Annotated in this window: 193 protein-coding genes, 1 tRNA gene, 3 rRNA genes and 1 pseudogene (1 of these 198 running past the window's edge); 147 read left to right on the top strand and 51 right to left on the bottom strand. The window is 67.1% G+C overall.

Features of this window, described 5'->3' with window-relative positions; all coding sequences use genetic code 11:
* Positions 1-5: 5 nt before the first annotated feature.
* From ACZ6IE_RS09305 to ACZ6IE_RS09295, 3 genes are all read left to right on the top strand, one after another.
* On the top strand, positions 6-1,496 hold the full coding sequence (locus ACZ6IE_RS09305) for an NCS2 family permease (RefSeq protein ID WP_083709331.1): 1,491 nt from the start codon (positions 6-8) through the stop codon (positions 1,494-1,496).
* A 74-nt stretch (positions 1,497-1,570) separates the two neighbouring features.
* Positions 1,571-2,467 carry a phosphodiesterase gene (locus tag ACZ6IE_RS09300; protein ID WP_464607708.1) on the top strand — a complete coding sequence of 299 codons (897 nt, stop codon included), beginning with the start codon at positions 1,571-1,573 and terminating at the stop codon, positions 2,465-2,467.
* A gap of 245 nt (positions 2,468-2,712) precedes the next feature.
* Positions 2,713-4,248, top strand: coding sequence for an aspartate ammonia-lyase (locus ACZ6IE_RS09295; RefSeq protein ID WP_464608620.1), 1,536 nt, complete (start codon positions 2,713-2,715; stop codon positions 4,246-4,248).
* On the opposite strand, the gene ACZ6IE_RS09290 is transcribed toward ACZ6IE_RS09295, so the two are convergent.
* Positions 4,186-5,064, bottom strand: a complete 879-nt coding sequence (locus ACZ6IE_RS09290) for a fumarylacetoacetate hydrolase family protein (RefSeq protein ID WP_464607707.1) — start codon at positions 5,062-5,064, stop codon at positions 4,186-4,188. The two genes, ACZ6IE_RS09295 and ACZ6IE_RS09290, sit on opposite strands and share 63 nt — an antisense overlap.
* Positions 5,065-5,147: 83 nt before the next feature.
* Here ACZ6IE_RS09290 and ACZ6IE_RS09285 point away from each other — a divergent pair, with 83 nt between their 5' ends.
* From ACZ6IE_RS09285 to ACZ6IE_RS09275, 3 genes are all read left to right on the top strand, one after another.
* On the top strand, positions 5,148-6,650 hold the full coding sequence (locus ACZ6IE_RS09285) for a PrsW family glutamic-type intramembrane protease (RefSeq protein WP_464607706.1): 1,503 nt from the start codon (positions 5,148-5,150) through the stop codon (positions 6,648-6,650).
* Between the two features lie 234 nt (positions 6,651-6,884).
* The gene (locus ACZ6IE_RS09280; RefSeq protein WP_464607705.1) at positions 6,885-7,259 is read left to right on the top strand and encodes an FKBP-type peptidyl-prolyl cis-trans isomerase; all 375 of its coding nucleotides are present in this window, start codon (positions 6,885-6,887) and stop codon (positions 7,257-7,259) included.
* Positions 7,260-7,277: 18 nt separating this feature from the next.
* Entirely contained in the window at positions 7,278-7,784 is a 507-nt protein-coding gene (locus ACZ6IE_RS09275) for an adenine phosphoribosyltransferase (RefSeq protein ID WP_079728407.1), read from the top strand.
* Positions 7,785-7,890: 106 nt separating this feature from the next.
* On the opposite strand, the gene ACZ6IE_RS09270 is transcribed toward ACZ6IE_RS09275, so the two are convergent.
* Positions 7,891-8,298 carry a DUF1304 domain-containing protein gene (locus ACZ6IE_RS09270; protein ID WP_464607704.1) on the bottom strand — a complete coding sequence of 136 codons (408 nt, stop codon included), beginning with the start codon at positions 8,296-8,298 and terminating at the stop codon, positions 7,891-7,893.
* Between the two features lie 114 nt (positions 8,299-8,412).
* On the opposite strand from ACZ6IE_RS09270, the gene ACZ6IE_RS09265 reads away from it, so the two are divergent.
* A complete protein-coding gene (locus ACZ6IE_RS09265) occupies positions 8,413-9,462 on the top strand; it encodes an LLM class flavin-dependent oxidoreductase (protein ID WP_464607703.1) in 1,050 nt (349 codons plus the stop codon).
* Positions 9,463-9,565: 103 nt separating this feature from the next.
* Here ACZ6IE_RS09265 and ACZ6IE_RS09260 read toward each other — a convergent pair whose 3' ends face one another.
* A complete protein-coding gene (locus ACZ6IE_RS09260) occupies positions 9,566-10,342 on the bottom strand; it encodes a hypothetical protein (RefSeq protein WP_464607702.1) in 777 nt (258 codons plus the stop codon).
* A 207-nt stretch (positions 10,343-10,549) separates the two neighbouring features.
* Here ACZ6IE_RS09260 and rpsO point away from each other — a divergent pair, with 207 nt between their 5' ends.
* Positions 10,550-10,819, top strand: a complete 270-nt coding sequence (gene rpsO / locus ACZ6IE_RS09255; RefSeq protein ID WP_079728410.1) for a 30S ribosomal protein S15 — start codon at positions 10,550-10,552, stop codon at positions 10,817-10,819.
* 181 nt (positions 10,820-11,000) lie between these two features.
* Here rpsO and ACZ6IE_RS09250 read toward each other — a convergent pair whose 3' ends face one another.
* Positions 11,001-12,137, bottom strand: a complete 1,137-nt coding sequence (locus tag ACZ6IE_RS09250) for an acyltransferase family protein (protein WP_464607701.1) — start codon at positions 12,135-12,137, stop codon at positions 11,001-11,003.
* A gap of 442 nt (positions 12,138-12,579) precedes the next feature.
* On the opposite strand from ACZ6IE_RS09250, the gene ACZ6IE_RS09245 reads away from it, so the two are divergent.
* The 5 genes from ACZ6IE_RS09245 (at position 12,580) to ACZ6IE_RS09225 (ending at position 18,590) form a co-directional block, all read left to right on the top strand.
* Positions 12,580-14,871, top strand: a complete 2,292-nt coding sequence (locus ACZ6IE_RS09245) for a polyribonucleotide nucleotidyltransferase (RefSeq protein ID WP_464607700.1) — start codon at positions 12,580-12,582, stop codon at positions 14,869-14,871.
* 258 nt (positions 14,872-15,129) lie between these two features.
* Positions 15,130-16,497 carry an aldo/keto reductase gene (locus ACZ6IE_RS09240; protein ID WP_464607699.1) on the top strand — a complete coding sequence of 456 codons (1,368 nt, stop codon included), beginning with the start codon at positions 15,130-15,132 and terminating at the stop codon, positions 16,495-16,497.
* A gap of 155 nt (positions 16,498-16,652) precedes the next feature.
* Positions 16,653-17,255, top strand: coding sequence for a histidine phosphatase family protein (locus tag ACZ6IE_RS09235; protein ID WP_464607698.1), 603 nt, complete (start codon positions 16,653-16,655; stop codon positions 17,253-17,255).
* Positions 17,256-17,319: 64 nt separating this feature from the next.
* Positions 17,320-18,150, top strand: a complete 831-nt coding sequence (gene dapB / locus ACZ6IE_RS09230; RefSeq protein ID WP_464607697.1) for a 4-hydroxy-tetrahydrodipicolinate reductase — start codon at positions 17,320-17,322, stop codon at positions 18,148-18,150.
* Positions 18,147-18,590, top strand: a complete 444-nt coding sequence (locus ACZ6IE_RS09225; protein WP_464607696.1) for a hypothetical protein — start codon at positions 18,147-18,149, stop codon at positions 18,588-18,590. Before dapB ends, ACZ6IE_RS09225 begins: the two co-directional genes overlap by 4 nt.
* A gap of 16 nt (positions 18,591-18,606) precedes the next feature.
* Here ACZ6IE_RS09225 and ACZ6IE_RS09220 read toward each other — a convergent pair whose 3' ends face one another.
* Both ACZ6IE_RS09220 and ACZ6IE_RS09215 read right to left on the bottom strand, forming a co-directional pair.
* Complete coding sequence (locus tag ACZ6IE_RS09220; RefSeq protein ID WP_464607695.1) at positions 18,607-19,497, bottom strand: TIGR01777 family oxidoreductase; 891 nt, start codon at positions 19,495-19,497, stop codon at positions 18,607-18,609.
* A 2-nt stretch (positions 19,498-19,499) separates the two neighbouring features.
* Positions 19,500-19,925 (bottom strand): OsmC family peroxiredoxin, encoded by a 426-nt coding sequence (locus tag ACZ6IE_RS09215; RefSeq protein ID WP_464607694.1) that lies wholly within the window; start codon positions 19,923-19,925, stop codon positions 19,500-19,502.
* 85 nt (positions 19,926-20,010) lie between these two features.
* Between ACZ6IE_RS09215 and thyX the strand changes: the two genes are divergently transcribed.
* The 13 genes from thyX (at position 20,011) to dapF (ending at position 34,735) form a co-directional block, all read left to right on the top strand.
* On the top strand, positions 20,011-20,736 hold the full coding sequence (gene thyX / locus ACZ6IE_RS09210; protein WP_464607693.1) for an FAD-dependent thymidylate synthase: 726 nt from the start codon (positions 20,011-20,013) through the stop codon (positions 20,734-20,736).
* A gap of 83 nt (positions 20,737-20,819) precedes the next feature.
* Complete coding sequence (gene dapA, locus ACZ6IE_RS09205) at positions 20,820-21,794, top strand: 4-hydroxy-tetrahydrodipicolinate synthase (RefSeq protein ID WP_464607692.1); 975 nt, start codon at positions 20,820-20,822, stop codon at positions 21,792-21,794.
* Between the two features lie 25 nt (positions 21,795-21,819).
* Positions 21,820-23,496: a ribonuclease J gene (locus tag ACZ6IE_RS09200; protein WP_464607691.1), complete on the top strand. Its 1,677-nt coding sequence runs from the start codon at positions 21,820-21,822 to the stop codon at positions 23,494-23,496.
* Positions 23,497-23,657: 161 nt separating this feature from the next.
* A complete protein-coding gene (locus ACZ6IE_RS09195; protein WP_464607690.1) occupies positions 23,658-26,657 on the top strand; it encodes an FtsK/SpoIIIE family DNA translocase in 3,000 nt (999 codons plus the stop codon).
* 3 nt (positions 26,658-26,660) lie between these two features.
* On the top strand, positions 26,661-27,284 hold the full coding sequence (gene pgsA, locus ACZ6IE_RS09190; RefSeq protein WP_464607689.1) for a CDP-diacylglycerol--glycerol-3-phosphate 3-phosphatidyltransferase: 624 nt from the start codon (positions 26,661-26,663) through the stop codon (positions 27,282-27,284).
* A 10-nt stretch (positions 27,285-27,294) separates the two neighbouring features.
* Complete coding sequence (locus ACZ6IE_RS09185) at positions 27,295-27,789, top strand: CinA family protein (RefSeq protein ID WP_464607688.1); 495 nt, start codon at positions 27,295-27,297, stop codon at positions 27,787-27,789.
* 282 nt (positions 27,790-28,071) lie between these two features.
* Positions 28,072-28,380: a helix-turn-helix domain-containing protein gene (locus ACZ6IE_RS09180; protein ID WP_077052838.1), complete on the top strand. Its 309-nt coding sequence runs from the start codon at positions 28,072-28,074 to the stop codon at positions 28,378-28,380.
* 171 nt (positions 28,381-28,551) lie between these two features.
* Positions 28,552-28,776: a DUF3046 domain-containing protein gene (locus ACZ6IE_RS09175; RefSeq protein ID WP_464607687.1), complete on the top strand. Its 225-nt coding sequence runs from the start codon at positions 28,552-28,554 to the stop codon at positions 28,774-28,776.
* Positions 28,777-29,119: 343 nt separating this feature from the next.
* Positions 29,120-30,175 carry a recombinase RecA gene (gene recA / locus ACZ6IE_RS09170; RefSeq protein ID WP_077052840.1) on the top strand — a complete coding sequence of 352 codons (1,056 nt, stop codon included), beginning with the start codon at positions 29,120-29,122 and terminating at the stop codon, positions 30,173-30,175.
* A gap of 55 nt (positions 30,176-30,230) precedes the next feature.
* Positions 30,231-31,211: a regulatory protein RecX gene (locus tag ACZ6IE_RS09165; protein ID WP_464607686.1), complete on the top strand. Its 981-nt coding sequence runs from the start codon at positions 30,231-30,233 to the stop codon at positions 31,209-31,211.
* A 19-nt stretch (positions 31,212-31,230) separates the two neighbouring features.
* Entirely contained in the window at positions 31,231-32,862 is a 1,632-nt protein-coding gene (gene miaB, locus ACZ6IE_RS09160; protein ID WP_464607685.1) for a tRNA (N6-isopentenyl adenosine(37)-C2)-methylthiotransferase MiaB, read from the top strand.
* On the top strand, positions 32,859-33,812 hold the full coding sequence (miaA, locus tag ACZ6IE_RS09155) for a tRNA (adenosine(37)-N6)-dimethylallyltransferase MiaA (protein WP_464607684.1): 954 nt from the start codon (positions 32,859-32,861) through the stop codon (positions 33,810-33,812). Before miaB ends, miaA begins: the two co-directional genes overlap by 4 nt.
* 44 nt (positions 33,813-33,856) lie before the next feature.
* Positions 33,857-34,735 (top strand): diaminopimelate epimerase, encoded by an 879-nt coding sequence (gene dapF / locus ACZ6IE_RS09150; RefSeq protein WP_464607683.1) that lies wholly within the window; start codon positions 33,857-33,859, stop codon positions 34,733-34,735.
* Here dapF and ACZ6IE_RS09145 read toward each other — a convergent pair.
* Entirely contained in the window at positions 34,708-35,346 is a 639-nt protein-coding gene (locus ACZ6IE_RS09145; RefSeq protein ID WP_464607682.1) for a class I SAM-dependent methyltransferase, read from the bottom strand. The genes dapF and ACZ6IE_RS09145 overlap by 28 nt on opposite strands.
* A gap of 41 nt (positions 35,347-35,387) precedes the next feature.
* Between ACZ6IE_RS09145 and hflX the strand changes: the two genes are divergently transcribed.
* A complete protein-coding gene (gene hflX, locus ACZ6IE_RS09140) occupies positions 35,388-36,953 on the top strand; it encodes a GTPase HflX (RefSeq protein ID WP_464607681.1) in 1,566 nt (521 codons plus the stop codon).
* A 75-nt stretch (positions 36,954-37,028) separates the two neighbouring features.
* On the opposite strand, the gene lexA is transcribed toward hflX, so the two are convergent.
* Complete coding sequence (gene lexA / locus ACZ6IE_RS09135; RefSeq protein ID WP_077052847.1) at positions 37,029-37,721, bottom strand: transcriptional repressor LexA; 693 nt, start codon at positions 37,719-37,721, stop codon at positions 37,029-37,031.
* Between the two features lie 257 nt (positions 37,722-37,978).
* On the opposite strand from lexA, the gene ACZ6IE_RS09130 reads away from it, so the two are divergent.
* The 6 genes from ACZ6IE_RS09130 to ACZ6IE_RS09105 all read left to right on the top strand — a co-directional run bounded on the left by ACZ6IE_RS09130 (position 37,979) and on the right by ACZ6IE_RS09105 (position 42,395).
* The gene (locus ACZ6IE_RS09130) at positions 37,979-38,371 is read left to right on the top strand and encodes a LysM peptidoglycan-binding domain-containing protein (RefSeq protein ID WP_464607680.1); all 393 of its coding nucleotides are present in this window, start codon (positions 37,979-37,981) and stop codon (positions 38,369-38,371) included.
* Positions 38,372-38,439: 68 nt separating this feature from the next.
* The gene (locus tag ACZ6IE_RS09125; protein WP_464607679.1) at positions 38,440-39,522 is read left to right on the top strand and encodes a histidinol-phosphate transaminase; all 1,083 of its coding nucleotides are present in this window, start codon (positions 38,440-38,442) and stop codon (positions 39,520-39,522) included.
* Positions 39,519-40,127 carry an imidazoleglycerol-phosphate dehydratase HisB gene (gene hisB, locus ACZ6IE_RS09120; RefSeq protein ID WP_464607678.1) on the top strand — a complete coding sequence of 203 codons (609 nt, stop codon included), beginning with the start codon at positions 39,519-39,521 and terminating at the stop codon, positions 40,125-40,127. Before ACZ6IE_RS09125 ends, hisB begins: the two co-directional genes overlap by 4 nt.
* Complete coding sequence (gene hisH, locus ACZ6IE_RS09115) at positions 40,124-40,771, top strand: imidazole glycerol phosphate synthase subunit HisH (protein ID WP_464607677.1); 648 nt, start codon at positions 40,124-40,126, stop codon at positions 40,769-40,771. The genes hisB and hisH overlap by 4 nt, the downstream gene beginning before the upstream one ends.
* A 54-nt stretch (positions 40,772-40,825) precedes the next feature.
* The gene (gene priA, locus ACZ6IE_RS09110; RefSeq protein WP_464607676.1) at positions 40,826-41,572 is read left to right on the top strand and encodes a bifunctional 1-(5-phosphoribosyl)-5-((5-phosphoribosylamino)methylideneamino)imidazole-4-carboxamide isomerase/phosphoribosylanthranilate isomerase PriA; all 747 of its coding nucleotides are present in this window, start codon (positions 40,826-40,828) and stop codon (positions 41,570-41,572) included.
* A complete protein-coding gene (locus ACZ6IE_RS09105; protein WP_464607675.1) occupies positions 41,556-42,395 on the top strand; it encodes an SseB family protein in 840 nt (279 codons plus the stop codon). The genes priA and ACZ6IE_RS09105 overlap by 17 nt, the downstream gene beginning before the upstream one ends.
* A 157-nt stretch (positions 42,396-42,552) precedes the next feature.
* Here ACZ6IE_RS09105 and ACZ6IE_RS09100 read toward each other — a convergent pair whose 3' ends face one another.
* Positions 42,553-42,966 (bottom strand): DUF1844 domain-containing protein, encoded by a 414-nt coding sequence (locus ACZ6IE_RS09100; RefSeq protein WP_464607674.1) that lies wholly within the window; start codon positions 42,964-42,966, stop codon positions 42,553-42,555.
* Positions 42,967-43,232: 266 nt separating this feature from the next.
* On the opposite strand from ACZ6IE_RS09100, the gene infC reads away from it, so the two are divergent.
* The 17 genes and pseudogenes from infC to argH all read left to right on the top strand — a co-directional run bounded on the left by infC (position 43,233) and on the right by argH (position 61,328).
* Positions 43,233-43,862 (top strand): translation initiation factor IF-3, encoded by a 630-nt coding sequence (gene infC, locus ACZ6IE_RS09095; protein ID WP_464607673.1) that lies wholly within the window; start codon positions 43,233-43,235, stop codon positions 43,860-43,862.
* Positions 43,855-44,049 carry a 50S ribosomal protein L35 gene (rpmI, locus tag ACZ6IE_RS09090; protein WP_077052855.1) on the top strand — a complete coding sequence of 65 codons (195 nt, stop codon included), beginning with the start codon at positions 43,855-43,857 and terminating at the stop codon, positions 44,047-44,049. Before infC ends, rpmI begins: the two co-directional genes overlap by 8 nt.
* 45 nt (positions 44,050-44,094) lie before the next feature.
* Positions 44,095-44,481 carry a 50S ribosomal protein L20 gene (gene rplT / locus ACZ6IE_RS09085; RefSeq protein ID WP_077052856.1) on the top strand — a complete coding sequence of 129 codons (387 nt, stop codon included), beginning with the start codon at positions 44,095-44,097 and terminating at the stop codon, positions 44,479-44,481.
* Between the two features lie 201 nt (positions 44,482-44,682).
* Positions 44,683-45,483, top strand: a complete 801-nt coding sequence (locus ACZ6IE_RS09080; RefSeq protein WP_464607672.1) for a TrmH family RNA methyltransferase — start codon at positions 44,683-44,685, stop codon at positions 45,481-45,483.
* 232 nt (positions 45,484-45,715) lie between these two features.
* Positions 45,716-46,549 carry an amino acid ABC transporter ATP-binding protein gene (locus ACZ6IE_RS09075; RefSeq protein WP_079728439.1) on the top strand — a complete coding sequence of 278 codons (834 nt, stop codon included), beginning with the start codon at positions 45,716-45,718 and terminating at the stop codon, positions 46,547-46,549.
* A 59-nt stretch (positions 46,550-46,608) separates the two neighbouring features.
* Positions 46,609-47,514, top strand: a complete 906-nt coding sequence (locus ACZ6IE_RS09070) for a glutamate ABC transporter substrate-binding protein (protein WP_464607671.1) — start codon at positions 46,609-46,611, stop codon at positions 47,512-47,514.
* A 113-nt stretch (positions 47,515-47,627) separates the two neighbouring features.
* On the top strand, positions 47,628-48,275 hold the full coding sequence (locus tag ACZ6IE_RS09065) for an amino acid ABC transporter permease (RefSeq protein WP_464607670.1): 648 nt from the start codon (positions 47,628-47,630) through the stop codon (positions 48,273-48,275).
* A complete protein-coding gene (locus ACZ6IE_RS09060; protein ID WP_464607669.1) occupies positions 48,272-49,126 on the top strand; it encodes an amino acid ABC transporter permease in 855 nt (284 codons plus the stop codon). The genes ACZ6IE_RS09065 and ACZ6IE_RS09060 overlap by 4 nt, the downstream gene beginning before the upstream one ends.
* Before the next feature lie 11 nt (positions 49,127-49,137).
* Positions 49,138-50,178, top strand: a complete 1,041-nt coding sequence (gene pheS, locus ACZ6IE_RS09055; protein WP_464607668.1) for a phenylalanine--tRNA ligase subunit alpha — start codon at positions 49,138-49,140, stop codon at positions 50,176-50,178.
* Between the two features lie 4 nt (positions 50,179-50,182).
* The gene (pheT, locus tag ACZ6IE_RS09050; RefSeq protein WP_464607667.1) at positions 50,183-52,708 is read left to right on the top strand and encodes a phenylalanine--tRNA ligase subunit beta; all 2,526 of its coding nucleotides are present in this window, start codon (positions 50,183-50,185) and stop codon (positions 52,706-52,708) included.
* 412 nt (positions 52,709-53,120) lie between these two features.
* Positions 53,121-54,164, top strand: coding sequence for an N-acetyl-gamma-glutamyl-phosphate reductase (argC, locus tag ACZ6IE_RS09045; protein WP_464607666.1), 1,044 nt, complete (start codon positions 53,121-53,123; stop codon positions 54,162-54,164).
* Complete coding sequence (gene argJ / locus ACZ6IE_RS09040; RefSeq protein WP_464607665.1) at positions 54,161-55,339, top strand: bifunctional glutamate N-acetyltransferase/amino-acid acetyltransferase ArgJ; 1,179 nt, start codon at positions 54,161-54,163, stop codon at positions 55,337-55,339. The genes argC and argJ overlap by 4 nt, the downstream gene beginning before the upstream one ends.
* 5 nt (positions 55,340-55,344) lie before the next feature.
* Positions 55,345-56,268, top strand: a complete 924-nt coding sequence (argB, locus tag ACZ6IE_RS09035; RefSeq protein WP_464607664.1) for an acetylglutamate kinase — start codon at positions 55,345-55,347, stop codon at positions 56,266-56,268.
* Positions 56,265-57,449, top strand: a pseudogene (locus ACZ6IE_RS09030) (acetylornithine transaminase); the annotation flags it as partial. The gene argB and the pseudogene ACZ6IE_RS09030, both read left to right, overlap by 4 nt.
* 270 nt (positions 57,450-57,719) lie before the next feature.
* The gene (argF, locus tag ACZ6IE_RS09025; protein WP_464607663.1) at positions 57,720-58,646 is read left to right on the top strand and encodes an ornithine carbamoyltransferase; all 927 of its coding nucleotides are present in this window, start codon (positions 57,720-57,722) and stop codon (positions 58,644-58,646) included.
* A 47-nt stretch (positions 58,647-58,693) separates the two neighbouring features.
* Complete coding sequence (locus tag ACZ6IE_RS09020; protein WP_464607662.1) at positions 58,694-59,890, top strand: argininosuccinate synthase; 1,197 nt, start codon at positions 58,694-58,696, stop codon at positions 59,888-59,890.
* 1 nt (position 59,891) lies between these two features.
* On the top strand, positions 59,892-61,328 hold the full coding sequence (argH, locus tag ACZ6IE_RS09015) for an argininosuccinate lyase (RefSeq protein ID WP_464607661.1): 1,437 nt from the start codon (positions 59,892-59,894) through the stop codon (positions 61,326-61,328).
* 82 nt (positions 61,329-61,410) lie between these two features.
* Here argH and ACZ6IE_RS09010 read toward each other — a convergent pair whose 3' ends face one another.
* Both ACZ6IE_RS09010 and ACZ6IE_RS09005 read right to left on the bottom strand, forming a co-directional pair.
* A complete protein-coding gene (locus ACZ6IE_RS09010; protein ID WP_464607660.1) occupies positions 61,411-62,223 on the bottom strand; it encodes a hypothetical protein in 813 nt (270 codons plus the stop codon).
* 4 nt (positions 62,224-62,227) lie between these two features.
* The gene (locus ACZ6IE_RS09005) at positions 62,228-62,881 is read right to left on the bottom strand and encodes a DNA-binding protein (protein WP_464607659.1); all 654 of its coding nucleotides are present in this window, start codon (positions 62,879-62,881) and stop codon (positions 62,228-62,230) included.
* A 235-nt stretch (positions 62,882-63,116) separates the two neighbouring features.
* On the opposite strand from ACZ6IE_RS09005, the gene tyrS reads away from it, so the two are divergent.
* The 23 genes from tyrS to ACZ6IE_RS08890 all read left to right on the top strand — a co-directional run bounded on the left by tyrS (position 63,117) and on the right by ACZ6IE_RS08890 (position 90,557).
* Positions 63,117-64,412, top strand: coding sequence for a tyrosine--tRNA ligase (gene tyrS, locus ACZ6IE_RS09000; protein ID WP_464607658.1), 1,296 nt, complete (start codon positions 63,117-63,119; stop codon positions 64,410-64,412).
* A 596-nt stretch (positions 64,413-65,008) separates the two neighbouring features.
* Positions 65,009-66,530: ribosomal RNA gene (locus ACZ6IE_RS08995) — 16S ribosomal RNA — on the top strand.
* A gap of 462 nt (positions 66,531-66,992) precedes the next feature.
* A 23S ribosomal RNA gene (locus tag ACZ6IE_RS08990) occupies positions 66,993-70,114 on the top strand.
* Between the two features lie 210 nt (positions 70,115-70,324).
* A 5S ribosomal RNA gene (rrf, locus tag ACZ6IE_RS08985) occupies positions 70,325-70,441 on the top strand.
* The 16S, 23S and 5S rRNA genes sit together here, the layout of an rRNA operon.
* Positions 70,442-70,824: 383 nt before the next feature.
* Complete coding sequence (locus ACZ6IE_RS08980; RefSeq protein WP_464607657.1) at positions 70,825-71,616, top strand: hypothetical protein; 792 nt, start codon at positions 70,825-70,827, stop codon at positions 71,614-71,616.
* Between the two features lie 14 nt (positions 71,617-71,630).
* Positions 71,631-72,728 carry a hypothetical protein gene (locus ACZ6IE_RS08975; RefSeq protein WP_464607656.1) on the top strand — a complete coding sequence of 366 codons (1,098 nt, stop codon included), beginning with the start codon at positions 71,631-71,633 and terminating at the stop codon, positions 72,726-72,728.
* Positions 72,700-73,722 (top strand): HAD-IIA family hydrolase, encoded by a 1,023-nt coding sequence (locus ACZ6IE_RS08970; RefSeq protein ID WP_464607655.1) that lies wholly within the window; start codon positions 72,700-72,702, stop codon positions 73,720-73,722. The genes ACZ6IE_RS08975 and ACZ6IE_RS08970 overlap by 29 nt, the downstream gene beginning before the upstream one ends.
* Before the next feature lie 217 nt (positions 73,723-73,939).
* Positions 73,940-74,107: a hypothetical protein gene (locus ACZ6IE_RS08965; protein WP_464607654.1), complete on the top strand. Its 168-nt coding sequence runs from the start codon at positions 73,940-73,942 to the stop codon at positions 74,105-74,107.
* Entirely contained in the window at positions 74,104-74,925 is an 822-nt protein-coding gene (locus tag ACZ6IE_RS08960; RefSeq protein WP_464607653.1) for a TlyA family RNA methyltransferase, read from the top strand. The genes ACZ6IE_RS08965 and ACZ6IE_RS08960 overlap by 4 nt, the downstream gene beginning before the upstream one ends.
* Positions 74,926-74,929: 4 nt before the next feature.
* Positions 74,930-75,841: an NAD kinase gene (locus tag ACZ6IE_RS08955; protein ID WP_464607652.1), complete on the top strand. Its 912-nt coding sequence runs from the start codon at positions 74,930-74,932 to the stop codon at positions 75,839-75,841.
* Position 75,842: 1 nt separating this feature from the next.
* A complete protein-coding gene (gene recN / locus ACZ6IE_RS08950) occupies positions 75,843-77,552 on the top strand; it encodes a DNA repair protein RecN (RefSeq protein ID WP_464607651.1) in 1,710 nt (569 codons plus the stop codon).
* A 157-nt stretch (positions 77,553-77,709) separates the two neighbouring features.
* Positions 77,710-79,431 (top strand): CTP synthase, encoded by a 1,722-nt coding sequence (locus tag ACZ6IE_RS08945; RefSeq protein ID WP_464608619.1) that lies wholly within the window; start codon positions 77,710-77,712, stop codon positions 79,429-79,431.
* 100 nt (positions 79,432-79,531) lie between these two features.
* Positions 79,532-80,218 (top strand): NUDIX domain-containing protein, encoded by a 687-nt coding sequence (locus ACZ6IE_RS08940; RefSeq protein WP_464607650.1) that lies wholly within the window; start codon positions 79,532-79,534, stop codon positions 80,216-80,218.
* 1 nt (position 80,219) lies between these two features.
* A complete protein-coding gene (gene xerD, locus ACZ6IE_RS08935; RefSeq protein WP_464608618.1) occupies positions 80,220-81,125 on the top strand; it encodes a site-specific tyrosine recombinase XerD in 906 nt (301 codons plus the stop codon).
* A 144-nt stretch (positions 81,126-81,269) separates the two neighbouring features.
* Positions 81,270-82,133 (top strand): ParA family protein, encoded by an 864-nt coding sequence (locus tag ACZ6IE_RS08930; RefSeq protein WP_077053870.1) that lies wholly within the window; start codon positions 81,270-81,272, stop codon positions 82,131-82,133.
* Positions 82,117-82,929, top strand: coding sequence for a segregation and condensation protein A (locus tag ACZ6IE_RS08925; RefSeq protein ID WP_464607649.1), 813 nt, complete (start codon positions 82,117-82,119; stop codon positions 82,927-82,929). Before ACZ6IE_RS08930 ends, ACZ6IE_RS08925 begins: the two co-directional genes overlap by 17 nt.
* On the top strand, positions 82,919-83,617 hold the full coding sequence (scpB, locus tag ACZ6IE_RS08920) for an SMC-Scp complex subunit ScpB (protein WP_464607648.1): 699 nt from the start codon (positions 82,919-82,921) through the stop codon (positions 83,615-83,617). Before ACZ6IE_RS08925 ends, scpB begins: the two co-directional genes overlap by 11 nt.
* Before the next feature lie 247 nt (positions 83,618-83,864).
* Positions 83,865-84,680, top strand: coding sequence for a pseudouridine synthase (locus tag ACZ6IE_RS08915; protein ID WP_268794192.1), 816 nt, complete (start codon positions 83,865-83,867; stop codon positions 84,678-84,680).
* A gap of 27 nt (positions 84,681-84,707) precedes the next feature.
* Entirely contained in the window at positions 84,708-85,952 is a 1,245-nt protein-coding gene (locus ACZ6IE_RS08910) for a prephenate dehydrogenase (RefSeq protein WP_464607647.1), read from the top strand.
* A 3-nt stretch (positions 85,953-85,955) separates the two neighbouring features.
* Positions 85,956-86,645, top strand: coding sequence for a (d)CMP kinase (gene cmk, locus ACZ6IE_RS08905; RefSeq protein ID WP_464607646.1), 690 nt, complete (start codon positions 85,956-85,958; stop codon positions 86,643-86,645).
* The gene (gene der, locus ACZ6IE_RS08900) at positions 86,638-88,146 is read left to right on the top strand and encodes a ribosome biogenesis GTPase Der (RefSeq protein WP_464607645.1); all 1,509 of its coding nucleotides are present in this window, start codon (positions 86,638-86,640) and stop codon (positions 88,144-88,146) included. Before cmk ends, der begins: the two co-directional genes overlap by 8 nt.
* Before the next feature lie 3 nt (positions 88,147-88,149).
* On the top strand, positions 88,150-89,055 hold the full coding sequence (locus ACZ6IE_RS08895; RefSeq protein ID WP_464607644.1) for an NUDIX hydrolase: 906 nt from the start codon (positions 88,150-88,152) through the stop codon (positions 89,053-89,055).
* Positions 89,056-89,258: 203 nt separating this feature from the next.
* A complete protein-coding gene (locus tag ACZ6IE_RS08890; protein ID WP_464607643.1) occupies positions 89,259-90,557 on the top strand; it encodes a mechanosensitive ion channel family protein in 1,299 nt (432 codons plus the stop codon).
* Between the two features lie 99 nt (positions 90,558-90,656).
* On the opposite strand, the gene ACZ6IE_RS08885 is transcribed toward ACZ6IE_RS08890, so the two are convergent.
* The 3 genes from ACZ6IE_RS08885 to ACZ6IE_RS08875 all read right to left on the bottom strand — a co-directional run bounded on the left by ACZ6IE_RS08885 (position 90,657) and on the right by ACZ6IE_RS08875 (position 93,122).
* Complete coding sequence (locus ACZ6IE_RS08885; protein ID WP_464607642.1) at positions 90,657-91,292, bottom strand: TetR-like C-terminal domain-containing protein; 636 nt, start codon at positions 91,290-91,292, stop codon at positions 90,657-90,659.
* A gap of 60 nt (positions 91,293-91,352) precedes the next feature.
* Entirely contained in the window at positions 91,353-91,844 is a 492-nt protein-coding gene (locus ACZ6IE_RS08880; protein ID WP_464607641.1) for an SRPBCC domain-containing protein, read from the bottom strand.
* A gap of 99 nt (positions 91,845-91,943) precedes the next feature.
* Positions 91,944-93,122, bottom strand: coding sequence for an NAD-dependent epimerase/dehydratase family protein (locus ACZ6IE_RS08875; protein WP_464607640.1), 1,179 nt, complete (start codon positions 93,120-93,122; stop codon positions 91,944-91,946).
* A 93-nt stretch (positions 93,123-93,215) separates the two neighbouring features.
* Here ACZ6IE_RS08875 and ACZ6IE_RS08870 point away from each other — a divergent pair, with 93 nt between their 5' ends.
* Complete coding sequence (locus ACZ6IE_RS08870; RefSeq protein ID WP_464607639.1) at positions 93,216-93,794, top strand: DinB family protein; 579 nt, start codon at positions 93,216-93,218, stop codon at positions 93,792-93,794.
* Between the two features lie 150 nt (positions 93,795-93,944).
* The gene (locus tag ACZ6IE_RS08865) at positions 93,945-95,243 is read left to right on the top strand and encodes a TolB family protein (RefSeq protein WP_464607638.1); all 1,299 of its coding nucleotides are present in this window, start codon (positions 93,945-93,947) and stop codon (positions 95,241-95,243) included.
* A 109-nt stretch (positions 95,244-95,352) separates the two neighbouring features.
* Here the strand turns inward: ACZ6IE_RS08865 and ACZ6IE_RS08860 are convergent, their stop codons facing one another.
* Positions 95,353-96,288 carry a DMT family transporter gene (locus ACZ6IE_RS08860; protein WP_464607637.1) on the bottom strand — a complete coding sequence of 312 codons (936 nt, stop codon included), beginning with the start codon at positions 96,286-96,288 and terminating at the stop codon, positions 95,353-95,355.
* 39 nt (positions 96,289-96,327) lie between these two features.
* On the opposite strand from ACZ6IE_RS08860, the gene ACZ6IE_RS08855 reads away from it, so the two are divergent.
* The 9 genes from ACZ6IE_RS08855 to ACZ6IE_RS08815 all read left to right on the top strand — a co-directional run bounded on the left by ACZ6IE_RS08855 (position 96,328) and on the right by ACZ6IE_RS08815 (position 102,238).
* Positions 96,328-96,885 (top strand): MarR family winged helix-turn-helix transcriptional regulator, encoded by a 558-nt coding sequence (locus tag ACZ6IE_RS08855; RefSeq protein ID WP_464607636.1) that lies wholly within the window; start codon positions 96,328-96,330, stop codon positions 96,883-96,885.
* Positions 96,886-96,978: 93 nt separating this feature from the next.
* Positions 96,979-97,641, top strand: coding sequence for a hypothetical protein (locus ACZ6IE_RS08850; RefSeq protein ID WP_464607635.1), 663 nt, complete (start codon positions 96,979-96,981; stop codon positions 97,639-97,641).
* Positions 97,634-98,881 (top strand): hypothetical protein, encoded by a 1,248-nt coding sequence (locus ACZ6IE_RS08845; protein ID WP_464607634.1) that lies wholly within the window; start codon positions 97,634-97,636, stop codon positions 98,879-98,881. Before ACZ6IE_RS08850 ends, ACZ6IE_RS08845 begins: the two co-directional genes overlap by 8 nt.
* Before the next feature lie 92 nt (positions 98,882-98,973).
* The gene (locus ACZ6IE_RS08840; protein WP_464607633.1) at positions 98,974-99,351 is read left to right on the top strand and encodes a hypothetical protein; all 378 of its coding nucleotides are present in this window, start codon (positions 98,974-98,976) and stop codon (positions 99,349-99,351) included.
* Complete coding sequence (locus ACZ6IE_RS08835; protein ID WP_464607632.1) at positions 99,348-99,935, top strand: hypothetical protein; 588 nt, start codon at positions 99,348-99,350, stop codon at positions 99,933-99,935. The genes ACZ6IE_RS08840 and ACZ6IE_RS08835 overlap by 4 nt, the downstream gene beginning before the upstream one ends.
* Before the next feature lie 3 nt (positions 99,936-99,938).
* Positions 99,939-100,646: a hypothetical protein gene (locus tag ACZ6IE_RS08830; RefSeq protein ID WP_464607631.1), complete on the top strand. Its 708-nt coding sequence runs from the start codon at positions 99,939-99,941 to the stop codon at positions 100,644-100,646.
* On the top strand, positions 100,639-101,319 hold the full coding sequence (locus tag ACZ6IE_RS08825; protein WP_464607630.1) for a hypothetical protein: 681 nt from the start codon (positions 100,639-100,641) through the stop codon (positions 101,317-101,319). The genes ACZ6IE_RS08830 and ACZ6IE_RS08825 overlap by 8 nt, the downstream gene beginning before the upstream one ends.
* 136 nt (positions 101,320-101,455) lie before the next feature.
* Positions 101,456-102,088, top strand: a complete 633-nt coding sequence (locus ACZ6IE_RS08820) for a hypothetical protein (RefSeq protein WP_464607629.1) — start codon at positions 101,456-101,458, stop codon at positions 102,086-102,088.
* A gap of 76 nt (positions 102,089-102,164) precedes the next feature.
* A tRNA-Pro gene (locus ACZ6IE_RS08815) sits at positions 102,165-102,238 on the top strand.
* Positions 102,239-102,815: 577 nt separating this feature from the next.
* Here the strand turns inward: ACZ6IE_RS08815 and ACZ6IE_RS08810 are convergent.
* Genes ACZ6IE_RS08810 through ACZ6IE_RS08795 form a run of 4 tightly spaced genes read right to left on the bottom strand, consistent with a single transcriptional unit; the run spans position 102,816 to position 111,073 of the window.
* Entirely contained in the window at positions 102,816-105,803 is a 2,988-nt protein-coding gene (locus ACZ6IE_RS08810; protein WP_464607628.1) for a DEAD/DEAH box helicase, read from the bottom strand.
* Positions 105,733-107,088, bottom strand: coding sequence for an ATP-binding protein (locus tag ACZ6IE_RS08805; protein WP_464607627.1), 1,356 nt, complete (start codon positions 107,086-107,088; stop codon positions 105,733-105,735). The genes ACZ6IE_RS08810 and ACZ6IE_RS08805 overlap by 71 nt, the downstream gene beginning before the upstream one ends.
* A complete protein-coding gene (locus ACZ6IE_RS08800) occupies positions 107,085-108,419 on the bottom strand; it encodes a tellurite resistance TerB family protein (protein ID WP_464607626.1) in 1,335 nt (444 codons plus the stop codon). The genes ACZ6IE_RS08805 and ACZ6IE_RS08800 overlap by 4 nt, the downstream gene beginning before the upstream one ends.
* Complete coding sequence (locus ACZ6IE_RS08795) at positions 108,416-111,073, bottom strand: TerB N-terminal domain-containing protein (RefSeq protein ID WP_464608617.1); 2,658 nt, start codon at positions 111,071-111,073, stop codon at positions 108,416-108,418. Before ACZ6IE_RS08795 ends, ACZ6IE_RS08800 begins: the two co-directional genes overlap by 4 nt.
* Positions 111,074-111,317: 244 nt before the next feature.
* Between ACZ6IE_RS08795 and ACZ6IE_RS08790 the strand changes: the two genes are divergently transcribed.
* The 3 genes from ACZ6IE_RS08790 (at position 111,318) to ACZ6IE_RS08780 (ending at position 114,108) form a co-directional block, all read left to right on the top strand.
* Entirely contained in the window at positions 111,318-111,665 is a 348-nt protein-coding gene (locus ACZ6IE_RS08790; RefSeq protein ID WP_464607625.1) for a VOC family protein, read from the top strand.
* A 104-nt stretch (positions 111,666-111,769) separates the two neighbouring features.
* Complete coding sequence (locus ACZ6IE_RS08785) at positions 111,770-112,318, top strand: PadR family transcriptional regulator (RefSeq protein ID WP_077053006.1); 549 nt, start codon at positions 111,770-111,772, stop codon at positions 112,316-112,318.
* A 5-nt stretch (positions 112,319-112,323) separates the two neighbouring features.
* Entirely contained in the window at positions 112,324-114,108 is a 1,785-nt protein-coding gene (locus tag ACZ6IE_RS08780) for an ABC1 kinase family protein (RefSeq protein WP_464607624.1), read from the top strand.
* 40 nt (positions 114,109-114,148) lie between these two features.
* Here the strand turns inward: ACZ6IE_RS08780 and ACZ6IE_RS08775 are convergent, their stop codons facing one another.
* The 3 genes from ACZ6IE_RS08775 to ACZ6IE_RS08765 are packed head-to-tail and all read right to left on the bottom strand — an operon-like array spanning position 114,149 to position 117,211.
* Complete coding sequence (locus tag ACZ6IE_RS08775) at positions 114,149-115,117, bottom strand: RNA-binding protein (protein WP_464607623.1); 969 nt, start codon at positions 115,115-115,117, stop codon at positions 114,149-114,151.
* A 59-nt stretch (positions 115,118-115,176) separates the two neighbouring features.
* Positions 115,177-116,904 carry a DNA/RNA helicase domain-containing protein gene (locus tag ACZ6IE_RS08770; RefSeq protein WP_464607622.1) on the bottom strand — a complete coding sequence of 576 codons (1,728 nt, stop codon included), beginning with the start codon at positions 116,902-116,904 and terminating at the stop codon, positions 115,177-115,179.
* A complete protein-coding gene (locus ACZ6IE_RS08765; protein ID WP_079727812.1) occupies positions 116,891-117,211 on the bottom strand; it encodes a nucleotide pyrophosphohydrolase in 321 nt (106 codons plus the stop codon). The genes ACZ6IE_RS08770 and ACZ6IE_RS08765 overlap by 14 nt, the downstream gene beginning before the upstream one ends.
* A 173-nt stretch (positions 117,212-117,384) precedes the next feature.
* Between ACZ6IE_RS08765 and ACZ6IE_RS08760 the strand changes: the two genes are divergently transcribed.
* From ACZ6IE_RS08760 to ACZ6IE_RS08750, 3 genes are all read left to right on the top strand, one after another.
* The gene (locus ACZ6IE_RS08760) at positions 117,385-118,947 is read left to right on the top strand and encodes an ABC-F family ATP-binding cassette domain-containing protein (protein ID WP_464607621.1); all 1,563 of its coding nucleotides are present in this window, start codon (positions 117,385-117,387) and stop codon (positions 118,945-118,947) included.
* 90 nt (positions 118,948-119,037) lie between these two features.
* Entirely contained in the window at positions 119,038-119,982 is a 945-nt protein-coding gene (locus tag ACZ6IE_RS08755; RefSeq protein WP_464607620.1) for an FRG domain-containing protein, read from the top strand.
* A gap of 10 nt (positions 119,983-119,992) precedes the next feature.
* A complete protein-coding gene (locus ACZ6IE_RS08750) occupies positions 119,993-120,469 on the top strand; it encodes a hypothetical protein (protein WP_464607619.1) in 477 nt (158 codons plus the stop codon).
* Between the two features lie 38 nt (positions 120,470-120,507).
* Here the strand turns inward: ACZ6IE_RS08750 and ACZ6IE_RS08745 are convergent, their stop codons facing one another.
* Positions 120,508-121,449: an alpha/beta fold hydrolase gene (locus ACZ6IE_RS08745; RefSeq protein ID WP_464607618.1), complete on the bottom strand. Its 942-nt coding sequence runs from the start codon at positions 121,447-121,449 to the stop codon at positions 120,508-120,510.
* 103 nt (positions 121,450-121,552) lie between these two features.
* Here ACZ6IE_RS08745 and ACZ6IE_RS08740 point away from each other — a divergent pair, with 103 nt between their 5' ends.
* A complete protein-coding gene (locus ACZ6IE_RS08740; protein WP_464607617.1) occupies positions 121,553-122,845 on the top strand; it encodes a GNAT family N-acetyltransferase in 1,293 nt (430 codons plus the stop codon).
* Positions 122,846-122,973: 128 nt separating this feature from the next.
* Here ACZ6IE_RS08740 and ACZ6IE_RS08735 read toward each other — a convergent pair whose 3' ends face one another.
* The 3 genes from ACZ6IE_RS08735 to ACZ6IE_RS08725 form a co-directional block, all read right to left on the bottom strand.
* A complete protein-coding gene (locus tag ACZ6IE_RS08735; protein ID WP_464607616.1) occupies positions 122,974-125,655 on the bottom strand; it encodes a CocE/NonD family hydrolase in 2,682 nt (893 codons plus the stop codon).
* 231 nt (positions 125,656-125,886) lie between these two features.
* On the bottom strand, positions 125,887-127,758 hold the full coding sequence (locus ACZ6IE_RS08730) for a DEAD/DEAH box helicase (RefSeq protein WP_464607615.1): 1,872 nt from the start codon (positions 127,756-127,758) through the stop codon (positions 125,887-125,889).
* Positions 127,759-127,784: 26 nt separating this feature from the next.
* Positions 127,785-129,194, bottom strand: coding sequence for an MFS transporter (locus ACZ6IE_RS08725; protein WP_464607614.1), 1,410 nt, complete (start codon positions 129,192-129,194; stop codon positions 127,785-127,787).
* 164 nt (positions 129,195-129,358) lie between these two features.
* On the opposite strand from ACZ6IE_RS08725, the gene ACZ6IE_RS08720 reads away from it, so the two are divergent.
* The 4 genes from ACZ6IE_RS08720 to ACZ6IE_RS08705 all read left to right on the top strand — a co-directional run bounded on the left by ACZ6IE_RS08720 (position 129,359) and on the right by ACZ6IE_RS08705 (position 134,437).
* Positions 129,359-130,216 (top strand): LysR substrate-binding domain-containing protein, encoded by an 858-nt coding sequence (locus ACZ6IE_RS08720; protein ID WP_464607613.1) that lies wholly within the window; start codon positions 129,359-129,361, stop codon positions 130,214-130,216.
* Between the two features lie 46 nt (positions 130,217-130,262).
* Positions 130,263-131,621 (top strand): MFS transporter, encoded by a 1,359-nt coding sequence (locus ACZ6IE_RS08715; protein WP_464607612.1) that lies wholly within the window; start codon positions 130,263-130,265, stop codon positions 131,619-131,621.
* A 114-nt stretch (positions 131,622-131,735) separates the two neighbouring features.
* Positions 131,736-133,121, top strand: a complete 1,386-nt coding sequence (locus tag ACZ6IE_RS08710; protein WP_464607611.1) for an O-acetylhomoserine aminocarboxypropyltransferase/cysteine synthase family protein — start codon at positions 131,736-131,738, stop codon at positions 133,119-133,121.
* Positions 133,118-134,437 carry an LLM class flavin-dependent oxidoreductase gene (locus ACZ6IE_RS08705; RefSeq protein WP_464607610.1) on the top strand — a complete coding sequence of 440 codons (1,320 nt, stop codon included), beginning with the start codon at positions 133,118-133,120 and terminating at the stop codon, positions 134,435-134,437. Before ACZ6IE_RS08710 ends, ACZ6IE_RS08705 begins: the two co-directional genes overlap by 4 nt.
* Here the strand turns inward: ACZ6IE_RS08705 and ACZ6IE_RS08700 are convergent.
* Positions 134,434-134,874, bottom strand: a complete 441-nt coding sequence (locus ACZ6IE_RS08700) for a (deoxy)nucleoside triphosphate pyrophosphohydrolase (protein WP_464607609.1) — start codon at positions 134,872-134,874, stop codon at positions 134,434-134,436. The genes ACZ6IE_RS08705 and ACZ6IE_RS08700 overlap by 4 nt on opposite strands.
* Positions 134,875-135,057: 183 nt before the next feature.
* On the opposite strand from ACZ6IE_RS08700, the gene ACZ6IE_RS08695 reads away from it, so the two are divergent.
* The 4 genes from ACZ6IE_RS08695 (at position 135,058) to ACZ6IE_RS08680 (ending at position 138,970) form a co-directional block, all read left to right on the top strand.
* The gene (locus tag ACZ6IE_RS08695; protein ID WP_464607608.1) at positions 135,058-135,456 is read left to right on the top strand and encodes a ChaB family protein; all 399 of its coding nucleotides are present in this window, start codon (positions 135,058-135,060) and stop codon (positions 135,454-135,456) included.
* A complete protein-coding gene (locus tag ACZ6IE_RS08690; protein ID WP_464607607.1) occupies positions 135,453-135,965 on the top strand; it encodes a mycothiol transferase in 513 nt (170 codons plus the stop codon). The genes ACZ6IE_RS08695 and ACZ6IE_RS08690 overlap by 4 nt, the downstream gene beginning before the upstream one ends.
* A 136-nt stretch (positions 135,966-136,101) precedes the next feature.
* Entirely contained in the window at positions 136,102-137,604 is a 1,503-nt protein-coding gene (locus ACZ6IE_RS08685; RefSeq protein ID WP_464607606.1) for a glucose-6-phosphate dehydrogenase, read from the top strand.
* 94 nt (positions 137,605-137,698) lie between these two features.
* Positions 137,699-138,970, top strand: a complete 1,272-nt coding sequence (locus tag ACZ6IE_RS08680) for an APC family permease (RefSeq protein ID WP_464607605.1) — start codon at positions 137,699-137,701, stop codon at positions 138,968-138,970.
* Here the strand turns inward: ACZ6IE_RS08680 and ACZ6IE_RS08675 are convergent.
* The 3 genes from ACZ6IE_RS08675 to ACZ6IE_RS08665 all read right to left on the bottom strand — a co-directional run bounded on the left by ACZ6IE_RS08675 (position 138,967) and on the right by ACZ6IE_RS08665 (position 141,013).
* On the bottom strand, positions 138,967-139,539 hold the full coding sequence (locus ACZ6IE_RS08675; RefSeq protein WP_464607604.1) for a molybdenum cofactor biosysynthesis protein: 573 nt from the start codon (positions 139,537-139,539) through the stop codon (positions 138,967-138,969). The two genes, ACZ6IE_RS08680 and ACZ6IE_RS08675, sit on opposite strands and share 4 nt — an antisense overlap.
* A gap of 69 nt (positions 139,540-139,608) precedes the next feature.
* Positions 139,609-139,971 carry a protealysin inhibitor emfourin gene (locus ACZ6IE_RS08670; protein WP_464607603.1) on the bottom strand — a complete coding sequence of 121 codons (363 nt, stop codon included), beginning with the start codon at positions 139,969-139,971 and terminating at the stop codon, positions 139,609-139,611.
* Positions 139,964-141,013, bottom strand: coding sequence for a M4 family metallopeptidase (locus tag ACZ6IE_RS08665; protein WP_464607602.1), 1,050 nt, complete (start codon positions 141,011-141,013; stop codon positions 139,964-139,966). Before ACZ6IE_RS08665 ends, ACZ6IE_RS08670 begins: the two co-directional genes overlap by 8 nt.
* 121 nt (positions 141,014-141,134) lie before the next feature.
* On the opposite strand from ACZ6IE_RS08665, the gene ACZ6IE_RS08660 reads away from it, so the two are divergent.
* The 4 genes from ACZ6IE_RS08660 (at position 141,135) to ACZ6IE_RS08645 (ending at position 145,676) form a co-directional block, all read left to right on the top strand.
* Complete coding sequence (locus ACZ6IE_RS08660) at positions 141,135-141,665, top strand: hypothetical protein (protein WP_464607601.1); 531 nt, start codon at positions 141,135-141,137, stop codon at positions 141,663-141,665.
* 32 nt (positions 141,666-141,697) lie between these two features.
* Entirely contained in the window at positions 141,698-142,102 is a 405-nt protein-coding gene (locus ACZ6IE_RS08655) for a MarR family winged helix-turn-helix transcriptional regulator (RefSeq protein WP_464607600.1), read from the top strand.
* Positions 142,103-142,189: 87 nt separating this feature from the next.
* Positions 142,190-143,881: an AMP-binding protein gene (locus tag ACZ6IE_RS08650; RefSeq protein WP_464607599.1), complete on the top strand. Its 1,692-nt coding sequence runs from the start codon at positions 142,190-142,192 to the stop codon at positions 143,879-143,881.
* A gap of 103 nt (positions 143,882-143,984) precedes the next feature.
* Positions 143,985-145,676: a DUF6923 family protein gene (locus tag ACZ6IE_RS08645; RefSeq protein ID WP_464607598.1), complete on the top strand. Its 1,692-nt coding sequence runs from the start codon at positions 143,985-143,987 to the stop codon at positions 145,674-145,676.
* A gap of 4 nt (positions 145,677-145,680) precedes the next feature.
* On the opposite strand, the gene ACZ6IE_RS08640 is transcribed toward ACZ6IE_RS08645, so the two are convergent.
* The gene (locus ACZ6IE_RS08640) at positions 145,681-146,649 is read right to left on the bottom strand and encodes an acetylxylan esterase (protein ID WP_464607597.1); all 969 of its coding nucleotides are present in this window, start codon (positions 146,647-146,649) and stop codon (positions 145,681-145,683) included.
* Positions 146,650-147,054: 405 nt separating this feature from the next.
* Here ACZ6IE_RS08640 and ACZ6IE_RS08635 point away from each other — a divergent pair, with 405 nt between their 5' ends.
* The 12 genes from ACZ6IE_RS08635 to ACZ6IE_RS08580 all read left to right on the top strand — a co-directional run bounded on the left by ACZ6IE_RS08635 (position 147,055) and on the right by ACZ6IE_RS08580 (position 163,366).
* Complete coding sequence (locus ACZ6IE_RS08635) at positions 147,055-148,110, top strand: LacI family DNA-binding transcriptional regulator (RefSeq protein WP_464607596.1); 1,056 nt, start codon at positions 147,055-147,057, stop codon at positions 148,108-148,110.
* Complete coding sequence (locus tag ACZ6IE_RS08630) at positions 148,107-149,060, top strand: carbohydrate ABC transporter permease (RefSeq protein WP_464607595.1); 954 nt, start codon at positions 148,107-148,109, stop codon at positions 149,058-149,060. Before ACZ6IE_RS08635 ends, ACZ6IE_RS08630 begins: the two co-directional genes overlap by 4 nt.
* A complete protein-coding gene (locus ACZ6IE_RS08625; RefSeq protein WP_464607594.1) occupies positions 149,057-149,992 on the top strand; it encodes a carbohydrate ABC transporter permease in 936 nt (311 codons plus the stop codon). Before ACZ6IE_RS08630 ends, ACZ6IE_RS08625 begins: the two co-directional genes overlap by 4 nt.
* 81 nt (positions 149,993-150,073) lie before the next feature.
* Positions 150,074-151,369 carry an ABC transporter substrate-binding protein gene (locus ACZ6IE_RS08620; protein WP_464607593.1) on the top strand — a complete coding sequence of 432 codons (1,296 nt, stop codon included), beginning with the start codon at positions 150,074-150,076 and terminating at the stop codon, positions 151,367-151,369.
* A 133-nt stretch (positions 151,370-151,502) separates the two neighbouring features.
* Positions 151,503-152,708, top strand: a complete 1,206-nt coding sequence (locus ACZ6IE_RS08615) for an ADP-ribosylglycohydrolase family protein (RefSeq protein WP_464607592.1) — start codon at positions 151,503-151,505, stop codon at positions 152,706-152,708.
* Positions 152,705-154,093, top strand: coding sequence for an ADP-ribosylglycohydrolase family protein (locus ACZ6IE_RS08610; protein ID WP_464607591.1), 1,389 nt, complete (start codon positions 152,705-152,707; stop codon positions 154,091-154,093). The genes ACZ6IE_RS08615 and ACZ6IE_RS08610 overlap by 4 nt, the downstream gene beginning before the upstream one ends.
* Before the next feature lie 3 nt (positions 154,094-154,096).
* Entirely contained in the window at positions 154,097-155,143 is a 1,047-nt protein-coding gene (locus ACZ6IE_RS08605; RefSeq protein ID WP_464607590.1) for a ribokinase, read from the top strand.
* Positions 155,133-157,448 (top strand): SUMF1/EgtB/PvdO family nonheme iron enzyme, encoded by a 2,316-nt coding sequence (locus tag ACZ6IE_RS08600; RefSeq protein ID WP_464607589.1) that lies wholly within the window; start codon positions 155,133-155,135, stop codon positions 157,446-157,448. The genes ACZ6IE_RS08605 and ACZ6IE_RS08600 overlap by 11 nt, the downstream gene beginning before the upstream one ends.
* Complete coding sequence (locus ACZ6IE_RS08595) at positions 157,445-158,719, top strand: CaiB/BaiF CoA transferase family protein (RefSeq protein WP_464607588.1); 1,275 nt, start codon at positions 157,445-157,447, stop codon at positions 158,717-158,719. The genes ACZ6IE_RS08600 and ACZ6IE_RS08595 overlap by 4 nt, the downstream gene beginning before the upstream one ends.
* A gap of 8 nt (positions 158,720-158,727) precedes the next feature.
* A complete protein-coding gene (locus ACZ6IE_RS08590) occupies positions 158,728-159,603 on the top strand; it encodes an HpcH/HpaI aldolase/citrate lyase family protein (RefSeq protein ID WP_464607587.1) in 876 nt (291 codons plus the stop codon).
* A 51-nt stretch (positions 159,604-159,654) separates the two neighbouring features.
* Entirely contained in the window at positions 159,655-162,135 is a 2,481-nt protein-coding gene (locus ACZ6IE_RS08585; RefSeq protein WP_464607586.1) for an alpha/beta hydrolase-fold protein, read from the top strand.
* A gap of 190 nt (positions 162,136-162,325) precedes the next feature.
* Positions 162,326-163,366, top strand: coding sequence for an NAD(P)-dependent alcohol dehydrogenase (locus tag ACZ6IE_RS08580; protein ID WP_464607585.1), 1,041 nt, complete (start codon positions 162,326-162,328; stop codon positions 163,364-163,366).
* Between the two features lie 108 nt (positions 163,367-163,474).
* Here the strand turns inward: ACZ6IE_RS08580 and ACZ6IE_RS08575 are convergent, their stop codons facing one another.
* The 6 genes from ACZ6IE_RS08575 to ACZ6IE_RS08550 all read right to left on the bottom strand — a co-directional run bounded on the left by ACZ6IE_RS08575 (position 163,475) and on the right by ACZ6IE_RS08550 (position 169,114).
* Positions 163,475-164,374, bottom strand: coding sequence for an oxygenase MpaB family protein (locus ACZ6IE_RS08575; protein ID WP_464607584.1), 900 nt, complete (start codon positions 164,372-164,374; stop codon positions 163,475-163,477).
* Between the two features lie 51 nt (positions 164,375-164,425).
* Entirely contained in the window at positions 164,426-164,839 is a 414-nt protein-coding gene (locus tag ACZ6IE_RS08570; protein ID WP_464607583.1) for an MmcQ/YjbR family DNA-binding protein, read from the bottom strand.
* 58 nt (positions 164,840-164,897) lie between these two features.
* Positions 164,898-165,911: an LLM class flavin-dependent oxidoreductase gene (locus tag ACZ6IE_RS08565; RefSeq protein WP_464607582.1), complete on the bottom strand. Its 1,014-nt coding sequence runs from the start codon at positions 165,909-165,911 to the stop codon at positions 164,898-164,900.
* A gap of 81 nt (positions 165,912-165,992) precedes the next feature.
* A complete protein-coding gene (locus ACZ6IE_RS08560) occupies positions 165,993-167,456 on the bottom strand; it encodes an SDR family NAD(P)-dependent oxidoreductase (RefSeq protein WP_464608616.1) in 1,464 nt (487 codons plus the stop codon).
* A 204-nt stretch (positions 167,457-167,660) separates the two neighbouring features.
* Complete coding sequence (locus tag ACZ6IE_RS08555; RefSeq protein ID WP_464607581.1) at positions 167,661-168,848, bottom strand: MarP family serine protease; 1,188 nt, start codon at positions 168,846-168,848, stop codon at positions 167,661-167,663.
* A complete protein-coding gene (locus ACZ6IE_RS08550) occupies positions 168,845-169,114 on the bottom strand; it encodes a putative acetyltransferase (protein ID WP_464607580.1) in 270 nt (89 codons plus the stop codon). Before ACZ6IE_RS08550 ends, ACZ6IE_RS08555 begins: the two co-directional genes overlap by 4 nt.
* A gap of 169 nt (positions 169,115-169,283) precedes the next feature.
* Between ACZ6IE_RS08550 and ACZ6IE_RS08545 the strand changes: the two genes are divergently transcribed.
* The 3 genes from ACZ6IE_RS08545 to ACZ6IE_RS08535 all read left to right on the top strand — a co-directional run bounded on the left by ACZ6IE_RS08545 (position 169,284) and on the right by ACZ6IE_RS08535 (position 173,197).
* Positions 169,284-171,836, top strand: coding sequence for a DEAD/DEAH box helicase (locus tag ACZ6IE_RS08545; protein WP_464608615.1), 2,553 nt, complete (start codon positions 169,284-169,286; stop codon positions 171,834-171,836).
* 66 nt (positions 171,837-171,902) lie between these two features.
* Positions 171,903-172,685 (top strand): SDR family oxidoreductase, encoded by a 783-nt coding sequence (locus ACZ6IE_RS08540; RefSeq protein WP_464607579.1) that lies wholly within the window; start codon positions 171,903-171,905, stop codon positions 172,683-172,685.
* A gap of 41 nt (positions 172,686-172,726) precedes the next feature.
* Positions 172,727-173,197, top strand: coding sequence for a VOC family protein (locus tag ACZ6IE_RS08535; RefSeq protein WP_464607578.1), 471 nt, complete (start codon positions 172,727-172,729; stop codon positions 173,195-173,197).
* Between the two features lie 7 nt (positions 173,198-173,204).
* Here ACZ6IE_RS08535 and ACZ6IE_RS08530 read toward each other — a convergent pair whose 3' ends face one another.
* Complete coding sequence (locus ACZ6IE_RS08530; RefSeq protein ID WP_464607577.1) at positions 173,205-173,660, bottom strand: DNA glycosylase family protein; 456 nt, start codon at positions 173,658-173,660, stop codon at positions 173,205-173,207.
* A gap of 34 nt (positions 173,661-173,694) precedes the next feature.
* On the bottom strand, positions 173,695-174,111 hold the full coding sequence (locus ACZ6IE_RS08525) for a hypothetical protein (protein ID WP_464607576.1): 417 nt from the start codon (positions 174,109-174,111) through the stop codon (positions 173,695-173,697).
* A gap of 174 nt (positions 174,112-174,285) precedes the next feature.
* Here ACZ6IE_RS08525 and ACZ6IE_RS08520 point away from each other — a divergent pair, with 174 nt between their 5' ends.
* Positions 174,286-175,437, top strand: coding sequence for an exonuclease SbcCD subunit D (locus tag ACZ6IE_RS08520; protein ID WP_464607575.1), 1,152 nt, complete (start codon positions 174,286-174,288; stop codon positions 175,435-175,437).
* Complete coding sequence (locus ACZ6IE_RS08515) at positions 175,434-178,613, top strand: AAA family ATPase (protein ID WP_464607574.1); 3,180 nt, start codon at positions 175,434-175,436, stop codon at positions 178,611-178,613. Before ACZ6IE_RS08520 ends, ACZ6IE_RS08515 begins: the two co-directional genes overlap by 4 nt.
* Before the next feature lie 242 nt (positions 178,614-178,855).
* Here ACZ6IE_RS08515 and ACZ6IE_RS08510 read toward each other — a convergent pair whose 3' ends face one another.
* The gene (locus tag ACZ6IE_RS08510; protein WP_464607573.1) at positions 178,856-180,301 is read right to left on the bottom strand and encodes an MDR family MFS transporter; all 1,446 of its coding nucleotides are present in this window, start codon (positions 180,299-180,301) and stop codon (positions 178,856-178,858) included.
* 306 nt (positions 180,302-180,607) lie between these two features.
* Between ACZ6IE_RS08510 and ACZ6IE_RS08505 the strand changes: the two genes are divergently transcribed.
* Positions 180,608-182,230 carry an MDR family MFS transporter gene (locus ACZ6IE_RS08505; RefSeq protein WP_464607572.1) on the top strand — a complete coding sequence of 541 codons (1,623 nt, stop codon included), beginning with the start codon at positions 180,608-180,610 and terminating at the stop codon, positions 182,228-182,230.
* Positions 182,231-182,411: 181 nt separating this feature from the next.
* Here ACZ6IE_RS08505 and ACZ6IE_RS08500 read toward each other — a convergent pair whose 3' ends face one another.
* The 8 genes from ACZ6IE_RS08500 to ACZ6IE_RS08465 all read right to left on the bottom strand — a co-directional run bounded on the left by ACZ6IE_RS08500 (position 182,412) and on the right by ACZ6IE_RS08465 (position 191,818).
* Entirely contained in the window at positions 182,412-183,107 is a 696-nt protein-coding gene (locus tag ACZ6IE_RS08500; protein WP_464607571.1) for a pyridoxine/pyridoxamine 5'-phosphate oxidase, read from the bottom strand.
* 114 nt (positions 183,108-183,221) lie between these two features.
* Positions 183,222-183,893, bottom strand: a complete 672-nt coding sequence (locus ACZ6IE_RS08495; protein ID WP_464607570.1) for a GAP family protein — start codon at positions 183,891-183,893, stop codon at positions 183,222-183,224.
* A 13-nt stretch (positions 183,894-183,906) separates the two neighbouring features.
* Positions 183,907-185,196, bottom strand: coding sequence for a DUF1254 domain-containing protein (locus ACZ6IE_RS08490; RefSeq protein ID WP_464607569.1), 1,290 nt, complete (start codon positions 185,194-185,196; stop codon positions 183,907-183,909).
* A gap of 149 nt (positions 185,197-185,345) precedes the next feature.
* Positions 185,346-187,016, bottom strand: coding sequence for a glycosyl hydrolase family 18 protein (locus ACZ6IE_RS08485; RefSeq protein ID WP_464607568.1), 1,671 nt, complete (start codon positions 187,014-187,016; stop codon positions 185,346-185,348).
* Positions 187,017-187,169: 153 nt separating this feature from the next.
* Entirely contained in the window at positions 187,170-189,125 is a 1,956-nt protein-coding gene (locus ACZ6IE_RS08480; RefSeq protein ID WP_464607567.1) for a helix-turn-helix transcriptional regulator, read from the bottom strand.
* Positions 189,126-189,288: 163 nt separating this feature from the next.
* Entirely contained in the window at positions 189,289-189,822 is a 534-nt protein-coding gene (locus ACZ6IE_RS08475; RefSeq protein ID WP_464607566.1) for a metallophosphoesterase family protein, read from the bottom strand.
* Positions 189,819-190,805 (bottom strand): carbohydrate ABC transporter permease, encoded by a 987-nt coding sequence (locus ACZ6IE_RS08470; protein ID WP_464608614.1) that lies wholly within the window; start codon positions 190,803-190,805, stop codon positions 189,819-189,821. The genes ACZ6IE_RS08475 and ACZ6IE_RS08470 overlap by 4 nt, the downstream gene beginning before the upstream one ends.
* Positions 190,802-191,818 carry a carbohydrate ABC transporter permease gene (locus tag ACZ6IE_RS08465; RefSeq protein ID WP_464607565.1) on the bottom strand — a complete coding sequence of 339 codons (1,017 nt, stop codon included), beginning with the start codon at positions 191,816-191,818 and terminating at the stop codon, positions 190,802-190,804. Before ACZ6IE_RS08465 ends, ACZ6IE_RS08470 begins: the two co-directional genes overlap by 4 nt.
* 310 nt (positions 191,819-192,128) lie before the next feature.
* On the opposite strand from ACZ6IE_RS08465, the gene ACZ6IE_RS08460 reads away from it, so the two are divergent.
* The 12 genes from ACZ6IE_RS08460 to ACZ6IE_RS08405 all read left to right on the top strand — a co-directional run bounded on the left by ACZ6IE_RS08460 (position 192,129) and on the right by ACZ6IE_RS08405 (position 208,811).
* A complete protein-coding gene (locus ACZ6IE_RS08460) occupies positions 192,129-192,683 on the top strand; it encodes a hypothetical protein (protein ID WP_464607564.1) in 555 nt (184 codons plus the stop codon).
* A gap of 2 nt (positions 192,684-192,685) precedes the next feature.
* On the top strand, positions 192,686-194,653 hold the full coding sequence (locus ACZ6IE_RS08455; RefSeq protein WP_464607563.1) for a serine/threonine protein kinase: 1,968 nt from the start codon (positions 192,686-192,688) through the stop codon (positions 194,651-194,653).
* A 142-nt stretch (positions 194,654-194,795) separates the two neighbouring features.
* Positions 194,796-195,920 carry a phosphate ABC transporter permease subunit PstC gene (pstC, locus tag ACZ6IE_RS08450; protein ID WP_464607562.1) on the top strand — a complete coding sequence of 375 codons (1,125 nt, stop codon included), beginning with the start codon at positions 194,796-194,798 and terminating at the stop codon, positions 195,918-195,920.
* Between the two features lie 2 nt (positions 195,921-195,922).
* The gene (gene pstA / locus ACZ6IE_RS08445; protein WP_464607561.1) at positions 195,923-197,422 is read left to right on the top strand and encodes a phosphate ABC transporter permease PstA; all 1,500 of its coding nucleotides are present in this window, start codon (positions 195,923-195,925) and stop codon (positions 197,420-197,422) included.
* Positions 197,419-199,071, top strand: coding sequence for a phosphate ABC transporter substrate-binding protein PstS (gene pstS, locus ACZ6IE_RS08440; RefSeq protein ID WP_464607560.1), 1,653 nt, complete (start codon positions 197,419-197,421; stop codon positions 199,069-199,071). Before pstA ends, pstS begins: the two co-directional genes overlap by 4 nt.
* 168 nt (positions 199,072-199,239) lie before the next feature.
* On the top strand, positions 199,240-201,867 hold the full coding sequence (locus ACZ6IE_RS08435) for a hypothetical protein (RefSeq protein WP_464607559.1): 2,628 nt from the start codon (positions 199,240-199,242) through the stop codon (positions 201,865-201,867).
* Between the two features lie 109 nt (positions 201,868-201,976).
* Positions 201,977-203,059, top strand: coding sequence for a hypothetical protein (locus ACZ6IE_RS08430; protein WP_464607558.1), 1,083 nt, complete (start codon positions 201,977-201,979; stop codon positions 203,057-203,059).
* Positions 203,060-203,089: 30 nt separating this feature from the next.
* On the top strand, positions 203,090-204,148 hold the full coding sequence (locus tag ACZ6IE_RS08425; RefSeq protein WP_464607557.1) for a hypothetical protein: 1,059 nt from the start codon (positions 203,090-203,092) through the stop codon (positions 204,146-204,148).
* Between the two features lie 180 nt (positions 204,149-204,328).
* Positions 204,329-205,531, top strand: coding sequence for a hypothetical protein (locus ACZ6IE_RS08420; protein WP_464607556.1), 1,203 nt, complete (start codon positions 204,329-204,331; stop codon positions 205,529-205,531).
* Position 205,532: 1 nt separating this feature from the next.
* Positions 205,533-206,516 (top strand): hypothetical protein, encoded by a 984-nt coding sequence (locus ACZ6IE_RS08415; RefSeq protein ID WP_464607555.1) that lies wholly within the window; start codon positions 205,533-205,535, stop codon positions 206,514-206,516.
* Positions 206,513-207,574 carry a sortase gene (locus ACZ6IE_RS08410; RefSeq protein WP_464607554.1) on the top strand — a complete coding sequence of 354 codons (1,062 nt, stop codon included), beginning with the start codon at positions 206,513-206,515 and terminating at the stop codon, positions 207,572-207,574. The genes ACZ6IE_RS08415 and ACZ6IE_RS08410 overlap by 4 nt, the downstream gene beginning before the upstream one ends.
* 424 nt (positions 207,575-207,998) lie before the next feature.
* Positions 207,999-208,811, top strand: coding sequence for a phosphate ABC transporter ATP-binding protein (locus ACZ6IE_RS08405; protein WP_077053894.1), 813 nt, complete (start codon positions 207,999-208,001; stop codon positions 208,809-208,811).
* A 109-nt stretch (positions 208,812-208,920) separates the two neighbouring features.
* On the opposite strand, the gene ACZ6IE_RS08400 is transcribed toward ACZ6IE_RS08405, so the two are convergent.
* The gene (locus ACZ6IE_RS08400; protein ID WP_464607553.1) at positions 208,921-210,141 is read right to left on the bottom strand and encodes a hypothetical protein; all 1,221 of its coding nucleotides are present in this window, start codon (positions 210,139-210,141) and stop codon (positions 208,921-208,923) included.
* A 197-nt stretch (positions 210,142-210,338) separates the two neighbouring features.
* Here ACZ6IE_RS08400 and ACZ6IE_RS08395 point away from each other — a divergent pair, with 197 nt between their 5' ends.
* Positions 210,339-210,761: a MerR family transcriptional regulator gene (locus ACZ6IE_RS08395; protein WP_464607552.1), complete on the top strand. Its 423-nt coding sequence runs from the start codon at positions 210,339-210,341 to the stop codon at positions 210,759-210,761.
* Positions 210,758-211,750, top strand: a complete 993-nt coding sequence (locus ACZ6IE_RS08390) for an aldo/keto reductase (RefSeq protein WP_464607551.1) — start codon at positions 210,758-210,760, stop codon at positions 211,748-211,750. Before ACZ6IE_RS08395 ends, ACZ6IE_RS08390 begins: the two co-directional genes overlap by 4 nt.
* A 137-nt stretch (positions 211,751-211,887) precedes the next feature.
* Here ACZ6IE_RS08390 and ACZ6IE_RS08385 read toward each other — a convergent pair whose 3' ends face one another.
* Together ACZ6IE_RS08385 and ACZ6IE_RS08380 are read right to left on the bottom strand one after the other, a co-directional pair.
* A complete protein-coding gene (locus ACZ6IE_RS08385) occupies positions 211,888-213,756 on the bottom strand; it encodes a DUF2207 family protein (protein ID WP_464607550.1) in 1,869 nt (622 codons plus the stop codon).
* 9 nt (positions 213,757-213,765) lie between these two features.
* A complete protein-coding gene (locus ACZ6IE_RS08380; RefSeq protein ID WP_464607549.1) occupies positions 213,766-214,488 on the bottom strand; it encodes a DNA-3-methyladenine glycosylase I in 723 nt (240 codons plus the stop codon).
* Positions 214,489-214,576: 88 nt separating this feature from the next.
* Here ACZ6IE_RS08380 and ACZ6IE_RS08375 point away from each other — a divergent pair, with 88 nt between their 5' ends.
* The 12 genes from ACZ6IE_RS08375 to ACZ6IE_RS08320 form a co-directional block, all read left to right on the top strand.
* The gene (locus tag ACZ6IE_RS08375; RefSeq protein WP_464607548.1) at positions 214,577-214,969 is read left to right on the top strand and encodes a VOC family protein; all 393 of its coding nucleotides are present in this window, start codon (positions 214,577-214,579) and stop codon (positions 214,967-214,969) included.
* A gap of 243 nt (positions 214,970-215,212) precedes the next feature.
* Positions 215,213-216,001 (top strand): DeoR/GlpR family DNA-binding transcription regulator, encoded by a 789-nt coding sequence (locus ACZ6IE_RS08370; protein ID WP_079727722.1) that lies wholly within the window; start codon positions 215,213-215,215, stop codon positions 215,999-216,001.
* Positions 215,998-217,050 (top strand): 1-phosphofructokinase family hexose kinase, encoded by a 1,053-nt coding sequence (locus ACZ6IE_RS08365; RefSeq protein WP_464607547.1) that lies wholly within the window; start codon positions 215,998-216,000, stop codon positions 217,048-217,050. Before ACZ6IE_RS08370 ends, ACZ6IE_RS08365 begins: the two co-directional genes overlap by 4 nt.
* A gap of 13 nt (positions 217,051-217,063) precedes the next feature.
* Complete coding sequence (locus ACZ6IE_RS08360) at positions 217,064-219,235, top strand: PTS fructose transporter subunit IIABC (protein ID WP_464607546.1); 2,172 nt, start codon at positions 217,064-217,066, stop codon at positions 219,233-219,235.
* Between the two features lie 63 nt (positions 219,236-219,298).
* Positions 219,299-221,152 carry a phosphoenolpyruvate--protein phosphotransferase gene (gene ptsP, locus ACZ6IE_RS08355; protein WP_464607545.1) on the top strand — a complete coding sequence of 618 codons (1,854 nt, stop codon included), beginning with the start codon at positions 219,299-219,301 and terminating at the stop codon, positions 221,150-221,152.
* Between the two features lie 61 nt (positions 221,153-221,213).
* Complete coding sequence (locus tag ACZ6IE_RS08350) at positions 221,214-221,483, top strand: HPr family phosphocarrier protein (RefSeq protein WP_464607544.1); 270 nt, start codon at positions 221,214-221,216, stop codon at positions 221,481-221,483.
* A gap of 86 nt (positions 221,484-221,569) precedes the next feature.
* A complete protein-coding gene (locus ACZ6IE_RS08345) occupies positions 221,570-223,420 on the top strand; it encodes a BCCT family transporter (RefSeq protein WP_464607543.1) in 1,851 nt (616 codons plus the stop codon).
* 215 nt (positions 223,421-223,635) lie between these two features.
* A complete protein-coding gene (locus tag ACZ6IE_RS08340; protein WP_464607542.1) occupies positions 223,636-224,583 on the top strand; it encodes a DnaJ domain-containing protein in 948 nt (315 codons plus the stop codon).
* A 180-nt stretch (positions 224,584-224,763) separates the two neighbouring features.
* On the top strand, positions 224,764-227,151 hold the full coding sequence (locus tag ACZ6IE_RS08335; protein ID WP_464607541.1) for a S8 family peptidase: 2,388 nt from the start codon (positions 224,764-224,766) through the stop codon (positions 227,149-227,151).
* Positions 227,152-227,377: 226 nt separating this feature from the next.
* Positions 227,378-229,102, top strand: coding sequence for a long-chain-fatty-acid--CoA ligase (locus ACZ6IE_RS08330; RefSeq protein WP_464607540.1), 1,725 nt, complete (start codon positions 227,378-227,380; stop codon positions 229,100-229,102).
* 96 nt (positions 229,103-229,198) lie between these two features.
* The gene (locus ACZ6IE_RS08325; protein WP_079727714.1) at positions 229,199-229,636 is read left to right on the top strand and encodes a Fur family transcriptional regulator; all 438 of its coding nucleotides are present in this window, start codon (positions 229,199-229,201) and stop codon (positions 229,634-229,636) included.
* 139 nt (positions 229,637-229,775) lie between these two features.
* Positions 229,776-230,686, top strand: partial view of a catalase gene (locus tag ACZ6IE_RS08320; protein ID WP_464607539.1) — the 5' portion only. Its footprint extends 586 nt past the window's final position; the window shows 911 of its 1,497 coding nt (coding positions 1-911); the start codon lies at positions 229,776-229,778; its stop codon lies off the right edge, out of view.

Below are 230,686 nucleotides of genomic sequence, written 5' to 3'. Positions count from 1 at the left end.
TTACGATGAAATCTTCCCGCACATTCTCCGAGAGGACGCCTTCGGTGGCATCGACTCCCACGCGTACGACCCCTACGCGCTCAGCCCCCAGCCGGATCGACACCTTCTTCGACATCACGAAACGTGGGTCGAACATCGCCACCGAGATCCGCGGTGGTGTCGTCACCTTCGTGGCGATGGCCTACATCGTCATCCTCAACCCCATCATCCTGTCGAGCGGTCAGGATGTCGCGGGCAACGCCCTCGGCTTCCCGCAGGTCGCCGCGGTCACGGCGCTCACCGCCGGCGTCATGACGATCCTGTTCGGCATCGTCGCGCGCCTGCCCTTCGCGTTCGCAGCCGGACTCGGCATCAACTCGTTCCTGGCCGTGAGCGTCGTCGGCCAGGTCACGTGGCCCGAAGCCATGGGCCTCGTCGTCATCAACGGTCTCATCATCGTGCTCCTGGCCGCCACGGGCCTCCGCCGGCTCATCTTCAACGCCGTGCCCGTGCAGCTCAAGATCGCCATCACGGTGGGTATCGGCCTCTTCATCGCGTTCATCGGCTTCGTCGACGCGGGCTTCGTGCGCACGACGGGTTCGGCATCCCCGCCCATCGGCCTCGGCATCGCGGGCTCGGTGGCCACCATCCCGACCGTGATCTTCGTGGTGTCGCTCCTCATCACGGGCATTCTCGTGGCCCGCAAGGTCAAGGGCGCGCTGCTCATCGGCATCGTGGCGTCGACCATCATCGCGGTCATCGCCGAGCTCATCTTCAAGGTGGGCGCCTCGAACGGCGGCGAGAACCCGGCCGGCTGGAACCTCAGCGTGCCCGCCCTGCCCGCGCAGATCGTGAGCCTGCCCGACCTCAGCCTCATCGGCCAGGTCAGCTTCGGCAGCTTCGAGCGCATCGGCGCCCTGGCCGCCCTCATGCTCGTCTTCACTCTCGTCTTCACCAACTTCTTCGACGCCATGGGCACCATGACGGGTCTGTCGCGCGAGGCGAACCTGGCCGACGCCGACGGCAACTTCCCGCGCCTGCGTTCCGCTTTGATCGTCGAGGGCATCGGCGCCGTTGCGGGTGGTGCCACCTCCGGGTCGTCCAACACGGTCTTTATCGAATCCGGTGCCGGCATCGGCGAGGGCGCCCGCACGGGTCTCGCCAACGTCGTCACGGGTCTGCTCTTCATCCTGGCCATGTTCTTTACGCCGCTCACGCAGGTCGTGCCGACCGAGGTCGCCGCCGCCGCGCTCGTCATCGTCGGAACGCTCATGATGGCGCAGATCAAGGACATCGTCTGGACCGAGTTCTCGGCCGCCCTGCCCGTGTTCCTCACGGTCACGGTCATGCCGCTGACCTACTCGATCGCCAACGGCATCGGCGCGGGCTTCATCTCCTGGGTCATCCTGCGCGCGTTCAGCGGCAAGGCCCGCGAGATCAGCCCGCTCCTCTGGGTCGTGGCGGCCGGTTTCGCGATCTTCTTCGCGCGCGGCCCCATCGAGATGCTCATCGGCTAGTCGCCGCCCGCTCTGTTCGTCCGAAGCCCCATCGACGGCCCCGTGCTGTCGGTGGGGCTTCGTACACTGGATGCATGAGCGCCCAGTTCGGTCAGTACCCGCCAGCCCGTCAGACCATCGTTCACCTGAGCGATCCTCACTTCCTGGGCGGCAACGCGCCGCTCTACGGGGTGGTCGACACCGAGCAGCACCTCGCTCAGACGCTCGAGCAGATCCGCGCCATGCAGATCCGGCCCTCAGCCCTCGTCTTCACGGGTGACCTGGCCGATCTGGGTGAGCCGGATGCCTACGCCCGCCTGCGTGCGCTCGTCGAACCGGTCGCGGCCGATCTCGGCGCGCAGCTGATCTGGCTCATGGGCAACCACGACGAGCGGGCCGAGTTCCGCGCCGGGTTGTTCGGCGCTGACGAATCAGACGCCCCCGTCGACGTCGTCTACGACCTCGACGGCCTCCGCTTCGTCGGCCTCGACTCCTCGGTGCCGGGCTGGCATCACGGCGCCCTGGCCGATGAGCAGCTCGAGTGGTTGGCCGATGTCTTGTCCGAGCCCGCCGAGCACGGCACGATCGTGGGGCTGCATCATCCGCCCGTGCCCTCGCCGCTGTCGTTCTTCGACATCCTCGAGCTGCAGGAGCAGCACCGCCTCGAAAGCATCCTGCAGGGCAGCGATGTGCGCGCCATCCTGGGTGGGCACCTGCACTACAGCACGAACTCGTTGTTCGCGGGCATCCCCGTGTCTGTCGCTGCGGCCACCTGTTACACCATGAACCTCACGCGCCCGCTCGACCACCCGGGCGGCGTCGACGGCGGCCAGTCGTTCAGCCTCGTGCACGTCTACGACGACCGCATCACGTTCTCCACGGTGCCCGTGGGGGAATACCCGCCCTCGAACACGTTCCCGGCCGATTTCGTCGAGCGGATGTCGCGCCTCACGCCCGCCGAACGCCTCGAGGCCTTCTCGCGCAAACGCTGAGCCCGCCGCTCTCCCCGGTCTCGGAACGCCGTTTTTCTCCACAGGTGAGAGTCCGGCAGAGACAGCGCCGCGACCCCCGGAGTAGGGTGGAGGCATCCGGTCACGAGCCGGATTTCCTCTGCGTCGGCCACAAATTCGGCGCGCCCCGATGAGGCAATGGAGCCACAGTGAACCCTTTCCGAAGTGCGAAGAAGACGTCGACCGCCACGCGCGCGATCGACCACCCCTACCTGCAGGAGGCCGAGATGCCCGAGACCGAATCCGCCACGCGCGTCGAGTCCGATTCGCTCGGCAGCATGCAGATCCCGGCCGACGTCTACTGGGGCATCCACACGGCCCGTGCGCTCGACAACTTCCCGATCTCGAAGCGGCCCATCTCGGTCTATCCCGACCTCATTGTGGGTCTCGCGTGCGTCAAGCAGGCGGCCGCGCGTGCCAACGTCGAGCTCGGTTCGCTCGATGCCGACAAGGGTGAGCTCATCGATCGCGCCTGCCAAGAGGTCATCGACGGCCGCTTCCACGACCAGTTCGTCGTGGGCGCCATCCAGGGCGGCGCCGGCACGTCGACCAACATGAACGCCAACGAGGTCATCACCAACATCGCGCTCGAGCTGGCCGGCCGCGAGAAGGGCGATTACGCCTTCCTCTCGCCCATCGACCACACCAACCGCTCGCAGTCCACCAACGACACCTATCCCACGGCCATCAAGATCGGCCTGGCGCTGTCGCTGCGCACGCTCCTCACCGAGCTCGAACTGCTGCGCCGCTCGTTCTCGGTGAAGGCCGACGAGTTCCGCCACGTGTTGAAGGTCGGGCGCACGCAGCTGCAAGACGCCGTTCCCATGACGCTGGGGCAAGAGTTCCACGGCTTCGCGACCACGCTGGGCGAAGACCACGAGCGGCTCGGCGAGACCACGTGGCTGCTGGCCGAGGTCAACCTCGGGGCCACGGCCATCGGCACGGGCATCACGGCCGACCCGCGTTATGCGTCCACCGTCATCCGCCACCTCAACGAGATCACGGGCCTCACGCTCGAGACCGCGCCCGACCTCGTCGAGTCGACGAGTGACGCGGGCGCGTTCATGTCGTTCAGTGGCACGCTCAAGCGGTCGGCCATCAAGCTGTCCAAGATCTGCAACGACCTGCGCCTGCTGTCCTCGGGCCCCCAGGCCGGTTTTGGCGAGATCAACCTGCCGGCCAAGCAGGCCGGTTCGTCGATCATGCCCGGCAAGGTCAACCCCGTCATCCCCGAGGTCGTCAACCAGGTCGCGTTCTCGGTCGTCGGCGCCGACATGACCGTCACGATGGCGGCCGAGGCCGGTCAGCTGCAGCTCAACGCGTTCGAGCCCGTCATCGCGCATTCGCTCTTCCAGTCGATCACGTGGATGGCCGGGGCCTGCCACACGCTGCGCGTCAACTGCATCGACGGCATCACGGCCAACCACGAGCGCCTCGAGACCATGGTGGGCTCGTCGGTGGGCGTCATCACGGCCCTCACGCCCTACATCGGCTACACGGCCGCCGCGGCCCTCGCCAAGACGGCCCTGCTCACGGGTCGCAACATCGCCGATCTCGTCGTCGAGTCGAAGCTCATGTCGCGCGAAGAGGTCACCAAGCAGCTGTCACCGGCACGCCTCTCGGGCCTCGAGGTCATCACGACCGCCATCCCCGTCATCGACGGCAGCGCGGCCAGCGAGAAGGCCTCGACGCAGGCGCACTCAGATCATGCGGCAATGGGTGGTGAGTTCGCCGATACCCTCGACGGACACGGTGACCGTTGACCTGTCCCGCAAAAACACCTGGGGGTCGCGGCTATAGCCCGCGCCCCCAGGGCTGCCCGTCGAGATGAGGGTGCCCGGCAGCAGCGTGATCGAGCGCGAGATCTGCTCGATCAAGACGGCTACGCTGCGCACCATGTGTGACGTGTCCGAGTCCTGCATCACGTGACCGTCGAGCACCGTGCCGACGTGCAGGTTCTGCGGGTCGGCGATCTCGTCGCGCGTGACCACGAGCGGTCCGGTCGGCGTGAAACCGTCGAAGCTCTTGCACCTCGTCCACTGCGCCTCTGAATACTGGATGTCGCGCGCCGTGATGTCGTTCACCACCGTGTAGCCGAACACATAGTCGAGCGCCTCGTCGCGGCTCACGTTCTTCGCCGGCTTGCCGATGATCACGCCGAGCTCGGCCTCGTAGTCGATCGACTCCGACAGGCTGCGCGGCCACGTCGTCGTGCCGCCGTGCCCCGCCAACGAGTTCGTCCACAGCGAGAACAGCGTGGGGGAGTTGTCGGTTTTCAGGTTGAGTTCGCTCGAGTGGGCCGCATAGTTGAGTCCCACCGCGATCACCTGCGGCGGGCGCAGAACGGCGGAGGCGTGCGTGAAGTCGCTGAGTGGGAAGACCCGGTCGTGCTGCCATCCGACCGCGTCGACGGCCGCGCGGATGCGAGCGTCTTCGGTGTCGCCGCGCTCGATGAGCTGCTGCAGGTCGACGGGGGAGTCCTCGACCAGATCCTCGACGTATTGGACGAGGTCGTCGTGTCGCACCACCAGCCTCGTCGTCTCGGAACGGTCGTCGGCAATGAGATGGGCGTACTTCACCTCTTCAGGCTATCGGGTCGGATGACCCCCGTTCGGGTTTTGTGCGATTCGTTCACCCAGGCTGGAGCGCTTATTCTAGGTCGATGACGTACCCGACCCCGGGCGACGACCCGAACTCGTCGCACGGCCGGTTGCCCTCCGGCCCACCCATCCTCAACGCGCCCCCGGGCGCGCCCTCCGCCCCGAACAGCCCCCAGCCCGAGCAGCAGCATGCCTATGCGTCGCCCGATCGCTCGGGCCAGCAGGCGCCGCTCGCTCCGCAAGAACCGCCGCTCACGCCGCGGGATCCCTATGCCACCGACGGGCGTGTCCCGGGCAGAGATGCGCAAAACGACCCCGCATCCGCCCCCAATTCGGGGCGTTATTTTCCTCCGCAGCCCGTCTATGGCGGCCCGGGATTCACCCAGCCGGCGCGTGACGCACAGCCGCAATACGCGCAGCCGGCCAAGGCGCCCTACTTCGTGCAGCCCGTCTGGTCTCAGCGCGTCAAACCGTCCTCGGTCATGGCCGTCCTCGCACTGTCCGCAATAGCTGTGCTCGGGCTGCTGCTCGGCGGGCTCATCATCTACTTCGTGTCGCAGCTCGGCGCCATGGCCGTCGGGCTCTCGTTCTTCGGGGCGCTCATCCCGCTCGCCGTGGTGCTCGCGGCCGTCGCCTGGGTCGACCGATGGGAACCCGAGCCCCGTCTCGCCCTCGTCTTCTCGTTCCTGTGGGGCGCTGCCGCCGCCGCGTCCATGGCCCTGCTGGTCGGGCTCGGGGTCGAGGTCGCCGCCTATCTGGCCACGGGTTCCGGGCCGGGCGCGTTCTTCTCGGCCGCCATCCAGGCGCCCATCGTCGAAGAGACCGCCAAGGGTCTCGGCATCCTCATCGTCTTCTATGCCGCGCGCCGCCACTTCGATGGCCCGCTCGACGGCATGGTCTATGCGGCCGTCATCGCCGCGGGGTTCGCCTTCACCGAGAACATCCTCTACTTCGCGCAGGCGCTGTGGGATGGCGGCTTCAGCGGTTTGAGCGTCACCTTCGTGCTGCGCGCCGTGCTGTCGCCGTTCGCGCACGTCATGTTCACCACCATGACGGGTCTGGCGCTCGGTTTCGCGGCCCGACGTTCCACGTCTCTCGGCGCACTGCTCTACTTCCTGGTCGGCCTCGTGCCGGCCATTTTGCTGCACGCCCTCTGGAACGGCGCTCTCTTCTTCATCGATTCGCTCGGCAGCTACATCGTCTACTACCTGCTCGTGCAGGTGCCGCTCTTCGCGGGCGCGGTGACGCTCACGGTGCTGGTGCGCCGGCACGAGATCAAGCTCACGCAGGCGCGCCTCAACGAGTACGCGGCAGCCGGCTGGTTCACGCCCGCCGAGGTCACGATGTTGGCCACCTGGTCGGGTCGCCGCCGCGCCCGCGCGTGGGCGGCGACGCTTCCGGGCGACAAGGGCAAGGTCATGCGCCAGTTCGCGCGCGATGCCACGCGCCTCGCCTACACGCGTCAACGCATCATCACCGGCCGCAACCACCTGGTCAACCGCCGCACCGAACAAGAGCTCCTGGCCGCGGTCACCACCGACCGCGCGGTACTCCTCGGCCCCTAGCCCGCCCGCCGCGCAGCCCTCACGCCTTCGCGAGGCAGATCATGGGCCAACACAGACTCATCGCCCGGTGCTGCGGCAGTGCCTGCGAGTCTCCCGGGCGACGAGTTATGTTCTCAGGATGCTCCCGTCACGTCAGAAAAGCAACACTTTTCTGGCGTCCGGATGACGCGCCGCACGGCTCGCCGACCCCACCCCGTTTTTGACTCCCGAGCCCCGCTCGGCTTGGATGGAACCATGACTGATTCTGCGAAGAGCAAGCCCGAGATCGAAGCCCCCTCCGGCCCCGCGCCCGAGACCCTCGAGGTCGTCGACCTCATCGTCGGCGAGGGCGACGAGGCGGCCGCGTCCTCCACCGTCGACGTGCACTACCTGGGCGTCGCCTACGACTCCGGCGAGGAGTTCGACTCCTCGTGGAGCCGCGGCCAGTCCATCAACTTCCCCCTGCGCAACCTCATCGCCGGCTGGCAGGAAGGCATCCCCGGAATGAAGGTCGGCGGACGCCGCCAGCTCACGGTTCCGCCGCACCTGGCCTACGGTCCGGCCGGTGGGGGACACCCGCTCTCGGGCGAGACCCTCATCTTCGTCATCGACCTGTTGGGTGTGAAGTAACCCTTGACCGTCGAAGAGATGGTGCTCTCGCTGAGTGACACCATCCCCGACTTCCCGAAACCGGGAATCCTGTTCCGCGATCTGACCCCCGTGTTCGCCGATGCCGACGCCTTCCGCGCCGTCATCGACGATTTGGCGGGCCGGTTCGCCGGGCGGTATGACGCGGTGGCGGGCGTCGAGGCGCGCGGGTTCCTCCTCGCCTCGGCGTTGGCGTATGCATCCCACACGCCGTTGGCGATCGTGCGCAAGGCCGGCAAGCTTCCGGGCGAGGTGCTGAGCGAGGACTATGGCCTCGAATACGGTGCCGCAACGCTCGAGATCCGGCCCGGTCAGCTGCCGCAGGGTTCGCGTGTGCTGATCCTCGACGATGTGCTCGCAACGGGCGGGTCGTCGAATGCGGCGGCCACGCTGATCGAACGCGCCGGCTACGTCGTCGCGGGCATCGGCCTGGTGCTCGAGCTCGACGGTCTCGGCGGGCGCCAGGTGCTCTCCGACTACGACGTCTACTCGATCGTGGCCGAATAGCCCGCAGCCGGGCGACGAGCACGGCACAGACGCGCCACATCAGAAACGCGCCGCCCCGAGGGGCGGCGCGTTTCGTGTGTCATGACGCGGAAGGGAACGTGGTCGGTCAGACGAGACCGGGGTTCAGCCATCCGACGATGTAGAGCACCACGGTGATGAGCGGCAGGGTGCCCTGAACGATGGCGGGTTTGATGCGGCCGGGACCTGTGGTGGTCAGCACGACGGCCGCGGCCAACATGGATGCCACCGAGAACAGGCCGATGGCGAAGCCCGCCTGCTGCACGCCCACGCCGTAGAGGATCGCGCCGAGCAATGCCCCGATGGCGAGGAACAGGTTGTAATACCCCTGGTTGTACATGAGCGCCTTCACGGCGGGCTGGTCGGCTTCCTCCTGCGAATGCAGGCCGAAGCGATGCCACACGGTGGGCCGCGAGAACGCGTAGGACTCCCAATAGAAGATGACGATGTGCAGAACGGCCGAGAGCGTCGCCGCGATAGTTATCAGGATCACCATGGTCTGAGAGTAGGACGACCGGGTGCCGCGCGTCACCACGGCGCGCTCATTTCGGGCAAAGCGGGAATGGAGTGGCCCCTCTGACGTTGTCTTTACGGTGAGAAAGGATGTGCGTTGAAACTCTCCGTACTCGACCTGGTGCCCGTTCGCACCGATCAGAACTCCTCAGAGGCGATCGCCGCGTCGATCGGGCTGGCTCAGGCCGCCGACCGCCTGGGGTACACCCGCTACTGGGTGGCCGAACACCACAACATGGCGTCGGTCGCTTCGACCAACCCGCCCATCATCATCGCGATCCTGGCGTCGCGCACCGAGCGCATCCGCGTGGGATCGGGTGGCGTCATGCTGCCGAACCACGCCCCGCTCGTCGTGGCCGAGCAGTTCGCGGCCCTCGAGGCCGTCGCGCCGGGCCGCATCGACCTGGCCCTCGGCCGCGCGCCGGGCAGCGATCCCGTCGTCACGGCTGTGCTCAACCGCTCGGGTGCCACGTCCGACGTCAACGCCTTCCCCAACTCGGTCGGCGACATCATCGCGCTGCTCTCGCCAGAGGGGGCCACGGTGCGCCTGACGTCCGGCCAGGAGTACGGCCTAAAGGCCACGCCGCGCGCCACGAGCGTTCCGGATGTCTGGCTGCTGGGTTCGAGCGACTACTCGGCGCAGCTGGCCGCCTCCCTCGGCCTGCCCTACGTGTTCGCGCACCACTTCAGCGGCGAGGGTACCGAGCGCGCGCTCGACCTCTACCGCTCGCAGTTCCGCCCGTCCGAGTTCCTCGAGGCGCCGCGCACGTTCCTCACGGCCAACGTGGTCGCCGCCGACACGGTCGACGAGGCCGCTCTCCTGGCGCTCCCGCAGATGCAACAGATGGCGCGCCTGCGCACCAACGACCCGCTCGGCGCCCTCCTGACGGTGGAGGAGGCGCTCGCCGCCGACGTCACCGACCTGCAGAAGGAGTTCGTCGAGCGCATGCGCGGCACCTGGATCATCGACGACGGCGCCGGTGCGGCCGCGCGGTTGCGCCAGTTGGGCGAGCGTTTCGGTGTCGACGAGGTCATGGTTTCGCCGGGTGCCTCGGCCCGCCAGGGCACCGCTCCGGATGCCGCACCCGCCCGCATCCGCACGCTCGAACTCCTGGCCGAGCAGCTGCTCACGACCGACGCGGCCTAACCGACCGCACCGCACACGCACGAAGAAGGGCCCCGGATGATTCCGGGGCCCTTCTTCTGTGTCCGATGCTCCTCGATGTCGGGGAGCGCGGGGTGACCGGTGGTCAGAACCCGCCGAAGTCTCCACCACCGAAGTCTCCGCCGCCGCCGAAGTCGCCGAAGCCACCTCCGCCACCGAAGTCTCCGCCGCCGTCGGCCGAGATCGTGTCGGCACCGGCGTCGCCGCCCGCGTCGGATCCGGCACCCGAATCGGCTCCGGCATCCTGCGAGCCGTCGCCGGAGCCGTCACCTGAGCCGTCGCCGGACGCGTCGTTGCCGCCCATGTCATTCGGCAGGAACGCCGACATGAGCGCGGACGCCACGAAGAAGCCGGCCACCGTGCCCATCAGCGATCCGGCGAACATGCTGCCCATGCCGGGGCCGCCGCGGCCACCCTGATTCGAGAACGAGCGCTCGAGCGTGCCTGGCTGCCGCATCTCCGAGCGCGTCGCCGACGAGGCGAGGGCGGCGGGGGAGTCGTCGCGCGGGGCATCGCCCTGCGGCGCGTTCTGGCTGAGCTCCTGAAACACCTGCTGGCGCTGCTCGGGCGTCAACTTGCCGAACGCCTCGCGGTGCACCTCTTCGATCTGCTCGGGGGGCGCGGTGCGCAGCAGGTAGCGGTAGCGCTCGACGGCGATGTCGTCCTCGCTGCGAGCTTGCCCGTTCTGCCCGGGGTTCTGCTGCCCTGCGCCCTGCTGGGCGTAGCCGCCCTGCGGCTGGTCGTAGGACTGCTGCCCGTAGCGGTACTGCCCCTGGCCGTACTGCCCGCCGGGGTTCTGCTGATTCTGCGGGTTCTGCTGGTTCGGTTCTTCGCGTCCGAGAAGTCGGTCGAGGAATCCCATGTCGTTGGCCCTTCAGCTATGAACGAGGTATGTTCACCCGAGCCTAGGCACGCGGCATCCCGGATGTCTGTGCCCCCACTGTGAGAGCACTGGCAGCGCCCAGCCTCTGATAGACTCGCTCAGTTGCCGTCTGAACGGCCGCGGATAAAGAGAGCCACAGCATCCCGCTGGTAGGCACCGCGCAACGAGAGAAAGGGGATCGGCTCTATGGCACTTAATGGAGAAGCTAAGAAGGCGATCATCGAAGAATATGCGACCCACCCTGGCGACACCGGTTCCCCCGAGGTTCAGGTAGCCATCATGAGCGCTCGAATCAAGGAATTGACCGAGCACCTCAAGGAGCACAAGCACGACCACCACTCGCGTCGTGGCCTGCTTCTGCTGGTTGGTCAGCGTCGTCGTCTGCTCGGCTACCTCGCCGACGTCGACATCGCCCGCTACCGTACGCTCATCGAGCGTCTCGGACTGCGCCGCTAATTCTCGCAAGAGAACGAAGGCACAGCGGGTCTCTTCGTTGAGACCGCGATCTTCTTCACGAATGGCCGTCACCCTCGGGTGGCGGCCATTCGTCGTTCCTGCCGGTTGACCTCGCGGCCGGTCGAGACCCCGGGCAACGGCCCGGGAAACGCGGCCGCCGGTCGACATCCGGGATGCCGGCTCACGACGTGCGGCGAGACCCCGTCGGGTCGGTGCGCGACGGCCCCACGCGCTCCTCGTCGGCCGGGCGCACGAACAACCAGCGCGGTTTCGGCTCGATGAGCGGCCGGAACACGCGGCGCACGGGCGCGGTCGACAGGACGACGGCGATGCCCACCGCCGCGACGAGCATGATGGCGAGCCAGACATCCGGATCGAGTCCCTGCCGCAGCATCCCGGACTGCCGAATGGGGTAGAGCACGAAGCTGTGCAGCAGATAGACGTACATGGTGGCCTGCCCGAAGCCGGTCATCCACGTCTGGCGTCGCGGCACCAGCACGAAGAACGCTGCGCTCAACAGAACGGCCAGGGCGATCAGCCCGAGTCGCACGAGCCCGGCCCACCACACGCCCTCGCCGAGCCCCTGATACGAGTCGTCGTAGAAGAACCACAGCCGCAGGTCGATATCGCGCCACACGTCGATGAAGGCGACGAAAACGGCCGCGAGCACCGCGAACAACCCGAGCGCCGCAGCGCGCACGGGCCAGGTCTGCCGCTCGATCACGCGCCACCGGTCGACGAGCTTCCACGAGCGCAGTTTCCAGCCCAGCACGAAGAACGGCAAGATGCCGAGCGTGCGGCTGAGTGAGAACGTGCTGTCGACGTTGTCGAGGTAGCCGACGCCCACCGAGACGATCACGGCCCACATCAGCGGCCAGCGGATGAGCGCGAGATACGGCAGGATCAGCCGGAAGATGCCGAGCGCCAACAAGAACCACAGCGTCCACGACGGCTGGGTCGGGTTCACATTCAGTTCGCCCTCCACCCAGAACTGCACCAGCGTCCAGATGCTCTCCATGATCAGATACGGCAGCAGGATGTCGGTGATCACGCGCGCCATCTGCCGCCGCCCGGGCGGGTCCGACTTCGAGAAGTAGCCGCTCACGATCGCGAACGCGGGCATGTGGAACGCGTAGATGAGCAGATAGACCGTGAGTGCGGCATCCGAATCTTCGGTCAGTCGCTGGATGCCGTGGCCCATGACGACCAGCACGATGCAGGCGAACCTCGCGTTGTCCCAGAACGGCACGCGCTTCTTCGGTGGGCGGGCGGCGGATGGCGTGGCGCCCGGCTCGGTCTCGTCGGGGGAGAGCGTCATGACTCCTCGTTTCGGTCGGCACCAAATCTATCGCGACGTGCGCCGCCCGGCCCCGCCCCGGCGCCGGGAGAATTCGGCCGTAACCGGGCCCCCGACATCCGCCCGTTCCTGAACGCAATATGTGCGCCTCCGGTGCAAACGAACCCTTCTCTGGTAGAATTTCGATGTCCGGTCACCTGTGATCGGGCATGAGTAACACGGAGCAGGCCGGCAGGAAGCTGGTCCTCGGTGGTGAACTCCCTTCCCTCGGTCGACAGATCTGGTCCACAGATCCGGTTCGATGCGCGCGGGATGGTGGCTTTCTACTGGAGATCAGCCAAGTCCCAAAAGTTCGGCGACTTGAGTACGTACTGCCTGTTCCTGCTTTGGTATGTCTGAATCGGGCGCGAATGACCGCGCCCCCTGCCGCGTGAACCCGCGGCACCAACGTAAGGAGTGACCTGTGGAAGGTCCAGAAATCAAATTCGCCGAAGCCGTGCTCGATAACGGCTCCTACGGCAAGCGAACGGTCCGCTTCGAGACCGGTCGCCTCGCGCAGCAGGCTCAGGGAGCCGTCGCTGCCTACCTCGATGAAGAAACCATGCTTCTCTCGGCCACCTCGGCCTCGAAGCACCCGAAAGACAACTTCGACTTCTTCCCGCTGACGGTCGACGTCGAAGAGCGCAGCTACGCTGCCGGCAAGATCCCCGGTTCGTTCTTCCGCCGCGAAGGCCGTCCCTCCACCGAGGCCATCCTCGTGTGCCGCCTCATCGACCGCCCGTTGCGTCCGTCCTTCGTGACCGGCCTGCGCAACGAGGTCCAGATCGTCGTCACCGTGCTGTCGATCGCCCCCGGCGAGTTCTACGACGCGCTGGCCATCAACGCGGCTTCCGCCTCCACCCAGATCTCCGGCCTGCCCTTCAGCGGCCCCATCGCCGGTGTGCGCCTCGCCCTCATCCCCGGAGCCAACAACGGTTCCGGCCAGTGGGTCGCTTTCCCCAAGGCTGAGCAGCTCGAAGAGGCCGTCTTCGACCTCATCGTCGCCGGCCGCGTCGTCACCGACGCCGAGGGCAACCAAGACGTCGCGATCATGATGGTCGAGGCCGAAGCCACCGAGAACAGCTGGAACCTCATCCAGGGCGGCGCCATCAAGCCCAACGAAGAGGTCGTGGCCGAGGGCCTCGAGGCCTCGAAGCCCTTCATCAAGGAGCTCGTCGCGGCCCAGAGCTCGCTCGCCGCTCAGGCTGCCAAGGAGATCGCCGACTACCCGGTGTTCCTGCCCTACAGCAAAGAGACCTACGACCACGTTGCAGGCCTCGCCTACGACGACCTGGTCAACGTCTACCAGATCGCCGACAAGGTCGAGCGTCAGAACGCCGACGATTCGCTCAAGGAGCGCGTCAAGGCGTCGCTCACCGAGCGCGTCGAAGCCGGCGAGCTCGACGGCGAAGTCCTGCGCGACTTCTCGGCCGCGTACAAGTCCGTCACGAAGGTGGTCGTCCGCGGCCGCATCCTGCGTGAAGGCGTTCGCATGGACGGGCGCGGCCTGGCCGACATCCGTCCGCTCGACGCCGAAGTCCAGGTCATCCCGCGCGTGCACGGTTCCGCCGTGTTCCAGCGTGGCGAGACCCAGATCCTCGGTGTCACCACCCTCAACATGTTGAAGATGGAACAGCAGATCGACTCGCTCTCGCCCGTCAAGAGCAAGCGTTACCTGCACCACTACAACTTCCCGCCCTACTCCACCGGTGAGACCGGTCGCGTCGGCACCCCGAAGCGTCGCGAGATCGGGCACGGCTTCCTCGCCGAGCGCGCCCTCGTTCCGGTTCTGCCGAGCCGCGAAGAGTTCCCCTACGCCATCCGTCAGGTCTCCGAGGCGCTGTCCTCCAACGGCTCGACGTCGATGGGCTCCGTCTGTGCGTCGACCCTGTCGCTGCTGAACGCCGGTGTGCCCCTGCGCGCACCCGTCGCCGGCATCGCCATGGGCCTCGTGTCCGACACCGTCGATGGCCAGACGCGTTACGCGGCCCTGACCGACATCCTCGGTGCCGAAGACGCGCTCGGCGACATGGACTTCAAGGTTGCCGGCACCAGCGAATTCGTCACCGCGATCCAGCTCGACACCAAGCTCGACGGCATCCCCGCCTCGGTGCTCGCTGCCGCTCTGACGCAGGCGAAGGACGCCCGCACCACGATCCTCTCCGTGCTCAACGCGGCGATCGACGCTCCCGACGAGATGGCGCCCACGGCTCCTCGCGTCATCAGCGTGCAGATCCCCGTCGACAAGATCGGTGAGCTCATCGGGCCCAAGGGCAAGACGATCAACGCCATCCAGGACGAGACCGGCGCCGACATCTCGATCGAAGAGAACGGCACCGTCTACATCGGCGCCGTCGACGGTCCGTCGGCCGAGGCTGCTCGTGCCCAGGTGAACGCCATCGCCAACCCGACCAACCCCGAGGTCGGCGAGCAGTTCCTCGGAACTGTCGTGAAGATCGCCGCCTTCGGCGCCTTCGTCTCGCTGCTTCCCGGCAAGGACGGCCTGCTGCACATCTCCGAGGTGCGCAAGCTCGCCGGTGGCAAGCGCGTCGAGAACGTCGAAGACGTGCTCGGTGTCGGCCAGAAGATCCTCGTCGAGATCACCAAGATCGATGACCGCGGCAAGCTGTCGCTGGCACCGGTCGTTGCCGAAGAAGCTGACACGCAGTCGAGTGCTGCCGCCAGCGAGGGCCCCGAGGCTCCGGCCGAAGGCTAAACCCTTCCCGGTCGCACGCAGCTAGAGTCTCTCTCGCAGAGCTCTGGTTGCGAGCGACTTGTCGCCCACAGCGACTCACGAACGCGCTCGTCCCTTTTCGGGGCGGGCGCGTTCGTCGTTGTCGAATCGTTATGATCCAATCTGTCAAGGGCGCGGGGGATATCCATTGCGGATGTCTGAAGTGACCTACCCTCGAAGTAGGCGATGGGGGTCGCCTGATACGTGTCCGGGCAACACCGCAGGCGAGAGGGGGCGGAGATGGCGAAGTTCATCCCGCGGCTCTTCACCGTGTCCGAACCGGCTGAGGCTGCGGTCGACGAGACCGATACTTCTCTCCCCGTGAGCTCTGGCGTCGCCGTGCGGAGTGGCCGCCACGCCGCTCGCGCCAACGCCGTGACCGCCACGGCGGAGGCTGTCGCCGAAGCCGAAGCCGAAGCCGAAGCCGAAGCCGAAGCCGAATCGATGGTGACCGGTGGCATCGACGCCATAGCCGCGGTCGAGGCGCGTCTGCGTGCATCAGCGCCCGTCATGACCGGTGCCACATCGGTACTGGCCACCGGCAGCGACTCGTCGGCTCTGGCCAGTGATTCCGCCGCGACGTCGGTGTCGACATCGGTGTCCGCGTCGGTGTCGACGACGGCCCGGGCCAGCCTGCCCGCGCATCCTTCCGCCCCGATCCCCGTGCTGGGCGACGGCGTGGGCTCGAGCATCCGTAACACGGTCGGCGACAGCCATCTCGAGGTGTTCCCGGTGTCACTGGGCACCAGCGTGTTCGGATGGACGGCCGAATCGGCGGCATCGGAAGCCATCCTCAACCGCTACGCCGATTTCGGCGGCAACTTCATCGACACGGCCGACAGCTACTCGGGCGGCCGCAGCGAGCACATCATCGGACGCTGGATGTCCCGTCGCCGCAACCGCGACGACATGGTCGTGGCCACCAAGATCGGTCGTCACCCCGACAGCCCGGGACTCGGCCCCGTGAACATGGTGCGCGCCGTCGAGGCCAGCCTCGAGCGCCTCGATACCGACCACATCGACCTGCTCTACTTCCACGACGACGACGATTCCGTGCGCCTCGAAGACGCGCTCGGCACCGCCCAGTGGCTCATCGAGACGGGCAAGGTGCGCTACCTCGGCGTCTCGAACTTCACCCCAGATCGCCTGATCGAGGCCCGCATCCTGGCCGCGGCGGGCTACCCGCGCTTCGAGGCCGTCGAGACGCACTACAGCCTGCTCACGCGCGAGCGTTACGAGGGCGGTCTGCAGCTCGTGGCGCAGGGTCAGGGACTTGGCGTCATGCCGTACTACGCGCTCGAGAACGGGTTCTTGACGGGCAAATACCGGTCGCGCGCCGACTTCGCCGACCGTCTGCGCTCCGCCAAAGCCGCCGAGCACCTCGGGCGCCGGGGTTTGCGCGTCTTGAAGGCGCTCGACCAGATCGCGCTCGAGATCGGCGTGAGCGTCACGACCATCGCGATCGCCTGGCTGCAGCACCGTCCGGGAGTCGCAGCGCCTGTCGTCAGTGCATCCCGACCCGAGCAGGTCGACGCGATCGTGCAATCCGCCGGCGTGCAGCTCACGCGCACGCAGGTCCTCGATCTGGAACGCGCCTCGCGCATCTGAGGCTACGTCGGCTTTCTCGAGATGCCCTGCGGGCTCCCAGGCGCGCATCCCACCCCTGTCGTAAGCTGAATGCTGGAAAACGTACCCCGTCCACACCGACGATCCCGGCGCCGATGGCGGGAACGCGGGCCGGGCGGGGCCAAGGAGTAGCACCGGTGTCACACTATATTTACCTCGTCCGCCACGGAGAACAGCAAGACGCTGAACACGGCCTGCCCGACGGCCCGCTGTCGGCTCGGGGTCGTCGTCAGGCGCAGCTCCTGGCCGAGCGACTCGGGGGAGTACCCATGGACAACGCGTGGCATTCGCCGCTGCAGCGGGCGTCCGAAACGGCGAAGATCATCGCCGAGCGCCTGCCGGCCCTCGAGCCCGAGCCCTCGGCGTTGCTGTTCGACTGTGTCCCCTCGGGCAAGACGGCCAACACGCCAGCGGCTTACGATGCGTTCTTCGGGTCGGTGACCGAAGAAGAGGTCGACGCAGGTTCGGCGCAGATGTCCGACGCCGTGTCCGAATTCCTGGCGCCCGTGCGCGGCGAGCGGCACGATCTGCTCATCACCCACAACTTCGTGATCGGATGGTTCGTCCGCGAGGTGCTCGAAGCGCCCGAGTGGCGGTGGACGACGTTGAACCAGGCTAATTGCGGGCTCACGATCATCCATCAGAAGGCGGGGCGGCCGTGGACGCTCGTCACGCACAACGACCTGTCACACCTGCCGTTCGAGCTGCGCACCGGGCTGCCCGACACCATTCCTGCGTAGCGCTCATTTGCCGGCACGGGCGCAAGCCCGGGCGGCGACGAGCGGCGCTTGGTAGGTTTGAGGCATGACAACGAGAGTCGCCGTCGTCGGCGCCACCGGAAAGATGGGCACCCTCATTCGTGAGCTGGTCGAGCAGACCGACGGCTTCGAGGTCGTGGCCGCGCTCGATTCTTCGTCGCCGCTCACCGAGATGGACGATGCGGACCTCGTGGTCGACGTCACGTCACCGGCGGTCAGTCCGCAGGTGGTGCAGCATGCCGTCGAGCGTGGGCTCAAGGTGCTCGTCGGGTCGTCCGGCTGGTCGAGCTCACGCATCACCTCGCTCGAGGCGCAGGTCGCACAATCGGCCAGCGGCGTCGTCATCATCCCGAACTTCTCTCTCGGATCGGTTCTGGCCACGGCTTTCGCGGCCATGGCCGGCCGTTTCTACGACTCGATCGAGATCATCGAAGCGCACCGGTCGTCGAAGGTCGACTCGCCGAGCGGCACGGCCGTGCGCACCGCCGAACTCATCCAGGCGGCGCGTGCCGGCCAGGGCCCTGTCGAGGCGCCGCACACCGATCAGCGGGCGCGCGGGCAGCAGGTGTCGAGCATCCCCATTCACAGCCTCCGCATGCGCGGCGTCGTGGCGAAGCAGGATGTCCTGTTCGGCGGCACCGGCGAACTGCTCACCATCTCGCACGACACGCTCGACCCGTCGGCCTACGAACGCGGCATCGTCATTGCTCTCGAGGCAGCCCGATCGGCCGTCGGGGTGACGGTCGGGCTCGACAAGCTGCTCGACCTCGACCTGTCTGCTTCGCGTTCAGCCGATGCCCAAGCGGTTGTCGACGACACCACTGCGGGCCCGGAGAACACCTCCGGACAGGCCGCTCAGGCGGCGACGCCCCGATGACCACGCGGCTGCTCGTCGGCGTCATGGCCGTGCTTTTGCTGCTCTACATCGTGTTGGTCGGCCAGCGGGCCGTGCTGCTCGTGGCGACGGGTGAGCCGATCGCCATCGTCATGGGCGTCGCTCTGCTGGTGATCCCGATCATCGGGCTGTGGGCGCTCGTGCGCGAATTGCTGTTCGGTGTGCGCGCGGACAAGCTCGGGCGGAGGCTCGGCGACGAAGATGCCCTGCCCGATGAGGAGCTGCCCGTGCGACCGTCGGGCCGCCCTCTGCGCGAGGCCGCCGACGAGGTGTTCCCGCGCTACCGCGCCGAGGTGGAACAGAACCCCGAAGACTGGCGTGCCTGGTATCGCCTGGGCCTTGCGTACGATGGCGCTGGCGACCGTCGCCGCGCGCGCCAGGCCATCCGCGAAGCCATCGGCCTCGAGCGCCGCGCCGCGTAGAGACGCCCGCGGCGGGTTAGCCGGCCGCGAGCGCTGCGTCGACGGCCTCCTCGACCGTGCGGTGGGTGAACGTAAAGCCTGTGCGCTCGAGAACGCCGGGCTCGATGCGCTGGTCGATGAGCAACAGATCGTCGGCTGCCTGCTGCAACGCAGCCTTGAGCGCGAACGTGGGCGCCCGCAACAGGAAGGGTCGTTCGAGTCGTCGTGCGAGGTGGAACATGAGGTCGTTGGCGCTCGATGGCGTCGGGCCCACGAGGTTCACGGGCCCGTCGATGTCGTTATCGAGGACGTGTCGGATGCCCCGCACCTCGTCGTCGAGACTCACCCACGGCCAGCGCTGCGTGCCCGGGCCGAGCGGCCCCGCCGCGCCCAGCTTGGTCAGCGGCATGAGCGGTTTGAGGATGCCCCCGAGGGCGAGCACGACACCCGTGCGCAGTCGCACGGTGCGCACCGAATCGGGCGCCTTCATCGCTTCGGCTTCCCAGCGCACGCACACACCCGCGAGGAATCCCTCACCGTAGCTCGACTCCTCTGTCAACGTCTCTCCGGGCCGGGAGCCGTAGTAGCCCGAGGCCGAACCGCTGGCGAAGATCGGCGGGGGAGTGTTCGTGCGGTGAAGCGCCTCGACGAGCGTTCGGGTCGCTTGCACGCGCGACGAGAGCAGCGTTCGGCGGTAGGAAGCCGTCCACGGCAACTTCGAGATCGAGGCGCCGGACAGGTTGACCACGGCGTCGACGCCGTCGAAGGCCGACACGTCGAGTCGCCCGGCGGCCGGGTCCCACGAGACTTCACCGGTGTCTGCGGTATCGCGGCGCACGAGATGGACGACCTCGTGCTGGTCGTCGCGCAGCGAGCGCGTGAGGGCCGTGCCGATGAGACCGGATGCTCCGGCGATGAGAACGCGCATGTCTAGGCCAGGCTCGCTTCCAGCGTGATGTTGATTCCCGCAAGCGCCTGCGAGACCGGGCAGTTCACCTTGGCGTCTTCGGCGATGCGCTCGAACGCCTCTTCGTCGAGACCCGGCACGACGGCCGAGACCAGCAGATGGCTCGACGTGATGCCCGTGCCCGGCTGGAAGGTGACGGCGGCCGTGGTCTGCACGCGCTCGGGAGGCGTGCCGTTCTCGGTCAGCGCGTTCGAGAAGGCCATCGAGTAGCACGCGGCGTGCGCGGCGCCGAGCAGTTCTTCGGGCGTCGTCACGCTCTCCGACCCCTCGGACCGTGCCTTCCAGTCGACCGGCAGGCTCGCCGCCTTCGACGAGTCGAGGGTGACCGTTCCCGAGCCCTCGAAAAGAGTTCCGTTCCAGACCGTCGTGGCTTCGCTGGTAACCGCCATGGTGCACCTCCGTGAGTTGTCCAGGCGCTCGATACGCCTGCCGTCAGCCTAACGAGGGCGTCCGACATCCGGGTAGGGTTGACGCGTGCCAGAGATTGAATTCCGTTCCGATGTGACCGTCGAGCTCGTGCGTTCGAGCGCCTCCGATTCCGATGTGCTTTTCGCCGCGCGCGTGTCCACGCAGGGCGAGCAGACGCTCGAGGCCGCGCAAGACGGGCAAGAGGCGACATCCCGCGACCGGGGTCTCATCAACTACTTGATGCGTGACCGCCACGGCTCGCCGTTCGAGCACAACTCGATGACGTTCTATGTGCAAGCTCCCATCTTCGTCTTCCGCGAGTTCATGCGGCACCGCATGGCCAGCTACAACGAAGAATCGGGCCGCTACCGCGAGCTGCGTCCCGTGTTCTACGTGCCGTCCGAAGAGCGCAACCTCGTGCAGGTCGGCAAGCCCGGCGCCTACGACTTCCTGCCCGGCACACCCGAACAGACCGCGCTCGTGCGCGACGAGACCGTTCGCGCATCCACGCAGGCCTTCGAGGCCTACCAGCGCATGCTCGATGCCGGTGTCGCCCGAGAGGTCGCGCGCATCGTCTTGCCGCTGAACATCTATTCGTCGATGTACGTCACGGTCAACGCGCGATCGCTCATGAACTTCCTGTCGCTGCGCACCAAGCGCGAGGGCAGCCAGTTCCCCTCCTTCCCGCAGCGCGAGATCGAGATGTGCGCCGAGAAGATGGAAGACGTGTGGCAAAAACTCATGCCGCTCACGCACGAGGCGTTCCAGAGCAAGGGTCGCGTTGCGCCGTAGCGCTTCGGGCGTTCGGGTCGTTCGAGGGCGGTCAGCGGGGCGGCGGATGTCGTCAGCCCCCGTCGAACCGGTAACCTAAGACCGTGAGTGTTGAGAATCCTTTCGGGCAGGTCCTCGTCGCGTTGGTGACACCGTTCTTGAGCGACGGAGAGGTCGACTGGCCCGGCGTCGAGAAGCACATCGACGACGTCATCACGGCCGGTGCCGACGGCATCGTCGTCACGGGCACGACGGGTGAGACATCCACCCTGACCGACCCCGAGAAGCTGCGCCTCGTCGAGGTCGGCAAATCTGTTTCGGCCGGCCGCGCCAAGATCATCACGGGCGGCGGCTCGAACGAGACCGCGCACGCCATCGAGCTCTACAAGGCCAGCGAGAAGGCCGGGGCCGACGGTGTCATGATCGTCACTCCCTATTACAACAAGCCGACTCAGGCGGGCATCCTCACGCATTTCCGCATGATCGCGGATGCCACCGACCTGCCCGTCATCCTCTACGACATCCCCGGTCGCACGGGTGTGCCCATCAAGTACGAGACGATCCTGCGTGCCGCGAAGCATCCGAACATCCTCGCCGTGAAAGACGCCAAGGGCGACTTCAGCGAGGTCAGCCGTGTGCTCAACCAGACCGACCTCATGTACTTCTCGGGTGACGACGCCAACGCCCTGCCGCACATGGCGATCGGCGCGACCGGTCTCATCGGCGTCACGGCCAACATCGCGGCGCGCCCCTATCGCCAGATGGTGGATGCCGTTAACGCGGGCGATCTGCACACCGCCACGCTCGCACACCAGCAGCTCGAGCCCCTCGTGCGCGCCGTCATGACGCACGTTCCCGGCACCGTAGCCGCCAAATACATCCTGCACGGCCTCGGCCGCATCCAGACCCCGCGCGTGCGCCTGCCGCTCGTCGGGCCGGAAGAGGCGGAAGCCGCGCAGATCGAAGACGAACTCGCCCTCGTGCGAGACATCCCGGGTGTCGACCTCTCGAGGTTCCGCCCAGACCGCAATGCGGCCGCCGGAGGTGCCCTGCCGAAAGTGCACGGCACCACACGGTAGCCCCATAACTCAACAAGGAGGGCGCATGCCCGTTTCCGTATACGAACCGCCGGCTCTCGAACCCGGCACACTCCGCGTCATCCCGATCGGCGGTCTCGGCGAGATCGGTCGAAACATGACCATGTTCGAGATCGACGGCAAGATCCTCATCGTCGACTGTGGTGTGCTCTTCCCCGAGGAGCACCAGCCGGGCGTCGACCTGATCCTGCCGGACTTCAGCCCGATCAAGGATCGCCTGGGCGACATCGTGGGCGTCGTGCTCACCCACGGCCACGAAGACCACATCGGCGCCGTTCCCTACCTGTTGCGCCTGCGCAATGACATCCCGCTGATCGGCTCTGGGCTCACGCTCGCGCTCGTCGAGGCGAAGCTCAAAGAACACCGCATCAAGCCTTACAGCCTCACGGTGACCGAGGGCCAGACCGAGAAGCTCGGCCCGTTCGACCTCGAGTTCGTGGCCGTCAACCACTCCATCCCGGATGCCCTCGCCGTCGCCATCTCGACGAGCGCCGGCACGGTCCTCGCCACGGGTGACTTCAAGATGGACCAGCTGCCGCTCGACGGCCGCCTGACCGACCTGCGGGCGTTCGCGCGCCTCGGCGAAAAGGGCATCGACCTGTTCATGGTCGACTCCACCAACGCCGACGTTCCCGGGTTCACGCCGCTCGAATCATCCATCGGGCCCGTGCTCGACCAGGTCATCCAGAAGGCCACGCGCCGTGTCGTCGTCGCCAGCTTCTCGTCGCACGTGCACCGCGTGCAGCAGGTCCTCGACGCGGCCGCCGCCAATGGCCGCCGGGTCGCGTTCCTCGGCCGCAGCATGGTGCGCAACATGGGTATCGCAGCCGACCTCGGCTACCTGAAGGTGCCGAAAGACGTGCTCATCGACTACAAGAAGGCCAAAGACCTTCCCGACGACCGCATCGTCTACATGTCGACGGGTTCGCAGGGCGAGCCCATGGCCGTCCTCAGCCGCATGGCCAACCTCGACCACGCGATCGAGCCGGGCCCGGGCGACACCGTCATCCTCGCCTCCAGCCTCATTCCCGGCAACGAGAACGCCGTCTACCGTGTCATCGACGGTCTGACCAAGCTGGGCGCCAACGTCGTGCACAAGGGCAATGCCAAGGTGCACGTCTCCGGTCACGCGGCGGCCGGTGAGCTGCTCTACTGCTACAACATCCTGAAGCCCAAGAACGTGCTGCCCGTGCACGGCGAGTACCGTCACCTGGTGGCCAACGCCAAACTCGCCATGCAGACCGGCATCCCCGAAGAGAACACCATCCTCGGCGAAGACGGCACGGTCGTCGACCTCAAGAATGGCGTCGCCAAGGTGGTCGGCCAGCTCGATCTCGGTTTCGTCTACGTCGACGGCTCGACCGTGGGCGAGATCACCGACGCCGACCTCAAGGATCGCCGCATCCTGGGCGAAGAGGGCTTCATCTCGATCATCGTCGTGGTCGAGGCCGCGACGGGCAAGGTCGTGGTCGGGCCCGAGATCCACGCGCGCGGTTTCGCCGAGGACGACGCCGTGTTCAACGAGGTCAAGCCCAAGATCGTGTCCGCCCTGGCCGAGGCCGCAAAGAGTGGAACGCGCGACCCGCACGCCCTCACGCAGGTCGTGCGACGCACGGTCGGCCGCTGGGTGAACACGTCCTACCGTCGCCGCCCCATGATCGTCCCCCTCGTCATCGAGGCGTAAACGATCTTGCTCGAAGCCCCGCCGGTCTGGATGACGGCGGGGCTTCGTCGTGCGCCCGGCCGGTCTCTAGGCCCCCGCACGTGGCGGTCGATCCGTTCGTGATGCCCGACCGGCCGCGTCAATACGGGCGATCGTCGGTGGTGCGGGCTAGCGTGGACGGTATGGCTCCGAGTTCAGCACCGACGGGCCGCGGCCGCACGAAGGCTAGCGGCAGCGCATCATCTGCGCCCAAGAAGGCTGCGGCGACCAAATCGTCGGCATCCACGCGATCCGGTTCCGGAGGGGCGGCAGCCAAGGGGGCCGCCGCCAAGGCCTCCACCTCGGCACGTTCCACCTCGTCGCGCACGGTCGCCTACCCGACGGCCGACGAGCAGGGGCCGAGCACCAACATCCTCGCCCGTGCCTGGATGGGGCTTGCTCACCTCGCGGGCGGCGGCGCGCGTGCCTTCGGTCCCGAGAACCTTGCCAAAGACGAGCGCCGCGACGGCGTTCCCTTCTTCATCCTCCTTCTGGCTGTCGCCGGTGTCGTCATCGAGTGGTTCGGCGTCAACGACCCCGTCGCGCAAAACCTCGACGCTTACACGTTCGGCGGCATCTTCGGCCGCGCGGCATTCATCATGCCCATCGTCATGTTCGCCCTAGCCGTGTGGCTCTTCCGGCACCCCAGCTCGGTCAACGACAACGGCCGCATCGGCATTGGCGTGGGCCTCGCAGTCGTCTCGATCTCCGGGTTGTGCCACTCGTTCTCCGCCCTCCCCAACCCGAGCGACGGCATGCCGGCACTCGCGGCCGCCGGCGGCGTCATCGGCTGGCTCTCCGGGGCGCCTCTGACAGCGCTGCTCACGCCCATCGGTTCGGGCATCATCCTGTCGCTGCTCCTCTTGCTCAGCCTCTTCATCATCACGAAGACGCCGCCCAACAAGGTGGGTCAGCGCTTTCGCGAACTCTACGCCTGGATGTTCGGCACCGACATCGTCGAAACCGCCGAGCGCGACGCGGCCAAACGTGCTGCCGCATCCGACGATGACGAGGCCGCCGACGCGGCCGACACCGATTCGCTTCCGTGGTGGCGCCGCAACAAGAACCAGCGCGAAGAAGATCCCGACTTCGAGGCGTCGTCGGACGACGCCGTCACCGAATTGCTCGGCGGCAAAGCCGGCCGGGGCGTCGGCGGCTTCGACACGGCGCTCGAGCGGCCCGATGATGAGCGTCCCGCGCCCATCGTGCCCGCCACGCCTCTTCCCACCGACGAGGGCATGACGGCCGTCATCGGCGATCTCTCGCGCGCCGAGGCAGCACTCGGCGAGTGGGAGCACTCGAAGCGCGTGGCCGGAGCGGGCTCGGCGACGCCCAGCACCTCAGGGCTACGCGACGATGGGCCCGAAAGTGTCACCGAGGTCCTGCCCGGTATGGGCAGCATAGGCCTGCTCGACGAGGACGGCCTCGGCACGCCCGAGCCGACCGATTCCCCCGAGAACCCCTACCGGTTGCCGTCCGTCACCACGCTCGCCGCGGGTGAGCCCGCGAAGCAGCGGTCCGAGGCCAACGACGAGGTCGTTCGAGCCATCACCGAAGTCCTGACCCAGTTCAGCGTCGACGCGCGGGTCACCGGCTTCTCGCGAGGCCCGACCGTCACGCAGTACGAGATAGAACTCGGCCCCGGCGTCAAGGTCGAGCGGGTCACGGCCCTCTCGAAGAACCTGTCCTACGCCGTTGCGTCGAACGAGGTCCGCATCCTGTCGCCCATCCCGGGCAAATCGGCCATCGGTGTAGAAATCCCCAACAGCGACCGCGAAATTGTCACCCTCGGTGATGTGCTTCGCTCCGGCGCCGCCGTCAAGAGCACGCACCCCATGACGATCGGCGTGGGCAAAGACGTCGGCGGCGGCTACGTTGTCGCCAACCTCGCAAAGATGCCCCACCTTCTGGTCGCGGGTAGCACGGGCTCGGGTAAATCCAGCTTCGTCAACTCCATGATCACGAGCCTGCTGATGCGGGCGAAACCCAACGAAGTGCGAATGGTCCTCATCGACCCCAAGCGCGTCGAGCTCGCGCCCTATGCCGGTGTGCCGCACCTCATCACGCCCATCATCACGAACCCCAAGAAAGCCGCCGAGGCGCTGCAGTGGGTCGTGAAGGAGATGGACATGCGTTACGACGACCTGGCTTCGTTCGGTTTCCGACACATCGACGACTTCAACAAGGCCGTCGTCAATGACGAGATCGTCCTCCCCGCGGGCAGCGAGCGCGTCCTCAAGCCCTACCCATACCTCCTCGTCGTCGTCGATGAGCTCGCCGACCTCATGCTCGTTGCTCCGCGCGACGTCGAAGAATCGATCGTGCGCATTACCCAGCTCGCACGCGCCTCAGGCATCCACCTGGTCCTCGCGACGCAGCGACCGTCGGTCGACGTGGTCACGGGTCTGATCAAGGCCAACGTTCCGTCGCGGCTGGCATTCGCCGTGACGAGCGTCACGGATTCACGAGTCATCCTCGACCAGCCGGGTGCCGACAAACTCATCGGACAGGGCGATGGCCTGTTCCTCCCCATGGGCACGTCCAAGGCCATTCGCGTGCAGGGTGCCTGGGTCAACGAGGCCGAGATCGAGAAGGTCGTCAAGCACGTCACCCAGCAAGCCCGGCCCGACTACCGCAAAGACGTCGAGGCTGTTGTCGAGCGCAAAGAGATCGATGCGGACATCGGCGATGACCTCGAATTGCTCCTGGCGGCGGCTGAACTCGTCGTCTCGACCCAGTTCGGCTCGACCTCGATGCTGCAACGCAAGTTGCGGGTCGGCTTCGCCAAGGCTGGCCGTCTCATGGACCTCATGGAATCGCGGGACATCGTCGGCCCCTCCGAGGGTTCGAAGGCCCGTGACGTGCTCGTGACGGCCGAACAGTTGCCCGCTCTCATGGCGCGCATCAAGGGAGAAGACGGCCCGTCTGGGTCCTCCTTCACGCCGCCGGCTTCGGCGAGTGGCAGCGGTTCTGCGGGCATGTCCGGCGGGGCCGCATCCGCAACCCATGCTCCGGCAGACACCGACCCCGACGATTCGGACGACCGTTACCACGACGATCCCGTCGCGAGGATGTCTCATGGGTATCCTGAGGTAGAGGGCGAACCCGATGAAGACGCCTGGCAGCTGACCGGCAGGGAGTAACACATGGCGTCACACGACGCATCGTTCGATCGGGGCAACCAGCCCGCCGGCGACTCGGCCGCGAAACCCTCGAATCTCAATCTGCCCAACGCCATCACGGTGGCCCGCATCATTCTGGCCCCGATCTTCGTGTGGCTGCTGCTGGCCGATAACGGCGAGAACGGCACGTTGCGGTGGGTGGCAGGCATCCTGTTCATCCTGGCTATCGCCACGGACGGCATCGACGGGGCGATCGCGCGTCGGCGCAACCTGGTCACCGACCTCGGCAAGCTCCTCGACCCCATCGCCGACAAGGTGCTCACGGGGGCTGCGCTGGTGGCCCTGTCGAGCCTCGGCGAGCTGCCCTGGTGGATCACGGCCGTCGTGCTTGTGCGCGAGGTCGGCATCACGGTGCACCGCATGATCCTCGCGAGCGACCATGTCGTCGCGGCCGCGTGGATGGGCAAGCTCAAGACGGTCATGCAGGCGGTCGCGATCTCCCTGGCACTCCTCCCGCTCGCCGGGGTCGTGGGCGATTGGGTCATCGTGCTCAATGTCATCACCATGACGGCGGCAGTGCTGCTCACCATCGCGAGCGGCATCGACTATGTGCTCACCGAGGTGCGCGGCCGCCGCGCAACGCGGTAGGCGTCCCGACATGAACCCCGCCCCCGATTCCGCCGCGATCATCGCTCTCCTGAGCGAGAAGTCCTGGTCGATCGCCGCCGCCGAATCATTGACGGGCGGTCTGCTCGTCTCGGCTCTGATCGACACGCCCGGGGCCTCACGCGCCGTTCGCGGCGGCATCGTGGCCTACGACACGCACCTGAAGCACTCGCTCGTCGGTGTCGACGCTCAGCTTCTCGCAGAGCACGGCGCGGTGCACCCGGATGTCGCGCGCCAGCTCGCCGACCGCGTGCGCCTCGTAGCGGCCATCGACGGCGTTTCGGCCGACGTTGGCATCGGCACGACGGGTGTCGCCGGCCCCGACCCGCAAGACGGTCAGCCGGTCGGAACGGTCTTCGTCGGCATCAGCATCCGCGGCGCCGTGGATGTCGTCGCGCTGAGGCTCGAGGGAACTCGCGACGAGATCCGCCGCTCCACGGTTGAGCACGCTCTGCGCGCGCTGCGAGAAGCGCTCGAGTCCCTCTGACGCGCCAGGCACCAACGGTCACACGACATCCGTTCGGTACCCGCGTGTCAGGCCGGAATAGTTCTCGTTTCGGTCGCGTTACAGGTTACTGATTCACAAGAAAAGCCCAGTGATCGTAGTTAGTGTTTTTTTCACGGCAGCAGGTATTGTTAGCCATCCCCGAAGCGCAAGCTCCGGCGGTCGAAAGGGCACCAGGCCCACGGGCTCACGGGTTTCGTCCCTGACGTTCAGGGCACGAGTGGTTTGGTCCCTGAGGTTCAGGGCACAGAGAGGGAGGCTGCAATGGTTTTAGTTCGTCAAGAGATCGGCGACGTTCTTCGCGACTTCCGCCTTCAAAAGGGGCGCACGCTTCGTCAGGTCGCGAGCAAGGCAAGTGTCGCGTTGGGCTACCTCAGTGAGGTAGAGCGCGGCCAGAAAGAGGCGTCGAGCGAAATTCTCGCCTCGGTTGCCGAAGCGCTCGAGACCCCGATTTCCACCATCATGCGCGAAGTCGGCGACCGTCTCGCCGTCATCGAGGGCATCGACCCGATTCCCGACACGGTTCCCGACGCTTTCGTCGCCGAGCTGGATGCCGATCTGGTCACTCGCTAATACAGCCCTCCTCGACTGCCCGGCCCCGGCCTCAGCTTCAAAAACCCCGTCTGTCATCAGGCGGGGTTTTTGCGTCCCCACCGAGTCCAGAGCGGCCGTGGTTTGGAACGAGGTGGTCTGGACTGTCGGCTGTGGTCTGGACTGTCGGCTGTGGTTGGTAGCGTTGCAGTCGTGAAAATGAGTGAGTTCAAGCAGGCGATCGCCGATGAATTCGGCGCCGGTTACGGCCGTGTGCTCGCCGCTGATCTCGTGCTCGGCGATGTCGGGTCCCGCACCGCGAATCAGGCCATCTCTGACGGCGTTCCGCCGCGTGAGGTTTGGTTGGCGCTCTGCCGCGCCACCGACGTGCCTCGCGAGCGTTGGTATGGCGTGGGCACACCTCCTCCGCGCGCGTAGACAACTTCCGCGCGGGCTCGCGTTCCTGCGCGTTCGCTTCTGCGGCGGCGAGCTTCCTCGGCCGCGCCACTGGTGCTGAGACTGAGCGTCGCGTGCAGCTGGCACACCGAAGCGGTATTCGACACGCCCGGACGCATCTCTCGAACATCCGTTCGGATCGCGCTATGCTCCTCACAAGAGCGGAATCCCGATTTTCTCCACAGTTCGCGCCGAGCCACTCGCAATGTCGGTGGTGGGTCGTACTGTCGAAAACGTCGAGGAGAAACCTCCAGCCTTGTCACCGGCCGTCTTGGTCGCGACAGCCTACAGGCGCATCGAGAACGAGCAGAGAAAAGAGTGCGACATGCCTTCACCCGCAGATCGTGAAAAATCATTAGAAACCGCGCTGGCCCAGATCGACCGCCAGTTCGGCAAGGGATCCGTTATGCGGTTGGGCAGCGACGAGCGCGCCCCCGTCGAGGTCATTCCGACCGGGTCGATCGCGCTCGACGTCGCGCTCGGCATCGGGGGCATTCCTCGCGGCCGCATCGTCGAGATCTACGGCCCCGAGTCCTCGGGTAAGACGACTCTCACCCTGCACGCCATCGCCAACGCGCAGCGTGCGGGCGGCATCGCCGCCTTCATCGACGCCGAGCACGCTCTCGATCCCGAATACGCCCGCAAGCTCGGTGTCGACATCGACGCGCTTCTCGTCTCTCAGCCCGACACGGGCGAGCAGGCTCTCGAGATCGCCGACATGCTGATCCGCTCCGGCTCGATCGACCTGGTCGTCATCGACTCTGTCGCGGCACTCGTGCCGCGTGCCGAGATCGAGGGCGAGATGGGCGATTCACACGTCGGTCTCCAGGCGCGGCTCATGTCGCAAGCCCTGCGCAAGCTCACCGGTGGCCTCAGCCAGACCAAGACCACGGCCATCTTCATCAACCAGCTGCGCGAGAAGATCGGTGTGTTCTTCGGAAGCCCCGAGACGACCGCCGGCGGTAAGGCGCTGAAGTTCTACGCCTCCGTCCGCATGGACATCCGTCGCATCGAAACGTTGAAAGACGGCACCGAGGCCGTGGGAAACCGCACGCGCGTCAAGGTCGTCAAAAACAAGATGGCGCCGCCCTTCAAGCAGGCCGAGTTCGACATCCTCTACGGCATCGGCATCTCGCGAGAGGGCAGCCTCATCGACTTCGGTGTCGAGCACGCCATCGTGAAGAAGTCCGGCGCCTGGTACACCTACGGCGGCGATCAGCTCGGCCAGGGCAAGGAGAAGGCACGTGACTTCCTCTTGAAGAACCCTGACATCGCCAACGAGATCGAAGACAAGATCAAGTCGAAGCTCGGCATCGGCGGGGCTGCTCCGCTCGAAGAGGCAGAGACGACCGATCAGCTCACCGCACGCCGCGGCGCCTGATCGCTGCGCGACACTGTCGCGCAGCACCCACCCGTAGAGCGAGAAGGAGGTCACCATGGTGGTCAGATTCACAGCAGGACCAGCAGACGGCAACGATGCGGGCCAGCACGAACTGGCTCCGGTGATCTCCTTCTCGGCATCACGGAAGGCGAAGCGGGGCGAAGAGCACGGTCGGGCTCGGGGAAACCATCCCGCCGGTTCTGCTCTCGATCCGGTCGACGCCTCCGGTTCGGTCGATGCTGGCGACAGCGACGACCACACCGATGGCCGCAGCGACGCCGGAGTGATTGAGGGCGTGCGCCTCCCTCGATCCGGGGTGCGGCGCGGCGACACAAGCGACGATCCTGCGCCGGTCGCTGGCGCAATCTCCGGGGTCACGTCCGTCATCGGTCGCGTCCATGCTGCCGGTTCGGCATCATCGACCGACGGTGCCGCGGCGGAGACCTCACGGCCCGCCAACCCGGCGAGTCCCGCTCCTATTGCGAGTTTGGCGCGCAAGCGTGGAGGCGCCGACACATCGGTGGTCGATGACGATCTCGTCGATGAGGTGCCGCCGTCGATCGAAGACGTCGAGAACGCCATCTTGAAGAAGCTCCGACGCCGGGGGATGAGTGAGGCCGAAATCCTCGCTGAATGCCTTGCACTCGACCTCACGGCGCATCAGGCCAATGAGCTGCTCGAGCGCTTGCGCGAGCTCGGCTATGTCGACGATCGTGCGTTGGCCGAGCAACTGCGCTACTCGCACTACGAACGCAAGAGCCAGAGCCGTCAGGTCGTCGCGCGCCTCATGAGCACGCGCAAGATTCCCGCCGAGGTGATCGACGAGGTGCTCGAAGACATCGGCTCCGACGACGAACTCAGCGCCGCGCGCGAGGTTGCGGAGAAGCGCGCGTCGCAGATGACATCGCTCGACGACGCCACGATGGAACGTCGCTTGGTGGGATTCCTCGCGCGGCGGGGATATCCCGGCGGGGTCGTTCGCTCGGTCGTCGGCGAGATCATCCGCGGGCGCCGATCCAGCGTTCGCTTTCGCTAGTCCGTAAGCTAGTCACATCATGAGTGACCTGCTTGAAGCACCACGCCACATCAGCCCCTCCGTCGCGGCCCACAAGTCCGACGGCAGTGCCCGCACCTATGAGGTGCGCACATTCGGGTGCCAGATGAACGTGCATGACTCCGAGCGTCTGAGCGGTTCGCTCGAGGCCGCGGGATACGTCAGAGCCGAAGGCGTCGAGGCCGACATCGTCGTCATCAACACGTGCGCCGTGCGCGAGAACGCCGACAACAAGCTCTACGGCAACCTCGGGCATCTGGCCTCCGTGAAGAAGCGCCACGAGGGCATGCAGATCGCAGTCGGCGGCTGCCTGGCGCAAAAAGACAAAAACACGATCCTCGAAAAGGCCCCGTGGGTCGACGTCGTCTTCGGCACGCACAACATGGGCGCGCTTCCCAACCTTCTCGAGCGCGCGCGTCACAACGACGAAGCGCAGATCGAAATCCTCGAATCGCTCGAAACGTTCCCATCCACGCTGCCCACCAAACGCGACTCCAGCTACAGCGGCTGGGTGTCCATCTCGGTCGGATGCAACAACACGTGCACGTTCTGTATCGTGCCGTCGCTGCGCGGTAAAGAGAAAGACCGCCGCCCGGGCGACATCCTGGCCGAAGTCCAGGCCCTCGTCGACGATGGAGCCATCGAGGTCACCCTGCTCGGCCAGAACGTCAACAGCTACGGTGTCGAGTTCGGCGACCGCCAGGCGTTCGGCAAACTCCTGCGAGCGGCCGGCCAGATCGAGGGGCTCGAACGAGTTCGGTTCACGAGCCCGCACCCCGCGGCGTTCACCGACGACGTCATCGACGCCATGGCCGAGACGCCCAATGTGATGCCGCAGCTGCACATGCCCCTGCAGTCAGGTTCCGACCGCATCCTCAAAGCCATGCGCCGGTCATACCGGTCGAGCAAATTCCTCGGCATCCTCGACCGCGTTCGCGAGAAGATGCCCCACGCTGCGATCTCCACCGACATCATCGTCGGGTTCCCCGGCGAGACCGAAGAAGACTTCGCCGAGACACTCCGGGTCGTCGAGGCCGCTCGATTCGCGACAGCCTTCACATTCCAATATTCGGTGCGCCCCGGCACTCCTGCAGCCACCCTGCCCGATCAAATCCCCAAAGCCATCGTGCAAGAGCGCTACGAGCGCCTCCTCGCCCTGCAAGACCGCATCTCACTCCAGGAAAACCGCGGCGTCATCGGCCGCCAGGTCAACGTGCTCGTCGCAACCGGCGAAGGCAAGAAAGACGCCGAAACCCTTCGCATGAGCGGCCGGGCCGAAGACTCACGCCTCGTGCACTTCGACCTGCCCGACGGGTCCGACATCCCGCGTCCCGGAGACGTCGTGACCGTGACCGTCACGCAGGCCGCTCCGTTCCACCTCATCGCCGACTCCCTCGACGGCGCGCCCCTCATCGTGCGACGCACCCGCGCCGGCGACGCCTGGGATCGAGCCCAAGCCGACAGCTGCGGCATCCCGATACCCACGGGTGGGGCTGCGGGCGCGTCATCCTCAGCCGCCGGGGGAGCGGTCTCCCTGGGCTTGCCGACCATTCGCGTCGGCTCCCGCGAACCGCTCACCAGCCCCGGCGTGGGCACCATGCCCATCTACCACCCCGACGACGCTCAGCGGTGACGGTCAGGTCTACCCGCGGCGACGCGCCGCTCGTCGCCGTCGTCGGGCCGACCGGAACCGGCAAGAGCGATCTGTCATTGGCCATAGCCGAACGCCTGACAGGCGCTACCGGTGACGTCGAGATCGTCAACGCCGACTCCATGCAGCTCTACCGTGGCATGGACATCGGCACGGCCAAGCTGCGGCCAGCCGAACGACGCGGCGTCGCACACCACCTCCTCGACGTGCTCGATGTCACCGAAGAAGCAACGGTTGCCCGCTATCAGCCCGCTGCACGGCACGTCATCCAAGACATCCTCGATCGCGGAAACACTCCAGTGCTCGTCGGCGGGTCTGGGCTCTACGTCTCGAGCGTCATCTACGAGTTCGAGTTCCCGGGCACCGACCCCGTCATTCGACAACGGCTCGAAGCCGAACTCGAAGCCGTCGGCCCGGGCATGTTGCACCGACGTCTCAGCGCCATCGACCCGATCACCGCCGAACGTGTCGGCCCCCACAATGGTCGTCGCATCGTGCGCGCCCTCGAGGTCGCCGAAATGACGGGGGATGCCCCGAGCGCCGCGCTGCCCGACGAGCCCACGCCGTGGCATCCCAGCGTCATTCTCGGCCTCCGAGCCCCGCGCGAGGAACTCGTCCAGCGCCTCGACCGTCGGGTCGACCGCATGTGGGCCGACGGCCTCGTCGCCGAAGCAGACTCTCTGCGGCAGGCCGGAATCGAACGGGGCGTCACCGCCAGCCGCGCCATCGGCTACGCGCAAGCGCTCGCGCAGCTCTCGGGAGAACTCACCGCCGACGAAGCGCGGGCCCAGACCGCGGCGCTCACCCGCCGCTACGCACGACGGCAGGTCAGCTGGTTCAAGCGCTACCCGCACGCGCACTGGCTGGACTACGACGACCCGAACCTCGTCAGCGAGGCCATCCAGCTCATCACGACGCGTTTGGCGATCTAGGCGCCCGGGGGCCGGGCTGGCTCGCGCCGCCATAAACTGGTCCCATGTCGACGCTGCACTTCACCAAAGGCCACGGTACGGGTAACGATTTTGTCCTGTACTCCGACCCCGATGGCGAGCGTGAACTCACCCCCGCGCAGATCGCAGCCATCTGCGACCGTCATTTCGGCGTAGGGGCTGACGGCGTCATCCGTGCCGTCCGGTCCGAGAGTATTGACGCCGGGGCCGCAGCGTTGGCAGAAGATCCCGACGCCGAATGGTTCATGGACTACCGCAATGCCGACGGTTCGATCGCAGAGATGTGCGGCAACGGCATCCGCGTCTATGCGAAGTACCTCGTCGAGCAGGGTCTCGCCACGATCGAGCCGGGCAGCACCATCGCTATCGGGACCCGTGCCGGGGTGCGAGACGTCCAGGCGTCGAACAACGGTTTCCAGGTCGACCTCGGCCGGTGGCGCCTCGACGGCAACGAGCCCCTCGTGCGCGCGAAAAACCTCAAGGTCGCTCGCCCTGGTCTCGGAATCGACGTCGGCAACCCGCATGTCGTGGTCGCTCTCGCCGACGACAGCGAACTCGATCAGGCCGACCTCAGCTACATTCCGCACCTCGAGCCGGAGCAGCTCGCCGGCGCAAACGTCGAGTTCGTGGTCCCGGCCGAACCTCTCGTGACCGACGGGGTGGCCCGCATCCGCATGCGCGTGCACGAGCGGGGCAGCGGCGAGACTCTCTCGTGCGGCACAGGCGTCGCCGCGGCTGCACTGGCCACGCGCCACTGGGCCGGTCAGGCGGCTCCGAACCACTGGCGCGTCGACGTTCCCGGAGGCACCCTCGGGGTGCGTATGTTCCCGACGCAGGACGGCGAACACGTCTCGCTGTCAGGCCCCGCCGAACTCGTCTACTCGGGGTCGCTCGAGATCAACTGAGCGCCCGAGCGGCGGGCGCGCAGCACGCGATAACCCTTGCCGGTGGCGGTGCGCGTCACGTGGAAGTCGTCCGGCAGCGTGTCCGAGAGCCAGCGGTGCAGGCTGTCGGAACCGAGGTTGCGCTGAACGACGAGCCAGGCATCCGACGATGGTTCGAGCCGCGGCAGCCATTTCTCGAGCATGCCGTGCAATTCGTTCTTGCCGACCCGGATGGGCGGGTTCGACCAGATCGTTCGAAACTGCACGTCGTCAGGAACATCTGAGGGCAGAACCGCGTTGATGTTAGTAACACCGGCCCTCTCGGCATTCCGACGCACCAGATCGAGAGCGCGCTCGTTGACGTCGACGGCCCAGACCCGCGCATGCGGGCTCGACAACGCCAGGGTCAGAGAAATCGGCCCCCACCCACATCCGAGATCGAGAAAGTCGCCACCCGGCGGCGGCTCGGGAGTGTTGCCCAGCAGAACCTGGGTTCCCTGATCGAGACGATCGGGACTGAATATGCCTGACGCCGTGACCAGATCGAGGTCCCGCCCCGCGAGCTTCACCGACAACGGTCGGAGTTTCAACTCGCTCTCCGGAACCCCGGTGAAGTAGTGATCGCTAGACATACAGGCAACCTACAAGAGGAAGAGGAAGTAAGGTTAACCGGATGAATGAACCCCGCACGCTCCCCGAAGACGAGGCGCGCAACGATGACGTCGTAGCGCGGGTCCTCAACAGTGCCGCCAGCACGTCGGCGGGCTTCACGCTCTTCGGCGCGAACCGTGCGGCAGCTCTCCAAGATGACGCCACGGCTCGATACTCCGACCCGAATGGCGACAATCACGACGGCGACCAATTCGACCGCTCCGACCGGCAGGCGCTTCGCCGTGTCGCTGGCCTGTCGACCGAGCTCGAAGACGTCACCGAGGTCGAATACCGACAGCTGCGACTCGAGAACGTCGTCCTCATCGGTGTCTACTCCCAGGGCACGCTGAGCGACGCCGAGAACTCCATGCGCGAGCTCGCCGCGCTGGCCGAGACGGCGGGCGCGCTCGTCCTCGACGGCCTGCTGCAGCGACGCCCGCACCCCGATCCGAGCACCTACCTCGGCAGCGGCAAGGCGGAAGAACTGCGCGGCATCGTGCAGGCGCTCGGCGCCGACACCGTCATCGCCGACACCGAGCTCGCCCCGAGCCAGCGGCGCGCACTCGAAGACGTGGTGAAGGTCAAAGTCATCGACCGCACGGCCGTGATCCTCGACATCTTCAGCCAGCACGCCAAGAGCCGCGAGGGCAAGGCGCAAGTCGAACTCGCGCAGCTCGAATACCTCCTCCCGCGTCTGCGCGGTTGGGGTGACTCGATGAGCCGCCAGGCCGGTGGCCAGGTCGGTGGCGCGGGTGCCGGTATGGGCTCGCGTGGTCCCGGTGAGACGAAGATCGAACTCGATCGTCGCCGCATCCACACCCGCATGTCGAAGCTGCGCAAGCAGATCATCGCCATGAAGCCGGCTCGCGAGGCGAAGCGTGCCAATCGTCGCCGCAACGCGGTGCCGTCGGTCGCCATCGCCGGCTACACCAACGCCGGCAAGTCGAGCCTGCTCAACCGCATCACGCGGGCCGGTGTGCTCGTCGAGAACGCTCTGTTCGCCACCTTGGATTCCACCGTGCGCCGCGCCGAGACCGAAGACGGCCGCTTGTACACGCTGGCCGACACCGTCGGTTTCGTGCGCAACCTGCCGCATCAGCTGGTCGAGGCGTTCCGCTCCACTCTCGAAGAGGTCGCGGATTCGGATGTCATCGTCCACGTCGTCGATGCGTCGCATCCCGACCCGGGTAGCCAGATCGCCACGGTTCGGGATGTCATCGGTGAAGTCGGGGCCCGTGACATCACCGAGCTCATCGTCTTCAACAAGAGCGACCTGATCTCGGACGACGACAGGCTCGTTCTGCGCGGCATGGAACCGAATGCGATCTTCGCCTCCGCTCGCACCGGTGAGGGCATCGAAGAGATCCTCTCGCGCATCTCCGACCTGCTGCCGCGGCCGGCCGTAGACCTCGAGGTCGTGCTGCCTTACGACCGCGGCGAGCTCGTCGCGGCGTTGCATGAACGCGGCCAGGTACTCGACACGCGCTACGAGGAAGAGGGCACGCGAGTGCACGCGCACGTGTCAGAAGAGCTCGCAGCTCAGCTGGGCGAGTTCGTCGTCGCGCGACAGCAGACGGCCACGCCGTAGAGGCAATACCCCATGCACCGCGAAAGCCCCCTCGAACCGTCGAGGGGGCTTTCGCGTATCTGAGCGCGGTGAGGACTAGACCGCCCGCAAAACGGCGACGATCTTGCCGAGCACGTCTGCCTGGTCGCCCAGGATCGGCTCGAAGTTGGAGTTGCGGGGGAGCAGCCACGTATGACCGTCGCGCTGGCGGAAGACCTTGACGGTCGCCTCGCCATCGAGCATGGCGGCAACGATGTCGCCGTTCTCGGCCGTCTGCTGCTGGCGTACGACCACCCAGTCGCCATCGCAAATTGCGGCGTCGATCATGGACTCGCCCTGCACCTTCAGCATGAACAGATCGCCCTTGCCGACGAGCTGACGGGGAAGCGGGAAGACCTCTTCGACCTGCTGGTCGGCCGTGATGGGCACGCCGGCCGCGATGCGACCGACGAGGGGCACCATGGCCGCATCGCCGACGGGGGTCGCGTTCTCGAAATCGACCGACGGTGACGAGGTGGGCAGGTCGATGAGGATCTCGAGGGCGCGCGGGCGGTTGGGGTCGCGGCGCAGGTAGCCACTGAGCTCGAGCTGATTGAGCTGGTGGGTGACGCTCGACAGGGAGGCCAGCCCGACGGCGTCGCCGATCTCGCGCATGCTCGGCGGATAACCCCGCTGGCTGACAGATCTTTGGATGACCTCGAGAATGGCGATCTGCTTCTCGCTGAGGCTCTTGCGGCGGCGCGTTCCGCCCTTCTCGCCGGGGTCGGCACTCGGCTTGTTGAGGGTCATCTCGCTCCTGTCGCACCAATGTCAGTGGTCCCTGGTTGAGTAACAACCATCAGTCGAAACTGTATCCACATCAGGGCGGCTGAACAAACATCTGTTCGAGTGTGTCGCCGAATTCGAAACCCAAAAGTTCGAATCAAAGGTTGAATGTTCGAAAATTCGAAGATATATTCGGAACAGAGATTCGTTCCCGGCCCTCCCGGCCGAGGGTCGGGAACGCTCTCGTAACGGACACGACCCCGTGACCCCAGGAGGACATCATGTACACCGCAACCGCTCAGCGCCCCACGGCCTTCGGCATCTCCGAATTCGGCGCCCAGGTTTCGCCGCGCGTCGCACCGACTGCGCCGCGGCTCAAGATCACCCGCCGCGGACGCCTCGTGCTCAGTGCGTTGGTTGCCGCGCCCCTGGTGATCGGTGCCGTCGTCGTCGGTGTGAACGCGGGGGGTGCCGTCGCGAACTCGTCGACCGGCCACACGGCGTTCGACTACGAAACCATCGCCTCGGGCGAGACCCTGTGGCACCTCGCCGAGTCGGTCGCCCCTACTGCCGACCCGCGCGACGTGATCGCCGACATCATGCGTTTGAACGGGCTCGAGACGGCGAGTGTCGTCCCCGGCCAGCGCATCGCCATCCCCACTCAGTACAGCTAGACGCAGGCCGGCCGAGTGCGGCATTCCCGGACGCGGTAGCAGAGGGTGGCGTCACCTAAAATAGGCAAGTGACTTCTCTCGACGATCTCCCCGTCCGCGACGATCTGCGCGGCAAGACCCCCTATGGCGCGCCCCAGCTCGCGGTGCCTGTAGCCCTCAACGTCAATGAGAACACGCATCCGATTCCCGAGGGTGTGGCCACCGATATCGTCGCCTCGCTCGCTGCCGCGGTCCTGGGCGTCAACCGCTACCCCGATCGCGAATTCACCGAGCTGCGCACCTCGCTGGCCGATTACCTGGGCTATGACCTGTCGCCCGACAATCTCTGGGCAGCCAACGGGTCCAACGAAGTGCTGCAGCACATCCTGCAGGCCTTCGGCGGACCCGGCCGTTCGCTCCTGGGCTACGTTCCCACGTACTCCATGTACTCGATTCTCGCCTCGGGAACGGGCACACGATGGATCGCCGCCGAGCGAGACGAGCGCTACGAGCTCACTCCCCAGACCGCGGTCGCCGCTATCGAGCGCGAACAGCCCGACATCGTCTTCCTCTGCTCTCCCAACAACCCGACGGGCACGCCACTGTCGCTCGAGACGATCGAGGCCGTCTACGCGGCGAGCACGGGCATCGTCGTCGTCGACGAGGCATACGCCGAGTTTTCGACCACGGGGGAGGAGAGCGCACTCTCCCTTCTTCCCGGCCGCCCGCGGCTCCTCATCTCCCGCACCATGAGCAAGGCGTTCGCCTTCGCCGGCGTCCGCGTCGGGTACCTCGCCGCCGATCCCGCGGTCATCGACGCCCTCCGCCTGGTTCGCCTGCCCTACCACCTGTCGGCCCTCACTCAGGCGGCCGCGGTTGCCGCTCTCCGCCACAGTGGTGAGATGCTGCGCATGGTGGACGAGATTATCGGCCAGCGCGACCGCATCGTCGACGGGCTGCGCGAGCTCGGTTACGACCCGTATCGCACGGGCAGCAACTTCGTGCTCTTCGGGGGCGTCGACGACCCGCAGGCCACCTTCCGCGCGCTGCTCGAGCGGGGTGTGCTGATCAGGGATGTCGGCATCCCCAATTCTCTGCGCGTGTCGGCCGGCACCACGGCCGAGACGACTGCCTTCCTCGACGCCATGGCCGCACTAAACTCGAACGCATGAGCGACACACACCGCACCGCCCGCATCAGCCGCACCACCAGCGAGTCCTCGATCGAGCTGCACCTCGACCTCGACGGCACGGGCGCGTCGACGATCAACACGAGCGTGCCGTTCTACGACCACATGCTGACGGCCTTTGCCAAGCACTCGCTCACCGACCTCACGGTCACGGCAACGGGTGACACCCACATCGACGTGCACCACACGGTCGAAGACATCGGCATCGCGCTCGGTCTCGCCATCCGCGAGGCGCTGGGCGACAAGGCGGGCATCTCGCGCTTCGGCGACGCCCTCGTGCCGCTCGACGAGGCTCTCGTGCAGGCCGTGGTCGACATCTCTGGCCGCCCGTATCTCGTGCACACGGGGGAGCTCGCCGGCTTCGAGATGCACCTGATCGGCGGTCACTTCACGGGTTCCATGGTGCGCCACGTGTTCGAGGCCATCACGTTCAACGCGGGCCTCACCGTGCACGTCACGGTTCTCGGCGGCCGCGATCCGCACCACATCGCCGAGGCCGAGTTCAAGGCCTTCGCGCGTGCCTTCCGCGAGGCCAAGGCCCTCGACCCGCTCGTTTCCGGCATCCCCTCCACCAAGGGTGTTCTGTGAGCGCCGACAAGCCGCGTGTCGTCGTCCTCGACTACGGCTCCGGCAACGTGCACTCGGCGGTCAAGGCTCTCGAACGAGCCGGGGCGGATGTCGAGCTGACGGGCAATCGTCAGCGCGCGCTCGAGGCCGACGGTCTCCTCGTCCCGGGCGTCGGTGCGTTCGCCGCCGTCATGGACTCCCTCGAGGCATCCCGCGGCGGTGAGGTCATCGACCGTCGCCTCGCGGGCGGCCGTCCGGTGCTCGGCATCTGCGTCGGCATGCAGGTCATGTTCGACCGCGGTCTGGAGCACGGCGTCGACCGTGAGGGCCTCGGCGAATGGCCGGGTGATGTCGCCAAGCTCGACGCGCCCGTGCTGCCGCACATGGGATGGAACACGGTCGAGGCGCCCAGCCACTCCCGTCTGTTCGCCGGTCTCGAAGACGAGCGTTTCTACTTCGTCCACTCCTACGCCGTGCGCGACTGGAGCCTCGAGGTGCAGCCGCCGTTCCCCGAGCCCGCCGTCACGTGGGCAAACCACGGCGAGCGGTTCGTCGCGGCGGTCGAGAACGGCCCGTTGAGCGCCACGCAGTTCCACCCCGAGAAGTCGGGGGAGGCCGGCATCCGCCTGCTGCGCAATTGGATCGACGGGCTGAAAGACAACTAATATCAGGTGCTTGTGCGCGAGACGCCGCGCCGACACTATCGAGCAAGGGAAACAATGAGCGAGTTCAACGAGACGCCCGATCTGGTGTTGCTTCCGGCTGTCGATGTCGCCGACGGCAAAGCGGTCCGTCTGACGCAGGGTGAAGCCGGTAGCGAGACCAACTACGGCGATCCCGTCGATGCGGCGGCCGACTGGGCTAATCAGGGCGCCGAGTGGATCCACCTCGTAGACCTCGACGCGGCCTTCGGGCGCGGCAACAACGCGGCCGTCATCCGCAAGGTCATCAAGCAGGTGCGCGGCGTCAACGTCGAGCTGTCGGGCGGCATTCGGGATGACGCATCCCTCGAAGCTGCACTGGCCACGGGTGCCAAGCGCATCAACCTGGGCACGGCCGCCCTCGAGAACCCCGAGTGGGCCGCCAACGTCATCGGCCAGTACGGCGAAGCGATCGCGGTGGGCCTCGACGTGCGCGGTACGACCCTCGCGGCTCGCGGTTGGACGCGCGACGGCGGCGACCTGTGGACCGTGCTCGAACGGCTGGAAGACGCAGGTTGCGCCCGTTACGTGCTGACCGACGTCACAAAGGACGGCACCCTTCAGGGCCCCAACGTCGAATTGCTCACGCAGGTCATGGAGCGCACGAACCGCCCGGTCATCGCATCGGGCGGCATCTCCAGCCTCGACGACATCCAGGCCCTGCGCGATCTCGTGCCGCTCGGCCTCGAAGGCGCCATCGTCGGCAAGGCACTCTACGCCGGCGCGTTCACGCTGGCAGAGGCGCTGGATGTCGCAACCGACTGATCCTCACGACGCCCACGCGGCCTCGCATCACCACGGCGCGGCCGGTACGTCCTCGAACCATCTCGCCGATTCTGCGGGTCAGCCCTGGAAGGGCCGCAGCTTCCAGTCCAACGATCACTCGTCCGACGACGGCTCGGCCCCCGAGCATCTCGCCGAGGCGCTCCGCCGTTATCGCGCGCGCGAGGTCACCGAGGTCGAGGTCGTCGATGCGTTCCGCTCATCGCGCCTGCTGATCCCGCTCGTCGCCCACGCGGGCGAGGAAGGCGAGACCGAAACCGGTCTGAAGGTCGACAAGACGCAGGAGCTCTCGATCGTCACGGTCCAGGGCCCCGACGGCCGCACGGTCATGCCGGTGTTCTCGTCGGTCTTCGCGATGTCCCGCTGGAACCCCACGTCGCGCCCCGTGCCGGCCGACGGCGTTCGCGTGGCGTTGGCCGCCGCGAGCGAGCACACCGATCTGGTCGTCCTCGACCCGGTCAGCGACACCGAGTTCGCGATCCGTCGCCCGGCCGTCTGGGCGATCGCGCAATCCCTCGAGTGGATGCCGAGCTTCACCGACCCCGACGTGCTCGAGTCGTTCCGGCGCAGCGTCGCATCCGAGCTCGCCGTCACTGACGTGCATCTGCGCGCGGGCGACCCCGACGCGCGGCTCGCGGGCCCGGAGGTCGTCGTCACGCTCGAGCTCCTGGCCGGCCTCACACGCCCCGAGCTCGACGCCGTGCTTGCGCGTCTCGCCCAGCGCTGGGCAGCCGACGACGTCATCGCCACACGCGTCGACTCGCTCGCCGTCAAGCTCTCGTCCACCCCGCTCGACGAGCACTGACGCGCAAAGCTCTCGAATGCTCGACCCGACCTGAGGCTACAACCGCGCTGGTCGATGAGCGTCGGCCGCTGACGACCCATGGGCACGGGCACCCGGCGGACGCAGACGGCCGGATGCCCGGGCGTGGACCGGCGTCCGCTCCTGCCGCGGGTCTGAACTAGTTGACGGGCCCGGTGTACTTCTCGCCCGGCCCCTGCCCGATGGCGTCCGGAATCGCGGACGCCTCGCGGAACGCGAGCTGCAACGACCGCAGGCCGTCGCGCAGGCTGCGCGCGTGCATGTCGCTGATCTCTGGTGCTCCGGCGGTGATGAGTCCGGCGAGGGCGTTGATCAGTTTGCGCGCCTCGTCGAGGTCGGTCTGGGTGTCGGGGTCGTCGGCGAGGCCGACTTTGACGGCCGCGGCGCTCATGAGGTGGACGGCCGTGGTGGTGATGACCTCGACGGCACCCACGTCGGCGATGTCGCGGACGGCCTGGTTGCTCGCGTCTTCGTAGCTCTGGCCTTCGTAGCTCTGGCCCTGGTAGCTCTGGCCCTGGTCGACGTTGCCGTCGTTGCTGTTCTCCACACTCATCCTCTGCTAGACTTCTGTCGGCTCCGAAGTTCATCTTCGGTACGAAAGAGGAAATTTTCCCACCCGCGCTTGACCGCTTTACTAGGTTACCGGGTTGTAACGCTCCGCCGAGGCCGATGCAGAAGAACGAATCGTGAGGTTCGATCATCCGCTCGGGCACGGTAGTCAGGGTGTGGCTCGATGGGTAAACGATGATCGGCAGAGGTGTCGCATCATCCGATCGCCCTTCGATGCGGTTCAACTTCTCTCTCGCCTGAATCAGATACGTGTCTGGCTCAGTAGCCTTTCGTTTTTCATCAGAGGAGTTACGCATCAGCGATCCCCGTACAAATGACCGCATCCGAGTTCCCGAGGTTCGTCTCGTGGGTCCCGGCGGCGAGCAGGTCGGCGTTGTCAAGATCGAGGTCGCCCTTCGGCTGGCTCAAGAAGCTGACCTCGACCTGGTTGAAGTTGCCCCCAATTCCAAGCCCCCCGTGGCGAAGATCATGGACTACGGCAAGTTCAAGTACGAGGCTGCGCAGAAGGCCAAAGAGGCCCGGCGCAACCAGGCCAACACGATCCTCAAAGAGGTTCGTTTCCGCCTCAAGATCGACACCCACGATTACGAAACGAAGCGCAAGCGCGCCGAGGGTTTCCTGCAGGCCGGCGACAAGGTGAAGGCAATGATCCTTTTCCGTGGCCGCGAGCAGTCCCGACCCGACCAGGGTGTGCGCTTGCTTCAGAAGTTTGCCGAAGATGTTTCGGAGTTCGGCACCATCGAGTCGACCCCCACCATCGACGGACGCAACATGGTCATGGTTATTGGCCCGTTGAAGAACAAGTCGGAAGCGAAGGCTGAAGCCAACGCACAACGAGCTGCCACCAAGGCAGCGAAGCAGGAGGAAAACAATGCCTAAGCAGAAGACGCACTCGGGTGCGAAGAAGCGTTTCAAGCTCACCGGTAGCGGCAAGATCAAGAAGCAGCAGTCGGGCATGCGCCACAACCTCGAGCTCAAGTCGAGCCGTCGCACGCGCCGCCTGAACCAGGATCAGATCGTTTCCAAGGCTGACCACAAGAACATCAAGAAGCTTCTCGGCCACTAGACGCCACGCGTCCAGAACCGAACACCCCGTTAGGAAGATAGAGAAATGGCAAGAGTAAAGAGGGCCGTCAACGCCCACAAGAAGCGTCGCGTCATCCTGGAGCGCGCCTCGGGTTACCGCGGACAGCGTTCGCGTCTGTACCGCAAGGCCAAAGAGCAGGTCACGCACTCCCTGGTCTACTCGTACCGCGACCGTCGCGCCAAGAAGGGTGACTTCCGTCGCCTGTGGATCCAGAGAATCAACGCTGCGTCGCGTCAGAACGGCCTCACCTACAACCGCCTCATCCAGGGTCTCGGCCTCGCCGGCATCCAGGTCGACCGCCGCATCCTGGCCGAGCTCGCCGTGAACGAGCCCGCCACGTTCGCCGCGCTGGTCGAGAGCGCCAAGCAGGCCCTTCCCGCCGACACGTCGGCCCCGAAGACCGCCGCCTAGGCATTTCTTCTGCAGAGAGGGACGCGCCCGAAAGGGTTGCGTCCCTCTCGTCGTTAACGGCGCGCTCGGGTGTGCCGCGATGCTTATCGGCGTGCCGGTCGACCGCCCAGGCGCCCGCATCCCGCTGATGTGCGCCCGACGCGCGCCGCCGGCGACAGGCCGCTCCCGCGCCCGCTTGCGCCCCCTCGGTAGACTCGACACGTGCTGGATAATCCGAGATCTCCCCGTGTCCGTTCCGTCGCGAAGCTGGCCAAGCGTGCGGCCCGGCAAGAGACGGGTCTCTTCCTGCTCGAGGGCCCGCAGGCGGTCGCCGAGGCCCTGACCTTCCGCCCGCAGCTGCTCGTCGAGCTCTACGCCACGCCCACGGCGCTCGAGCGCTACACCGACGTCGCCCAGACAGCTGTCGATGCGGGCGTCGACGTCGAGTTCGTCACGGAAGACGTTCTCGATCAGATGGCCGACACCGTCACTCCTCAGGGCTTCATCGCCGTGGCCCACCAATTCCCCACCTCGATCAAGGACATCTTCGCGGGCGACCCGAAACTCGTCGTCATCCTCGAAGAGGTGCGCGACCCGGGCAACCTGGGCACCATCATCCGGGCAGCGGATGCGGCGGGCGCCGACGCCGTGATCCTCACCGGGCGCACGGTCGACCTGTACAACCCGAAGGTCGTGCGTTCCACCACCGGTTCGCTCTTCCACCTGCCCATCGCGGTGGGCGCCGAGCTCGAACCCGCACTCGTGCGCGCGCACGCCGCCGGCCTCAAGACCATCGCGGCCGACGTCAAGGGCGAGAGCCTGCTCGAGGTGCGCGCCGACGGTGACCTCTCGGGCCCCACCGCTTGGGTGTTCGGCAACGAGGCGCACGGCCTCGAAGACGACCAGCTGACCCTCGTCGACCGGGTCGCCTCGGTGCCCATCTACGGGGCCGCCGAGTCGATGAACCTGGCCACCGCCGCGAGCGTCTGCCTCTATGAGAGCGCCTTCGCCCAGCGCGCCTGACCGGCCGGGTTTCGGCCGCGCTCACACGACGCGCCGGCAACTTAAACGCGACGCACCGACGACGCACCGATGGCCGAGAAGTTTTGTCACAGCATCCATGGGGGAGCAGGGCGGCCGCGACCGCGGAATCGTGCGGGTCACCCCTGTTTCAGGGCCCCCTGCTTGGGTCACGAATAGGTAACGACCAGATTCTGACACGCGCCTGAAACACGCTGTCATCTAGCGTGGCCTCATGGCTCCCACAGATGAGACGAACCCGAGCGCCTCCACCGGATCGACGCCGATCAGCCGCTACGAAACGACGAGCAATCCGATCGTGGCCGGCCGCGGTGAACCGCTGGTGGTCGTGGAGAACGTCGAAAAGCATTACGGCGACTTCCACGCGCTGAAGAACATCAACCTGACCGTGAACAAGGGCGAGGTCGTCGTGGTCATCGGCCCGTCCGGGTCGGGCAAGTCCACGCTCTGCCGCACGATCAACCGCCTCGAGACCATCTCCTCGGGCGAGATCCGCATCGATGGCACCAAGCTCCCCTCCGAGGGCAAGAAGCTCGCAGCGTTGCGGGCGGATGTCGGCATGGTGTTCCAATCGTTCAACCTCTTCGCGCACAAGACCATCCTCGAGAACGTGACGCTCGGCCCCATGAAGGTGCGTCGGCAGAAGAAGGCGGATGCCGAGAAGGCCGCCAAGGTCCTGCTCGAGCGTGTCGGCATCGAGCAGCAGTCGGCGAAGCTCCCCGCGCAGCTCTCGGGTGGACAGCAGCAGCGCGTCGCCATCGCCCGCGCCCTCGCCATGAAGCCCAAGGTCATGCTCTTCGACGAGCCCACCTCGGCGCTCGACCCCGAGATGATCACCGAGGTGCTCGACGTCATGACGCAGCTGGCGGCCGAGGGCATGACCATGATCGTCGTCACGCACGAGATGGGCTTCGCCCGCAAAGCCGCCGACCGCGTGGTCTTCATGGCCGACGGCGAGATCGTCGAAGACACCACCCCCGAAGAGTTCTTCGACCATCCGAAGAGCACGCGGGCCAAGGACTTCCTCTCCAAACTTCTGACGCACTGATCACCGGTGCACTCCGAGAGGCGACGCTCCGTCGCCGTCCTCCCTTGAAAGGAACAGCAATGCGCAAGAAGCTCACTCTCCTCACGGCTGGGTTCGCCACCGCGGCCCTGGCACTCACCGGATGCGGCGGGTCCACCGCCATCTCGACCGCACCCGCCGGCTCGGGCGACACCGAGACCGAGAGCTCCCTCTTCGAGGTGGCGTCCGACGTCACGCTCGAGGGCAGCCCCACCTTCGACAAGATGAAAGAGGCCGACAAGGTCGTCATCGGCGTGAAGGAAGACCAGCCGGGTCTCGGCTTCCTCGACGCCGGCACGGGCGAGCGCAGCGGCTTCGACATCGAAATCGCGCGCTGGGTCGCAGCATCCCTCGGCTTCTCGGCCGACAAGATCGACTACAAGGCCATCCCTTCGGCCAACCGCGAATCGGCTATCGTCAACGGCGACGTCGACTACTACGTCGGCACCTACTCGATCACCGACAAGCGCAAAGACCAGGTCGGCTTCGCCGGACCCTACTTCGTGACCGGCCAGGGACTCCTCGTCGAGGCCGACAACTCGGACATCAAGAGCGAAGACGACCTCGCGGGCAAGACCGTGTGCTCCGCGACCGGTTCCACGCCGATCCAGAACATCAAGGACAACTTCCCCGACACGAAGACCACCGAGTTCGACACGTACTCGCAGTGCGTCGACGCGCTGAAGGACGGACAGGTCGACGCCGTCACGACCGACCAGGCCATCCTCATCGGCTATGCCGCTCAGGACCCTGACGCCCTCAAGGTCGTCGGTGAGCCCTTCTCCACCGAGAAGTACGGCGTCGGAATCGCCAAGGACGACACCGCCCTGCGCGAGTTCATCAACACCATGTTCACCGACGGTGGCGAGACCTGGACCAAGATCTACGACGCCACGCTCGGCGAGAGTGGCACGAAGGTCGACCAGCCCGAGGTCGAGGCGTACTAAGCAGCATCCGCGACCCCCGGTCGTAGCGTGTCGGGGCCGGTCAGCCGGCCCCGACACCACCCCACCGCCCGCACGCTCGTGTGCGGCCAGAACGGAAGGAGAGTGTCACACCCGTGGACACCCTCTTCAACAACCTCGACATCTTCGTCGACGGTTTCCGGATGACATTCGTCCTCTTCTTCTTCTCGGCGATCTTCGCGCTCATCCTGGGCACCATCGTCGGTGCCCTGCGCGTCTCGCCCGTGACGCCGATGCGAGCCGTCGGCACCGTATACGTCAACCTGGTGCGCAACACCCCGCTGACGCTGCTCATGTTCTTCTTCGCGTTCGGCTACCCCAAGCTGGGGCTGCCGGACGTCGGCTACACCACGCTCGCCATCATCGCGCTGAGCCTCTACACCGCCACCTACGTGGCCGAGACGTTGCGCTCGGGCATCAACACCGTGCCCGTCGGTCAGGCCGAGGCGGCGCGTGCGATCGGCCTGCCGTTCGGGCAGACCATGTCCCTCGTCATCCTTCCGCAGGCATTCCGGGCAACGGTGCCCCCCATGATGAGCGTCTTCATCGCCCTGCTGAAGAACACGACCATCGCCGCCGGCTTCTCGGTCGCCGAGGCCGGGACCATCCGCCAGGTGCTCTCCGAGCGCGGCGAACCCCAACTGACGGTGCTGCTCTGGGTGGCCCTGATCTTCATCCTCGCCGTGGGCGTCTTGTCCCTCCTGCAGCGCTATCTCGAGAACAAGTGGAGGGTCGCGCGATGAGTTCCGTCCTGTACGACACCCCCGGCCCCCGCGCCATCCGCCGCAACCGCATCCTCGGAGTGGTCACGGTGCTCGTGGTCGCCGCCGTGCTCGCTTTCGTCGTCTACCGCCTCTTCGAGACGGGCCAGTTCGAGCCCAAGAAGTGGGAACTGTTCACGCTGCCGCTCGTGCACCAGAACATGTTCAACGCCCTGCTCAACACGTTGCAGGCGTTCGCCTATGCGGCCGTGCTGTCGCTCATCCTGGGCCTCGTGCTGTCGCTCGGGCGCATGTCGGTGCACAAATGGGTCAAGTACCCCGCCACGGCGTTCATCGAGCTGTTCCGCGCAGTGCCGCTCCTCATCCTGATGTTCATCCTCTACTACGGCCTGCCGCCGCTCGGGGTCGAGGGCATCACACCCTTCATCGCCGTCGTCACGGGCCTGACGCTCTACAACGGCTCGGTTCTGGCCGAGGTGTTCCGTGCGGGCGTCGAAGGTCTGCCGGTCGGGCAGGCCGAGTCCGGCTATGCAATCGGTCTGCGCAAGAGCCAGGTGATGCGCATCATCCTGTTGCCCCAGGCCGTGCGCAACATGCTGCCCGTGATCATCTCGCAGCTCGTCGTGGTGTTGAAGGACACGGCGCTCGGGTTCCTCATCACCTACCAGGAGCTGCTGTTCCTCGCGAAGTTCTACGGCTCGCAGGGTCAGTATGGTTCGCCCATCATCCCATCGGCTATCGTCTTCGGCACGATCTACATCCTGCTGTGCCTCGCGCTCGCCGGTGTGGCGAAGCTCGTCGAGCTGCGTCTGCGCTCGAAGGTGGGCGTGGCGACCAAGGCGGCCGGGCAGGAGATCGACGCCGGCGTCTAAGATGGTGAACCGTGTCAGACACCACTCCCATCTCCGAAGAATCCGTCCAGGCCGCGGTTGACAAGGCGCTCGCGGCCATCGCCGGCGCGGCCGACTCCGAGCAGCTGAAAGCCGTCAAACAGGCCCACACCGCCGAGGCGTCACCACTGGCCGCCCTGAACGCGCAGCTGCGTCAGGTCGCTCCCGAGAACAAGGCCGCGTTCGGCAAGCTCGTGGGCGGCGCCCGCGGGCGCGTGAACCAGGCGTTCCAGGCTCGCGAGGCCGAGATCGTCGCCGAAGAGGCCGAGCGCCAGTTGGCGGCAGAGACGGTCGACGTCACGGCCCTTCCGTCGCGCCGGGCCGTTGGCGCGCGTCATCCGCTCTCTGTTCTGCAGGAAGACGTCGCCGACGTCTTCGTCGGAATGGGGTGGGAGATCGCCGAGGGGCCCGAACTCGAGAACGAGTGGTTCAACTTCGATGCGCTGAACTTCGACGCCGACCACCCGGCCCGCGCCATGCAGGACACGTTCTTCGTCGACCCCGTCGAGCGGCACCTCGTGCTGCGCACGCACACGTCGCCCGTTCAGGTGCGGTCGATGCTCGAGCGCGAGCTGCCCGTCTACATCCTCGCTCCCGGCCGCGTGTACCGCACCGACGAGCTGGATGCCACGCACACCCCCGTCTTCACGCAGTTCGAGGGTCTGGCGGTCGACAAGGGCCTGACCATGGCGCACCTGCGCGGAACGCTCGAACACGTGGCGAAGATCATGTTCGGGCCGGAGGCGAAGATCCGTCTGCGCCCCGCATTCTTCCCCTTCACCGAGCCGAGCGCCGAGCTCGACCTCTGGCATCCGACCTTCGTCGGGGGCGCGCGCTGGATCGAGTGGGGCGGCTGCGGCATGGTCAACCCCAACGTCCTGCGCGCCGCGGGCATCGATCCCGATGTCTACTCCGGCTTCGCGTTCGGCATGGGCATCGAACGCACACTCATGTTCCGGAACGACGTCAGCGACATGCGAGACATGATCGAGGGCGACATCCGGTTCTCACAGCACTTCGGAATGGTGGTTTAGGACGATGCGGGTTCCGCTCAGCTGGTTGGCCGAATACGTCGACCTGACACCCGGCACGACGCCGGAAGACGTGCACGAGGCGCTCGTGCGCGTCGGGCTCGAAGAAGAAGAGATTCACACGTTCGACCTGACCGGGCCCATCGTGGTCGGCCAGGTTCTCGATTTCGTCGAGGAGCCGCAGAAGAACGGCAAGACCATCCGCTGGTGCCAGGTGCGTGTCGCGCCCGGCGACGGCGAGGACGCCGTGCGCGGAATCGTGTGCGGTGCCGGCAACTTCTTCCCCGGGGACAAGGTCGTCGTGACCCTGCCCGGCGCCGTGCTGCCCGGTCCCTTCCCGATCGCCGCGCGCAAGACCTACGGGCACGTGTCCGACGGCATGATCGCCTCCTCGCGCGAACTCGGCTTGGGCGATGACCACGATGGCATCCTGCGCCTCACGACCTTGGGACTCGACCCCGAGGTCGGCACCGACGCCATCGAGCTGCTGGGGCTCGACGACCAGGCCGTCGAGATCAACGTGACGCCCGACCGTGGCTACGCGTTCTCCATTCGCGGGGTGGCGCGCGAATACTCGCACGCGACCGGCGCGGCATTCCGCGACCCCGCGCTCGCCGTCTCCGACCCGCTCGCCGGTGCGCTCGACGGTTTCTCCGTCTCGATCGACGACCAGGCGCCCATCCGTGGTCGCGCGGGCTCGTCGGTGTTCGTCACGCGCGTCGTGCGCGGTGTCGACGCCACGCGGCCGACCCCGCCCTGGATGGTCGCGCGCCTCAAGCTCGCCGGCATCCGCTCGATCTCGCTGCTCGTCGACATCACCAACTACGTCATGCTCGAGCTCGGACAGCCCATCCACGGCTACGACTTCGACGCGCTGCAGGGCGGCATCGTGGTGCGCCGTGCCAGAGCCGGCGAGACGATCGTCACCCTCGACGACGCCACGCGCGCGCTGCACGGCGAAGACCTGCTCATCACGGATGGTTCGGGGCCGATCGGTCTTGCCGGCGTGATGGGTGGAGCCGCCACCGAGATGAGCGCCGAGACGACCAACGTGCTCATCGAGGCCGCTAACTTCGACCCCGTGTCGATCGCACGCACGGCCCGCCGGCACAAGCTACCGAGCGAGGCGTCGAAGCGCTACGAGCGCGGTGTCGACCCACAGATCGCCGTTGCGGCTGCCGCCCGCGTCGCCCAGCTCATGGTCGACCTCGCCGGGGGAGTGGCCGACACGACGGGTTCGGTGTTCAGCGACATCCCCGACCGCCAGCCCATCGAGTTGCCGTCCGGCTACGTCGCGGGTCTCGTCGGTTTCCCGATCAGTGCGGACGACGAGAAGGTGGCGCTCGCCGAGATCGGTGCGACGGTCGAAGACGGTGCGGATGCCGCATCCCCCGTGCTGCTCGTCACGCCGCCCAGCTGGCGCCCCGACATCACCGACAAGTCCGATCTGGCCGAAGAGGTCGCGCGCATCATCGGGTACGACCACATCCCGGCCGTGCTGCCCGTCGCGCCTCCCGGCCGGGGGCTCACGGTGTCGCAGAAGGTGCGTCGGCGTGTGGCCAACGCCCTGGCAGCCGACGGTTTCACCGAGGTGCTCGCCTACCCGTTCGTTTCGTCCGCTCAGAACGACTTGTTCGGTGCGCCAGACGAAGCAGAGGTTGCGGGCATCAAGCTCGCCAACCCGCTCGACGGCACCGTACCGTTCCTGCGCACCTCGCTTCTGCCCGGTGTACTCGAGATTGCCCGCCGCAACCTGTCGCGCGGTTTCACCGACCTGGCGTTGTATGAGCTGGGCTCGGTGTTCCGCCCCGAGTCGGGTGTCGACTACGGGCTCGTCGACCTGCCCGGCATCGAGGGCCGACCCGATGCCGAGACGCTCGCCGCGCTCGAGGCGTCGATCCCGCGTCAGCCCCGGCATGCCGCCCTGCTGGCGCTCGGCAACCTCATCCCCAAGCAGCCGGGGCAACCCGCCGTGGCCGCCGGAATCGCCGACGTGCTCGACGCCGCACGCGTTGTGGCCGCCGCATCCGGGGTCCACCTGACGGTGCGTCAGGGCGTGCACAAGGCGTTCCACCCGGGCCGCACGGCCGAGCTCTTCGTGGGGGAGCAGTCCGTCGGTTTCGCGGGCGAACTGCTGCCGCAGATCGCCGCCGAACTGCACCTGCCGCGCGTCGTCGCGCTCGCCGAACTCGACCTGGATGTGCTGACCGTCGCCGGATCGGGCGTCATCGAGGCCGAGCCCGTGCGCGCCATGCCCGCCGCCACGCAGGACCTGTCCCTGCTCGTCGACGCCTCGGTGCCCGCGGGCGATGTGCTCGAGGTAGTCCGTGCCGGTGCGGGGGAGCTGCTCGAAGACATCCAGCTCGTCGACGACTACCGCGGCCCCGGTGTGGCCGAGGGCGCCAAGAGCGTGACGTTCGCGTTGCGGTTCCGCGCCGCCGATCGCACGCTCACGGCTGCCGAGGCTTCCGAAGCGAAGCTGGCGGGTGCCGAGCGTGCCAGGGAGGCCTACGGCGCGACCGTGCGCGAGTAGCACTGGCGGGTGTCGCGCCTGCGGTGTCGACTGAATTGTGAACGGGCCGTCTCCCTCGTGGGGGCGGCCCGTTTGCGTGCACGAAAACGGATTCTCGCGCACCGATCGTGCACGAAGCGTGGATTGAACGCCGCAGTGATGCGGCCGATGCAACGGATACCGCGTCCGCGCGGTCGCCCGGCTGGAAATGGCCGCCCCAACCCCTGTAAGGTAATCCCATGGTTTTCGTTCGGCGCACCGACCTGCTTCAGGTCACCACGGCACAGGGTTCCGCCCGTGCGCGCCGACGCCGCTCGAGCGACCGAGTCTAGGCGACGCTCACCCGACCCTGCCGTTCTTCCGAACGAAAGCGTCAGAGGGCGTCGCCGATAAGGCACAGACCCCCGTCGCTTCTCGTCAATAAGGTAGAACCATGGCTTTCTCTGTAGCCGTAGCCGGTGCATCCGGTTACGCGGGCGGTGAGTTGCTGCGTTTGCTCGCGGCCCACCCCGAATTCCGCATCGACACCGTCACCGCGCACTCGAATGCGGGCCAGCCGCTCGTCCAGGTGCAACCACATCTGCGCTCGCTCGCGCATCTCACGCTCGTCGACACCACGCCCGAGACGCTCGCGGGCCACGACATCGTCTTCCTGGCGCTGCCCCACGGCAAGTCGGGCGAGTTGACGGCCGAACTCGACCCGTCGACGCTCGTGGTCGACTGCGGGGCCGACCACCGGCTGACCTCCGAAGAGGACTGGGCCGCCTTCTACGGCGGCGACTACTTCGGCGCCTGGGCCTACGGGGTTCCCGAGCTCATCGTCGGAGCAGGCAAGCAGCGCGACCATCTAGCGGGTGTCACGCGCATCGCCGCCCCGGGGTGCAACGCCTCGACCGTCGCCCTCTCACTCGCGCCCGGCATCGCTGCGGGTGTCATCGAGGCCACCGACATCGTCTCAGTGCTCGCTGTCGGGCCCTCCGGCGCAGGCAAGGCGCTCAAGACCAATCTGTTGGCGGCCGAGATCCTGGGCTCGGCCAACCCGTATGCGGTCGGCGGCACCCACCGGCACATCCCCGAGATCGCGCAGTCGCTGCGTGGCGCGGGGGCCGACACGGTCTCGCTGTCCTTCACGCCCGTCCTCGTACCCATGTCCCGAGGAATCCTCGCAACCTCGACTGCCCGCATCGTTCCCGGCACATCGGCAGAAGCCGTTCGGGCCGCCTGGCAGCAGGCCTATGGCGACGAGACCTTCGTGCATCTGCTTCCCGAGGGCGACTTCCCCCGCACGGCCGATGTCCTGGGCGCGAACACGGCGCTCATCGGCCTCGCAATCGACGAGAGCGCCGGCCGCGTCATCGTGGTCGCGGCCGTCGACAACCTCGTCAAGGGCACCGCGGGTGCCGCCATCCAGTCGGCGAACATCGCCGTCGGCCTGCCGGAGTCCACCGGCCTGAGCGTGAACGGAGTTGCACCGTGAGTGTGACAGCAGCCAACGGTTTCCTCGCAGCGGGCGTCGCCTGCGGCCTCAAGAACTCGGGCGGCCTCGACCTCGCGCTCGTGCAGAACGTCGGGCCCATCGCATCCGCCGCCACGGTCTTCACGAGCAACCGCTGCCAAGCCAACCCCGTGCTGTGGAGCAAACAGGTCATGAGCGACGGTCAGGTTCGAGCGATCGTGCTCAACTCCGGCGGTGCCAACTGCTACACGGGCAGCCAGGGCTTCCAGACCACGCACGCCACGGCTGAGGCGGTCGCCGACGCCCTCGAGGTCTCGGCGGGCGACGTGCTCGTGTGCTCGACAGGCCTCATCGGCGAACAACTCGATCTGGCCAAGCTGCGCGCGGGTGTCGCCGACGCCTCTGCGGCGCTCGGGGCCGATGCGGATGCCGCAGCCTCCGACGCTTCGGCGCTCGCCGCCGCGCAAGCGATCATGACGACCGACACGACGCCCAAGCAGTCGACGTTCACGTCGCAGGACGGTTGGACCATCGGTGGTATGGCGAAGGGCGCGGGCATGTTGGCCCCGGGTCTCGCGACCATGCTCGTCGTCATCACGACCGATGCCTCTTTGAGCCCCGCCGAGCTCGATGCGGCTCTGCGTCGCGCCACGGCGGTCACCTTCGACCGCCTCGACTCCGACGGCTGCATGTCGACCAACGACACCGTCTCGCTCCTCGCCTCCGGCGCGAGCGGGGTCACGCCCGGCGCCGACGATTTCGCGGCCGCTCTCACGGCTGTCTGCCAAGACCTCACGTTGCAGCTGCAGGCCGACGCCGAAGGTGCCGACCACGACGTGGCCATCGAGGTCGTCAACGCGGCCAGCGAATCCGATGCCGTCGAGGTGGCACGCGCCGTCAGCCGCAGCAACCTGTTCAAGGCGGCGATCTTCGGCAAGGATCCGAACTGGGGCCGGGTGCTCGCCGCCGTCGGCACCACCCAGGCTGCGTTCGACCCGTACAACATCGACGTCTCGTTCAACGGCGTGCAGGTGTGCACGGCGGGTGAGCCCGATCAGCCGCGCGAGCTGGTCGATCTCACGCCTCGGGACGTCCACATCCTGATCGATCTGCACGCCGGCGACACGCGCGCGACCGTCTGGACCAACGACCTCACGCACGACTACGTGCACGAGAACAGCGCGTACTCGAGCTGATGACCATGACCGATCACATCTCCGACGAGATTCCCGACAACTCGCCCGCAGAGGCGCTGTCCAAGGCCAATGTGCTGATCGAGGCGCTGCCGTGGCTCAAACGCTTCCACGGTGAGATCGTCGTCATCAAGTTCGGTGGCAACGCCATGGTCTCCGAAGAGCTCAGCCGCGCCTTCGCCGAGGACATCGTCTTCCTCCGTTTGGCTGGCGTCCTGCCCGTCGTCGTGCACGGCGGCGGCCCCCAGATCTCGGCGCGGCTGACCGAGCTCGGCATCGACAGCGAATTCCGCGGCGGGTACCGGGTCACCACGCCCGAAGCCATGACCGTCGTGCGCGATGTGCTGCGCGGCCAGATCAACGCCTCCATCGTGGCGGGCATCGAGGCGCACGGCCAGAAGGCTCTGGGCCTGGGCGGCGACGACGCGTCCCTGTTCGGTGGTCGCAAACGCGGCGTCGTCATCGACGGCCAGCCCGTCGACCTCGGCCAGGTCGGCGACGTCGTCTCGGTCGACACGGCTGCGGTCATCAACGCGCTCTCGATCGGCACGGTGCCGGTCATCTCGTCGATCGCCCCCGACCTCGACAGCCCCGGTGACCTTCTCAACGTCAATGCGGATGCCGCAGCCGCCGCCCTCGCGGCCGCCCTCGGTGCCGCCAAGCTCGTCATCCTGACCGATGTCGCCGGTCTCTACAGCGACTGGCCCAACCGTGAGTCGCTCGTCTCGAGCATCACGACGAGCGACCTGCGAGCCCTGCTCCCGACGCTCGAATCCGGCATGATCCCGAAGATGTCGGCGTGCCTCGAAGCGGTCGACGCGGGTGTGCAGAAAGCCGCCATCATCGACGGGCGCATCGCCCACTCCATCCTGCTCGAGGTCTTCACCAGCGAAGGCATCGGCACCGAAGTCGTTCCCGAGGAGGAATCATGAACACCTGGCGCGACGATGTCGAGCGCGACATGATGCGCACCTTCGGGCCCCCGGCCGCGTTCCTCGTGAAGGGCGAGGGGTGCTCGGTGTGGGACTCCGAGGGCAACCGCTATCTCGACTTCCTGGCGGGCATCGCCGTCAATTCGCTCGGCCATGCCCACCCCGTGCTGATTGAGGCCGCTGCGCGCCAGGCCGCCACGCTCGTGCACGTGTCGAACTTGTTCTCCACGCCGCCGCAGCTCGAACTCGCGGCGCGCCTGAAGCGTCTCGCGGGCACGGGCGAAGCCGGCCGCGCATACTTCTGCAACTCTGGTGCCGAGGCGAACGAGGCCGCATTCAAGCTCGCGCGCCTCAACCAGGCGGGCGGCAAGCGCACCCGCGTGCTGACCCTCGAGAATTCGTTCCACGGCCGCACGATGGGCGCGCTCGCGCTCACGGGCAAACCCGCCATGCGCGCACCGTTCGAACCGCTGCCGGGCGGCGTCGAATACCTCGAGACCACCATCCAGGCGCTTGAAGACAACATCGACGACACCGTGCAGGCTCTCTTGCTCGAGCCGATCAAGGGCGAGTCGGGCGTCATCGACCTGCCCGAGGGATACCTGAAGCGGGCGCGAGAATTGACCGAGCAGCACGGCGTCCTGCTGATCATCGACGAGATCCAGACGGGAGCTGGCCGCACCGGCACCTGGTTCGCGTTCCAGCAGGCCGACATCGTGCCCGACGCCATCACGGTGGCCAAGGGCATCGGCGGCGGCATCCCGATCGGAGCCATCGTCACGTTCGGCTGGGCGAGCGACCTGTTCTCGCAGGGCCAGCACGGCAGCACGTTCGGCGGCAACCCGTTCGCCACGGCCATCGCCAACGCCGTACTCGGTGAAATCGAGAGCGCCGACCTTGTGGGCAATGCCGAGCGTCGCGGGGCCGAATTGCGCGACCTCATCCGCTCGTTCGAGTCGCCGCTCATCGAAGAGGTCCGCGGCCGCGGTCTGCTCGTCGGCATCGGGCTGTCGCAGCCCATCGCGCCGGCTCTGCAACAGGCCGCGCTCGCCCACGGGCTCATCATCAACGCGCCCAACCCCACGAGCATCCGCCTCGCGCCGCCGCTCATCGTGGGCGACGCAGAGCTGGCCGAGTTCCGCGAGAAGTTCGGTCGGGCACTACGCGAGGTCTCGGATGCTGCGGCCTCGGTCGATGCGCCCGCACACGCGCCTCACGGCGGCGTAGCGACGTCCGCAGGGAATTCTGCACCTTCATCCGCGCCGGCGCCCGAAGCAGAGCCCGAGCCCGCACTCACCCCGGCTCTTCCGCCTGCGATCGCCGAGCCCGAGGCATCCGCCGATTCTGCAGCCGGCGTCCCCGCTCCCGGCGAACCGACAGCGCCCCGCGCAGCCGGCGTCCCCGGCGCCGCGACCGCCCCGACAGCTTCCGTCTAAACCCTAAGGAACGACATGACCCGCCATTTCCTGCGTGACGACGACATCACGCCCGCCGAACAGGCCGAAATCCTCACCCTGGCCCACGAACTGAAGCGTGACCGCTTCCAGGCGAAGCCGCTGGCCGGCCCGCAGACCGTCGCGGTCATCTTCGACAAATCGTCCACACGCACGCGCGTCTCCTTCGCCGTCGGCATCGCGGACCTCGGGGGAGTGCCGCTCATCATCTCGACCGCCAACTCGCAGCTAGGCGGCAAAGAGACCGCATCCGACACCGCGCGCGTGCTCGAGCGCCAGGTCGCCGCGATCGTGTGGCGCACGTACGCGCAGTCCGGGCTCGAAGAGATGGCCGCGGGCACCACGGTCCCCGTCGTCAACGCGCTGTCCGACGACTTCCACCCCTGCCAGCTGCTCGCCGACCTCCTCACCATCCAAGAGCACCGCGGCGAACTCGCGGGTCTCACGATGACGTTCATCGGCGACGGCCGCAGCAACATGGCACAGTCCTACCTGCTGGCCGGGGCGACGGCGGGGGCACACATCCGCATCGCCGCCCCCGACGAGTACAGCCCCGAGGCCGATGTCGTCGCGGATGCCGAGCGCATCGCCCAGCAGACGGGTGGCAGCATCCTCGTCACCACCGATGTCACCGCAGCCGCGAGCGACGCCGACGTCATCGTCACCGACACCTGGGTATCGATGGGCAAGGAAGACGAGAAGGCGGCCCGGGTCGAAACCTTCGGCGGCTACCGTGTCGACGACGCGCTCATGGCGCGGGCGAAGAGCGACGCCCTGTTCCTGCACTGTCTTCCGGCCGACCGCGGCTACGAGGTCACCGCATCGGTGATCGACGGGCCGCAGTCGATCATCTGGGACGAGGCCGAGAACCGTCTGCACGCGCAGAAGGCCCTGCTCGTCTGGCTCCTGCGCCAAGCCGCGTAGGCCACCACACAACTCACCACCACAACGAAAACAAGGAGAATCAGGTCATGGCAGAACGGGTAGTCCTGGCATATTCCGGCGGGCTCGACACGTCGGTCGGTATCGGCTGGCTGAAAGACGCCACCGGCAAAGAGGTCGTCGCCCTCGCGATCGACGTGGGACAAGACGGCGAAGACATGGATGTGATCCGCCAGCGTGCGCTCGACTGCGGCGCCGTCGAATCCGTCGTGGTCGACGCCAAAGACGAGTTCGCGAACGATTACCTGGTGCCCGCCATCAAGGCCAACGCGCTCTACCAGAAGCGTTACCCGCTGGTGTCGGCGCTCAGCCGTCCGCTGATCGCCAAGTACCTGGCGTCCACGGCCAAGGAACTCGGCGCCAACAGCGTTGCCCACGGCTGCACGGGCAAGGGCAACGACCAGGTTCGCTTCGAAGCTGCCGTCGCCGCTCTCGCGCCCGATCTCACGTCGCTCGCACCGGTCCGCGACTTCGCCCTGACGCGCGACAAGGCCATCCTCTACGCGCAGGAGCACAACCTGCCCATCGAGCAGTCGAAGAAGAGCCCGTACTCCATCGACCAGAACGTCTGGGGCCGTGCGGTCGAGACCGGTTTCCTCGAGGACCCGTGGAACGCGCCCATCGAAGACCTGTACACGTACTCGAAGGACCCGGCCGAGGCTCGCGAGGCCACCGAGGTCACGATCACATTCGACCAGGGTGTTCCGGTGGCGATCAACGGCCAGCCCGTGACGCCTCTGCAGGCCGTCGTGCAGCTGAACAAGCTCGCCGGTGACCAGGGGGTCGGCCGCATCGACATCGTCGAGGACCGTCTCGTCGGCATCAAGAGCCGCGAGGTGTACGAGTCGCCCGCCGGTCTCACGCTGATCGCCGCACACGAGGAGCTCGAGAACGTCACGATCGAGCGCGACGTCGCACGCTACAAGCGCCGCGTCGAGGCCGAATGGGCCGAGCTGGTATATGACGGTCTGTGGTTCTCGGGCCTCAAGCGCGCGCTCGACTCCTTCATCGACGAGACGCAGCGTTTCGTCTCGGGCGAGGTGCGTCTGTCGCTTCACGCCGGCAAGGCCACGGTCACGGGTCGCCGCAGCGACGTGGGTCTGTACGACTACAACCTGGCCACCTACGACACCGGTGACACGTTCGACCAGTCGCTCGCCAAGGGCTTCATCGAGCTGTGGTCGCTGCCGTCCAAGATCTCGGCTCGCCGGGATCTCGCGAACTAGCATGGCCGTCGACAACACGGCTGGCGGGGCCACCCCGAGCGGATCCCTCTGGGGTGGCCGCTTCGCGGGTGGCCCGTCCCCGGCCCTGCAAGCGCTCAGCAAGTCCACGCACTTCGACTGGATCCTGGCGCCCTATGACATCGCGGGTTCGAAGGCCCATGCCACAGCGCTCCACGCGGCCGGCTACCTGACCGCGGATGAACTCGAGCGCATGCACCATGCTCTCGACGCGCTCGCCGCAGACGTCGCCGATGGCAGCTTCCAGGCCGTCGAGGCGGACGAAGACGTGCACGGTGCGCTCGAACGGGGCTTGATCCAGATCGCTGGCCCCGAGCTGGGGGGCAAGCTCCGCGCCGGCCGCAGCCGCAACGATCAGATCGCCACGCTCGTGCGTCTCTACCTGCTCGATCAGGCGGGTGCCATCGCGCACGGCGTCATCCAGTTGATCGACGCCATCGCGGCACAGGCGGATGCTCATCACGGCGCCATCATGCCGGGCCGCACGCATCTGCAGCACGCTCAGCCCGTCCTGCTCTCGCATCACCTCCTCGCGCACGCCTGGCCGCTGGTCCGCGATCTCGAGCGTCTGGGGGAGTGGTCGAAGCGCGCCAGGGTCTCGCCTTATGGCGCGGGTGCCCTCGCGGGCAGCTCGCTCGGTCTCGATCCGTCGCTCGTCGCCCGCGAGCTCGGCCTGTCCGGCGCGCTCGAGAATTCGATCGATGCGACGGCGGCGCGGGATGTCGTGGCCGAGTTCGCCTTCATCACGTCGCTCATCGGCGTGAACCTCTCGCGTTTCGCCGAAGAGATCATCCTGTGGAACACGCGGGAGTTCGGCTTCGTGACGCTCGACGACGGATACTCGACGGGTTCGAGCATCATGCCGCAGAAGAAGAACCCCGACATCGCCGAGTTGGCGCGGGGCAAGTCCGGGCGCCTCATCGGCAACCTGTCGGGCCTGCTCGCCACGCTCAAGGGGCTGCCGCTCGCCTATAACCGCGATTTGCAAGAAGACAAGGAGCCGGTCTTCGACTCCGCCGAAACTCTCACGGTTCTCCTCCCGGCCTTCACAGGCATGGTGGCAACGCTCACGTTCCACACCGACCGCATGGCCGAGCTCGCGCCCCAGGGGTTCTCGCTGGCCACGGATGTCGCGGAGTGGCTCGTCAAGCAGGGTGTGGTGTTCCGTGAGGCCCACGAGATCAGCGGCGCCCTCGTGCGCTTCTGCGAGGAGCGCGGTCTCGACCTCGCCGACCCGTCCGACGAGGACCTCGCCGCGGTGTCGCCGCACTTGACGCCCGCGGTTCGCGAGGTCTTGACGGTCGAGGGCTCGGTTTCGAGCCGCATCGGCACAGGCGGCACGGCCCCCGTGCGCGTGGCCGAGCAGCACCAGGCACTCACGAAGCGCGTCGCCGAACTCGCCTCGGGCTTCTTCGCCTGACGGAAGCGTTCCGCAGTACTCGCCAACAGGGGCGGCCCGATCTCATTCGAGCCGCCCCTGTTGCGGTGGTATTCGGATGATTTCAGCGCGCCAGCAATGCGATCGCGGCTCCCGCGCTCGCCCACACCAGGCTGGCGAACGTGCCGATGATGAACCGCTCCCGCGTCTCCGGCTCCGACAGTTCGGAGAATCGACCGACACCCTTGATCGCCACGACAACGGCGAGCCCTTCGGGATACCCGGCCAGCAGCGACGCCGCAACCGCTATGCGCTCCAAATAGCCGATCGTCGCGCCCCCGCGCAACACTTCAACGGGTTGCCCGGCCCGCTCTCCGGCCCGGTCCGCCCCGCCGGCCGATAGGTTGGCCGGGGACTCCGCCCCGCGCTCGGCAGCCTGCTCCCGGTTCATCGCAGCGGCTGGCGTCACGTCGCCGGCCATCAGGTCGCAGGCACCGCCCGTCATCGCTCCGTTCGCTCGGGCAGCGCTCGCTGGGGCGCCCGTCGGGTCGTCGTGCCGGTGAGGTGTCGCCCCGTCATCCGCTCCGTCGCGCGCACCCCGGCTCGCAAACGGTGCTGCGACCATGATCCCGCCGTGAGTGCCATCCGCAACCGACCCCCGCGTAGCGAGATCGAGCACGGCGACGACGGCTGGCCCGCCACCCACGACCGCGATGGCAACGCCCAGGAGCGCGAGCACGAAACCTACCCCGTCGAGCAACGGCGGCAGCGGCATCAGCAGCAGAATGATCTCGATCACGACGAGCACCGCGCTGGCGATGACGACGAGGTGCCGCCGGGGCCTGCTCGCGATGATGGCGCACACGAGTGCGGTGACCGCGATCAACACAGTGACACTCGACACGGTGATCGCTGCGTAGAGCTCGTTCTGGTTCATGCGTTCATCCTCCCGTGTCGGTGGCTGTCATTCCATCAGAAACCACTGACACGGATGCTCGGGTCGCGAGCTTTCCCAGTCGATCGAGCAGACGCCGCAAGGCCACGATCGAGCGGTCTTCGAGGCGTATTCCGGCGGCCCTGATGCGCAAACTGGCAGCGGATGCCGTGATCCCCAATGCCTCTGCGGCCTGCTTCTGGCTCATCCCGCTCGCCAAAAGGTCAGCGATTTCCCAACCGCCGTCGGTGCGTCGTTCCCGCAGCGACAGGAGCAGGTCGATCAGCGCTTCGCAATCGTGCGCCAGATCGGCCGCCTCACCCTCGTCGGCAACCGTCTCGAGAGCGAACCGTGTCGGCGCCTTTTTGGCCCGATCGACCGCGGCTCGCGCGGCGTAGTACGCGTCCCCGGTAGCTTCGCGCGTCGAAGCCGGCAGCGGTTGTCGCACCCCGCCAACCCCGACACCCACGCTCCACGATCCCGCACGCGTCAGCTCGAGCACGATGTCGAGCACCGCCCCGGCATCGTCGACGGCGACCTGAAACTCATCGCCGGCGGTCCGCTCGGCCGGCAGCACGAGAGTGTCGGCATACGTCACGGTCACGTCGCGCACCGCGCGCCCGACGAGATCGTCATGCGCCCGGCTATCGACCTGATCCACTGTCACAACAAACACAACATCCCCAAACCCTCAATTCCCCCAACATAAGCCCAAACACTCAACTCCACAACATTAAGCAAATACGCAAAACTTCCTTTGACACAACTCGTGCTCGCAAGACACGCACATTCCCGACCCGCCACGTGTGTACTCGTCGGTTCTCGCCGATCGATCCGCGGAATGTGCACCCGACCGCCTCCGCATCTCCGCACCCCCTCGCTGATAGCCTTGTTCCGTGCCCGACCTGCAACGAACCCCCGCAAACGACCCGACTTTCGACAATGTGTGGGACGAGATCCTCTGGAGAGGTCTCGTCCATGTGTCGACCGATCAGGAACAGCTCCGCACTCTCCTCGGCGGCGAACCGATCACCTACTACTGCGGCTTCGATCCCACGGCTCCGAGCCTGCACCTCGGCAACCTCGTCCAGCTGCTCCTCATGCGCCGTCTCCAACTCGCCGGCCACCGGCCGCTCGGTCTCGTCGGTGGATCGACAGGTCTGATCGGCGATCCGCGTCCGACGGCAGAGCGCACCCTCAACACCCCTGAGGTCGTCGCCGGCTGGGTGAGTGACCTGCAGAAGCAAGTGTCGACCTACCTCAGCTTCGAGGGGGACAACGCAGCGAGCCTGGTCAACAACCTCGACTGGACGGCGCCCCTCACGGCCATCGAGTTCCTGCGCGAGATCGGTAAGCACTACCGCGTGGGCACGATGATCAAGAAGGACGCGGTGAGTGCCCGCCTCAACTCGGAGAACGGCATCAGTTACGCCGAGTTCAGCTACCAGATCCTCCAGGGCCTCGACTACCTCGAGCTTTTCCGCTCGCGGCAGTGTGTCCTGCAGACGGGTGGCAGCGACCAGTGGGGAAACCTCACGAGTGGCACGGACCTCATCCACCGGGTCGAGCGGGCCACGGTGCACGCCATCGGCACGCCGCTGATCACCAATTCAGATGGCACCAAGTTCGGCAAGAGCGAGGGTAACGCCGTCTGGCTCAACCCCGAGATGACCAGCCCGTATGCCTTCTACCAGTTCTGGGTCAACACCGATGACGCCGATGTGATCGAACGCCTGAAGGTGTTCACCTTCCTCACGCGCTCCGAGATCGAATCGCTCGAGGCCGCGGTCGAGCAAGAACCGTTCAAGCGTGAAGCGCAGAAGACTCTCGCCTACGAGGTCACGAGCCTCGTGCACGGTGTGGATGCCACCAATGCGGCCATCCTCGCCGCCCAGGCTCTCTTCGGCCAGGCCGATCTGACCGAGCTCGACCCCGGCACCCTTCGGGCGGCTCTCTCCGAACTCCCGAACGTCAACGTCCCATCGGGCGCACCCGTCACCCAGCTCCTCGTCGATACGGGTCTCACGTCGAGCCTCGGCGAAGCGCGCCGAGCAGTCGCTCAGGGTGGGGTCTACGTCAACAACATCAAGGTCACCGATGACGCTGCCACCGTCGTCGACGTTCTGCCCGGGGGAGTCGCGGTCCTCCGTCGCGGCAAGAAGACCCTCGCGGGCATCTTCCTCGAGCAATAACGTTCGCGACGAACATCGGATGCCGGTCACCCACGTGGTGGCCGGCATCCGTCGTTTCCGCGTAAACACGGGCGACACGCCCGGGATGCAGCCCGAATTTGCGGCGGTCCCAGGACCTGCGTAGAGTAACTACTCGTCACCCCAAAGGTGCGGGAGAGCCGAAGAGCTTCCCGGCCTCAAGCGGGGGCCAATCCCAATCAGTTATCGAGTTGAACTTGTTCAACGGAGCATAATGATCTAGGATTGAGAACCCACCACCGGAGTTATTTTCTCCCACTTGTGCGCCTCGGCGCCAGACGTGAGAAGCTCTTGAAAATGTGGTGTAGGTTAGAGAAGTTGCCCTGATGAACTGCCTTCGGGTGGGTTTGTTGGGAGCGTCTGATCTTTGAGAACTCAACAGCGTGCACAATGTCAAATGCCAAATAACCTCGGCATCCTTTATTGGGTGTTTGAGATTTCTTTGAGATTGAAAATGAATGTCAGTTGATATTCGGATTTGGTCAGATTGAACTCGTGTGGATTGTTCGCCTATTCCGGTGGCTTTTCGCACATCTGAATGTGCCGTCGCTTCTTTGGGAGTGGTTGGCAGATAAACATTTACGGAGAGTTTGATCCTGGCTCAGGACGAACGCTGGCGGCGTGCTTAACACATGCAAGTCGAACGATGAAGCCCAGCTTGCTGGGTGGATTAGTGGCGAACGGGTGAGTAACACGTGAGTAACCTGCCCTTGACTCTGGGATAAGCGCTGGAAACGGCGTCTAATACCGGATATGACAACCGACGGCATCGTCTGGTTGTGGAAAGAATTTTGGTCAAGGATGGACTCGCGGCCTATCAGCTTGTTGGTGAGGTAATGGCTCACCAAGGCGACGACGGGTAGCCGGCCTGAGAGGGTGACCGGCCACACTGGGACTGAGACACGGCCCAGACTCCTACGGGAGGCAGCAGTGGGGAATATTGCACAATGGGCGAAAGCCTGATGCAGCAACGCCGCGTGAGGGACGACGGCCTTCGGGTTGTAAACCTCTTTTAGCAGGGAAGAAGCGAAAGTGACGGTACCTGCAGAAAAAGCACCGGCTAACTACGTGCCAGCAGCCGCGGTAATACGTAGGGTGCAAGCGTTGTCCGGAATTATTGGGCGTAAAGAGCTCGTAGGCGGTTTGTCGCGTCTGCTGTGAAATCCCGAGGCTCAACCTCGGGTCTGCAGTGGGTACGGGCAGACTAGAGTGCGGTAGGGGAGATTGGAATTCCTGGTGTAGCGGTGGAATGCGCAGATATCAGGAGGAACACCGATGGCGAAGGCAGATCTCTGGGCCGTAACTGACGCTGAGGAGCGAAAGGGTGGGGAGCAAACAGGCTTAGATACCCTGGTAGTCCACCCCGTAAACGTTGGGAACTAGATGTGGGGACCATTCCACGGTCTCCGTGTCGCAGCTAACGCATTAAGTTCCCCGCCTGGGGAGTACGGCCGCAAGGCTAAAACTCAAAGGAATTGACGGGGGCCCGCACAAGCGGCGGAGCATGCGGATTAATTCGATGCAACGCGAAGAACCTTACCAAGGCTTGACATATACGAGAACGGGCCAGAAATGGTCAACTCTTTGGACACTCGTATACAGGTGGTGCATGGTTGTCGTCAGCTCGTGTCGTGAGATGTTGGGTTAAGTCCCGCAACGAGCGCAACCCTCGTTCTATGTTGCCAGCACGTAATGGTGGGAACTCATGGGATACTGCCGGGGTCAACTCGGAGGAAGGTGGGGACGACGTCAAATCATCATGCCCCTTATGTCTTGGGCTTCACGCATGCTACAATGGCCGATACAAAGGGCTGCAATACCGCAAGGTGGAGCGAATCCCAAAAAGTCGGTCCCAGTTCGGATTGAGGTCTGCAACTCGACCTCATGAAGTCGGAGTCGCTAGTAATCGCAGATCAGCAACGCTGCGGTGAATACGTTCCCGGGCCTTGTACACACCGCCCGTCAAGTCATGAAAGTCGGTAACACCCGAAGCCAGTGGCCTAACCCTTGTGGAAGGAGCTGTCTAAGGTGGGATCGGTAATTAGGACTAAGTCGTAACAAGGTAGCCGTACCGGAAGGTGCGGCTGGATCACCTCCTTTCTAAGGAGCATATGGCGCCTCTTCGTTGAGGTGTCCAGAGCCGCGATCGAGACGAATGTTCTCGCGTGGTGCTCATGGGTGGAACATTGACATTGACATCATCGTGAACGTGTTCACGGCGAGTACGTCTTCTTCGGGAGATTGGAAAGCTGTGGCAGGGGAGTGGTGGTGTATGCACGCTGTTGGGTCCTGAGGGACCAGAAACGTGAAGGCCTCCTATTGAGGGGGATTTGCGGGACTGACTCTTACGGACCTTTTTGGTCTGGGACCTGGGTTGATCGGCATTACTAGCCGGTTGGGCAGGTACCGCCCGTACTTTGAGAACTACACAGTGGACGCGAGCATCTTAGATGCGGAACTTTATGTTCCGTGTCTTGATAAACACAATGATTTATCCAACACTTCGGTGTTGGTGATCCATTGGTCAATTTCTTACGAGAAATTCGATTCGAACTCATGTGATTTCAAGTTTCTAAGAGCAAACGGTGGATGCCTTGGCATCTGGAGCCGAAGAAGGACGTAGTAATCTGCGATAAGCCTCGGGAAGCTGATAAACGAGCTGTGATCCGAGGATTTCCGAATGGGGAAACCCCGCCAGGCCCTTTGGGTGACCTGGTGACTCCCGCCTGAATATATAGGGCGGGTAGAGGGAACGGGGGGAAGTGAAACATCTCAGTACCCTCAGGAAGAGAAAGCAAAAGCGATTCCGTGAGTAGTGGCGAGCGAAACCGGAACAGGCTAAACCGATTATGTGTGATATCCGGCAGGAGTTGCATGGTCGGGGTTGTGGGACTTTTCTTTTCTGTCTGCCGATGGAGAAGGGTTAGAGCGCTGTATAGACGAATGATTTTGAATGATCAGTCAGAGAGGGTGCGAACCCCGTAGTCGAAATGCAGTTATCGCCCGAAGAGTATCCCAAGTAGCACGGGGCCCGAGAAATCCCGTGTGAATCTGTCAGGACCACCTGATAAGCCTAAATACTCCCAGATGACCGATAGTGAACAAGTACCGTGAGGGAAAGGTGAAAAGTACCCCGGGAGGGGAGTGAAATAGTACCTGAAACCGTTTGCTTACAAACCGTTGGAGCCTCCTTGTAGGGGTGACAGCGTGCCTTTTGAAGAATGAGCCTGCGAGTTAGCGATATGTGGCGAGGTTAACCCGTGTGGGGTAGCCGTAGCGAAAGCGAGTCTGAATAGGGCGATTCAGTCGCATGTCCTAGACCCGAAGCGAAGTGATCTATCCATGGCCAGGTTGAAGCGACGGTAAGACGTCGTGGAGGACCGAACCCACTTCAGTTGAAAATGGAGGGGATGAGCTGTGGATAGGGGTGAAAGGCCAATCAAACTTCGTGATAGCTGGTTCTCTCCGAAATGCATTTAGGTGCAGCGTTGCGTGTTTCTTGCCGGAGGTAGAGCTACTGGATGGCCGATGGGGCCCAAAAGCTTACTGACGTCAGCCAAACTCCGAATGCCGGTAAGTGAGAGCGCAGCAGTGAGACTGTGGGGGATAAGCTTCATAGTCGAGAGGGAAACAACCCAGACCACCAACTAAGGTCCCAAAGCGCGTGCTAAGTGGGAAAGGATGTGGAGTTGCACAGACAACCAGGAGGTTGGCTTAGAAGCAGCCACCCTTGAAAGAGTGCGTAATAGCTCACTGGTCAAGTGATTCCGCGCCGACAATGTAACGGGGCTCAAGCACGCCACCGAAGTTGTGGCATTTATATTTTAGCCCGGCCCACTTGTGGGTCCAGGCGTATGGATGGGTAGGAGAGCGTCGTGTGGCGAGTGAAGCGGCGGTGTGAACCAGCCGTGGACGCCACACGAGTGAGAATGCAGGCATGAGTAGCGAAAGACGGGTGAGAAACCCGTCCTCCGAAAGACCAAGGGTTCCAGGGCCAGGCTAATCCGCCCTGGGTAAGTCGGGACCTAAGGCGAGGCCGACAGGCGTAGTCGATGGACAACGGGTTGATATTCCCGTACCGGCGAAGAACCGCCCAAACTAATCCAGTGATGCTAAGAGTCTGAATCCTTGTCACTGATCCCTTCGGGGTGACGGTCAAGGCCTAGCGCTCGACCCTATGCTGGTGCGGTTAGCGTATTAACAGGTGTGACGCAGGAAGGTAGTCGGTCCTAGGCGATGGTTGTCCTAGGCCAAGGTTGTAGGCCGAGAGATAGGCAAATCCGTCTCTCATCAAGGCTGAGAACTTAAGGGGAGCCCGTAAGGGCATGATCCGATGATCCTATGCTGCCAAGAAAAGCATCGACGCGAGGTTCTAGCTGCCCGTACCCCAAACCGACTCAGGTGGTCAGGTAGAGAATACTAAGGAGATCGAGAGAATCGTGGTTAAGGAACTCGGCAAAATGCCCCCGTAACTTCGGGAGAAGGGGGGCCTAAGGCGTGAATGGACTTGCTCCAGTAAGCGCTGCAGGGCCGCAGAGACCAGTGGGAAGCGACTGTTTACTAAAAACACAGGTCCGTGCTAAGTCGCAAGACGATGTATACGGACTGACGCCTGCCCGGTGCTGGAAGGTTAAGAGGAACGGTTAGCCGTAAGGCGAAGCTGAGAATTTAAGCCCCAGTAAACGGCGGTGGTAACTATAACCATCCTAAGGTAGCGAAATTCCTTGTCGGGTAAGTTCCGACCTGCACGAATGGCGTAACGACTTCCCAGCTGTCTCAACCGCGAACTCGGCGAAATTGCACTACGAGTAAAGATGCTCGTTACGCGCAGCAGGACGGAAAGACCCCGTGACCTTTACTACAGCTTGGTATTGGTGTTCGGTGTGGCTTGTGTAGGATAGGTGGGAGACTGTGAAGCGGGCACGCTAGTGTTCGTGGAGTCATCGTTGAAATACCACTCTGGTCACTCTGGATATCTAACTTCGAACCGTAATCCGGTTCAGGGACAGTGCCTGGTGGGTAGTTTAACTGGGGCGGTTGCCTCCCAAAAAGTAACGGAGGCGCCCAAAGGTTCCCTCAACCTGGTTGGCAATCAGGTGGCGAGTGTAAGTGCACAAGGGAGCTTGACTGTGAGACTGACAAGTCGAGCAGGGACGAAAGTCGGGACTAGTGATCCGGCAGTGGCTTGTGGAAGCGCTGTCGCTCAACGGATAAAAGGTACCTCGGGGATAACAGGCTGATCTTGCCCAAGAGTCCATATCGACGGCATGGTTTGGCACCTCGATGTCGGCTCGTCGCATCCTGGGGCTGGAGTAGGTCCCAAGGGTTGGGCTGTTCGCCCATTAAAGCGGTACGCGAGCTGGGTTTAGAACGTCGTGAGACAGTTCGGTCCCTATCCGCTGCGCGCGCAGGAAATTTGAGAGGATCTGACCCTAGTACGAGAGGACCGGGTTGGACGAACCTCTGGTGTGTCAGTTGTTCCGCCAGGAGCACCGCTGATTAGCTACGTTCGGGATGGATAACCGCTGAAAGCATCTAAGCGGGAAGCCGGCCTCAAGATGAGATTTCCATGCCTTCGGGCGAGAGGCTCCCAGCCAGACGACTGGGTTGATAGGCCGGATGTGGAAGAGAGGACTAAAGACTCTCGGAGCTGACCGGTACTAATAAGCCGATAACTTGATAATCACCCACCCCCTTTGAGGGGTGAAGCATGAAATTCGTATCGAATGACATGATGCTACGCGTCCACTCTGTGGTTCTCGATGTACGGTCGAGAACAAAGCAACACAACATAACTGAACAGCTACACCCGTTCAGAACCCCACAACACCCGTGTTGTGGAAGGTCACGGGTGAAGTCTTCGGAACATGAACTGATCGTATGATCCCTAATGTTTCGGCGGCCATAGCGAGAGGGAAACGCCCGGTCACATTCCGAACCCGGAAGCTAAGACTCTCAGCGCCGATGGTACTGCAGGGGGGACCCTGTGGGAGAGTAGGACACCGCCGGACTTAACATTGAAAATGGCCACCCAACACGTTTGGGTGGCCATTTTCGCTTTAACACCACCAGATGATACAAACTGGTACTCACACCTCAACAGCGACCACACCACCTCGGGAGAGAGCTATGTCCGATAACACAGACAACGAGCGACGAAACGATCGCACCAACCGAGGCGACGGCGAACGACGCTCTGGCGGCGAATACCGCGGCGACAAAGCCGGTGGTCGATCTGGCGCTTACGGCACGGGTAATGGAGCCCGGGGCGGAAGCAACTCCGGCCGCGGCGGGTACGGCGCTGGCGCGGGCCGCGATGGTCAGCGCAATGATCGGTCGAGTGGTTCGGGGGGCCGGGACGGTCAGCGCGGGGAGCGTTCATACGGAGCGCCACGTGACAGTGGTCGAAGCGAACGCCCGGCCGCGGGAGCCGGGCGTGACGGACACCGGTCGGAACGCCCGTCAGGTGCGGGCCGAGGCGGAGACGGCGCCGGGCAGGGTTCAGGTCGCCCGAACGGTGCCGGACGCGACGGTGCAGGTGCCGGTCGCTCCTACGGTGAACGTGGCGGGCAGAGCACTGGACGCTCCTACGGCGACCGCGACGGTCAGGGTGCTGGACGGAGTTACGGAAGTGGCTCGCGTGACAGTGGGCGCGGTGAGCGCTCGTACGGCGGTGCCGCACGGGATGGTGGCGGTGCTCGCGACGGCCAGCGCGGTGAACGGCCCTACAGCGGCGGTTCGCGCGACGGCGGGCGCGGTGAGCGCTCGTACGGCGGCGGTGCACGTGACGGCCAGCGCGATGGGCGCTCGTATGGCGCTGGTCGTGATGGTCAGCGTGCAGCGGGCGACCGCGACGGTCAGCGTCCTCCTCGCTCGAGCGGTGCACGCGACGGCGACCGCGGACCCCGTTCATTCGGTGGGGCTCGCGAGGGGGAACGCTCCGAGCGTTCGTTCGGCGGAGGCGCACGAGGGGGAAGCGGAGAGCAGCGTGGCGGGGACCGGTTCCCGCGGCGCGACGACCGGGGTGGGCGCGACGACGCGCGCCGTTCCGATCGTCCGAGCTATGGTGACCGCGACGGTGGACGTGGGCGCGATGATCGTGGCCGGGGGAAAGACTGCCTGTGGACTCGCGACGGACGCCCGGCTCGCGGCGACCGCGATGCACGTGCCCAGGAAGAAGAGCTGACCGAAGAGCAGAGAATGGCTCGGGAGCTGCGCTCGGTTCGTACCCGGCACGATGACCCCGACATCCCGGACAGCGTCAAGCCCGACGATCTCGACCGGGTTGCTCGCAACGAATTGAAGACCTTGACCAAGGAGAACGCGGAGTGGGTTGCGCGTCACCTGGTCATGGCCGCAACGCTGATCGACGATGACCCGACGCGCGCTCATCAGCACGCCTTGTCGGCAGCACGTCGAGCCGGTCGCATCGGTGTCGTGCGGGAGACGCTCGCGATCACGGCATACGAAACGGGCGACTATGCCCTGGCACTCCGTGAACTGCGCACCTATCGCCGCATCACGGGGTCGAACGACCAGCTGCCTCTCATGGTGGACTCCGAGCGTGGTGTGGGTCGTCCCGAACGGGCGCTCGAACTCGGGCGCACGGTCGACCGGGCCGAACTGTCGCCGGCCGTGCGTGTGGCTCTGTCGATCGCCATGTCTGGTGCGCGGCTGGATCTGGGGCAGTCCGACATGGCGCTTGCCGAGTTGCAGGTGCCGGAGCTCGACCCGAACAAGGCGTTCGAGTGGAGCCCCGAGCTGTTCGCGGCCTATGCCGAAGTTCTGGGGGAGCTCGAGCGGAGCGACGAGGCCGCCGTGTGGCGGAAGCGCGCAATCGTTGCCGCCGAGGTGCTGGACGAACGCAGTGGCGTCTTCGAGTCCGAGACGATGGATGTCTACGAGGAGGAGCTCGAGGGCGATGAGGAAGAGCTCGAGGGCGCTGCCGAAACCGCTGCTGAAGCATCCACTGGCGTGCCGCCCGTGAGTGATGAGGACGATCTGTCAGAGGCGGGGGAGCCTGTCGCCGTGAGCGCGAACGATGCGTCGTACGTCGATGAGAGCGAAGACGACCTGATTGACGTTGAGTTGCGTGGCGATGACGAGCGTGACGATGAGCTGTCCGATGTTGACGAGAGCGGCGTTGACGAGAGCGGCGTTGACCTGGTTGACGTTGAGGAGCGCGGAGACGGCCTGAGCGAGGATGACCTGCGCGACGTTGATGACCGTGACGTCGAGGGCAGCGATGTCGACGCCGCAGGCGAGAAGGATGAGCGTCGTGCTGAGAAGGAAGACTAAGGCTGTGCGGGCTCCGCTGGATGGGGTTGACGTTGTGCTGGCCGACCTCGACGGCGTCGTGTATGCCGGGGCTGGCGCCATCCCACACGCTGTCGAGAGTTTGAATCGTGCCGCAGAGACCATCCGCGTGGGGTACATCACCAACAACGCGTCACGGACCGATGCGACTGTGGCCGGGCACCTGAACGAGTTGGGGCTGCACGTTGCTCCCGAGGAGATCGTGACGAGCCCTCAAGCTGCTGTGCGGTTGCTGGCCGGGACGGTCGAGCCGGGCGCGACCATTCTCGTCGTCGGTGGTGACGGGTTGGTTCGCGAGATCGAGAAAGCCGGCTATCGTGTGACGCGGTCGGCGGAGGATTCGCCCGCGGCCGTTATGCAGGGGTTCGCGCCCGAGGTGGGATGGACCCAGTTGGCCGAGGCCGCTTTCGCTCTGCAGCGGGACGACGAGCTGCCGTGGATTGCGACGAACACGGACTGGACGATTCCTCAGGCACGGGGCATTGCTCCGGGTAATGGAACGCTCGTGTCCGCTGTGCACACCGCCATCGGACGGCTCGCCGTTGTCGCAGGCAAGCCGGAGGTGCCGATTTTCGAGGAGGCCAAGGCGCGCTTCGGCGCGAGCAAGCCCCTGTTCATCGGTGATCGTCTCGACACCGACATCCTCGGCGCGAACCGTGCAGGGATCGATTCCGTGCTCGTGCTGACGGGCATCGACAAGGCGAAGCATGTTCTGGCGGCGGATAAATTCTCGCGGCCGACGTACATCCTCGAGGATCTGCGGCAGCTGCATGAGCCCTATCCGGAGACGCGACTGTCGAAGGATGGCCGGACGGCGACGGTGGGCTCGGCGACCGTGTCGATCGAGGGAAACGATGTCGTGATCGTCGCCGACGGCGATGGAGGGATCGACCTGCTGCGCGCTGCGTGTCAGGCGATCTGGGCGTCCGGACGCGCGATCTACGGTTTGAACGTGCCGGAGCGGCTGTACGCCTGACGGGACTGAGGGCGGTTCTGTCGATGCGGGGCTGGCGCTGGCTGCCCGGTCGTCTCCGTGGCGGGATGGGGTGCTCCCGTCCCGCCACGACACACGGTGCCGGCAACGGATGCCGTCGCGTTCAGCCAGTGGTTCTGCACAGCGCTGAGAGCTCAAATCTGTCCACAAGGGGGCTCCGTCGGCGTTCGATTGTGGCGGAAGAGCTACGCTGGTGACTGTGATGGAGACCAACGAAACCCGCGATGACGATGGACTCGTGTCGCGCCTTCGGTTGATCGAAGACCGGCCTCTCGAAGACCGTGCCGGCGCTTATGCCGCCGTGCACGAAGAGCTGCGCGCTGTGCTCGAAGGGGGCGATTCTCCCGCCGGCGGGGGAGCCTCATGACCGAGCGGCTCGACGTCGCGTTGGTGACACGAGGACTCGTTCGTTCACGCACTCAGGCTGCCCAGGTGATCAGCAACGGGCTCGTCTCGGTGGGCGGCGCGACCATCCTGCGTGCCTCGCACAAGGTCGCAGAAGCCGACGACGTGACCGTCGACGGCATCGATCATTACGTGAGCCGAGCGGCACACAAGTTGCTTGCAGCGTTGGACGTGTTCGGTGTCGACGTGACCGGCCGGTCCGCGCTGGATGTCGGCGCTTCGACGGGTGGTTTCACACAGGTTTTGCTGGAACGCGGCGCTCGATCGGTCATCGCGCTCGACGTCGGTCACGGTCAACTCGCAGAAACCATTCGACAAGACCCGCGGGTCACGGTCGTGGAGGGGTTCAATGCCCGCGAGTTGTCGGCCGAAGCCGTCACGAAGATGGCCCCCGATGGTGAACGTCCCTCGGTGGTTGTCGGTGACGTGTCATTCATATCGCTGACTCACCTCCTCGGGCCCATCGTCCGCAGCGCCAGTGACGATGCCGACCTGTTATTGCTGGTGAAGCCACAATTCGAAGTTGGTCGCGAAAGCATCCGAGAGGGTGTCGTCCATCGGCCCGCGCTGCGCGAACGTGCCGTGTGTGACGTGCTCTGGGCCGCCTGGGATCAGGGGCTCGGCACCGTGGGCGTGGCTGAATCGCCTCTCGTCGGAAACCACGGCAATCACGAGTACCTGATCTGGCTGCGCCGTGTCGAGGCCCCGAGCCGGTCAGGTGTTGCGGCCCAGAATCCGACAGAATGGTTGGAACGCATAGCAACCATGACAGGAGTGTGAACGCGTGACCGACGCTTCTGAGCGGTACATCCTCGTGGTGTCCCATACCGGCCGAGCCGACTCGATCGACGCCGCCGTGCAGGTGGTAAACCAGTTGCGCGCCGCCGACATCACGCCGGTCCTGTTCTCCGCCGAGCGAGACGACATCCTCGAGCGCGTGCCCGACCTGGGTTACGTGGCGATCCTCGACCAGGACATCGTTCCGTCTGAACTCGAACTCGTCATCGTGTTGGGTGGCGACGGGACCATCCTGCGGGCGGCCGAGATCGTGCGCGGATACTCGGCGCCACTGCTCGGTGTGAATCTCGGGCACGTCGGCTTCCTGGCCGAGAGCGAACGCGACGATCTGGCGGATGCTGTGAAGCGCGCCGTGGCCCGGGATTATCTCGTCGAAGAGCGTATGACCCTGTCCGTGCGGGTCAAGGTCGGCGACGAGGTCGTCTACAGCAGCTGGGCTCTCAACGAGGCGACGGTCGAGAAGGCGAGCCGCGAACGCATGCTCGAGGTCGTGATCGAAGTAGATGGGCGGCCACTGTCCTCCTTCGGGTGCGACGGAGTCGTCGTGTCGACGCCGACCGGCTCCACGGCATATGGGTTCTCGGCGGGCGGGCCCATCGTGTGGCCGACCGTCGAGGCGATCACGCTCGTTCCGCTGAGCGCGCACGCCCTCTTCGCTCGCCCCATCGTCGTGGGCCCCGATTCTCCCTTGGCTATCGAATTGCTCGAACGCACCGACGGCACGGGTGTGCTGTGGTGCGACGGGCGTCGCACGCACGACCTGGCCCCGGGCGCGCGCGTCGTGGTGCGCAGATCATCCACGCCCGTGCGTTTGGCGCGTCTCCACCAGGGGCCGTTCACCGATCGCCTCGTCAACAAATTCGAACTCCCTGTGACCGGATGGCGGGGGCCGGCCTAACGTGATCGAAGAAATCGACATCCGTGACCTCGGAGTCATCGCGCGGGCAACTCTGCCGCTCGGGCCCGGCTTCACGGCCATCACCGGTGAGACCGGCGCGGGCAAGACCATGGTCGTCACGGCGCTCGGGCTGCTGTTGGGGGAGCGCTCCGACAGCGGGGTCGTGCGGTCTGGGGCGAAACAAGCCAGCACGCAGGGGCGGTGGCTCGTCGCATCCGCCGGGCCCGTCGCCGAACGCGTGCGAGAAGCGGGCGGTGAGCTCGACGACGTCGACGACGGTCGGGCGGAATTGTTGCTGGGGCGCAGCGTGTCAGCCGAAGGACGCAGCCGAGCGACCGTCGGTGGTCAAGGAGCTCCCGTCGGCGTGCTCGCGGAGGTCGGGGCTCAACTAGTGGTGGTACACGGCCAGTCCGAGCAGATCCGGCTGAAATCGGTGGCGGCACAACGGCAGGCCCTCGACCGTTACGCCGGCGCAGAACTGCACACGGTGCTCGAGGAGTACCGCCACGTGTATCGACGGCTCAACGCCAATAGCCAGGAGCTCGACCTCATCGTCGAAGAACATGATCGTCGGCAGCGAGAAGCGGACGACCTGCGGCTCGCCATCGCCGAGATCGAGGCCGCGGCACCGCAACCGGGCGAAGACGCTCAGCTGACCGAGCGGGCGGAACGGCTGACGAATCGGGAAGAGCTGCGCATCGCCGCGGCATCCGCCCGGGAGAGCCTGTCGGCCGAGACGATCGACGCCGTGGATGTGACGGCACTGATCGATGGTGCGCGGCGGGAATTGGAACGCGCCTCGGCTCACGACAGCGAGCTTGCGGCGCTCGCGAGCCAGATCGAGGGCATCAGCTTTCAGGTGAGCGAGATCGCCGGGGAATTGTCGAGCTACCTGGCGGGCCTCGACGAAGACGGAGCGCGCGAACTCGAGATCATTCAGGAGCGGCGCGCGGAGCTCAACAGCATCGTGCGCAAGTACGGGCCGTCGCTCGAAGACGCCCTCGCCTTGCTCGAAACCGGAAGCGCGCGTTTGCTCGAACTCGATAGCGACGACGAGCGCATCGAACAACTGCGCAGCGATATTGCCGAAGACCAGCAGGTCGCCGACACCCTGGCCGGGCAGCTCAGCGCGCTGCGGCGCGACGCTGCGGCAGCGCTCGGCACCGCCGTGAGCGAGGAGCTCAGCGCGCTGGCCATGGCCGGGGCTCAGCTGGTGGTCGACGTGACGCCCACCGATGACCTCGGGCCCGACGGGCGGGATGCCGTCGCCATTCTTCTCAAGCCCCACTCGGGAACCGAACCTCGGCCTATCGCGCGCGGCGCATCGGGAGGTGAACTGTCCCGCGTGATGTTGGCCCTCGAGGTCGTGATCGCCGGGACCGACCCCGTGCCGACGTTCGTGTTCGACGAGGTCGACGCCGGAGTGGGCGGCGCCGCGGCGATAGAGATCGGCCGGCGGCTGCAGGAGCTGTCCCGAACGTCGCAGGTGATCGTCGTGACGCACCTGGCGCAGGTGGCGGCATTCGCGCACAACCACCTGAGCGTCGTGAAAGGGAGCGACGGGTCGGTGACGGCGTCGAGCGTTCGGCAACTCGAAGGTGACGAGCGCGCCGCCGAAATGGCTCGACTGTTGTCCGGGCTTGCCGACTCCGAGAGCGGACTCGCGCACGCACGGGAGCTTCTCGAGATGGCGCACGCCGCAACTGCATAGCGGGCCGGCGACCCGACTAACGACCAGCAACCAGCAACCAGCAACCAGCAACGCGGGATTGCGGCGGGCGGCCGCCGCCGCGGACGACGTTTTCGGCGACGGTTGAGGCCGCGTGACCCGAACCGGGGGAGTGGACGGTATCGGCGGCGGCCGGTCGATGATATTGTTGAAGCCCGTGGTGAATAAAACTAACGCGGGCACATCGAACGGCATTACCAAGCACATTTTCGTGACGGGTGGTGTCGTTTCTTCATTGGGTAAAGGGTTGACCGCAGCGAGTCTCGGCAACCTGCTCACGGCGCGGGGACTGCGTGTCGTCATGCAGAAACTCGACCCCTATCTGAACGTCGACCCGGGAACGATGAACCCGTTCCAGCACGGTGAAGTGTTCGTGACCGACGACGGCGCCGAAACCGACCTCGACATCGGGCACTACGAGCGCTTCCTCGACATCAACCTCAACCAGGCCGCCAACGTGACGACCGGTCAGATCTACTCGACCGTCATTGCCAAGGAACGCCGCGGCGAATACCTGGGCGACACGGTTCAGGTCATCCCGCACATCACCGACGAGATCAAGCGCCGCATGCGGCTGCAGGCCACCGAGCCCGCCGCCCCCGGAGAGCCGCTGCCCGACGTCATCATCACCGAAATCGGCGGAACGGTCGGCGACATCGAGTCGCAGCCGTTCATCGAATCGGCCCGCCAGATCCGCCACGAGCTCGGCCGTGCGAACTGCTTCTTCGTGCACGTGTCCCTCGTGCCCTACATGGGCGCATCGGGCGAGCAGAAGACCAAGCCCACGCAACACTCCGTTGCCGCCCTGCGCTCGATCGGCATCCAGCCCGACGCCCTCGTGCTGCGCAGCGACCGCCCCGTCTCGGACAGCAACAAGAAGAAGATCGCGCTCATGTGCGACGTCGACGAGGACGCCGTGGTCAACGCCATCGACGTGCCCTCGATCTATGACATCCCGACCATGCTGCACGACCAGAACCTCGACAGCTACATCATCGAGCACCTGGGCCTGCAGACCAACAACGTGGACTGGTCAGGCTGGGCCGACCTCATGAAGGCCGTGCACGAGCCCAAACACGAGGTCACCATCGGACTCGTCGGCAAGTACATCGACCTGCCCGACGCCTACCTCTCGGTCACCGAGGCGCTGAAGGCCGGCGGTTTCGCGCACGACACCAAGGTAAAGCTGCAGTGGATCCCGTCCGACGAATGCGAGACGACGGATGGCGCCGCCAAGGCCCTGGCCGACGTCGACGGCATCTGCGTGCCCGGCGGTTTCGGCATCCGCGGCATCGAGGGCAAGCTGGGCGCCCTGAACTTCGCGCGCAAGCAGGGCATCCCCGTGCTCGGCCTCTGCCTCGGCCTGCAGTGCATGGTCATCGAATACGCTCGCAACGAGGCCGGTCTCGCCGGAGCGTCGTCGTCGGAATTCGACCCCGACACGCAGTTCCCCGTCATCGCGACCATGGCCGAGCAGGTCGAGATCATCGCGGGCGGCGACCTGGGCGGCACCATGCGCCTCGGCCTCTACCCGGCTGCGCTCACGGCCGGCTCGATCGTCGCCGATGTCTATGGCTCGACCGAGATCTCGGAACGCCACCGCCACCGCTACGAAGTCAACAACCAGTACCGCCAGCAGATCGAAGAGGCCGGCCTGGTCTTCTCGGGCACGAGCCCCGACGGACACCTCGTCGAATTCGTCGAACTGCCGCGCGACGTGCACCCCTACTACGTGGGCACCCAGGCGCACCCCGAACTGCGTTCGCGCCCCAACAACGCGCACCCGCTGTTCGCCGGACTCGTCGAGGCGGCCCTCGAGCGCCAGAAGTCGAACCTGCTGTTCGACGTGAACCAGGACTAGGTTCGAAGCACACGAGAATACGCCGCCTGCTCGCTCTGCCACCGTTATCGGTGCCGGCGGGCAGGCGGCTTCTTCGACGGACGGGAACGAGGAGAGCGGCATGGGCGACAAGCAGCACGGCACGGCACCGGTGCCGACGGATGCTCACGGCGGCACGCCCCTGACAGACGACAGCGCCGCTGTGACGATCGTGTCATCGGAGACCGCCTTCACGGGCAAGGTGTGGAACATTCGCCGAGACGTCTTCGAGTACTCGGGGGAGTCGATCACGCGTGAATACATGGAGCACACGGGCGCCGTCGCCGTGCTCGCGCTCGACGACGAGGACCGAGTCCTGCTCATCAAGCAGTACCGGCACCCCGTGCGGGTGCGCGAGTGGGAGATTCCGGCCGGCCTGCTCGACATCGAGGGCGAAGACCCGCTCGTGGCCGCGCAGCGGGAGTTGGCCGAGGAGGCCGACCTCGAAGCATCCGAGTGGCACCTGCTGTCGGAGTTCGCGAGTTCACCCGGGGGGAGCGACGAGCTCATCCGCGTCTACCTGGCGCGCGGTGTGACAGCGACGCCGGAGGCATTCGACCGCACCGAGGAGGAGGCCGACATCGAGGTGCGGTGGGTTCCGCTCGACGACGTCGTCGACGCCGTGCTGGCGCACCGGGTGCAGAACCCGTCGCTGACGATCGGAGTGCTGACGCTTCTGGCCGTGAAGGAGCGGGGGCTCGACACGTTGGCCGACGCGCGGACGCCGTGGACGCGGCATCCGAAGCTCGGCGACAGTGCCGACCGGTGAGATGACGCTGCGGCGCGAGCTCGACCGGTATCTGCGGCACGTCTCGATCGAACGGGGCCTGTCGCCCAACACGGTGGCCGCCTATCGCCGCGACCTCGGGGCCTACCTCGACGCGCTCGAGGAGAAGGGCATCACCGAACCGGAGGCCGCAACCGAAGCTGTCGCGGCGGGTTATGCGGCCGAACTGGCCGCGCCGTCGGAGCATCCGCTGGCCTCGTCGTCGTTGTCGCGCAAGCTGTCGTCGGTGCGCGGATTCCACAAGTTCCTCGTCGACGAGGGCCTGACGACCACGGATGCCGCGCAGCGCCTCGCGCCCCCGAAACTGCCCAGCCGGCTGCCCAAAGCCCTCACGGTCGAACAGGTTCAGGCGCTGCTCGACGCGACGGGCGGCGACGAGCCGCAAGCCCTGCGCGACAAGGCACTGCTCGAACTGCTCTACGCAACGGGCGCGCGCGTGACCGAGGCCGTCAGCCTCAACGTGGACGACGTCTTCGACGAGGACATCGTGCGGCTGCGCGGCAAAGGTGACAAAGACCGCATCGTGCCGCTCGGCAGCTACGCCCGCCGCGCGATCGACGACTACCTGGTGCGGGCGCGGCCGATCTTCTCTGCGCGCGGTCAGGCGACGCCGGGCCTGTTCCTCGGGTCGCGCGGACAGCGGGTGTCGCGCCAGAACGCGTGGCTCGTCATCCGCCGCGCCGCCGAACGCGCCGGCATCACCGAGGAAGTGTCACCCCATACGCTGCGGCACTCGTTCGCGACCCACCTGCTGCAGGGCGGCGCGGACGTGCGTGTCGTGCAGGAGCTGCTGGGGCATTCCTCGGTGGCGACGACGCAGATCTACACGCTCGTGACCGCCGACACGTTGCGGGATATGTATACGACGGCGCATCCGCGGGCGCGGTAGGGGCGCGGGCCCAAGCGACGCGGGCGTGGCCCCGCCTGAGAAGCGTCCCGGCCCGCTAGAATCGGGGGCGGACGGTCTGCTGACAGACCCGACGAACGAGGAAAGACGAGGACTCAGCCAGTGGCGAAGAAGAACACGACTCAGATGCTGGATGGAATGCCCGAGACCCCGACGCTCGGCGCGACCGGACGGCCGCTGAGAGAGTTCGCCGAACCGCAGCCCCTCGCCCAGCACGGGCCCGCCCGCATCATCTCGCTGTGCAACCAGAAGGGCGGCGTCGGCAAGACGACGACCACCATCAGCCTGGGCGCCGCGCTCGCCGGCTATGGCCGCCGCGTGCTGTGCATCGACTTCGACCCGCAGGGCGCGCTCTCCGCCGGTCTCGGCGTGAACACGCACGACGCCATCACGATCTACGACCTGCTGCTCGGCTCGGCGAAAGACCCCAACGCCGCCATCCAGCGCACGTCGACCCCCGGCCTCGACATCATCCCCGCCAACATCGACCTGTCGGCCGCCGAGGTGCATCTCGTCAACGAGGTCGCCCGCGAACAGATCCTCGCCAGCGTGCTGCGCAAGGTCTCGGGCGACTACGACGTCGTGCTCATCGACTGCCAGCCGTCACTCGGCCTGCTCACCGTCAACGCGCTCACCGCGAGCCACGGCGTGCTCATCCCGCTCGAATGCGAGTTCTTCGCCCTGCGCGGTGTGGCGCTGCTCATCGAGACCATTGACAAGGTGCGCGATCGCCTCAACCCGGCGATTGAGCTCGACGGCATCCTGGCGACCATGTACGACTCCCGCACGCTGCACTCGCGCGAGGTGCTCGAGCGTGTGGTCGACGCGTTCGGCACCGATGTGCTCGACACCGTCATCGGGCGCACCGTCAAGTTCCCCGATGCCTCGGTGGCCGGCACGCCCATCACGCAGTTCGCGCCCGAACATCCCGCCGCGAAGGCCTACCGCCAGCTCGCCCGGGAACTGGTGTCCCGTGGCGCCGTCGCCTAGCGCGGCCGACGCCGACACCGGTTTTCGCGTAGCCGTCAGCGGGTTCGAGGGCCCGTTCGATCTGCTGCTGTCGCTCATCACCAAACACGAACTCGACATCACCGAGATCTCGCTGTCGAAGGTGACCGACGAGTTCATCGCCTATCTCTCGGCTCTCGAATCGGACAGTGACCTCGACGAGGCATCCGAATTCCTGGTCGTCGCCGCGACGCTACTCGATATGAAGGTCGTCGGGCTTCTGCCGCAGGGCGAACTGGTCGATGCCGAGGATGTCGCGCTGCTCGAAGCTCGTGACCTCCTGTTCGCGCGGCTGCTGCAGTATCGGGCGTTCAAGCAGGCGTCCGAGTGGTTCCAGGAGAACCTGCAGCGTGAGGCATCCCGGCATGCCCGCACCGTGCGACTCGAGGAGAAGTACCGCGCGCGCACGCCCGACCTCGTCTGGACGCTCACGCCCACCGACTTCGCGGCCGTCGCGGCGTTGGCCATGGCACCGCGCGAGATTCCGACGGTCGGGCTCAACCACCTGCATGCGCCGCTCGTGAGCATTCGCGAGCAGGCGGCCATCATCGTGGCCATGCTGCGCGACGGAGAACCGAAGACCTTTCGGCAACTCATCGCCGGAGCGGACCAGAAGGGCGTCATCATCGCGCGCTTCCTGGCGGTACTCGAGCTGTACCGCCGGGCCGCGATCGGTTTCGAACAGATCGAACCCCTGGGAGAATTGACCGTGCACTGGAGCGCGGAACACTTCAGCGACGAGAACCTGGCCAATCTGGGAGCCGACTATGACAACTGATCGAGACGTGACTGCGGATGTCGCGACGCCCGATGTTGTCGACCCGTCGGAGGGTGCCGACCGGCAGTCCGAGACGCAGCTCGAGCCGCAGCAGGTGAGCGCCGGAGCGCAATCCGAGTCGGCGCCCGAGCCCGTGACCGACCTGCCGCGCGCGCTCGAAGCCATCCTCATGGTCGCCGACGAGCCGCAGAGCATCGTGTCGCTCGCTACGACCGTCGGGCGACCGGTCAGTGCCGTGAAGCAGGCGATCGCGGCGCTCGTGCGCGACTACGACGGGCTCATGGGCGGGCCGAAACGCGGCTTCGAGCTGCGCGAGGTCGGCGGGGGCTGGCGCCTCTACGTGCGCGAGGAATACGACCGCATCGTGACCGACCACGTTCTCACGCAGAATCCGTCGCGGTTGTCACAGGCGGCACTCGAAACGTTGGCCGTGATCGCGTATCGCCAGCCGATCACGCGCAGCCAGGTGGCATCCATTCGCGCGGTCAACGTCGACTCGGTCGTGCGCACGCTGGCCGGGCGCGGGCTCATCACCGAGCTCTTCACCGACAGCGAGACCGGCGCCATCAACTATGGAACGACCGACCTGCTCCTCGAGCAGCTCGGAATCAACACGATCGACGAGCTGCCGCCCATATCGCCGCTGCTCACCGACGGAACAGAAGGGTTCGACAGTGACATTCGCTGACCACAACGGCACCGACGACGAGACGGCCGGCCGCGCCGACGACCACCGGGCAGAGGCCGAGCACACAGACCCCGGCCAGACCAACGCGGATCACGCAGACGCCGAGCAGAGCGACGCCGAACGCGGCGACGCGCGCGACTACGCGGATGCCGAGGTCGACGTCGAGCTCGACGGTTCGAGCTTCGGCGAGTACTACGACGAAGACGACGAGGAATACGACGCCGAGGCAGCCGAGCGCAAGGCCGCCATCGTCGAGCACACGGGTGTGCGCCTGCAGAAGGTCATGGCGTCGTCGGGTGTCGCCTCGCGGCGCGTCTCCGAAGACATGATCGCCGCGGGCCGAGTGCGCGTGAACGGCGAGGTCGTGCGCGAGCCCGGGCGCCGCGTCGACCCCGAGAAAGACGAGATCCTGGTCGACGGAACGGCCGTTCAGGCCGACACCTCGAAGCGATACATCATGCTCAACAAGCCCGTCGGTATCTACAGCTCGCTGCGCGACGAGCGTGGACGCCCCGACCTGAGCCGCTACACCGACGAGTTCGAGGAGCGACTGTTCAATGTGGGGCGACTGGACGCCGAGACATCCGGCCTGCTGATTCTCACGAACGACGGCGATATGGCGCACGTTCTGGCGCACCCGTCGTTCGGCGTGACCAAGATGTACATCGCCAAGGTCGAGGGGCGCATGACGCCGCAGACCATCGCGCGCCTGACCAAGGGCCTCGACCTCGAGGACGGCTTCATCGCGGCCGACAAGGCGCGGCTGCTCGACGCCTCGGCCGACGGTACGAGCCTCGTCGAGGTGACGCTGCACTCTGGCCGCAACCGCATCGTGCGTCGCATGCTCGACGAGGTGGGACATCCGGTCATCGATCTCGTGCGCCGCCGCTTCGGCCCGCTGCACCTCGGCACGCTCGCCCCGGGCCAGATGCGCGACCTGACTAAAGTAGAGATGAGCGAGTTGCTCACCATTTCGCGGCAGGCGGCGAAGGACACACCCGCCGGTGACGCCGCTGACGCGAACACCGACGACGCGAACACGGATGCTTCGGCCGACGAGTAGACCGCGTCGCCGAGTCTGAGAGACACCATGACCGATACCCCGAGCGCTCAGGCGCGCGACAACGCGACAGCCGAAACCGGCATCGCGCTCGTCGGCGACGGCTGGACGAAACCGGCTGGGCGCACGCGCGGTCCCGTTCGCATCGTCGGGGCCGGGCTGTTGGGCGCGAGCATCGGTTTGGCTTTGCGGGCGAACGGTGTCGACGTCGAGCTCGACGATGCGTCACCGTCGCAGCTGCGGTTGGCCGTCGACTACGGAGCCGGGATTGCAGCCGTCAGGGCTGACGCGGGGGCCTCGAAAGGTCGTGACGCAGACGGCGCCGAGATCGACCCGTCGGCATCCGCATCTGCTGCAACATCCGAGCCTGTAGCGATCGTCGTCGTGTGCGTGCCGCCCGATGTCACGGCCGATGTCGTGGAACGCGAGCTGGCCGCGCATCCCGAAGCGGTCGTCACGGATGTCGCGAGCATCAAGCTCGAGCCCTACCGCACGCTGCTGTCGCGCGGCGTCGACCTGACCCGCTACATCGGCTCGCACCCCATGGCCGGTCGCGAACGCGGCGGAGCCATCTCTGCGCGCGCCGACCTCTTCTACGGGCGCCCGTGGGTGATCTGCCGCGACCACGAGACCCCCACCGATCTGCTCGCGCTCGTCGAAGGCTTGGCCCTCGACCTCGGCGCAACGCCCGTCGAGATGACGCCCGAGGAGCACGACCGCTCGGTCGGACTGGTCTCTCACGTTCCGCAACTCGTCGCCAGCCTGCTCGCCGCACGCCTGCGCGATGCCCCCGACGCCGCCGTGCGCTTGGCCGGTCAGGGTCTGCGCGACACCACGCGCATCGCGTCGAGCGCCCCCGAACTCTGGGTGCAGATCCTCGGCGCCAACGCGGCACCCGTCGTCGACGTGCTGGATGCCTTCGCCGACGATCTCGAACAGGTGACCGAGGCTCTGCGCCATCCGGATGCCGCCGGCTCGCGCCGCCGTGTCGCCGAAACCATCGCCGCCGGCAACTCGGGTGTGGCGCGCCTGCCCGGCAAGCACGGCCAGGACCGTCGCTTCGACAGCATCGTCGTCATGGTCGACGACGCCCCCGGCCAGATGGGCCGCCTGTTCACCGAGTTCGGCGAGATCGGCGTGAACATCGAAGACCTGCGCCTGGAGCATTCTCCCGGCGCCCAGATCGGGCTGGCCGAAATCTCGGTGCTGCCCGAAGTGACAGAACGAACCATCCGCGATCTGGAAGCGCGCGGCTGGCGGATTGCGAGTATCTGACCTATGACCGACATGATCGTGGCCATCGACGGGCCCGCCGGAAGCGGCAAATCCAGCGTGTCCAAGGCGACCGCCGCGCGCCTGGGCTTCGACTACCTCGACACCGGTGCCGCCTACCGCGCGCTGGCGTGGTTCGCCCTCGCGTCGTCGCGCGACACCGCCGACAGCCAGCAGGTGATCTCGCTGCTCGTCGATTTCGACTACGAGATCGGCACGAACCCGGGGGAGTACTTCGTGCGCGTCGGCGAGGACGACGTGACCGAGGCCATCCGTGAACCCCGCGTCACCGCGGTCGTCAGCGATATCGCCCGTGTGCCCGAGGTGCGTGCATTCGTGACCGAGCTGTTCCGCTCGATCATCCGCTCGTCGCCCGCCGCGGGCATCATCGTGGAGGGCCGCGACATCACGACCGTCGTGGCACCCGACGCCCCCGTGCGCATCCTGCTGACCGCGTCGCCCGAGGCCCGCATGGCCCGGCGCGCGGCCGAAGTGACCACCCAGACGGCCGAAGATGTGGCCGCTCAACTGCACAAACGCGACAGCGCGGACTCGCGCGTCGTAGACTTCATGACGGCTGCGCCCGGCGTGACGACCCTGGATTCGACGGACCTCGACTTCGAGGGAACCGTTCGGGCAGTGGTCGATGTGATCAACGGCGGCACCCCGCCGAACAAGGAGAAAAACCATGGCTGACTTCGAAGAACCTCTGGAGTCGGACGACTCACTCGCCGAGCGTCTCGGCACGCTCGACGACGACCTGGCCACCCAGCGGGCCAACGCGCTGCGCTCGGGCCTGTCCGACTACGACCTCGATGACGAAGACTTCGATCTGCTCGAGGCCGTCACCGACGATCCCGACGCGATCACCTACCTGCCGGCGCTGCCCGTCGTCGCGATCGTCGGCCGCCCCAATGTGGGCAAGTCCGCGCTCGTGAACCGAATCCTCGGCCGCCGCGAGGCCGTCGTCGAGGACACCCCCGGCGTCACGCGCGACCGCGTCACCTATAAGGCCGAATGGAACGGACGCCCGTTCTCGCTCGCCGACACCGGTGGCTGGGAGCCCGACGCCAAGGGCATCGACGCGTCCGTCGCCATGCAGGCCGAGGTCGCCATCGACCTGGCCGACTCGGTCATGTTCGTGGTCGACGCCAACGTCGGGGCCACGAGCACCGACGAGCAGGTCGTGCGCATGCTGCGCAAGGCCGGCAAACCCGTTTTCCTCGTCGCCAACAAGGTCGACGACGTGCGCCAGGAGCCCAACGCCGCTGCGCTGTGGTCGCTCGGCCTGGGCGAGCCCCTGCCCGTCTCGGCCCTGCACGGCCGCGGCGTCGCCGACCTGCTCGACACCGTGCTCGAGAAGCTGCCGCTCATCTCGGCCGTGGCCAAACAGGAAGTGGGCGGGCCTCGTCGCGTCGCGATCCTCGGCCGCCCCAACGTGGGCAAGTCGAGCCTGCTGAACCGCGCCGCCGGCGAAGAACGTGTCGTCGTGAACGAGCTCGCGGGCACCACGCGCGACCCCGTCGACGAGCAGGTCGAGATCGCCGGCAAGGTGTGGCGCTTCGTCGACACCGCCGGCATCCGTCGCCGCGTGCACCTGCAGCAGGGTGCCGACTTCTATGCGTCGCTGCGCACCTCGGCCGCACTCGAGAAGGCCGAAGTGGCCGTCGTCATGATCGACGTCTCGCAGGCCATCAGCGAGCAGGATGTCCGCATCATCGACCTCGTGCTCGAATCGGGCCGCGCGCTCGTGCTGGCCTTCAACAAGTGGGACCTGCTCGACGACGAACGACGCCGCTACCTCGAGCGCGAGATCGAACAAGACCTGGCCCACGTGGCCTGGGCCCCCCGTGTGAACATGTCCGCGCGCACCGGCCGCCACCTCGAGAAGCTCGTTCCGGCCCTCGAACTTGCGCTCGAGTCGTGGGACACCCGCATCCCCACGGGCAAGTTCAACGCGTTCCTCGCCGAACTCACGGCGGCGCACCCGCACCCCGTTCGCGGTGGCAAGCAGCCGCGTGTGCTCTTCGGCACGCAGGTCGCGTCGCGCCCGCCGACATTCGTGCTCTTCACGACCGGGTTCCTCGACCCGGGCTACCGTCGCTACATCCAGCGACGCCTGCGCGAGATCTACGGCTTCGAGGGCACGCCCATCGTGGTCAACATGCGCGTGCGCGAGAAGCGGAAGCGCACCTAAGCGATGACCCGGGACTCCGGCGACGCGTGGGTGGAAGGCCCCGGCGGCATACGCCGTTGGGGCGTCTACGGCGCTGCCGGGGTGCTGGTGTTCGACCCCGCGAGGGGCGTGCTGCTGCAGCACCGTGCCGAGTGGAGCCACTTCGGTGGCACGTGGGCCTTGCCGGGCGGAGCTCGCCATCAGGGTGAGTCGGCCGTCGACGGCGGCCTGCGTGAGGCGGCCGAAGAGGCTGCCGTGCCGCGCGATGGCGTGCGGTTGCGCTCGGCCATCGTCGTGGACCTCGGGTTCTGGAGCTACACGACCGTGATCGTCGACGTCGTGCGGCCGTTCGAGGCCGTCGTCGCCGACCCCGAGTCGATCGAGCTGCGGTGGGTGGCTGTCGACGATGTCGAGGGTTTGCCGCTGCATCCGAGTTTCGAGGAGGCGTGGCCGACGCTGCGTGCGCTGCTCGGCGAACGGACGACGCTCGTGGTCGACGCCGCCAATGTGGTGGGGTCTCGGCCGAACGGGTGGTGGAAGGATCGGGCGGGCGCGACATCCGCTCTGCTCACGCGCATCGAGGATGCCGCGGCGGGCGGGTTCGATCTGGGCGATGGCGTTGTTCGCTGGCCGCGGGTCGTGGTCGTTGTCGAAGGGCAGGCCTCGAGTGTGGCCGAGACGTGGACGGGTGATGAGGCGCGTGAAGCGTTGTTGCCGGCTGTCGAGGTGCCTGTTGCCGAGCGGGATGGCGACCAGGCGGTTGTGGATGTCGTGGGGGAGCTATTGGCGGATGCGGATGCGGATGCGGGCGCGAGCGTGGTGACCGTGGTGACCGCTGATCGCGAGCTGGTGGAACGCGTCGAGATGCTCGGGGCGACAACGCTCGGGCCCAGCGCGTTCTTGCAGCTGCTCGACCCCGTCGAGGCCTGAGAGCTGGACGCTGCCGAGGCCTGAGCGCCCGGCCCGAGCAGCCCGATCGCCGCGCGAGACGTTCAGCGCGCGTTCATGCGATTGCCGGGCGACACCCGGCTGGGTTTCGGCCTGCGGGGGAGAAGCTGCGAGCATAGATCAGTACTGGTGAACGACGGCGTTCGCACGACCCCGACAACCGTGACCCGTGACTGGAGCCATCCGTGCAGGAATTCTTCGACAACGTCTTCGTGAGGGCTGGCATATCCGCCGCCCTCGGAGCACTCGCCGCCATCGTGATCACCGCGATCGTGGCGTTCGTGTTCCGGCGCATCGCGCGGCGGGAACGCTGGGTGCAGCGCTTCGTCGACCGGGTGCGGCGGCCGTTCCGCATCGTGCTGCTGATCGCGCTCGTGTGGGTGGCGCTGGCCATAGCCGTCAACGATGCCGACTGGCGAGGCACCATCGACTTCGTGGCGCGCATTCTGATGATCGCTGCGGGGGCGTGGCTCGTGGCATCCCTCGCCCTGTTCTTCGAGGATGCCGGGCTCGACCGCTATCGCATCGATGTGGCCGACAACCGAGTGGCTCGACGCGTGCGCACGCAGGTGTTGATTCTGCGACGTCTGACCGTTGTCGTCATCGTGATCGTCGCGATCGCGTCCATTCTGCTCACGTTCCCGGGGGCGCAGGCCGTGGGTGGCAGCATCCTGGCGTCGGCCGGTGTGGTGTCGATCGTGGCCGGTCTGGCGGCGCAGTCGAGCCTGGCGAACGTATTCGCGGGCATGCAATTGGCTTTCAGCGATGCCATCCGCGTGGACGACGTCGTGATCGTCGAAACCGAGTGGGGCCGGGTCGAAGAGATCACGCTCACCTATGTGGTCGTGCACCTGTGGGACGACCGCCGCATGGTTCTGCCCTCCACCTATTTCACGTCGACGCCGTTCCAGAACTGGACGCGTCGCAACTCCGAGCTGCTGGGCGCCGTCGAGTTCGACCTCGACTGGCGCGTCTCTCCCGCGCAGATGCGAGAAGAACTCGACCGTGTGCTGGCCGAGACCGAGTTGTGGGATGGTCGCGCCTCGGTGTTGCAGGTGACGGACGCCGTGGGTGGCTATGTGCGCATCCGCGTGCTCGTGACCGCTGTCGACGCCCCGACACTGTTCGACCTGCGCTGCTACGTGCGCGAAGCCCTGGTGACCTGGCTGCATGAGACGAGCCCGGGTGCCCTGCCGCGCGAGCGCGTGGTGATCACCGAGCCCGGCGAGAAGCGTGCGCCGACGCGCGAGAAGAAGAACGTGCCGACCGACGCCCACGGGTTGTTCTCGGGGGATCAGGCGGCCGAGGAGCGCGCGAGCTTGTTCACGGGGCGGATCACGACGATCAGCCCCGAAGAGGCTGCGCTGGCTGCGGACGGTTCTGACCGCGGTTACCGCGCTGAGCGGTCTGAGCGCTCTGAGCGGTCGGAGCGCGGTGAGCGTGGCGACGTGTGGGAGGACCGGACGGACGGTCGTCGAGAGTAAGAACCGAGCTGCCCGCCACGAGCGTTGCGGGCAGCGGTCTCCACTGCCGTGGCGGCAAGTGTCGGTCAACACGGCCCGTTAGTGCGTGAGTCGGGTCGGTCAGGCCGATACGGGCGCCGGCCACCAGGCCGGCAGGAGCGACATGACGGCCGCCGCATAGGCCTCGGCGTCGGTGTCGTCGCCCAAAGCCCACTGCTCGATGGACGCCATCGTGCCGCCCGCGAAGTAAGCCGCGGCGATCTCGGCCGAACCCGCCGGTGACATCTCCACGCCGGCTTCGCGCCAGAAGTCGAGGGCGATGGCGATGCGCTTGTGCAGCGTCGATACGAGGATGCGTCGGAACCCGGCGTCGTTCTTCGCGAGGAACAGCGCTCGATAGGCGGGGCGCTCCTCACTGACGTGGGCGAGGATCTGGCGCAGCGACTCCTGGTAGCTGGCGCTGACGACCGACGGGTGGGCGAGGCTGTCGCGGGTGACGTCGACCGTGGCGAGGCGGTCGACGATGCGCCCGAAGATGTCGGCCGCGAGCTCTTCGATGCCGCGGTAGTGGCCGTAGAAGGTGGTGCGGTGCACATCGGCCGCCCGGCACAGCTCGGCGACGCCGATGTCGTTCAGGTCTTTGTGTTCGAGCAGCTCGAGCAGCGCCGTGGTGAGGGCGCGCAGGGTGCGTGCGGTGCGGGGCTCGTCAGACGGCGGCATGCCGATATCGCGCAGCGAGATGATGGATGCGGTCATGTGCCTATTATCTGTCGGGGGTCGGTTGAGCCGGGTGAGGCTGGCAGGCCGCGCCCGCGGTCATTCATCGTCGAACGGTGTGACCCTCGCCCGCATCGGCGAGCCGGTTTCGATGTACGTCTTCAGATTGCTCAGCAGGTAGGGCCAGCCCGCCGCCACTTCCTGCGCCTGCTCGAAACCTCCGGGAATGCCCGTGTGATCGAGACAGACCCGGGTGAGGCCGCCCTCGTCGGTAACCGTCCACGTGACTTCACCCGCCGGCGCGACCTGCTCGGTTCCGTCGCTCGACCAGTGCGCTTCGAAGGTCATCGACCAGGAGTTCGGCTCGTCGTAGGACGTGATAATCCCGGCAATTTCGACCGTGCCGTCGTGGGCGAGGTAGTGAATGGGGCTGCCCACGGTCCAATCGGTGCTGAGGGAGCTGTCGAAGAACCACCGCTCGACGCGATCGGATTCGACGATGCTCGCCCAGACCTCGGCGGCGGGTGCTGCGATGACCACCTCGTAGTCGCAGTCTGTCGTCGAGAGCGTGTCGTTCGTGCGCCAGGTCATGCGTCCTCCTGTGGAGCGTGGAGTGCTGCGAAAGTTGCCGTTGGTCAACCATACGGCCACCTCGAGGTCGCACGGGACGGCAGCCTTCCCAGTAGTCAGTTAACGTGACCCCCAGGCTGTGAGGAGCTGAGCCTCATCGGCGTCCGAGAGACCCGCCCGCGAGTTGTTACGTGCCGCGGTGGTGTCGGTGTCGGCGGCGGTGTCGGCGTCGGTGCCCTTGTCCGACTCCTCGCCCGTGACCGCGCTGGAGGCTGCCGGAGGAGAGCTTGCGGCCTTCTCGGCGCTCAGGATGTCGGTCAGCGTGTCGGCGAGGGGGCGCAGCTGCATCCCCGCCTCGAGGGCTCGCGAGACGTCGCGGTCGTTCATGCCCCACCAGTCGCGGTCGTCGATCCAGAGCGGGAGGCTGCGCGGGCCGGCCCACGGGGAGACGCCGTGGTCGAGCAGCCAGCGTTCCTCGACCTCCACGACCGGCCCCGTGTGGTCGGCGACCTGGCGCGCGACTGCGAGGTGCTCCGAGAAGGGGAGGGCGGGGCTGCTTGCGTTGAAGACTCCCCGGATGCCGCGCTCGACGACCCTGACGATGAACTGGGCGAGATCGCGCACATCGATGAGGGCCGTCGGCAGGTCGGGGACCGCCGGTGCGAGAACCGGGCGCTGGGCGTCGGTCGGGGGCATCCGCTCGTCGTCGGACGGGTGTGCAACAAGCGTCGATGTGGACGTGCCTTCGGCGGCGCGCGCGAAACGGGTCGGCCAATAGGTGCTGCGGCCCGACGGATCTCCGGGGCCGCCGATGAGGCCGGGGCGAACGATGGTGCCGCGGTCGGGGCCGAAGGCTGCCAGGACTGCTCGCTCGGCGGCGGCCTTGGCGACGCCGTAGGGGACGTCGGCGGCAGGGGTGGCGGGGTCGGGATCGGGGAAGGTGGCGGCATCCTCGTCGGCGTTGCGTTCCGATTGGCTGGCGTAGGCGCTCGTCGAGGAGATGAAGAGGTAGGCGTCGGCGTGGGGCTCGAGGGCCTCGACGGCGGCTCGCACCTGGTCGAGGGAGCGCGAGAGGTCGATGACGGCATGCCAGCGTTCGGCCGATGGCTCGGATGTCGAGGGCACGACGCTGGCGTAGGCATCCGACTTGTCGCGGTCGGCGCTGATGAAGCGGGCACCCGTGGGCACACGACCCGACTCACCGCGAGCGAGGCACGTGACCTCGTGCCCCGAAGCGAATGCCGCCGAGACGATCTCGCCACCCAACCAGGCCGTTCCACCCAAAACGAGGATTCTCATGGGGTCAGTCAAGCAAGGCACGGTGCCGGCTGGGGCGGGGTTCGCTGACGGCAGACCTAGCGCGACGCGGGGCCCACGCGGCATAGTCGGAGCATGGATCACAAGGAACAGCTGCACGGGTATCTGAAAGTCAGGCGGGCCGACCTGCTGGGCAAGCTCGACGGGCTCGGCGAATACGACGCCCGGCGACCCCTCGTGGCCACCGGAACCAACCTGATCGGCCTCGTCAAACACGTCGCCAGCACGCAGCTTGGCTACTTCACGGATGTGTTCGGGCGCCCCGCCGACCGCCCGATCGCGTGGGACATGACGACCGACGCCGATATGTGGGCCACGGCCGACGAGTCGCTCGCCGAGATCATCGACTTTCACCACTACTCGAACGAGCAGACCGACGCCACCATCGAGGCCCTCGACATCGACGCCCCGGGCCGTGTGCCGTGGTGGCCGGGGGAGCGCGGCAACGTGACGCTGCATCAGATTCTCGTGCACATGACGGTCGAGACGTCGCGTCACGCGGGACATGCCGACATCCTGCGCGAACTCATCGACGGCTCGGTCGGCAACGGGCCCAACGACCCGAACATCTCGACGACGGATGCCGCGCATTGGCTTCAGATGCACGAAAAGATCGAGCGTGCGGCGCGTGAGGCGGCGGGGCGGGCGGAATAGGAGCGCTCGCGGCATCCGAATCACCGGCTGAGGGGCCCCTCGACGAAGAGGGCAGAGCTACCCCTTCCCCAACCAGCCGCTCCCTGGCACTCTGAGTGCGAGCCTCGATCGGTGGGCTCATTCGGACCGTCACGTCTAAAGGGGAACGCTGTGAAGAGAAGGTCTCTACAAATTCTTGCCGCGGGGGCTGCCGCTGCTCTCACCCTGGCCCTCGTGCCAGCCGCCGCTGCCACCGCGGCTACGACGATCACGAGCAATGGAAACATCTATCACGGCTACGGATACACCATCAAGCCGGATGGCACGTCGTCAGGTATTGCGAAGTACGCGGGTGCCACGATCTACGACCAGAACCTGTCGTTCTCTCCTGACGGCAAGCGCATTGTTTACACCTCGCAGACCACGGCCGGACAGCCGTCGAACGTCATGACCGCCAACGCGGACTTCACCAACAAGAAGACCCTCTACAGCGGAGAAACCTTCACGACGAACTACCCGCTGGCCCCGGTCTGGTCGCCGAACGGCGCGCGCATCGCCTATGTGCTGAGTTCGGACAACGCCGCGTCGCGCATCGTCACGATCAACCCGGATGGCTCGGGGAAGAAGGAGATCACCAACACCACCGATATGCCGAGCGCCTCTCGCTACGTGTCGTGGTACCCCGACAGCGACCGCGTGCTCTACGTCAACAAGACGAACCAGCTGTGCACGATCTCGACGACGACCAGCGCGAAGACGTGCAAGAACCTGCCGAGCCAGACCGTGGCGGGCTCAGCCTCGAGCTCGCCGTTCGGTGAGCCGAAGCTCTCGCCCGACGGCTCGACTGTTCTGCTCAGCCTGTGGCAGAACGAGACCACGCAGCGTTTCGACATTGCACGCGTGTCGGTGGACGGAACCAACTTCGCCAACCTGACCGGCAACAACACGGGCCTGCGCCAGGCGACGGACGCGGTATGGTCGCCCGACGGATCTTCGATCGCATTCGTCTTTAGCCCCGTCGTGCAGAACGAATACCAGCAGATCGCTGTGATGTCGAAGAACGGTACGAACCTGAAACGGCTGGCGGCGACGGTTGGTCACGCGGGCGAGACGGCCTGGCAGCCGAAGGTGATCACGGCGAACGACCCCAGCGCGCTGACGGTCGACCGCGTGGGCTACTGCGGTAACAACGGTGGAACCTATGCGTGGCTGGACTTGAAGGCCACGTGGAAGGCGGACCCCAAGGCATCCGTTGCGTCGTATCGCATCTATGAGAACGGCACGAACATCAAGAACGTGACGAACACGCGCTTGAACGCGGGGACGCTTTCTGCGACGTTCTCGAGCTCGCAATGGTGGGCGCAGGATGCGAAGACGCTCATCTACACGGTTAAGGGTGTCACTGCGGCGGGGGTTGAGACCGGGCCGTCGAACACGGTGACGATAAACGTTCCCGCTTTGGACTGCTGATCGGTTGAATCTCGGACGAGCCCGGCTGACGCGCAAGGCGCCGGTCGGGCTCGTTCTTGTGTGCGGGATTTGCCGGTCAGAGTGTCGGTCGTCGGTCGTCGGCCGTCGGTCAGACACCCGCCTTGTCATCTCGTGTCTGCGGGGTGCCTGCTTTGCTCGGTATCGGCTGGGGATCGCCCGCTTGCCCCGTCGCCGCCCGTGCCGACCGTTGCTGGCCGACGAAGACGCCGAGTAGAACCAGGATGACGCCGCCGATCTGAATGAGTGTCAGAGGTTCGGCCGCGAAGATCGTGCCGAGGAGCACACCCGAGACGGGGTTGAGCAGGCCGATGACGCCGACCGTTCCGGCGCTCAAACGTTTGAGGCCTGTGAACCAGCACCAGAACGCCAAGGCCGTCGCGATCACGCTGACGTAGGCGAAGCCGAGGATGGCTCCCGTGTCGAGCGCCGGGGGAGTGCCCTCGAATGTGAGCGCCGCTATCGTCAAGGCACCGCCGCCAGCGAGCAGCTGCCAGGCCGTCAGTGACAAGACGGGGATGTCGCTCGCCCACCTCTTCGAGAGAACGTAGCCGAGCGCCGACATGACCATGGCGCTCGCCGAAGCGACGACACCCCAGGCGTTGACCCCCGTGGACGAGGTGGCGACGATGAGGAGCACCCCCAGCATCCCGATCAGTGCGCCGGCGACGACGCGGGGCACGGGGCGTTCCGAGGCGAGGGCCCAGGCGAGGCCGATCATGACGAGGGGTCCGGCGGCCATGATGCTCGCGGCGACGCTCGAGGGCAGCAGTTGCGCGGCCACATAGAGCAGCACGAAGAACGCGCCGACGTTGAGGATGCCGAGCACGGCCGACCTCCACCACCACACGCCGCGCGGCCGTCGTCGGGCGAGCAGCATGAGCAGGATGCCGGCGGGGAGTGCGCGGATGGCGGCTCCCCAGAGCGGGCTGTCGGCGGGGAGGAGTTGTTTCGTCACGAAGTAGGTGCTGCCCCACGCGATGGGTGCGACAGTAGTGATCAGGACCCAGCGCCATTTATCTTCCATGGAAGTTAATATAGCTTCCCGGGAAGGTATGCTGGGCACATGAGTGCAAAGCAGGGTTCCAGACGCGATGACCCCAAGGTCCGTGCTGAGCGCGTGGACCGCCATGTCCGGGACGACCACGTTGCCCGCATCCAGACCGAGTGGGAACGCGAGCGCCCTGACCTCGACGTTTCGCCGCAAGGTGTCTTCGGGCGCCTGCATCGGCTTGCGGCGCTCCTGATGGACGAGATCACGGTCGTCTATCGCGAGCACGGCCTTCCCGAGGGGGAGTTCGACGTGCTGGCCGCCCTGCGCCGCGCCGGCGAACCCTTCGAGCGGGCCCCCGGCGAGCTCGCCCAGCACACAATGGTCACGACCGGTGCGATGAGCAAACGCATCGACCGGCTCGAGGGCGCCGGGCTGGTCACGCGTCGGGCCTCGTCCGAGGATGGGCGCGGGCGCGTGGTGGCCCTGACGGCGGAGGGGCGGCGGGTGATCGAAGCTGCGTTCACCGACCACATCGCGAACGAACACCGACTGCTCGAGGGGATGCCCGCGGCGGATGTCAGACAGCTGGAGTCCCTGCTCGCACAGTGGTTGGCCCGCGTCGACGGCTGAGTACCCGCCTTGTTACAATCTCGAGCGTTTTCCCGCAAGCATCCCGCCCCGACACGCCGACGCGCTAGTGTGCTGATGACATGAGGGGGAGTCATGAGCGCATCTGAGCGCCCGAGCGAGGCCGCCCTGTGGCGCGCCGGGTGGCGGCTTGCCGCGGGGTATGTGCCCTACGTGCTGCGCGGGCGTCGGCGGACGATGGCGATCGTGATCGGTTTCGGTGTCACTTTCCTCGCGGCTGGAGGGATACTCGGTTTTGATGTCATACGTCCCGGTGAGACGGGCCCTGTCGTCATCGGGGCGGCGGCGCTAGCGGCATTCGGCGGTGCTCTTATGGGCGTCGCAGGCACGATCAGCATGTTGGGTTTGCTTGATATCGGCTCGCAGGTGCCGTCGCCACGCGCGGATCCGGCACGGGCGCGGGCTCTGCGACGAGACCCGGAAACCGCAGCGTTCGCCGACGATGCCACGCTGAGAGCCGTAACCGCAATGCTATGGAATGTGCGCGCGGCCTCGCCTGCAACCGTCGTCACGAGCGGTCTCATAATCGGTCTGGGGATCTTGATCGTAGCGAGCAGCATCACGCAAGAGGGGCAACTCGGAACAGTCGGCTGGGTATGGATCGCCTCACTCGTCCTGATAACTGCCGTGCAGATCGTGAGCGTGCGTGTTCTCGGGTTGGCGGACTGGCGCCTCGGCATCATCGAGCCCGTCGCGCGCGAGCGATTTGGCCGGCCCGTTGAGGTGGCGGATGAGTAGTCCGACGGCCAAGCGCGACTTTCCGGCCGGCGATGGCTTCTGGCGCCACTTCTCCTGGTGGTACGTGGGTGGAGCAGTCATCACAACGACCGTGGCCTGGATCATATTTTTCGCGATTGGACCCTTCCCGGTGGGTTTCGCGACGGTGTGGATCGTCTTCGTCTATAGCAACTGGCGCGCCTCGCAAGAAGATGAGGCTGATGAAAAAGCCCTTACTGCGGCGGCGGAGGCGGGCCGCATGTATCCGGCCGGACTGGATGATGAACCCGTTCGGGACTCTACGAGCAGGGAAAAGACCTCACGGTCCAATTCGTCCACACGATGGAAGGATGAAGCGCTCTTCTCCGTCGCGCTCTCGGTGACGTTTCTTGGCGCAGGGATGGCCTTGCTCGCGTGGAGCCACCCCGAAACGCTCGCCCTGGGGACGGCGATGGGCGTATTCCTTTGGTCGCTCGCGGCCACCGGGGCCGGTCTGCTTCTGCTCTTGGCAGGCCGATGGATCGCCTCGAGAAGGACCGCGATGACTCGCAGTGACGTGCCCCCGAGCGGTTGGAGGGGCGAGGGTTGGCGACTGATCGCCGTTTACGTGAGACGGGTATTTCCGCATCCGGCTGGTCGACGGGTTGTGATCGTTGGAGCGGTCGGAGCGCTGGTCGGCGTCGCGGGCGGTCTCCTGCTGAGCGGTCTGTTCGCCCGGATTGGCTCGTCTGATTCATCGGTCGTCCAGTCGGTCGCAGCGGTTGTGACGTTGGGTGTGTTCTTCGGTGCACTTGCGATCACCTGCGCCGCATCCATCCGCCTGATCGGAGCAATGGAGAGGGACACCAGGCCGCGAGCGCTCGAACGCGCCGAGGAACGCCAGGTGCGGATGCTGGTGGTGCACCCCGAGAGGGGCCAGGATGCTGAAGCGCGGCTCATCGACGTTGCCCGAGACCGTTTGCGCATGTCCCAGCGCACTGCGCCGAGCGGGCTCATCGCGGTTGCGCTCGGGCTCATTCTCTACACGTCCTACAACGTGATGCTGCTCGTTCAGGACGATGCGTCGATGTATAACTTGCGCCTCGTGGCGGGTGCCGTGCTCATCGTGGTCGGGGGTGCGAGCCTCTTCCGGGGCTTCCGCTCGCTCGGTCGCTCGACGGCCCGCATCGCTGCGCTCGAGGCGCTCCTCCACGAGAGATCAGCGCCGCCCTCCGCATCCGAAGCTTCTTCGACTACGGCGGAGGGGGAGTCTCGACCGTGACGAACCTTTCTGCTCCTGACCGACCAACGCATGCTCCAGGCTTTTGGCGGCACGTTTCGCCGTGGTATGTCGGCGCGTTCGTCGTCTGTTTCGTGATCGCGATCGTGCTCGTCGTCCAGCTGGGCGCGTTTCCGTTGGCGCTGGCGTTTCTCTGGATCATCCCCGTGCGGGAACATTTCGTTCTCTCCCGCCGCACCACGGAGCCCGTCGACAACCGGCCACCCTCGGTACCGATCGGGCATCCGAAGGAAGAGGCGTTGTTCGCCCTCTCCGTGTCCTCGCTCACGATAGGAATCGGTTTGATCGCAACATCGCTCATTTCGGCCGACGACCTCACCGTCTCCGACCCAAGAGGCATCTACCTGTGGGCCTTCATCCTCACCGCCCTCGGAACGGCCGGCATCCTCATCGGTCGCGTCTTCATCCGACGCCGTGCCGTGGCGCACGTGATCGAGGGATGGTCTGAATGAGCGAGAGTGCCGAAATGCCGCTGCCGCCAGCCCCTCAGGGTTACTGGCGTAACCTGTCGATCGCTTATTGGGTGAGCTTCATTGCCGTAGCCACCGTCTCCATAGCCCTGCTCCTCAACATCGATGCGCCTTTCCCGGCTGGCTTCGCCGTCCTGTGGTTCTCATTCTTGGGTAACTCCTACAGACATAGCGCGGAGCTTGCAAAGGAGCGAAAGCGGCGAGAGCTCGGCGACCCTGACTCCGTGCCTGAAGAGGACTCCCTGAGCTGGGCAATATACCCATCATTCTGGATGGCTGGACCCGTCGGACGAGTCCGAGACGAGCTGATCTTCGCCGTCTCGCTCTCGACGGCCCTTCTATCGGGGAGCCTCGCGTTGTCTGCATCCCGTGCCCCCGAAGCCTTCTCGCAGCCAGCCGCCGCGGACGTCGTCACCTGGTCATTGGCGGCGCTCGGAGCCGGAGTGGCAGGCATCCTCATTTCGTGGTTGCTGTTCCGACGTCGCATGGGCGGACCGGAGGACGTCGGCATCGCGCAGGGCGCCTCTGTATCGAGCGATAGCTCCCGAGATCACAGGATGGTCTGAACCATGACTTCGAGCACAGATGGCGCGTCCCGCAAGCAGGGGACTGGCAAGAAAGCGCCGTTCGCGGCGATCACTCAACCACCGTTCGCCGTATGGTGGCGCGACGGATGGCAACTCACCGCGGAGTCTGTTCGACACACACTTCGTTCCCCTAGGTGGCAAATCGGCCTAGCCGTCGTCATCCTTGCCGGCTCCGCGGGCGCAGTGCTCGGTTGGTGGCTCAGCTCAGCCCTTCCGGGTGCTCGTGACGAACCCGCCGAGCTCTTCATCGGGTTGTTCGGTATCGTCATCGGTTTCGCGGCCGCCATTCTCGCCGGTTTCATATTCACCCGTCGAGGACGCGTTCCCGCCCGGGCGAAAGGTCTCGAACCCGCAGATAGTCGCCGTGTCCTCTCAGGGGTGACGGATGCGGCGCGCGCCGATCTGCCGACCGAAACCGCTGTTCGAGCGATCCTCGCCGATCAACGAGACCGTCTTCCGTTCGGCATCCTGACCTACCTCGCTGTCGCGCTCCTGCTGATCGGCGGGGTGGTGTTCTTCATCGTTGCGGGCGGCCCGCCATTCATAACCGTCCTTGTCACGGTCTCGGCTCTGTCTAACGCCGTTTCTGGCGTTCTCTCACTCAAGATGTTGGGCTCCCACGGCCCACTCCTCAGCCGCCTCGGCAGCGCCCGGCCGGACACCACCCAGCAGGGCCCATCTCATGACTAGCGCTCACCTTGACCATCCCACAGCCGCCCCGCGCAACTGGTGGTCCGAAGGCTGGCGCATCTACGCCCGCAGCGTGCGCCAGTTCTTCTCGCTGCGCCGCATCCTCACCCTGCTCTTCATCGCCGCGGCATCGGCCGTCGCGGGCGGGCTCGTGGGTGCCGGAATAATCGCGCTCGCCGCGGACCCCCGCCTCTCGGCCAGCACCCTCATCCTCATGCTCACGGCCGCCGCGGGAGGCGCCTCGATCGTCATCGCACTGGGCGTCTGGTATCTGCGCGACCTCCGCGCCGACGCCCTCTCCTGGACCCCGCTCCCACCCGTCATCGCCGCCCTCGAGAAAGCCCCCATCCCGGACGGCTACCACGTGGATGCCGACACCAAAGCCCTCGTCATCTCCATCGTCCGCCGCCGACGTCGCTCCCTGACCTTCGCCGTCACAGCCCTGATGTCCGTCTTCCTCGTCGGCCTGACCTCCGGCATCACCATCCTGTCTCTCGGCGAAGCCATGACACCACGTCAACTCCTCATCTTCCTTCAGTGCTTCCTGTTCCTGTTCCTCGCGCTCTCGGCTGTGCGGTCGCTCGGCCAAACCACCACGCTCCTCGCCCACACGTTCAGCGGCACCATCCCCGACGTCTCAATCAGCACCCCGCCCACGAAAGCAGTCGGATGATGTCACCACACGTCTCGAGCACCCCAGAGGCTCCGCCGCCCAAGCCCACGAGCTCGCAAACGCGACAAGCCGGATGGCGCAGCCTGCGAGCCCTGCTCCCTATCTGCGCCCCACCGTTCACCGAAAGGACCCCTGAGTGACCGACACGCACCGCATCACCTGGTGGCGCGAAGGATGGCGCGTCTACCGCGTCGCCGCGCCCCTCTTCTTCACGCGCCGCCGCGTCGTGACCGGGTTGGTGAGCGTCGTCGTCGCGTCTGCCCTCGTCTATGGTGTCGTGTCGCTGATCCCCGTGCCCGAGTCGGCGCCGCTCTCGTCAGACTTCTTCGCCAGCATCCTCGCCGGTATCGCCGCATTCTTCGTCATCATAGGTTTCGGGACCACCTGGTTCATTCGCGACAATCGCACCGACGGCCTCACCGCGGGAAGCATGCTCCCAGACGAACTCGCACGCCTGCAGAAAGCGCCACCAGCCGCGGGGGAGAGGATCGACCCAGCCCGTCGCGCCCTCGCCATCTCGATCGCGCGACGCCAACGCCGCAACTACGTCGCCGGCCTGACCATGTTCATGCTGGTCACACTGGTGCAGATCACCGGGTTCATCTTCGCGCTCACGACCCCTGGTTCCCAACTGTTGTGGCCGCTCGCCACCATCGTGGCTGCGCTCGCTGTCGAATGCTGGATCCTCAACGCGCTGGCCCAAACATCCGTCCTGCTCGAGAACGCAACCGGCCACCGCGACCCTCCCGCCGAACCGAACGCGCGGTAACCGGCCCTGGCACACAGCCGCCCAAATTATCCGCTAGGATTATCAAGTTGTCTTCGCCGCTCGCGGTGGATGACTTCGGGCTGTGGCGCAGCTTGGTAGCGCACTTGACTGGGGGTCAAGGGGTCGCAGGTTCAAATCCTGTCAGCCCGACAATGAAGTCCCGGAAACCGTCTGGTTTCCGGGACTTTTTCTTTTCCTGGCTGGGCGGTCATAATTCGTACGCTCGGCGACTAGGCCAATTGTACCGAGCGTTTTCGGTTGACCATCGGGAAGAACCTGGCATTTGAGTGTGCTGTCTATACCCTCGCAGGTTAGAACTGAGGTACTCAGACGGCCACGCGCTTATCGATCGAGATTGTTCGCGCGCCCGTGCGCGGTTCGCGGGGTCGATCTCGTAGACCGATACCGCAATCCTGCGAAGGAACGCGGGCGTCTAGCCGAGACCGGCGTTCTCGAAGAAATCTTAATGGCGTGGGTCGCCCGTACTGGCCGGCCAAGTTGGAGGTCATCGAGCAGCGCTATTCCGAGGCTCCGACGGCCGGACGCCATGTCCCGACAATCGAAGCATCTTGGGATTGAAGCTCAGCGCCTTTCCTGATCGGCGTGCGCCGCGTGACCTCTATGGTCTCAATGCGCTCCACGAGAAAGGCGCGATAAACGAAGACGCGAAGAGGCTTTATCGCAACCTGGGCCCATTGGATCATGCCCTCCCGCGATCCCAGGCAGCTCACCGTCGAAGGACTTTGACTGGATGGATAGGAGCCGGCCACAGGGCCGTGAGTGTAAGCGGTCGCACCCCGAGATGCTCGGCGGAGGCAGTGACAGAATCTGGCGCCGACGCAAGCATCCCCCGCAGCACCTCGGCCGTTGCTATCGCGTCGTCGAGCGCCGCGTGTGACGGATGCAGTGACGCGCCTAGTCGGTCGGCCACTGACGCCAGATTTGCCGGCTGGCCGGGAAACATTCGTTGTGACAAACGCAATGTGCAAAGCGTCGGCCACTTCGGCACCCGCGCTCCCGCCCGTTCGAACTCGCTGGCAAGAAAGCGAACATCGAACGGAGCATTGTGAGCCACCACAATCTTCCCCGAGAGACGATGTGCCACTTCATCGATGACATCAGCAAAGCGTGGCGCGCCACTCACCTCGGCATTGCTGATGCCGTGCACGTGTACTGGTCCGGTGTCGACATCAGGGTCTAGGAGCGTCGACCAGGTATCGACGATCTCGCCCGCCGTGCTCACCTCAACTAGGGCGATTTCCACGACGCGAGCGCCCTGACGAGGCGAGAGCCCCGTGGTCTCTACATCGACCACAACGAACGAGGTGTCTCCAAGAACCACCGTCTCAGAGATATCCGTCCACGAGGCCGGAACCGTGTCAGGGATGGCGGGATGGCGGGCGACGATCGAGATGAGTTCGTCCCACGCGGCATCGACGTCGTAGTCGCGAGCCGCGGCCGAGTCGATGAGGAGTGACTCGCTCAGGTACTCGTCATACAAATCGACGTTCTGCACGGGCGCGATCCGCGCCAACTCTAGCGGGGTGGGCTTGGGCATTGAAGCGATCACCGCAAGGGTACTCAACAACTCGCTCCGCTCGATGTCAGCACAGTTGATGGTCATTGCCTCGACGCTGTGCCTCACGTTAAGCGCGGTGAGCATCACACTCAGTGTCGAACACGCCTTACTCCCACGCCACACGAAGAGCAGAGTGTTCTTGCCGTCTTCAATCACCGACGACTCACCGAGTCCGATCTGTCGATACGCGGCCCTCCCTTCGGCGAACAGCTCTGCAGCCTGTTGGTCGAGATAGATGGGCGTCTCAGATCCCTCGTAGAGCTCACGCATCTTCATCCGGACTCGATCGGCCACGGCCGCGCCGGCACCGAGGAAGAGTGGAGACGTACCGCCGCGCGACGGGACGAGCTCGATCGTCTTCGTCGCGGTATCGACGGACACAACTCTCCAGCGACGGCCGGCGAATATCATCAGGCTATCGGGCAGAACAGGGTAGTCAATGGGGATCGTACCGAGTTGCTGACCTTGACTTATTAGGCGGAACTCTTCCGCGGATTGGAACGCCGCGTAGAAGCTGTAGTGGTTGACGATCCTCTCTCCAACAGTGCCAGCAAGCAGCGTGCCGTCACCCGCTTGGGAGATTAGCTGAGTCGAACCGAGGTTGCGGAGCAGCTCAAGGAACTGCGCCCGGCTCACGTGCTCAAACGGCCCCGCCACACACAGAGCGGTGAAGAGCTGCGCGGCGGATGCGCCTCCGTGCTGGGCGGTCACCGACAGGATCTGCTGCACCAGGGTCGATAGATGAAGAGATGAAACCGCGGGCGGCTCGTACCAGCGCTCGAGCATGAGCTCGACCACGGCTGCAGCTTGGAAGAGCTCAGCTCTGAGCCGATCGGTCACCGACAGATTTGGGTCGAGCGAGGGTTCCGTGATGTACATCCGCAAGGTCGCGGGCTTCCCTCGACGACCGGAACGCCCCACCCGTTGGCGCAGCGCCGCCACAGAGTGCGGCGAACCGATCTGCGCCACGGAGTCAGCCGACCCGATGTCGATGCCCATCTCCAGAGTGGAGGTGCAGACGGCCGTGGTCGGCGTGAGAGGGTCTTTCAGCCGGGCCTCGACCCCCTCCCGCAGTTGCTTGGAGAGACTGCCATGGTGGGGGAGAAATTCGTTGGGTACCCGTGCCGCGTCGCTCGCCTCGCGAAGCCGATCGGCGTACTTCTCAACCCACGATCGGGAATTAGCGAACACCAGGTTGTCGTCGCCTCGAAGCACCTGAAACAGGTGCTCGGCGATCGCTCGCTCCGCCGACCCTTGCTGATCGTTTTCGTCGGAATCTGACTCTGATGCCGACACTCGCGCCGGGGGAACCACGCGATACCCGCGCACTTGGAGGCGCAAGTCTGAACGCTCTTCCGACGGGTCCTCCACGACAACGACTTCGTGACCATGACGCGGCCTGAGGAAGTCAGCGGCCGCCCCGAAATCGGCGAATGTCGCTGAGAGCCCGATCCGCGCGATCCGTCGCCGGGTGGCGAGTTCTATGCGATGCAGCAGCGACTGCAACTGCGCGCCGCGCTCGGTTCCGATGAACGAGTGCATCTCGTCGATGACCACGTATCGCAGCCCGGCGAACATAGCGGGTATATGCGTGCCCCGAAGAACGAATTGCGCTTCCAGCGCTTCCGGTGTGATCAGTACAAGGCCGTCAGGGTTTCGCGTGAGCGCCTCCCTCTCCTTGCCCCCGATGTCACCGTGCCGACGAACGACGGGGGTATCGATCAATTCGCAGAGTGATTCGAGGCGCTGAAACTGGTCATTGATCAGAGCCTTCAGAGGGCTGATGTAGAGCGCCTTGACACCGCCGGTGCTGGTTCCGGCATCCGCCTCGAAGGCGAGCCTTGAGCAGATTGGCAGCCAGGCCGCCTCGGTTTTGCCACTTGCAGTCGCCGCGCTCACGATCACGTCACGGTCGCCCGCGATGATGGGCAAGACCGCATGCTGCTGAACCGGCCTCAGCTCAGTCCACTGCTGGTCCCAGATCCACCTCTGAACCTGTGGATGAAGATCGTCGAAGCCGCCCACGGGGAGCGGCACCGACGCCGAGCCAGCAGCGCTGGCCGCATCAGAGGCGGAAGGCAGCGAGGTCATCGTCGTCGTTCGAAGGAGCGGCTGGCGCCCAACCGGATGCGTCATCGCCGTCTGCTTCTGACGGAATCGGCTCGAGATCCGGGTTGGTTTCGGCAGCGATCTGCACGGTGCCGACGAGATCCGACCATCCACGATCTGGGTTCTGCTCCAGCACCGCTAGCAGGTCGAGGTAGCTCTTGATCGACGTGCGCGGTGTGCGGAAATAGGAGTCGCCGATGCGCGATTGACAGTGCGCCATATATGCTTGGATGCCTTCATCAGGCATGAGATAAGACGCCGGGTCGCCTGATGCTTGCACATGGCGGAGTTTCGTCAGCAGCACATAGAGGTCCTCCGGTGTCAGCCCGGGGAGCCGCACGACGGGCCCCGAATAATCCACGAGGCCATCGACGGCAAAACTGTTCTCGGCCAGACGCGTCTGCAGCGCCGAATACGAGTACAGCCCGCGCCGCGGATCCATGAGGAAGTCGGGCGTGCCACCCATCACGAAACCGAGCCCTTCCGCACTGCCCTGTGTCGCATCATTGGTGATGCGAAGGATCTGCTCGTAGTTGGCATTACGCGCCTGCGTGTGCGCGAGCTTGTAGAGATTCACCATCTCGTCGAGACACACCAGAAGTCCACCGAAGCCAGCCAGCCTCACAAAAAGGGCAAGCAGCTTGAGTTGGTCATAGACGTTGGCGTCATCGACGATCGTGCGAACGCCCAGCGCGGCGCGCGCATCCGTCTTCGTGGTGAATTCGCCGCGCATCCAGCGCACGGCATCCGACTTGAGCTGTTCGTTGCCGGTATCGTGCCCCTCCCAGTACTTCGCGATGACCTCGGCGAAGTCGTAGCCGCCCGTGAGCTCGTTGAGCTGCTGGAGGCGCTCGCGGATGACGGAGTCGACGGATGCCCCGGTTGATTTCGCTTGGCCTAGGGCCTCAGTGATGAATCGCTCGAGCACGTTCGCCATGGCACCGCCATCGGGCTTCGCGCGAGTGGACATGTTGCGCATCAGCTCGGCGTAGAGGCTGCGCGCCTGTCCGCCTGTGGCCTGCAGCCGACGATCGGGCGAGAGATCGGCGTGCACTGTGACGAGTTTCTGCTGGAGCGCCATCGACCGAACGAGGTGGAGGAAGAAAGTCTTGCCTGATCCGTAGTCTCCGATGACGAAGCGCACCCCGCTGCCTCCGTCAGCGATCCGCTGGATGTCGGTGAGCAATGCGCGCACCTCGTTGGCGCGCCCGACCTGAATATGCTGCTGGCCCGTGCGCGGAACCACTCCGGTGCGGAGGGCTTGCAGAACAGCGTCCCGGTCGCGCGGGCGGATCGTTGTGGCGTTGGTCACTTCATCATCTCCTGTAGTACGTCGAGGCTGACGACCAAGGGGTCGTCGCCTTCAATAAGCTGTTCGTCGGTCGTGTCGAGCGCGGCCTCGTTGAGTGTGTCGATTGCCCCGCTAGGCAGGACATCGAGCGCGCGGGCCAAGGCGTCGAAGTCCATGCGAGGAAGTTCCGGATGCGCGGCGAGCAAAGTGAGCAATCGGGAGTGCGCCGCATCGAGGCCCGCGTAGGCGGGTTCGGATGAGTCGCGCGGCACTTCCTCATAACCGACTTCGGCGTCGTCGCTGAATATCTCGCGAAGGAGTTCCGAGACCAGTGATGTGGACCGAAGAGTGGATTCGATGACTCGATGGTCGAGCACGAATGAGCTCGGTGGGTTAGGGGGTTGCGTCTGAATCGGCGCCGGCATCGACGCCGGAGGGCGAGGGATCGTCTGGCCGGGCATTGGCGATGGTGCGCGTCGCACGGTCGAGGGCTGGTCGTCGTCCGCTTGCCGCCCCTTGTCCGCCCAGTCGAGGCCGATCTGCGCATTGACGCGTTGTGCCACGGTGGCCGGGTCCTCCCCGAGGAAACGGAAAATGTTGGTGAGGATCATATCCTCCTCGGGCGCAAGAATCCGGTCGCTCGCTGCCACCCGCAGGAGGAGGTCGGCGAGGATGCTCCGCTGATCGCTCGTCAGCTGCGCCATCCGCGAGGCAAGTGTGGCTACGTCGACTGTGGCCGATTCGCACCACTGGGCGTGGGCCGTCAGACGAGCGCGTTCATCCTCGCTTAGACCGAGAGCCGACTGGATGTGCGCCATCAGCGTCGACGTCTCGACCTCCACGATCCGTCCATCGGATGCACTTACCGCCACGGCCAAATGCACCAATAACTCCGCGGCCTCGTATTCCGCAGAGACGGCCGGTGAAGCGTTCTCGTTCCTGGTGAACGGCGCGACACTCCGCGCTGTGCGGAACGGTCCTGCCGCATGGTCGTCAGGAGCGGACGTAGTGGAGCGGAGCGACACCAGACTCCGAACCAGTTGGGGAGGCGCGTCGAGCTTCGATCTGACTCCACGAGTCAACCGCGCGTGCAGCGCCTCGCTTTCAACTCTCCGTTCGTTGACCTTCGCTTCGTGCAAGGCTGTTCCGGCGGCGCGAAAAGCCGACTCGGCCAACAGAACCGCCTCACGCAACTCACTCCATGTCTTGGACGTAGGGTCGGTCGGTTTAATGGTCCACTCCGACGTGTCTGAGGCGGCTCTCTCAGCGGCCCGACGTTCACGGCGTGTCAGCAGTGCTTCCTGTCGGCGGGTCTGCTCATGGGCCCCTGTTGCCGAATCGTTAGAACTCACGCGACCATCTCTTCGAAGGCAAACGTATTGACGGTGAGCACCTCGTCGCCCTCGAGTAAGGGTTCGTCAACAGCGTCGAAGGCTGCCTCATTCAGCGCGTCGAGTGCTCCGTTCGGCAGCACTCCGAACTGCGCGGCGAAGGCATCGAATTCGGCTCGCGAGATATCTCCGCGGCCGTCGAGGGAACGGAAGAGCGCCGAATGCGCTGCATCCAAGCTGCCGACGAGTACGTCGTCATTACGGTCGTAGCTCGGGCTTCCAATGACGGGAGAGACGTCGGCGAGCACCGGTGTCATTGGTGCCAGCGGCTCTTCCTCATCGAAGACATCACGCAACAGCGCTGACACCTTTGCGGTCTCGAGGATGGTCGACGAGATGATGTGGGTGTCGAGAACGAACCCCGCGGATGGCGCGCTTGCAGGCTCTGGTAACGACGCGCGAGACGACGGCCTCGAAGATGTCAACGGGGAAGCAGTAACGCTAGTGCGAGTCCCCGACAAAGCAGCGTGCACCCGGCCCGTGACCTCGTCGGGATTATGCCCGAGGAGCGTAAAGATCTTCATCAATACCTTGATCTCTTGCGGGGTCGCGATGCCGTCGTTAGCGGCGATCTCGATCAGCAGAGCTGCCAGAGCTGCCTTCTGTGCTTCAGTGAGTGACGCGAGCCGCTTAGTCAGCCCCGTGAGCTTCACATCCGCACTGCCTAGCCATCGCAGGTGCGCCTGAAGTCGGTTCCGCTCGTCCACTGTCAGTTGAAGCGACGACTCGATGTGGTGCATCAAGGCCGCGGTCTCGTTCTCGTCGACACTGCCGTCGGCTGCGCTGACCGCCACCGCAAGGTGCGCTAGTGATTGGGCGGTCTCGTACTCGGGTGAGGGCGTAAGCGAAGGGTTCTTGCCGCTATCGAATATCAGGACGTGCCGGTCCGCACTTAACGGCGGCCCACCGAAGCGAACATCCGGTTCGACACTCAGTCCTAGTTTGCCTGCCAGCTGGAGGATTGAGAGTGTCTCGGCCTTGGTCAGGCGGTCACGTCCCTCGAAGCCCCACAGGGTGAGGAGCTCGCCCGGCTCGGTCAGCTCGTCGCGCTGAACCGTTGAGGCCCACTGCCGAATGTTTGTGAGTGCAGGAAGAGCTTCGTAGAGTAGCTCGGCAGGCAGGAGCGCGATCGCCGGAAGGGTGTCCTGAGAGCCCGGGTACTTCCCGAGATATCGGCTGTAGCTCTCGAGAGCATCCTGAGCGCGATCGGAAATGTCGCGCAGCTGGCTGGTCGGGCGCGCTGCGGAGAGCACGTCCGAGACGCCAGTGAGCGCAATGCTCGCCCCACCGATCCCAGATGAAGCCGGCGAGTAGCTAAAAGTGACGTTCCGCTTCAGCGGTTTCACAATGAGGCCGCTCGGAAACCTGCGCTCGAACATGATACGGAACAGCGCAGCGTATTCTACGGCGCACCGCTTGCCCGCGGTGCGGGGCCGAATCTCGGCGCTGAACCACGACCACGCGAACGCCCACTCGGCCGAGATCGGTGTGCCATCGACGGCCTGCGATCCGATCTGCATTGTCAGAGAGAGCGGGATCGGCCACCGTTCCTTGGTGAGGGACGGAAGCACCCGATTCCCCTCGGGCTTCGAATCGAGAAGGATGAGGTCGAGGAGCTGGATGAAGGTTGCGGAGTACCGATCGAACGATGAGCTTTGTCGACTGTAGACCTTCTGAAGCGCGACCACTTCGTCGCGGATCTGATGCACCTCAGCGGGCTGTCGAATGCCGTCGATCAGGATGCGTCGTTCGAGCCCGTAAAAGAAGAGGAAGACATATCCGACCGGGGTGCCTGGATTACGGCGACCGTCTGCGAGCCACGCCAGGTACGCGGCCCTAGCCTCGGGAGTGATCGAGTCGTAACGGGGCCAATAGTCCATACTCCGTCCAGCGGTGTCGGGCGAGAACCTCTTCACCTTGAGTGTGGGGTCGATAAGAGCGGGCTCAGACTCGCCGTACCGGCCAGTGAGCCCGCACCCGACGTAGACGAGTCCGCCCGGAATGACGTACCCGTTGACCTCGATCGTCAGACCGACGGGAATCCACTCGCCATGCTGGGCGCGGATAGCGCGCGGCTTGATTCTCGGCGCGGGGGGAGAGGGAGGGGTGCGTACGTGGGCGGTGGAGATGGGTTGGGAAAGATGGGCCGGCTGCACTGGCAGTGAGGGTGCGGGATGTGCTGGAGATGGCGCGGGTGCAGTCGTCTGGGCCGAGGCTGGCACCGCCGGAGCGTGGGAATTTGCGGGCGCGGCCGCTGCAGCAGCATGCTCAGCCGAGCGCTCTGCTTCGCGAATCTCCCGCCTGGTCAAGGTGCGCGGCGCTTCGGGCAGCGGAAGCGGAGCCGCCGGTTCAATCGTTGGTACTGGCGCTCGGTACCCACTCGCGGGCTGCCCCCACTCAGACCCGGTCCACCATCGGTTCCGTCCTCCGGTGGAGACGTCCGGATACCAGCCTGGCGCAACCGTCGCGGCCGGCTTGGCATAACTTGACGTGAAATCTGGAGACCCGACGCGGCGTGAGCCCGGCAACGTGGCTGCACGTGCGTTCTTTTTTCGACTCCGCCGAATGAGCCACGCGATCAGCAATGCGATGAGCGCCAGCGGCGTCGTAATCATCACGATGACAATGATCACGGCAATTGTTGTTACCAGTGTTTCCGTCATGACGGGCCCTCCCCCTCGGCCCCTAGCCGCATTCACACCGTAGCGCCCGCGGGCGACATACGTGAAGTCTTGCCAGTTCCCGGATCGGCCTGGCTGCCCGGCTACCAGTAGTTGATTCCGCCAGGAGGCGAGGCGGATGTGATGTGTCTGCGGCTGACCTCTTGCGTGCTGGGTGGCACATTCCTACTCTGGGCACATGTCTCTCCGCCTCGAAGAAGTTGTCATCGACTGCAGCGAACCATCCGCTCTCGCCCGCTGGTGGGAGGTGGCGACCGGCTGGCAGGTCATCGATGAAGATGAGGACGGCGCCGAACTCGCGCCCGCGCCCGGGCAGACGCCGACGCTCATGTTCGTGAAGGTTGCCGATCAGAAGCGCATCAAGAACCGATTGCACCTCGACTGGGTGCCCGACGATCAGCAGGCCGAAGTCGACCGCCTGATCGGGCTCGGCGCGACGCGCGTCGACGTGGGGCAGGGGGAGCAGTCGTGGGTGGTGCTGGCCGATCCCGAGGGCAACGAGTTCTGCATTCTCGCCGCGCGCTAGCTGGCCGTGAGTTGGATGTGCGTGACCGACGAACCCTTGTCGCACGAACGTGAACGACATATCGTTGAGTATCGTTCGACATCCAATTATGCGAGGAGAACATCATGGCTAGTTCGTTCCCAACCGGCGGTTTCGGCGGAGTCAACGCCGACAGCATGTGGCAGACGATGGAGCAATTGCGCGCCAACTTCGAGAAGCGCGTCGGCGGCGGCACCCGCATGGGTCGCGGCGACGTGCGCGCGGCCGTTCTGGCCCTGCTCGCCGAGCGTCCCATGCACGGCTACCAGATCATCCGCGAGATCGAAGAGCGCAGCGGCGGCAGCTGGAAGCCGAGCGCCGGCTCCGTCTACCCGACGTTGCAGTTGTTGAGCGACGAAGGACTCATCGGCGCCGAAGAATCGAACGGGCGGAAGACGTATGCGTTGACCGAGGCCGGGCGTGAGGTTGCCGCATCCCACACCGAATCTGCACCGTGGGAGAGCGCCGCCAGCGAAGAGAAGACCGGGTTCACCGCGCTGCCCAAGGCGGGCGTCGAACTCGCGCAGGCCGCCGCTCAGGTGGGCCGCACCGGTTCGCCCGAGCAGGTGAAGCAGGCCGTGGACGTGCTCGATGAGGCACGCCGCCGGCTTTACTCGATCCTCGCTCAGGACTGACCGGGGTGACATCGGCTCGGCCGGGTCGACAACACGCCGAAGCTGACGCCGAGGCGGCGGCGAGAGCGGGCGCCGGAAACACGAAAGCCCGCTATCGCCGCATCCTGCGGTTCGCCAGCTACCACCTCGCGGTGACCTGGTTCTACGAGCTGTTCCTGCCGCGCATCGGCCTGCACAAAATCGTCGAACGCACCCGCACACGGCGCATGAAGAAGTTTGCTCGCAAATTCCATGTGCTGGCGGTCGACCTTGGCGGGCTAATGATCAAGGTGGGGCAGTTCATGTCGTCGCGCCTCGACGTGCTGCCGCCCGAAATCACCGCCGAACTCGAAGGGCTGCAAGACGAGGTGCCGCCGGTGCCGTTCCCCGCGATCCGCGCCCTCGCCGAACGCGAACTGGGTGTGCCACTCGGGCAGGCATTCACGTGGGTCGACGAAGTGCCCGTGGCCGCCGCATCCCTCGGGCAGGCACACCGCGCGCAACTGACACCCATCGCCGCCGCCGACTCAGGGCTCACCCACGTCATGCTCAAAGTGCAGCGGCCCGGCATCGACACCATCGTCGACGTCGACCTCAAGGCGCTGCGCAAAGTGGGCGGATGGTTGAGCCACGTGCGCCTCGTCTACGACCGCGTCGACATGCCGGCCCTCGTCGAAGAGTTTGCCGCCACCAGCCTCGAAGAGATCGACTACCTGCACGAGGCCGCCAACTCGGAGCGTTTTGCGGCGGACTTCGTTGGTGACGACCGCGTGGATGTTCCCGCCATCGTGTGGGAGCGGACGACGCGACGCGTCCTCACGTTGCAGGATGTGACCGCGATCAAGATCAATGACCGTGAGGCGTTGCGGGCAGCCGGGATTGACCCGGCCGAGGTTGCGCCCGTGTTTGCGGCCGTGATGTTTGATCAGCTGTTCACCAACGGGTTCTTCCATGCCGACCCGCATCCCGGCAATATCTTCGTCACGCCTGTTGCGCCGTCTGGCGCTGGCGCTGCAGGGCTCGCCGATGCGGCAGAGGGCACGGATGCCGCGGCCGCACGCGGATGGAAGCTCACCTTCATCGACTTCGGCATGATGGGCGAGGTCCCGAGCAACACCCGGAGTGGCCTGCGCAAATTGCTCATCGCCGCCGCCTCCCGCGACGGCAAGGGTCTGGTCGACGCCATCCGCGATGTCGGTGTGTTGCTACCGACCGCTGACACCAATGAGCTCGAGCGCGCGATGACGCAGCTCTTCGCCCGCTTCGGCGGCATGGGGTTCGCTGAGCTGCGTGAGGTCGACCCGCGAGAATTCCGCGACTTCGCCGAACAGTTCGGTGACGTGGTGCGGTCGCTGCCGTTCCAGCTGCCCGAGAACTTCCTGCTCATCATCCGCGCCATGTCGCTCGTCTCGGGTGTGTGCAGCTCGCTCGACCCCGCCTTCAACCTGTGGGACTCGGTCGAGCCCTACGCCCAACGCCTCGTCCGCGACGAACGCGGCAACGTGGTGCAAGACCTCGGCCGCAAAGCCCTGGATGCCGCCACCCTCGCCGTGCGCCTGCCCGGCCGCCTCGACGGCCTCGTCACCCGCTTCGAGCAGGGCACGCTGTCTGTCGAGAGCCCACGCCTCGAGCGACGCGTCGCCCGCATCGAGCGAACCGCCCGCCGCATCGTCTCAGCCGTGCTCTTCGGGGGACTGCTCGTCGCGGGCGCCATCGTCCGTGCCGACGATATTGTCTTCGGCACTGTGCTGATGTGCGTGTCGGTGCTGCCGCTCCTGCACGCCCTGTTCGGCGGCCGACGGAGCGTCTGAGAAGAACCGGCTTCCGCCGCCCGAACAGAACAATCTGTTTTTAGAGGCGATTCAGGGACGGATGCGCCCCTGCGCCGCTTGCATCGAAGACGGCTATCCCTAGGCCGAGACTTTTCACGAATTCGACAAGATCTTCAACCGGCCGGACCGGTACCACGACCGTCAGGTGCGACGGGCGAGGGTCGATGTGCCGGGCATAGTCAAGGAGCTGCCCGACAGCCATACGTATGTTGTTGCGTGTTGCATCCGCTTTGACCTCGAATAGTTCCCGGTCCTCGCGCACCCACGTATCTGTGAAGAGCGCCGCGCCCTGGCCGGGGATCACAATCGACAAACGGGTTGCAGTTTTCCCTGTGGCCTCGATCGCGGAGATGAGTCGATCCTCAAGTAACCGTTCCCGGCGAACGATCGCCGACTCAGCTACGGCCTTTCGAGCGAAAGTAAGTGAATCGGATGCTTCTCGAGTCGTTTCGAACCAACCCGTCTGCATAGCTGGCGGAGCACTCGCAATTAGGTCCTGCGAAATAGTGGCTGCCGCCGTTCCCCTCGGAACGAGTCGGAAGACGATCACGGTTCGAACTATTCCTATGCCGTCGGGGGCTTCTTCAATGCGGTGAGGATCAACCTGGTCGAGCCAGAATTCACCGAGATAGCGATGCAAACGTGTGCTCGTGCCTACCTCGTTCCCGTCGGCGGCGAAGAGGTGGATTGTCTTGCCCAGTGACCGGGCGTCCCTGAGTGCCTTGTTTCCCCGGACGAAATCTTGGGGACCGAGTCGGCCCGCTCCCGTATAGAAGAAGGCCGAGCCGTCAGCCGCCCATCCATCGAAATTGTAACCATGCTTCGAACCCGTGGACGGGTCCGAGAACACGAAGATATGCGGCTGCCCTTTTGGCGTCTCAATCCCGCTTTGCCCAGAGCCGCCGAAATGAGAAGCAAGGTCTCGACGAGTTACGAGGTCACCGGCTTCGACGACGAAACCCCGGTCGTTGAGGTCAATGAGAGCCATGGCTTTCAAGCTAGCGGAAGCGAGTCCGTCTCACTATTTTCGGAAGCAGGCGTAATGCGTTAGATGAAGAATTTGCGGAGGTATTCGCGGAGTGGCTCGTCGCAGACATAGACGTAGGTGCCGCGCATCCCGCGTGTAAGCAGCACCCCGTAGATGTTGCGAACCAGCTTCAGAAGATCCACATCGGTGTAGACCAGCCCGAGAGCAGGATTGTTCTCCTTGCCCTTCTTGTCGAAGTAGTGCGCGCGATCAAACACGATGCGTTGTTGCTCGACGTCGAACCGTAGATCGGGCCCGATGATGACGCCCGCGTAGTTGAGGTCGTAACCCTGGACCGTGTGAATGGAACCGACCTCGAATACCGAGGTCGACGAATTGATCCAGTCCTTCTGCGTTCGATTCCACTGCAACTCGATGCCGTCGACCTCAATATCGACCGCAGAGGCGTCGTTCTTGCTATTCCAGTTCCAGGCGTAGCCGGCGAGGAGACGGGCAAGACCGAACTGCGCTTCTCTTTCCGCGAGCTCGGTGCGGAGATCGCCCAGGTTGTCGAAGAGGCGGAAGTCGTAGTTGTCGAACGCCTGCGGTGCCGGGGCGTCGGCGGTCAGCATGGAGCGCACATAGTGGATGTAGTCGCTGCCGCCAGCAACTCGCATCTGCGACGTCAGAGGATACAGACGATAGGAGGACCGTGCCGTCGCGACCAGTTTCTCGACGACCGCGGGCGGGAGGTCGGCGGGACGAACGCTCTGCGCGGCATCCAGCAGAAAAATCTGGTGCGTGCTTTTCTCCAAGATCCAGTCGAGCTGCGTCTTGTGCAGGTCGTTCGAACCGAAAAGCGCTTCGGTGATATCCGTGAACTTCTTGTTGAGCGGGCCAGAGGCCTGATTCGCACGCTGGTTGAGGCGGTGCGCCTCGTCGACGATGAGGAGATCGAAGTGTCCGGGATCGCCGCCGACCTCGAAAGGTGTCATGACCCTCGTCGTCGTGAGGCCGGGGGTGCGCTTGAAAACACCCTCGATGGATTTGCGCAGCGACTGCTGCGGGACGACCAGGCCGATGCGGAGATCGCGCAACAGCGTGGGGGAATCACCCAAGAAGAACTCCGAGAATACCGAATCCGCGTCGAGGTCTTCAGCGCCGGTCGAGTCTGCGATGTCACGAATGAGCTTCATGAGGTAAATCGCCACGATCGTCTTGCCGGTGCCGGGGTCGCCCTGAATCACGCTCATGCTGGCGGTATGCGAGCGGAGATCAGCAAACAGTCCCTCCAGGATGTCCTCGACCGCGGCCGCCTGGTCCACGTTCAGTGACTTGAAAGGCGACAGCTTGAAGAGGTCGGAGTTGACGATCTCGGGAATCGTGCGCGTGAACAGTCCTTGCTGGAACAGCTCATCGAAGATCTCGGTGAAGGTTGCTTGGTAGCCCTGCCGGCCGAAATACTCCGCATCCGTTATGCCGTCGTTGCGGTTGAGGACACGGAAACGCCCGTCGCCCGCCAAATACCGAATCAGGTAAGACTCGAGGTCCAGTGCTGCCGACTTGTTGAACGTCTCATCGATGACAAGTCGGACGTCGGTGAGGTGAGATTTCGTTCCGGTCTGCTGGTGCTGCCGCATCCGACTGGCCACGTTGAGCGACTCGCCGACGTAGATCTCTTGAGCGCCGGTCGAGCCCGAATCGATCGTGTAGACGACCGGCCAGTTTCGGTGCCGTTCGTCCGACTCGGCCCATACCTTCTGCTGCGCTGCCGAGAAGCTCAGGCGCTCGATCTCAAAGCTGGTCATATTTGTCGCTTCGACCGCGAGCTTTCTCGACCGGGTACTTTGCGCGCGTGACGGCCAACTTGTCGAGCACGATCTGATCGGGATCGACGCCCAGTCGGTCGGCGAGGAGGAAGCAGTAGGTCAACACATCGGCCAGTTCGGCCTGGACATCTGCGGTCTCAGCGTTGGAGTTCCACTGAAAGCACTCGAGTAGCTCGGCGGCCTCGATCGAGATGCTCTTCGCCAGGTTTTCGGGAGTGTGGAACTGGGCCCAGTCGCGTTCGGCCACGAAGGCGCGCAGGGCATCCTTGCTGGAAGACTCGGTCACAGTGACACCGTAGCAATGGTTCAGCTAATGCTGGATAGCCTTGAGGGGAGCGGGCGCAGCCCGACGACTTTCCGGATGGCCGGACCGCGCTTCTGTGGTTCGCCCAGTCCGGCGTGAATACCCAAGGTGAGAGGGCGTCCGGCGTGAGCTTGGTTCGTTTGAATGATGTCGAGGTGCGGTACGAGAACACGCAGATCCTGCGGGAGGCGTCTTTTCGGTTGGAGAACAAAGACCGCGTCGGCGTCATCGGGCGGAACGGGTCGGGCAAGACCACGCTGCTGAAACTCGTGCTCGATCAGGTGCAACCCGATTCGGGAACCGTGAGCGTCGAGGCCGGCATCCGGATCGGCTATTTCTCTCAGTTCTCGGAGCTGGATGGCACCGCCACGATCACCGAGGTGCTCGACGCGTTGTTCGCCGACGTGCACGCCGTTGAAGATGAGCTGGCCTCCATCGACCTGGCTATCGGCGAAGGGGCCGACGGGGGAGCGCTCGACACGCTGATCGAACGGCAGGCCGAACTTTTCGGCGAGATGGAACGCCTCGACGGCTGGGACTACACCCGCAAGATCGACCAGGCGCTCACCACGCTGGGCTTCACCGAGGCACACCGCACGTGCGCGATCGACGAGCTGTCCGGCGGATGGCGCAACCGAGCCGCCCTCGCGAAAATCGTGCTCGAGGAGCCCGACATCCTGCTGCTCGACGAGCCCACCAACTTCCTCGACGTGGCCGGCGTCGAATGGCTCGAGAACTGGTTCCGCGACTTCAAGGGCGCCGCCATCATCGTGTCGCACGACCGCAAGTTCCTCGACTCGGTCGTGACCCGCATCGTGGAGGTCGAGAACTTCCACCTGCACGAATACCCGGGAAACTTCGCCGAATACATCGTGCAGAAGCAGTTCCGGCTGAAGACGCTCGAGGCGCAGTTCAAACACGAGAACGAGCTGCTGGCGTTTGAAGCCGAGGGCATCGCCGACCGTCGCGAGGCCGCCAAAGCGTCGAGCAAGGGCCTGGGTAAACAGCTCGCCAACGTGAAGAAGTCTCGCGCGCCTCGGCCCGTCGACGACATCATCACCGAGATCTACTCAGGTCTGCACGTCAAGGATGTCCTGTGCCGCATCGTCGGGCTCACGAAGTCCTACGGCGCCCGCACGCTCTTCGAGGGCCTCGACCTCGAGATCCGCCGCGGCAACCGCATCGTCGTGCTCGGCGCCAACGGCAGCGGCAAGAGCACCCTGCTGCGCGTCCTCACGGGTGACGAGAAGCAGGATGCGGGCAGCGCGGCGTGGGCCGGCGGCGTGAAGGTCGTCTCCTACAACCGTGTACTCGACGAGCTGGATGACGACGACACCGTCACCCACGCCGTGAACGCCTACCCCGACAGCCTCGCCCTGACGGCGACCCGCAAGTCGGTCGGCCGCTTCCTCGACATGTTCCAGTTCTCGGAGGCCGACAAGAAGAAGCGGATCCGCGAGCTGTCAGGCGGTCAGCGGGCTCGCGTGGCCATGGCGCAGTGCTTGCTCTCGGGCGCATCCGTTCTGCTGCTCGACGAGCCCACGAACCACCTCGACCTGGCGAGCACGCAGGTGATGGAGCGCGCGCTCGTGCACTTCCCGGGCGCCGTCGTCGTCGTGAGCCACGACCGGTTCTTCACCGACAAAGTTGCCAACCACGTGCTGGAGTTCGGTGTCGCCGGCGCCGCGCCGGGCGAGATTGCGGTGCGCGCGGCTTAGCGATTAGATCGCCGAACAGGTGGGAGTGAAAAGATCCAGTAGAGTCAGCTGAGCGCTGGCGGGGGTCGTCTAGCGTCATCACAATGGGGGATGGCATCGTGGCTGGGTTTTCTGCAGCGGACTTTTTTTGCAACTCGGGAGCTTAACAATCGAATCGCCGGGGGTATCCGCAATGCCGGCGATCTCTGGGACCTTTTGGTCGAAGAACAAGATGCGGGTATTTCGGATCCCACTGAATTGCGGGCTTTAACAGCTGAGAAATTGTTTTTTCGCGGCCAATCCAATCACGCCTTTGGGCTGTCTGCGTCCCTTCACCGGCTGGTCGCTGCGGAGTTGAATCACGAAGTGTCCGAAAGTGAACTCCTCAGGGCCGAACGGGCGATACGCGCCAGAGCGCGATCGCTCGGAGTTGGTAAGGGACTGAGTGAACTCCAACTCCAAGCCCTATTGCAGCATCATCACGCTCCCACGCGTCTTCTTGATGTTTCGAAGAAACCCCTCGAAGCTCTGTATTTTGCGACAGAGGACAAAGATCTAACAGACGGCCGGCTCTTCCTGATCAATGTTGATCCGGACGGTGGCTTCAATCGTAAGGTCGCTTTGGATGATTCAACCGAGACGCTGCCATGGGCGAAGTACTCGATTGGCTCGAAAAATGCAGCGGGCGAGTGGACCCAGACGGTATGGGTCTTAGACAAACCAGGTTTCGACCCGCGAATGATCGCGCAGAATGGGGTTTTCTTAGTCGGTGGAATTCAGCGAAAGTACAGCAATCTCAATCTGACTTGGGAACACGGAGCCCTTTCCGCGAAGCAACTTCAGGATTTGAGCATGATAACGGTTGGGTTTCCCCGAGGGCGGCGTTCCTCTATGAGGGACGGGTGGCCAGCGTTCGGCTGGACAATCCGGATACCGTTCGAGTGGAAAAAGACATTGCGTTCCTTGCTTGATGAGCGAGGCATTTCTCATAAGACGATGTATCCCGCGTTCGCGAGCCTCAAATGGGAAACAGAGTCGGCCGTTAGGGACGCGTGAAATGCAACTCATGAACTTCGAAACCTTCTTCCCGGACCTGATCCTTGTGATTTTCGGCGCTCTTCTAACGGTTCTCATAGCGTGGGGCGCTTTAGCAATCGAATCGCGGCGTCGGGAAAAAGGCGACCTCATACGACTCGCCCGAACCATGGCGCGAAAGCGCTCACTTGTTCAGATCGACCACCCCGTAAACGTAGATCCTTTTGATCGTGTGAAAGATATTGAGTGGAGTTCCCTCGGAATCATCGCTGTTCGTGATGCCATCGATTTAGCTCGCCAGTCGGTTCGCTCTTATTCAAAGGCGCACGTCTCGTTGGATAGCATGACTCGCTCCTGCAATAAATACTTGGAGCTGGCTGAGCAGGAGCCCGAGCGCTACAGGATCCTCTTGATGCAGCTGCGAGAGGCTCTGGAGACGGAAGTCAGATGGCTTGCGAAGCGTCGTGGGCTGAAGGATTTGGAACTTCCCGGGACGAAGGCGTTCTAAGCCAGCCGGCGGGTTTACCCGTCAGCCTGCCTGCGTCATCACAGAGCGCCCCCACCTAGGAACCGCTTCATCGCCTCCGCGATCTCGGGTGACTTCGTGTGGTGGAGGTAGTGGCCAGCGTCGAGCAGGATGAGTTCGCCGCGCTCCGCGTGGGCGGCCTGCTTCTCGTGCAGCTCGGCCCAGCCCTCGACGCCCGTGTTGTTCTGCTGCGCGAAGAGGAGGACCGGCAGGTCTGCGGGGAAGGTGCGGCTCTCGGCCTCCGCGAAGTTGGGGGCGATGTGTTCCATCTCGTTGAGCATGGTGGGGCTCATCGAGTTCTTGTTCGCGAAGAGGGCCAGCTGCTCCTTCTGCTCGGCGGTGTAGGGCGTGCCCGCATACGGGTCGTCGCTGAGACCCGCGATGAGGCGCACGAGCCCCAGGTTCTTGAGCGTGCCGAAGAGGCCGAGCGGAAGCTCAGCATCCATGCCGGGTTGGCCGGGGACGCTGGTGTCGATGCCGACGAAAGCGGTCACCTCGTCGCGGAAGCGTTCGACGTACTCGAGGGCGTAGATGCCCGCGATCGAATGGCCGGCCAGCACGTACTCGTCCACGCCCAGAGCTGAGACGGCCTCGTGCACCTCGGAGGCGATGTTGGCGGTGGTGCGCGGGGTGTCGGTGTCGTCACTGCGTCCGTAACCGAAAGGCTCCACCGTAATGACGCGGTAGGTGTCGTCGAGTTCGTCGATCAGCGGCGCGAAGTCGATAGCGGGGGAGGCCGTGCCCTGGCCCGGCAGGAGCACGATGGTCTGGTCGCCGGAGCCCTGGTCGACGACGTTCATCTTCTTGCCGTCGACGTCGACGAGTTCGCCGTAGACCTGGCGGTCGGCGGCTTCAACATTGGTGGCTACGGCGTTGACGGTGGCGGTCGTGCCGACGAAGACGACGGGAATCGCGACGAGGACGCCGACGACGATCAGCGTGATTTTGAGAGGTTTCTTCATTGCTCGTTCCGGGTTCGGGTCTGGAAACAGAGCGCACGTATGCGCATACATCCTCACGTTATGGGCCGAGCGCGGGTGGCAGCATCCGCCCTACGATGGATATATGGGTTTTCTCGACGAGTACGACGTCCGTTCCTTCCCCGCCGCGGTTACGCCGGAAGGGGGAGCGGAGCCCGCCACGGCCGCCTGGCTCAACGCCGAGGCGCGCGGATTCCACGACTCCCGGCTCACCGGTAAGAGGCTCGACGACGCTGCGCACGACCTCGTTGCCGACGGTCGCGAACTCGTGGGCGTGTATGCGCGCAACGTTCCGACACACGCGCTCGGCGCCGACATCCCGGTCGCCACGTTCTCGTCGTTCACGAGCACGCTCAACGTGGGCGCCCCCGAACTGCTGCCCGTGCACCTCGTGTCGAACGTGACGGTGCGCCCCACCCATCGGCGCAAGGGGATGCTGCGCCACATGATGACCGACAACCTGCGCGCCGCGGCCGACGCCGGGTTCGCGGTCGCCGCCCTGACCGCGTCGGAGGCCACCATCTACCGCCGCTTCGGCTTCGGCGCGGCCACCTGGCTGCACCACGTGAGCGTCATCACCGACTCGCGCTTCAAGCTGCTCGTCACCCCGAAGGGCCACTCCGAGTTCATCGAGGCCGCCCAGCTGACCGAGATCGCGCCCGCCGTGTTCGCCGAGTTCCACGCCACGCACCCCGGCTCGGTCGAGCAGCACAACCGGCACTGGGACCACATCAGCGGCGTGCGCTACGACAAGGGCGACGAAGATCTCACGGTCAACGCGGCCGTTCACTACGACCCGTCGGGCGCCATCGACGGCTACGTGTCCTACAAGATCCGCGACGTCTACAAAGACACCCAGACGCTCGAGGTGATCGAACTGGTCGCCACCAACGACGACGCTTACCTCGGCCTCTGGGACCTGCTCGCCTCGATCGACCTGAACGACCGGGTCGAGTGGAACGGCGCCCCGGCCGAGGGACCGCTGCGCTGGGCACTGACCGATGCGCGGCTCGTGAAGCCGACCGAGATCGAAGACCTGCTGTGGCTGCGCATCCTCGATGTCGTGCGGGCCTTCGAGGCGCGCAGCTATGTGGGCGAGGGCGAAATCGTGCTGGCCGTGGCCGACGCGCTCGGTTATGCCGAGGGCACCTATCGGTTGCGCATCGCAGGTGGTACGGCGCGGGTCGAGCGTGACGACAACGCGAATCCGGATGTCTCACTCGAGGCCCCCGCCCTGGCGTCACTGTATTTGGGCGGCGTCGACCCTCTGACCTTGCGCGCAGCCGGCCTGCTCGACGAGCGCACGCCCGGCGCGGTCCTGCGCCTGCGCGGACTGCTCGCGCCCACCGCCCCCGTCTACGGCATCTCCCACTTCTAGGCCGCTGGCTGCGGCTGCGACCGCCGCCCGAATGAACGGATGCCCCGACCAGCAACGCGCTGATCGGGGCATCCGTGTCTCACCCTCGGGTGTCGGGGATTGTGCTCAGCCCAAGGCCGTAGCCGCGGCTACACCTCCTCGGACGACGACGAACCATCCGCCGTGGTCGACGCTGCAGCCAGACGCTGACGTCGACGCAGCATCATGAACGCGGCGCCCGCGAGCAGCAGCACGGCGGCGGCCGTGCCGAGCGGGATCATGCCGGCCGCACCCGTCACGGGCAGACCCGACCCGCCGATGAGCACGGGCGGCTGCGCGGCCGGGTCACCGGTCACCGGGGGAGCGGGCGTCGCGCCGCCATCGACCGGGGGAGCGGTCGGGTCGGGCGTCGGCACGGCCGTGGGGGTGACCTCGATGAGCACGCTGCCCGTCGCGGTGCCCACCGTCGCCGTGAGCGTGTGCGGGCTGGCCGTCGGGAACGTGACGGTGTTGCCCGCGATCACATCGGTGGCAACCGAGCTCGTGAAGGTCGCGAGGTCGGTGACGTCGCCGAGCGAGGTGCCGTCGGCGTCGAAACCTTCGGCCGTGAGCGTCACGGTGTCGCCCTGGTCGACCGTCGTGTCGCTCGCCGTCACCTCGACCGTCGTGGTGGCCTGCGCGACCGTGAACCAGCGCGCATAGACCGTGGCATCCGCGGCGAGGGGTGCCGCGAAGTCGAACGGAACCGTGAAGCCGGCGTCGGCGAACCAGCCCGCGAAGATGCGGTCGTCGTCGGTCGGTTCGGCGGGTTCGACGGGGGCCGAACCGTAGGCCACGGTCTGCGGCTCGATCGCCGTTCCCTGTCCACCCATGTCGAAGCTCAGGGTGCTGGGGGCCGGAGCGCCCAGGCCTTCGGCGGCCGCAGCGGCGGCGAGACCGCCGACGACGGGCAGCGTGATGCTGGACTGCTTGGCGTCGACCGTGACGGTCGCGCTCGGCGTGCCGGCGACGAAACCGGACAGGTTCGTCGTCACGACGACGCCGATGCGGTGACCGGCGGGGAACACCTGGTCATAGGGCTCGAGCGGCCACTCGAAGTCGTACTTCTGGCCGGGCGTCACGGGTGTGGCCTGGCCGTCGACGAGCGTGTCGCGGTTGGAGGAGTCGAGCACGCCTCGGCTGGCACGCCAGAAGTCGGCCGTCGCGGTGCGGCGTTCGACCTCGAGGTAGCAGGCGTTGTCGTACTGCGACTGCGCGCCCCAGCAGGAGCGATTGGCGGTGTTCTGCACGCCGTCACCCGTGCCGCGCGGGGTGCGCGCGGCCGTGCCGTAGTCGACGAGCATGGCCGCCAGGTTGGACTGGCCCTGGCTGAGCGATGCCGACAGGTTCACGATGGGCGTGCCCGAGATGCGCAGGTCTTTCGTGAGCGGTTCGGACAGGAACGTGAGGCGCGTTCCCTGCTGGCCCTCGGGGGCCGTGATGAGGGATGTCTCGTTCGGCGCGTTCGCGGGGCCGGTGAAGGTCAGCGTCTCGGCGCCCGTGCCCGGTGCGAGCAGCAGATCACCGGCGGTTCCGGGCTCGGTTCCGGCGAGGTTGACCGAGACGTTCTCGGTTCCCGGGGCGGGCCAGCTCGCGGCATCCTGCCAGACGTTCGGCTGCATCTCGACCGTGGCCTGGGGCTCGGACATGATGCCGTTCTGCACGTCCATCAACCAGAAGTCGAACCACTTGTGCAGCGTGTCGACCCACTCGGCCCGGCGTGCATCGAACGGGTCGACGTGGCCGAGGCGAGGCAGCCACACCTTGCGCGGAACGTTGTTCTCGGCCAGGGCGGACCACCACTCGCCGAACTGGCTCATGCGCACGTTGTCGTCATTGAGGCCGTGCACGGCGAAGACGGATGCCTTCACGTTGTCCACGTCGTTCTGATAGTTGCGTTCGTCCCAGAACGCGTTCACGTCGCCGGTTTCGTCGCCGTCGACCAGGTTCATCTCGTCGCGCGTCGGTGCGCACAGGTCTTTGCGGTCGGGGTTGGTGACGTTGTTCGAGAGGCCCGCCGGGTAGTTGGTGTTGTGGCGGATGCCGTTGGTGCGCGAGTAGCGGTACCAATCGCTGATGGCCGCGATCGGGACGATGGTCGTGAGCCCGGGGACGCCCGTCGCGGCGACGCCGTTCGACAGCGTGCCGTCGTAGGACTTGCCGATCATGGCGGCCTTGCCCGAGTGCCAGGTGGCCGTTTGGGCGGCACCCTCGGAGTCGTAGCCGGGGACGCGTCCCTGCAGCCAGTCGATGACGACCTTCATGCTCTTGATGTCGCCTTCGCCGCCGTGCATGGGGCAGCCCGTCGAGTTGCCGGTGCCGTCCATCTGAGCGTGGATCACGGCGTAGCCGCGCGGCACGAAGTAGTTGTCGTAGAAGAGCGGGAAGAGGTCGGCGGCGCCGTCGCCGTCATTGTCGGTGAGCAGCTGAGACTCGTTGCCGCGCCCGACGGTCGTGTAATAGGGGCTGGGGTCGATGATCGCGGGAACCTTCAGAGCGCCGTCGCTCTCCTTGGGCCGGATGATGTCGATCGCGGTGACGTCGGTGACGCCATCCCGGTCTTGGTCGACGCCTTCGACGGGGATAAACACGCGCTCACGCACCGCGGTTTCGTAGTCGAAGACCGCCTCGGTCTTGCCGCCGACGACCGAGATGCCCTCGGGGGTCGCGGCCTGGGCGGTGATGGGGGCCAGCGTGCTGCCGATCACGGCGACGGCGAGGGCACCGACGATGGTGACGCGCCGGGCATGGGTGTGCGGCTGTTGTTCCGCCGGCCTGTGTCGAGTTCTCAATAGAGCCTGTGAAGTTCTTAAGAAAGTCATGGCTCTTGAATACCCTCAATCGGGGGTGATCCTGAGAACGTTTACCAATACGTAACACTTCGGCTCGAATGGAAACCTGGCTGGAACTTAACGGCCCGAAAAACGCATCTGTTGGGTTATTCCTCCCTCCGGTGCCGGGAGATGCGACAAGCCCCGCCTCGGCGAACCGGGGCGGGGCTTGTCGTGCTGGTGGCGCGAGCGCTACTTGTGGCGCGGCTTGCGGGCCGGGCGTTCGCCGTCGAAGTCGCGGGCCCGGGCGGGGGCGCCGCGGTCGGGACGGATCTCGATGAGCTGGCCGCTGATGCGCGTGTCCTTCAGGCGGTCGAGCGTGTCGGACGACATGTTGGCCGGCAGCTCGACGAGCGAGAAGTCGGGGCGGATGTCGATGTGACCGAAGTCTTCGCGGCTGAGGCCACCCTCGTTGGCGAGGGCGCCGACGATCTGGCGGGGCTCGACGCGCTGGCGGCGGCCGACGGCGATGCGGTAGGTGGCCATGGGGCCCGACGAACCACGGTCGCGGCGCTCGGGACGCTCACGACGCTCGCCGCGGTCACCGCCGCGGTCGCCATCGCGGTCGAAGCGGTTGCCACCGCGAGAATCGCGGTCGCCGCCACGGGAATCGCGATCGTAGCGGTTGCCGCCACGGGAGTCGCGGTCGCCGCCGCGTGAGTCGCGGTTGTCGAAGGTGGCGGCACGCTGGGCGCGCTCGTCTTCGGCCGACAGCAGCAGGGGCGTGTCGCCCTGGGCGACAACGGCGAGAGCCGCCGCGACATCCGCCTCGGGGGCGTCGTGGTGCTGCACGTAGTGGGCGACGATGTCGCGGAAACGCTCGATGCGCTCGGGGTCGGCGAGGGCCTCGGTGATGGCGTCGTCGAAACGCGACAGGCGCGTGGCGTTGACGTCGTCGACCGACGGCAGCTGCATCTGGGTGAGCGGCTGGCGGGTGGCCTTCTCGATGGCGGTCAGCAGGCGACGCTCACGCGGGGTAACGAAGCTGATGGCGTCGCCCGAGCGGCCGGCGCGGCCCGTGCGACCGATGCGGTGCACATAAGACTCGGTGTCGATGGGGATGTCGAAGTTGACGACGTGGCTGATGCGTTCGACGTCGAGGCCTCGGGCTGCGACATCGGTGGCCACCAGGATGTCGAGCTTGCCCGACTTGAGCTGGTTGACCGTGCGCTCGCGCTGCACCTGGGCGACGTCACCGTTGATGGCGGCCGCCGAGTAGCCGCGGGCGCGCAGCTTCTCGGCCAGCGTCTCGGTCTCGTTCTTGGTGCGCACGAAGATGATCATGCCTTCGAAGTTCTCGACCTCGAGGATGCGCGTGAGGGCGTCGACCTTCTGCGGGTAGGACACGATGAGGTAGCGCTGGGTGGTGTTGACCGACGTGGTGGTCTTGGCCTTGACCGTGATCTCTTCGGGGTCGTTCAGGTACTGCTTCGAGATGCGGCGGATGGCCGAGGGCATCGTCGCCGAGAACAGCGCGACCTGCTTCTCTTTGGGGGTGTCGGCGAGGATCGTCTCGACGTCTTCCGCGAAGCCCATCTTGAGCATCTCGTCGGCCTCGTCGAGCACCAGGTACTTCAGCTGCGACAGGTCGAGGGTGCCCTTGGCGAGGTGGTCCATGATGCGCCCGGGCGTGCCGACGACGACGTGGACGCCGCGGCGCAGCGCGCTGAGCTGCACGCCGTAGCCCTGGCCGCCGTAGACGGGGAGCACGTGCACGCCGCGCAGGTTGGCGGCGTACTTCTCGAACGCCTCGCAGACCTGCAGGGCCAGCTCGCGGGTCGGCGCGAGCACGAGCGCCTGCGGGGCTTTCTGTGACAGGTCGAGGCGGCTGAGGATGGGCAGCGCGAACGCGGCCGTCTTTCCCGTGCCGGTCTGGGCGAGGCCGACCACGTCGCGACCCGCGAGGAGCGGCGGAATGGTGGCTGCCTGGATGGCGGAGGGGTTCTCGTAGCCCACCGTCTTGAGGGCTTTCAGTACTGCGTCATCGAGGCCGAGATCGGAGAAGGTGAGGGCGTCGGTAGGTGATGTTGCTTCGCTTGTGGCGTCGGCGTCGGTTGTGCTCATAAGTCAACGGTAGTGTGTCGCACGCCTTATCGTCTTTTCGGCCGCACCGAAAGGGTCTGATCTCTCATGATTCTTTGTGCCCGGCGGCGCGAACGGGCCCCGGAACGCGGCACGATGTGCACGAGGGGGAGGGCGCGGTGCACCTCGACCTCGAGCGTGAGTTGGCCGCGGCGGGCGAGCACGATGCCGACGATGGCGGCCGCGAGGGCGGGCATGGCGCCCGAGACAATCATGCCGATGTGGGCACCGAAGGTTTCGACGATCCAGCCCATGAGCGGTCCGCCGATGGCCTGGCCGCCGAGGAGTACGAGCACGTAGAGCGACATGACGCGACCGCGGATGCCGACGTTGGACGACAGCTGCACGAGGGAGTTGCTGGCGGTCTGGAACAGGAGCGCAGACATCCCGACAGTGACGAGGATGGCGGCGAAGAAGCCGACCGAGGGCATGAGACCCGCGCTCGCCTGCAGCACGCCCGTGATGAACACGCCGAACACGATGGTGCGCAGGCGGATGGAGGCGCGACGCGTCGAGAGGAGGGCGCCCGTGAGCGCACCGACCGCGACCATCGAGTTGAAGAGGCCGTAGCCGCCGGCGCCCACGTTGAACACGTCGTCGGCGTAGGAGGCGAGCAACACGGGCATGGTCAGCCCGAAGACGGCGAAGACCGCGACCAGGATGACGGGGTAGACGATCGTGGGCTTCGAGACCGCGTAGCTGAGCCCCTGTCGCAGTTGCCCCTTGGTGCGGGGTGCGGGCGCGATGCGTGTCATCTGCGAGGTGCGCAGCAGTGTCAACATGCCGACCACGAGGATGCAGGCGACGCCGTTGATGACGAAAGCCCACCCCGCGCCGACCGCGAGCAGCAAGACACCGGCGATGGCCGGCCCGATCATGCCGCCGAGCTGGAACACCGACGAGTTGACGCTGATGGCGTTGCGCAGGTGCCGGTGGCCGACCAGCTCGGACACGATCACCTGACGCGCCGGGTTGTCGATCACCGTGACCATGCCCGTGGCGAAGGCGATGGCGAAAACGTGCCAGGCCTCGACCGCGCCCGAAAGTGTGAGGGCCGCGAGCCCCAAGCTCAGCACGGCGAAAATCGACTGCGTGATCATCATGAGCATGCGCTTGGAGTAGCGGTCGACGAAGACGCCGCCCAGCAGCCCGAAGAAGAGCATGGGCGCGAACTGCATGGCCACCGTGATGCCCACGGCCGTTGCGCTGCCCGTGAGCTCGAGCACGAGCCAGTCCTGGGCGATGCGCTGCATCCATCCCGCGGTCATGGCGACGAAGTTGCCGGCCGTCCAGATGCGGAAGTTGGGGATGGAGAGGGCGATGAAGGTGTGCTTCCACGGCGGCCGCACGCTGGTGACGGACAGGGGCTCGGTGGGAGGGAAGGCGGCGGCTGTTGCGGTAGAAGGAGAAGAAGTCACGGGTGTCTCTGGTCAGGAAGGAGGCGGCTGGTTACGTATAAGTCGGGATACTGATTCAACGCTAAGCGCATCCTGTTTATTCGGACCCTCAATGACTACTATTACTGTCATTGGTTTTATCAATGCGAGCGGATGTCGCACCGCCCGCCCGCGAGAGGTGCACCGTGTTCGATCCCATCCTTCTGAAGACGTTGCTCGTGGTCGCCGAGACGCACAGCTTCACGCGCGCCGCCCAGCAGCTGGGCCTCAGCCAGCCCACGGTGAGTCAGCAGATGAGCAAGCTCGAGAAGGCGGCCGGGCGGTCGCTCATCGTGCGCGACACGCGCGAGGTGCGGCTGACCGACAACGGCGACGCCATGGCCGGTTTCGCGCGCACGATCCTGGCGGCGCATGCGGCGGCCGAGAGTTACTTCAGCGGTTCGGCCATGAAGGGTCGGCTGCGCTTCGGCGCGGCCGACGACCTGGCGATCACGCAGCTGCCGCGCATCCTGAGGCATTTTCGGCAGCTGTACCCGCAGATCAACCTCGAGCTGACCGTGAACCAGAGCGGGCCGTTGCGGCGTCGGCTCGAGGCCGGGCACCTCGACCTGATCTTCATCAAGCAGAGCGCTGGCGACGAGACGGAGTCGACGCGCGTGGCCCGCGACTCGATGGTGTGGGTGGGGCAGGAGAAGATGATGATCGAGGAGGGCGCGCCCGTGCCGCTCATCGCGTATCAGGGGCCGAGCCTCAGCCGACAGATGGCGATCGAGGCGCTCGAGGCGGCGGGGCGCACGTGGCGCATCACCTGCAACACGCGCGACGTGAACGGGGTGCTGGCGGCCGTGCGGGCGGGCATGGGCGTGGCCGTTTTTCCGCAGGCGTTGATTCCGGCGGACCTCGTGAAGGTGAGCAACCGTTTCACGCTGCCCGAGTTGGGCGACGTCGACTACGTATTGATGGCGAACCCGGCGGCGGCGCAGGACTCGGTGGAGGCGTTGAAGTCGGCGATCGTGAGCCGTGGGGTGAGTCGCGCGGCCTGAGGCAGGGCCGTCCGTCGAGGGCCCGCCGCTGACGTAATCTGAGATCGTGCCACGCTTCTCCGACCTCGCCCGTGTTTTCTCTCGACGGGGCCGGGCCGAAGCCGCTGGAGAATCGGGTGTGGCAGCCGAGCTCGTCGACGTGACGGGCGAGTCGAGTGCTCTGCCGGGAGCGACCGCTGGCGCGACTTCTGGCGCGGCATCCGGCCCGCGCTCTCGGCCCGAGAAGCTGCCGCGCGAGAAGCTGCCGCGAGATGTCCTCGTCCTCGGGGTCGTCGCCTTCTTCGTGATGGTCGGTTTCGGTGTCGTCGTGCCCGTGCTGCCCGTCTACGTGCGCTCGTTCGGCGTCGGCTACGTCGAGGTGGGTGCCGTCGTCTCGGCGTTCGCGGTCATGCGTCTCGTGGCCAACCCGTTCGTCGGCAAGCTCATGGACTGGGCCGGCGAGCGCACCATCCTCGCGATCGGCATCGGCATCGTGGCCCTGTCGTCGGGGCTCGTCGGGCTCGCGCAGACCTATCCCCAGGTGCTGTTGCTGCGCGGCGCCGGGGGCATCGGTTCCGCCATGTTCTCGGTTGCGGCCATGACATTGCTGCTGTCATCCACGTCGCCCAAGCTGCGGGGTCGCGCGGTCGGTTTCTATCAGGGCGGGTTCCTCATCGGTGGCATGGCGGGCCCCGCGGTCGGCGGTCTGCTCGCCACCGTGTCGCTCACCGCACCCTTCTTCTTCTACGCCGTGACGCTCGCGGTCGCCGGTCTCGTGGGCCTCTTCCTGTTGAGCGGTCGCAAACGGGCCGACGTGGATGCCGCGGCCGAGGTCATTCCGTTGGGCCGGGTCATCCGCGACCGCCGTTTCCAGGTGGCGTGCCTCGCGAACCTCGCGCAGGGCTGGTCGGCCATGGGTGTGCGCGGAGCGTTGATCCCCGTGCTGGTGGTCGAGGCTTTGCACCAGGAGCCTGCGTGGACGGGTATCGCGTTCGCCGTCGCGGCCGTCGCGCAGACGATCGCGCTGGCCCCCGCCGGGCGTTTCGTGGACACGGTGGGGCGCAAACCCGCGATCATCGGAGCGTTCGCGGTGGGTGCCGTCACCATGATGGCTATTCCTTTCGTGACGTCGCTGTGGCTACTCATCGTGTTGCTGTGCGCCTATGGGGTCGCGGCCGCCTTCATGGGAACTGCGCCCGCGGCCGCCGTCGGCGATGCGGCGGGTGCGCGCGGCGGTAAGCCCGTGGCGCTGTTCCAGGCCTTCTCCGACGCGGGAGCCATCGCCGGACCGCTCGTGGCGGGTCTGCTGCTCGACCTGTACTCCTTCCCGGCGGCGTTCGCATCGGCCTTCGTCATCATGGCGGCCGCGGCGCTCTTCGCCCTGCGCATGCCGTCCGATCGCGTGAAGCCGGTCGCTGCGGCGTAAGAGCTGCGTCGTAACAGTGGTACGCATTCGCGCCGCTGCGGCGAGCGCGTGCCAGTCTGTGACAACGCACCGGATGCCCCGAACGTCCGGTCGGCAGACGGAAGGAGCGGCGCCATGGCACCCCTCGATACGCGGGAACCCGAGCTGGGATTCAGCACGCAGCAGTTGCACGGCGGCGTCGGCACGGATGGCGACGGCTTCCACGCGCGCGCAACGCCCATCTATTTGAGCGCGGGCTTCGTCTTCGACGACTTCGAACAGGCGGCCGACCGTTACGACGGTGCGACGGGTTCCGGCGACGGGTACTCCTATACGCGCACGGGCAATCCGACGACGGCTTCTGTCGAGCGCCGCCTGGCGGTGCTCGAGCGGGGGCGCAACGCGTTGCTCGTGGGCAGTGGGCAGGCTGCGGCATCCGTGGCGCTGCTGGGGCTGTTGCAGGCCGGGGACCATGTGTTGGCGGCATCCAGCCTGTATGAGGGGTCTCGCGGGTTGCTCGTCGAGAACTTCGGGCGGCTGGGCATCGAGGCCGGGTTCGTCGACGACGCGAACGACGCGGGGGCGTGGCAGGCGGCGATCCGGCCGAACACGAGGGCGGTGTTCGTGGAGTCGATTCCGAATCCGAAGAATGATCTGGTCGACATTGAGCTCGTGGCGGGGGTCGCACACCGTAACGGCATCCCGTTGGTGGTGGACAACACGTTCGCGACGCCCTATCTGCAGCGTCCGGTCGAGCACGGCGCCGACATCGTCATCCACTCGGCGAGCAAGTTCTTGGCCGGGCACGGTTCGGTGTTGGGCGGTGTCATCGTCGACGCGGGCACGTTCGATTGGGCCGACGCCTCACGTTTTCCGCACCTTAACGAGCCGTCGCGGTCGCTCGGCGGGTTGTCCTTCGTGGAGCGTTTCGGGCCCGATGCCTTCTTCGTCTACGCCAAGGATGTCGTGGCGGCCCGTTTCGGTCCGACGCCGTCGCCGCTCAACGCGTTCCTCATCCAGCAGGGTGTCGAGACGCTGTCGCTGCGCGTGGAACGGCAGTCGCGCAACGCGCTGGCCGTGGCCCGCTGGTTGGAGCAGCGGCCCGAGGTGCATTCGGTCGACTACTCGGGCCTCGAGTCGAGCCCGTATCACGCGCTGGCCGAGCGCTACCTGCCGCGCGGGCAGGGCTCGGTGTTCTCGTTCACCCTGCGCGGGGGCGTCGAGGCGGCGCGAGCCTTCTTCGACGCCGTGCAGATCTTCACGAGAATGACTCACCTCGGCGATGTGCGGTCGCTCGTCATCCATCCGGCTTCGACGTCGCACGCGGCGCGCACCGAGGACGAGCGCCGAGCCGCCGGCGTGTGGCCCGGCATGTTGCGTCTCTCGATCGGCATCGAGGACGAGGCCGACCTGCTCGCCGATCTGGAGCGAGCCCTCGAAGCCGCGGGTGCTGCCGGTGCCGGCGCCGCCCTCGACACATCATCCCCGGCGGCTCTCGACCCGATCGGACACCTCTCATGACGAAAGCCCAACACTTCGGCTGGTTCCTGTCCCGTGGTTTCGGCCCGCACGGGTGGGGTCACCCCTACTACGAGTGGAACTATCCCTGGTACGAGCCGCAGCTCTACCAGCAGTCGATCCGCGATCTCGAGCAGGCGGGCTTCGACCTCGTGATTATCGAGGACGCGTTGTCTCTTGGCAACGCCGACACGCTCGACCTCCGCATCCGCAGCGCCTACGGCGGGCCGAAACACGACCCCCTGATGCTCGCCCCCTACCTCTTCGACGTGACCTCTCATATCGGGATCGCACCGACCGTGAACCCGCTGGCCTACTCGCCCTATCAAGCCGCCAGGCAGTTCGCCACGCTGCAGCATCTGAGCTCGAACCGGTTCGGCATCAACGTTGTCACCGACGTGGGGTCGAGCCGGCACTTCGGTGTCGAACCGGTATCTCACGACGCGGCTTACGACCGTGCCGAGGAGTGGCTCACGAGCATCCGCCGTCTGTGGCACAGCTGGGGTGACGATGCCCTCATCGCGGATGCCGCGACGGGCCGTTTCGCCGATGGAACCCGCCTCGACGCCGTGCGGCACCGCGGTGCGAACTACACGTTCGATGGTCCGCTGAACGCTCTGCCCTTCGCAGCCGGCGACCCCGTGGTGGTGTCGCCGGGCGGTTCGCCGCGCGGGCTCAACTTCGCGGGCGAACAGTCCGAGGTGCAATTGGCGCTGGCGTCGCTCGACGTCGACACCATTCGCGCCTACCGGGCGAAGGTTTTGGATGCGGCGACGGCGCACGGTCGCACGGCGGCCGACATCGACATCCTGTTCGTGTTCAAGCCCATCATCGTGGCGAGCGCGGAGGAGGCGGATCGACTCGTTCAAGCGTCGGCCCATCCTGATGACTCTGCGCTGCTGCAGGTGGCCGCCGCGCAGTCGAGCGACCTCGAGACCGATCTCACGCGACTCGACCTCGACCGACCCGTCGACGAGGCGATCTTCGGCGACCACGTGTCGCGCGGCAGCATCAGGGGCCTGCTGGGCAAGGCCGACAGTTTCGCGTCGACGACCCTGCGGGAACTGTTGACCGCCAAAGCGCGGCTCGGCCGCATCTCGTCGCGCGAGGGCTTCGTGGGCACGGCCGACGAGATCGCCGACTTCATCGAACAGATCGGCGACGAGGCCGACAATGACGGGTTCATCTTCTCGGGCGATCTGCACCCCGTGACCGTTCACCGCATGCTCGACGAGTTGGTGCCGATCCTGCGCCGCCGAGGGATTCTCCGCACGTCGTTCGGCAACGGCGGTCTGCGCGGCAATCTGCGCGACTTCTAAGAATTCGGCGCGGCCTCCGGCGGCTGGGGCGGTGTGCTGAGGATGGCCACGGTCGCCAGGTCGGGCGCGGCCCACGTGAGGGAGCCGAGGTCTCGGGGGAGCAGCCAACGCAACTCGTCGTGGTCGACGCTCTGCTCTGGCGGGGTTTCGGCGCGCGCGTCGTAGCAGGCGAGATCGATGAGCCGACCCGAGTCGAGGGCTGTCGTCGAACGATCGATGAGGGCGCCGACACGGATGTCGATGCCGAGCTCTTCTCGGATCTCCCGGGCTAAAGCGGCTTCGGGTGTCTCACCCGGTTCCACCTTGCCGCCCGGGAACTCCCACAGTCCGGCCGACGAGATGTCCGGGCGCCGGCGGCAGGCGAGGATCTCGTCGCCGCGGCGGATGACGGCGGCGACGACGCGGATGGCGGCGGAAGGGTCGTCGGAGGAGCTCACGTCAGAGAGGCTATGCCGTGTGCGGTCGCCTGGCCGGATGGCGCGCCAGGATCGCCGGGCGCTCTGGTGAACGGACGCCCAGCGGAGCACGGTACTCCTTTCGCAGCATCCGATCAAAGGGCTGTGGGGCGTTGGGGCCGCGGCGTAGCGTTGCCGGTGGACAGTATTGGAAAGGAGCATCCCATGCCCGCTTCAGAGGAATTGCCGTCGACGCTCGAACGCTCGCCGAAGCATGCCCAAGCGATCTGGTCGAAGGCCCACGATTCGGCTGTGCAGGAGTACGGAGAGGGTGAGCGTGCGCATCGCACCGCTTTCGCCGCGTTGAAGCACGAGTACGAGAAGGTTGGCGACCACTGGGAGAAGAAGGAGTCGAGCGGCCCGTCCGATGCGCAGGCCGAGGGTGGTGCCGGCCGTAGCGAGAAGAAGACGCAGGAGGGTGTCGATGCGAACGCGACGAAGGAGCACCTGCTCGACGTCGCGAAGAAGCTCGACATCTCGGGACGCTCGTCGATGAACAAGGATGAGCTGATCGATGCGATCAAGAAAGCCAACGCCCGCGAAACCCGAAAGGCCCGTTCATGACGACATCCAGCGAGATCCTCTGCGACGGCTTCGACCGGGTGCGCGGCACGTTCGACACGGTGGCGACCGGTTTGACCGAGGAGCACCTGCAGTTCACCCCCGCGCCGGGTGCGAACCCGATCGTGTGGTTGCTGTGGCACCTGACGCGCGTGCAGGACGACCACGTGGCCGATGCAGCAGGGTCGGAGCAGGTGTGGACGGCCCAGGGGTTCGCCGATGCGTTCAAGCTGCCGTTCGCCGATAAGGCCACCGGTTATGGCATGGATGCGGCGCAGGTCTCGCTCGTGGCCGGTGTCACGGCAGATCAGCTGCTCGACTACCACCACGCGGTGCACGAGCGCACGATCGAATATGTGAGGACGCTTTCGGAAGCCGACCTCGAGCGTGTGGTCGATACCCGCTGGAATCCTCCGGTCACGTTGGCAAGCCGCCTCGTCAGTGTGATCGCGGACGACCTGCAGCACGTGGGCCAAGCGGCTTATGTGAAGGGTCTGCTCGGCTCGGTCTAATTGCGGCAGGAGCGGCGGTGCGACCGGCGCCCCGCGCGTACGGTCCGTGCCGCGAGGTGTCAACCCGTGAGCGCCGTTCAGGACCGGGTGCAAGCATGGGGTGACGGCATCCAACGATTTGAGGAGTGCGACACATATGGCTGAAAAGACTTCGGGTTCGGATGCGGCGGTCTTCGTCCTGTTCGGCGCGACGGGCGACCTGGCGAAGCGCATGGTTCTGCCGGCGTTCTTCCAATTGGCGCAGCACGGCCTGCTGCCGAAACAGTGGCGGCTGATCGGCAATGGCCGCGGTGACGTCTCGCACGAGGACTTCACGCAGCACGTGTTCGATGTGCTGACGGAGTTCGGGCCGAAGCCGGAGGACGGCCCGTGGGACGAGTTCTCGAAGAACCTGCGTTTCGCGGGAGGCGGGTTCGACGCGTCGAACCCGGGCAGCCTGCTGGATGTCATCGAGGAGGCCAAGTCGGACCTGGGGGAGGGTGCCCAGTTCATCCACTATCTGGCCATTCCGCCGAGCGCGTTCATCTCCATCACCGAAGGGCTTGGCGAGCACGGTCTCGCTGAGGGCGCCCGCGTGGTGTACGAGAAACCGTATGGCACGTCGCCCGAGAACTTCCGCAAGCTGAACGAGGCGGTGCAGAAGGTCCTCGACGAGAAGCAGGTTTTCCGCATCGACCACTTCCTCGGCAAGGAGGCGACGCAGAACATCCACACGTTGCGGTTCGGCAACTCGGTGTTCGGCGACGTTTGGAACCGCGATCACATTCGTGCGGTGCAGATCGACGTGCCCGAGACGCTCGATATCGCCGACCGCGCCGAGTTCTATGACGAGACGGGTGCCCTGCTCGACATGATCGTCACGCACCTCTTCCAACTGGCGGCGGAGATTGCGCTCGAGCCGCCGCTGTCGATGAAGGCCGATGACATGCAGGATGCCCGCAACGCGATCATCGCTGCGTTCCGGCCCATCTCGCCGGATGACGCCGTCTTCGGCCAGTTCGAGGGCTACACCGATACGGAGGGTGTCGCGGATGACTCGACGATGGACACGTTCGTCGCCGCGAAGCTGTTCATCGACACGGACCGCTGGCGCGATGTGCCCTTCCTGTTGCGCACGGGCAAGCAACTGGCCAGCGGGGGGCAGCGCATCAGCGTCATCTTCGAGAAGCCTCACACGGGGCCTCTGAGCCACGACACTCCGGTTCCCGGCAATGTGCTCACGTTCGATCTCGAAGGTTCGGGTTCGATCGACATGCGCGTGGTCGTGAAGCGGCCGGGAGCCGAGTTCGAGCTGGCAACCGACATCGCCCGCTTGCCCCTGTCGACGGTCGAGGATGCCGATCCGCTGCCGCCCTATGTGAAGTTGATCAACGACATCATCGAGGGCGACCGTTCGCTCTTCACCCGACCGGATGGTCTCGAGCACACGTGGGAGGTTATCGGGCCGCTGCTCGACAACCCGCCCCGCGTGCAGCCATATGAGCGTGGCTCGTGGGGGCCCTCGGCCGCTGCGGCGCTCGCGGCACCGGATGGCTGGCTGCTGGGAGACACGCAGGACGCGAAAGGCCCGCTCGACGGCGAAGGGGAATCGGACAAAGCGGACGCCAACACCGACCTGAACGACTCCGCCGAGAACTAACGAGAACGCGGCGCCCCGGGCGCTTCGACCCGGGCAGCCGGGGCGGGACATGCGCCCACCCCGGCTGTTAACCCGAGCGGCTATCGTTCTGCGGGTGACGTCTTCTCCCTCTCTGGCTCGCACGCTGTCTCTCACGAACGCGATCTTCCTCGGCCTCGGCTCGATGATCGGCGCGGGACTGTTCGCGGCTTTCTCTCCGGCGGCGCGCGCGGCGGGCAACGGCCTCCTCGTCGGCCTCGCCGTGGCGGCCCTGGTCGCCACATTCAACGCTCTGTCGACGGCGCAGCTGGCGGCCACGATGCCTCAATCGGGCGGTACCTACGTGTACGGCCGTCGCGTTCTGGGCGAATGGTGGGGGTTCCTGGCCGGCTGGGGTTTCGTGATCGGCAAGACGGCCAGCTGCGCGGCAATGGCCCTGACCTTCGCGGCCGCCGTCGCCCCGCCTGGGTGGTTGCGGCCCGTCGCCGTGGTCGCGGTCGTGGCGATCGCGCTGATCAATATCGCCGGTGTCACGCGCACGGCCCGTGCCACTCAGATCATCGTCATCTTCGTTCTCGCCGCGATCGCCATCGCCGTGGTCAGCGGCCTCGCTGGGGGCAGCGACTCGTCCTCCCGCCTGACCGGTTTCCTGACCGACGGTTCCCTCTTGTCGGGTGGCGCCTACGGAATCCTGCAATCGGCAGGTCTCCTCTTTTTCGCCTTCGCGGGATACGCCCGCGTCGCCACCCTCGGCGAGGAGGTGCGCGATCCGGCCCGCACGATTCCGCGCGCGATCATCGTGGCGCTCGCCGTGTGTGTGGCCGTGTATGCCGTAGTCGCTGTGGTGTTGTTATCGGTGCTCGGGTCCTCCGCTGTCGCGGGGAGTGCTTCGCCGGTCGTCGATCTTGCTGCTTCGTCGGGCTGGCCGTGGGCGGAGTGGCTGGTGCGCGCGGGTGCCGCCGCCGCATCGCTCGGTGCTCTTCTCGCCCTGGTCGCGGGGGTGGGCCGAACGGTTCTCGCGATGTCACGCGGCGGCGATCTGCCCGCCTGGCTGTCTGCCGTTCATCCCCGGTTCTCGACGCCCTACCGCGCCGAGGGTGCTGTAGCGGTCGTGCTCGTGATCCTCGTCTCTGTCACCGACCTGCGGGGTGCGATCGCGTTCTCGTCGTTCGGCGTTCTCCTGTACTACTTCATCGCGAACCTGTCCGCGTGGCGCCAGGACCCCTCGGAGCGTCGCTTCGGTCGCGTGGTTCCGACGCTCGGTGCGTTGCTCTGTGTCCTTCTCGTCGTGACGTTGCCCGTGAGCGCGATCGTGACGGGCGTGGCGGTCTTCGCCGTGGGCGCGGTGTATCGCGCGATTCGCCGGCGCTCAGCCGTTTCTGGTTAGAAGAGCGCGTCGGACTCGGGAGCTGCCGGCGGGGGAACGGCGATGGCACTCGCGAGTATTGCCCTGCCGAGTCGAAGCGTGCCGGAGGTGGTCGGTGTGCTGCGGATGCCGCCCCGGCCGCGCAGTGCCTTGTGCGCCCCCGGTGCGAGCACGGTATTCATCCAGCCGCACGGGTTGGCCGGTCGTTGCCCGTCGAAGTGCACGGGGCCGTCGCCCGTGTCGATACTGAACGGCTGACGCGTCAAGAGATCGATATCGGCGCCCCTGACGATGATGTTCCGTCTCGTTGCGACGGGGTCGAGCGGCCCGCAACCCAGGACGGTCTCGAGGTGCTGGAGGGTCTCACCGGCGAAGAGGGTGACGGCCGCTGTTCGATGCGCGGCGTGGCCGAAGAATCTGTCGCCCCTGATGCCCAAGCCCGCGACGACACTGATGGTCTCGGGGGTTTCGTCGATCGACGCGTCGAGGTGAGCGGGCCCGTCCGACGGCCGACCCTCGTAGCGGTGGATCGGAGACACGATGAACCGTTCGATGAGAATTTCGGTTCGGTAGGGGAGCTCCGGCGACACCTCCCCAGGCTAATCGACCGAAAGGATGCGCGCGGCCCGAGCCGTCGGCCGACCCGTCTGCGCGACCGCTCAGCGTTTCGACGTGTCTTTCACCCGATCGACGAGTTCCCGCCACGGACCGTCGAGCTTCTTCTCGGGGATGCGGGCGCCTCGCTCTTCTGGTGCGGTCGGCGTTGCCTCGTCGGCACGCGGCTGATCTGCGCCGGCTTCGGCTGGTTGCATCAGCACGCGAATGGTATAGACGAACCGGTCGGCGGCGGTTTCTGCGTCGGCGTCCTCGTCATCCCACGGGCACGAATCGACGAGAGCGAGCCACTCGGCGACGTCGGGCTCGGCCTCGGCCTCGACGGTCCATCGGGGGCTGAGACCGGCGACCCCTCCCGAGCGCGTCACGGTGATGCGCAGCGTGCTCGCCGGCTCGATGTCACTCATGAGTCATCACCCCCACAGTCTGCCAGGCGTCCTCGACCGCGAGGTGTTCGGGGGAGCCGCCGCCGAAACGTGCCTCGGCAGAGGCGATCGTCAGCCGGGCGAATTCGGCGAAGGACGCCGTCGGGCTGATCTCGCCCTGGATGGCGTCGTACCACACGAGTCCCACGCCGTTCCAAGCCGGCCCGCCGAGCGTCGTCGCGGCGAGCGCAAAGGCGCGGTTGGGGATGCCGGAGTTCAGGTGCACGCCCCCGTTGTCGTCTTCGGTATCGATGTAGTCCGTCATGTGCGCCGGCTGCGGATCCCGCCCGAGCACGTCGTCGTCGTAGGCTGTGCCGGGCTCGAGCATGCTGCGCAGGGCTCGCCCTTGTACCGAAGGGGTGAAGAGGCCTTCGCCGATCAGCCAGCTCGCCTCCCCGGCCGCCAGGCCGCGGTCGTACTGCTCGACGAGGGCCCCGAACACGTCTGAGATGCTCTCGTTGAGCGCACCGGACTGGCCTTGGTATTCGAGCGCCGACGTGTATTGGGTGACCCCGTGCGCCAACTCGTGGCCGATGACCGAGAGCGACGCGGTGAAGCGGTTGAACACCTCGCCGTCGCCGTCGCCGAACACCATGCGACTGCCTTCCCAGAACGCATTGTCGTACTCCTCGCCGTAGTGGACGGTCGCCAGCAGCGGCAGCCCGCGATCGTCGATGGAGTTGCGCCCGAAAACCTCGAGGAAGAGTGCGTGGGTGGCGCCGAGCCCGTCGAACGCCTCGGTGACCGCGATGTCGCCCGTGGCGGCATCCGTTTCTCGTCGCACGGTCACGCCCGGAAGGGTCTCGCGGCCCTGGGCATCTGAGATTGTTCTGTTCACACGGCTGTCGACCTCGCGGGAGGCCGCAGCGGTGGGGTGGGCAGCCGCCTGAGCGGCGCGTTCTCGGCGCAGAGGCGGGTCGACGAGCAGGGAACGGCGGGCCGCGGCGGAGGCGCGTGACACCCGATCGTCGTCGGTTTCGGCGAGGCGGGTGAGGAGGTAGGGCGGAACGATTGAGTAAGTCATGGGGTGACCATACGCGGCCCCACCGACGCCGTCGAGCGCCTGTGGAGAGGATCGCAGATCGCCGCCTGTGGAGAACTCTTCGGGGCTGTCATCGGCGTCGAAGGCCCGCTAGCGTTGAGGGATGACAGACCCGAACAACGCCCCCCTTACCCCGCGTGACGACGAGAACGCGGCGGCCCCGCACGACTCAGACCTGCCTCTCCTGCAGCAGGGTGACCCCGAGGCCGAGCGCCGGAACAGCGAGCAGATCGACGAACTCGCCCGCGCCGCACGTGACGCCGGTGTCGACGACATCGCCACCCAGACGGCACTGTGGAAGGCGGTCTTCTCGCTCGAACGCTGGTTCTTCATCCCGCGCGGCGATATGGATGCTCTGGCCGAGGTTCAGCCCCTCGCCGTGGTCGTCGACGAGCAGCCCATGCTCTTGGCGTTCACGTCACCCGAGCGCGCCCGCCAATCGGCCATCACGCTGGGCCTCACCGACGAAGAGGCCGCTCACGTGCTCGCCGTTCCGTCGGAGGGGATGGTCGAGTCGGCCGATGGCTATAGCAAGGTCGGCCTTCAGGGAGTGCTGTTCGACTACGGGTGGACGGGCTTCTATGCGCCTCTCGGTCAACTCGGACCGATTCGCTCGCACTCGCTCGCGAACTGAGCGCTCAGGGGAGGGGTGCGGGCTCGGGTGACGTGCGCTCAGACATCCGCTCGGTCGGGGCGGACAACCGGGCGGCCCTCAGCGCCGAGGCCGACCTCTCCGTCGTCGAATATACCGTGCTCGATGCTCTCAGCCGTCAAGACGGATGGCACATGCGCATGCAGCAATTGGGGCGGGCTGCGGCCCTCAGCAGCAGTGCCACCACGCGTCTCGTGAACCGTCTCGAAGACCGAGGGCTGCTCACGCGTGTCCTGTGCCTCGACGATCGCCGCGGCGTCTACACCGAGTTGACCGCGGCGGGGCACAAGATCCACGACCGTGCGCGACCGGTGCACGACCGGGTTCTCGAGCAGGCGCTCGCCGAAGCAACCGATACTCCAGAGCTCTCGCCTCTCGTCGATGCCCTCCATTCTCTAAGCCCGGTGCCGACGGCCTGACGTTCTCCACAAGGCGGCGCACGCGTTTTCCTGCACAGATGCACGAATATTCCGCGGACTGTATCGCTCCGGCCGCAGAATAGTGAGATGAGTCCCACACCCGCCACGGCGTCGTTCCTCGCCGCCCGCGACATCCTTCTCGACGAGCGCGAAGACGCCGCCGCCGCCCGTGAACGCTTCCGTTGGCCCGATGTCGGGCCCCACTTCAACTGGGCCGTCGACTGGTTCGACGCGATAGCCCTGGGCAACGACAGTGTTGCTCTCTGGATCGTCGAAGAAGACGGCCGCGAGACCCAAGTGACCTTCCGTGAGATGTCCCGGCGCTCCAACCAGGTAGCGAACTGGATGCGGGAGCGCGGCGTCCGCCCGGGTGACCACGTCATGCTCATGCTCGGCAACCAGGTCGAGCTGTGGGAGACGATGCTCGCCATCATGAAACTCGGCGCCGTCATCCTGCCGACGTCGACGGTGCTCGGGGCCGACGAATTGGCGGACCGCATCGAGCGAGCCCGTGTTGCACACGTCATCGCCAACGCTACAGACGCGCCGCTGTTCGAGAACGTCCGTTCAGGGGAAGGGGGCACCGCCGTCGGCAAGATCGCCATCGGCGACGTCGTCGAAGGATGGGCCGCCTATCGCGACAGTGACGGCGCCTCCGACGAGATGCCCGGCGTGCAGGTGTCGTCCCATGATCCTGCGCTGATCTACTTCACCTCGGGCACGACGAGCAAGCCGAAGATGGTCGTGCACACGCATTCGTCGTACCCGGTGGGCCACCTCAGCACGTTGTCCTGGCTGGGCATTCAGCCCGGCGACGTGCACCTCGCCATCTCGTCGCCCGGATGGGGCAAACACGCGTGGAGTTGCTTCTTCGCGCCATGGATCGCCGAAGCCACCGTCTTCGTCTACAACTACAAGCGGTTCGACGCCCAAGCCTTGGTCGCTCAGCTCGATCGAGCCCACGTGACCACCTTCTGTGCGCCCCCCACAGTGTGGCGCATGCTGATTCAGAACGACATCACGCGGCGCCCCGGTGCCCTGCGCGAGATCATGTCGGCGGGGGAGCCGCTCAACCCCGAAGTCATCAGTCGCATCCGCTCGTGGTGGGGACTCGTGATCCGCGATGGCTATGGGCAGACCGAGACGACCGCGATCATCGCCAACACCCCGGGCGCCGCCCTCGTGCCGGGTTCGATGGGTACGCCGCTTCCCGGGGTGGCGATCGCCCTCATCGACCCACTCACGGGTGAGGCCGGTGACGAGGGTGAGATCTGCGTCGACCTCAGCGCGGCGCCGGTGAACCTGATGTCCGGCTATCTGGGCGACGACGTGAAAACCGCGACGGCCATGGCCGACGGCTACTTCCACACGGGCGACGTCGCATCGCGCGATGCGCAGGGCTACATCACCTTCATCGGCCGCACCGACGACATCTTCAAGTCATCCGACTACAAGGTGTCGCCATTCGAGGTCGAGAGCATCCTGCTGGAACACGAAGCCGTCGCCGAGGCGGCCGTCGTCGGGGCACCCGATGACATCAGGCTCAATGTCACCAAGGCCTACGTCGCGCTCGCCGAGGGCTGGGCGCCCGACGCGGAGACGGCCAGGCAGATTCTTCAGCATGCCACCGAGACCATGCCGCCCTATATGCGCGTCCGACGGCTCGAATTCTTCGAGTTGCCGAAGACGGCTTCGGGCAAGATCCGGCGCGTCGAGCTGCGAGACCGGGAGGTGGCTGCGGCGCGCGACGGAATTCGTCTTGCCGACGAGTGGCGTTAGGAGAGGGGTCGATGACGGCTGGCCTTCCGCGCATTCACAGATACTGATATATTTCTGACGGCGACCGGCCATAGGTCATGGCGTGCGCCGAAAGGAGTACGTCATGATCAGTACGCCCATCGCGTCCGGAGCATCAGCGGGTATCGGCGCCGGAGAAAAAGACACCGAAGCCGCCGCGCCGCCGCAGCGACGGACCTCTCGCTGGAGCAGGCGTGCAGCGGGGGTCGGCGTTATCGGTGTGATCGCGGCGGGAGCGATCCTCGCGGGCGCCGCTGTCCCGCGCCAAGCGGCGCACGCCGCCGACGGGGATCCATTCAGCCCGGACACGGCCGCCATCTTCATCTCCCAAGAACAGCCGACGCAGCTGTTGCGCGCCCAATCGGACGGCGAGAGCGCGACCCTGCGTTTCGTGCCAGAAGGCGGCGCCAGCCCGCACACCTACAACGCGATCGCCTTCAACCCGGGCGACAACTACATTTACGGGATCGCGACGCAGCAGAGCTCAGGCATCCCCGCAGGAAGCGTCGTCCGAATCGCCTCTGGCGGAACCGTCACCCGGGTCGGAACCGCCGTGCACGCCAACGCGCTGCGCGGCGCGATCGGACCAGACGGGAACTACTACATCGAGGGTGGGCGAGCAGACCGTCTGCACGTTCTCGACCTGACGACCGGGGCGAGAATCCGCATCGTCGACCTCGCCTCCGACCCAGACGTCTCGGACTTCACGTTCGCCGGATCACACCTGTGGGGCATCAACTCGACCGGAGCGATCGTCAGGATAACGCCCTCTACCGGAGCAGTCACGAAGTTCTCCACCGTCGATGACGCCGGCTTCCACGGGGCTGCCTGGACCTACGGGAACGGCAACCTCGGATTCTCGAACAACAAGACCGGAACGGTCGTGCAGGTGGCCGTCGCCGAGGCCGACAGCAGCGCGCCCAAGATCACCGTCACGAGTAAAGTGGCAGGACCCGCCTCGGACCGCAACGACGGAACCGCCATCCCCGGCGCCCCGATCGACCTCCAGATCGCGAAGACGACGGCCGCCACCTACACGCCGGGCGGGCGCATCGAATACCGACTGACCGTCACAAACGCTGGCACCACGCGAGCGAGCGGCTACACGGTCACCGACGCCGTGCCCGAGGCTCTGACGGACGTCACCACTGCAACGACCGGATGCGCCGTGTCCGGTGCCACGGTGACATGCTCCGGCGCCGCCCTCGAACCCGGCGCGAAAGCGGTCATCGTCGTGACGGCTGCCAGCGCATCTACGGCGACGGGGTGCGTCGAGAACTCCGCGCGGGTCGACGGCAACGAACGAGACCCTGTGCCGTCGAACAACTCGTCGACGAGCGAAACCTGTGCCGCGGTCGTGCCTACGCCGACGCCTACTCCGACGCCCACGCCTACGCCTACGCCTACGCCTACGCCTACGCCTACGCCGACTCCGACGCCCACGCCCACGCCGACTCCGACTCCGACTCCGACGCCTACGCCGACTCCTACACCGACACCGACGCCGTCACCGACGCCCACCCCGACGCCGACGGCTACGCCGACCCCTACCCCGGCTCCGACTCCCACGCAGACCCCGACGCCGAAACCAACCCAGGTCGCACCCGTCGTCGTTCCGCCGGCGCCTGACCCGACGCCGTCACCGGCCCCTGCACCCCAACTTCCCCGCACGGGCGCCGACGGGTTGGTGCCGCTTGCGATCGGTGCGGGGGCGCTCGTCGTGCTGGGTCTGACGATCGTGTTGGTGCGCCGCATCCGGCGTCGTCAGCAGGACTAGCGGGTCAGAGGTCGAGCTCCCGGGTGAAGAACTCGACGAGCAACGGGAGCTCGTCCACGTCCCCCGCCTCGTGCCCGTTATAAGGCCAGACGGTCATCGAGGCGGGACCGCGGTGCTCATGGAACGCGGCGTAGACGGTGGACGGGGGAGTGACCGCATCCATCAAGGCCGCCGCGTAGTAGGTGGGCACCGACGAGTTGCGGGCGAAGTTGACCGTGTCGAAATAGCGCAACGTCTCGTGCACGACGGCCGCCTTCTCACGGTGCACCTTCAAGAACTCGCCGATCTCCCGGAAAGGGAGGGCATTCGTGATGACGGTGGCACGCGGGAAATCGGAGAGGAACGGCACCACGGCGGCCGAGGCGCGCACGTGTGGCGACAAGGCCGACGCGGCCACCGAGAGTGCGCCGCCCTGGCTGTTGCCGCGAACCGCGATGCGGGTCTCGTCGACGAGCGAGAGGCCGGCCGCCGCATCGATTGCCAAAACGGCATCCGTGATGAGGCGCCGGTAGTAGTAATCCTCACGACTCAGGATGCCGCGCGTCATGACCCCGGCGAACTGCGGCCCGCCGCTGCCGGCCGTATCGGGCGTGTCGCCCACCGACCAGTTGCCGCCTTGCCCGCGCGTGTCCATGAGGAAATGAGCGAAGCCGGCGGAGGACCAGAACAGGTCGGCCCACGGCCGGCCGCGGCCCCCACCGTAACCGACGTACTCGACGACCGTCGGCAACGGGCCAGAGGCGCCGGCCGGAACACGTAACCAGGCACGGATCGGGTCGCCGCCGAAACCCGGGAACGTGACGTCATAGACGTCGACGGTCGACAGGGGCGTCTCGACGGGAGTCACCGTCACCGCGCCGGCCAGTGAGCGCGCTTCGGACAGGGTGTTCTGCCAGAATTCGGAGAAATCGTCGGGAAGCGTCTGGTCGGTGCGATAGGACGTCAGTTCGGCTTCGGACAGATCGGTAAACATGCCACTCCTCGGGTCGTGATTGCCATCAGTATTGCGGGCCGAGCCAGCCGGTCCGGGGCGCGCCACGCGGATCACCCCGTATCCCACCGCGCGCGAGAATGTCGATCGTCGATCGTCGATCGTCCATCGTCAGTCGTCAGCTGCGGCGTTTTTCGCGCGCGACACTCGGTCGTCCGCTACGACGATGTTCCCGTCGCACGCTGGGCGAGCCCGCGCCTGACGACCGTGCACCAGCCGCTGCCGCGCAGATGTCGCCGCGGCCAATCCCGCGGGTGAGTCGGGCTGTTTTTCGAGCGCCCGACGGAAACGCTTGCGCTCCCAGCCATCCCCTCGTATAGTCGCTGTAAACGTTCTCGTAAACGTTTACAAGCTCCGCGAAACCCTCCAATGACGCAAAGGGATGCCATGTCCGCGACGAAGAAGTCCACGCTCGTGCTCGTCGCCGAGCGCGCGGGCGTCTCGATCGCCTCGGTCAGCCGCGTCATGAACGGGCTGCCCGCCTCCGACTCCATCGTCGAGCGCGTGCAGAAGGCCGCCGACGAGCTCGGCTACGTGCCCGACGCCACCGCGCGGTCGCTCAAGGCCGGCAAGACGCAGCAGATCGCCCTCGCGGTCGCGGATGCCGGTAACCCCGTCTACGTCGCGATGATGCACGAGATCTCGCGCGTCGTCACGAAGGCCGGCTACCGCCTCATCCTGTCCTCGACGGGCAGCGAGCCGGGCGACCAGATCGACCTGCTCACGAACCTGAACCGCGGTTTCGCCGACGGCCTCGTCATGAGCCCGCTGAAGGTCACCGACGAGTTGGTCGCCCGCATCCAGGCCAGCCGCCTACCCATCGTCGTCATCGGTTCGCTGCCGGGCGACGTCGAGATCGACAACGTGCGCGCCGACTCGGTGCGGGGCGTCGGCCTGGCGGTCGAGCACCTCGTCGAACAGGGCCGGCAGCGCATCGCCTTCGTCAACGGCCCCGTCGACACCGTTCCGGGCGCTGCCCGACTCGGCGGCTACCTCCGCGCACTCGACGAGCAGGGCCTCTCGCACAACGCCGACGCTCAGGTCAACGCGCGCGACTTCACCTACAAGGCGGGCCTCAAGGCCGTCACCAAACTGCTCGACCGCTCGACGCCCGACGCCATCGTGTGCGCCAACGACCTGCTGGCCATCGCGGCCATCAAGGTCATCACGGCGCGGGGCCTGCGGGTTCCCGAAGACATCGCCCTCGTGGGCATGGACGACACCGACCTGGCCGAGCTCGCCAACCCGTCGATCACGAGCGTGAACCTCGGCTCGGTGAAGCGCGCCAAGACGGCCGCCAAGTTGCTGTTGCGTCGACTGGCCGACCCCGACGCGCCTGTGCGCCGCGAAGTGATCCAGCCCACGCTCACCATCAGGGAATCGACATCCGCGCCCGCGACCCCCGAAACCACCCGAAACCAGAAGAGGGAACCCTTGCTATGACCTCAACGGTAAGCCCCGCCACTGTCGCCGAGGCTTCCGCTCCCCAGAAACGTCGCCGGTCCTCCGGTGGCTCTCCGGTGAACGGATCCCGCCGCGACGCCTGGCTGCTCGTGCTGCCGGCACTGATCCCGGTCGTGCTGTTCAGCGTGTACCCGCTCGTCCAGGGAATCCTGCTCGGTTTCACCGACGCAAAGGCCGGACTGGGACAGGTCGTGTCGTTCAACGGCGTCGACAACTACACCCGGCTGGCTACCAACGAGCTGTTCTGGAACTCGTTCCGCATCGGCCTGATCTGGGCCTTCGGTGTGACGATCCTGCAGTTCTTCGCCTCCCTCGGGCTGGCGCTGCTGCTCAACCTCAACCTGAAGATGCGCTGGCTCGCCCGCACGCTCGCGCTCGTGCCATGGGCCATGCCGCCCGTGATCATCGCCATCATGTGGCGCCTCATGCTGAACCCCACCTACGGCCCCATCAACGGCGGGATGCGCGCGCTCGGCCTCCCCGGCGACACCAACTGGCTCGGCGACTTCTCGACCGCCCTGCCCGCCGTCATCGTGGTGGGCGTCTGGGCCGGTATGCCGCAGACCACCATCACGCTGCTCGCGGGCCTGCAAAACGTGCCGAGCGAGCTGCATGAAGCCGCCGCCATCGACGGCGCGAGCACATGGCAACGCTTCTGGCACGTCACCCTGCCGGCGCTGCGACCCATCATCGTCGCCATCACGACGCTCGACCTGATCTGGAACTTCAACTCCTTCGCCCTCGTCTACGTGCTGACGGCCGGCGGGCCGGGCGGTCAGACGATGCTGCCCATGCTCTTCGCCTACAACGAGGCGTTCCGCTACGGCAACTTCGGCTACGCCGCCGCCATGGGCAACGTGATGGTCATCGTCATCGCCGCGTTCCTGTTCCTCTATCTCCGCAGCCAGGCAAGGAGCCGTCAGTCATGAGCAACGCCACGGTCACCCCGACGCCCGCCCGCCAGGAGACGGTGCCACCCGAGACGCCGCGCCGGCGCAAGAGCCAGGACTCCGGCATCCCGCAGAGCCCGATCCAGCGCCGCGTCACCCGGCCGCTGCAATATGTAGCGCTGGCCGGATACATCGTCTTCCTCGGATTTCCGCTGCTGTTCCTGCTCACCACGGCGTTCAAGACGCCCGCCGAGCTGCAGTCGCCCAACCCGACATTCCTGCCGACGAGCCTCAACTTCGACAACTTCATCCAGGCCATCGCCAAGGCGAACCTCGTGCAGGCGGCGGGCAACAGCCTGATCGTGGCCGTCGCGACGACCGTCATCGTCACGCTCATCTCGCTGCCGGCCGCCTATGCGCTCGCCCGGTTCCGCACCAAGCTGCGCTCGATCGCCACGGGGTGGATCCTGCTCAGCCAGGTGTTCCCGTTCATCCTGATCATCATCCCGCTGTTCCTCGTGCTGAAGCAGATCGGGCTGATCAACAACCTGCTGGGGCTGATCCTCGTCTACTCGGTGTGGTCGCTGCCGTTCGCGCTGTGGATGCTGCAGGGCTACGTCGCGGGCATCCCGGTCGAACTCGAAGAGGCCGGCGCGATGGATGGTGGCTCACGCATCCGTGTGCTCGTGTCGATCGTCTTGCCGCTGCTCGCCCCCGGTCTCGTGGCCACGAGCCTCTTCACCTTCATCTCGTCCTGGAACGAGTTCTTCTTCGCCCTCGTGCTCATCCAAGACCCTGCCCTGCAGACCCTTCCCCTCACGCTCGCCCGATTCGTCGGAGCCGAGGGCCAGGTGCAGCTGGGCCAGCTCGCCGCGGCATCGTTGCTCGCCACCATCCCGAGCCTCGTGTTCTTCGCCCTCATTCAGCGCCGGCTCACCTCGGGCCTGCTGTCGGGCGCCGTCAAGGGCTAAACGCTTCACCCCGCACTCCAACTTCACCCCGCACCACACCCGTGTCACAACGCAGTGAAACCACGACAAAGGAGTAACACCATGAGAAAACAAGCCTTGCTCGGCGTCGGCGCCCTTGCGCTGGCCGGCCTGCTGGGCGGCTGCGCCTTCTCCGGCGGCGGCAGCACAGGCGGCGGCGAATCGGAAGGTCCCGTCACGTTGACCTTCCAGAGCCTCGCCTACCAGGACTCCACGGTCGCCGCGACGAAGAAGATCGTCGACGACTGGAACGCCGACAACCCCGACATCCAGGTGAAGCTCACGCAGGGTTCGTGGGACAACGTGCACGACCAGCTGGTGACGCAGTTCCAGGGCGGAACGGCACCCGACATCATCCACGACGAATCCTCCGACATCCTCGGTTTCGCCAACCAGGGTTACCTGGCCGACCTGTCGTCCTACCTGAGCGACGACGTGAAGAAATCGGTCTCGGATGACGTGTGGAGCACCGTGACCACGGCCGACGGCAAGATCGTCGCCGCGCCCACCCTGCTGCAGACCTACGTCGTCTACGCCAACAAACAGGCGTTCGCGGATGCCGGGGTCGAGGTTCCCGCGGGCGACGAGCTCACGTGGGACGACCTGCAGAAGGTCTCGAAAGAGCTGACGGCCGACGGGAAATTCGGCGTCGGCTGGGGCCTCAAGCAGCCGACGGCCGCCATCATGAACACCGCGCTCGGCTACGACGGCACCTTCTTCGACGTGGCCGACGACGGCTCGGCGAAGATCGAGGTGGGCGACGACGAACTCGCCGTGCCCGAGAAGATCCACGCCATGGCCTATGACGACGCCTCGCTCGACCCCGTGACCCTCACGCAGTCGGGTTCGGATGTGCTGCCCGGCTTCCTCGGCGGCAAATACGCCATGTACGTGGGCGGCAACTTCCTCGCCCAGCAGATCACCGAGACGGCGCCCGAGGGCTTCGACTGGACGGTCCTGCCGCCCCTCGCCGGAAGCGACGGACCCGTGCAGGCCGCCAACCCGCAGACCATGTCGGTCGCCGCGGAGTCGAAGCACCCCGAACAGGCCGCCGAGTTCATCAACTACTTCATGAACGCCGACAACCAGGCCGCGCTCGCCCAGGGCGACTGGCTCATCCCGTCGTCCTCCGACGCGCGCGACAAGGTGGCCGAGCAGACGGCCGACCAGACCGGCTGGAAGGAACTGCTCGCCACGGGTGAAGACCTGAAGGGCGCCCCGTTCCAGAAGGCCACGAACTACCCGCAGTGGAAGGACCAGTTCGCGACCCCCGGTCTGCAGCAGTACTTCTCCAACTCGATCTCGCTCGACGAGCTGAAGAAGCAGCTCACCGACGGCTGGTCGTCGATCGGCGGTTAGCCGCACACGGTCGGTGGGGCGGATGCCTGCAGCCCACGCATCCGCCCCGCCGCCCACCGGCCCGCCGCGCACTGGCCAGCCGCCCGCCCGGCAGGCCCCACACACTCAACGCACGAACAAGGAGACGACGCAGATGGATCTGCTCGAGGACAAAGCAACCGGAGCCTTAGCGGGCGCAGCCGTCGGAGACGCGCTCGGGGGAGCGGCGGAGGGCAACACGCCCGAGGCCATCCAGGAGCGTTACGACGGGTTCATCGAGGGGATCGTTCCGCCCTTCCTCGCCGACTGGAAGAACGCCAGGCCCATCGCGCCCTATCACAAGGGCGACGGCCACATCACGGACGACACCCTCATGACCACGGCGCTCGTCGACGTCTACGACACCGTGCGCACCCACCTCGACGCCTACTCGGTGGCCGACCACCTGGTGCCGCTCCTGATCGGCGAGAAGCGCTGGATTCCCGAGCTCGAGGCCGAGAACATTCTGCTGCAGCGCATCTTCCTGGCCGAGAAGTGGCTCGTCGCGCGCATCCACTACGGCCACATCGACCCGCGCGAGGCCGGCGTCGGCAACATCGTCAACTGCGGTGCCACCATGTATGCGGCGCCCATCGGCATCGCCAACGCCGGGTCGCCCGACGGTGCCTACGCCGAGGCCATCGACGTCGCGGGCGCCCACCAGTCGAGCTACGGTCGCGAGGCCGCGGGCGTCTATGCCGCCTGTGTGGCCGAGGCCATGCGTCCAGGGGCCACCGTCGACGACGTCATCGAGACGGCTCTGCGCCTGGCCAAGGACGGCACGTGGGATGCCATCGACGCCGTCGTGACCGCCGCCTCGGGTGCGCTCGGCGACGCGGGCGGCTTCGCCACGGATGGCTGGCGCACCTCGCTCGCCCTGCTGCGACGCGCCGTCGAACCCTACGACACCGTGGGACCGAACTATCGGGCACCGGCACGCGACGCCCGCATCCCCAGCCGCACCAAGTCGATCGAGGAGCTCCCCATCGCGCTCGGCATGCTCGTGCTCGCCGGTGGGGACTATCGCGACAGTGTGCTCGGATCGATCAACTACGGCCGCGACTCCGACTCGATCGCCGTCATGGCGGGGTCGATCGCGGGGGCCTTGGGCGGAGCATCCGTCGTGCCCACCGAGTGGATCGAGGGTGTGTCGGCGGGGAGCGCCATCGACATCACGGCGACCGGCCCGCGCATGGCACGCATCGCCCGTGACATCTGGGCACAGGACCGTGCGCGGTTCGACGCGCAGCAGAGCGCCGTGGATGCTTTGACCGCCGAGGTTGCCGCCGACCCGGCGCGGCGGGAGCGTGAGCACGCGTGATCCGCCTGAGCTGGACCCAGCCAGAAGACCTCGTGCCGCACGCGCTGCGGGCCGCCCAGATCGACGGTGTGGATGCCGCGACACTGGCTGCCGCGCGGGTGCGCTGGCTCGCGGCGGGCGGGTCCGACATCGCGCCCGTGAGCGGGGCGACGCCGGAACGCGCGTCGGCCGAGTTGAGGACCCTGGGGCGCGAACTGTTGGCCGAGATCGATACGTGGACGGTGTCGCCCGAGATCGCGGCGAACGAGCCGGACGGGTTCGACGAGATCATCGCTTCGGCTTCGGCTTCGGCTTCGGCTTCCGACCCGACTCGGGCCTCGGCCTCGGCCTCTTCCGACCTCGCCGATCGCGTGCACGGCGCATGGCTCGGCCGGGCCGCCGGATGCCTGCTGGGCAAGCCCGTGGAGAAGATCCCGCGCGAGGGCATCCGTGCCATCGCCGAAGCGACGGGCAACTGGCCGATCACGGGGTACTTCACCGAGCGAGGCCTCGACGACGAGATCGCCCGGCGTTACCCCTGGAACCGTCGCAGCCGGCCCACGAGCCTCGTGGAGAACATCGACGGTATGCCCGAGGACGACGACCTCAACTTCCCGCTTATCGCGCTCGACCTGATCGAACGCCTCGGCCGCGGATTCACGACCGACGATGTCGCGCAGTCCTGGCTCGCCAACCTGCCCGGCGGCCGCGTCTTCACGGCAGAGCGCATCGTCTATCGCAACCTTCTCGACGGCTACGAGCCCGATGAGGCCGGCCGCGTCGCGAACCCGTTCCAGGATTGGATCGGGGCGCAGATCCGCACCGACGTGTACGGCTGGGTCTCGCCCGGCGATGCCCGCGAGGCCGCGCGGCTCGCCTACGCCGACGCGCGCCTCAGCCACTCCCGCAATGGCGTCTACGGCGCGATGTTCGCGGCGGCGTGCTGCTCGGCGGCGCTCGTCGCGTCGAACGTGCACGAGGTCATCGACGCGGGACTCGGTGTCGTGCCGGACCGGAGTCGTTACGCGGCCGCCATTCGGCGAGGAGCAGAATTGGGCGCGTCCGACCTGTCTCTCGACGACGCGCTCGATGCCATCTACGCCGACTACGGCGACCTGCACTGGGTGCACGCCGTCAACAACTCGGCCCTGCTGGCGTTCGCGCTCGTGCGCGGCGACGGCGATTACGCGCGCACCATCACGACGGCCGTCTCGGGCGGCTGGGACACCGATTCTGTGGGCGCCACGGCCGGATCGGTCGCTGGTGCCCTGACGGGTGCCCGTGGCCTGCCCGCCGCCTGGATCGAGCCGCTGCACAACCGTCTCGCCACGAGTGTTCCGGGATTCGACTCCGTGACCTTCGACTCGCTGGCCGCGCGGACGCTGGCGCTCGTGCGGGAGGCTTGAGCCATGACCGTCACCGTTCTCGGAAGTGCCAACCTCGACCTCGTCTACCGCGTCGAGAAGATCCCGGCCCCGGGTGAGACCGTGCTCGCCACGGGGTTCGCCGAACACCCGGGCGGCAAGGGCAACAACCAGGTCATCGCCGTCGCGCGAGCTGGAGCCCCCGTCACCTTCGTGGCCGCCCTCGGTTCGGACGCCGCCGCCGAAACTCTCACGGCCCAGCTGCGCGCGGATGGCGTCACCACGCTCATTCGCACGGTCGATGCCCCGACGGGCACGGCGCTCATCACGGTCGACGACGGCGCCGAGAACAGCATCGTCGTGAACTCGGGCGCCAACGCGTTGCTCGTCGACCTCGACGAACGTGAGGAACGTGCCATCCGAGACGCCGATGTGTTGCTCATGCAGCTCGAGACCCCGGTCGAGACCGTGCAGCGCGCGGCCCAGATCGCTCGGGATGCCGGCACCACCGTCGTGCTGAACGCGGCACCCATTCTCGACCTGCCGTCGGCCGTGCTCGACGCGCTCGACATCGTGATCGTCAACGAACACGAGGCGGCGGCTCTAGCCGGTTTTGCGGGCATCGACGTTGCGGCTCTCGACGATGCTGACGCGCTGCAGACGCATCGACAGCTCGCCGTGGCCCTCACCGAACTGGTTCCCGTCGTCGTCGTGACGATCGGGGCAGCGGGGGTCGTCGTGGCGCAGCGTGGCATGGACAGCACAACCCACGTGCCCGGTCGCAGGGTCACCGCAATCGACACGACCGGCGCGGGCGACACGTTCTGCGGAGCGTTCGTCGCCGCCCTCGACGCGACCCGGACCGACACCGGCGTATCACCGACTGAGGCGGCGGCATCCGACGCTGCGCACTCGCGGTCCCGCGCCGACGCACTGGCCGACGACACGGGGGCGGCCCTGTCCCCGCGTTTCGACGCCGACGCCCTCGAACGTGGGGCCCTCTTTGCCACGGCCGCCGCGGCGCTCTCGGTGCAGCGATCCGGTGCCGTGCCCTCCATCCCGAATCGCCAGGAGATCGACGATGCACTCTGACACGACCGTGCGCCCCGATGCGCCCGCCCACGACCCCGACGAAGCCCACACCAACGGCCTGAACCCGCTCGTGCCTCGCCCGATCGACCGGCCCACCGAATTGCCGCTCCCGGGGGACGGCCGCGAGGCTCTCGACCCCGCCGTGGGCGACATCGCCAAGATCTTCAGCGCCCCGAGCGACCCCGCCGACTGGCCCGCCTGGCGCGAAGCACTGGCCACCTGGCGCGACGATGCCCGCGCCCGCCTCGCCTACACGGGTGAGGCCTATGACCGCCCCGACCAGCGCTGGACGAGCAGCTGCTACAGCGTCGCGCTCGTGTGGTTGTGGGATGAGCGTCTCTTCGATCGCGCCACCGCGCGCTTCACGGTCGAGGCGTTCCTCGAGCGCACGGCCGACCACGGCGGCTTCGACGGCGTCGTGCTGTGGCACGCCTATCCCGTCATCGGCATCGACGAGCGCAACCAGTTCGACTTCTACCGCGAGGTGCCCGGCATGGCGGAGGTCGTGGCCGAATTCCAGCGGCGCGGCATCCGGGTCTTCATCAACTACAACCCGTGGGACACCGGCACACGGCGACCCGACGGCGACGACCCGGCCGAACTCGCGGCTCTCGTGGGCGAGCTCGGGGTCGACGGCGTGTTCCTCGACACGCTCAAACAGGCCGACGACTCGCTTGTCACGGCTCTGCGTTCCGCCAGACCGCCTCAGGTTTTGGAGGGGGAGTCGCGCGTTCCGAACGAACGCATCGCCGACCATCAGCTGAGTTGGGCTCAGTGGTTCGCGGATAGCGAGGCCCCGGGCGTCATGCGCGCGCACCTGTTCGAGCAGCGGCACATGATGCACTCGACGAGGCGCTGGAACCGCGACCACTCGGCCGAACTGCAATCCGCCTGGATGAATGGCACGGGCATGCTCGTGTGGGACACCGTCTTCGGCGTCTGGGTGGGCTGGAACGAACGCGACAAGGCCACCCTGCGGTCGATGCTGCGCGTGCAGCGGGCTTTCACGGACGTCTTCAGCCGGGGCCACTGGCAGCCGCTCGCGGGCGGCACCGACGCGGCCATCGCGGCGGGTGTCTACACGAGCACCTACCGTCTCGGCTCGACCACCATCTTCACGCTCGTGAACCGCGGCGACACCGACTATCGCGGCGAGGCCGTTGCGGCGCTGGCGGGCGGGCTCCCGTCCGACGGCTCCCGCGCCTACGACCTCTGCGCGGGTATCGAGCTCGACGGTCCCCAGGTGTCCGTTCCGGCGCGAGGTGTCACGGCCGTCCTTCTCGTAACGGATGCCTCGTCTTCCACGTCCGGGACCGGTGTCGGCCCCTCGGCATCCGTGTCGGCGTCTGCGAGTGAGTCCGCATCCGCATCAGCACCCGGATCAGGAGGGGCCGTCGCCCCGGCCGGGCCCGGCCGCACCCAGCTCGCCGCGCTGTTGACCCAGGCCGCAGACGACCGTGCCCGCGCGGCCGAAACGCGCGAACGCCTGTCCGACTGGTCGGCCTTCCCGGCACGCACGGCTCTGCGCACCCTGCCCGAACGATCCCGGTTCACGGGTGCGGGATCCGCGGTCCGCGTCGTTCCCGTCGCCGCCGGCGATTACGAGTTGCCCTTCCGCCATCGCCGCCGGGAGACGGGCACCTATCAGGGCGCGCCCTACGTCGAAGAGTGGAAACCACTCGCGCCGCGGTTGCACGACGACCGCGAAGAGATGATCGAGGTCACACTCGGAGCGGCTTCCGTCGCAACCCGTGAGGTGACCGTGGCCGAGTTCACGCGCTTCGTCGCCGAGACCGGTTACGCACCGGCATCCAAGAACCGGTTCCTGATCGGCTGCGACTCTGCGGTGCACGCTGCTCCCACCGATTCGGCTTCAGGCCAGGGGACGGAGTCCGCGCCGGCGTCGACGGAATCGCTCGTTGGCTCGAGTCATCCGGATGCCGCCGTGACGGGTGTGTCGCTCGACGACGCCCGTGCCTACGCGGCCTGGGCCGGTGCGCGCCTGCCGACCGAATTCGAGTGGCAGGTCGCGGCCGAGCAACCGGGGTTCGACCGCATCCGCCCGCTCGTGTGGAACTGGACGGAGAGCGAACACACCGACGGCATCACGCGATTCAGCATGCTGAAGGGCGGCTCGGATTACGAGGCCCCCGGCTCGGATTGGTATGTCGATGGCGGCGAGCGCGAGCCCGCCTTCAGCCTGAAGTTCCTCGCGACGGGGCTCGGGATCGACCGTTCGCCGCACATCGGCTTCCGCCTCGCGTGGGACACGGCCGACGCGGCAGACGGGGGAGGAACACGATGACGCAGACCGATTCGACAGGCGCGGCCGGGGTGACGAACTCAACTGCGTCATCTGGCGGCGCCGACTCGCATGCCGGATCGACGCGCCAACTACCTCTCGCCGACGTGCGCGTGCTCGACATCTCGACGCTGTTCGCGGGTCCGCTCGCGGCGACTTTCCTCGGCGATTTCGGGGCCGACGTGATCAAGGTGGAGCATCCGTCGAAGCCCGACGCCGCTCGCGGGCACGGCCCCGCGCGGGACGGCATCAACCTGTGGTGGAAGACGCTCGGGCGAAACAAGCGCACCCTCACGCTGAACCTCGGCCAGGCCGAGGGCGCCGAGATTTTGCTGCAGCTCGTGCGCGACGCGGACGTGCTGGTCGAGAACTTCCGGCCGGGAACGCTCGAACGCTGGGGCCTCGGCCCCGAACGATTGCTGGCCGCCAACCCGCGGCTGGTGATCGCGCGCGTGACGGCTTTCGGCCAGGTGGGTCCGTATGCGGGTCGCCCCGGGTTCGGGTCTCTCGCCGAGGCGATGAGCGGTTTCGCGGCCCTCACGGGTGAACCCGACGGCCCGCCGACGTTGCCTCCCTTCGGTCTCGCCGACGGTATCGCGGCCCTCGCCACGGCCTACGCCATCATGGTCGCGTTGCGCCAGGCGGAGGCCACGGGCACCGGGCAGGCCATCGACATGGCCATCATTGAACCGATCCTCATGTTGTTGGGCGGTCAGATCACGGCCTACGACCAGCTCGGCCGCGTGCAGCCGCGCACGGGCAACCGGTCGGTGAACAACGCTCCGCGTAACGTCTACCGCACGGCCGACGGCGACTGGGTGGCCGTGTCGACGAGTTCGCAGTCCATCGCCGAACGCGTGATGACTCTCGTCGGACGCCCCGACGTCGTCGACGAGCCCTGGTTCGCCTCCGGCCACAGCCGCGCCGAGCACGCCGACGAACTCGACGCCGCCGTCTCGGCGTGGATCGCCGAGCGCTCGACGGACGACGTCGTCACCAGTTTCGAGCAGGCCAACGCGGCCGTCGCCCGGGTGCTCGATGTCGCCGGCGTGATGGCCGATCCGCAATACGAGGCCATCGGAACCATCCGCACGGTCGAGGACGACGACCTCGGGCCGGTGAAGATGCAGAACGTGCTGTTCCGGCTGTCCGAGACACCCGGGGAGATTCGCTTCACGGGACGCGCCCACGGTGCCGATACCGCGGCGGTGCTGGAAGAGGTGGGCGTCACGCCCGAGCAGCTGGCCGCCCTGCGGGAACGAGGAATCGTATGAACGACCGGATGTCCGACTTTCCGCCGATCACGGGTCTGTATGTGCCCGGCCACCGTTCCGATCGCTTCGAGCGGGCCCTCACCTCGGGCGCCGACCTCGTCATCCTCGACCTGGAGGATGCCGTGCCGGTGGCGCAGAAGGCCGAGGCGCGCGAGGCGATCGTGGCGGCGTTGGCCGAGCGGAGCGCGGGTCTCCGCGACGAGACGCTCATCCAGGTGCGGGTGAACGCAGGCCCGTTCCTCGCCGACGACCTCGCCGCCATCGCCCCGTTCTTGCAGCCCGACGGGGCCGCGCGCCCGGTCGAGGTCAGGCTGCCGAAAGTCGAGGCGGCCTCGGACGTTGATCGAGTCATCCACCTGCTGGAGGACGTCAGCCCGCGCTCTGGCCAGCACATCGCCGTGACGGCCATCCTCGAGACGGCTCTGGGCGTCGAACGTGCCCTCGAGATCGCCTCGCACCCCGCGGTGACCCGTTCGGCCCTGGGGGAGTCGGATCTCGCGAGCGACCTCGCCACCCGGCATCCGGATGTCATCGCCTACGCCCGCACGCGTGTGCTGTTCGCTGCCCGCGCCGCCGGTCTCGATGCGCCCATGATGTCCGCCTACCCCGATATCCGCGACCAGGCGGGTTTGCGCGCCGACACGGCCGACGGGGCGACCCGGGGATGGCTCGGGCGGGTGGCCATCCATCCGAGTCAGTTGGCCGTCATCGCGAGCGCTTTCCGCCCCGAGCCCGCCGAGGTCGTGTGGGCCGAACAGGTGCTCGAGGCCATGCGCGACGGGGGAGTGACGACGCTCGCGAGCGGCGAGATGGTCGACCCCGCCATGATCGGCCGGGCCCGCAGCATCCTCGCGCGGAAGAACGCCACCGCCGCCGTCACCTGATTCCGCACCGCCAGATCGCCCCACCTCACAACCGAATCCTCAGGAGCCACAATGTCGTGGAAATCATCCGTCACCCTCGCCACCGGGCTCGCCCTAGCCGGCGCGCTCGCCCTAGCCGGCACGTCATCGGCAACGGCTGTCACGAGCGCGACCCCGCCCGCCGCGCCGTCGTTCGGCCTGACGAGAACCGCCGCCGCGCCCACCAGCCAGCTCGTCCCCGGCCACGTCGACACCGACACCGTGACGGGCGGCATCGACTACACGACCTACCTGCCCGCCGGTTACGACGCAGATGCCGCGATGCGCTACCCGACGCTCTACCTGCTGCACGGCCGCGGCGACACGCAGGCGGCGTGGCAGCAGGTCGCCCCGAAACTCGACTCGATGATCGCCGACGGGCAGGTGCCGCCGCTCATCGTCGTCATGCCCGACGCGCCGTGGTCGGGACGCGGCAGCTACTACGTCGATTCGCTCTACGCCGGCACCGCGGCCGGCACCACGCCCGGCCAGGCCGTCGAGACGGCGTTCACGACCGACCTCGTCGACCACATCGACGCCACCTACCCCACCGTCGACGACCGCGCGGGCCGAGCCGTCGGCGGCTACTCGATGGGCGGCGCCGGGGCCCTGCGCTTCGCGACCACCCACCAGGACCTGTTCTCATCGGCGCTCGTGCTGTCACCCGCCGTCTACGTGCCGAGCACACCCGTCGATTCCTCCACGCGCGAGTTCGGCGCCTACGGTCGCGGCGACGCCCTCTACGACGAGGCCCGCTACCAGGAGCTCGCCTACCCGGCCGCGCTCGACGCCTTCGACCCCGCGCTGCCCGTCCACCTGTTCATCGCTGTCGGCGACGACGAATACGCCAACCCGAAGCCCGAAGACGCCATCCACGACCTCGACTACGAGGCCGCAACGCTCTACAACCGAGCGAAACGCGTCCCCGGCATCACGGCCGAGATGCGCACCTACGACGGCGGCCACGATTGGGATGTCTGGGCGCGCGGTTTCGCCGAAGGCCTCACCGACATCGGCCCCCGCCTCTCGACCACCCCTCCCACCCCATTCACGGGATCGCAGACGGGTTCGGCGGGCGACGATCGCGCGAGCGGCATCCTCACCCTGGCCGACGGCAGCGTCGTCGAAACCATCACGGCCGCCGGGGATGCCTGGGGTCACCGCTCGGCGGGCGGCACCGACATCGTCGTGCAGAAGCGGTCGTCGGCGGGCGCCGTGCAGTGGACGACGGCCATCGCGTCGCCGCTCAACGAACGTGCCTACGGCCTCGTCGAAGGTGAGGATGGCTCGGTGATCGTGGGCGGCTATCAGCGCGTCGATCACGCCGGTGCCCAGAACGACGACGTGCTCGCGGCCGCACTCTCGGCCGACGGCACGATCCTCTGGACGACGACGGCGGGCGACCCGGGTGCCGCCGACCGGGCATACTCGATCGCCTCAGACGGCGCGGGCGGGGCATTCCTCGCCGGTTACACCTCCGGCCGAGTCGGCGGCGCCACCCCGGCCGGTGACAAGGACGCCCTGGCCGTGCACGTGGGCCGCGACGGCGTCGTGGCGGGCACGCAGCAGTTCGGCGGCCCCGGCGAGGACAAGTCCCTCGCCATCGCGCGAGCCGGCGACGGTCGTCTGGCCCTCGGTGGCGTCACCACGGGCGCGATGCCGGGCGGAACCGCCCACGGCGGAACGGATGGCTGGGTGGCCGGTTTCGGCGACGAACCGACCGCCGGGCCGACCTTCGTCACGCAGATCGGCACCGACTCGTCCGATCAGGTCAGCGCCCTGCTCGCACGCGGCAGCAGCTGGCAGGCCGCCGGCTTCACGGGCGGAGCGCTGGCGACGGCACCGTCGGCGGGCGGCAACGACGCCTTCGTCGCCGACATCGATGGTGCTGGATCGGTCTCGGCCGTTCGGCAATACGGCACGCCGGGCGACGACCGCGCGGCGGCTCTCGCCGCGGGCGCGGACGGTGCGGCGCTGCTCGTCGGCCACACGGACGGTCGGTTCCAGGCGTCCGCGGGGAGCGTCGACGTGTTCGCGCTCGACCTCGCGGCGGACGGAAACATCCGAACCTCGACGCAGTTCGGCAGCGTGGCGCGCGACGGCGCCGACGAGTACGACGAGGCGAACCTCTTCGTGGCGGCGGCCGGTGCCGACTCGGTTCACATTCAGGGCCTCACGTATGGCGCGGTCGAGGGCGTCACCAACGCGGGTGGGGGAGACGTCTTCCTGTCGACCGTGGCGTTCGCCGTGTCCGAGGCCCCGGGCGAGCCGAGCACCCCGACCACACCCAGCTCTCCGGCCGTGCCGGGCGGACCGGACATAGGCGGCGGCACCGCGGGCGACGGTAACGGCGCCGGGGCCTCCGCAGCCAATTCAACGGCGAGCAGCCTGGCCCTCTCGGGCGCCCAGCTCGGTCAGATCGCCGCCTTCGCACTCCTCGCGCTCGGGGCAGGAGCAGCGCTGGCGCTTCGCCGTCACCGGGCACACGGCCCTCTGACAACCACTGTTCGCTGACCCCGCCACCCGGCGCACGGCCGCTCCTGGCCACCACCGCTTGAGGGCCCTGCTCCCGGAGCCGTGCCTTGGCCTCGACTCTGCCTCGCGCTGCCGTCAACCCGTTTGATCGAACGGCCCGCCGCGATAACGTCGAAGGTGAGCGGCGTTCACCGAAGCGCCCGATATATACGAAACCGAAGGGATGACGATGAAAGCGTTGCAGTACACGAAGATCGGGTCGAAGCCAGAGGTCGTCGACATCCCGAAACCGGTTCCGGGCCCCGGCCAGGTCCTGCTGAAGGTGACGGCCGCGGGCGTCTGCCACTCCGACGAATACATCATGGGCCTCTCCGAGGACGAGTACATCTACGGACTGCCGCTCACGCTCGGCCACGAGGGCACGGGCGTCGTGCACGAGCTCGGCGAAGGCGTCGAGCACCTCTCGGTCGGCGACGCCGTCGCGGTCTACGGCCCCTGGGGTTGCGGCCGCTGCCACAACTGTTCCGAGGGCAAAGAGAACTACTGCACCAACGCCGCCGCCGAGGGCATCACCCCTCCCGGCCTCGGCTCGCCCGGCTCGATGGCCGAATACATGCTCATCGACGACCCGCGGCACCTCGTCCCGCTCGGCGACCTCGACCCCGCCAAGAACGTCTCGCTGACGGATGCCGGTCTCACCCCGTATCACGCCATCAAGCAGTCGCTGCCGAAGCTCGGTGCCGGTTCGACGGCCGTCGTCATCGGAACGGGCGGGCTCGGGCATGTCGGCATCCAGATCATCCGCGCGCTCTCCGGCGCCACCGTGATCGCCCTCGATGTCAACGACGAAAAGCTGGCGCTGGCAAAGGAGGTCGGCGCGCACCACGCCATCCTGAGCGACAAGAACGCCGTCGACACCATCAAAGAGTTGACGGATGGCCTGGGCGCCGAGGCCGTCTTCGACTTCGTGGGTGTGCAGCCCACCGTCGAGATCGCGACCGCTTCGGTTGCCACGGGCGGCGACGTCACCATCGTGGGCATCGGCGGCGGAACGGCCTCGGTCGGCTTCGGCACCATTGCTTACGACGCGGCGTTGCGCGTGCCGTATTGGGGTTCGCGCGGCGAGCTCATCGAGGTTCTCGACATGGCCCGTCGCGGCCAGTTGAGCGTCGAGATCGAGACGTACAGCATCGACGAGGGCCCGAAGGCCTACGAGCGCCTGCATGAGGGCTCGATCCGCGGCCGCGCGGTCATCCTGCCCAACGGCTAACCGTAGCCTCAACAGTTCGCGCCCGGTGGGGTCGTCGTTTGATGCGACGGCCCCGCCGGCTTTTGTCGCTCGGATGTTCACAGCCTGCGTCAGGCCGGCCGCGACGTGTCAGACGGCGGTCGACCGGAGCGAGGCGATCCGTTTGCGGGCGGCCCGCTCTGAGGTGGAGCTCGGCCCGAGCACGACGCGGACGACCGCCAAGACGAGGCGGGTCGCCGTGATCACGGGCAGCGGCGATCGCTTGAGCCCGAGCATCTGCCGATACTCGCGAGGAATGGTGGCAACGGCGCCCGCGAACATGACGCGATAGGCAGGCATCATCCCCTTGCGGAGCGGCGGATTGCGAATGAACCTCACGGCCTCGTCGACGCGTTCGCCGCCCATCAACGTGCCGGCGGCGCGAAACGCCTCGAGTTGAGCGCGCAACTCGGCCTCGCTGTGCGGCGCGTCGCCCACTCCGATCAGCTCGCCCGCGGTGGCCCACTCGTCGACATAGCGATCGGCACCGCCCGGGATGCTGCCACCCCACGTCTCGTGCGACCGCAGGAACGCGTCGGTGAACACCACGTGCACCCACGAGAGAAGCTCGGCATCGCCCGCCGCGTACGGACGCTCGTCGCCGCGAGCGTCGACATACGTGCCGACCACGCGATCGTGGAAGCGCCCCACGCGAGCCGACGCCTGCCGAGCCAGCGCCCGATCGCCGTAGGTCACCGTGAGCAACCACTGAATGGTGCCCGACAGCCGCCCGAGCGGATCTTCCTGATAACGCGACCAATCGTGCACGCCCGCCATGGCTCCCGGGTGCAACGTCTGCATGAGCAGTGCTCGAATTCCCGCGACCATCGTCGAGATGCCGCCGTGCACGGCCCAGGACGCCGACCCGGGCCCGAAGTATCCGGCATCATCACCCGTCTCGAGCGATTCGACCCAGTAGGGGCGGCCGTCGTCGTCGCCCGACAGCGTCGACAGGAGATGCGATCTCCAGACGTTCGTGAGTGTGCCCATAGGGCGACGTTAACCCCGACCCCTGACACCCGGATGGGAGTGTGGGGCGCCCTATCGCCGTGCGTTCTTCGGCAGTGACGCCGATCGCTCGACCGCGGGTCGCGCATGCCGCGGCAGCTTCGCCACGACGAGGTCGTAGGAGTTGCCGATGAGGTCTTCGACGAAGGTCGCATCTGCCTCGCCGGCCAGATCGACCGTCACCCAGTGACGTTTGTTCATGTGATACCCGGGTCGCACGGCGGGATGATCGCGCACGAGCGCCTCGCCGTGATCGGGCATCACTTTGAGGGTGATCGTCGTCGGCAGCTCAGTCATCCCGATCATGGCGAACATCTTGCCGCTCACCTTGAACACGGCGGTCTCCTCGCCGAACGGATACTCCTCGACGGCATTCGGCAACGCGAGACACGCCCCCTGCGCCGCCTCCAGCGCCCGTCGAAACTCGACCTCGCTCACGTCATCCATGCCCCCACGCTACCGAAGCGCGCCGGGGCTCGCCCGACGGCTTCGGCGCACCCCGGCGCTACTGCAGGGCCGGGCGGATGTCGCGCGCGATGGTCTCGAGCAGGTGCGCGTTGTAGTCGACGCCGAGCTGGTTGGGCACCGTGACGAGCAGCGTGTCGGCGGCCATGACGGCCGCGTCGCCGAGCAACTCTTCGACGATCTTGTCGGGTTCGCCGACGTAGCTCTTGCCGAAGCGCGCGATCGAGTTGTCGATGTAGCCGACCTGGTCCTGGCGTTCGCGCGTGGCGAGGTTGCCGAAGTAGGCGCGGTCCTGGTCGGTCGTGATGGGCAGGATGCTGCGGCTCACCGAGACGCGCGGTTCCCAGTCCCAGCCGGCGGTGGCCCAGGCATCCCGGAACAGCTGGATCTGCTCGGCCTGCAGGTCACCGAACGGCACGCCGGTGTCTTCGGTCAAGAGCGTGGATGACATGAGGTTCATGCCCTGCTCGGCGGTCCACGTGGCGGTGCCGCGGGTTCCCGACCCCCACCAGATGCGCTGGCGCAGCCCGGGGGACTGTGGTGTCAGGGGCAAGAGTGCCCGGGTTCCTGTGGCCTGCGGGTTCGCGGGCGCGATGCCGTGGCCCTCGAGTCCGCGCAGGAAGTCGGCCGTGTGCTCGCGCGCGAGATCGGCGTCGGTCTGGCCGTCGGCCGGCACGTAGCCGAACGATTCCGAACCGTTGAGCGCCGTCTCGGGCGATCCCCGGCTCACGCCGAGCTGCAGTCGCCCGCCCGAGATCAGGTCGGTGGCGGCGGCCTCTTCGGCGGCGTAGAAGCCGTTCTCGTAACGCATGTCGATGACACCCGTGCCGAGTTCGATGGTTTTGGTGCGCGCGGCCATGGCGGCGAGCAGCGGATACGGCGAGGCCAGCTGGCGCGCGAAGTGGTGCACGCGCACGAAGGCGCCGTCGATGCCGATCTCTTCGGCGGCCACGGCCAGGTCGATGCTCTGCAGCAGCGCGTCCTGCGCGGTGCGCGTGAGGGAGCCCGGCACGGGCTGCCAGTGGCCGAACGAGAGGAAGCCGATTTTCTTCATACCCACCTCAGCGCCTGCTACCCCGGATCTATTCCATGCGTATGCATGAAGCATCGCTTCGGGTCGACATCGACCGCAGCGTCACCACTGCGAGCGTTCGTAATCCTTCAGGAAGCATCCGGTCAGGTCTTCGCCGGCCTCGCCGCGCACGATCGGGTCATACACACGGGCGGCCCCGTCGACCAGATCCAGCGGCGCGTGGAAACCCTCTTCGGCCAGCCGCACCTTGGTGGGGTGGGGGCGCTCGTCGGTGATCCACCCGGTGTCGACGCTGGTCATGAGGATGCCGTCATCCAGCATCTCTTTAGCGCTCGTGCGCGTGAGCATGTTGAGCGCGGCCTTGGCCATGTTGGTGTGGGGATGCCCGGGGCCCTTGTAGCCGCGCCCGAAAACGCCCTCCATCGCCGAGACGTTGACGATGTAGGTGCGGCGGGCGGGCGAGGCCTTGAGCGACGGGCGCAAACGGCCGACCAGGATGAACGGAGCCGTCGTGTTGCACAGCTGCACCTCGAGCATCTCGAGCGGGTCGACGTCGTCCACGTTCTGGGTCCACGAGTTGACGGCGTGCAGGTCGGGCACGAGGCCGCCCGCGTCGATGGCCGTGCCGTCGGCCAACTTGTCGAGGCTCGACGAACCGGCCGTCATGGCGAGCGTCGCGATGTCGGTGGGGGTCAGCGCGGGGGCGTCGTCGCTGCGGCGCGCCGGGGTGACACCCGCCAGGATCGGGTGGCCGGCCACCGAGGCCGCGAGGGCGAGCGGGTGCTGATCGTTGGTGTGACCGAACGTCTCGAGCTCGGGCAGCGGGCCGTCGGGCAGCGGCGCGGTCTCGGCGTCGGCGAGCAGCGAGTAGGAGCCCGCCGAGCGGCGCACGGTCTGGGCCGCATTGTTGATGAGGATGTCGAGGTGCCCGCGCTCGGCCACCGAATCGGCCAGGGCGATCACCTGGGCGGGGTCGCGCAGGTCGATGCCCACGATGCGCAGGCGGTGCAGCCACTCGCCCGAGTCGGGCAGGGCCTGGAATCGGCGCACGGCGTCGCGCGGAAAACGCGTCGTGATGGTCGTGTGGGCGCCGTCGCGCAGCAGCCGCAGGGCGATGTGCATGCCGATCTTGGCGCGGCCGCCCGTGAGCAGCGCGCGGCGACCCGTGAGATCGGTGCGGGCGTTGCGCTTCTGGTGGCTGAGCGCCGCGCAGCGCGGGCACAGCTGGTGGTAGAACGCGTCGACCTCGGTGTAGCGCTCCTTGCAGATGTAGCAGGGGCGGGCCTTGAGCAGCGTTCCCGCGGTGGGGGCCGCGGCCGTGATGGCCAACTCGATGCCGCGCGTCTCGTCGTCGATGCGGTCGGGCGCGCCCGTGGCCGTGGCGGCGACGACTGCGCGGTCGGCCGCGCTGATGCGCTGGCGCTTCTCGGCCCGGCGCGACACCTTCACCGATTTGAACATGTTCGCGGTGGCGCGGCGCACGGCGATGAAATCGGGATGCTGGTCGTCGATCGTGTTGAGCGACGCCAGGGTGCGCAGCGTGGTCTCGAGATCGGCCGGGTCGATGCCGGATGCGCCGACGGGGCCAGTGGCGCCGTCGGATTCGCCCCGATCGGTGGTCTCGTCGGTCTCCGGAGCGGAAGTCAAGTCATGTTCGTGCACTGGGCGAGTTTACTCGCCACGGCTGATGTTCGCGGGTGCGTCACGAGCGGAGTGGGGTGGGACCCGTGCGCCCGGAGCGTGACGGGCGCGGACTCCGCTGAACCTCGTCTACTCGCGAATGCAGCCGCCCGACGACACGGGGGCGTCGAGCGCGGCGGCCTGCGCGGCCACGGGCGACAGCTCGTCGAGCGTCATGGCGTAACCGACGTTCTGCACGGTCGTCGCACGCGCGAACACGACGCCCACGACCGTGCCGTCGGTAGCGAGCAGCGGCCCGCCCGAGTTGCCGGGCTGCACGTTGGCGGCCAGGGTGTACACGCTGCGGTCGCTCGACGACTCGTTGCGGATGTCGGGAACGCGCAATGAGCTCACGCTGAGCACCCCGGCGGGGCCCGTCGTGAACGGCCCGCCGTGCGGATACCCGTCGACCACGGCGTCGGCCCCCGCGGCGAGGTTCTGGCCGAGAGGGATCGGCCGCGCATCCAGATCGTCGACGGCGATGACGGCCAGGTCGTCGACCGGGTCGAAGTAGACGACACGCCCCGGCCGCGGCAACTCGTTGGGCGCCTCGATCACGGGGTCGGTGACGCCCGCCAGCACGTGCGCGTTGGTGACGACGCGGTCGTCGGACACGACGAAACCCGAACCCGTGAGTCCGAGCCCGCATTCGGCGGCCGTGCCGGAGATGCGCACGACCGAATCGGCCGAGGCGGCGAGGGAGGCTGAATCGGTGGCCACATCGGGCACATCGGGCGTCTCGCTCGGCACGCCGAGCGCCTCGGTGATCCAGGGCAGCGCGTCGTCGACGGCCGCCGTGCGCACCTGCGCGAGCCACGTCTTGACCGGATCGGGCGTGAGACCGTCGATGGCCTTGATGACCGCGGAGGACGCCGTCATCTGGGTGAGCGCCGGCACGCCGAGTGCGCTCACCTGCGACGCGATGAGGCCGAGCACGAGCGCCGCGACGGCCACGTTGGCGACGGCCCCCAGCAGTCGGTCGACGAAACCGAGTTTGACGATCTGCACGCCGCGCCTCAGCACGCGCCCGATCGTCGCGCCGGCCGTGAAGCCCAGCGACAGCAGGAGAAGGGCCACGACGATGACCGTGAGCACGCGCCACTCGGGCGGGACGGCGGTCGCCGCGAGCGGCACCACGAAGTACGCCGCGATGCCTCCGAGCACGAGCCCCGCGATGCCGAACAGCGTGCGCAGAATGCCCACCCGGTAGCCGTAGACGAGATAGGACACGAGCAGGATCACGAGGAGGATGTCGACGATCCAGTGGGTCTCGGTCATGTGGTGCTCCTGTCGCGGGGGCGCCTCGCGGGCGGTTCGGGCACGCGTTTGCCGGCCAACACGTCGCCCCAGCCGATGTGCACGGGGCCGCGTGTCGTCTCGACGCCGATGCCCGAGTCGTCACGCGAAAAGAGCACGCCCAAGGCATCCGTATAGCGATGGATGCCGTCGGCCTCTGGCATGCCGTCACGCAGCGCCCAGCGCACGACGACGCGCGTGCCGAGGGGGAGGGCGCGCAGTTCGGCGGTCGGATCGAGCGAGGGCATGAGTGCAGTGTAGGAGAGACGTCCGACAGGAAACCCGACAGTAGGGCAGGATCGAAGCATCATGACTGACGCCGAACCTGCCGACGACACCACCTCCGTCCCCGCTTCGGCGACCGATCCCACGAACGATCGCGCGGCCGATTCCGCGGACGATCAGGCTGCAGCATCCATGCCGCCCGCGCCCACACTCACGGCCCGCCTGCCCGGCAGCTACGACCCGGATGTCGTCTTCGAGCGTTTCGAGGAATGGGCGGGTGGCCGCGGCCTGTCGCTCTACCCGGCGCAGGAAGAAGCGGTGCTCGAGATCGTGACGGGCGCCAACGTCATCCTCTCGACCCCCACCGGAACGGGTAAATCGCTCGTCGCCATCGGCGCCCACTTCGCGGCACTCTCGGAGGGGAAGCGCAGCTACTACACCGCCCCCATCAAGGCGCTCGTCTCGGAGAAGTTCTTCGCGCTGGTCGAGATCTTCGGCGCCGAGAACGTGGGCATGGTCACGGGTGACTCGTCGGTCAACGGCGACGCGCCGATCATCTGCTGCACGGCCGAGATTCTCGCCAACCTCGCACTTCGGCAGGGCGACTCCGCCGACGTCGGCCAGGTCGTCATGGACGAGTTCCACTTCTACTCCGACCCCGATCGCGGCTGGGCCTGGCAGGTGCCGCTCCTCACACTGCCGAAGGCCCAGTTCCTCCTCATGTCGGCCACGCTCGGCGACGTCGAGTGGCTGGCGAAGGACCTCACGGCGCGCACCGGGCGCCCGACGGCCACGGTTACGGGGGTCGAGCGACCCGTCCCGCTGCACTACTACTACGCCAAGACGCCCGTGCACGAGACCGTCGAAGACCTGCTGCAGACCGGCCAGTCGCCCATCTACATCGTGCACTTCTCGCAGCTCGCGGCCCTCGAACGCGCGCAGGCCATGACGAGCATCAAGGTCGTCACGCGCGAACAGCGCGACGCCATCGCCGACCTCATCGGGGGGTTCCGCTTCACGACGTCGTTCGGCAAGACGCTGTCCCGCCTCATCCGCTCGGGAATCGGGGTGCACCACGCGGGAATGCTGCCGAAGTACCGCCGGCTCGTCGAACAGCTGGCGCAGAAGGGTTTGCTGCGCGTGATCTGCGGCACCGACACGCTCGGCGTGGGCATCAACGTGCCCATCCGCACGGTGCTCCTGACCGCCCTCACCAAATACGACGGGCAGCGGATGCGTCAGCTCAACGCGCGCGAATTCCACCAGATCGCGGGGCGCGCGGGCCGGGCCGGTTACGACACCGCCGGCACGGTCGTCGTGCAGGCCCCCGAGCACGAAACCGAGAACGCGAAGGCCATCGCCAAGGCGGGCGACGACCCCAAGAAGATCCGCAAGATCGTGCGCAAGAAGGCGCCGGACGGCTTCGTGTCGTGGGGTGAGCCCAGCTTCCAGCGCCTCGTCGCCGCCGAACCCGAAACCCTCACATCGAGCATGCAGATCACGCACGCCATGATGCTCAACCTCATCGGGCAGGGCGGCGACGTCTTCACCACCGTGCGCACGCTGCTCGAGGACAACCACGAACCGCGCGCCAAACAGCTCGCCCTGCTGCGGCAGGCGCTGTCGATCTATCGCAGCCTGCGCACGGCCGAGATCGTCGAACAGATCGAGAGCCCGGATGGCGGGCGTGCAACCATCCGCCTGACCGTCGACCTGCAGCCGAACTTCGCGCTCAACCAGCCGCTCTCGCCCTTCGCGCTGGCCGTCTTCGACGTGCTCGACCCCGAGAACGAGAACTATGCGCTCGACACCATCTCGGTGCTCGAGGCCACGCTCGACGACCCGCGACCCGTGCTCTCGGCGCAACAGTTCATGGCGCGTGGCGAGGCCGTGGCGCAGATGAAGGCCGACGGTATCGAATACGACGAGCGCATGGAGATTCTCGAGGGGATCACGCATCCGAAGCCGCTCGAGGAGATGCTCGACGCCATGTTCGAGACCTACTCGGCCACACAGCCCTGGATCGGCGACTTCGAGTTGCGTCCCAAGTCGGTCGTGCGCGACATGTACGAGCGCGCCATGACCTTCGGCGACTTCATCTCGTTCTACAAGCTCGCGCGGTCGGAGGGGCTCGTGCTGCGCTACCTGTCCGACGCGTTCCGGGCGGCCCGTCAGACCATCCCCGACGAGGCGAAGACCGACGAGCTGCGCGACCTCATCGAGTGGCTGGGCGAGCTCGTGCGGCAGGTGGATTCGAGTCTGCTCGACGAGTGGGAAGAGCTCATCCACCCGTCGTTCGATCCGGGCGACCCCGACAGCGTGGTGCCGCCCGCGCCGAAGCGGCTCACCAATAACGTGCGCGCTTTTCGGGTGCTGGTGCGCAACGAGATGTTCCGGCGCGTGCAGTTGGCGGCGCGCGAGGACTACGAGGCGCTCGGCGAACTCGATGCCGCCTCGGGTTTCGACGCGGATGCCTGGCGCGACGCTCTCGACGGGTTCTTCGCCGAATACGAGGACACCGAGTCATCCCGCCCCCTGTCGCCCATCGGAACGGATGCCGCGGCGCGCAGTGCCTCGTTGCTGCTGGTCGACGAGCAGCCCGGTGCCTGGGTCGTGCGGCAGATCCTGGCGGATCCCGCGGGCGACCACGACTGGGGCATCAGCGCGACGGTCGATCTGGCCGAGTCGGACGAGCAGGGTGTGGCGGTCGTGCGCATCGACAGGGTGGGGCAGCTGGGGGCCTGACGAGCGGCCGAAAAGAGGCGTACGCTGGAACCTAATCGACAGATGTCGAAAAGAAAGGTTTCACTCATGACACGGTTCGAGGGCAAAGTCGTCCTGATCACCGGCGCGGCCTCCGGTCTCGGCAAGGCCACCGCACTCCACATCGTTCGCGAGGGCGGCGCGCTCTCGCTCGTCGACCTCAATGCGCAGGGTCTCGACGACGTCAAGGCGGCCATCCTCGAGGTCGCACCCGACGCCCAGCTCGAGACGATCACGGCCGACGTCTCGAAAGAAGAGGATGTCGAGAACTACGTCGCGAAGACCGTCGAACGCTTCGGCAAGATCGACGGTTTCTACAACAACGCCGGCATCGAAGGCAAGCAGAACCTGACCGAGGAGTACGGCAGCGACGAGTTCGCCAAGGTCATCGGCATCAACCTCAACGGCGTCTTCTTCGGCCTCAAGCACGTGCTGAAGGTCATGAAGGAGCAGGGCTTCGGCTCGGTCGTCAACACAGCCTCCGTCGGCGGCATCCGCGGCGTCGGCAACCAGTCCGGCTACGCGGCCGCCAAGCACGGCGTCGTGGGCCTGACCCGCAACTCGGCCATCGAATACGGCCAGTTCGGCATCACCATCAACGCCATCGCCCCCGGCGCCATCATGACGCCCATGGTCGAGGCATCCCTCAAGCAGATCGACCCCGTGAACTGGGAGGAAGCCGGCACCGAGTTCGTGAGCGTCAACCCGGCCAAGCGTTTCGGCAAGCCGCACGAGGTCGGCGCCGTCGTCGCGTTCCTGCTGTCGGGCGAGGCCTCGTTCGTGAACGCCACCGTCATCCCCATCGACGGCGGGCAGTCCTACAAGTACTAGAGCTGTAGCCGAGGGAGCGGGCGGGGTCTAGCATGACGACCATGCAGACCATCAGCCCGTTCCTCTGGCTCGACGGCCGCGCCGAAGAGGCCGCCGAACTCTACGTGTCGATCTTCGACGATTCGCGCATCACGAACGTGTCGCGCTATCCAGAGGGCACGCCGCAGGCCGGGCAGGCGCTGGCCGTGTCGTTCGTGCTCGAGGGCCTCGAGATGAACGCCCTCAACGGCGGGCCGATGTATCAGTTCACCCCGGCCATGTCGTTATTCGTGCGCGCCGACACGCAGGAACGCATCGACCACATCTGGGATTCGCTCATCGCCGACGGCGGTTCGCCGAGCCGGTGCGGATGGCTCGTCGACAAGTTCGGCCTGTCGTGGCAGGTGGTCCCCGCCGCCCTCGACGACGGTCTCTCCGACCCGCGTCCGGGAGTAGCCGGTCGGGTCATGGAAGCCATGATGCAGATGGACAAGTTGGATGTCGCGCTGCTGAAGGCCGCCCGCGAGGGTTGAGCGCTGCTCAGCTACTGACGCCAGAGGGCTGTGCCGTGCCGTAGAGCTGCGATGGCATGGCATCCGCGAAGATGCGCGCCGTCACGGGCCCGATTCCCTTGAACGCCGTCAGTCGCTCGATCAACTCATCCCGGTCGGAAGACGACGCCACGAGGTGATGCACCGAGCCGTATTCCTCGGCCAGGCGCGGCATCACGTCCCGCAACTCGTCGGTCATGATGTAGTCGAAGCGGGCGTAGCCGCCCTCGTCGAGGATGCGGCGGAATTGCTCGCGTCCCACATCCGAGAACCGAGCGGGCGACGTGAAGCCGTGGTCGATGAGCGTGCGGTACGTCTGGGCCGCGATCTCCTGCTGGATGCGTCGACCGAAGAGCAGGCTCGCGAGCAGCCAGCGATACAGCTGCACGGGCGAGCCGGTCGACGGGTCGATATCGAGATCGGCCGGGGTCAGGTTGTCGCTCATCGGAGGCCTCCGCGGGGTTGATTCAGGGTGTCGCTCAGGGGTGCGTGAAGGCGCTGGCCTGCGCGGCCCGCACGGCGTCGTCGCCCTGTTCGGCGGCGGATCCGCTCGGCGCGGCACCTTCATCGGCGGCGCCCGGGCCGTCGATGTCTTCGGCGTCGTTCTCGCCTGTTCCCGAGCGGTGTTCGGGGGAGTCGGCTTCGTCGGCGGCATTCAGATCGGCCGCGACATCCGAATCGGTCTGGGCGGCCGCGGCGTCGTCATCAGCGGTGTCGGCGTCATCGGCGACCGTGTCACCGCCGGAACTCAGGCCATCCTCGGCCGGGAGGGAGTCGTCGTCGACATGGCTGAGCGCCGTGCCGTCGGGAGCCACGCCGCCGATCGAGCTGTCGCTGTCGTCTTCACCGGGAACGTGGGACTGGACGCCGGGCGTCGAACCGTCTGTCGTGCTCATGTCATGCCTCCATACCGTTTCGGAGCGGCACGATGATCGGCCGCACAGGTCAATCCAACGCCACCGCCTGCACCGTGAAAAGGGGATAGCGCCGACGGCCGCTCCGGCGTATCGTGCCGCCTGGCCGGGTCACGCCACGCTCAGGATGTCGGGGGTGCTCAGTAGGCTCGACGCATGCGCATCTTGCACACCTCCGACTGGCACATCGGCCGCACGTTCCACGGCCATGCCACCGTTGATGCGCTGCACGAGGTGCTGCAGTCGCTCGCCCAGGTCGTGTGCGACGAACGGGTCGACGTGGTCATCGTCGCCGGCGACATCTTCGATTCGGCCATGCCGTCTGGCGAGCATTTCCGCGTGCTCACGGCCGCGCTCACGGCCCTGCGCGAGGCAGGTGCCGTCGTGGTGGCAACGAGCGGCAATCACGACTCGGCGGCGCGGCTCGGATTTCAGGCCAGCTTCGCGCGGCTCGCCGGCATCCACGTGCTCACCGATCCCGAGCGCATTCTCGAGCCCGTCACGGTCGACGGCGTGCGCATCTACGGCATCCCCTATCTCGAGCCGTCGCTCGTGCGCCACCTGTTTCCCGGTGAGACGCTGCGTCGGCACAACGACGTCCTGGCGCGCGTCATGCAGCGCATCCGCGACGATGCTGCAGAGCGCGGCGGCCGATACGTCGTGGTCTCCCACAGCTTCGTGGGCGCGGTCGGGGCGCCAGACGAGGCATCCGATGTCGAGAGGGACATCACGGCCGGCGGGCTCGACATCGTGTCGCTCGACGTTTTCGACGGGCCCGACTACGTGGCGCTCGGGCACATCCACGGCCGGGCGGTGCTGGCCGAACGCATCCGCTATTCGGGAGCGCCTCTGCACTACTCGTTCTCCGAGGCGGGCAAGCCGCGGGGCGTCTGGATCGTCGACCTCGACGACGACGGCTTCGTGGGGGCGCGGTGGGTCGACCTCCCGATCCCGCGCCGCCTGTCGGTGCTGACGGGCACGATCGACGAACTTCTGACGCTCGACCGGTTCTCGTCGGCCGAGGAGGACTGGGTGTCGGCCATTCTGACCGACGATGTGCGGCCGCTCGATGCCATGGCTCGCCTGCGCGCTCGTTTCGCCTGGTGCGCCACGCTCGAACATCGGCCGGCGACGACCGCGCCCGCATCGACCGAGAGCTACGCGGCCCGCATCGCCCAGAAGAGCGACCTCGACATCGTCGACGGTTTTCTGGGGCACGTGCGCAACGGTCAGGCGCTGAGCGACGCCGAGCGAGACCTCGTGCTCGATGCGCTCGGCGAGCTCGACGCAGACGGGGTGGCCTCGTGAAGATCAACGCGCTCACGTTTGCCGGCATCGGGCCCTACAAGGCCGAGCAGCACATCGACTTCGACGCGCTCGAAGACGACGGCATCTACCTCATCTCGGGTAAGACGGGTGCGGGCAAATCGACCATCCTCGACGCCATCTGTTTCGCGCTCTACAACGCGGTGCCGCGTTTCGACGGCGGCCCGAGCCAGACGCGGCTGCGCAGCGACTATTGCGCGCCCGAGGATCCCTCGTTCGTCACGCTCGAGTTCTCGGTGCACGGCGAGCGTTACCGAGTGACGCGCACACCCGAATACGTGCGCCCCGCCAAGCGTGGCGGCGGGCTCACCACTCAGAAGCAGACGGCCGTGCTGGAGCGGCTCGAGGCCGACGAGTGGCGGGGCATCGCAGCCCGGCCGGTCGACGTGTTCCCCGAGATCGACCGCATCGTCGGCCTGAACAAAGATCAGTTCCTGCAGGTCATCCTGCTGGCGCAGAACCGCTTCCAAGAGTTTCTGCTGGCGAAGAACGACGACCGCCTGCAGGTGTTGCGCAGTCTCTTCGGCACGCGCCGCTTCGGCGACCTCGAACAGAACCTCGCCGACCGCCGCACGGCGATGAAGGGCGAGGTCGAGGCCCTCGGTGACACTCTGCGCAGGCTCGCCGACCGGGCCGTCGCCACGGCCACGGCCACGGCCACGCTCGAGGGTGATGGCGCGGGCCAGGATGGTGGCGCGGGCGAGATCGAGAGCACGGGCGAGATCGAGAGCACGGGCGAGATCGAGAGCACAGGCGAGGTGAGTGACTCGGTCGATGTGCCACTCTCCGCGCCGGCCGAGCCCGACCGCGAGTGGTTCGACCGGGTCGCCCGGTCCATCGCGCCGCGAGTCGCGTCTGCCCGTTCGGCCCTCGACCGGGCGACAGAGGAGTTGGACGAGGCTGAGGGTCGCGTCTCCGGGGCGCGAGACCTCGCCCGGCGACAGGCTCGACGAGCCGATGCTGCGGCGACGCTCGAACGGCTCGGCGAACAGGCGGCCGACATCGCCACGCTCCGGGCGCGGCTGGCGGCACATGAGCGGGCGCACGCCCTGTGGTCCCTTCTCGACGGCGTCGACACCGCCGATGCAGATGTCTCGCGGGCGCAGGCCCGGCTGACCGACGCCGCCGACGCCCTGCTCGCAGACGTCGGTAGTGCCGAGGCGCTGAACGTCGATGGCGTAGCCGACGTGCCCACGGCAGAACGCGTGGCCGGGCTCGTCGACGCATTCAACCGCACGCTGGGGGAGATGTCCGAGGCGTTGCGCGACGAGGAACGGTCCGTGACGCTGGCCGCTGAACTCGCGGCCGCCGACGAGCGTCTGCACGGCATCGACGCCCGCGCCGCCGAGTTGCGTGCGCGGCTCGACGTGCTGCCCGAAATACAGAACGATCTGCGCGCCCAACGCGATGCGGCGCGTCTCACGGCCGCGCGGCGGGACGATCTGGCGGCGCGCGTCGATGACCTGGCGCGCAAACTCGAGGCCGCGCGCTCCGGCGAACGCGCCGAGCTGACCGCCGCCGAAGCCCTGCGCGCCGAAGCGGACGCGGTGTCCGAGCATGCGCGTGCCGCACAAGACCTGAGCGAATTGTTCTCGCGCCGCCTGAACGGCGACGCCGCGCATCTCGCCGCCGAGCTCGAACCGGGTGAACCGTGCGCGGTCTGCGGGTCGCGGGAACACCCGCAGCCCGCCGTCGCCGACGGCGAAGCGGTCACCGACGAGGCGCTCGAAGAGGGCCGGGCGCGTGTCGAACGCGCCGACCAGGCTTCGAAGAAGGCCGCCGACCGCCGTCGGGCCGCCGATGACGAGGTCGCGGCGCTGAAGATCGTGTCAGCGGGGCGCACGCCCGACGAACTGAGCCGGGAGCTCGACGGCCAGACCGAAGCACTCGAGGCGGCCGAAGCGGCCCGGGCCGAGGCGGCGAAACTCGACCGAGAGAGCGAACGCCTCGACACCGAGCACACCGAGGCGACGGCGGCGTCCGAACAAGTGCACCTCGAGCGCGCGGTCGTCGCCGATACCCGGGCCGGCCTGCAGAGCCGACTGGCCGACGCACGACACCGCGTCGCCAGCCAGCGCGACAGCTTCGACACCGTCGCCGAGCGCGCCTCGAGCATCCGGCGGACCGTGTCGGTCGCCGCACGCTTCCTCACGGCCGCCGAAACCGCGGAGGCCGCAGAACAGGCGCTCGAACAGGCCCGCGCCGCCGTGGCACGGGCCCTCGCCGACAGCGACTTCTCCTCCCTCGACGAGCTACGCGTCGCGCACCTCGAACCGGGGGAGCAGGCGGCGCACGCGGCAACGGTTCGCCAGCACGACGCCGGCCTGGCTGCCGCCGAAGCGACCCTCGCCGAAGCCGAGCTGCAGGGGTTGCCCGACGAACCGGTCGATGTGGGGGTCGTCAGCGAGGAACGCGAGCGGGCACGTGGCCGTGTGGCTCGCGCATCCGATGTGCACGCCGCCGTGCGGGAACGGCAGCGCACGCTCGACGCCATCGTCGCCGAGGCCGACGCGACGCTGCGCACCGGGGGCCAGCAGCTCGCCGCCTACACCACCATCAGGGGCCTGGCCAACGCCGTCGAAGGCAAGGAGCCGAACGACAAACGCATGCACCTCGAGGCCTATGTGCTGGCCGCCGAACTCGAAGAGATCATCGCCGCCGCCAACGCGCGGCTGCACACCATGACGAGCGGGCGGTTCCGGCTGGAACACGACGACTCCCGCGCCTATCGAGGCGCATCGTCCGGGCTCGGGCTCGCCATCCGCGACGAATACACGGGGCGCGCCCGGGCCACGGCGTCGCTGTCGGGCGGCGAAACGTTCCTCGCCTCACTCGCGCTCGCGCTCGGACTCGCCGAGATCGTGACCAGTCGTGCCGGCGGTATCACGCTCGAAACGCTCTTCGTCGACGAAGGGTTCGGCTCGCTCGACCGTGAAACGCTCGACATCACGCTGTCCACCCTCGACAGCCTGCGCACGGGCGGGCGCACCGTCGGCCTCATCTCCCACGTCGACGCCATGAAAGAACAGATCCCCTCGCGCCTGCGCATCACGTCCGGGCCAACAGGCGCGAGCACCGTGCGACAGGATGCCGTCGTCAGCCCGTTCGACAGCGCGGGCGGCACCGCAGCCGCTGAACGCAAGACAGCCGGGGCCTGACCCCGGAAACGACAGAACCGCAGGGGCCGGGGCCCCTGCGGTTCTCGAAAAATGCGAAAGAGTCTTAGTCGGACTTGCTCTTCGACGCCGCCTTCGACTTCTTCTCGGTGCGCTTCTCTTTCAGAGTCTTTGCGGCGGCTGTTTTGCCGGCGGACTTCTTGGGGGACTTGTCGGCCATGGTGGACCTCTCCGTAGCGGAGCCAGAAAGGCTCGTCCCGCCAAGAATACGCGCAAACGCGCCCCTAAGCTGGATCGCCCGCCGGAATGTGCTCGATATCCTCCACACGCGCCCGCGGCATCAACACACCCGCCACGACGGTGGCCACGGCGCAGACGAGAACCGCGACGAACACGGCACCCGACGCCGACTCGACGACCGACGGCACGTTATCGCCGTTCGGCGTGGCCGCGAAGATGGCGTTCGCGATGGCCCCGAAGATCGCCACACCCACCGCGCTGCCGATCGAGCGGGCGAACATGTTCGTCCCCGTCACCACGCCACGCTCGTTCCACGGCACGCTCGACTGCGCGGCGATCAACGACGGCGTCGCGACGAGTCCGAGGCCCAGACCGACCACGAAGCATCCGATCGCCGTGACGATCAGGTTCGGTACGCCCGCACATGCCACCAGGACCGCCGCCCCGGCGACGGCGAAGACCATGCCGATGAGAACCGTGCGACGGAACCCGATGCGGAGATACAGGCGACCAGACAGCGACGCCGAGATGGGCCATCCGATCGTCAAAGCGGCGAGCGCGAGACCCGAGACCAGAGGCGAGACACCGATCGAACCCTCGAGATAGGTGGGCACATAGGAGGTCAGGCCGATGAGGATGGCGCCCACCCCGAGCGACACGAACGTGGTCGTGAGCAGGAGGCGGCGCGAAAACACCCAGAGGGGCAGGATCGGCTCGGCCGCGCGACGCTCGACCAGCACGAAGGCCACGAGCAGCACGGCACCGAGGCCGAAGGCGGCGAGACTCTGCGGCGAGTTCCACGCCCACGCCTGACCGCCCTCGAGCACCGCGAGGATCACGGCGCTGAGGCCGAACGTCAAGAGCACGGCGCCGGCGTAGTCGACGCGGTGACGACGACGTTCGATGTTCTCGTGGAAGTGACGCCACAGCATCCACCCGGCGATGAGGCACAGCGGCACATTGACGAAGAAGATCCAGCGCCACGACACGAACTCGCTGAAGACGCCGCCGAGCGTGGGGCCCACGACCGACGAGATGGCCCACACGCTGGCGAGGTAGCCCTGCGTCTTGGCGCGTTCGGCGACCGTGTAGATGTCGCCCGCGATGGTGATGGCCATGGGCTGCACGGCCCCGGCGCCGAGGCCCTGCACGGCGCGGAACGCGATGAGGGCCGGCATGCTCCAGGCGAAACCGCACAGGATCGAGCCGAGCAGGAAAAGCCCGACGCCGATGAGGATGAGGGGTTTGCGGCCCACCGTGTCGGCGAGCTTCGCATAGAGCGGCACGCTGACCGCCTGAGCCAGGAGGTAGATCGAGAACAGCCAGGGGAAGAGGGCGAAACCACCGAGGTCGCCCACAATGGACGGCACCGCGGTCGCGAGGATGGTCGAATCGATCGCGACGAGACCCGTGCTCAGCATGAGGGCGATGAGGATGGGGCCGCGCTCAGACCGGAAGCCCACGCCCGAACGATCAACGGTGTGCGTCATGAAACTCCTCGGGTAGTGGACCGGCGACAATCTTTCTCGCAACATGCCGGGGCATGTAGTTCATTCCCGTTCGGGGAAAACCCGTGCGCTCGGCGCACCGTCACGAGAAGTTAATCCGGATGTCGGCGGAATAGAGCACACTGGAGAGAACGTTGACCATCCCTGACCGGTGTCCCGCTGCCCCAGGCGGCGGAACGACGTTCGATTCTCCGCGAAGCTGCGCCCACGCCGGCTTCCCGAGCCGCGTGACGCGGCCCACACCTCACCGTGAACACTTTGTGACACGCCGTTGACAGGAAAACACACATGACCGAACGCACACTCTCATCCGAGAGCGGCGCGACGCCCGAAAACGGCCCCGCCTCCCGTCCCTCAGACCTCACCGCCGTACAGGCCGGTTCGGCACCGGCCCCCGCCGGGCCCACCGACGCCGGCCCCGCCCGCGCCACGGCATCGGGCTCCTCGAACACCGACGACGCCGCCACACAGGCGCGCAACCGCGTCGTCATCGGTGTGCTCATCGTGTCGGCCTTCGTCGTCATCCTGAACGAGACCATCATGGGCGTGGCGTTGCCGACGCTCGACCGCGACCTGGGCATCCCCGTCTCGACGGGCCAGTGGCTGACGACAGGGTTCATGCTCACGATGGCCGTCGTCATCCCGATCACCGGGTTCCTGCTGCAGCGCTTCAACACGCGGCCCGTGTTCATCGCCGCCATGACGCTCTTCAGCATCGGCACGCTCATCGCCGCCATGGCCCCCGGCTTCGAGATCCTGCTCGCCGGCCGCATCGTGCAGGCCACGGGCACGGCCATCATGATGCCGCTGCTCATGACCACCGTCATGACCATCGTGCCGCCCGCCTCGCGCGGCCGCATGATGGGCAACATCTCGATCGTCATCTCGGTGGCCCCCGCCGTCGGTCCCACCATCTCGGGCATCATCCTCAACACGCTCAGCTGGCGGTGGATGTTCATCATCGTGCTGCCCATCGCCGTCGCCGCGCTCATCATCGGTTCGTTGCTCATCAAGAACGTGACCACCCCGCGCAAGATGCCCCTCGACGTGCTCTCCGTCGTCCTGTCGGCCTTCGCGTTCGGCGGACTCGTCTACGGCCTCAACGCCCTCGGTGAGGGTGCCAACGCCGAGGCCGCAGAGGGTGGCGCAGCCAGCGCCATGCCGTCGTGGCTGCCGCTCGCCGTCGGTATCGTCGCGCTCGGTCTCTTCGTCTGGCGCCAGATCGCGTTGCAGAAGAAAGACGACGCGCTGCTCGACCTGCGCACGTTCCGCTCGAAGAACTTCACCATCTCGATCATCCTGATGGCCGTCAGCATGATGGCGATGTTCGGCAGCATCATCGTGCTGCCCATCTACCTGCAGAGCGTTCTGCAGCTCGAGCCGCTCGAGACGGGCCTGCTGCTCCTGCCCGGCGGTCTCGTCATGGGTATCGCGAGCCCGTTCGTCGGCCGTCTCTACGACAAGTTCGGCCCCACACCGCTCATCGTGCCGGCTTCGGCGCTCGTGAGCCTCGTGTTCTGGGGCCTCAGCATGGCCACCGAAAGCACGCCGTTCTTCCTCATCCTGAGCGCCCACATCGCGCTCAGCATCGGACTCGCGTTCCTCTTCACGCCGCTGCTCACGTCGGCGCTCGGCTCGGTGCGCCCGCAGCTGTACTCGCACGCCAGCGCGATCGTCGGCACGGTGCAGCAGCTGGCCGGTGGCGCCGGAACGGTGCTCTTCATCGGCATGATGACGGCGCAGACCATCGCGCTGTCGACCGCCGGAGCATCGGAGGTCGTCGCCGGTGCCGGGGGAGCGCGGGCCGCGTTCCTGACGGGCGCGATCATTTCGCTCTTCGCCGTCGCCGCCGCGTTCTTCGTGCGCAAACCCGCCGACGTGATCGGTGACGACAAGCCGGTCATGCACTAAGCGACCAGTCACGAAGAGGGGGTCATCGCCGGAAACGGCGGTGGCCCCTTTTTCGTTGCACTGACGAGGGTTCAGGCTAGACACGCCAGCCTGAGGCGCCTCGGTTCAGAAACGCTCAGGGCCGCAATTCGCTCAGGGCCGCAATCCGCTCAGGGCCGCAATCGCTGAGGGCCAGAGCGCTTTAGGGCCAGAGCCGCTCCGTGTGGAACGCAGGCGCACCGATTGCGCCGGTCGCGTCGCCCGCGGCGCGGTAACGCAGCCGCAGATGCGAGCGGTCGCGGGCCGCCTGCCAGAATTCGATGGTCTCGGGCACGACCTTGTAGATCGTCCACGTGGGCGAGACCAGGTCGGGGTCTTCGTCAATGCGTTGGCGCACCTCGTCGAGGGCGCGACGCGGCTCGTCGGGGTCGTCGATCACGTCGCTCTGGCGCCCGAGGAACGATTCGGCGCGGCCGCCCGTGCCGCGCGACAGGAAGCTCTCGGCGTTCTCCTCGGCCGACCCCTCGATGACCCGGCCCCGCACGCGCACCTGTCGTCCACGGGCGGGCCAGTAGAACGTCAGCGCTGCCGCGCCTGCCGCAGCCAGCTGCCGACCCTTGGGGCTCGTCGAACTCGTTCCGAACGACCATCCTTCGGGTGTGGCATCGCGCAGGATCAGGACGCGCGCATCGGGGGCGCCGTCGGCATCGACCGTCGACAGCGTCATGGCGTTGGGGTCGGCGACATCGGCGTCGACGGCATCCGCCAGCCACTCGGCGAACAGCTCGAGCGGATCGGCCGGGGCCGCATCGGGGTCGAAGTCGGGCGGTGTCGCGCCGAAGACGGTGACGCGGCCGAGGATCGATCGGATGTCGGGGCTGCCCGGAGTCTTCGTCATCCCTTCACCCTGCCACACCCGGGTCGCCGAACGGCAGGGCTCGACACAGCCTCCTCACGCGGCCGTCGGGGCCGTCGACGACATGACGCGGCCCCGACAACTGCGTGAGACGGCCTAGAACGAGGAGATGCCCTTGCCCACCATGACCACGGCGATGACGAGCAGCAGCACGGCCATGACGGTCGAGTTGTTGTGCACGAGCCACACACGCAGCTTCTCGAGCGGCCCGGTCATGCGGCTGGAGGCGGCCAGGTAGCCGATGACGGGAACGGCCACGGTCGACGCCGCGATCACGACGAAGACGACGATGGCGACGGTCGACTCGCCGCCCCCCAGAGCGGCGCCGCCGATGGTCACACCGGCTCCGACGCTCATCAGCAGGTTCTTCGGGTTGAGCGCGGACAGCGCGAACCCGAGCAGCAGACCCCGAGACGCGGTCATCGAGTCGATCGCGGACATCCACTTCGGCAGGGGCGGTTCGCCGTCCCCCGTCGGGCGGGACCGCCACTGCTTGACGGCCAGGAGCAGCAGCAGGAGCCCCAGGATGATCTTGATCGTGCCCGCGATGGGCTTCGAGGCGTCGTCGTCGCTCTCGGGCAGCAGCGAGGAGAGCAGCGTGAACGCGATGACGGCGATGACCACGCCGAGCACCCACCCGACCAGGAAGCCGACGCCCGTGGAGCGCGCGCGCGGCGACAGCAGCATGAGGATGGCGGCGATGATCGGCACGGGGCTGATCGCGATGCCGAGGGCGAGGGGGAGGATGTCTCCGATGACGGAACCCATGGTCTTCTCCTGATCAGGCCGGCTGGATGGCGGGGATGCGGTAGGCGCCCGCGACGATGTCGGGGCCGCCGCCGTAAGCGCGGATGATGACCGTGAACGGCCCCTCGGGTGACGGCAACCAGTTCGCGACGACGTCCTCGGCCGGGCGCCGGTGCTGCACGTAGAGCGTCAGCGACTCGTCGTCGCCGTAGACGAGTCCCGGGCTGCGGTCGCCGATCGAGTAGCGATCGAGTTCGTTGGCGCTCAGCAGCCGCTCGGGCAGCGTGTAGAGGGTGGCGGACCAGAAGAACTTCGCGTCGGGCAGGGTCTCGGGTGTGAACGTGATGGTGTAGTCGGTGGCCCCGGTGATGCGGTGCCCCTCTGCGTCGACGAGCCACCCGCCGTACCAGGCGATGGCCGGGGGGAGCCCGTAGAGCCCCTTCTTCGCGCCGATGTTGCGGTGATCGTAGTGTGCGGCCATCTCTTCACGGGTGCCGAAGAGACCGGTCGACGAGCTGGCGCTCGCGGCGAGCTCGTCGAGGTGTTTCTTGCCGTCGGCGAGTCCGTGCGTGAACGCCTCGCGTGCGTCGTCGTCGAGCTCGGCGGTGCGGAACCGGCCGGAGCCATCGAGCCCGGCCGAGGCGAGCCGCTCGCGGATCTCGCGGTCTTCGTCGAGGACGGGCGCGAAGGCCAGGAGTGCGTCGAGGTAGTCGTAGAAGCCGAGCCCGGCCGCGGACTCTTCGTTCCAGACGGGCCACGAGACGGGAGCGACGACGGGCGCCTCGGTGCCGGCGTAGACGTGCCACGGGACGACGTCGTAGGAGTGCTGGATGCGGCGGAGCTCGTCGAGGTCCCCGTCGAAGGCCGTGCGCCCGAGGCATCCGACGAAATCGGTCGAGGCGTGGATGATGCCGTCGAAGCCGTCGGGCAGATCGCCCGACCACGACGGGCCCGCGAGGAGATAGCGCCCGGCCGCGGTGCCGGTCGTCGCAGCGCTGACGTAGCCGGAGTAGATCGTGTAAAGGTCGTGGAACGGCAGGATGTAGAACCGGTCGATGGCGGGCACCGTGATCACCCGGGGCTCGGCGCGCAGGTCGAACCAGCCCCACGAATACGGCGTGTCGTTGTTCGGCGTGACGATGTCGGTGTTCGCGGGGGTGAAGGGCTCGGAGTAGTGCCGGAAGGTATCGAAACCGCCGACCGACCGGGGGTCTGCGAGATCGACGGCCTGTTCGTAGAGCGTGCGGTAATTTTCGACCATCGCGTAGCCGAAGGTGTAGGCGTCGGCGGCGATGTCCCTGAGAGCGGTGTCAGCGGTAGGCATGCCTCAGTATCTCGACTTCGGCCGCGCCGCGATAGTGCAAATTTGCTTCTCGCGCCCAGACCCCCGGCGCTGCGCTCCCCGAACGCGAGAACGTGATGCCGCCCGACGGCGTGTCGGGCGGCATCACGGTGAGTCAGCTCTTTATCGGTCTAGCCGATCACCTTCCACGGCCCCCATTCCTCGGTGCCGGGGATGTTGTTCTGCGTCCACCACTTCGCCTCATAGCGCACACCCTTGTAGGTGACGCGGTTGCCGGCGACGTAGACCTTCGTCGCATCCCAGGCGTCTGTCGCGGGTGGCGTCGTCGGGGTGGGCGTCGGCGTGGGCGTCGGGTTCGTGGTCGGAGGTGTCGTCGGGGTGGGTGTCGGTGTTGGTGTCGGCGTTACCGGGGGAGTCGTCGGCGTCGTTCCTCCGACCGGCCCGGCGGTAGCCTGCCGGAGCGCCGTCGTGAGGGTCTGGATGAGGGTGCCGTCGCGGTTGCCGGACAGCTCCCACCACATGCCGCCGCCCAGTTTGTTCTTCACGATGTAGTCGGCCTTGAGCTTCACGGTCTGCGGGTTGTCGTAGCTCCACCACTGGTTGCCGTCGGACCGCCAGGCGGCGCCGATGGTGGCGTCGTAGTGGTCGGTGCCGAGGTTCTTCAGCTTGTCGTAGTCTTCGTTGCCGGCCTCGTAGGTTCCGGGTGCCGCACCGGTCGCGGGGCTCCAGGGTTTGCCCGAGGGGACGCCCTGCCAGCCGCGGCCGTAGGTGGCGAGACCGAGACCCAGCTGGGCCGGTTTGATGCCTTTCGACGTGTATGCCTTGACGGCCTTGTCCACGCTGAAACGCTGCGCGGCCGGTCGGGTGTCGGCGGGGTCGTCGTACAGGTTGCCCTGGTGCCCGGTGAGCGTCGGGTCCCACGCGCCCCAGAGGTCATACCCCTGGATGTTGCCGTAGTCGAGGTAGGTGAAGTTCTCGGGGTTGTTCCATCCGCCCGCCGCGATGTCGGCCGGGTTCGCGGGCAGGAATGCGCTCAACGTGTAGTGTTTGCCGGTCGTCGAGCCATAGGCATCCAGCTGGGTGCGGAATTCTTTCAGCAGCAGACGGAAGTTGTTGGCATCGTTGACGGTGTCGACGCCGTTGCCTTCGAGGCCGCTGTAGGTGCCGGGCCACTCCCAGTCGATGTCGATGCCGTCGAACACGCCGGCGGCGGCACCCGGCCCTCCGCGCCCGTCGATGAGCGGCAGGTTGCCCTTGATGTAGAGGTCGATGCACGAGGAGACGAGCTTCTGTCTGGACGCCTGGGTGGCGGCCGCCCGCGAGAAGTTCTTCGACCAGGTCCACCCGCCGAGCGAGATGATGGGCTTCAGCCCGGGGTTCTTGGCCTTCAGCTGCTTGAGCTGATTGAACGATCCGGCGAGCGGCTGGTCCCACGTGTCGGCCACGCCGGCGACCGAGTTCTGGGCGGTGTACCCCATCCCGTAGTCGGCGTAGGCGTCGCCCGCACCATCCGAACCGTTCGGCCCCGTGCCCTGCGCCTTGTTGGCCATGAAGCAGGTCAGGTTGTTGTTGTCGATGTTGCCGAACGAGTAGTTGATGGCCGTGAGGTTGCCCGCGGCGCCCGAGTCTTGCAGGGCCTTGAGCTTGAAGTCGCGGCCGTAGACGCCCCACTGGGCGAAATAGCCGACGTTGCGGTATCCGTTGATGGTGCCGTTCGTGGTGGCGGCTTCGGCGGCGGGCGGTGCCGGAAGCGCGAACAGCGTCGAGGTGACGAGGAGGCCGGAGGCGAGAGCCCCCACCGCCCCGAGCACGCGTTTCAGGGTGGAACGTCGAGGTGTCATCGGTAAACCCTTTTCAGGTTGCGGGATGAGGGGTGGATGCACTGGGGTTCGGCCGTGCATCCGCCCGGGTTGTGATGACGATAGGTGGGGGCCGGTGCCGGGCACATGAGGGATTCCCGCATACTCGTCGGAGCCCGTGATCGAGCGGATGCCTCAGCTACGGGTTTCTACGTAGCCGCCCCGGTGCACGAGCAAACTGAGCTGCGTGCGTGAGTGCACATTCAGTTTCTGGAAGACGCGGCCCAGATGCACCTCGACCGTGCGCACCGAGAGGTGCATGCGCCCGGCGATCTCGCGGTTGCTGGCGCCGCCGACGACGAGCCGGGCCACTTCTGCTTCGCGAGCCGTGAGGGCGGCGAGCCAGGCGGGCTCGTCGTCGGGGAAGAGGCGCTGCACGGTGGCGAGAGGATGCGCCGTCTCGCCGGCTTCGTCGAGCGTATGAGCGCCGGCGACCGGCCGGCCGCCGTCGCGGGATCCGTGTGGCGACGTGTCGTCGAACCGCGTCGGCTGTTCGGGCGTCGGCCCCGGCCGGTCTGCCAGACCCAGACGCCGGGGAAGATGAAGAATGCTCGGTGTTGCGTCGTCGCCCGCGCGCTCCCTCGGGACAGAAGCGTCGAACTGGCGCACGAAGGTTCCGCCGAAGGGCAGGTGCAGGGGCAGACGGGAGAGCAGGGGGTCACCCGGATCGAAAACCGGCCCCCGCCGCGGCGGCGCGTCCGACACTGCCGCATGGGGGGTGCTCTCGATGCCGGCTTGCTCGACGATCCAGTGGGCCACCCGCAGGTGTGCTTCGACGAGCGGGGTGGCACTGCCGCGGGTTCCGCCGTCCCGCGCCGCTTCCCGGTCGAGCGGTGCCAGAGACAGGATGCTGTCGGCGAGCGCGTGCGCGGCATCCCGGGCGCCGGCAGCCCCGCGCCTCGAGAGCGCGGAGAACGCGTCGACCAGCGAGAGGCCCGCCGCGACCGTCGGATCTGACGACCTCGCCGGGGCCACGGTCCACTTCGCGTCTGGCCAACCCGCCTCGGCCCAACCCGCCTCCGCGCTTCCCGCAGCGCCCGAACCGGCCACACCGCACGCCGCCAACCACACCCAGACGCCCGAGACGATGTCGTTCGCCGGGCCGGCGCTCGCCGCATCCGTCGAGCCCATCTGCCGGGTCAGCTTGCGGGCGCGCTCGCCGAATGCCCGGGCAGACGCCGCGTCGTCCCGTTCGGCGTGCAGGGCGGCGGCCGTGGCGAGGCCGAGCACGATGCCGCGACCGTATGCCGGTGTGAGCCCTCGACTCGTTTCGGCGCTCCAGCGGGCTTCGAGGCGGTCGAGGTCGGCGTGCGGCACGTGCCCGTCGGCGGCTCCCACCGAGAAGACGAAGGCGGCGAGCGCGGATGCCTCGAGCACCACGTCGCCCGACCGCAGGACGGCGCCCAGCCATTCGCGTGCCTCGCGGGCATGACCCGAGTGCAGCGCCGAGAGCCCGGCCCGCAATTGCGCGAGGGTGCGCAGGCGCCCGGGTTCGGATTGGCTGGCGGCCTCGCGCGCGACGCGGTAGGCGAAGACGCTGTCGCCGCGGTGGAGCGCCTGGCGGCTGAGGCCGAGAAGGCGGGGGACGACGTCGGGCAGCCCGTCGAGGGCGGCGAGGGAGCGATGCCAGGCGGCTTCGTGCGGGGAGGATTCGGCGAGGGCCGCTGCGAGTCGAGCGTGGGCGTCGGTGCGTTCGGCGACGGTTGCCGTCGCATGGGCGACGATCCGCACGCGGGGATCGCCCAGGCGGTAGCGGCGGGAGACGAAGGAGACGAGACCGTCGAGCGTTCCGTCGAAGAGGCCGTCGGGCGTCAGCCCGCTGGCCGCCGCGAGCACTTCCGTGCGGTCCGAGATCGACACGCTCGCGATGAGGAGGGCTCGGCGGTGCACGGCCGGGAGGTCGGCCAGGCGCGGTGCCAGGCGATCGATCAGGGACTGCGCAGCGGGCAGGGGATCGGGGAGGGGCGCGTGGCCGGCGCGTTGAGCGGGTGTGAGTAGCGACCAGACTGCCGTGGTGTCGGTAGCCACCCCGCCGTTCAGCGCCTGCACCACAGAGGCCTGCACCCAGGCCGTTTCGGCGTCACTCGCCATCTGAGCCCCGATCGTGTCGTGAACCCGGTGCCCGCCACCGTTCCCGGTATGTTACCCATCCTTACAAACCCGTGTCACCCATTTGGGGGAAGCGTGTTGCAACCGAAACATCCGGCCCCGTGGGCGTGACGAGCACGCACGCCGACGGCAACGGCGTCGGCACTCAGAGCGCGGGAACCTCGGCGCTGAAATCCCGCTCGACGGTGCGCACCTCGACATCGGTGAGCACCCCGTCCTCGACGGTCGCGACCATGAGGGTGCACCGGGGCTGCCGCCGACGATCGGTGGGTGACCCGGGGTTCAGCAGTCGCATGCCACGCGGTGTCACCGAGTCCCAGGGGATGTGGCTATGACCGAAGATGAGCACATCCACATCGGGGAACGCGACATCCGCTCGCTTCTCACGCCCGGTTGCCGCACCCGTCTCGTGGATGACGGCGAATCGCAGCCCGTCGAGCTCGAAACGCGCCACCTCGGGCAGCCGTTCGCGCAGCTCGCCGTGGTCGTTGTTGCCATACACCCCGACGAAGCGTGGCGAGAGGCGTTCGAGCACGTCGAGGGTCGCGACATCGACCCAATCGCCCGCGTGCACGACGAGGTCGACCCGGGCGATGGCTTCGACGACGGCGCGCGGCAACCGCGGGGCCCGGGCCGGGATATGCGTGTCGCTGATGATCAGGAGGCTGTGGCGCGTCATCCCTTGCGGCCCTGCGTCGCGATGCCCTCGACGAAGTAGCGCTGCCCGAACGAGAAGATGATGAGCATCGGCAGGGTGATGAGCAGGGCCGCGACCATGACGTATTGGTAGTCGCCCTGGCCGCCGTTCGTGGGCGAGTACTTGGTCATGGCGTAGGCGAGGCCGAGGGGTGCCGTGAACTGTTCGACCGACCCGGCGTTCAGGTAGATGAGCGCCGCCTGCAAGTTGTTCCACGACGCCTGGAACTCGAAGATGAACACGATGATGAACGACGGGATGCTGAGGGGCATGGCGATCTTGGTGAACAACTGCCAGTTCGACGCCCCGTCGAGCCGGGCGGCCTCGAACAGTTCGCGGGGGAGCCCCAAGTAGAACTGCCGCTGCAGGAAGATGTAGAACGCCGACCCGAAGAGGTTCATGCCGAAGAGCGGCACCCACGTGCCGATGAGGCCCAGCTCCTTCCAGATCAGGTACTGGGGAATCATGGTGACGGCGCCCGGCAGCATCATGGTGGCGAGCACCAGGCCGAAGAGCAGGCTGCGGCCCGGGAACCGGAAGTACGCGAAACCGAACGCCACGGCCGAACTCGAGATGGCGACGAGGCCGGCGGCGAGCAGCGCGATGATGAGCGAGTTGCCGAGCCAGTTGAGCAGCGGCAGCTGGTTCCACACCTCGGCGTAGTTGTCGAACGTGAGGGTTTTGGGGATCAGCGCGTTGTCGAACACCTCGCCGCGCGGTTTGAGGCTCGCGGCCAGGAGCCACACGAACGGGTAGAGGAACAGCAGCGCGAAGACGACGAGCACGGCGCCGAGCAGCAGGCGACCGACGAGGGTCTGCGGTCCGCTCCGGCGGGGGCCGGTCAGGCGGCGGCGACGGCCGTTTCGGGATGACTCGGGCGCCGCGTTCTGGGCGATGGCGGGATCGGCGAGCGCACCGGCGGCGAGCTTCGCGGCATCCGGGCTGGACTGGGTGACGCTCATCAGCGGTCATCTCCCTCGTAGTAGACGAATCGGTTGCCGAATTTCACCTGCACGAGCGTGATGAGCAGGATGATGACGAACAGCAGCCAGGCCATGGCGGCCGCGAAACCGAAGTTGAATTGACGGAACGCCTGCTGGAAGAGGTAGACGGCGTAGAAGAGCGACGATTCGGGTGACGAACTCGACTGGTCGCGCCAGAAGAGCAGATACGCCTGGTCGAAGACCTGGAAGGCGGCGATCGTCAGCACGATGACGTTGAAGAAGATGGCGCCCGAGATCATGGGCACCGTGATGCGGAAGAACGTGCGGATGGGGCCGGCGCCGTCGAGTGAGGCCACCTCATAGAGTTCGCGCGGCACGTTCTTGAGCGCCGCGAGGAAGATGACCATGGTTCCGGCAACGCCCCACAGCGTCATGATGACGATGGACGGTTTCACCCAGGCGGGGTCGATGAGCCACTGCGGGCCCTCGATGCCGAAGATGCCGAGGAACTGGTTGATGGCGCCCGTGTTGCCGTTCAGCAGGAGGAGGAACACGGCGGCCGTCGCCACGGTGGGCGTCATCTTGGGCAGGTAGTAGAGGGTGCGGAAGAACCCGGCACCGCGGCCGACCTTGTCGAGCAGCAGGGCGAGCACGAGCGCGAAGGCGATTTCGAGCGGCACGGCCATGACGGCGTAGAAGAGGGTGTTGGCGAGCGAGACGCCCACCTTGGGGTCGGTGAACAGCGCCTCGTAGTTGGCGAACCCGACGGGCGTCGAGGTGTTGGCCGCCAGGTTGTAGCGACTGAACGAGATGACCAGGCTGTAGGCCATAGCGCCGACCGTGAAGATGAGGAAGCCGATCACCCAGGGGGCGATGAACAGGTAGCCCGAGATGGCTTCGCGGCGGTTGAAGCGATCGCGATGCGGTTTCGGTTTCTTGCCCGCGCGGCGACCGGGGCTCTGTGAGGTTTTCTCACTGTCCGGGCCGTCGGGTTCTTTTCCTGTCGGGCTGGTCTTCGGTGTGACGACCGTCATGGGTTCTCCTGGGTGTGCTGTGGCGGCGCTCAGGCGCCAGTGCCGATTCAACGAATGTAGAAGCGCTTCTCCTCCGGAACAAGGGAGTGCTTCTCACGAGAAGTCGTTCTACACTGTTGCTCCCGAACGGGTGACACGGCCGCACGACCGCTCATATCCCGGACACGTCGCCTTCACCTTTCGGATGTCTATGCGCAACCTGTGAGCCCGAGAGTGCGAACACGGGCCGAAGCGCAGCCGCTCCGGCCGGTCATCCACCGCGCGCCCGACGCCCGGATTCTCGTTCGTACCCACTCGCCCCGGGGGAGTCATGGCGCCAGGCGCTCGCATCGTGTTCACCTCGTTCGCCGCACGCACCGACCCCATGCTGGCCGCCTGGTCCAGGTTCCAAGCCGAACTCGACGGCGTGGATGCTCGGGCGCAACGTTCGGGCAACACCCCCGCCTCCTTCGCCACGGCACCCGCGGGGATGTCGCAACCCGGCGCCCGAACGCACGCCGACGCCCGGGCGAAGGACGCCAGAGCGCTCGCCGAACCCGCCGTCGTCTGGCGCCTCCTCGCCCCCAACAATCGGGAGCTCGCCCGCAGCGCCCACCTGTACCGCACCATCGCCGACGCCGAGCGTCACGCCGTGCAGCTGCAGAACACCGCCGACGAACTCGACGTCTCGCTCGTGCTCGGACCGCGCCCCGGCATGCGCGGATGGGTGGCCGCGCACCGCGGCATCGTCGTCCTGACCTGCGGCCGGTGGTACGGGGGAGCGGCCGCCAACAGCGAATCCGCGGCCGCGGCCGTGCTGCTCATCGCGACGGCAGCCATCGCCCGCTCACCCGGGTCCGCCGCCACACTCGTCGGATCGGCCTGACCGTGCTGCTGTCGGGGCGGTGGAAACTGGGCGAGTTGCTCGGAACGGGTGGGTCGGCATCCGTGTATGCCGCGACCGACGAGGCTCAACCTGACGAGGCCGAACCTGACGAGGCCCAACCTGGCGAGGCCCAACCTGGCGAGGCCGCCCCCGACGCCACAGCCCGTGTGGCCATCAAGGTGCTGCACCCGCACCTCTCGGCCGACGAAGCGCTGCGGGAGGCGTTCTTCGCCGAAGCCCGTGCGACAGAGGGACTCGCCCACCCGGGAGTGGTGTCCGCCATCGCAACGGGGGTGCACCGCTCCGACGACGAGGAGCGCGCGTGGATCGCCTTCCCGTTCCGGGAGGGACGCTCGCTCGCCGAAACCGTGACCGACGGCGGCCCCCTCACCGTGCCCGACGCCGTGGCGCTCGCCGCCGACCTCGCCCGCGCCACCGCCGCCGTGCACGCCACCGGGCTCGTGCACCGCGACATCTCACCCGCCAACGTTCTCGTCCACCGACGCCCCGACGGCACCCTCGACGTGAGCCTCATCGACTTCGGCCTCGCCGACACCCCCGGGAAGCCCTCGACGGGCAGCGACGTTCTGCGCTCCACGGCCGACCCGGATGCCCCGCACGGCGTTCTCGGCAACGCCGACTACGTCTCGCCCGAACAGTCCATCGCCGCCCCCGTCGACCAGCGCGGCGACGTCTACCAACTGTCGGCCGTGCTCTTCTTCGCCCTCGTCGGACACGCCCCCTACGTCAGACCCACCCCCGAACGCACCATGGCCGCCCACCGCGAGGCGCTCCCGCCCGTGCCATCGGCCGAGAACAGCCGCATCCCCGGCGAGGTCGACCGTGTCGTCGTGCGCGGCCTCGCCAAACACCCCGACGACCGGTGGCAGAGTGCGACGGCGTTCGCCGAGGCGCTCGAGCGCATCCGGGTGCGGCGCGGCTGGGCGGCGGCTGGCGCGGCTGGCGTGGCGGGCGCCGCTGGCACTACCGGCGCCGCGGATGCCTCGGTGACGAAACGTCTGCCGGGTGCCGTCCCCGGGCTGGGCGGCGCTGCTGCTGCGGCGGGTGCGGCCGCCGCGACGACCGTGCTCGGCACGACTCGCGGCCTTCCCGGTGCGCCGACCGCGGCGACCGCCTCCAACGCAGCCTCGACCGCCGCCTTCCGAACGCCCGTCCGTCCCCTCGACGCGACGACCGCCGCCGCCGAACCGGACGATTCGGGCCGCCTGCTCTGGCCCTGGGTGGCCGGGCTCGTGGTGCTCGCCACCGTCACGGCTATCTGGGTGGGCGCGGCCACGGGCGCGCCGTCGTCCTCCGAGGCCGGGGAGTCACCGGCCCCGAGCGCCACGGCAGCCCCCGCGCCCGCGCCGACGGCCTCGACGCCCGCGCCCCTGCCATCCGATGTGCCCGCCCCGGCGCCCGCAGCCACGGCGACCGTGCCCGAACTCGCCGGTGTCTCGCTAGCCGCCGCCGAACGTCTGCTGACGGCGGCCGGGCTGCTGCCCGGTGCCATCTCGCGTCAGGATTCGCCGCTCGCCGCCGATGCCGTGCTGTCCACCGGATCGCCGGCGGGTGCCGCCGTGCCAGAGGGAACAGCCATCGACCTCGTCGTGGCCTCCGGGTCGAACGCCGTCCCGCCCGTCACGGGTCTCACCTCGCAGGCGGCCGTCCAGGCCGTGCAGGCCGCGGGTTTCGCGGTGCGCCTCGACAGCCGCGCCGTGACCTCGCCGTCGCAGGCCGACATCGTGCTCGAGGCGTCGCCGGGCGAGGGGTCTCGCCAGGCCACCGGGTCGGTCGTCAGCCTGGTCGTCGGGCACAGCGCTCCGCAGACCGGAACGCAGCCCGGCACCACGCCGACGACGCCGGCCAACCCGGGCAACCCGGGCAACCCGAAACCGGCGAACCCGCCCGCCACGACGGCCCCGACATCCGGCGCCCAAGCACCACCCCAAAGCGGGGGACGAGGCTGATGTTTCCGGGCCTCGCGCGCCTGTTCCTCGTCTCGGGGCAATGGCTCCTTCACCTTGTCGATGCCCGCCGTTCACCGAACGACCGGATCGTGTGCTTGCGGCGCGATGCCGGAACACCGAACACCCCCCACCGAAAGTGCTCATGAAACGAGACGACGACTTCGCCACCATCGAAGAGGTGCTGTTGGCCGACGCCCGCACCGACGTGCTGGTGGCCGGCGCGAACGAGAAGCCCGCCTCGGATGCTGCGGCTCGACCAGCTGCGACCGGCACGCCGTCCGGCGAGCCCGGTAAGGCTTCCGGCCGCCGCTCCCTCGCCACGGCCCTCTCCGGCCCCGACCAGGCCCTCCGCATCGTCGGCTATTCGGCCGGCGCCACGACCGTCGGCATCATGCTGCTCGTGGGCCTCTTCCTGGCCGTACGCGCCGGCGACGCCCTGCGCGTGGCGGGCCCGTCGTTCCTCGTCGAGCAGGCCTGGTCGCCCGAGACGCAGAAGTTCGGCATGGCGGCCATCCTGTTCGGCACGTTCTCCATCGCGCTCGTCGCCATGGTCATCTCGGTGCCGCTCGCGCTCGGAACCGCCCTGCTGATCTCCGAGATCGTGCCGCCCAAGGTGCGCCAGTTCCTCGTCACGATGGTCGACCTCATGGCCGCCGTGCCGAGCGTCGTCTTCGGCTTGTGGGGCGCCTTCTTCCTGCAGGCCGCGATCATCCCGGTCTCGCAGTGGATCTCGACCTACCTCGCGTTCATCCCGATCTTCCGCGTGGATGACGCGTCGGGCAACACCCTCACCGAACCGGCCGCGTTCACGGGTTCGGCGTTCATCGCCGGCATCGTGGTGGCGTTCATGGTGGTGCCCACCCAGACGTCGGTGATGCGCGAAGCTTTCTCGCAGGCACCGCCGGGGGAGCGCGAAGGTGCATTCGCGCTCGGTTCCACCCGCTGGGGGATGATCAAGGCCGTCGTTCTGCCATTCGGGCGGGGCGGCATGATCGGTGGCACGATGCTCGGCCTCGGCCGCGCACTCGGCGAAACGATCGCGGTGTACATGATCATCTCCCCGGTGTTCACGATCAACTGGGAGGTGCTGAAGACGGGCACCAACTCGGTGTCGGCCCTCATCGCCCTGCGCTACGGCGAGTCGAGCGAGTTCGGACTGTCGGCGCTCATGGCCGCGGGTCTCGTGCTGTTCCTCATCACCCTCGTCATCAACTTCACGGCGTCGTCGATCGTCGCCCGGTCGCGCTCCGGCGCAGAGACGAGCTGATCATGAGCGATCTTCTGACCAGGCCCTCGGATGCCCTCGCCGACGATGCGGGCCACGAACCCGTCGCCGCGCCCGCACGCACGTTCATCCCCGACGCCACGGGTGTCGAGATCGGCGAGCGTCGCCGCATCCGCCAGTCCACGATCGACGACAAGTTCAACCTGCTGGGATCGCTCCTCGCGGGCGGCGCCATCGCGAGCCTGCTCTTCGGCTGGTTCACCCCCATGACGGGTGCGATCGGCTGGGGTGTCGTCGCATTCCTCGCCTTCATCGGCCTCTACGCTCTGCTCGTCTCGCTGCGCGCCGACCGCCAGCAGGTGCGCGACCGCGTCATGACCACGCTGCTCTACAGCGCCGGCATCACGCTCTTCGCGGTGCTCGTCTTCATCGCCGTCTACACGCTGGCGCGCGGCAGCGAGGCCCTGCCCCACCTCAACTTCTTCACGCAGACCATGGAGCTCGCCGGGCCGCTCGATCCGCTGAGCATGGGTGGAATCATCCACGCCATCGTGGGCACGCTCATCCAGATCAGCATCGCGCTGGCCATCACGGTGCCGCTCGGCGTGACCACGGCCGTGTTCCTCAACGAGGTCGGCGGCCCCTTCGCCCGGTTCGTGCGCACCATCGCCGACGCCATGACGGCCCTGCCCTCGATCGTCGCGGGCCTCTTCGTCTACGCCGCCATCATCACCCTGATCACGCACCAGCGCTCGGGTTTCGCCGCGTCGCTCGCCATCACCGTCATGATGCTGCCCATCGTCATCCGCGCCTCGGATGTCGTGCTGCGCCTCGTCGCGGGCAACCTCCGTGAGGCGTCCTACGCTCTCGGGGCGTCGCGCGTGCGCACCATCTGGCACGTCGTGTTGCCGACCGCGAAGTCCGGACTCGTCACGGCCGTCATCCTCGGCACCGCCCGCGGCATCGGCGAGACCTCGCCCGTGCTGCTCACATCGGGTGTCACGGCCGTCATGAACACGAACCCCTTCGAGGGCCCCATGATCTCGCTGCCGCTGCAGGTCTTCGACTTCGTGCGCTCGCCCGAGCCCAACATGATCGCGCGTGGCTTCGGCACGGCCGCCGTGCTCATCGTGCTCGTGTTGGCGCTGTTCTTCGTGGCCCGCATCATCGGCGGGCGCGGGCCGGGCGTCTTGACCGACCGGCAGCGACGCGCTGCGGCCGCGGCCTCGGTGCGCGACACGCAGCGCATGGCCCACCAGATGGCCGACCGCGAGATCGAGCAGCGCGCGTCGTCTCCCGTGTACACGTTCGTGCCCGAGAGGGCCGACGAGACCGCGGATGCCGCTGCACACGAGCACGCCACGCCCGCCGAGTCCACGGATGCCACGCCGAGCGATCGCGCCACGGCCCGTGCGCGCGCGCCCCGCACGTTCGTCAACCCGAACTTCCCGGCGGCCACCCCGGCCGCCGCCCCGCAGAACCCCGAGCTCGACTCCGAGCACAACCCCGAGCACAACCCCGAGCAGAAGGAGTCGTCGCTGTGACGCGCTTCACCCGCACCATCCGCATTCTCGTCGCCGGCCTCGCCGCCGCCTTCCTCCTCATCGGGCTGATCGGCGGGCAGGGTGCCGCCCCGGCCCTCGCCGCCTCCTGGACGCCCATCACGGGTTCGGGTTCGACGTGGTCGCAGAACGCCCTCGACCAGTGGCGCAAGAACGTGGCCTCGAACTACAGCATGACCATCAACTACTCGGGTGTCGGCTCGTCGGCCGGCCGCCAGGACTTCATCAACCAGCGCGTCGATTACGCCGTCTCCGAGATCCCGTTCCAGTCGAAGCCCGAGGATGGCTCGGCCCCCGAGAAGCCCACGACCGGGTTCGCCTACATGCCCATCGTGGCCGGTGGAACATCCTTCATGTACAACCTCAAGATCGCGGGCAAGAAGGTCACCAACCTGCGCCTCGGCGGCGAGACCGTCACCAAGATCTTCACGGGCGTCATCACCAACTGGAACGACCCGCAGATCGCGCAGGACAACCCGGGCCTCGCCATGCCCGACAAAAAGATCATCCCCGTCGTGCGTTCCGACGGCTCCGGCTCGACGGCGCAGTTCACGCTCTGGATGTCGAAGCAGTACCCGGGCCTCTGGGATGCCTTCTGCAAGGTCGCCGGTCGCACCACGCCCTGCGGCCTCACGTCGCAGTACCCCGTCACGGGCAACGCCAAGGGTCAGAACGGTTCGCTCGGCGTCTCGGGCTTCGTCAAGCAGGGTTACGGCGAGGGCGCCATCACCTACGTCGAATACTCCTACGCCATGAAGTCGGGCTTCCCGGTGGCCAAGGTGCTGAACAAGGCCGGCTATTACGTCGAGCCCACGGCATCCTCGGTCGCGGTCGCGCTCATGCAGGCGCAGATCAACACCAACCAGGGTTCGGCCGACTACCTCACGCAGATCCTCGACGGCGTCTACAACAACGGCGACAAGCGCACGTACCCGCTCTCGAGCTACTCCTACATGATCGTGCCGACGGCGACCACCAACTCGGTCACGGTCGAGAAGGGCAAAACGCTCGGTGCGTTCGCCAACTACATGTTGTGCGAGGGCCAACAGCAGGCCTCGGCGCTCGGCTATTCGCCGCTGCCCATGAACCTCGTGCTCGCCGGTTTCGAGCAGATCAAGCGCATCCCGGGTGCGGATGCCTCGGGCGTCGACATCAACAAGTGCAACAACCCCACCTTCAAGCCCGGTGACTCGCCGGGCAACAACCAGCTGGCGGCCACGGCGGCCCAGCCGGCGGACTGCGACAAGCAGGGCCCGAACCAGTGCACGACGGGCACGGCGGGCGCCAAGGAAGACACCGCGACGACGGGTGGCGGCACGGGCGGCTCGTCAACGGGCGGCGCGGGCGGCACCACGGGTGCGGGCGGCGCGGGCGCGGCCACCGACGGGGGAGCGGGAGCCGGCACGGATGCCGGAACCGCGGGTGGCGCGACGGGTGAAGCCGTCTACGACGCCAACGGAGCCCTGGTTTCGGGTGGTGGGACGGGCGGCTCGGCCGTCGCCACGGCGTTCGACCTGCCCGACGAGGGCTGGGGCTGGGCCCAGAACGGCATGCTGGCCGCCGGCATCCTGCTGCTCGGCGCCATCGTCCTGCCGCCGTTCCTGTCGCGCCGGTTGAAGCGCGCCCGCTAGTCCCCACGACGCTGTCGCGGGTGTGCCCCCTGGTCGGGGGAGGCACCCGCAGCAAGCGTCAGCCTGCGGAGATGGCTCGTTCCGCACGTGTTCATCTCGCGGACACGAACCGCCCATAATTTCGTTCTCATCGGCCCCGTTCTGGCCACAGCATCTGGAGTACACCCCGTGACACACACCCGCACAGCCGCCGCCCGGCGCCTCGTCTCGCGTCGCAACAGCGCCGCTCGGACATCCCCGCGCACGGGTCTCTTCACCCGAGGTTCGCTCGGTTTCGGAGCGGTCGTCGGCCTCGCGGTCACGGGTGTGCTGCTGCTGTCGAACACCATCGCACCGGTCTCGAGCGCCCACGCCGACGCCAAGGGCCCCGTCACGATCGCGGCCGCCGAGCAGGACATCGACATCGCCAACGCGCCGTTCCCCGACCTGAAGGTCACGGTCTCGCAGACCGACGAGCTCGTGGCGCAGGGCGTGACGGTCAGCTGGACCGGCGGCAAGCAGTCCACCGTGCCGTCGGGCGACACGGGCGGCGAGAACTTCCTGCAGATCATGCAGTGCTGGGGCGACGACCCGGCGTCGAGCATCCCGGTGCCCGACCGCACGACGTGCCAGTACGGCGCCTTCAACGCCCCCGGCGCCACGCGCGACAACGCCATGGACGACAAGAACGTCGATGCGGCCGATATGCAGTACACGGTCCCCGGCCAGGGCGTCCTCCGCCCCGCCTACTCGTCCATCCCGTTCCGCTCGGTCGACGGCAAGGTCGTGTCGAGCATCGTCGACGGCAAGCAGGTCGACGTCAACGTGAACCAGAACGAGTTCTTCGGCCCCTACACGTCCAACGAGATCAAGTGGGCCGGCTCGGGTTCCGGCGGCAACGGCTCGGCCAAGTTCGAGGTGCAGACGGCGCTGCAATCATCCGGTCTGGGCTGCGGCAACCCCGTCGTGCAGGCCGACGGCTCGAAGAAGGGCAAGGCCTGCTGGCTCGTCGTCGTGCCGCGCGGAACCCACGACGCCGGCGAACAGCACGTCACCAAGTCGGGCCTCTTCGCCGACAACTGGAAGCACCGCATCGCGTTCCGCATGGACTTCAAGCCCCTCGGCATCTCGTGCGAGCTCGGGCAGGCCGAACGCCAGCTCTCGGGCTCGGAGCTCGTCGCGGGCGCCGTAGCCTCGTGGCAGCCGACCCTCTGCGGCGCGCAGGGTGGCGCGACCTACACGATGAGCGCGGGCACCGAGTCCGACGCCCTGCAAGCGGCCAGCCTGTCCCCGGATGCCTCGGCCCTCGCCCTGACCTCCCGCCCCCTTGCCGGCCCCGACGGAGAGAAGGTCGACGATTCGCTCGCCTACGCGCCCGTCGCCCTCGCCGGCGTCTCGGTGTCGTTCGCCATCGACCGCCAGCCCGTCGACAACGGCACCACGCCGCCCGCCGCCCTGGCCAAAACGGGTCTGCCCTACGACAGCATGAAGCTCACGCCGCGCCTCGTCGCCAAGCTTCTCACCAACTCCTACCTCGACGCGCTGCCGACCCTCGCCGACAAGAAGCACCTCGGTTTCGAGAGCACCGCGAAACCCGGCAAAAACGCCCGCAACCTCACGTTCGACCCCGACTTCCTCGCGATCAACGACGACGACTGGAAGTCAGAGTCGCTCGTCAGCCCGTCGCTCTCCGACCTGCTCGTACCCCAGGGTCGATCGGATGCCCTCTACCAGCTGTGGCGCTACGTGATGGCGGATGCCGACGCCCGGGCCTTCCTCGAGGGCACCCCAGACCCCTACGGCATGGTCGTGAACCCCTACAGCTCGACCTCCAGCACAGAGAACCCCACGGGCACGGGCCTCAGCTACCCGCGCGACGACGCGCCGAAGGCCGACCCCGTCGAGCAGCCCGAATCGCCGACGACAGGTGGCGTGGTCAACCTCGTCACCTGGCGGCCCTACACGAACGACCTCGACACGGGCGCCTACCTGACGCTGCGCGGCGACGGTCAGACGCTCGGGGCCTGGGACCCGCAGTCCGCTCCGCCGAAGTACGGCAAGAGCATCCGCAACCTCACGGGTTACCAGCGCGTGCTCGGGCTGACCGACACGGCGTCGGCCGCCAAGTACCAGGTGGTGCAGGCATCCCTGCTGAACCCCGCCGGCCAGTTCGTCTCGCCCACGAGCGAGTCGCTGACCGCGGCCGCCGCGGCCATGACGCCAACGGCCACGCAGGCGCAGGTCTACGAATACGACCCCGCCGGCGAGCAGGCGAAGGGTGCGCCGACGGCCTACCCGCTCGCGATGCCGGTCTACGCCGCCGCGGCCCCGTCGATCGCCGACGAAGCCCAGCGCGCCGACTACGCCGCATTCATCCGCTACGCCGCCACGACGGGTCAGAACCCCGGCACCGACAACGGAACGCTGCCCGCTGGCTACGCACCCATTCCGGCCGGGTGGCAGGATCAGGCCGTGCGCGCCGCCGCCGCCATCCAATCGGGCGGATGGCCGCCCGCCGAAGCCCCCACCGGTGCCGGCTCGGACGGGAGCCCGACCCTCGACGGCTCGGGCCTCGGGGATGGCGCACCCACGGGTTCGTTCGCCAACACCGGCTCGACAGGCGGTTCGGTCGACGCGGCCTCCGCGAGCACCGACCCCTCCGCCACGGGCGACCTGGCCGCCGACCTCCGCGGCCCCATCACGCCCGACGACCCCGCCCTCGGCTCGATCGGCTTCGCCGTTCCCGTCGGCGTGCTCACGGGACTGGCCTCCGCCCTCGCGGTGCCGCTCCTCTCCCGCCTCAGACGTCGGTTCTGATGCCCACACTCTTGGACCCCGTCGAACAACCCGCCGCCGGCGGAATCGACGCCGAGTCGGCCCTGCTTCTCCGAGCATCGGTCGGTAAACCCTCCCGAAAGGAAACGCAGTGAAGACGAAGAAGGCTGTTGCGCTTTGCGCAGCCCTGGGCGTGGCCGTCGCTGGTCTCGCGCTCGCTACACCCGCCAACGCCGACCCGGTGTCGAACAGCTACGTGCTGGTCGGCTCGGACACCCTGCAGGATGCCGGTAACGCCCTCGCCAACGGCACCGCGATCACGGGCTCCAACGTGCGCGTGACCGCTGGCGGCAACACCATCGGATCGTTCGACGCATTCGGTTCCTCCGCCATCCAGACCAAGTCGACGGGCGCCTACTTCGCCCGTCCCGCGGGCTCGGGCGACGGCGTCAAGGCGCTCAGCCGCTCGATCGACGGTGGCAACTTCAGCGTCTCGGGCAACACGACGCCCGCCGTCGCCATCCCCGGCCAGGTCGACATCGCCCGTTCGTCCTCGGGCCCCGGCACGCTGGGGAACCCGAGCGGCCCGCTCGCCTACATCCCCTTCGGCCGCGACGCCGTCTCCTACGCCTACCAGGGCGCGGGCCTCGATCAGCTGAACGCCGCGACGCTCAAGCAGATCTACGAGTGCACCGTTACGTCGGTCGGCACCGTTCCCGTCACGCCGGTGCTGCCGCAGGCGGCCTCAGGCACGCGCAAGTTCTTCCTGTCCGCCATCGGCAACCCGACGCTCGGCTCCTGCGTGCAGCAGCCCGGTTTCGCCGAGAACGACGGCACCGTACTCACCGGCAACGGCCAGATCATCCCCTTCTCGGTCGCCAGCTGGGTGGCCCAGAAGTCGGGTGCCGGCCAGAACCGCACCGGCAACGCCGTCCTCGGTTCGACCCAGGGATCGATCGCGCCGACCACGGGCACCGGTGCCGCGATCGCCCCGAACGCGCCCTTCTACGACAGCCCCGTCTGGGGTCGCGACACCTACGTCGTCGTCGAGCAGGCCCGCATCGACTCGACCAACCCCAAGTACGATCCCAACCTCACGGCACTCGTCGACAGCACCAAGACGAAGAGCCTCACCAACTTCAACTCCGGCGCAGCCACCTCGGGTGCCGTCAAGAAGAAGTTCGGCTTCCTCGCTCCCTCCAGCACCGTTCCCCTGCGCGCCAACCTCTCCTAACCCGCTCCACCTCTGCCCAGAAAGGCAATCATGTTGAACAAAACCGCCATCCGCGTCGCCGCGGTGGGCGTCATGGCCGCATCGCTCATCGGAGCATCGGTCACGGCAGCTTCGGCTGCACCCGGACTCAACGGCTCCGACGCCGAGGTCTACATCTACGACGCCGGTGAAGAGACCCGTTTCGCCACCGGCACCGTCCACGACTGGGATGCCGAGCTCATCGGTGTCGGTTCCGCCACCGATGCCTACGGCCGCTTCCAGTGCTCGTCCGACACCGAGACCACGCGCACGTTCATCGCGCCGCGCGGCCAGGAGCGCACCATCAGCGCCTGGACCGCCTACGCCGACGGTGCGTTCATCCCCGGCAGCAACAAGGAAGTTCAGCAGTTCGCGGCGAAGCTGAGCGGCCAGGTCCTCGGATCGGCCAGCCAGGTCAAGGCCAACGGTGGCGAGTACTCGCTCGGCATGGCGTGCCTCATCTACAACGGTGTCGCCCTCGCCAAGTCGGGCGTGTTCTACGCTCCCATCACGGTCGAAAAGGGAACCGGCAACTGGACGGTCCAGGAGCCCACGGGCACCACGACCCCCACCGAGCCGCCGGCCGGCGCGCAGACCGGTGACATCGACCTCGAGGCCGTCGTTCCGGCCCCGACCGATGGCGCCCTCAGCCTGAACGTTCCCGCCGGCGCCAAGGCGACCATCGGCAACGCGACGGTCGTCGACGGTGTCTCGACCGCCACGGGCACCCTGCCCGCCTTCACGGTGGCCGACGCCCGCGCGGCGTCGAAGCCCGGCTGGGACCTCACGGCAACGGTCGCGGACTTCACCAACGCCGCCGCCAACGCCACGATCGACAAGAAGCAGCTCGGCCTCAAGCCGTCCGCGTCGGTCGCAGCCCCCGCCGGCATCTCGCTCGGCGCCGAGCAGAAGGCCGGTTCGTCGGTCTACCCCGCCGCCTTCGCGACGAGCGCAGCCGGCACCGCCGTGGCCAACCTCACGCTGGGAGGCGAGCTCACGTTCGTCGCCCCGAGTGACAAGCCCGCGGGAACCTACACCTCGAAGATGACGCTCACGCTCGTCTCGAAGTAGCCCCACCGGGGTGCGGGGGCGGTTCTTCGGAGCCGCCCCCGCACCTGCGTGTTCAGCACGCGCGTATTCCGCACCTCCGCCCCCGCACTGGGGGCACCTTGTAGCCTCCGGCCCGTGGCCGTTAACGTCTGGTTCAACATCCGGCCAGACCGAGGCCAACTCCGTTTGGACGAATGTACTGTGCCCATTTTTGCCCGTAGCCGACGCACGTCACGCGCCGCCTCCACGATCGTTCTGCTGCTCGCGCTGCTGGGCGGTTCGCTGTCGACGGGGGTCGTCCCAGCTCACGCCGATGACACCGACGGCATCTCCGGAACGCCCTCCGACGGGCAGGGTCAAGACGACCGCTCACGTTTCAGCTACCAGGCATCCCCGGGTCAGCACCTCGAAGACTCCTACCTCGTGCGCAACACGGGCACGACGCCGCAGACCATGCAGGTGTTCGCGACCGACGCCTACAACACCGAGGACGGCTCCTACGGGCTGCTCGACACGGATGCCGCGGTGACCGACGCCGGCAACTGGGTCACGTTCGCGGGCGGCCAGAAGAAGATGAGCATCCCTCTCGACCCCGGTGCATCGCAGGTCGTCCCGTTCACGGTCGACGTCCCCGCCGACGCCCGCCCCGGAGACCACGCCGCCGGCATCGTCATCTCGGTGCAATCCGCCGAGGGCCAGGTGCTCGTCGACCGCCGCGTCGCCACGCGCGTCTACGTGCGCGTGCCCGGCGATCTGCAGCCCGCCCTGACGATCTCGTCGCTCGAGGCCCGCTACAACCCGTCGATCAACCCCTTCGACGGCAGCACCACCCTCACCTTCACGCTCAAGAACGCGGGCAACGTGGCCCTCGGAGCCAACCTCGTGATGGGCGTCAACGGCCTCTTCGGTATGACCCTCGGCGAGGTGAAGCGACAGGAACTCACCGAGATGCTGCCGGGTTCGACCCGCACGGTCACGGTCGACGTGAAGGGTGTCGGGCAGTACGCCTACCTCAACCCCTACGTCAAGCTCGCGGCCGTCATCGATGCGGATGCTTTGAACCCCGGCCCCCTGCCCACGACCAGCCGCGACACCGTGACGATCGCGTGGCCCATCTGGCTGCTCGTCCTGGCCGCGATCGCGCTGCTCGTGTGGCTGTGGCTGCGCTGGCGCCGACGCAGCGATGCGAAGAACGCGGCCGCCTGGATCGCCTACACCGAAGAGGAGGCGCGTCGAAAGGCCGAGGCCGAGCGCGGCGCCGCGCCGGCGGCTGGCGGCACGCCCGCTTCACCTTCCGCCACGGCACCCGCCACTTCTCAGGCCGCTTCTCCCGCCGCTTCTCAGGCCGCCTCGACCACCTCGCGTCCGCCCGCCAGCCCGCTTCACCCGGAAGGACGCCGCTGAGATGCGCACGCCCCAGACCTCGACATCGCGTCGTCCCTCTCACACCCGCCTGAGCGGAGCATTCACGAGACGCGTGGCCGTGTCGCTGTCGGCCGCCGGCTTGGCGACGGCGCTGCTCGTCGCGCCGGCGGTCTCCGCGACCGCCGCGACCGCTGTGTCCTCCGCGGCTGTGTCTTCGGAGGCAGTGTCCGCGACCGCTGTGTCCTCGGCGGCGCACTCCGTCACGAGCCTGCGCGCGCTGTCCGTGCCCACCCCGACGCCCAGCCCGGGAAGCGGGATCGGCCTGCAGGTCGACCTGCCCGCGCCCACGCAGCCTCCCGCAACCGACGCCCCCGGCAACACGGGAGGCGAGGGCGCCTCGGGTGACGGCGGCCTCGGCACGGGTTCGGGCGACGGCACCGGCACGGGCGGCGGCTTCGGCAGCGGCTCGTCGGGCTCGGGCTCCGGCGGAACGGGCGGTGCGACATCCGATCTGCCCGGTTCGACCGCGCCCACCAGCACCGACCCCGTGACCGCGGCCGACGAGGTCGACCTCGGCGGCGGCCTCTTCGCGGGCGGCATCTCGACGTCGTACATCCCGTCGCTCAACCCCTTCACGGGTGAGGTCGACGTGAAAGTGGGCGTGCGCAACGCCTCGAAGAGCACCATCGACCTGTCGGCCGACTTCTGGCTCGGCGGGCCGTTCGGCAACCGCCTCGGCGGAAGCGGGCAGGTCACCGTCACGGGCCTCAAGCCGGGGGAGAAGCGCATCGTCTCCGCCGTCGTGCCGGGCGCCGGCCAGTGGGGCATCGTCAACGCGCACGCGACCATCACGCCGCCCGCTCAGATCGACGGCGTCGACACGAAGAAGGTCCAGCGCGACGCCATGGTCGTCATCCCGCCGCTCTATCTCATGGGCCTCGCCCTGTTCGCGCTGCTCGGCCTCGCCGCCTGGCGCATCGTCGGCTACATCACCACCACCGTCGCGGAGAAGAAGTTCGCATGACCATCGCCGAAGAGCGCCCCGACGCCATCGAAGCCCCGCGCACCGACCTGCTGATCGGCCCGGGCGGGCCGCTGGGCGCCGGTGACGACATCCACGACCGATCGGGCGCCGCTGCCGGCCGTGCGCCGAAAGCTCCGCGCGCGGCCCGGCCGCCCCGACCGCCCAAGCCGCCGCGTCGCGCTCCGCGGCCCCCGCGCCAGCTCGCGCCCCTCAGCCGCAATCAGGCGATCGCGCGCGGTGCCCTCTCGATGCTCGCCGCGCTCCTCCTGGGCTTCGCCATCAACCTCATGATCCTGAGCCACCTGCAACACCAGGTGAACCAGCAGAAGCTTCAGGATGCCTTCCGTGTGCAGCTCTCGACATCGGTCGCGCCCGTCTCAGAGGGCGACTCCGATGGCGCCCTCCTCGCGGACGGCGCGCCCGTCGCCCGTATCGACATCCCGGCGCTCGGCCTGAGCGAGGTCATCTCCGAGGGCTCTTCGTCGGGTGTGCTGCAGTCGGGGCCCGGCCACCGCCGCGACACCGTGCTGCCGGGCCAGCAGGGCATCAGCGTCGTCATGGGCCGCGCCAGCTCCTATGGCGGCCCGTTCGGCGGCATCCAGCGTCTCGCACCGGGCGACCGCATCACGGTCGTCACGGGCCAGGGCGCCAACATCTTCGAGGTCATCGGCACGCGTTACGCGGGCGACCCCGCGCCCGCGCCGCCCGCGGCCGGCCAGAGCCGACTCATTCTCGAGACCGCGCGTGGGGCCGCCTTCATCCCGTCGGGTGTCGTGCGCGTCGACGCGCAGCTCGTGGGCGATGCGCAGCCCGCCGGAAAACGCCAGACCACGGCGATCTCGCTGCCGCCCAGCCACAAAGAGCTCGCGACCGACACGTCCACGGTGTGGGCCCTCGTCTTCGCGGGCCAGTTCTTCCTGGCGATCTCGCTGGGCGCCGTGTGGTCTTTCCGCAGGCTGGGCGCGCGCAAGACCTGGGTCGTGGCCGCGCCGCTCTTCGTGCTCGGCGGCCTCCTCGTCGCCGATCAGGTGACCCGCCTCCTTCCCAACCTCCTCTGACGAGTTCGACCCGAGAGAGAAACGCATGACAGACAACACGCCCGACCAGCAGCGCACCGAGATCCTCCCCACCCGCACGAACCGTTCGCGGCGAGCACGGTCCTCGGATGTCGCGGCCCCCGTCGCCCCGCAGCCCGTCCCCGTGGCGCCCGCAGCCGCAGCCTCCGGGGCACCGGCCGGCTCGCCCTTCGCTCCGCAGCCCACGGGATCGGCGCCCTATGCCTCCGGTGTGGACTCGGTCACGACCGTGCACCCGGCCACCTACGAGGCGTCCAACCCGTTCCTGGCCAACACGCCGTTCGGCGGCCCGTCGGCCACGCTGACCGCGCCCGACGCTGCCGCCCCGGGAGCCGCACCGGCCTACGCCCCGGCCTACACAACGCCCGGCGCCCCTCCCATTCCGGCCGGTTTCGAGCAGACCGCCCTGCACCCCTTCGCGGGTCTCGACCCCGCCCGCGCGCCCCTCGCCGAACTCGACGCCCGCAACATCTCGGCCTGGTTCGGCGACCACCAGGTGCTCGACCGCGTGTCCCTCACGATGCCCGCGGGCGTCGTCACGGCGCTCATCGGCCCGTCCGGATGCGGCAAGTCCACGTTCCTCCGCATCCTCAACCGCATGCACGAACTCATCCCGTCGGCCAGCCTCGCGGGTGAGGTGCTCATCGACGGCGAGGACATCTACGACACCGGACGGCGCCTCGTCGATGCCCGCAAGAGCATCGGCATGGTGTTCCAGAAGCCGAACCCGTTCCCGGCCATGTCGATCTACGACAACGTCATCGCGGGCCTCACGCTCACGGGAACGCGGTCGAGCCGCGACGAACGTGACTACCTGGTCGAAAGTTGCCTCACGAAGGCGGGCCTCTGGAAGGAGGTTCGTGACCGTCTGCGCGCGCCAGGCGGCGGCTTGTCCGGTGGTCAGCAGCAGCGCCTCTGCATCGCGCGTTCCCTCGCCGTGAAGCCGCGCGTGCTGCTCATGGACGAGCCCTGCTCGGCCCTCGACCCCACGTCGACGCGCGTCATCGAAGAGACCATGCTCGAACTCGTCAACGACGTCACGATCGTCATCGTCACCCACAACATGCAGCAGGCGCAGCGCGTCTCGGGTCAGTGCGCGTTCTTCCTCGCGACGCAGGGCCAGCCCGGCGCCATCGTCGAACACGGCGACACCGAGGCCATGTTCGACAGCCCCCTCGACTCGCGCACGTTCGACTACGTCAACGGCCGCTTCGGATAACCCTGGAACGAGGCGCGGCGCCCGGCACGATCGGAGTATCGGGCCGCGCCGTCGTGAGCGTGATTGACCCACGCATCGGGCCGACTGACCGAGCCGAGCTCTGCCCCTGTCAGCCTGCGTATTCGTCGCCGCGATCTCGCCCTCGCGGCCACGCGACATCGGCGACGAGCGCAACGAGAAGGAGTCCCTGAACCCAGACGGTGTCCGTGCTGCTCGTGACGATCTTCGTCACGAGCACGGCGCTGAGCGCGACGAAGATCAGGGCCGCGACCGCCAGGTACGCCCCGGATCGCCGTCGTCGGTGCCCCACCCATCCGGTCGGCGGCTTCGGGGCGGCGGGTGACGAGCGGTCACCCGACAGTTCCTCGCTCATGGCGCGGCGAATGGTCGACCATGTCGAGGATGGCTGGGTGACCGTCGAGCCCGGCAACTGGTCGATGCCGATCCGGCCGTCGGCGATATCGGCGAGAGCCGGGGGAGTGGAGAGGATCTCGGCCAGCCGTGCGAAGGTGCGCTCGTCACTGTCGTCCCGGCGGAACAGGATGCGCAGCTGCTGGGCGCGGTCGGCATCGAGGCGCAGCGCCTCCGACCACTCGGCGGCGTCGAGGTCGGTGTCGTCGAGTCGGTCGAGGTAATCAGAGACGGTGAGCCCGTCGACATCGCGCAGATGCGGGGTGGGGTCGAGGCGGCGCCAGTTCTGATCCCACGTGTGCAGCAGGACATCCCGTTTCACGCCGATGGCGGCCACGCGGCTGCCACCCTGCCGCCACATGGCGACAGAACCGGCTGCCGCCCATACGCCCGATTCGAAGACGTCGTCGGCCGAACCCGTCGGCGCGAAAAGTCCCGTGTCGCCATCGCGCACGAGGTGCAGCGGCTGCCCCGCCCGGCGCGCCAGCACGCCGCCGATCTCGCCGAATTCGGGGGTCCACCAGACGAAGTTCTCGAGCACGCCGGTGGCGGGCGGGCAGGTGCGCTCGTCGTCGCCGTCGTCGTCGCCCAGGTGGTATTCGACCTCGTCGAAATGCACCGTTCCGTTCAGCGCTGTGGCGAGGGCGATCTTGACGGTCGTCGCCGAGACGGGGCGCCACGACAGCGTCACGCCGTCCCCAACGGCCTGCAACGGTTCGTCGTCCTCCGATACGAGGATGGTGCCGTGCACGAATCCGGTGCCGTTGCCGTTCACTTCGTCGGTGACGCGGGCGGGTAGCTGCAGTTCGGTCAGCGCGTCGACGAATCGATCGAAGTCGGAGGCCTGCTCGATCGGTGCGCGCAGCGTCAGGGGTCGCGCCGGGGCGACGTTCGGTTGCGGCGTCGGCTCGTCGGTCATCCGGGCCCCCTCCGTCGTCGCGCCGTGCGCACCCGCTCGGTGCCCGTTTTCCAGCCTAGGTCGGCGGCTCGGCCCGGGCGCTCAACGGCCTACCCCCAGTAGACGGGCTACACAGGGGCTCCGTCCCTCTGAGTGCCACCCGAGAATGTCTGAGCCCGGCTTGACCTGGAGTGCACTCCAGGGAGCAAGCTGGACCCGTGAGCACAACTGAACTGGTCCCGCCGGCCGCTGATCTGGACGCCGACATCCCCGCCGCGGGTTTGACGATCGGCCAGGTCGCCGCCCGCACGGGGCTCAGCATCGACACCCTCCGGTATTACGAGAAGGAGGGCTTGACGCTCTCTTCGCCCGAACGATCGGTGTCGGGCCAGCGCCGCTATTTCGCGGCCGACCTGCGGTGGATCGGCAGCCTCGTGATGCTGCGGCGCACGGGCATGCCCATTCGCGACATCCGGCGTTTCGTCGCGTTGTCGCGCGTGCCCGACAACGAGTCCGAGCGGCTTGAGATGTTAGAGGGCCACCGGCTGCGGGTGCTCCACGAACTGCGGGAGGTTCAGAATCACCTCGCCGCCATCGAACGCAAGATCGCGTTCTATCGAGAGAAAGTAGATCACGCATGAAGACTGTTGCACTGGGAAGCCAGGGGCTCGTCGTTCCCGTCGAGGGTTTCGGCGCCATGGGGATGAGCGCGTTCTATGGGCCGCGCGACGACGTCGAGTCGGTCGCCGCCCTGAACCGCGCCGTCGATCTGGGCGTCACGTTCATCGACACGGCCGAGATCTATGGCCCGTTCCTCAACGAGCAGCTCATCGCGAAGGCGCTGGGTTCGCGTCGCGACGAGATCCAGATCGCCACGAAGTTCGGCAGCGAGGTGGTGGTGGGTGAGAACGGCCCCGAGCGTCGCGCCCTCAACGGTTCGCCCGAGTATGCGCGCACGGCTCTCGAGCGTTCGCTGAAGCACCTGAACACGGATGTCATCGACCTCTACTACCTGCACCGTGTCGACCCGAACGTCCCTATCGAGGACACGGTGGGCGCTATGGCCGAGTTCGTGGCCGAGGGCAAGGTGCGTTACATCGGCCTGTCCGAGGCGGCCCCCGACACTATTCGTCGTGCGCACGCGGTGCACCCGATCACGGCGATCCAGACCGAGTATTCGTTGTTCGAGCGCGAGCCGGAGGCCAATGGCGTGCTTGACACGGTGCGCGAGCTGGGCATCGGTTTCGTCGCTTATTCGCCGCTCGGCCGGGGTTTCCTCTCCGGTCAGATCCGCAGCGTCGCCGACTTCCCCGATGACGACTTCCGCAAGAACCTGCCGCGTTTCAGCGAGGAGAACATCCAGGGCAACCTGCGGGTGGTCGATCGTCTGACCGAGCTGGCCGAGGCCAAGGATGTCACGCCGTCGCAGTTGGCCCTGGCGTGGCTGTTCGCGCAGAACGTGGTGCCGATCCCGGGCACGAAGCGTCGCACGTTCCTCGAGGAGAACGCCGCGGCGGCCGAGATCGTGCTGTCGCCGGAGGAGCTGCAATCCATCGAGGATGTCGCCCCGCGCGGTGCGGCGGCCGGCACCCGTTACGACGCCGCCGGTATGGCTTCGACCTACCGCTAGCCCCGGCCCGGCCCGGTCCGGCCCGGCCTGAATACACGCCGCGCGTCAACCCTCACCGGCCCCGCTCTTCGATACGTCGCCGAAGAGCGGGGCCGGTTTGTGTGCGTTCTAGAGCGACGCAGGGAGGATGCGCGGGCCTAGCGCCCGCCTCCTCCTCCGCCGCCTCCGCCACCCCCGGCGAAGCCTCCGCCCATGGAGCCGCCGAACGAGCTGCTTCCGCCCGAGGACGACCAGGCGCTCGACGCGGCGACCGTGGTGGCGCTCATGCTGGCGATATTGGCGTGGAACAGTGCGGCGTTGAAGCCCATGTTCGAGGCGTACCAATCGGGTTCGTAACCCGACTGGGCGTAGTAGGCGCTGAGCGCGTCGGCCCAGTCTTCCTCGACGTCCCACAGCACGGCGTAGGGCAGCAGCTTCTCGTATACCTTGAGCACCTGCCGGTTGTCGCCCACGTCGACGCGTTCGGCGCCCTGCGGGCTCTGCAGCACACGGAACCGGTCGGCTTCGGCGAGCGTCAGGTACTCCTTCATGCCGAGCAGGTAGTCGCGGCGTTCGGCGCCCTCGGCCGTGAGCGCTTCGCGGGGCGAGGTGAGCACGACCGTCAGGATGAAGAGTGCGATGCCGCCGATCCCGGCGAGCACGGTCCACGCGTTGCTGCCGTAGCTCGGAATGGCGGCGATCATGATGACGACGCCCGCGACGGCGACGAGCCCGGCGACAATGCGCAGGAACGCTGCCCCGGCCACCGGTGCGCGGCGACGATAGCCGGCGGCCTTCGCCTTCGAGCCGGCCTTCGACTGCTGCGTGTTGAGCGCGGTCGTGAGCGTTTCGCTCTTGGCCCCGAGGTCACGGATCGCCCCGCGCACGAGCTCGTGCCCGAACAGGATGCGCAGGGTCGCGAGATCGGTCTCGGTCGCCCCGTCGGCGCCGATGTATTCGACGAGGAACCCGTCGCCCTTCCCATGCTCGTTCTGCGCATCCCGGTCTTGGATGATGCGCAGGTTGCGCCGCACGGCCAGGCGGATGATCTGGGCCGATGTGGCCTTCGATTCCTTGCCGATGAGGTTGCTGGCCGTGTAGAGGTCGAGATCGTGCGGCTCGCTGTACTGCGGAATGATCGTGCCGCGCCCGGCGTGGTCGCGCGTGCTGCGTCGGCGCAGCAGACCGGCGATGCCCGTCACCACGACTCCCAACCCGCCGATGACCCCCGGCACGACCGTGAACACGGGCAGCGTGGCCGGGCGGACCGGCTGCGTGAACGTGCCCTTGTCGAAGCCGATGGCCACGCTGAAGGTGTTCGACGGCTGAAGCTCCTGGGGCGCGATCGTGAAGGTCGTGCCACTGCCCCTCGCCTGTTCGGTGAGCGCGCAGTCGTCGGTCGAATCTTGGCGGCCGACGTAGCAGGCACTGTTGCCCGTGAGGCTGTCGACGAGGTCAGGGGCGATCTCGACGGTCGCGGAGGCTTGGGCGAAGGGTTGCGCGAATCCGGTGCCCGGCATATCCCAGTAGAACTCGTCGGCGTCGGTGTTCTCGAAGGTGCCGACCACGTTCTTCTGCGTGTAGTGGATGACGTAGGTCTGCTGCCCGCGCACGTAGTCGTCGGTGCCGAGCGCGAGCGTGACGAACCCGTCGTCGCTGTCGAGATCGTAGGGCACGTCTTGCCCGCTCGCGTCGACGACGGATTCGACGGTCGTGTCGAGCGGCACCCCCTGATACGTCTCGGGGATCGCTCGGATGATGCCCTTGTTCTGGTCGAAGTCGGGGAACTCGGCGACGAAGGTCTCGGTGGCATCGAGCGTTGAGTACCCGTCGGCGTCCTGGTCGACAAGATAGCGTGCATCGAACTGCGAGAACGTGAAGTTCGAGACGTTGTCGTCGTCGTCGGACGCGTGCAGGCCGCCGGCCATGGCCGATGTCGCGCCCGCCAGAGCGAGCACACCTCCGGCGGTCACGGCGATGAGGGCCGTCAGGCGGGCACGGAAACCGGTATCACGTCGTCGTCTCACGCTGTCAGCCTAGGTCGGGATGGCGCTCGTGTGCCGGGTTGCAGCGCCCTCATCCCGAGATTTCCCCCTCGCGGGGGAGTCGGACCCCGGGAGCCAGACGCCCGAACTCCCTCGCCGGTGGGAGTCGACGAGGTGGGTGTCGACGATGCCGACGGCCTCCATGAGGGCATGCATGGTGGTGGGGCCGACGAACGCGAAACCCTTCTTCTTGAGCGCCTTCGACAGGGCGATGGACTCGGCCGACGTCGTGGGCACCTCGGCCATCGTCGCCGGGCGGGGAGTGTCGGCGGGCTGGAACGACCAGACGAAGTCGACGAGCCCGCCCTCGTCGCGCAGCGCGATGGTGGCCCGGGCGTTGGTGATCGCCGCCAGAATCTTCAGCCGGTTGCGCACGATGGACGCGTCCTGCATGAGCCGCTCGACATCCCGCTCGTCGTAGCGCGCGATCTTGTCGGGGTCGAAATCGTCGAACGCCGCCCGAAAGCCCGGGCGTTTGCGCAGGATCGTCGCCCACGACAGCCCGGACTGGAACGCCTCGAGCGTCAACCGCTCGTAGAGCCCGCGCTCGTCGCGCACCGGCATGCCCCATTCGGTGTCGTAGTACTCGCGCATGAGCGGATCGACCGACGCCCAATAGGGCCGGAGCAGGCCATCCTCGCCCGCAACGACACCGGCTCGTGGAGAGCTGATGGGAGGGGCGGACGGGACGGCAGACGATTCGGCGGAGGGCATGTTCCGAGCCTAAGGCGAACCCTCGACATCCCGACCGGTGAGTGCCAATCTGTGGATAACCAGGAAGTATTCGAGCGAGGGAGAACCCATGTTCACTACCGAGGCGGCTTTCAGTGGCTTCAGCGTCGACGACATCGACGCCGCCGAGACGTTCTATCGCGACATCCTCGGCCTCGCGGTCGAACGCACCGAGATGCACACGCTCATGGTGCAGCTCCCGGGTGGCGGCGAGCACGTCATCTATCCCAAACCCACGCACGTGCCCGCCGAGTTCACGGTGCTGAATTTCGCCGTGCACGACGTCGACCGGGCGGTGACCGAGCTCAACGACCTCGGCGTGGTGACGAAGATCTATGCCGACGACGAGCTGTCCGGCATCCGCACGGACGAGCGCGGTGTGGCAAAAGGTTTCGGCCCCGATATCGCGTGGTTCCGCGACCCCGCCGGCAACGTGCTCTCGGTCATCAAGGCCGACCGTTGAGGCGCCCAGGAACGCCCCGTCGAGCGCAGCCGGTCTGAGCCACCCGGCACCTCGCGCCCCGGCCCGTCATCTTCGGATGGCGGGCCTTTTTTGATCCCGACGATGTGGGTTTATGTCTGACTATCTGTGTTTGTGTTGCATTTGAGAGAACCTCATGCCTACAATCATCCCCACACGCAGATCGAACGGCTCGGCCCCCACGGGCCGTGCGCGACGCACACGACACACCGTCAAGGACGACACATGTATCAAGCAGAGCGACACGCACTCATCACCGACGTGCTGCACACCGCGGGCCGCGTCTCGGTCTCCGATCTCTCCCGCCGCTTCGACGTCACCGCCGAGACGGTGCGCCGGGACCTCGACCAGCTCGAAGCCGCCGGCCTGCTGCGCCGCGTGCACGGGGGAGCCGTCACGGCCGATCGCACGAGCGTCGCCGAATCGAGCATCGCCGTGCGGCAGGAGCAGCGCAGCGAGGCCAAGGACGCCATCGCCCACGCCGCCTTCCGCATGCTGCCGCCCACGTTCTCGGGCTCGATCGTGCTCGACGCGGGCACCACCACGGGCCGCCTCGCCGAACTGTTGGCCGAGTGGACCCCCGTCTCCGAATCGCAGACCCTCACGGTCATCACCAACTCGGTGCCCATCGCGGCCGTGCTGCACCAGAGCCCTCACCTCGAGCTGCACCTCGTCGGGGGTCGCGTGCGCGGCATCACGAGCGCCGCGGTCGGCACCTCGACGGTCGACGAGCTCTCGCGCATCCGCCCCGATATCGCGTTCATCGGCGCCAACGGCCTGAGCGCCGACTTCGGCCTCTCCACGCCCGACGAACTCGAGGGTGCCGTCAAGGCCGCCATCGTCCGCGGCGCCCGACGCGTCGTGGCGCTCGTCGACTCGACGAAGGTGGGCGAAGAGGCGCTCTTCCGTTTCGCCGACCTCGACCACCTCGACACCCTCATCACGGATGCCGCGCTGCCCGCCGATCTCGACGACGCGCTGGGCCTCGCCGACGTAGAAACGGTGCTCGCATGATCGTCACGCTCACGGCCAACCCGTCCCTCGACCGCACGGTCGAGTTGGGCGCGCCCCTCGCCCGCGGAGACGTGCAGCGCGCGCTGACCTCTCACCAGGAGCCGGGCGGCAAGGGCGTCAACGTGTCGCGCGCCGTTCAGGCCTCGGGCCTCGACACCGTCGCGGTGTTGCCGGGCGACGACGACGATGCGCTCGTCGTGGCCGTGCGGGCGCTCGGCATCGAGGTCGCCAACGTTCCCGTGGGCGCGCCGCTCCGTTCCAACCTCACGCTGACCGAACCCGACGGCACGACGACGAAGATCAACGAGCCCGGGCCGCGGTTGAGCGCCGAGGCGCGTGCCGAGCTGGTGGCGCTCGTGGCCGGGCACGCCGCATCCGCTCGCTGGCTCGTTTTGGCCGGCTCGGTGCCCCCCGGTGCGGGAGACGACTTCTATGTCGACGTGCTGAGCGCCGTGGATGCCGCGCCCACCCGTCCCTTCGTCGCGGTCGACGGTTCGGGCGCCCCATTCGAGGCGCTCGTCTCCTCGGGCCACCGCATCGACCTCATCAAACCGAACGCCGCCGAACTGGCCGAGGTCACGGGGGAGGGCGACGAGGACTCCTTCGAGGCCGATCCCGCTTTCGCGGCCGCCGCCGCCTGGCGACTCATCGAATCCTCGGCGTCGGCGCCGTCCCGCGACGGCCACGTCCATACCCCCGGATTCTCGCCCGACGGCACCCCGCGCTGCGACGACCACGGTGGCGTGCGAGCCGTCCTCTGCACGCTCGGCTCCCGTGGCGCCGTGCTCGTCACGCGCGACGGCTCGTGGTTCGCCCCCGCGCCCCGCATCGTCGCGCGCTCGACGGTCGGTGCCGGCGACTCGTCGCTGGCCGGTTTCCTCTACGCCCTCACGAACGGCGCGTCGGCCCCCGATGCGCTCGCCCAGGCGGTCGCGCACGGCGCGGCGGCCGCATCTCTGCCCGGTTCGACCGTGCCCTCACCCGAACAGACCCACCCCGGCGACATCGTCGTCAGCCCGATTCCGCGCATCGCCGCCGGACTCCAGTAAGGAGATTGTCCCCATGTCCGATCTGATCACACCGTCCCTGGTGCTGCTCGACGTGAACCTCGGTGCCGAGCGTTCCGAGGTCATCCGCGCCCTCGCCGGGCTCGTCGTCGACGCCGGTCGCGCGTCCGACGTCGACGCCCTCTACGCCGATGCGTGGGAGCGCGAGGGCAAGACCGACACCGGCATCCCGGGCGGGATCGCCATCCCGCACTGCCGCTCGACGGCCGTCAACACGCCGACGCTCGCCATGGCCCGCCCGAACCCCGCCGTCGACTTCGGCGCCAAGGACGGCCCAGCCGACCTCATCTTCTTCATCGCGGCCCCCGACGGTGCCGACCAGACGCACCTCGCGCTGCTGTCGAAGCTGGCCCGGTCGCTCATCAAGAAGGACTTCACGGCGGCCCTGCGCCAGGCCGAAACGCCCGCCGAGATCGTGTCGCTCGTCGAGGGTGCCGTCGCCGACAAGCCCGCAGCGAACCCGGATGCCGCAGCCGCAGCATCCGCGTCACCCGCCGCCTCGGCAACCTCGAGCTCGACGAGCTCCGGCCCGGCGCACGCGGCCCCCGCCGCTGCCGCCACCTCGACCGACCAGGCCGCGCCCGCTTCTGCCCCGGCAGCCGCCACGACGGCCCCCGCCGAGAAGCCCCTGCTCGTGGGCGTCACCGCGTGCCCCACGGGTATCGCGCACACCTACATGGCCGCCGACTCCCTCGTCGCCGCTGCCGAACGCGCGGGTGTCGAGCTGCACATTGAGACGCAGGGTTCGTCGGCCGCCACGCCGCTCGACCCGAAACTCATCGAGCGCGCCTCCGCCGTCGTCTTCGCGGTCGACGTCGACGTGCGCGACCGGGCTCGCTTCGCCGGCAAACCCGTCATCCAGGCGCCCGTCAAGCGCGGCATCGACGAACCGGACGAGATGGTCGCCGAGGCCCTCGCCGCCGCCACCGACCCCCACGCGCGGCGCGTCCCGGGCGCAGCCGCCGGTGCCGCCGGTTCCGACACTTCCGCCGATCAGGGCGGCATCGACGAGCACTTCGGCCAGAAGCTCAAGCGCTGGCTGCTCACGGGTGTCAGCTACATGATCCCGTTCGTCGCCGGCGGTGGCCTCTTGATGGCCCTCGGTTTCCTCTTCGGTGGCTACCAGATCAGCGATGTCGCGAAAGACATCATCGTGCAGAACAGCGTGTTCAACCTGCCCGAGCAGGGCCTGCTCTACTACCTGGGCGCGGTCTTCTTCGCCATCGGTAACGCTTCGATCGCCTTCCTCGTGCCCGCCCTCGCGGGTTACATCGCCTACGCTATCGCCGACCGTCCGGGCATCGCGCCCGGTTTCACGGCCGGTGCCGTGTCGCTCCTCATGGGCGCCGGTTTCATCGGTGGTCTCGCGGGTGGTCTGCTGGCCGGTGGCATCGCCTACGCCCTCGGACGCCTGAAGGTGGCGCGCTGGCTGCGCGGCCTCATGCCCGTCGTCATCATCCCGCTCGTCGGCTCGATCGTCGCGTCCGGCCTCATGGTCGTCGTGCTGGGTGGCCCGATCGCCGCGCTCACGACGGGCCTGAACACGTGGCTCAGCTCGCTGACCGGTGCGTCGGCCGTCGTGCTCGGCATCATCCTCGGTGCCATGATGGCCGTCGACCTGGGTGGCCCCATCAACAAGGTCGCCTACTCGTTCGCCGTCGCGGGTCTCGGTGCCGGCAGCCTGTCGAACGAAGCCCCCTGGCAGATCATGGCCACCGTCATGGCGGCCGGTATGGTTCCGCCGCTCGCTCTCGCCCTCGCCACGGTGCTCGACCGCAAGCTCTTTACGGCCGTCGAACGCGAGAACGGCAAGGCGGCCTGGGCACTCGGCCTGGCCTTCATCTCCGAGGGTGCGATCCCGTTCGCGGCCGTCGACCCCCTGCGCGTCATCCCGGCCTCGATCCTGGGTGCGTCCACCACGGGTGCCATCATCATGGCTTCGGGTGTCACGTCCCAGGCCCCCCACGGTGGCGTGTTCGTGTTCTTCGCCATCGGCAACTTCGGCATGTTCCTGGTCGCCATCCTGGTGGGCATGATCGTGTCGGCGCTGGCCGTCATCGCGCTGAAGCGCTGGGTGCGCAAGCGTCCGACGGTGGCAGCGGATGGCACGGGCGCTGGTGCCTCGGCCACCTCCGGCTCCGTGCGCGAACCGGCCCCCGCGGCCTAAACTCCTAGGGCGGATGCCGCGAGCCGCTGCATCCGCCCGCACCACTCTTGCGAGGACCCGACTATGAGCAACACCTCCCTTTCGTCCGCGGCATCGGCATCCGACGATTCCGCAGTGGCAGCCGCAGCCGCAGCCGCCCCCGCCTCCGCAGCCTCCGCCTCCGCAGCCTCCGCTTCGGCAGCCTCTGGCTCCGGCTCCGGCACCGCCTCAGGCTCCGAGATCACGGGTGTGGGCGTCAGCCCCGGCCGCGTCATCGGTCCGGTCGCCCGCATGGCCCCTCCCGTCGAGGCCCCCGATCCGGCCGAGAAGGCCGCGCCGGGTCGCAGCATCGACGACGAATACGCTCGCATCACGGATGCCGCGGCCACCGTCCAGGCCGAGCTCACGGCCCGCGCCGCCACCGTCTCGGGTGACGCGCGCGACGTGCTCGAGGCGACGGCGCTCATGGCCTCCGACCCCACGCTCGCCAAGGCCGCGAAGAAGTTGCTCGACGACGGTCGCAGCGCCGAACGCGCCGTCTGGGAGGCGGGGACGTCCATCGCCGAACAGTTCGCGGCCCTCGGCGGCTATATGGGGGAGCGCGCTCAAGACGTCTACGACGTGCGCGCCCGCCTCGTGGCGGCCCTCCGCGGCGTCTCGGCACCCGGCCTGCCGAACCCCGGGCACCCCTACGTTCTCGTCGCCGTCGACCTCGCCCCGGCCGATACGGCCACGCTCGACCCGGCTCAGGTCATCGCGCTCGTCACGAGCGACGGCGGCCCACAGTCGCATACGGCCATCCTGGCGCGCGCCCTCGGCATCCCCGCCGTCGTCGCGGCGTCGCAGGCCACGTCATTGGCCGACGGCAGCGAGGTCTACGTCGACGGAACCCGTGGCCGCGTCATCCTCGACCCGTCCGATGCCGAACGTGCCGACGCCGAGCTCGCGGCCCGCCAGTCGGAGGCGCTCGTACCCTTCGACGGCACCGGCCGCCTGTCCGACGGCCACGAGGTCGCCTTGCTCGCCAACATCGGCGGCGTCAAAGATGCGGCGGCGGCGGTCGACGCCAACGCGCAGGGCGTCGGCTTGTTCCGCACCGAGTTCCTCTTCCTCGGTCGAGACACCGAACCCTCCGTCGAGGAGCAGGTGTCCGACTACCGCGCCGTCTTCGCCGCGTTCCCCGACAAGAAGGTCGTGCTGCGCACGCTCGACGCGGGTGCCGACAAACCCCTCGCCTTCCTCACCAACGACGACGAGCCCAACCCCGCTCTCGGCATCCGCGGCTATCGCACCTCGCTCGAGAAGCGTCAGGTGCTCGTCAACCAGCTGCACGCCATCCAGACCGCGCGCGAGGCCGAGAACGCGGATGTCTGGGTCATGGCCCCCATGATCGCCACGGCCGATGAAGCCGCCGACTTCGTGGGTCTCTGCCGCGAGGCGGGGCTCCCCACCAACGGCGTGATGATCGAGGTGCCGTCGGCAGCCCTGACCGCCGCGCACATCTTCGCCACGGCCGACTTCGTGAGCCTCGGCACCAACGACCTCACGCAGTACACCATGGCCGCCGACCGTCAGCTGGGCTCGCTCTCCGCGCTCAACGACCCGTGGCAGCCCGCCGTGCTCCAGCTCGTGCAGCACGTCGGCCAGGCGGGTCGCGCAGCGGTGTCCGCCTCCGCGTCGGCCACGACGGGTAAACCGGTCGGCGTGTGCGGCGAGGCCGCGGCCGATCCGGCCCTCGCGGTCGTGCTCGTGGGCCTCGGCGTCACGACGCTCTCGATGACATCTCGCGCCATCCAGGCCGTCTCCACGGTGCTGCGCTCGGTCACGCTCGACCAGGCCGAGACCATCGCGGCCGCGGTCGTCGCCGCCCCGACAGCCGCAGAAGCCCGTCGCATCGCGCGCGAGCACCTCCCCATCCTCGAGACGCTCGGTCTCTGACCACTCGGTCTCTCACCGCTCATCCGCATCATCCGACCCATCCGCACCTGAGGAGAACACCATGGCCGAACGCCAAGCCACCATCGCCAGCCGCGTGGGACTGCACGCCCGCCCCGCGTCGCTCTTCATCGACGCCGTCAACCGCCAGCCGGTCGAGGTCACCATCGCCGCCAAGGGCAGCGACGACCTCGACGCGTCGAGCATCCTCTCGATCATGAGCCTGGGTGCCGCCAACGGCGACGTCGTGACGCTCAAGGCCGAGGGCGACGGCGCCGAAGCCGCTCTCGAGGAGCTCGCGCAGCTGCTCGAAACCGACCTCGACGCGGAATAGCCCGCCGATCGACCGACATCCCACCGCGGCCCGCCCGGAATCTCCCTCGATGTGACGTGCGCCGCCCCGATTGTTAGGCTTCTCTGATGCCCTCGAACACGACGACTCCTGACCAGAAGACGCCGCCCTCGATCCATCGGTGGGTGTTCTGGCCCGCCGCGGCCATCGTCATCGTGTTCGTGGCCTTCGCCATGATCGCGCCGAAGGCCGCCGAGGCCGCGTTCGGCGCCATCCAATCGAGCATCATCGCCAACTTCGGCTGGTACTACGTGCTCATCGCGGTCGTCTTCGTCGTGTTCAGTTTGTGGGTCGGTTTCTCGCGCTACGGCGACATCAAATTGGGTCAGGATGACGACAAACCCGAGTTCTCGCTCGGCTCCTGGTTCTCGCTCCTCTTCGCCGCGGGCATGGGCATCGGCCTCGTCTTCTACGGCGTCAGCGAACCGCTCAGCCACTTCGCGAACCCGCGCCCCGGAGTCACCGGCACCGAGACGCAGCTCGCCCAGTCGGCGATGTCCCAGACGTTCCTGCACTGGGGAGTTCACGCGTGGTCGATCTACGTCGTGATCGGCCTGGCCTTGGCCTACGCCATCCACCGCCGCAAGCGCCCCGTCTCGATCCGGTGGACCCTCGAGCCGCTGCTCGGCAAGCGCGTGCGCGGTGGCTGGGGCAACGCCATCGACGTCATCGCCCTCGTGGGCACCCTGTTCGGTGTGGCCACCTCGCTCGGCCTCGGCGTGCTGCAGATCGCCGCCGGCCTCGAGAGCACGGGCGTCGTCGAACCGTCCCAGCTGCTCGAGGTGGGGCTCATCGTCGGCATCACGATCGTCGTGCTCTTCTCCGTGCTCTCGGGCGTGACCAAGGGCATGAAGTGGTTGTCCAACTTCAACCTCATCTTGGCGGCGCTGCTCGTCCTGTTCCTGCTGATCGTCGGGCCGACGCAGTTCCTGCTGCGCGATTTCGTGCAGTCGATGGGTGGCTACATCCAGAACTTCGTGGCGCTGTCGTTCAACACGAGCGCCTATTCGGGCGCCGAGGGTGAGGCCTGGCAGGCCGCGTGGACCACGTTCTACTGGGGCTGGTGGATCTCGTGGGCGCCCTTCGTCGGTATCTTCATCGCACGCATCTCGCGCGGCCGCACGGTGCGCCAGTTCGTCGCGGGCGTCATCCTCGTGCCCACGATCATCACGTGCCTGTGGTTCAGCGTTTTGGGCGGCACGGCCATCTACTCCGAGCTGCAAGGCCCCGGCGGTCTCGTCGGCGCCGACGGCCAGGTGGATGTCGAGGGTTCCCTCTTCGAGATGCTCGGCCAGTTGCCCGCGGGCTCCGTCCTGACGGTCGGCGCCATCCTCCTCATCGGAATCTTCTTCGTCACCTCCGCCGACTCCGGCTCCCTCGTCATGGGCATGATCGCCTCGGGCGGCCAGGTCGAGCCGAAGCGCTGGGTGCGCGTGTTCTTCACGCTCACGACGGCCCTGCTCGCCATCGCCCTGCTGCTCTCGGGCGGCCTCAATGCGCTCAAGACGGCGGCCATCATCATCGCGTTGCCGTTCAGCGTGATCATGCTCCTGATGTGTTGGTCGACCGCCCTGGCCTTCGGTCGCGAACAGCGCGCCTACGAGCGTGCGCGCCGCGCCCAGTTCGTCGACCACATCGGCGAGTACTACGGGCTCGAGGTCGAGGCGCCGATCGAGCGTGAGCCGGCCGGTTTCTTGAGCGGGCTGCTCCGACGACTCCCGGTGCCCGGCCGCGGCAGCGTGCACGGTGCGGGTTCGGCTCCTGCCCCCGTTCCGGGTGGCTCCGACGTCGATCCCGGCGTGAGCGGACAGACCGACGGTGAGAGTGCTTTCGAGGATGTCGACACAGGGAACCCGTCGTCGGCCGACACCGCCGTTTCGGGCACGTCCGCTCCCGACAGTTCGCCGCAACGCGACTAGGCATCCCGCAACCGCACGTTCGCTGCAAGCATCCTGAGAACCGGATGCCGGGGGTCCTCCTATCACCGGGTCGCCAGTTTCGCCCGGTATCGTTTTTGGCGAGCGCCGCGGCGGCCGAGCGGCTCTCACGGCTCCCGTCTGTGCGGCACGCACCACGCATCCGGGCGACGCCCATCCCGAAAGCCAGCCGCGCACCCACCCCGGAGGACGACCTGATGCCCGAGTCACCCGCTCAGGTCACGCCCTACCAGGTGCTGGGTGTCGCGCCCACGGTCGATCATGACGAGTTGCGCCGCGCCTACCGCCGCAAACTGCGCGAGACGCATCCTGACACCGGGGGAGACGCCGTGCGTTTCGCGGCCGTGCAGCGTGCGTGGCAGCGGGTGGGGGACCCCGACGACCGTGCCGCCTACGACCGTGGGGCCTCGTCGCCGAGCGGTTCCGCCGCCTGGCCCACCGACGGTTCGTCGTCCGCGTGGGCGTCGGGCTCCGGCAGCACCAGCCGCCAGCAGCACACGCGTCCCCGCGCCCGTCTCTATGGCCACCCCGGTGGCGCCGCGCGCGAGACCTATTTGCGCCTCATCCGCGAGTGGGCGGGCCGCGGCCCCGACCTGCCCGATCCCTACGATCCCGCGCTCGTGCGCTCGGCGCCGCTCGAGATCCGGCTGACGCTTGCCAAGGCCATCGCCGAGGAGGAGACCTCGGTCGTGCTCGCCGATCTCGGCATCGGTTTCACGGTGTGGAACGATGTCGACCCCGGCCGCGACGAAGACAAGATCGACCACGTCGTGCTCGGCCCGACAGGTCTCTACGCCCTGCGTTCGGAAGACCGCGGTGGCAGCGTGTCCGTATCGCGCGGCGAAGTGACGGGCGAGAACTTCGGCGATCGCGAGCAGCCCATCCGCTCCCTCGTGCGCTCGGCGCGGGCGCTCGGGCGCACGGCCCGGGTCAAGTTCACGGGCGTCGCCATCATCGTGCCCGACGGCTCGCTCGAGACCGAGTTCGAAGAGGTCGGCCGCGCGCGTTCGCCCGAGGCCTTCGTGCTCGGTCGGTCGCGCCTGCCGCATTTCCTGCGAGCCGGTTCGGCCGACACGCCGATCGTGGGCGGCACCGAATCGTTCGAGGTGCGCACGCGCCTGCAGGCGGCCGTCCGCTTCGTCTGACGCGCCGATGAGTGAGATTCGACCGCCAGAGGCCGCATAAGAGCATCATTTTGTTATGACACCCAATCGAGGGCGAGCATCCCTTCGTTTTTATGAAAAGTTTTATATAACCGAAACATGATGACCCCTATTGTGGGGGGATGCCGCGCACGGTGTGCGGCTCTTCCGAGGGGAACATCAGTGAAGATTGAACGAAAATCTCGGCTCGCCTCAGGCGCGCTGACTTTTGCGGTGGCGGGGGCCTTGTGCCTGGCACCGGCAACGGGTGCCTTCGCCGGGACGGCGACCACCGGCGCACAACTGACCACCACCGCAGCCGCCGCCCCGACCGCCGTCGCGGTCAAGGACGGCGAACTCATGAACTATGTCGTCAACACCGCAACGGGGGCTGAGGGCATCGCCGCCGCAACGGCCGCCGTCACGGCAGCGGGCGGCACGATCGTCATGACCTATCCCGAGATCGGTGTCACGGTCGCCCAGTCGACGAGCGCCGCCTTCCAGGGCACGGTGCAGGCTGCGGCCGGCGTCGAGTCCGCCGGTCCCACCCGCACGGCCGCGGTCACCGAGGGGGCTGCAACGGGCACGCCCGGGACGCTGTCGATCCACCAGCCGAGCGTCGAAGATGCCATTCCCGGCATCCCGACCGAGGGCAACCAGTGGGATCAGGTCGCCATCGGCTCGATCAGCGCCCACGGTGCCGAAACGGGCGACGGCGTCCTCGTCGGCGTCGTCGACTCGGGCATCGACATCACCAACCCCGACCTCGCGGGTCAGGTGGATGCCGCGGCCTCCGTCGGCTGCACCACCAACGGTGTGCCCAACACGGCGCAGTCCGCCTGGGTCCCCACCACCAGCGACCACGGAACGCACGTCGCCGGCACCATCGCGGCCGCCGACAACGGCGCGGGTGTCGTGGGTGTCGCCCCCGGAGCCAAGCTCGCCTCGGTGAAGGTCGTCAGCGATGACGGCTTCATCTACCCCGAATACGCCATCTGCGGGTTCATGTGGTCCGCAACGCACGGCATCGACGTGGCCAACCACAGCTACTACGTCGACCCGTGGCAGTTCTGGTGCACCGACGCCGCCGACCAGAAGGCCGGCCTCGAAGCCGTCCGTCGCGCGGTCGAGTACTCCACCGACCAGGGCGTTCTGAACGTCGCCGCTGCCGGCAACTCGGACTACGACCTCGCCAAAAAGACGATCGACACCGACAGCCCTAACGACACCACGCCCGTGCCCGACCGCCCGATCAACGCCGGGTGCCTCGACATCCCGACCGAGGTCGAGGGTGTCGTCTCGGTCGCATCGCTCGCGCTGACGCCGTCGACCGGCGCCATCTCGAAGTCTTCGTTCTCGAACTACGGCCGCGACAAGATCGACGTCGCCGCCCCCGGTTCGGGCATCTGGTCGACCATCACCGCAAACGCCGCCGGCGACATCTACGGCAGCAAGAACGGCACGTCGATGGCCTCCCCGCACGTCGCCGGTGTCGCCGCTCTCCTCGCGGCAACCAACCCGTCCGCGACGCCCGCCCAGCTCGAGCAGCTGCTGAAGAGCCAGGCCACCCCGCTCGCGTGCCCCACGGGTGACACGCGCTGTGCTGAGCCCCGCGACTTCTACGGCGCGGGCATGGTCAATGCGTCCGCAGCCGCCGGTGTCGCACCGGGTGCGGCCACCGAGGCGAGCATCGGCGTCCAGTCGAAGCGCGTCAAGCCCGGCACGCTCTTCGGTGTCGTCGCCGACGGCTTCCAGCCCAACGAGCAGGTCACGTTCACGGTCGGCACGCAGGTCGCCAAGACCGTCGCCGCCGACGCGCTCGGTCGCGTCACCACCTCGGTCAACCTGCCCGCGGGTGCGGCCGACGGCGAATACCCGCTGACCGCAACGGGCACCTCGGGCAAGACGGCGACCGTCACCATGACGGCGTTCACGCTCGCGGCTCCCACGCTGGCCGCCCCGACGGTCGACCAGGTCGTCACGGCCGATTCCGTCACCGTGACCGGAAAGGGCGCCCCGGGCGCCACGGTCCAGGTCGAGCTCTACGACTCGGTCAAGTTCCCCGAGGGACCCGTCACGCGCAAGGCTCAGGCCACCCCGGCCGCCGCCAAGAGCTCGTCGTCGACCTCGGCCGACCAGGCCGCCGCCGACGTCCCCTTCGACCCGGCAGTCGGCTGGGTCTACGGGCAGACGACCGCGGGTGCCGACGGCTCCTTCTCGGTGACCTTCACGGGTCTTCCCGACGGTGACTTCCTGGCCTACGCCCTGCAGACCGACGGTTCGCAGGTATCGGCCTACTCGGCGGGTGTCGCGTTCTCGGTCGACACGGCCGTTGTCGCTCCCGAGCCCACGCCGGTTCCCACCGACGGTGCCACCCCGCTGCCGACCGCCCCGGGTGTCGACCCGGCGCCGGCGGCCGGCGCCCCGGTTGCCTCGAACGGCTCGGGTTCCCTCCCGGCAACGGGTGCGGATGTCTCGCTCCTCGTCGGGGGAGCGGCCCTGTTCGCCGCTCTCGGCCTGCTGTTCGCCGGTTTCGCGCGTCGCCGTTCCGTGGAGCGCACGAAGGCCTGATCGCGAACCGCCTCCAGGGGCGGCGGTCGCGGAGACACTGACGTCATGCTGACTCCGCGATCGCAGCACTTTCGAGGCTGATCACCGAAGGGGTGTTCCGGATTCTTTCCGGAACACCCCTTCGTCGCGCAACCCCTCGCCAGCGCACAGGGTTCGGCCAGCCGATACCCAGATAATTGGCAAAGCGCATCCCCTGGCGCGACCCGACCCGCAAGGAGGCCCGTCCGTGTCCGATTGGTTGAGCGAGAAGCCCTGGCTCTCGTCTTATGCACCCGACGTCCCGCATCTCATCGACGAGCCCGACGGGTCCCTCGTCGACATGGTGTTCCGCAGCGTGCACCGCTACGACCAGGCCACGGCCCTCGAGTTCTTCGGCCGCACCACGAGCTACCGCGAGCTCGGGCGCCAGATCGACCACGCCGCCGAGGGCCTGCGTCGACTCGGCGTGCAGAAGGGCGACCGGGTGGCCATCATCCTGCCCAACTGTCCCCAGCACGTCGTCGCCTTCTACGCGATCCTGCGCCTCGGCGCCATCGTCATCGAGCACAACCCGCTCTACACGGCGCGCGAGCTGCGCCACCAGTTCGAAGACCACAACGCCCGCGTCGTGATCGCCTGGCAGCAGGTCGTCGACACGCTCGCCACGTTCCCCTCCGACCTGGCCCTTGACGCCGTCATCTCGGTCGACATCACCACCGAGATGCCGCAGTCGCAGCGCCTGGCGCTCAAGCTGCCCATCAAGAAGGCGCGAGAGGCGCGCGCGAAGCTCGGCACGGCGCCCACGACCAAGAACCACATCGCGTGGGATCGACTGCTGTCGAAGGGGTCGTTGAAGCGCAAGCATCCGAAGCCCGCCGTCGACGACCTCGCGGTGCTGCAATACACCTCGGGCACGACGGGCCGTCCCAAGGGCGCCATGCTCACGCACCGCAACCTCTACTCGAACGCCATGCAGGGCCGCGCCTGGGTGCCGGGCCTCACCGAGGGCGGCGAGGTGTTCTACGCCGTGCTGCCCATGTTCCACGCCTACGGCCTCACGCTGTGCCTCACGTTCGCCATGAGCATCGGCGCGCGCCTCGTGCTGCTGCCGACCTTCACGACCGATCTCGTGCTCGAGGCCGCCAAGAAGAACCCGCCCACGTTCCTGCCCGCCGTGCCGCCCATCTACGACCAGCTGGCCCGAACGGCCGAGCACCGCGGCATCGACCTCTCGAGCGTGCGCTTCGCGATCTCGGGCGCCATGAGCCTGCCGGCGCAGACCGTCGAGCGCTGGGAGAGCGTCACGGGCGGCCTGCTCGTCGAGGGTTACGGCATGACCGAGACCTCGCCCGTCGCGCTCGGCAACCCCATCGGCCCGAGCCGCCGCCCCGGCACCGTCGGCGTGCCTTTTCCGAGCACCGAGATCCGCGTCGTCGACCCCGCCGACCCGAGTGTCGACCGGCCGCAGGGCGAGGAGGGCGAGCTGCTGCTGCGCGGTCCCCAGGTCTTCCAGGGCTATTGGAACCGCCCCGACGAGACGGCCGAGACGCTCCTGGCCGACGGCTGGCTCCGCACGGGCGACATCGTGCATGTCTCCGACGACGGTTTCGTCACGATCGTCGACCGCGTCAAAGAGCTCATCGTCACGGGCGGCTTCAATGTGTCGCCCTCCGAGGTCGAAGAGGTGCTCATGCAGCATCCCGACGTGGTCAAGGTGGCCGTCGTCGGCCTGCCGCGGGCCAGCGGTGGCGAAGATGTCTCGGCCGCCGTCGTCCTGAAGCCCGGTGCCGTGCTCGATACGGGTGGCCTGCGCGACTTCGCCCGCCGCACGCTCGTCTCCTACAAGGTGCCGAAGCGCATCGTGCAGGTCGAGGAGCTGCCCACATCGCTCATCGGAAAGGTCCTGCGCCGCAAGGTGCGAGAAGATCTCATCTCGGCGGGCAAGCGCTCGAAGGCCTCGCGCGACTCCTGACCCCGTTTGATCCCCGGCGCTGGTCGGGGCGGCACCGACACGCCGCCCCGACCAGCGCGTTTTTGAATCATTCAAAATAACTGTTAGCGTCGTCTCATGACCGATTCGGAGCGACTGCAACAGGCTGGCCTGCGTGTCACCGCCCCGCGGCTCGCCACCCTCGAGGTGCTTCGCGAGCCGGGCCATCTCACGGCCGAAGAGGTCTACCAGCGCGTCGCCGAGACGCTGCCGGGCACGAGCCTGCAGGCCGTCTACAACGTGCTCGCGGCCTTCACCGAGGCCGAGCTGGTGCGGCGCGTCGAATTCCCAGGTTCGCCGTGGCGCTACGAGTCCCGCGTCGGAGACAACCACCATCACGTGGTCTGTTCGGGCTGCGGAGCCGTGGCCGACATCGATTGCGTCGTCGGGCACGCACCGTGCCTCACGCCCTCCGATGCGAGCGGTTTCGTGCTGACGCGAGCCGAGGTCACCTTCGAGGGCCTGTGCGCCGCGTGCGCCGCCGCCGCCGATCGAGAGTCGCTCGCCTCGGCCTGACGCGAAGCATCCTCGATTCATTGGTTCTTCACCGCCACCCATCAGCGTGCGGCTACCGACCGCTGACAGTCTGAAAACACCCGCAACCTTCCACGCCGCCATCTGGTCGCGCGTGCCACCCCACACACAAGGAGAATCCGTGACCGAGAAGTTCACCACCACGAATTCCGGAGCCCCCGTCGCCAGCGACCAGCACTCGCAGGCTGTCGGCGCCGACGGCGTCATTCCGCTGCACGACCACTACCTCGTCGAGAAGCTCGCCCAGTTCAACCGCGAGCGCATTCCCGAGCGCGTCGTGCACGCCAAGGGTGGCGGCGCCTTCGGCGTCTTCGAGACCACGCACGACGTGAGCGCCTACACGCGTGCCGGCCTGTTCCAGCCCGGCGCCCGCACCGAGATGCTCGCGCGCTTCTCGACCGTGGCCGGCGAGCAGGGCAGCCCCGACACGTGGCGCGACCCCCGCGGTTTCGCGCTCAAGTTCTACACCGAAGAGGGCAACTACGACCTCGTCGGCAACAACACGCCCACGTTCTTCCTGCGTGACGGCATCAAGTTCCCCGACTTCATCCGCTCGCAGAAGCGTCTGCCGGGTTCGCACCTGCGCGACCACAACATGCAGTGGGACTTCTGGACGCTCTCGCCCGAGACCGCCCACCAGGTGACCTGGCTCATGGGCGACCGCGGCCTGCCCGCCTCGTGGCGCAACATGGATGGCTTCGGCTCGCACACCTACCAGTGGATCAACGCCGCGGGCGAGAAGTTCTGGGTCAAGTACCACTTCCGCACCAACCAGGGCCACAAGGTGCTGTCGCAGGCCGACGCCGACCAGATCGCGGGCGAGGACGCCGACTTCCACATCCGCGACCTGCACACGGCCATCGAGGCCGGCGACTTCCCGAGCTGGACGCTGTCGGTGCAGATCATGCCCTACGCCGATGCCGCGACCTACCGGTTCAACCCCTTCGACCTCACCAAGGTCTGGCCGAAGGGCGACTACCCGCTGATCGAGGTCGGCACCATGACGCTCAACCGCAACCCCGAGAACTACTT

The sequence above is a fragment of the Okibacterium sp. AC114 genome (assembly GCF_979253355.1).
Note: the sequence above shows the minus strand (reverse complement) of the source record. Positions and strands in the feature narration are given on the sequence as shown.

Excerpts from the sequence above, each read along its gene's own strand:
- ACZ6IE_RS09305 (WP_083709331.1), top strand. The coding sequence starts at position 6 with ATGAAATCTTCCCGCACATTCTCCGAGAGGACGCCTTCGGTGGCATCG.
- ACZ6IE_RS09300 (WP_464607708.1), top strand. The coding sequence starts at position 1,571 with ATGAGCGCCCAGTTCGGTCAGTACCCGCCAGCCCGTCAGACCATCGTT.
- ACZ6IE_RS09295 (WP_464608620.1), top strand. The coding sequence starts at position 2,713 with ATGCCCGAGACCGAATCCGCCACGCGCGTCGAGTCCGATTCGCTCGGC.
- ACZ6IE_RS09285 (WP_464607706.1), top strand. The coding sequence starts at position 5,148 with ATGACGTACCCGACCCCGGGCGACGACCCGAACTCGTCGCACGGCCGG.
- ACZ6IE_RS09280 (WP_464607705.1), top strand. The coding sequence starts at position 6,885 with ATGACTGATTCTGCGAAGAGCAAGCCCGAGATCGAAGCCCCCTCCGGC.
- ACZ6IE_RS09275 (WP_079728407.1), top strand. The coding sequence starts at position 7,278 with ATGGTGCTCTCGCTGAGTGACACCATCCCCGACTTCCCGAAACCGGGA.
- ACZ6IE_RS09270 (WP_464607704.1), bottom strand. The coding sequence starts at position 8,298 with ATGGTGATCCTGATAACTATCGCGGCGACGCTCTCGGCCGTTCTGCAC.
- ACZ6IE_RS09260 (WP_464607702.1), bottom strand. The coding sequence starts at position 10,342 with ATGGGATTCCTCGACCGACTTCTCGGACGCGAAGAACCGAACCAGCAG.
- rpsO (WP_079728410.1), top strand. The coding sequence starts at position 10,550 with ATGGCACTTAATGGAGAAGCTAAGAAGGCGATCATCGAAGAATATGCG.
- ACZ6IE_RS09250 (WP_464607701.1), bottom strand. The coding sequence starts at position 12,137 with ATGACGCTCTCCCCCGACGAGACCGAGCCGGGCGCCACGCCATCCGCC.
- ACZ6IE_RS09240 (WP_464607699.1), top strand. The coding sequence starts at position 15,130 with ATGGCGAAGTTCATCCCGCGGCTCTTCACCGTGTCCGAACCGGCTGAG.
- dapB (WP_464607697.1), top strand. The coding sequence starts at position 17,320 with ATGACAACGAGAGTCGCCGTCGTCGGCGCCACCGGAAAGATGGGCACC.
- ACZ6IE_RS09225 (WP_464607696.1), top strand. The coding sequence starts at position 18,147 with ATGACCACGCGGCTGCTCGTCGGCGTCATGGCCGTGCTTTTGCTGCTC.
- ACZ6IE_RS09220 (WP_464607695.1), bottom strand. The coding sequence starts at position 19,497 with ATGCGCGTTCTCATCGCCGGAGCATCCGGTCTCATCGGCACGGCCCTC.
- ACZ6IE_RS09215 (WP_464607694.1), bottom strand. The coding sequence starts at position 19,925 with ATGGCGGTTACCAGCGAAGCCACGACGGTCTGGAACGGAACTCTTTTC.
- ACZ6IE_RS09200 (WP_464607691.1), top strand. The coding sequence starts at position 21,820 with ATGCCCGTTTCCGTATACGAACCGCCGGCTCTCGAACCCGGCACACTC.
- ACZ6IE_RS09195 (WP_464607690.1), top strand. The coding sequence starts at position 23,658 with ATGGCTCCGAGTTCAGCACCGACGGGCCGCGGCCGCACGAAGGCTAGC.
- pgsA (WP_464607689.1), top strand. The coding sequence starts at position 26,661 with ATGGCGTCACACGACGCATCGTTCGATCGGGGCAACCAGCCCGCCGGC.
- ACZ6IE_RS09185 (WP_464607688.1), top strand. The coding sequence starts at position 27,295 with ATGAACCCCGCCCCCGATTCCGCCGCGATCATCGCTCTCCTGAGCGAG.
- ACZ6IE_RS09180 (WP_077052838.1), top strand. The coding sequence starts at position 28,072 with ATGGTTTTAGTTCGTCAAGAGATCGGCGACGTTCTTCGCGACTTCCGC.
- recA (WP_077052840.1), top strand. The coding sequence starts at position 29,120 with ATGCCTTCACCCGCAGATCGTGAAAAATCATTAGAAACCGCGCTGGCC.
- ACZ6IE_RS09165 (WP_464607686.1), top strand. The coding sequence starts at position 30,231 with ATGGTGGTCAGATTCACAGCAGGACCAGCAGACGGCAACGATGCGGGC.
- miaB (WP_464607685.1), top strand. The coding sequence starts at position 31,231 with ATGAGTGACCTGCTTGAAGCACCACGCCACATCAGCCCCTCCGTCGCG.
- dapF (WP_464607683.1), top strand. The coding sequence starts at position 33,857 with ATGTCGACGCTGCACTTCACCAAAGGCCACGGTACGGGTAACGATTTT.
- ACZ6IE_RS09145 (WP_464607682.1), bottom strand. The coding sequence starts at position 35,346 with ATGTCTAGCGATCACTACTTCACCGGGGTTCCGGAGAGCGAGTTGAAA.
- hflX (WP_464607681.1), top strand. The coding sequence starts at position 35,388 with ATGAATGAACCCCGCACGCTCCCCGAAGACGAGGCGCGCAACGATGAC.
- lexA (WP_077052847.1), bottom strand. The coding sequence starts at position 37,721 with ATGACCCTCAACAAGCCGAGTGCCGACCCCGGCGAGAAGGGCGGAACG.
- ACZ6IE_RS09130 (WP_464607680.1), top strand. The coding sequence starts at position 37,979 with ATGTACACCGCAACCGCTCAGCGCCCCACGGCCTTCGGCATCTCCGAA.
- hisB (WP_464607678.1), top strand. The coding sequence starts at position 39,519 with ATGAGCGACACACACCGCACCGCCCGCATCAGCCGCACCACCAGCGAG.
- priA (WP_464607676.1), top strand. The coding sequence starts at position 40,826 with ATGAGCGAGTTCAACGAGACGCCCGATCTGGTGTTGCTTCCGGCTGTC.
- ACZ6IE_RS09105 (WP_464607675.1), top strand. The coding sequence starts at position 41,556 with ATGTCGCAACCGACTGATCCTCACGACGCCCACGCGGCCTCGCATCAC.
- ACZ6IE_RS09100 (WP_464607674.1), bottom strand. The coding sequence starts at position 42,966 with ATGAGTGTGGAGAACAGCAACGACGGCAACGTCGACCAGGGCCAGAGC.
- rpmI (WP_077052855.1), top strand. The coding sequence starts at position 43,855 with ATGCCTAAGCAGAAGACGCACTCGGGTGCGAAGAAGCGTTTCAAGCTC.
- rplT (WP_077052856.1), top strand. The coding sequence starts at position 44,095 with ATGGCAAGAGTAAAGAGGGCCGTCAACGCCCACAAGAAGCGTCGCGTC.
- ACZ6IE_RS09075 (WP_079728439.1), top strand. The coding sequence starts at position 45,716 with ATGGCTCCCACAGATGAGACGAACCCGAGCGCCTCCACCGGATCGACG.
- ACZ6IE_RS09070 (WP_464607671.1), top strand. The coding sequence starts at position 46,609 with ATGCGCAAGAAGCTCACTCTCCTCACGGCTGGGTTCGCCACCGCGGCC.
- ACZ6IE_RS09060 (WP_464607669.1), top strand. The coding sequence starts at position 48,272 with ATGAGTTCCGTCCTGTACGACACCCCCGGCCCCCGCGCCATCCGCCGC.
- pheT (WP_464607667.1), top strand. The coding sequence starts at position 50,183 with ATGCGGGTTCCGCTCAGCTGGTTGGCCGAATACGTCGACCTGACACCC.
- argC (WP_464607666.1), top strand. The coding sequence starts at position 53,121 with ATGGCTTTCTCTGTAGCCGTAGCCGGTGCATCCGGTTACGCGGGCGGT.
- argB (WP_464607664.1), top strand. The coding sequence starts at position 55,345 with ATGACCGATCACATCTCCGACGAGATTCCCGACAACTCGCCCGCAGAG.
- argF (WP_464607663.1), top strand. The coding sequence starts at position 57,720 with ATGACCCGCCATTTCCTGCGTGACGACGACATCACGCCCGCCGAACAG.
- ACZ6IE_RS09020 (WP_464607662.1), top strand. The coding sequence starts at position 58,694 with ATGGCAGAACGGGTAGTCCTGGCATATTCCGGCGGGCTCGACACGTCG.
- argH (WP_464607661.1), top strand. The coding sequence starts at position 59,892 with ATGGCCGTCGACAACACGGCTGGCGGGGCCACCCCGAGCGGATCCCTC.
- ACZ6IE_RS09010 (WP_464607660.1), bottom strand. The coding sequence starts at position 62,223 with ATGAACCAGAACGAGCTCTACGCAGCGATCACCGTGTCGAGTGTCACT.
- ACZ6IE_RS08975 (WP_464607656.1), top strand. The coding sequence starts at position 71,631 with ATGGCTCGGGAGCTGCGCTCGGTTCGTACCCGGCACGATGACCCCGAC.
- ACZ6IE_RS08970 (WP_464607655.1), top strand. The coding sequence starts at position 72,700 with ATGAGCGTCGTGCTGAGAAGGAAGACTAAGGCTGTGCGGGCTCCGCTG.
- ACZ6IE_RS08960 (WP_464607653.1), top strand. The coding sequence starts at position 74,104 with ATGACCGAGCGGCTCGACGTCGCGTTGGTGACACGAGGACTCGTTCGT.
- ACZ6IE_RS08945 (WP_464608619.1), top strand. The coding sequence starts at position 77,710 with ATGATATTGTTGAAGCCCGTGGTGAATAAAACTAACGCGGGCACATCG.
- ACZ6IE_RS08940 (WP_464607650.1), top strand. The coding sequence starts at position 79,532 with ATGGGCGACAAGCAGCACGGCACGGCACCGGTGCCGACGGATGCTCAC.
- xerD (WP_464608618.1), top strand. The coding sequence starts at position 80,220 with ATGACGCTGCGGCGCGAGCTCGACCGGTATCTGCGGCACGTCTCGATC.
- ACZ6IE_RS08930 (WP_077053870.1), top strand. The coding sequence starts at position 81,270 with ATGCTGGATGGAATGCCCGAGACCCCGACGCTCGGCGCGACCGGACGG.
- scpB (WP_464607648.1), top strand. The coding sequence starts at position 82,919 with ATGACAACTGATCGAGACGTGACTGCGGATGTCGCGACGCCCGATGTT.
- ACZ6IE_RS08910 (WP_464607647.1), top strand. The coding sequence starts at position 84,708 with ATGACCGATACCCCGAGCGCTCAGGCGCGCGACAACGCGACAGCCGAA.
- cmk (WP_464607646.1), top strand. The coding sequence starts at position 85,956 with ATGACCGACATGATCGTGGCCATCGACGGGCCCGCCGGAAGCGGCAAA.
- der (WP_464607645.1), top strand. The coding sequence starts at position 86,638 with ATGGCTGACTTCGAAGAACCTCTGGAGTCGGACGACTCACTCGCCGAG.
- ACZ6IE_RS08895 (WP_464607644.1), top strand. The coding sequence starts at position 88,150 with ATGACCCGGGACTCCGGCGACGCGTGGGTGGAAGGCCCCGGCGGCATA.
- ACZ6IE_RS08885 (WP_464607642.1), bottom strand. The coding sequence starts at position 91,292 with ATGACCGCATCCATCATCTCGCTGCGCGATATCGGCATGCCGCCGTCT.
- ACZ6IE_RS08880 (WP_464607641.1), bottom strand. The coding sequence starts at position 91,844 with ATGACCTGGCGCACGAACGACACGCTCTCGACGACAGACTGCGACTAC.
- ACZ6IE_RS08875 (WP_464607640.1), bottom strand. The coding sequence starts at position 93,122 with ATGAGAATCCTCGTTTTGGGTGGAACGGCCTGGTTGGGTGGCGAGATC.
- ACZ6IE_RS08870 (WP_464607639.1), top strand. The coding sequence starts at position 93,216 with ATGGATCACAAGGAACAGCTGCACGGGTATCTGAAAGTCAGGCGGGCC.
- ACZ6IE_RS08860 (WP_464607637.1), bottom strand. The coding sequence starts at position 96,288 with ATGGAAGATAAATGGCGCTGGGTCCTGATCACTACTGTCGCACCCATC.
- ACZ6IE_RS08855 (WP_464607636.1), top strand. The coding sequence starts at position 96,328 with ATGAGTGCAAAGCAGGGTTCCAGACGCGATGACCCCAAGGTCCGTGCT.
- ACZ6IE_RS08850 (WP_464607635.1), top strand. The coding sequence starts at position 96,979 with ATGAGCGCATCTGAGCGCCCGAGCGAGGCCGCCCTGTGGCGCGCCGGG.
- ACZ6IE_RS08845 (WP_464607634.1), top strand. The coding sequence starts at position 97,634 with ATGAGTAGTCCGACGGCCAAGCGCGACTTTCCGGCCGGCGATGGCTTC.
- ACZ6IE_RS08835 (WP_464607632.1), top strand. The coding sequence starts at position 99,348 with ATGAGCGAGAGTGCCGAAATGCCGCTGCCGCCAGCCCCTCAGGGTTAC.
- ACZ6IE_RS08830 (WP_464607631.1), top strand. The coding sequence starts at position 99,939 with ATGACTTCGAGCACAGATGGCGCGTCCCGCAAGCAGGGGACTGGCAAG.
- ACZ6IE_RS08825 (WP_464607630.1), top strand. The coding sequence starts at position 100,639 with ATGACTAGCGCTCACCTTGACCATCCCACAGCCGCCCCGCGCAACTGG.
- ACZ6IE_RS08810 (WP_464607628.1), bottom strand. The coding sequence starts at position 105,803 with ATGACGCATCCGGTTGGGCGCCAGCCGCTCCTTCGAACGACGACGATG.
- ACZ6IE_RS08795 (WP_464608617.1), bottom strand. The coding sequence starts at position 111,073 with ATGATTACGACGCCGCTGGCGCTCATCGCATTGCTGATCGCGTGGCTC.
- ACZ6IE_RS08790 (WP_464607625.1), top strand. The coding sequence starts at position 111,318 with ATGTCTCTCCGCCTCGAAGAAGTTGTCATCGACTGCAGCGAACCATCC.
- ACZ6IE_RS08785 (WP_077053006.1), top strand. The coding sequence starts at position 111,770 with ATGGCTAGTTCGTTCCCAACCGGCGGTTTCGGCGGAGTCAACGCCGAC.
- ACZ6IE_RS08775 (WP_464607623.1), bottom strand. The coding sequence starts at position 115,117 with ATGGCTCTCATTGACCTCAACGACCGGGGTTTCGTCGTCGAAGCCGGT.
- ACZ6IE_RS08770 (WP_464607622.1), bottom strand. The coding sequence starts at position 116,904 with ATGACCAGCTTTGAGATCGAGCGCCTGAGCTTCTCGGCAGCGCAGCAG.
- ACZ6IE_RS08755 (WP_464607620.1), top strand. The coding sequence starts at position 119,038 with ATGGCATCGTGGCTGGGTTTTCTGCAGCGGACTTTTTTTGCAACTCGG.
- ACZ6IE_RS08750 (WP_464607619.1), top strand. The coding sequence starts at position 119,993 with ATGAACTTCGAAACCTTCTTCCCGGACCTGATCCTTGTGATTTTCGGC.
- ACZ6IE_RS08745 (WP_464607618.1), bottom strand. The coding sequence starts at position 121,449 with ATGAAGAAACCTCTCAAAATCACGCTGATCGTCGTCGGCGTCCTCGTC.
- ACZ6IE_RS08740 (WP_464607617.1), top strand. The coding sequence starts at position 121,553 with ATGGGTTTTCTCGACGAGTACGACGTCCGTTCCTTCCCCGCCGCGGTT.
- ACZ6IE_RS08730 (WP_464607615.1), bottom strand. The coding sequence starts at position 127,758 with ATGAGCACAACCGACGCCGACGCCACAAGCGAAGCAACATCACCTACC.
- ACZ6IE_RS08710 (WP_464607611.1), top strand. The coding sequence starts at position 131,736 with ATGGCACCCCTCGATACGCGGGAACCCGAGCTGGGATTCAGCACGCAG.
- ACZ6IE_RS08705 (WP_464607610.1), top strand. The coding sequence starts at position 133,118 with ATGACGAAAGCCCAACACTTCGGCTGGTTCCTGTCCCGTGGTTTCGGC.
- ACZ6IE_RS08695 (WP_464607608.1), top strand. The coding sequence starts at position 135,058 with ATGCCCGCTTCAGAGGAATTGCCGTCGACGCTCGAACGCTCGCCGAAG.
- ACZ6IE_RS08690 (WP_464607607.1), top strand. The coding sequence starts at position 135,453 with ATGACGACATCCAGCGAGATCCTCTGCGACGGCTTCGACCGGGTGCGC.
- ACZ6IE_RS08685 (WP_464607606.1), top strand. The coding sequence starts at position 136,102 with ATGGCTGAAAAGACTTCGGGTTCGGATGCGGCGGTCTTCGTCCTGTTC.
- ACZ6IE_RS08670 (WP_464607603.1), bottom strand. The coding sequence starts at position 139,971 with ATGAGTGACATCGAGCCGGCGAGCACGCTGCGCATCACCGTGACGCGC.
- ACZ6IE_RS08665 (WP_464607602.1), bottom strand. The coding sequence starts at position 141,013 with ATGACTTACTCAATCGTTCCGCCCTACCTCCTCACCCGCCTCGCCGAA.
- ACZ6IE_RS08660 (WP_464607601.1), top strand. The coding sequence starts at position 141,135 with ATGACAGACCCGAACAACGCCCCCCTTACCCCGCGTGACGACGAGAAC.
- ACZ6IE_RS08650 (WP_464607599.1), top strand. The coding sequence starts at position 142,190 with ATGAGTCCCACACCCGCCACGGCGTCGTTCCTCGCCGCCCGCGACATC.
- ACZ6IE_RS08645 (WP_464607598.1), top strand. The coding sequence starts at position 143,985 with ATGATCAGTACGCCCATCGCGTCCGGAGCATCAGCGGGTATCGGCGCC.
- ACZ6IE_RS08640 (WP_464607597.1), bottom strand. The coding sequence starts at position 146,649 with ATGTTTACCGATCTGTCCGAAGCCGAACTGACGTCCTATCGCACCGAC.
- ACZ6IE_RS08635 (WP_464607596.1), top strand. The coding sequence starts at position 147,055 with ATGTCCGCGACGAAGAAGTCCACGCTCGTGCTCGTCGCCGAGCGCGCG.
- ACZ6IE_RS08630 (WP_464607595.1), top strand. The coding sequence starts at position 148,107 with ATGACCTCAACGGTAAGCCCCGCCACTGTCGCCGAGGCTTCCGCTCCC.
- ACZ6IE_RS08625 (WP_464607594.1), top strand. The coding sequence starts at position 149,057 with ATGAGCAACGCCACGGTCACCCCGACGCCCGCCCGCCAGGAGACGGTG.
- ACZ6IE_RS08620 (WP_464607593.1), top strand. The coding sequence starts at position 150,074 with ATGAGAAAACAAGCCTTGCTCGGCGTCGGCGCCCTTGCGCTGGCCGGC.
- ACZ6IE_RS08615 (WP_464607592.1), top strand. The coding sequence starts at position 151,503 with ATGGATCTGCTCGAGGACAAAGCAACCGGAGCCTTAGCGGGCGCAGCC.
- ACZ6IE_RS08605 (WP_464607590.1), top strand. The coding sequence starts at position 154,097 with ATGACCGTCACCGTTCTCGGAAGTGCCAACCTCGACCTCGTCTACCGC.
- ACZ6IE_RS08600 (WP_464607589.1), top strand. The coding sequence starts at position 155,133 with ATGCACTCTGACACGACCGTGCGCCCCGATGCGCCCGCCCACGACCCC.
- ACZ6IE_RS08595 (WP_464607588.1), top strand. The coding sequence starts at position 157,445 with ATGACGCAGACCGATTCGACAGGCGCGGCCGGGGTGACGAACTCAACT.
- ACZ6IE_RS08590 (WP_464607587.1), top strand. The coding sequence starts at position 158,728 with ATGTCCGACTTTCCGCCGATCACGGGTCTGTATGTGCCCGGCCACCGT.
- ACZ6IE_RS08585 (WP_464607586.1), top strand. The coding sequence starts at position 159,655 with ATGTCGTGGAAATCATCCGTCACCCTCGCCACCGGGCTCGCCCTAGCC.
- ACZ6IE_RS08580 (WP_464607585.1), top strand. The coding sequence starts at position 162,326 with ATGAAAGCGTTGCAGTACACGAAGATCGGGTCGAAGCCAGAGGTCGTC.
- ACZ6IE_RS08575 (WP_464607584.1), bottom strand. The coding sequence starts at position 164,374 with ATGGGCACACTCACGAACGTCTGGAGATCGCATCTCCTGTCGACGCTG.
- ACZ6IE_RS08570 (WP_464607583.1), bottom strand. The coding sequence starts at position 164,839 with ATGGATGACGTGAGCGAGGTCGAGTTTCGACGGGCGCTGGAGGCGGCG.
- ACZ6IE_RS08565 (WP_464607582.1), bottom strand. The coding sequence starts at position 165,911 with ATGAAGAAAATCGGCTTCCTCTCGTTCGGCCACTGGCAGCCCGTGCCG.
- ACZ6IE_RS08555 (WP_464607581.1), bottom strand. The coding sequence starts at position 168,848 with ATGACCGAGACCCACTGGATCGTCGACATCCTCCTCGTGATCCTGCTC.
- ACZ6IE_RS08550 (WP_464607580.1), bottom strand. The coding sequence starts at position 169,114 with ATGCCCTCGCTCGATCCGACCGCCGAACTGCGCGCCCTCCCCCTCGGC.
- ACZ6IE_RS08545 (WP_464608615.1), top strand. The coding sequence starts at position 169,284 with ATGCCGCCCGCGCCCACACTCACGGCCCGCCTGCCCGGCAGCTACGAC.
- ACZ6IE_RS08540 (WP_464607579.1), top strand. The coding sequence starts at position 171,903 with ATGACACGGTTCGAGGGCAAAGTCGTCCTGATCACCGGCGCGGCCTCC.
- ACZ6IE_RS08535 (WP_464607578.1), top strand. The coding sequence starts at position 172,727 with ATGCAGACCATCAGCCCGTTCCTCTGGCTCGACGGCCGCGCCGAAGAG.
- ACZ6IE_RS08530 (WP_464607577.1), bottom strand. The coding sequence starts at position 173,660 with ATGAGCGACAACCTGACCCCGGCCGATCTCGATATCGACCCGTCGACC.
- ACZ6IE_RS08525 (WP_464607576.1), bottom strand. The coding sequence starts at position 174,111 with ATGAGCACGACAGACGGTTCGACGCCCGGCGTCCAGTCCCACGTTCCC.
- ACZ6IE_RS08520 (WP_464607575.1), top strand. The coding sequence starts at position 174,286 with ATGCGCATCTTGCACACCTCCGACTGGCACATCGGCCGCACGTTCCAC.
- ACZ6IE_RS08510 (WP_464607573.1), bottom strand. The coding sequence starts at position 180,301 with ATGACGCACACCGTTGATCGTTCGGGCGTGGGCTTCCGGTCTGAGCGC.
- ACZ6IE_RS08505 (WP_464607572.1), top strand. The coding sequence starts at position 180,608 with ATGACCGAACGCACACTCTCATCCGAGAGCGGCGCGACGCCCGAAAAC.
- ACZ6IE_RS08500 (WP_464607571.1), bottom strand. The coding sequence starts at position 183,107 with ATGACGAAGACTCCGGGCAGCCCCGACATCCGATCGATCCTCGGCCGC.
- ACZ6IE_RS08495 (WP_464607570.1), bottom strand. The coding sequence starts at position 183,893 with ATGGGTTCCGTCATCGGAGACATCCTCCCCCTCGCCCTCGGCATCGCG.
- ACZ6IE_RS08490 (WP_464607569.1), bottom strand. The coding sequence starts at position 185,196 with ATGCCTACCGCTGACACCGCTCTCAGGGACATCGCCGCCGACGCCTAC.
- ACZ6IE_RS08485 (WP_464607568.1), bottom strand. The coding sequence starts at position 187,016 with ATGACACCTCGACGTTCCACCCTGAAACGCGTGCTCGGGGCGGTGGGG.
- ACZ6IE_RS08480 (WP_464607567.1), bottom strand. The coding sequence starts at position 189,125 with ATGGCGAGTGACGCCGAAACGGCCTGGGTGCAGGCCTCTGTGGTGCAG.
- ACZ6IE_RS08475 (WP_464607566.1), bottom strand. The coding sequence starts at position 189,822 with ATGACGCGCCACAGCCTCCTGATCATCAGCGACACGCATATCCCGGCC.
- ACZ6IE_RS08465 (WP_464607565.1), bottom strand. The coding sequence starts at position 191,818 with ATGACGGTCGTCACACCGAAGACCAGCCCGACAGGAAAAGAACCCGAC.
- ACZ6IE_RS08460 (WP_464607564.1), top strand. The coding sequence starts at position 192,129 with ATGGCGCCAGGCGCTCGCATCGTGTTCACCTCGTTCGCCGCACGCACC.
- pstC (WP_464607562.1), top strand. The coding sequence starts at position 194,796 with ATGAAACGAGACGACGACTTCGCCACCATCGAAGAGGTGCTGTTGGCC.
- pstA (WP_464607561.1), top strand. The coding sequence starts at position 195,923 with ATGAGCGATCTTCTGACCAGGCCCTCGGATGCCCTCGCCGACGATGCG.
- ACZ6IE_RS08425 (WP_464607557.1), top strand. The coding sequence starts at position 203,090 with ATGTTGAACAAAACCGCCATCCGCGTCGCCGCGGTGGGCGTCATGGCC.
- ACZ6IE_RS08415 (WP_464607555.1), top strand. The coding sequence starts at position 205,533 with ATGCGCACGCCCCAGACCTCGACATCGCGTCGTCCCTCTCACACCCGC.
- ACZ6IE_RS08410 (WP_464607554.1), top strand. The coding sequence starts at position 206,513 with ATGACCATCGCCGAAGAGCGCCCCGACGCCATCGAAGCCCCGCGCACC.
- ACZ6IE_RS08400 (WP_464607553.1), bottom strand. The coding sequence starts at position 210,141 with ATGACCGACGAGCCGACGCCGCAACCGAACGTCGCCCCGGCGCGACCC.
- ACZ6IE_RS08390 (WP_464607551.1), top strand. The coding sequence starts at position 210,758 with ATGAAGACTGTTGCACTGGGAAGCCAGGGGCTCGTCGTTCCCGTCGAG.
- ACZ6IE_RS08380 (WP_464607549.1), bottom strand. The coding sequence starts at position 214,488 with ATGCCCTCCGCCGAATCGTCTGCCGTCCCGTCCGCCCCTCCCATCAGC.
- ACZ6IE_RS08375 (WP_464607548.1), top strand. The coding sequence starts at position 214,577 with ATGTTCACTACCGAGGCGGCTTTCAGTGGCTTCAGCGTCGACGACATC.
- ACZ6IE_RS08370 (WP_079727722.1), top strand. The coding sequence starts at position 215,213 with ATGTATCAAGCAGAGCGACACGCACTCATCACCGACGTGCTGCACACC.
- ACZ6IE_RS08365 (WP_464607547.1), top strand. The coding sequence starts at position 215,998 with ATGATCGTCACGCTCACGGCCAACCCGTCCCTCGACCGCACGGTCGAG.
- ACZ6IE_RS08360 (WP_464607546.1), top strand. The coding sequence starts at position 217,064 with ATGTCCGATCTGATCACACCGTCCCTGGTGCTGCTCGACGTGAACCTC.
- ptsP (WP_464607545.1), top strand. The coding sequence starts at position 219,299 with ATGAGCAACACCTCCCTTTCGTCCGCGGCATCGGCATCCGACGATTCC.
- ACZ6IE_RS08350 (WP_464607544.1), top strand. The coding sequence starts at position 221,214 with ATGGCCGAACGCCAAGCCACCATCGCCAGCCGCGTGGGACTGCACGCC.
- ACZ6IE_RS08345 (WP_464607543.1), top strand. The coding sequence starts at position 221,570 with ATGCCCTCGAACACGACGACTCCTGACCAGAAGACGCCGCCCTCGATC.
- ACZ6IE_RS08340 (WP_464607542.1), top strand. The coding sequence starts at position 223,636 with ATGCCCGAGTCACCCGCTCAGGTCACGCCCTACCAGGTGCTGGGTGTC.
- ACZ6IE_RS08325 (WP_079727714.1), top strand. The coding sequence starts at position 229,199 with ATGACCGATTCGGAGCGACTGCAACAGGCTGGCCTGCGTGTCACCGCC.